Source organism: Streptomyces sp. NBC_01217, from assembly GCF_035994185.1.
Classification (GTDB): domain Bacteria; phylum Actinomycetota; class Actinomycetes; order Streptomycetales; family Streptomycetaceae; genus Streptomyces.
In genome coordinates this window covers 8479991-8708478 of the sequence record NZ_CP108538.1, presented here as the reverse complement: position 1 = coordinate 8708478, position 228488 = coordinate 8479991, and the positions used below count along the sequence as shown (strand labels likewise).

At 70.4% G+C, this 228488-nt stretch carries 192 protein-coding genes, 1 tRNA gene, 12 pseudogenes and 1 riboswitch (2 of these 206 running past the window's edge); of the genes and pseudogenes, 87 read left to right on the top strand and 118 right to left on the bottom strand.

Annotated features, from left to right (window positions below):
- Window positions 1-187: the final stretch of a DUF305 domain-containing protein gene (locus OG507_RS38840; protein WP_327371800.1), read on the top strand. It extends 1718 nt beyond the left edge of the window; only the last 187 of its 1905 coding nucleotides appear in the window; its start codon lies beyond the left edge, outside the window; its stop codon occupies window positions 185-187.
- Window positions 188-680: 493 nt separating this feature from the next.
- A pseudogene (locus OG507_RS38835) lies at window positions 681-994 on the top strand (aldehyde dehydrogenase family protein); the annotation flags it as partial.
- 72 nt (window positions 995-1066) lie between these two features.
- Here the strand turns inward: OG507_RS38835 and OG507_RS38830 are convergent.
- The 3 genes from OG507_RS38830 to OG507_RS38820 form a co-directional block, all read right to left on the bottom strand.
- The gene (locus OG507_RS38830) at window positions 1067-1723 is read right to left on the bottom strand and encodes a transposase (protein ID WP_327371799.1); all 657 of its coding nucleotides are present in this window, start codon (window positions 1721-1723) and stop codon (window positions 1067-1069) included.
- Window positions 1720-2040, bottom strand: coding sequence for a hypothetical protein (locus OG507_RS38825; RefSeq protein ID WP_327371798.1), 321 nt, complete (start codon window positions 2038-2040; stop codon window positions 1720-1722). Before OG507_RS38825 ends, OG507_RS38830 begins: the two co-directional genes overlap by 4 nt.
- A 402-nt stretch (window positions 2041-2442) precedes the next feature.
- Window positions 2443-3135, bottom strand: a complete 693-nt coding sequence (locus OG507_RS38820) for a TetR/AcrR family transcriptional regulator (RefSeq protein ID WP_327371797.1) — start codon at window positions 3133-3135, stop codon at window positions 2443-2445.
- Between the two features lie 169 nt (window positions 3136-3304).
- On the opposite strand from OG507_RS38820, the gene OG507_RS38815 reads away from it, so the two are divergent.
- The 3 genes from OG507_RS38815 to OG507_RS38805 all read left to right on the top strand — a co-directional run bounded on the left by OG507_RS38815 (window position 3305) and on the right by OG507_RS38805 (window position 4534).
- Window positions 3305-3862 (top strand): hypothetical protein, encoded by a 558-nt coding sequence (locus OG507_RS38815; protein WP_327371796.1) that lies wholly within the window; start codon window positions 3305-3307, stop codon window positions 3860-3862.
- A gap of 97 nt (window positions 3863-3959) precedes the next feature.
- On the top strand, window positions 3960-4244 hold the full coding sequence (locus OG507_RS38810) for an aldo/keto reductase (protein ID WP_327371795.1): 285 nt from the start codon (window positions 3960-3962) through the stop codon (window positions 4242-4244).
- Window positions 4241-4534, top strand: coding sequence for an aldo/keto reductase (locus OG507_RS38805; RefSeq protein ID WP_327371794.1), 294 nt, complete (start codon window positions 4241-4243; stop codon window positions 4532-4534). The genes OG507_RS38810 and OG507_RS38805 overlap by 4 nt, the downstream gene beginning before the upstream one ends.
- Before the next feature lie 45 nt (window positions 4535-4579).
- Here OG507_RS38805 and OG507_RS38800 read toward each other — a convergent pair.
- Window positions 4580-4819: pseudogene (locus OG507_RS38800) on the bottom strand (DUF6308 family protein); the annotation flags it as partial.
- A 214-nt stretch (window positions 4820-5033) separates the two neighbouring features.
- On the opposite strand from OG507_RS38800, the gene OG507_RS38795 reads away from it, so the two are divergent.
- Window positions 5034-5780 (top strand): vWA domain-containing protein, encoded by a 747-nt coding sequence (locus tag OG507_RS38795; RefSeq protein WP_327371793.1) that lies wholly within the window; start codon window positions 5034-5036, stop codon window positions 5778-5780.
- A 350-nt stretch (window positions 5781-6130) separates the two neighbouring features.
- On the opposite strand, the gene OG507_RS38790 is transcribed toward OG507_RS38795, so the two are convergent.
- Window positions 6131-6406 carry a hypothetical protein gene (locus OG507_RS38790; RefSeq protein WP_327371792.1) on the bottom strand — a complete coding sequence of 92 codons (276 nt, stop codon included), beginning with the start codon at window positions 6404-6406 and terminating at the stop codon, window positions 6131-6133.
- A gap of 209 nt (window positions 6407-6615) precedes the next feature.
- Between OG507_RS38790 and OG507_RS38785 the strand changes: the two genes are divergently transcribed.
- Entirely contained in the window at window positions 6616-8166 is a 1551-nt protein-coding gene (locus OG507_RS38785) for a purple acid phosphatase family protein (protein ID WP_327371791.1), read from the top strand.
- A gap of 638 nt (window positions 8167-8804) precedes the next feature.
- Here OG507_RS38785 and OG507_RS38780 read toward each other — a convergent pair.
- Entirely contained in the window at window positions 8805-9026 is a 222-nt protein-coding gene (locus OG507_RS38780; protein WP_442811134.1) for a hypothetical protein, read from the bottom strand.
- 89 nt (window positions 9027-9115) lie between these two features.
- Here OG507_RS38780 and OG507_RS38775 point away from each other — a divergent pair, with 89 nt between their 5' ends.
- Entirely contained in the window at window positions 9116-9502 is a 387-nt protein-coding gene (locus OG507_RS38775; RefSeq protein WP_327371789.1) for a transposase, read from the top strand.
- An 86-nt stretch (window positions 9503-9588) separates the two neighbouring features.
- Here the strand turns inward: OG507_RS38775 and OG507_RS38770 are convergent, their stop codons facing one another.
- From OG507_RS38770 to OG507_RS38750, 5 genes are all read right to left on the bottom strand, one after another.
- The gene (locus OG507_RS38770; RefSeq protein ID WP_327372236.1) at window positions 9589-11649 is read right to left on the bottom strand and encodes a phosphocholine-specific phospholipase C; all 2061 of its coding nucleotides are present in this window, start codon (window positions 11647-11649) and stop codon (window positions 9589-9591) included.
- A gap of 932 nt (window positions 11650-12581) precedes the next feature.
- A complete protein-coding gene (locus tag OG507_RS38765) occupies window positions 12582-13418 on the bottom strand; it encodes a carbohydrate ABC transporter permease (RefSeq protein WP_327371788.1) in 837 nt (278 codons plus the stop codon).
- Window positions 13415-14461, bottom strand: a complete 1047-nt coding sequence (locus OG507_RS38760) for a carbohydrate ABC transporter permease (RefSeq protein ID WP_327371787.1) — start codon at window positions 14459-14461, stop codon at window positions 13415-13417. The genes OG507_RS38765 and OG507_RS38760 overlap by 4 nt, the downstream gene beginning before the upstream one ends.
- 77 nt (window positions 14462-14538) lie before the next feature.
- Window positions 14539-15840 (bottom strand): ABC transporter substrate-binding protein, encoded by a 1302-nt coding sequence (locus OG507_RS38755; RefSeq protein ID WP_327371786.1) that lies wholly within the window; start codon window positions 15838-15840, stop codon window positions 14539-14541.
- 69 nt (window positions 15841-15909) lie between these two features.
- Entirely contained in the window at window positions 15910-17163 is a 1254-nt protein-coding gene (locus tag OG507_RS38750) for an aminotransferase class V-fold PLP-dependent enzyme (protein WP_327371785.1), read from the bottom strand.
- Window positions 17164-17436: 273 nt separating this feature from the next.
- On the opposite strand from OG507_RS38750, the gene OG507_RS38745 reads away from it, so the two are divergent.
- Window positions 17437-18162 carry a FadR/GntR family transcriptional regulator gene (locus tag OG507_RS38745; RefSeq protein WP_327371784.1) on the top strand — a complete coding sequence of 242 codons (726 nt, stop codon included), beginning with the start codon at window positions 17437-17439 and terminating at the stop codon, window positions 18160-18162.
- 408 nt (window positions 18163-18570) lie between these two features.
- Here OG507_RS38745 and rph read toward each other — a convergent pair whose 3' ends face one another.
- From rph to thpR, 3 genes are all read right to left on the bottom strand, one after another.
- On the bottom strand, window positions 18571-21168 hold the full coding sequence (gene rph / locus OG507_RS38740; RefSeq protein ID WP_327371783.1) for a rifamycin-inactivating phosphotransferase: 2598 nt from the start codon (window positions 21166-21168) through the stop codon (window positions 18571-18573).
- 539 nt (window positions 21169-21707) lie between these two features.
- Window positions 21708-22163 carry a hypothetical protein gene (locus OG507_RS38735; RefSeq protein WP_327371782.1) on the bottom strand — a complete coding sequence of 152 codons (456 nt, stop codon included), beginning with the start codon at window positions 22161-22163 and terminating at the stop codon, window positions 21708-21710.
- Window positions 22164-22608: 445 nt separating this feature from the next.
- On the bottom strand, window positions 22609-23205 hold the full coding sequence (thpR, locus tag OG507_RS38730; RefSeq protein ID WP_327371781.1) for an RNA 2',3'-cyclic phosphodiesterase: 597 nt from the start codon (window positions 23203-23205) through the stop codon (window positions 22609-22611).
- 511 nt (window positions 23206-23716) lie between these two features.
- Between thpR and OG507_RS38725 the strand changes: the two genes are divergently transcribed.
- Together OG507_RS38725 and OG507_RS38720 are read left to right on the top strand one after the other, a co-directional pair.
- Complete coding sequence (locus tag OG507_RS38725) at window positions 23717-23908, top strand: hypothetical protein (protein WP_327371780.1); 192 nt, start codon at window positions 23717-23719, stop codon at window positions 23906-23908.
- Window positions 23909-23983: 75 nt separating this feature from the next.
- Window positions 23984-24969 (top strand): annotated as a pseudogene (locus tag OG507_RS38720) (IS5 family transposase).
- A 19-nt stretch (window positions 24970-24988) separates the two neighbouring features.
- Here the strand turns inward: OG507_RS38720 and OG507_RS38715 are convergent.
- From OG507_RS38715 to OG507_RS38690, 6 genes are all read right to left on the bottom strand, one after another.
- On the bottom strand, window positions 24989-26014 hold the full coding sequence (locus tag OG507_RS38715) for a hypothetical protein (protein ID WP_327371779.1): 1026 nt from the start codon (window positions 26012-26014) through the stop codon (window positions 24989-24991).
- Between the two features lie 32 nt (window positions 26015-26046).
- Window positions 26047-27330, bottom strand: a complete 1284-nt coding sequence (locus OG507_RS38710) for a transporter (protein WP_327371778.1) — start codon at window positions 27328-27330, stop codon at window positions 26047-26049.
- 4 nt (window positions 27331-27334) lie between these two features.
- Complete coding sequence (locus OG507_RS38705) at window positions 27335-27922, bottom strand: hypothetical protein (protein ID WP_327371777.1); 588 nt, start codon at window positions 27920-27922, stop codon at window positions 27335-27337.
- Window positions 27919-30048: a hydantoinase/oxoprolinase family protein gene (locus tag OG507_RS38700; RefSeq protein WP_327371776.1), complete on the bottom strand. Its 2130-nt coding sequence runs from the start codon at window positions 30046-30048 to the stop codon at window positions 27919-27921. Before OG507_RS38700 ends, OG507_RS38705 begins: the two co-directional genes overlap by 4 nt.
- Before the next feature lie 100 nt (window positions 30049-30148).
- The gene (locus OG507_RS38695) at window positions 30149-31759 is read right to left on the bottom strand and encodes an FAD-dependent oxidoreductase (protein WP_327371775.1); all 1611 of its coding nucleotides are present in this window, start codon (window positions 31757-31759) and stop codon (window positions 30149-30151) included.
- A complete protein-coding gene (locus OG507_RS38690; RefSeq protein WP_327371774.1) occupies window positions 31756-32907 on the bottom strand; it encodes a LacI family DNA-binding transcriptional regulator in 1152 nt (383 codons plus the stop codon). Before OG507_RS38690 ends, OG507_RS38695 begins: the two co-directional genes overlap by 4 nt.
- 200 nt (window positions 32908-33107) lie before the next feature.
- Between OG507_RS38690 and OG507_RS38685 the strand changes: the two genes are divergently transcribed.
- A complete protein-coding gene (locus tag OG507_RS38685) occupies window positions 33108-34082 on the top strand; it encodes an acetylxylan esterase (RefSeq protein WP_327371773.1) in 975 nt (324 codons plus the stop codon).
- A gap of 13 nt (window positions 34083-34095) precedes the next feature.
- Here OG507_RS38685 and OG507_RS38680 read toward each other — a convergent pair.
- From OG507_RS38680 to OG507_RS38670, 3 genes and pseudogenes are all read right to left on the bottom strand, one after another.
- Window positions 34096-35040 (bottom strand): annotated as a pseudogene (locus tag OG507_RS38680) (ABC transporter substrate-binding protein); the annotation flags it as partial.
- Entirely contained in the window at window positions 35037-35714 is a 678-nt protein-coding gene (locus tag OG507_RS38675; RefSeq protein ID WP_327372235.1) for an ABC transporter permease, read from the bottom strand. The pseudogene OG507_RS38680 and the gene OG507_RS38675, both read right to left, overlap by 4 nt.
- Window positions 35711-36388, bottom strand: coding sequence for an ABC transporter permease (locus tag OG507_RS38670; protein ID WP_327371771.1), 678 nt, complete (start codon window positions 36386-36388; stop codon window positions 35711-35713). Before OG507_RS38670 ends, OG507_RS38675 begins: the two co-directional genes overlap by 4 nt.
- A gap of 497 nt (window positions 36389-36885) precedes the next feature.
- On the opposite strand from OG507_RS38670, the gene OG507_RS38665 reads away from it, so the two are divergent.
- Window positions 36886-37341: an SRPBCC family protein gene (locus OG507_RS38665; RefSeq protein WP_327371770.1), complete on the top strand. Its 456-nt coding sequence runs from the start codon at window positions 36886-36888 to the stop codon at window positions 37339-37341.
- Window positions 37342-37391: 50 nt separating this feature from the next.
- On the opposite strand, the gene OG507_RS38660 is transcribed toward OG507_RS38665, so the two are convergent.
- From OG507_RS38660 to OG507_RS38645, 4 genes are all read right to left on the bottom strand, one after another.
- Window positions 37392-37838, bottom strand: a complete 447-nt coding sequence (locus OG507_RS38660) for a nitroreductase family deazaflavin-dependent oxidoreductase (protein WP_327371769.1) — start codon at window positions 37836-37838, stop codon at window positions 37392-37394.
- A 271-nt stretch (window positions 37839-38109) separates the two neighbouring features.
- The gene (locus OG507_RS38655; RefSeq protein ID WP_327371768.1) at window positions 38110-39135 is read right to left on the bottom strand and encodes a phosphotransferase; all 1026 of its coding nucleotides are present in this window, start codon (window positions 39133-39135) and stop codon (window positions 38110-38112) included.
- Window positions 39136-39327: 192 nt separating this feature from the next.
- Window positions 39328-39984: a response regulator transcription factor gene (locus tag OG507_RS38650; protein ID WP_327369982.1), complete on the bottom strand. Its 657-nt coding sequence runs from the start codon at window positions 39982-39984 to the stop codon at window positions 39328-39330.
- A 6-nt stretch (window positions 39985-39990) separates the two neighbouring features.
- Window positions 39991-42351 (bottom strand): sensor histidine kinase, encoded by a 2361-nt coding sequence (locus OG507_RS38645; protein WP_327371767.1) that lies wholly within the window; start codon window positions 42349-42351, stop codon window positions 39991-39993.
- Window positions 42352-42573: 222 nt separating this feature from the next.
- Between OG507_RS38645 and OG507_RS38640 the strand changes: the two genes are divergently transcribed.
- From OG507_RS38640 to OG507_RS38625, 4 genes are all read left to right on the top strand, one after another.
- Window positions 42574-43125, top strand: coding sequence for a peptidoglycan-binding domain-containing protein (locus OG507_RS38640; RefSeq protein ID WP_327371766.1), 552 nt, complete (start codon window positions 42574-42576; stop codon window positions 43123-43125).
- Between the two features lie 100 nt (window positions 43126-43225).
- Entirely contained in the window at window positions 43226-47245 is a 4020-nt protein-coding gene (locus OG507_RS38635; RefSeq protein ID WP_327371765.1) for an SGNH/GDSL hydrolase family protein, read from the top strand.
- Window positions 47246-47399: 154 nt separating this feature from the next.
- Window positions 47400-47861: a peptidoglycan-binding domain-containing protein gene (locus OG507_RS38630; protein WP_327371764.1), complete on the top strand. Its 462-nt coding sequence runs from the start codon at window positions 47400-47402 to the stop codon at window positions 47859-47861.
- Window positions 47862-48005: 144 nt separating this feature from the next.
- Window positions 48006-48554: a hypothetical protein gene (locus OG507_RS38625; protein WP_327371763.1), complete on the top strand. Its 549-nt coding sequence runs from the start codon at window positions 48006-48008 to the stop codon at window positions 48552-48554.
- A 152-nt stretch (window positions 48555-48706) separates the two neighbouring features.
- Here the strand turns inward: OG507_RS38625 and OG507_RS38620 are convergent, their stop codons facing one another.
- Complete coding sequence (locus tag OG507_RS38620; protein WP_327371762.1) at window positions 48707-49099, bottom strand: winged helix-turn-helix transcriptional regulator; 393 nt, start codon at window positions 49097-49099, stop codon at window positions 48707-48709.
- A gap of 205 nt (window positions 49100-49304) precedes the next feature.
- Between OG507_RS38620 and OG507_RS38615 the strand changes: the two genes are divergently transcribed.
- The 3 genes and pseudogenes from OG507_RS38615 (at window position 49305) to OG507_RS38605 (ending at window position 51275) form a co-directional block, all read left to right on the top strand.
- Window positions 49305-49493 (top strand): hypothetical protein, encoded by a 189-nt coding sequence (locus tag OG507_RS38615; RefSeq protein ID WP_327371761.1) that lies wholly within the window; start codon window positions 49305-49307, stop codon window positions 49491-49493.
- Window positions 49494-49532: 39 nt separating this feature from the next.
- The gene (locus OG507_RS38610; protein ID WP_327371760.1) at window positions 49533-50297 is read left to right on the top strand and encodes an SDR family oxidoreductase; all 765 of its coding nucleotides are present in this window, start codon (window positions 49533-49535) and stop codon (window positions 50295-50297) included.
- Window positions 50298-50461: 164 nt separating this feature from the next.
- Window positions 50462-51275, top strand: a pseudogene (locus OG507_RS38605) (SAM-dependent methyltransferase).
- Window positions 51276-51428: 153 nt separating this feature from the next.
- Here the strand turns inward: OG507_RS38605 and OG507_RS38600 are convergent.
- From OG507_RS38600 to OG507_RS38585, 4 genes are all read right to left on the bottom strand, one after another.
- Window positions 51429-51938 carry a mycothiol transferase gene (locus tag OG507_RS38600; RefSeq protein WP_327371759.1) on the bottom strand — a complete coding sequence of 170 codons (510 nt, stop codon included), beginning with the start codon at window positions 51936-51938 and terminating at the stop codon, window positions 51429-51431.
- Window positions 51939-52037: 99 nt separating this feature from the next.
- On the bottom strand, window positions 52038-53048 hold the full coding sequence (locus OG507_RS38595; RefSeq protein WP_327371758.1) for an MsnO8 family LLM class oxidoreductase: 1011 nt from the start codon (window positions 53046-53048) through the stop codon (window positions 52038-52040).
- Between the two features lie 143 nt (window positions 53049-53191).
- Entirely contained in the window at window positions 53192-53383 is a 192-nt protein-coding gene (locus OG507_RS38590; RefSeq protein WP_327371756.1) for a DUF6381 family protein, read from the bottom strand.
- Between the two features lie 192 nt (window positions 53384-53575).
- Window positions 53576-54043, bottom strand: coding sequence for a hypothetical protein (locus OG507_RS38585; protein ID WP_327371755.1), 468 nt, complete (start codon window positions 54041-54043; stop codon window positions 53576-53578).
- A gap of 150 nt (window positions 54044-54193) precedes the next feature.
- Between OG507_RS38585 and OG507_RS38580 the strand changes: the two are divergent.
- The 3 genes and pseudogenes from OG507_RS38580 to OG507_RS38570 form a co-directional block, all read left to right on the top strand.
- A pseudogene (locus OG507_RS38580) lies at window positions 54194-54292 on the top strand (GNAT family N-acetyltransferase); the annotation flags it as partial.
- Window positions 54293-54553: 261 nt separating this feature from the next.
- A complete protein-coding gene (locus OG507_RS38575; protein WP_327371753.1) occupies window positions 54554-55618 on the top strand; it encodes a tetratricopeptide repeat protein in 1065 nt (354 codons plus the stop codon).
- Window positions 55615-56676: a polyprenyl synthetase family protein gene (locus OG507_RS38570; protein WP_327371752.1), complete on the top strand. Its 1062-nt coding sequence runs from the start codon at window positions 55615-55617 to the stop codon at window positions 56674-56676. Before OG507_RS38575 ends, OG507_RS38570 begins: the two co-directional genes overlap by 4 nt.
- Before the next feature lie 123 nt (window positions 56677-56799).
- On the opposite strand, the gene OG507_RS38565 is transcribed toward OG507_RS38570, so the two are convergent.
- Window positions 56800-56928: a glycoside hydrolase family 11 protein gene (locus OG507_RS38565; RefSeq protein WP_442811078.1), complete on the bottom strand. Its 129-nt coding sequence runs from the start codon at window positions 56926-56928 to the stop codon at window positions 56800-56802.
- Window positions 56929-57010: 82 nt separating this feature from the next.
- Window positions 57011-59161 carry an amylo-alpha-1,6-glucosidase gene (locus tag OG507_RS38560; RefSeq protein WP_327371751.1) on the bottom strand — a complete coding sequence of 717 codons (2151 nt, stop codon included), beginning with the start codon at window positions 59159-59161 and terminating at the stop codon, window positions 57011-57013.
- A 125-nt stretch (window positions 59162-59286) separates the two neighbouring features.
- On the opposite strand from OG507_RS38560, the gene OG507_RS38555 reads away from it, so the two are divergent.
- The 5 genes from OG507_RS38555 (at window position 59287) to OG507_RS38535 (ending at window position 64371) form a co-directional block, all read left to right on the top strand.
- Window positions 59287-60336 carry a LacI family DNA-binding transcriptional regulator gene (locus OG507_RS38555; RefSeq protein WP_327371750.1) on the top strand — a complete coding sequence of 350 codons (1050 nt, stop codon included), beginning with the start codon at window positions 59287-59289 and terminating at the stop codon, window positions 60334-60336.
- Window positions 60337-60426: 90 nt separating this feature from the next.
- Entirely contained in the window at window positions 60427-61671 is a 1245-nt protein-coding gene (locus OG507_RS38550) for a sugar ABC transporter substrate-binding protein (RefSeq protein WP_327371749.1), read from the top strand.
- Window positions 61672-61677: 6 nt separating this feature from the next.
- On the top strand, window positions 61678-62778 hold the full coding sequence (locus OG507_RS38545) for a carbohydrate ABC transporter permease (RefSeq protein WP_327371748.1): 1101 nt from the start codon (window positions 61678-61680) through the stop codon (window positions 62776-62778).
- Window positions 62775-63719, top strand: a complete 945-nt coding sequence (locus OG507_RS38540) for a carbohydrate ABC transporter permease (protein WP_327371747.1) — start codon at window positions 62775-62777, stop codon at window positions 63717-63719. The genes OG507_RS38545 and OG507_RS38540 overlap by 4 nt, the downstream gene beginning before the upstream one ends.
- 31 nt (window positions 63720-63750) lie before the next feature.
- Entirely contained in the window at window positions 63751-64371 is a 621-nt protein-coding gene (locus OG507_RS38535; RefSeq protein WP_327371746.1) for an L-threonylcarbamoyladenylate synthase, read from the top strand.
- A gap of 10 nt (window positions 64372-64381) precedes the next feature.
- Here the strand turns inward: OG507_RS38535 and OG507_RS38530 are convergent, their stop codons facing one another.
- The 5 genes from OG507_RS38530 to ctaD form a co-directional block, all read right to left on the bottom strand.
- Window positions 64382-67354 (bottom strand): tetratricopeptide repeat protein, encoded by a 2973-nt coding sequence (locus OG507_RS38530; protein WP_327371745.1) that lies wholly within the window; start codon window positions 67352-67354, stop codon window positions 64382-64384.
- Window positions 67355-67359: 5 nt separating this feature from the next.
- Window positions 67360-67674 (bottom strand): trypco2 family protein, encoded by a 315-nt coding sequence (locus OG507_RS38525; RefSeq protein WP_327371744.1) that lies wholly within the window; start codon window positions 67672-67674, stop codon window positions 67360-67362.
- Between the two features lie 112 nt (window positions 67675-67786).
- Window positions 67787-67999: a hypothetical protein gene (locus tag OG507_RS38520; protein ID WP_327371743.1), complete on the bottom strand. Its 213-nt coding sequence runs from the start codon at window positions 67997-67999 to the stop codon at window positions 67787-67789.
- 202 nt (window positions 68000-68201) lie between these two features.
- Complete coding sequence (locus OG507_RS38515) at window positions 68202-68564, bottom strand: hypothetical protein (protein WP_327371742.1); 363 nt, start codon at window positions 68562-68564, stop codon at window positions 68202-68204.
- Window positions 68565-68634: 70 nt separating this feature from the next.
- Window positions 68635-70446: an aa3-type cytochrome oxidase subunit I gene (gene ctaD, locus OG507_RS38510; RefSeq protein WP_442811133.1), complete on the bottom strand. Its 1812-nt coding sequence runs from the start codon at window positions 70444-70446 to the stop codon at window positions 68635-68637.
- 408 nt (window positions 70447-70854) lie between these two features.
- Between ctaD and OG507_RS38505 the strand changes: the two are divergent.
- A pseudogene (locus OG507_RS38505) lies at window positions 70855-71052 on the top strand (histidine kinase); the annotation flags it as partial.
- Between the two features lie 73 nt (window positions 71053-71125).
- Entirely contained in the window at window positions 71126-71557 is a 432-nt protein-coding gene (locus OG507_RS38500) for an ATP-binding protein (RefSeq protein WP_327371740.1), read from the top strand.
- Here the strand turns inward: OG507_RS38500 and OG507_RS38495 are convergent.
- The gene (locus OG507_RS38495) at window positions 71517-72251 is read right to left on the bottom strand and encodes a response regulator transcription factor (RefSeq protein ID WP_327371739.1); all 735 of its coding nucleotides are present in this window, start codon (window positions 72249-72251) and stop codon (window positions 71517-71519) included. The two genes, OG507_RS38500 and OG507_RS38495, sit on opposite strands and share 41 nt — an antisense overlap.
- 258 nt (window positions 72252-72509) lie before the next feature.
- On the opposite strand from OG507_RS38495, the gene OG507_RS38490 reads away from it, so the two are divergent.
- Together OG507_RS38490 and OG507_RS38485 are read left to right on the top strand one after the other, a co-directional pair.
- Window positions 72510-72923 (top strand): hypothetical protein, encoded by a 414-nt coding sequence (locus OG507_RS38490; RefSeq protein ID WP_327371738.1) that lies wholly within the window; start codon window positions 72510-72512, stop codon window positions 72921-72923.
- On the top strand, window positions 72857-73855 hold the full coding sequence (locus OG507_RS38485) for a globin domain-containing protein (protein WP_327371737.1): 999 nt from the start codon (window positions 72857-72859) through the stop codon (window positions 73853-73855). The genes OG507_RS38490 and OG507_RS38485 overlap by 67 nt, the downstream gene beginning before the upstream one ends.
- Here OG507_RS38485 and OG507_RS38480 read toward each other — a convergent pair.
- Together OG507_RS38480 and OG507_RS38475 are read right to left on the bottom strand one after the other, a co-directional pair.
- Window positions 73806-74450, bottom strand: coding sequence for a vitamin K epoxide reductase family protein (locus OG507_RS38480; RefSeq protein ID WP_327371736.1), 645 nt, complete (start codon window positions 74448-74450; stop codon window positions 73806-73808). The genes OG507_RS38485 and OG507_RS38480 overlap by 50 nt on opposite strands.
- Window positions 74447-74926 (bottom strand): hypothetical protein, encoded by a 480-nt coding sequence (locus tag OG507_RS38475; protein WP_327371735.1) that lies wholly within the window; start codon window positions 74924-74926, stop codon window positions 74447-74449. The genes OG507_RS38480 and OG507_RS38475 overlap by 4 nt, the downstream gene beginning before the upstream one ends.
- A 198-nt stretch (window positions 74927-75124) precedes the next feature.
- On the opposite strand from OG507_RS38475, the gene OG507_RS38470 reads away from it, so the two are divergent.
- Window positions 75125-75631, top strand: coding sequence for a pyridoxamine 5'-phosphate oxidase family protein (locus OG507_RS38470; RefSeq protein ID WP_327371734.1), 507 nt, complete (start codon window positions 75125-75127; stop codon window positions 75629-75631).
- 10 nt (window positions 75632-75641) lie between these two features.
- On the opposite strand, the gene OG507_RS38465 is transcribed toward OG507_RS38470, so the two are convergent.
- The 14 genes from OG507_RS38465 to OG507_RS38400 all read right to left on the bottom strand — a co-directional run bounded on the left by OG507_RS38465 (window position 75642) and on the right by OG507_RS38400 (window position 87993).
- A complete protein-coding gene (locus OG507_RS38465) occupies window positions 75642-77159 on the bottom strand; it encodes a hydrogenase large subunit (RefSeq protein WP_327371733.1) in 1518 nt (505 codons plus the stop codon).
- Between the two features lie 3 nt (window positions 77160-77162).
- On the bottom strand, window positions 77163-78659 hold the full coding sequence (locus OG507_RS38460; RefSeq protein WP_327371732.1) for a proton-conducting transporter transmembrane domain-containing protein: 1497 nt from the start codon (window positions 78657-78659) through the stop codon (window positions 77163-77165).
- On the bottom strand, window positions 78659-79318 hold the full coding sequence (locus tag OG507_RS38455) for a hypothetical protein (RefSeq protein WP_327371731.1): 660 nt from the start codon (window positions 79316-79318) through the stop codon (window positions 78659-78661). Before OG507_RS38455 ends, OG507_RS38460 begins: the two co-directional genes overlap by 1 nt.
- A 7-nt stretch (window positions 79319-79325) precedes the next feature.
- Complete coding sequence (locus OG507_RS38450; RefSeq protein ID WP_327371730.1) at window positions 79326-80279, bottom strand: respiratory chain complex I subunit 1 family protein; 954 nt, start codon at window positions 80277-80279, stop codon at window positions 79326-79328.
- Complete coding sequence (locus OG507_RS38445) at window positions 80276-82303, bottom strand: proton-conducting transporter transmembrane domain-containing protein (RefSeq protein ID WP_327371729.1); 2028 nt, start codon at window positions 82301-82303, stop codon at window positions 80276-80278. The genes OG507_RS38450 and OG507_RS38445 overlap by 4 nt, the downstream gene beginning before the upstream one ends.
- The gene (locus tag OG507_RS38440; protein ID WP_327371728.1) at window positions 82300-82782 is read right to left on the bottom strand and encodes an NADH-quinone oxidoreductase subunit B family protein; all 483 of its coding nucleotides are present in this window, start codon (window positions 82780-82782) and stop codon (window positions 82300-82302) included. The genes OG507_RS38445 and OG507_RS38440 overlap by 4 nt, the downstream gene beginning before the upstream one ends.
- Before the next feature lie 214 nt (window positions 82783-82996).
- Entirely contained in the window at window positions 82997-83344 is a 348-nt protein-coding gene (locus OG507_RS38435; protein ID WP_327371727.1) for an ArsR/SmtB family transcription factor, read from the bottom strand.
- A 324-nt stretch (window positions 83345-83668) separates the two neighbouring features.
- Window positions 83669-83890: an alkylphosphonate utilization protein gene (locus OG507_RS38430; RefSeq protein WP_327371726.1), complete on the bottom strand. Its 222-nt coding sequence runs from the start codon at window positions 83888-83890 to the stop codon at window positions 83669-83671.
- Window positions 83891-83957: 67 nt separating this feature from the next.
- On the bottom strand, window positions 83958-84371 hold the full coding sequence (locus tag OG507_RS38425) for an STAS domain-containing protein (RefSeq protein WP_327371725.1): 414 nt from the start codon (window positions 84369-84371) through the stop codon (window positions 83958-83960).
- On the bottom strand, window positions 84368-84769 hold the full coding sequence (locus tag OG507_RS38420) for an ATP-binding protein (protein ID WP_442811132.1): 402 nt from the start codon (window positions 84767-84769) through the stop codon (window positions 84368-84370). The genes OG507_RS38425 and OG507_RS38420 overlap by 4 nt, the downstream gene beginning before the upstream one ends.
- A 50-nt stretch (window positions 84770-84819) precedes the next feature.
- Window positions 84820-85233: a pyridoxamine 5'-phosphate oxidase family protein gene (locus tag OG507_RS38415; protein WP_327371723.1), complete on the bottom strand. Its 414-nt coding sequence runs from the start codon at window positions 85231-85233 to the stop codon at window positions 84820-84822.
- A complete protein-coding gene (locus OG507_RS38410) occupies window positions 85230-86957 on the bottom strand; it encodes a SulP family inorganic anion transporter (protein ID WP_327371722.1) in 1728 nt (575 codons plus the stop codon). Before OG507_RS38410 ends, OG507_RS38415 begins: the two co-directional genes overlap by 4 nt.
- Window positions 86954-87295 carry an ArsR/SmtB family transcription factor gene (locus OG507_RS38405; protein WP_327371721.1) on the bottom strand — a complete coding sequence of 114 codons (342 nt, stop codon included), beginning with the start codon at window positions 87293-87295 and terminating at the stop codon, window positions 86954-86956. The genes OG507_RS38410 and OG507_RS38405 overlap by 4 nt, the downstream gene beginning before the upstream one ends.
- A 176-nt stretch (window positions 87296-87471) precedes the next feature.
- Window positions 87472-87993 carry a transglycosylase SLT domain-containing protein gene (locus tag OG507_RS38400; RefSeq protein WP_327371720.1) on the bottom strand — a complete coding sequence of 174 codons (522 nt, stop codon included), beginning with the start codon at window positions 87991-87993 and terminating at the stop codon, window positions 87472-87474.
- Between the two features lie 561 nt (window positions 87994-88554).
- Here OG507_RS38400 and OG507_RS38395 point away from each other — a divergent pair.
- A complete protein-coding gene (locus tag OG507_RS38395) occupies window positions 88555-91443 on the top strand; it encodes a M4 family metallopeptidase (protein WP_327371719.1) in 2889 nt (962 codons plus the stop codon).
- A gap of 351 nt (window positions 91444-91794) precedes the next feature.
- The gene (locus OG507_RS38390; protein WP_327371718.1) at window positions 91795-92859 is read left to right on the top strand and encodes a helix-turn-helix transcriptional regulator; all 1065 of its coding nucleotides are present in this window, start codon (window positions 91795-91797) and stop codon (window positions 92857-92859) included.
- 141 nt (window positions 92860-93000) lie between these two features.
- Here the strand turns inward: OG507_RS38390 and katG are convergent, their stop codons facing one another.
- Together katG and OG507_RS38380 are read right to left on the bottom strand one after the other, a co-directional pair.
- The gene (gene katG / locus OG507_RS38385) at window positions 93001-95232 is read right to left on the bottom strand and encodes a catalase/peroxidase HPI (protein ID WP_327371717.1); all 2232 of its coding nucleotides are present in this window, start codon (window positions 95230-95232) and stop codon (window positions 93001-93003) included.
- Complete coding sequence (locus OG507_RS38380; protein WP_327371716.1) at window positions 95216-95455, bottom strand: hypothetical protein; 240 nt, start codon at window positions 95453-95455, stop codon at window positions 95216-95218. Before OG507_RS38380 ends, katG begins: the two co-directional genes overlap by 17 nt.
- Window positions 95456-95613: 158 nt before the next feature.
- Here OG507_RS38380 and OG507_RS38375 point away from each other — a divergent pair, with 158 nt between their 5' ends.
- Window positions 95614-96024 (top strand): Fur family transcriptional regulator, encoded by a 411-nt coding sequence (locus OG507_RS38375; RefSeq protein WP_327371715.1) that lies wholly within the window; start codon window positions 95614-95616, stop codon window positions 96022-96024.
- An 83-nt stretch (window positions 96025-96107) separates the two neighbouring features.
- Here OG507_RS38375 and selB read toward each other — a convergent pair whose 3' ends face one another.
- The 3 genes from selB to OG507_RS38360 all read right to left on the bottom strand — a co-directional run bounded on the left by selB (window position 96108) and on the right by OG507_RS38360 (window position 99337).
- Complete coding sequence (gene selB, locus OG507_RS38370) at window positions 96108-97898, bottom strand: selenocysteine-specific translation elongation factor (RefSeq protein WP_327371714.1); 1791 nt, start codon at window positions 97896-97898, stop codon at window positions 96108-96110.
- Window positions 97899-97900: 2 nt separating this feature from the next.
- On the bottom strand, window positions 97901-99220 hold the full coding sequence (gene selA, locus OG507_RS38365; RefSeq protein WP_327371713.1) for an L-seryl-tRNA(Sec) selenium transferase: 1320 nt from the start codon (window positions 99218-99220) through the stop codon (window positions 97901-97903).
- A gap of 23 nt (window positions 99221-99243) precedes the next feature.
- Window positions 99244-99337 (bottom strand) — tRNA-Sec (locus tag OG507_RS38360).
- A gap of 56 nt (window positions 99338-99393) precedes the next feature.
- Here OG507_RS38360 and selD point away from each other — a divergent pair.
- Window positions 99394-100437 carry a selenide, water dikinase SelD gene (gene selD, locus OG507_RS38355; protein ID WP_327371712.1) on the top strand — a complete coding sequence of 348 codons (1044 nt, stop codon included), beginning with the start codon at window positions 99394-99396 and terminating at the stop codon, window positions 100435-100437.
- Window positions 100438-100492: 55 nt separating this feature from the next.
- On the opposite strand, the gene OG507_RS38350 is transcribed toward selD, so the two are convergent.
- The 11 genes from OG507_RS38350 to OG507_RS38300 all read right to left on the bottom strand — a co-directional run bounded on the left by OG507_RS38350 (window position 100493) and on the right by OG507_RS38300 (window position 111445).
- Entirely contained in the window at window positions 100493-101431 is a 939-nt protein-coding gene (locus OG507_RS38350; protein ID WP_327371711.1) for a penicillin-insensitive murein endopeptidase, read from the bottom strand.
- Window positions 101432-101477: 46 nt separating this feature from the next.
- Window positions 101478-103232, bottom strand: a complete 1755-nt coding sequence (locus OG507_RS38345) for a glycoside hydrolase domain-containing protein (RefSeq protein ID WP_327371710.1) — start codon at window positions 103230-103232, stop codon at window positions 101478-101480.
- Between the two features lie 118 nt (window positions 103233-103350).
- A complete protein-coding gene (locus OG507_RS38340) occupies window positions 103351-104085 on the bottom strand; it encodes a D-Ala-D-Ala carboxypeptidase family metallohydrolase (protein ID WP_327371709.1) in 735 nt (244 codons plus the stop codon).
- Window positions 104086-104330: 245 nt separating this feature from the next.
- Complete coding sequence (locus OG507_RS38335; protein ID WP_327371708.1) at window positions 104331-104834, bottom strand: hypothetical protein; 504 nt, start codon at window positions 104832-104834, stop codon at window positions 104331-104333.
- 72 nt (window positions 104835-104906) lie between these two features.
- Window positions 104907-105095, bottom strand: a complete 189-nt coding sequence (locus OG507_RS38330) for a hypothetical protein (RefSeq protein ID WP_327371707.1) — start codon at window positions 105093-105095, stop codon at window positions 104907-104909.
- Window positions 105096-106013 (bottom strand): peptidoglycan-binding domain-containing protein, encoded by a 918-nt coding sequence (locus OG507_RS38325; protein ID WP_327371706.1) that lies wholly within the window; start codon window positions 106011-106013, stop codon window positions 105096-105098.
- On the bottom strand, window positions 106010-106555 hold the full coding sequence (locus OG507_RS38320) for a hypothetical protein (protein ID WP_327371705.1): 546 nt from the start codon (window positions 106553-106555) through the stop codon (window positions 106010-106012). The genes OG507_RS38325 and OG507_RS38320 overlap by 4 nt, the downstream gene beginning before the upstream one ends.
- Complete coding sequence (locus OG507_RS38315; RefSeq protein WP_327371704.1) at window positions 106531-107166, bottom strand: MauE/DoxX family redox-associated membrane protein; 636 nt, start codon at window positions 107164-107166, stop codon at window positions 106531-106533. The genes OG507_RS38320 and OG507_RS38315 overlap by 25 nt, the downstream gene beginning before the upstream one ends.
- A gap of 7 nt (window positions 107167-107173) precedes the next feature.
- A complete protein-coding gene (locus OG507_RS38310) occupies window positions 107174-107875 on the bottom strand; it encodes a hypothetical protein (RefSeq protein ID WP_327371703.1) in 702 nt (233 codons plus the stop codon).
- Between the two features lie 232 nt (window positions 107876-108107).
- Complete coding sequence (locus OG507_RS38305; protein WP_327371702.1) at window positions 108108-109160, bottom strand: FUSC family protein; 1053 nt, start codon at window positions 109158-109160, stop codon at window positions 108108-108110.
- 209 nt (window positions 109161-109369) lie between these two features.
- On the bottom strand, window positions 109370-111445 hold the full coding sequence (locus tag OG507_RS38300) for a SpoIIE family protein phosphatase (protein WP_327371701.1): 2076 nt from the start codon (window positions 111443-111445) through the stop codon (window positions 109370-109372).
- Window positions 111446-111765: 320 nt separating this feature from the next.
- Here OG507_RS38300 and OG507_RS38295 point away from each other — a divergent pair, with 320 nt between their 5' ends.
- A complete protein-coding gene (locus OG507_RS38295) occupies window positions 111766-112140 on the top strand; it encodes a hypothetical protein (RefSeq protein WP_327371700.1) in 375 nt (124 codons plus the stop codon).
- A 391-nt stretch (window positions 112141-112531) separates the two neighbouring features.
- Here OG507_RS38295 and OG507_RS38290 read toward each other — a convergent pair.
- Window positions 112532-112883, bottom strand: a pseudogene (locus OG507_RS38290) (DoxX family protein).
- Between the two features lie 152 nt (window positions 112884-113035).
- On the opposite strand from OG507_RS38290, the pseudogene OG507_RS38285 reads away from it, so the two are divergent.
- A pseudogene (locus OG507_RS38285) lies at window positions 113036-113947 on the top strand (LysR family transcriptional regulator).
- Between the two features lie 353 nt (window positions 113948-114300).
- Window positions 114301-115026, top strand: coding sequence for a hypothetical protein (locus OG507_RS38280; protein WP_327371699.1), 726 nt, complete (start codon window positions 114301-114303; stop codon window positions 115024-115026).
- A 64-nt stretch (window positions 115027-115090) separates the two neighbouring features.
- Here OG507_RS38280 and OG507_RS38275 read toward each other — a convergent pair whose 3' ends face one another.
- Both OG507_RS38275 and OG507_RS38270 read right to left on the bottom strand, forming a co-directional pair.
- Window positions 115091-115612 (bottom strand): transglycosylase SLT domain-containing protein, encoded by a 522-nt coding sequence (locus OG507_RS38275; RefSeq protein ID WP_327371698.1) that lies wholly within the window; start codon window positions 115610-115612, stop codon window positions 115091-115093.
- Window positions 115613-116118: 506 nt separating this feature from the next.
- On the bottom strand, window positions 116119-116670 hold the full coding sequence (locus OG507_RS38270) for a PaaI family thioesterase (protein ID WP_327371697.1): 552 nt from the start codon (window positions 116668-116670) through the stop codon (window positions 116119-116121).
- A gap of 248 nt (window positions 116671-116918) precedes the next feature.
- On the opposite strand from OG507_RS38270, the gene OG507_RS38265 reads away from it, so the two are divergent.
- Entirely contained in the window at window positions 116919-117407 is a 489-nt protein-coding gene (locus tag OG507_RS38265; RefSeq protein WP_327371696.1) for a winged helix-turn-helix transcriptional regulator, read from the top strand.
- A gap of 87 nt (window positions 117408-117494) precedes the next feature.
- Here the strand turns inward: OG507_RS38265 and OG507_RS38260 are convergent, their stop codons facing one another.
- Window positions 117495-117956: an ankyrin repeat domain-containing protein gene (locus tag OG507_RS38260; protein ID WP_327371695.1), complete on the bottom strand. Its 462-nt coding sequence runs from the start codon at window positions 117954-117956 to the stop codon at window positions 117495-117497.
- A 79-nt stretch (window positions 117957-118035) separates the two neighbouring features.
- Window positions 118036-119661, bottom strand: a pseudogene (locus tag OG507_RS38255) (penicillin acylase family protein).
- Between the two features lie 87 nt (window positions 119662-119748).
- Between OG507_RS38255 and argB the strand changes: the two are divergent.
- Window positions 119749-120657 (top strand): acetylglutamate kinase, encoded by a 909-nt coding sequence (gene argB, locus OG507_RS38250; protein WP_442811131.1) that lies wholly within the window; start codon window positions 119749-119751, stop codon window positions 120655-120657.
- 87 nt (window positions 120658-120744) lie between these two features.
- Here argB and OG507_RS38245 read toward each other — a convergent pair whose 3' ends face one another.
- A complete protein-coding gene (locus OG507_RS38245) occupies window positions 120745-121257 on the bottom strand; it encodes a GNAT family N-acetyltransferase (protein WP_327371694.1) in 513 nt (170 codons plus the stop codon).
- Window positions 121258-121406: 149 nt separating this feature from the next.
- Window positions 121407-122969: an amidohydrolase gene (locus OG507_RS38240; RefSeq protein ID WP_327371693.1), complete on the bottom strand. Its 1563-nt coding sequence runs from the start codon at window positions 122967-122969 to the stop codon at window positions 121407-121409.
- A gap of 236 nt (window positions 122970-123205) precedes the next feature.
- Here OG507_RS38240 and OG507_RS38235 point away from each other — a divergent pair, with 236 nt between their 5' ends.
- From OG507_RS38235 to OG507_RS38225, 3 genes are read left to right on the top strand one after another with little or no spacing between them, the layout of a single operon-like run.
- On the top strand, window positions 123206-124948 hold the full coding sequence (locus tag OG507_RS38235) for an ABC transporter ATP-binding protein (RefSeq protein ID WP_327371692.1): 1743 nt from the start codon (window positions 123206-123208) through the stop codon (window positions 124946-124948).
- Complete coding sequence (locus OG507_RS38230; protein WP_327371691.1) at window positions 124945-126855, top strand: ABC transporter ATP-binding protein; 1911 nt, start codon at window positions 124945-124947, stop codon at window positions 126853-126855. The genes OG507_RS38235 and OG507_RS38230 overlap by 4 nt, the downstream gene beginning before the upstream one ends.
- 60 nt (window positions 126856-126915) lie before the next feature.
- Window positions 126916-127986 carry an iron-siderophore ABC transporter substrate-binding protein gene (locus OG507_RS38225; RefSeq protein WP_327371690.1) on the top strand — a complete coding sequence of 357 codons (1071 nt, stop codon included), beginning with the start codon at window positions 126916-126918 and terminating at the stop codon, window positions 127984-127986.
- Between the two features lie 60 nt (window positions 127987-128046).
- On the opposite strand, the gene OG507_RS38220 is transcribed toward OG507_RS38225, so the two are convergent.
- Window positions 128047-128256, bottom strand: a complete 210-nt coding sequence (locus tag OG507_RS38220) for an MbtH family protein (RefSeq protein ID WP_327371689.1) — start codon at window positions 128254-128256, stop codon at window positions 128047-128049.
- Entirely contained in the window at window positions 128253-147185 is an 18933-nt protein-coding gene (locus OG507_RS38215; RefSeq protein WP_327371688.1) for a non-ribosomal peptide synthetase, read from the bottom strand. Before OG507_RS38215 ends, OG507_RS38220 begins: the two co-directional genes overlap by 4 nt.
- A gap of 208 nt (window positions 147186-147393) precedes the next feature.
- Between OG507_RS38215 and OG507_RS38210 the strand changes: the two genes are divergently transcribed.
- From OG507_RS38210 to OG507_RS38200, 3 genes are all read left to right on the top strand, one after another.
- Entirely contained in the window at window positions 147394-148434 is a 1041-nt protein-coding gene (locus tag OG507_RS38210; RefSeq protein ID WP_327371687.1) for a FecCD family ABC transporter permease, read from the top strand.
- Window positions 148435-148690: 256 nt separating this feature from the next.
- On the top strand, window positions 148691-149818 hold the full coding sequence (locus tag OG507_RS38205) for a FecCD family ABC transporter permease (RefSeq protein WP_327371686.1): 1128 nt from the start codon (window positions 148691-148693) through the stop codon (window positions 149816-149818).
- Window positions 149819-149822: 4 nt separating this feature from the next.
- Window positions 149823-150692, top strand: a complete 870-nt coding sequence (locus OG507_RS38200; RefSeq protein WP_327371685.1) for an ABC transporter ATP-binding protein — start codon at window positions 149823-149825, stop codon at window positions 150690-150692.
- Window positions 150693-150742: 50 nt separating this feature from the next.
- Here the strand turns inward: OG507_RS38200 and OG507_RS38195 are convergent, their stop codons facing one another.
- The gene (locus tag OG507_RS38195; protein WP_327371684.1) at window positions 150743-151690 is read right to left on the bottom strand and encodes a methionyl-tRNA formyltransferase; all 948 of its coding nucleotides are present in this window, start codon (window positions 151688-151690) and stop codon (window positions 150743-150745) included.
- Window positions 151691-151809: 119 nt separating this feature from the next.
- Between OG507_RS38195 and OG507_RS38190 the strand changes: the two genes are divergently transcribed.
- Window positions 151810-153153, top strand: a complete 1344-nt coding sequence (locus tag OG507_RS38190; protein ID WP_327371683.1) for a lysine N(6)-hydroxylase/L-ornithine N(5)-oxygenase family protein — start codon at window positions 151810-151812, stop codon at window positions 153151-153153.
- 225 nt (window positions 153154-153378) lie between these two features.
- Window positions 153379-153924: a TetR/AcrR family transcriptional regulator gene (locus tag OG507_RS38185; protein ID WP_327371682.1), complete on the top strand. Its 546-nt coding sequence runs from the start codon at window positions 153379-153381 to the stop codon at window positions 153922-153924.
- Between the two features lie 275 nt (window positions 153925-154199).
- Here OG507_RS38185 and OG507_RS38180 read toward each other — a convergent pair whose 3' ends face one another.
- Window positions 154200-155243 carry an aldo/keto reductase gene (locus tag OG507_RS38180; RefSeq protein ID WP_327371681.1) on the bottom strand — a complete coding sequence of 348 codons (1044 nt, stop codon included), beginning with the start codon at window positions 155241-155243 and terminating at the stop codon, window positions 154200-154202.
- 345 nt (window positions 155244-155588) lie between these two features.
- On the opposite strand from OG507_RS38180, the gene OG507_RS38175 reads away from it, so the two are divergent.
- Window positions 155589-156740, top strand: a complete 1152-nt coding sequence (locus tag OG507_RS38175; RefSeq protein ID WP_327371680.1) for a DUF3103 family protein — start codon at window positions 155589-155591, stop codon at window positions 156738-156740.
- Between the two features lie 216 nt (window positions 156741-156956).
- On the opposite strand, the gene OG507_RS38170 is transcribed toward OG507_RS38175, so the two are convergent.
- A complete protein-coding gene (locus OG507_RS38170) occupies window positions 156957-157337 on the bottom strand; it encodes a hypothetical protein (RefSeq protein WP_327371679.1) in 381 nt (126 codons plus the stop codon).
- A gap of 455 nt (window positions 157338-157792) precedes the next feature.
- On the opposite strand from OG507_RS38170, the gene mdcA reads away from it, so the two are divergent.
- Genes mdcA through OG507_RS38145 form a run of 5 tightly spaced genes read left to right on the top strand, consistent with a single transcriptional unit; the run spans window position 157793 to window position 164121 of the window.
- Window positions 157793-159454, top strand: coding sequence for a malonate decarboxylase subunit alpha (gene mdcA / locus OG507_RS38165; protein WP_327371678.1), 1662 nt, complete (start codon window positions 157793-157795; stop codon window positions 159452-159454).
- A 7-nt stretch (window positions 159455-159461) separates the two neighbouring features.
- On the top strand, window positions 159462-160352 hold the full coding sequence (locus OG507_RS38160; RefSeq protein ID WP_327371676.1) for a triphosphoribosyl-dephospho-CoA synthase: 891 nt from the start codon (window positions 159462-159464) through the stop codon (window positions 160350-160352).
- A gap of 1 nt (window position 160353) precedes the next feature.
- A complete protein-coding gene (gene mdcC, locus OG507_RS38155; protein WP_327371675.1) occupies window positions 160354-160695 on the top strand; it encodes a malonate decarboxylase acyl carrier protein in 342 nt (113 codons plus the stop codon).
- Window positions 160692-162494: a biotin-independent malonate decarboxylase subunit beta gene (mdcD, locus tag OG507_RS38150; protein ID WP_327371674.1), complete on the top strand. Its 1803-nt coding sequence runs from the start codon at window positions 160692-160694 to the stop codon at window positions 162492-162494. The genes mdcC and mdcD overlap by 4 nt, the downstream gene beginning before the upstream one ends.
- Before the next feature lie 4 nt (window positions 162495-162498).
- The gene (locus tag OG507_RS38145) at window positions 162499-164121 is read left to right on the top strand and encodes a malonate decarboxylase holo-ACP synthase (RefSeq protein ID WP_327371673.1); all 1623 of its coding nucleotides are present in this window, start codon (window positions 162499-162501) and stop codon (window positions 164119-164121) included.
- Between the two features lie 74 nt (window positions 164122-164195).
- Here OG507_RS38145 and OG507_RS38140 read toward each other — a convergent pair whose 3' ends face one another.
- Window positions 164196-164537 carry a nucleotide pyrophosphohydrolase gene (locus tag OG507_RS38140; protein ID WP_327371672.1) on the bottom strand — a complete coding sequence of 114 codons (342 nt, stop codon included), beginning with the start codon at window positions 164535-164537 and terminating at the stop codon, window positions 164196-164198.
- Between the two features lie 367 nt (window positions 164538-164904).
- Between OG507_RS38140 and OG507_RS38135 the strand changes: the two genes are divergently transcribed.
- Window positions 164905-165963 (top strand): vWA domain-containing protein, encoded by a 1059-nt coding sequence (locus tag OG507_RS38135; RefSeq protein ID WP_327371671.1) that lies wholly within the window; start codon window positions 164905-164907, stop codon window positions 165961-165963.
- 505 nt (window positions 165964-166468) lie between these two features.
- A complete protein-coding gene (locus OG507_RS38130) occupies window positions 166469-167965 on the top strand; it encodes an IMP dehydrogenase (RefSeq protein ID WP_327371670.1) in 1497 nt (498 codons plus the stop codon).
- Between the two features lie 142 nt (window positions 167966-168107).
- Here OG507_RS38130 and OG507_RS38125 read toward each other — a convergent pair whose 3' ends face one another.
- Window positions 168108-169073 (bottom strand): pirin family protein, encoded by a 966-nt coding sequence (locus OG507_RS38125; RefSeq protein ID WP_327371669.1) that lies wholly within the window; start codon window positions 169071-169073, stop codon window positions 168108-168110.
- 177 nt (window positions 169074-169250) lie between these two features.
- Between OG507_RS38125 and OG507_RS38120 the strand changes: the two genes are divergently transcribed.
- Window positions 169251-169616, top strand: coding sequence for a tetratricopeptide repeat protein (locus OG507_RS38120; RefSeq protein ID WP_327371668.1), 366 nt, complete (start codon window positions 169251-169253; stop codon window positions 169614-169616).
- 15 nt (window positions 169617-169631) lie between these two features.
- Here the strand turns inward: OG507_RS38120 and OG507_RS38115 are convergent, their stop codons facing one another.
- From OG507_RS38115 to OG507_RS38105, 3 genes are all read right to left on the bottom strand, one after another.
- The gene (locus OG507_RS38115) at window positions 169632-170360 is read right to left on the bottom strand and encodes a TetR/AcrR family transcriptional regulator (RefSeq protein WP_327371667.1); all 729 of its coding nucleotides are present in this window, start codon (window positions 170358-170360) and stop codon (window positions 169632-169634) included.
- A gap of 13 nt (window positions 170361-170373) precedes the next feature.
- Window positions 170374-171291, bottom strand: coding sequence for an SDR family NAD(P)-dependent oxidoreductase (locus OG507_RS38110; RefSeq protein WP_327371666.1), 918 nt, complete (start codon window positions 171289-171291; stop codon window positions 170374-170376).
- Window positions 171292-171380: 89 nt separating this feature from the next.
- Window positions 171381-172127 (bottom strand): SDR family oxidoreductase, encoded by a 747-nt coding sequence (locus OG507_RS38105; protein ID WP_327371665.1) that lies wholly within the window; start codon window positions 172125-172127, stop codon window positions 171381-171383.
- 193 nt (window positions 172128-172320) lie between these two features.
- Here OG507_RS38105 and OG507_RS38100 point away from each other — a divergent pair, with 193 nt between their 5' ends.
- Window positions 172321-172830 carry a GNAT family N-acetyltransferase gene (locus OG507_RS38100; RefSeq protein WP_327371664.1) on the top strand — a complete coding sequence of 170 codons (510 nt, stop codon included), beginning with the start codon at window positions 172321-172323 and terminating at the stop codon, window positions 172828-172830.
- A gap of 87 nt (window positions 172831-172917) precedes the next feature.
- Here OG507_RS38100 and OG507_RS38095 read toward each other — a convergent pair whose 3' ends face one another.
- Window positions 172918-173691, bottom strand: a complete 774-nt coding sequence (locus tag OG507_RS38095; protein ID WP_327371663.1) for a CbtA family protein — start codon at window positions 173689-173691, stop codon at window positions 172918-172920.
- 28 nt (window positions 173692-173719) lie between these two features.
- Complete coding sequence (locus OG507_RS38090; RefSeq protein WP_327371662.1) at window positions 173720-173935, bottom strand: CbtB domain-containing protein; 216 nt, start codon at window positions 173933-173935, stop codon at window positions 173720-173722.
- A gap of 262 nt (window positions 173936-174197) precedes the next feature.
- Here OG507_RS38090 and OG507_RS38085 point away from each other — a divergent pair, with 262 nt between their 5' ends.
- The 3 genes and pseudogenes from OG507_RS38085 (at window position 174198) to OG507_RS38075 (ending at window position 176094) form a co-directional block, all read left to right on the top strand.
- Window positions 174198-174803: a histidine phosphatase family protein gene (locus OG507_RS38085; protein WP_327371661.1), complete on the top strand. Its 606-nt coding sequence runs from the start codon at window positions 174198-174200 to the stop codon at window positions 174801-174803.
- Window positions 174804-174868: 65 nt separating this feature from the next.
- A riboswitch (cobalamin riboswitch) is annotated at window positions 174869-175061 on the top strand.
- 180 nt (window positions 175062-175241) lie between these two features.
- Window positions 175242-175898 (top strand): annotated as a pseudogene (locus OG507_RS38080) (5-methyltetrahydropteroyltriglutamate--homocysteine S-methyltransferase); the annotation flags it as partial.
- Window positions 175855-176094, top strand: coding sequence for an ABC transporter ATP-binding protein (locus OG507_RS38075; protein WP_327372232.1), 240 nt, complete (start codon window positions 175855-175857; stop codon window positions 176092-176094). The pseudogene OG507_RS38080 and the gene OG507_RS38075, both read left to right, overlap by 44 nt.
- Here OG507_RS38075 and OG507_RS38070 read toward each other — a convergent pair.
- Window positions 176048-177490: a dihydrolipoyl dehydrogenase family protein gene (locus OG507_RS38070; protein ID WP_327371660.1), complete on the bottom strand. Its 1443-nt coding sequence runs from the start codon at window positions 177488-177490 to the stop codon at window positions 176048-176050. The genes OG507_RS38075 and OG507_RS38070 overlap by 47 nt on opposite strands.
- Before the next feature lie 119 nt (window positions 177491-177609).
- Between OG507_RS38070 and trxA the strand changes: the two genes are divergently transcribed.
- On the top strand, window positions 177610-177981 hold the full coding sequence (trxA, locus tag OG507_RS38065; RefSeq protein WP_327371659.1) for a thioredoxin: 372 nt from the start codon (window positions 177610-177612) through the stop codon (window positions 177979-177981).
- Window positions 177982-178089: 108 nt separating this feature from the next.
- Here trxA and OG507_RS38060 read toward each other — a convergent pair whose 3' ends face one another.
- Complete coding sequence (locus OG507_RS38060) at window positions 178090-178383, bottom strand: hypothetical protein (RefSeq protein WP_327371658.1); 294 nt, start codon at window positions 178381-178383, stop codon at window positions 178090-178092.
- Between the two features lie 63 nt (window positions 178384-178446).
- Window positions 178447-179469: a LacI family DNA-binding transcriptional regulator gene (locus OG507_RS38055; protein ID WP_327371657.1), complete on the bottom strand. Its 1023-nt coding sequence runs from the start codon at window positions 179467-179469 to the stop codon at window positions 178447-178449.
- Window positions 179470-179518: 49 nt separating this feature from the next.
- Between OG507_RS38055 and OG507_RS38050 the strand changes: the two genes are divergently transcribed.
- The 3 genes from OG507_RS38050 (at window position 179519) to OG507_RS38040 (ending at window position 181979) form a co-directional block, all read left to right on the top strand.
- Window positions 179519-179737 (top strand): hypothetical protein, encoded by a 219-nt coding sequence (locus OG507_RS38050; protein WP_327371656.1) that lies wholly within the window; start codon window positions 179519-179521, stop codon window positions 179735-179737.
- 139 nt (window positions 179738-179876) lie between these two features.
- Window positions 179877-181382 carry a flotillin family protein gene (locus OG507_RS38045; RefSeq protein WP_327371655.1) on the top strand — a complete coding sequence of 502 codons (1506 nt, stop codon included), beginning with the start codon at window positions 179877-179879 and terminating at the stop codon, window positions 181380-181382.
- A gap of 129 nt (window positions 181383-181511) precedes the next feature.
- Window positions 181512-181979 (top strand): type II toxin-antitoxin system PemK/MazF family toxin, encoded by a 468-nt coding sequence (locus OG507_RS38040; RefSeq protein WP_327371654.1) that lies wholly within the window; start codon window positions 181512-181514, stop codon window positions 181977-181979.
- On the opposite strand, the gene OG507_RS38035 is transcribed toward OG507_RS38040, so the two are convergent.
- A complete protein-coding gene (locus OG507_RS38035; protein WP_327371653.1) occupies window positions 181964-182800 on the bottom strand; it encodes a TIGR02452 family protein in 837 nt (278 codons plus the stop codon). The two genes, OG507_RS38040 and OG507_RS38035, sit on opposite strands and share 16 nt — an antisense overlap.
- A gap of 150 nt (window positions 182801-182950) precedes the next feature.
- On the opposite strand from OG507_RS38035, the gene egtA reads away from it, so the two are divergent.
- From egtA to egtD, 4 genes are read left to right on the top strand one after another with little or no spacing between them, the layout of a single operon-like run.
- The gene (egtA, locus tag OG507_RS38030; RefSeq protein WP_327371652.1) at window positions 182951-184270 is read left to right on the top strand and encodes an ergothioneine biosynthesis glutamate--cysteine ligase EgtA; all 1320 of its coding nucleotides are present in this window, start codon (window positions 182951-182953) and stop codon (window positions 184268-184270) included.
- A complete protein-coding gene (gene egtB / locus OG507_RS38025) occupies window positions 184267-185628 on the top strand; it encodes an ergothioneine biosynthesis protein EgtB (protein ID WP_327371651.1) in 1362 nt (453 codons plus the stop codon). Before egtA ends, egtB begins: the two co-directional genes overlap by 4 nt.
- Window positions 185628-186383 (top strand): ergothioneine biosynthesis protein EgtC, encoded by a 756-nt coding sequence (egtC, locus tag OG507_RS38020; RefSeq protein WP_327371650.1) that lies wholly within the window; start codon window positions 185628-185630, stop codon window positions 186381-186383. Before egtB ends, egtC begins: the two co-directional genes overlap by 1 nt.
- The gene (egtD, locus tag OG507_RS38015; RefSeq protein WP_327371649.1) at window positions 186380-187342 is read left to right on the top strand and encodes an L-histidine N(alpha)-methyltransferase; all 963 of its coding nucleotides are present in this window, start codon (window positions 186380-186382) and stop codon (window positions 187340-187342) included. The genes egtC and egtD overlap by 4 nt, the downstream gene beginning before the upstream one ends.
- On the opposite strand, the gene OG507_RS38010 is transcribed toward egtD, so the two are convergent.
- The 3 genes from OG507_RS38010 to OG507_RS38000 form a co-directional block, all read right to left on the bottom strand.
- A complete protein-coding gene (locus tag OG507_RS38010) occupies window positions 187285-188190 on the bottom strand; it encodes a lysophospholipid acyltransferase family protein (RefSeq protein ID WP_327371648.1) in 906 nt (301 codons plus the stop codon). The two genes, egtD and OG507_RS38010, sit on opposite strands and share 58 nt — an antisense overlap.
- The gene (locus OG507_RS38005; RefSeq protein ID WP_327371647.1) at window positions 188187-189002 is read right to left on the bottom strand and encodes a GNAT family N-acetyltransferase; all 816 of its coding nucleotides are present in this window, start codon (window positions 189000-189002) and stop codon (window positions 188187-188189) included. Before OG507_RS38005 ends, OG507_RS38010 begins: the two co-directional genes overlap by 4 nt.
- A gap of 182 nt (window positions 189003-189184) precedes the next feature.
- A complete protein-coding gene (locus OG507_RS38000) occupies window positions 189185-190441 on the bottom strand; it encodes an extracellular solute-binding protein (protein ID WP_327371646.1) in 1257 nt (418 codons plus the stop codon).
- A gap of 201 nt (window positions 190442-190642) precedes the next feature.
- On the opposite strand from OG507_RS38000, the gene OG507_RS37995 reads away from it, so the two are divergent.
- Window positions 190643-190858 carry a dodecin gene (locus tag OG507_RS37995; RefSeq protein WP_327371645.1) on the top strand — a complete coding sequence of 72 codons (216 nt, stop codon included), beginning with the start codon at window positions 190643-190645 and terminating at the stop codon, window positions 190856-190858.
- 51 nt (window positions 190859-190909) lie between these two features.
- Here OG507_RS37995 and OG507_RS37990 read toward each other — a convergent pair whose 3' ends face one another.
- Together OG507_RS37990 and OG507_RS37985 are read right to left on the bottom strand one after the other, a co-directional pair.
- Entirely contained in the window at window positions 190910-191398 is a 489-nt protein-coding gene (locus OG507_RS37990; RefSeq protein ID WP_327371644.1) for a phosphatase domain-containing protein, read from the bottom strand.
- Between the two features lie 13 nt (window positions 191399-191411).
- Window positions 191412-192491 carry a hypothetical protein gene (locus OG507_RS37985; protein ID WP_327371643.1) on the bottom strand — a complete coding sequence of 360 codons (1080 nt, stop codon included), beginning with the start codon at window positions 192489-192491 and terminating at the stop codon, window positions 191412-191414.
- A 265-nt stretch (window positions 192492-192756) separates the two neighbouring features.
- On the opposite strand from OG507_RS37985, the gene OG507_RS37980 reads away from it, so the two are divergent.
- The 3 genes and pseudogenes from OG507_RS37980 (at window position 192757) to OG507_RS37970 (ending at window position 198723) form a co-directional block, all read left to right on the top strand.
- Window positions 192757-194127 (top strand): polysaccharide pyruvyl transferase family protein, encoded by a 1371-nt coding sequence (locus tag OG507_RS37980; RefSeq protein ID WP_327371642.1) that lies wholly within the window; start codon window positions 192757-192759, stop codon window positions 194125-194127.
- 157 nt (window positions 194128-194284) lie between these two features.
- The gene (gene uvrA / locus OG507_RS37975) at window positions 194285-196708 is read left to right on the top strand and encodes an excinuclease ABC subunit UvrA (RefSeq protein WP_327371641.1); all 2424 of its coding nucleotides are present in this window, start codon (window positions 194285-194287) and stop codon (window positions 196706-196708) included.
- A gap of 252 nt (window positions 196709-196960) precedes the next feature.
- Window positions 196961-198723: pseudogene (locus OG507_RS37970) on the top strand (glycosyl hydrolase family 18 protein).
- A gap of 71 nt (window positions 198724-198794) precedes the next feature.
- On the opposite strand, the gene OG507_RS37965 reads toward OG507_RS37970, so the two are convergent.
- Genes OG507_RS37965 through OG507_RS37955 form a run of 3 tightly spaced genes read right to left on the bottom strand, consistent with a single transcriptional unit; the run spans window position 198795 to window position 202196 of the window.
- Window positions 198795-199541, bottom strand: a complete 747-nt coding sequence (locus OG507_RS37965; RefSeq protein ID WP_327371640.1) for a succinate dehydrogenase/fumarate reductase iron-sulfur subunit — start codon at window positions 199539-199541, stop codon at window positions 198795-198797.
- Window positions 199538-201487: a fumarate reductase/succinate dehydrogenase flavoprotein subunit gene (locus tag OG507_RS37960; protein WP_327371639.1), complete on the bottom strand. Its 1950-nt coding sequence runs from the start codon at window positions 201485-201487 to the stop codon at window positions 199538-199540. Before OG507_RS37960 ends, OG507_RS37965 begins: the two co-directional genes overlap by 4 nt.
- 1 nt (window position 201488) lies before the next feature.
- Complete coding sequence (locus tag OG507_RS37955) at window positions 201489-202196, bottom strand: succinate dehydrogenase (protein ID WP_327371638.1); 708 nt, start codon at window positions 202194-202196, stop codon at window positions 201489-201491.
- 95 nt (window positions 202197-202291) lie between these two features.
- Here OG507_RS37955 and OG507_RS37950 point away from each other — a divergent pair, with 95 nt between their 5' ends.
- Entirely contained in the window at window positions 202292-203203 is a 912-nt protein-coding gene (locus OG507_RS37950; RefSeq protein ID WP_327371637.1) for a LysR family transcriptional regulator, read from the top strand.
- A gap of 47 nt (window positions 203204-203250) precedes the next feature.
- Here the strand turns inward: OG507_RS37950 and OG507_RS37945 are convergent, their stop codons facing one another.
- From OG507_RS37945 to OG507_RS37935, 3 genes are all read right to left on the bottom strand, one after another.
- Window positions 203251-205425, bottom strand: a complete 2175-nt coding sequence (locus OG507_RS37945) for a putative bifunctional diguanylate cyclase/phosphodiesterase (RefSeq protein ID WP_327371636.1) — start codon at window positions 205423-205425, stop codon at window positions 203251-203253.
- The gene (locus OG507_RS37940) at window positions 205422-206240 is read right to left on the bottom strand and encodes an SAM-dependent methyltransferase (RefSeq protein WP_327371635.1); all 819 of its coding nucleotides are present in this window, start codon (window positions 206238-206240) and stop codon (window positions 205422-205424) included. The genes OG507_RS37945 and OG507_RS37940 overlap by 4 nt, the downstream gene beginning before the upstream one ends.
- A 220-nt stretch (window positions 206241-206460) precedes the next feature.
- Window positions 206461-207441 (bottom strand): SCO0930 family lipoprotein, encoded by a 981-nt coding sequence (locus tag OG507_RS37935; RefSeq protein WP_327371634.1) that lies wholly within the window; start codon window positions 207439-207441, stop codon window positions 206461-206463.
- Between the two features lie 561 nt (window positions 207442-208002).
- On the opposite strand from OG507_RS37935, the gene OG507_RS37930 reads away from it, so the two are divergent.
- From OG507_RS37930 to OG507_RS37900, 7 genes are all read left to right on the top strand, one after another.
- The gene (locus OG507_RS37930; RefSeq protein WP_327371633.1) at window positions 208003-208134 is read left to right on the top strand and encodes a hypothetical protein; all 132 of its coding nucleotides are present in this window, start codon (window positions 208003-208005) and stop codon (window positions 208132-208134) included.
- Window positions 208135-208149: 15 nt separating this feature from the next.
- Window positions 208150-208917 carry a bestrophin-like domain gene (locus OG507_RS37925; protein ID WP_327371632.1) on the top strand — a complete coding sequence of 256 codons (768 nt, stop codon included), beginning with the start codon at window positions 208150-208152 and terminating at the stop codon, window positions 208915-208917.
- Between the two features lie 175 nt (window positions 208918-209092).
- Window positions 209093-209623, top strand: coding sequence for a hypothetical protein (locus OG507_RS37920; protein WP_327371631.1), 531 nt, complete (start codon window positions 209093-209095; stop codon window positions 209621-209623).
- A gap of 159 nt (window positions 209624-209782) precedes the next feature.
- Window positions 209783-210013 (top strand): hypothetical protein, encoded by a 231-nt coding sequence (locus tag OG507_RS37915; RefSeq protein WP_327371630.1) that lies wholly within the window; start codon window positions 209783-209785, stop codon window positions 210011-210013.
- Window positions 210014-210023: 10 nt separating this feature from the next.
- On the top strand, window positions 210024-210485 hold the full coding sequence (locus OG507_RS37910; protein ID WP_327371629.1) for a universal stress protein: 462 nt from the start codon (window positions 210024-210026) through the stop codon (window positions 210483-210485).
- A 41-nt stretch (window positions 210486-210526) separates the two neighbouring features.
- Window positions 210527-211963 (top strand): amino acid permease, encoded by a 1437-nt coding sequence (locus OG507_RS37905; protein WP_327371628.1) that lies wholly within the window; start codon window positions 210527-210529, stop codon window positions 211961-211963.
- A 181-nt stretch (window positions 211964-212144) separates the two neighbouring features.
- Entirely contained in the window at window positions 212145-212714 is a 570-nt protein-coding gene (locus tag OG507_RS37900) for a sigma-70 family RNA polymerase sigma factor (RefSeq protein WP_327371627.1), read from the top strand.
- Here the strand turns inward: OG507_RS37900 and OG507_RS37895 are convergent.
- Window positions 212648-212845 (bottom strand): zf-HC2 domain-containing protein, encoded by a 198-nt coding sequence (locus tag OG507_RS37895; protein ID WP_327371626.1) that lies wholly within the window; start codon window positions 212843-212845, stop codon window positions 212648-212650. The two genes, OG507_RS37900 and OG507_RS37895, sit on opposite strands and share 67 nt — an antisense overlap.
- Before the next feature lie 125 nt (window positions 212846-212970).
- On the opposite strand from OG507_RS37895, the gene OG507_RS37890 reads away from it, so the two are divergent.
- The gene (locus tag OG507_RS37890) at window positions 212971-213489 is read left to right on the top strand and encodes a hypothetical protein (RefSeq protein ID WP_327371625.1); all 519 of its coding nucleotides are present in this window, start codon (window positions 212971-212973) and stop codon (window positions 213487-213489) included.
- A gap of 19 nt (window positions 213490-213508) precedes the next feature.
- Here the strand turns inward: OG507_RS37890 and OG507_RS37885 are convergent, their stop codons facing one another.
- The 4 genes from OG507_RS37885 to OG507_RS37870 all read right to left on the bottom strand — a co-directional run bounded on the left by OG507_RS37885 (window position 213509) and on the right by OG507_RS37870 (window position 217353).
- The gene (locus OG507_RS37885; RefSeq protein WP_327371624.1) at window positions 213509-214699 is read right to left on the bottom strand and encodes a sensor histidine kinase; all 1191 of its coding nucleotides are present in this window, start codon (window positions 214697-214699) and stop codon (window positions 213509-213511) included.
- Window positions 214696-216177, bottom strand: coding sequence for a sodium/solute symporter (locus tag OG507_RS37880; RefSeq protein ID WP_327371623.1), 1482 nt, complete (start codon window positions 216175-216177; stop codon window positions 214696-214698). The genes OG507_RS37885 and OG507_RS37880 overlap by 4 nt, the downstream gene beginning before the upstream one ends.
- Window positions 216174-216536 (bottom strand): hypothetical protein, encoded by a 363-nt coding sequence (locus OG507_RS37875; RefSeq protein WP_327371622.1) that lies wholly within the window; start codon window positions 216534-216536, stop codon window positions 216174-216176. Before OG507_RS37875 ends, OG507_RS37880 begins: the two co-directional genes overlap by 4 nt.
- A 64-nt stretch (window positions 216537-216600) precedes the next feature.
- Window positions 216601-217353 carry a LytR/AlgR family response regulator transcription factor gene (locus tag OG507_RS37870; RefSeq protein WP_327371621.1) on the bottom strand — a complete coding sequence of 251 codons (753 nt, stop codon included), beginning with the start codon at window positions 217351-217353 and terminating at the stop codon, window positions 216601-216603.
- A gap of 102 nt (window positions 217354-217455) precedes the next feature.
- On the opposite strand from OG507_RS37870, the gene OG507_RS37865 reads away from it, so the two are divergent.
- A complete protein-coding gene (locus OG507_RS37865) occupies window positions 217456-218094 on the top strand; it encodes a zf-HC2 domain-containing protein (RefSeq protein ID WP_327371620.1) in 639 nt (212 codons plus the stop codon).
- 6 nt (window positions 218095-218100) lie between these two features.
- Here OG507_RS37865 and OG507_RS37860 read toward each other — a convergent pair whose 3' ends face one another.
- From OG507_RS37860 to OG507_RS37835, 6 genes are all read right to left on the bottom strand, one after another.
- Window positions 218101-218961 carry an Fpg/Nei family DNA glycosylase gene (locus OG507_RS37860; RefSeq protein ID WP_327371619.1) on the bottom strand — a complete coding sequence of 287 codons (861 nt, stop codon included), beginning with the start codon at window positions 218959-218961 and terminating at the stop codon, window positions 218101-218103.
- Between the two features lie 36 nt (window positions 218962-218997).
- Window positions 218998-219852 (bottom strand): amidohydrolase family protein, encoded by an 855-nt coding sequence (locus OG507_RS37855; protein WP_327371618.1) that lies wholly within the window; start codon window positions 219850-219852, stop codon window positions 218998-219000.
- A 1-nt stretch (window position 219853) separates the two neighbouring features.
- Window positions 219854-220165, bottom strand: a complete 312-nt coding sequence (locus OG507_RS37850; RefSeq protein ID WP_327371617.1) for an L-rhamnose mutarotase — start codon at window positions 220163-220165, stop codon at window positions 219854-219856.
- A gap of 1 nt (window position 220166) precedes the next feature.
- Window positions 220167-221162, bottom strand: a complete 996-nt coding sequence (locus tag OG507_RS37845; protein ID WP_327371616.1) for an aldo/keto reductase — start codon at window positions 221160-221162, stop codon at window positions 220167-220169.
- Between the two features lie 119 nt (window positions 221163-221281).
- Window positions 221282-222673 carry a wax ester/triacylglycerol synthase family O-acyltransferase gene (locus OG507_RS37840; protein ID WP_327371615.1) on the bottom strand — a complete coding sequence of 464 codons (1392 nt, stop codon included), beginning with the start codon at window positions 222671-222673 and terminating at the stop codon, window positions 221282-221284.
- Between the two features lie 120 nt (window positions 222674-222793).
- The gene (locus tag OG507_RS37835; protein ID WP_327371614.1) at window positions 222794-224860 is read right to left on the bottom strand and encodes a SpoIIE family protein phosphatase; all 2067 of its coding nucleotides are present in this window, start codon (window positions 224858-224860) and stop codon (window positions 222794-222796) included.
- 259 nt (window positions 224861-225119) lie between these two features.
- On the opposite strand from OG507_RS37835, the gene OG507_RS37830 reads away from it, so the two are divergent.
- Window positions 225120-226487, top strand: a complete 1368-nt coding sequence (locus tag OG507_RS37830; protein WP_327371613.1) for an FAD-dependent oxidoreductase — start codon at window positions 225120-225122, stop codon at window positions 226485-226487.
- 97 nt (window positions 226488-226584) lie between these two features.
- On the opposite strand, the gene OG507_RS37825 is transcribed toward OG507_RS37830, so the two are convergent.
- Window positions 226585-227640 carry a chitinase gene (locus tag OG507_RS37825; RefSeq protein ID WP_327371612.1) on the bottom strand — a complete coding sequence of 352 codons (1056 nt, stop codon included), beginning with the start codon at window positions 227638-227640 and terminating at the stop codon, window positions 226585-226587.
- 215 nt (window positions 227641-227855) lie between these two features.
- Here OG507_RS37825 and OG507_RS37820 point away from each other — a divergent pair, with 215 nt between their 5' ends.
- On the top strand, window positions 227856-228488 hold the 5' portion of the coding sequence (locus OG507_RS37820) for an iron-siderophore ABC transporter substrate-binding protein (protein ID WP_327371611.1). 417 nt of this gene lie beyond the right edge of the window; only the first 633 of its 1050 coding nucleotides appear in the window; it begins with the start codon at window positions 227856-227858; its stop codon lies off the right edge, out of view.

Genomic DNA, 228488 nt, shown 5'->3' with positions numbered 1-228488 from the left:
GGCCATCGGGCTCCTTCGCGATGTGCTGACGCCGTCGAAGCCCGCGGCCTCCGCACCGTCCCAGCGCTACCTGATCATCACCCCGTCAGACAGCGACTCTCCCGTTGCTGTTCAGGACCAGTACAACCCCATGCCCCGCCCGGAGGCCCTGTCCCCGGAACCCGCCCCGGCGGCAGGAGGCTCATAACCTGGACGCCTTCCCCCTGCCGCACTGGCCTCGGTCATAGGTAGAGGCTGTGCCGGTAGCTCGACGGACCGCCCAGCGTGTCGAGGACAAGCGCCGCCATCCCAGTGCAGGAGGCGCTGCGCAACGGCATACGAAAAGGGGTGAGGGACACAGTCGCGGGACGGTCAATGGGAGTGTCCCTCGGGACGAGCCGGGTGGGGCGCAGGAACGTCCAATCGAGCGGGCCGGCCTCAACGATGGCGTCCTGCTCCCGGCGCTGCCGGATGGCCGGGCGTTGAAAGCCCGGTAGGCGGCAGCGATCACATGGGCCGTGATGCCTTTGAGGTGCGGGGGGTAGGCGGCCTCGGAGAGCACGACGAGCCGGGAGACGTGTCGTTGGTGCATGGCTTCGACGATGGTGCGGGTGCCGTCCGTGTACAGCGGGGTGGCAGGGCTGCCGCGCAGCCCCACGACGATGACCACGGCGTCGTCGGCGGTGACGAGGTCGAGGACGGAGCCGGTGACCACGCGGTCGGCCGGGGTTCCGTGCACCCGGGCTGCGTCGCGGGAGTTCGGCTGGGAAAAGGTCGTTGCGCCGTCCGACCCGTCGGTGACCTTCGACACCATCGTGCGCCGTGAGGCAATCGGCGTGGTCGCGGCGGTCATACCCTGGAACTCGCCGTTTTCCGCCGCCACCGCCAAGCTGGTATCGCCCTGCTGGCCGGTAACACCGTCGTGCTGAAGGTCTCCCCGGAGAACTCGCTGAGCACGGCCCTGCTGGCGGCCCTCCGGCACGAGGCCGGCCTGCCCGAGGGCGTGCTCAGCATTCAATCCACGCCCTGTAGCCCGGATGGTTCACCCGACCGAGCAGATCGATTTCACACGGTGCGAGCGTGGAAATCAGCTTGGTGCGACGAACAGCCGTCCCGCCGCCCCCACGAAGCAGCAACCCGCAGCGAGTGGGGAACCACCTCGTGCCAGGTACGGGCCCGCGCGTATTTGCGGACGGTGCGACGGTCCAGTCCAAGTTCGCGGGCTGCGGCGCTGTATGGGCGGCTGGCATCGGTCAGTGCACGGACGGCCTCGAAGAGCCGTCGGGCGTGCCGGCTGGCGAAAGTGTCCTGCCCGGCTTCCGTTGTCGTCGAAGGAGGGCTGGGACGCGCCCTGTTCGGGGGCCGGGAGTGCGGCTGGCAGGAAGCCGCGGTGGGTTGCGGCGACTTCCTGGACGCGCCGGGACAGGCCCTGCCACAGGTGGAAGCGGTCGCTGACCTGGATGGCGTCGGGGGCGCCGCCGGCTATGCCTTGCCGGTAGGTGAGGGAGCCGTCGCGGCAGGCGATCTCGATGCCGGGGTGCGTGCGGAGCCATCGGCTGAGCTGTTCGGCGTCCCTGCCCTCCCAGAGCGTCACCGGAAGACGGGTTGTGTGGTCGACCAGGCGGGTGCCGTAGGTGTCGCCGTAGAGCGCGAAGTCGTCTACCTCCAGCACTCTGGGTGTGACCAGCGGCGGCAGCGGCATCAGCTGGGTGAGCACGGTGGACCGGGAGAGTCTGACGTTCATGACGCGCAGCATCCGGGCCCCGCCCCGCCTCGCCCGGCCAGCACCACGCCGACCGCCTCGACCAGGTTCTGCAGCAGTGGCGTTCGCCGCTGGTAGCGCACCGTCAGCCCCGGCACCTGCTCGGCGAAGGTCACCTTCGCGCAGGCGGCGTTGTCGCAGTACAGACGGCGCACACTCAAGTCGATCCGGACCGGCCGGTGGCCGATCGCCGCATCGGCGAGGTGCCGGACATAGCGGCTGTGGATCCAGTCGCTCAGGACGCCGCGCCCACTGCATCCCGCTGGAACACGGGAGCGCGTACTCGCCTCGGTCACCACGACAGAACCGGAAGTATCGACCGAAAACACCAGCATCCCGGCCAAGTGCGGTAACAAGTTTGACAGTTCAACAGCACACACCCAAAGGGTGCCCACCCCGCAAACAGGCCGACCACCGCACCGGGATGATCTCCGGCTACGAAAATCTCGTCAGAGCCACGTTCACGTGTACGCCGACACTTCCACCCGCACGCCTTCGTGCTCGCGGCGGCTCGGGGCAGGAGCCTTGGAACCCTGCCGCCCGGCACATCTACACCTCCGTCCGGGCCCCCGATACTTCCGCCGGCTGGACCTACGAATACACCGGAGCCGACACATCCACGGATGGCTGACACACCCACCGGGGTCCCGCGGGCATTCCAGACAGCCTGACCGAAGAGATAGGGGCACGCCCCCCGACCGCTACGCGCCGGGCGGCGAGCACTCGATGTCGGGGACCGTAGTGGCCGCCGAAGGTGCCTGGTTGGGGGCGGGGGCGGCGCCCTCGTCGAGCCCACGGGCGGCGTGGACCCGCAGCAGTCCTTCGATGCCGCGCAGCAGGGTCTCGCCGGCCAGGACGGGGTCGCCGAGGTAGCCGGCGCTCATCGCGCCGTCGCGGAGCATGACGAAGTGCCGCCCGGCGTACTCGGCGGACGCGTCCGTGATCTCGGCGAACAGTCCGGTGATCGTCTGCAGGAACCACTCACGATGCTGCACGACGGCCCGATGGACCGGATGGTCGGGGGCGGGGAATTCCGCTGCCGCGTTGAGGAAGGCACATCCCCGGTAGCCGGGCGAGCGGATCTGCTCGACCAGGGACGCACCGATGCCCCGCAGGATGCCGTCGGTCGGCGCGTCCGCGGCCATCAGGGCGCCGATCTGGGTGCGGATCGCCTGGTCGACGCTTCCGATGTAGGCGACGGCCAGGTCTTCTTTACTGCGGAAGTGGCGATAGAAGGTGGCGTTGGTGACCTTCGCCTCGGCGACCAGGCGGTCGACTCCCACCGTGTGAATGCCCTCGGTGTAGAAGAGCTGCCCGGCAGTCCTCAGGAGTCGCTCTCGGGCCTCGGAGACTCTCTTGCCGGTGCCGGCTTCCGTCTGCGTCATGTCGCTCATGATAGCGGATAGAACGATCTCTCTACATCCAACGTAGAACGTTCTCTCTTGTTTTGACGGATGGAGTGTGCCAGGCTGCATACAAGAGAGAGCGTTCTCTCTGCTTCAATGCGTCCCCCGCCGCCCGTAACCATCCACGCACCTCTCCCCGCACTCACTGGAGAACCCCATGACATCCGTCGCCTCCGCCGAGCACGTCGACGCCGCACCCGCCCTGCGCCGGCTGTACATCATCCGCTTCGTCTTCGCCACCGCGTGGGCGGTGCTCCTGCTGGTGTCCGGCTCCGACCTCACCACCGGGGCCAAGCTGCTGCTGTTCCTCTATCCCGCCTTCGACGTGGCCGCGGCCGTCGTCGACGCCAGGTCGGCGCGCGCCGCCGGGCCGGTCAAGGGCCTGTACGCCAACATGGCCATCAGCTCGCTCGCCGCCGTCGGCGTCGCAGTCGCCAGTGCCTCGAGCGTCGCCGATGTACTGCGCGTCTGGGGCGCGTGGGCGGTCGTCTCCGGCCTGGTCCAGCTCCTCGTGGGCGTCGCGCGCCGCCCGATGGGCGGCCAGTGGGCCATGATCGTCAGCGGCGGCATCTCGGTACTGGCCGGCGCGTCCTTCTTCCGGGGCGCCTCACAGGATGACCCCTCGCTGGCCGCCCTCGCCGGCTACGCCACGCTCGGAGGGATCTTCTTCCTCATCTCGGCGTTCCGCCTGTCCCGCCCGACCCGCAGGGGCTGACCGGCGTCGGCCGAGGACCGTGGCGACCGGATACAGCGCGCGAGTCCGGACGCGCCCGCCCGCCAGGGTCCGGCTCGGTGACAGTTTGGTGCGGCGGATGACGTTCGGCGCCATGAGGCCGGCCGGGCCGGGGTTCTGGGGGCCTTCGGCGGCCCGGGACCACTCGATCCGGCCGGCCCGGCGGGCGGTGGAGCTCGGCGTCGATCACATCGACACGGCCGACGCCTACGGCTTCGGCGTCGTCGAGGACATCCTGCGCGAGACTCTGCATCCGTACCCCGACCGCCTGCTCGTCGCCACGAAGGTGGACCAGGTGCAACCCCGGCCCGGCGCATGGGTGCCGGTCGGCCGCCCCGCCTTTCTGCGCCACCGGTGCGGATGAGCCCGCTCCGGCTGGGCGTGGACCGGATCGACCTCCTCTACCTGCACCGCGTGGACCCGGACGTGCCCTTCGCCGACCAGATCGGCCCGACGAAGGAACTGTGGGACGAGGGCAAGATCGCACACGTCGGCCCCTCCGAGGTCGTGGTGGAGCAGATCGAGGCCGCTCGGGCGGCCGTCGACGTCGCCGTGCGGAACATCTACAACCTGACCACGCGCGCCGACACCACCGCCGCGGCGAACGCCGCCCTGACCACCGCCCAGTCCCAGATCGAGCTGGCCACGGAGTAGGTGCCACGCTTTGTGTGCCGGTGAACTCAAAGCCAGGTCCACTTCCGTGGCGCCGGCCATGTCCATGTCCCGGCAAATGGCACGAAGCAGTATGGAAAGTTGTGTCCCGGCGTGGCCTTCCAGAAGATCCAGTGCGGCAGCCGCGGGAACGGTGACCGACAGGGTTTGCACTGCCATCAGGTCCTCGGCAGTTGCGGTGTCGACGACTGCTGGGTGGTCACCTCCACCGCCCAGAGCCTCGAATCGGGCTCCTGTGAACGCAGCGGCCCCTGGGGGTCGGTCCACGCCGAGGTAGCGGCGCAGGTCCGCGACGGAGCCCGCGTCGGTGACGAGGGCATGGAACCGTTCCGCAAAAGGATGGGGAAGATCGGGCAAGGACACCAGCGGCTCCGGGTCAGGCAGGTCGACAGGCGGTACTCGGAGCCACTTCACCTCGTTCGCAATGGTCGCATTGGGTAAACGCTGCTTTTGGTCAGCAGCGAGGCGTCACCATAAGGGGATGACCGCGACGAACGGAATGCAGCGAGCATCAGCCATCAGCCTGTCCAAGGTGCAAGAACGTGCGCCCGACCTGGTCAGTCTGTACAAGGTGGCGGGCGACAGTATCCGCGGGCACGGGCTGGAGGGCGTACGGGCCGCGGTGTACCTCGTACTGGACCGGTCCGGGTCGATGCGGCCCTACTACCGGGACGGGACCATGCAGCATCTGGCCGAGCAGGTCTTGTCGCTGTCGGCTCATCTCGACAACGACGGGATCGTGCCGGTGGTGTTCTTCTCCACGGATGTCGACGGGTCCACTGACCTGGCGCTCGGCGGACACCGTGACCGCATCAACAAGATGCACGAGAACCTCGGTCATATGGGGCGCACGAACTACCACTGGGCCATGGACCAAGTCATCGACCACTACATGGATTCCGGCAGCCGCTCGCCCGCCCTGGTCATCTTCCAGACCGACGGCGGGCCCACCAGCAAGCTCGCCGCCGAACGCTACCTATGCAAGGCAGCACGGCTCCCCCTGTTCTGGCAGTTCGTCGGCTTCGGTGACCCCGGCAGCAACGAGTTCACGTTCTTGCAGAGACTGGATGCCCTCGCCGTACCAGCCTGCCGCGTCGTCGACAACGCCGGCTTCTTCCACGCCGGCCGCACCCCGAAGACCACCGGCGACCACCAGCTCTTCGACCGGCTGCTCCACGAATTCCCCGACTGGCTGACCGCCGCCCGCACCGCGCACATCGTGCAGTGAGGTCTCAGGACGGCACGAGCGCCCGTACCGGCTGGCCTCTGTTCACAGGCACACCAAAGAACCCGTTAACGTGATGGCCCGGCAGGAGGCAGCCAGCCCCGGCGACGGTGCGTCCCCGAGAGCGGCTTACGGATTCATCCAGCGGCCGAACGCGTCGACCAAACCCGCGTAGAACTTGTCGCCTGGGACGGATCCCGGATTCTTGCTCGCGCCGTAGAAGGCAACGCGCTCGCGGCGCGTCTGCTGCCGCTGCGGGCAGTAGCCGGGCTTGCGCCCACACGGTTTATCACCGCATCCGTGCGCGTATTTGGGCCGAAGGAGGTTCTTCCTGATGCGGACGTAGCCCGCACTCAGGTCGACGTCCTCCTGCGCAGCTTGGACGCCTCCACCAGCAGGCTTTCCACCTCCTCGATCGTGTAAGGCCCGATGTCCTCCTCTTCGAGCCGGGAAGCCTTGGCGATCTCCGCGGCGTTCGTCGGCACATGCCCGCGCCGCGCTGCCTCGCCGATGGCGACCCGGATCGTCCGGTGAACGTGATGGGCGGTGCCGGCCGCGCTGCCGGACGCCTGCAGGGCCAGGCTGTCGGGAGTTGCTGTCCGTTGCGGTGACTGCCATCTGGCGTTCATGCCCGTCCCGCCGCGCCGGTCGTCTGTTCTTCCTAGCGTCCGTGAGTGTGCGCACCACTGGCCTGCCGCAGTCCGCTGTCAGGTTCGAACCGCTGCTGTCCGGTGGGTGTTCGACTGCACCGAAGACGCGAAAGGCCCTCGGAATGTCCGAAGAATCCAAGCAAACTCGAATCTCTCGTCGCAACGCGCTCGGCTTGTTCGGTGCGACAGTGTCCGGCGCCGCCGCCGGGCCACTGGTCCTCGGCGCCGGAACCGCCGAGGCGGTTCCGGCGAAGTCGGAGGTCACCGGTCTCACCACCGGCTCGGCCACCACCCCTGTCCAGGGCCTGCACCTGACCTTCGGCGCCGACCCACGCAGCCAGATGGTCGTCTCGTGGGTCACCGACGCGGCCGTCAAGAACCCGCGGGTCGTCTACGGCACGCTCAGTGGCGGCTTCGGTTCCACAGTGCACGCGAGGACGAAAACCTACGTGGACGGCACCTCCGGGCGGACCGTCTGGGTCCATCACGCGCTGCTCAGCAAGCTCAAGGCCGATACCGACTACCTGTACGCGGCCCAGCACGACGGCGCCACCCCCGACGCCGGCACCTTCCACACGGCGCCGTCCGGCCGAGCTCCGTTCACCTTCACCAGCTTCGGCGACCAGGGCGCGCCCAGTGTGACGTGGAAGACCGGAGCGAACCCGGCCGACGCCTCGGGCCGGGACTTCGAGCCCAACGCCACGCCCGCCGCTGCCGACATCGTCACCGGCGTCGAGAAAGTCGGCCCGCTGTTCCACCTCCTCAACGGTGACCTCTGCTACGCCAACACCGGGCCCGACCGCATTCGCGTCTGGCGCGACTTCCTCACCAACAACAGCCGCTCGGCGCGATTCCGTCCGTGGATGCCGTGCGCGGGCAACCATGAGATCGAGCTGGCCAACGGCAAGCTCGGTCTCGACGCGTACCAGACCTACTTCGAGCTGCCCTCGACCGAGACCCAGCCCGAGCTCGACAACCTCTGGTACTCCTTCACGGTCGGCTCGGTGAAGGTGATCTCCCTGCAGAACGACGACATCGCCCTGCAGGAAGGCGGCGACATCTACATCAACGGCTACTCCGGCGGTCGGCAGCTCGCCTGGCTGGAGAAGGAGCTCAAGTCGGCACGGGCTTCGAAGGACATCGACTGGATCGTCATCTGCATGCACCAGGTGATGATCAGCTCCGCGACCGCCGCGAACGGCCCCGATCTCGCGCTGCGTGCGGCGTACGGCCCGCTGTTCGACAAGTACGGCGTCGACCTGGTGGTCTGTGGCCACGAGCACGACTACGAGCGCTCGTTGGCGGTGCGAGGCGTTGTCCCCGGCAGCGTCACCCTCACACCCAACCCGAGTCAGACCGCACTCGACGTGATCGACAGCGCACATGGCACGACGCACATGGTCCTCGGCGGTGGCGGCGTGTCCGGCATCACCAACAACAGCTTCACCACCGACGACGCTGACGGTCACGGGCATCACTCGGCATACGTCCAGATGGAGCGCGTCGGCAAGTACAACTCGGTCAAGGAACAGGAGGCGGCGATCTGGATCGGCGTCCGCGACGCGGAGCATCCGTACGGCTTCGCCGAGTTCACCGTCGACCCGGGCCGTCACCCCGGTGACATGACCCGTATCCATGTCACCTACTACAACATCATCACGCCCACAGGTGAGCTGTCGGTCTTCGAGAAGTTCACGCTCCAACGCCGTCGTAGTGACGGCGGCAACGGCCACCACTGACCCACCACGACCAGCAGCAGTAGTCGTCAACGCCTGGGCCGGGACGTCGTCCCGGCCCAGGCGTTGCTGGCCAGGAGGTTGTTGACGGCCGCGCTCCTTAGACCATGTCCTACGCGGTGGACGTGCATCTTCTAACCCGGCTTGCCGCGGTCCACGGGGCTCGGACCTATGCGCGTGGGAGCGAGGCGAACGAGTACCTCGCGCCGATCCTGGGTCCCCCGACTTCCTACGTCACCTGGCCCGAGCCATCCGAGGACGTACCCGATGGCCTCCTCTGGAAGACCCGCACCCTGCTCGATTGGTCGGGCGGCCGCCCCTTTGCCCGGGGCGACGACGAGATCGCCGACGCCGACCGCGCCTGGACAAAAACCCGACACCCCGCACGAACCCTCCTCCACCGCGTCAACCACCGACACGGCCTCACCGACCCGGACTTCGCCGCTCTTGAGACGTGGTTGCGCGGCGGGTGGCGGTCCTCACCCAATCGTCGCCGGCAGGGCCGTCGGGTCTGGCCGGATCCCGTACTTGCTTGCGCTCCCCCGCCCCGTCCTACGACGGTGTGGTTGTATTTCTTCACACAAACTCACCTACCGTCGGGGTGCCGCTGGTTACGCCGACTCCGTGCCCATCTCGCGCGGCTAGAGGCGTGCGGTGAACCTGCCGTCGGGTCGTTTGTGCAGCCAGCCACGGTCGGCGAGTTTGGTCAACTTCGCACGCAGGGGTTTCAACTTGCCGCGCGCCGTCACCTGAAGGCCCAGTTCCTCGCCGACGCTCCTGCCCTGTACCGGGCCGTCTGCGGCCCGGACGATCGAGTCGCCCGTCCGCCTCGACCCGCGGGGGGTGACCGTCGTAGCGGACACCCCCCCCGCGGCCCGGTCCGCTTGGCCGACATGGGCAGCGGCGAGAACTGGCTCGGCTACCACGTCGCCACCCTCCTGAGCATGCACGAGTGGTTCTCCGAACAGCGCAGTCCCGTGCCCCGCTTTCAGGACCAGCGGCCCCCTGGACCGCCGCGCCGCCGGTCCGGACACCGCCGCAGTGCGGCACCAGCCCTGCTGAGGCTTCCTCGGGCAACGCCCAGCGCCGCAGGCCGAACCACGGAGATGACCGCCAGGCCAACTCCGCGCTCCACACGATCGTTCTCAGCCGACTGCCCTGGGATCCGCGCACACGCGACTACACGCACCGCCGCACCGCCCAGGGCAAGAGCCGCTGCGAAGCCATCCGCTGTCTCAAACGCTGCGTCGCCCAGGACCTCTATAAGCGCATGCTCTACAAGCACATCCTCGGCTCCATGCCACAACCGACCGGCGACGCTCTTCCCGCAGCCACTTGACATCCACAGAGGCATCAGACGCGAGAGCGACGCGCGCAGGCCGCGGCCCGGTGGCACCGGACCGCGGCCGGAACGGCTGAGCGGGATCAGAGGGTGGCGAAGGCCGGGTCGCTGGTGCTCTCGTGACCGCTCTCCACGTGGGCGGCCAGGCGACGGACAAAGGTGCGGTCGTGGTCGGCGGTCACGGTCAGGCCGTACCAGCCGTGGGTGCGCTCGGTCCTGGCCGAGTGCACCACGTGGGTGCCGGGGCGCAGCCGGTAGGTGGCCGGCTTGTGCTTGCCGTACTCGTCCTTGATCGTGAGCGTGACGGTGCTGTGGCCGTCGTTGGTCAGGACCAGACGCACGGCGCCGCCCTTGCCGTCGTGGCGAGCGCTGACCTCGGGGCCTGCGGCGGTGGCCTTGCCGGCGAACTGGCGCAGGAAGCCGTTGGGACCGTGCACGGTGAAGTCGTAGGCACCGTGGGAGTCCGCGGAGGCGTTCCAGACGCCGGAGAGCGAGTGCCCCGAGCCGACGGTGTACGTCCACGGGCCGGAGGCGTTCGTCGTGGAGGTGACCAGGAAGCCGGCGCCGGCGCCGCCGTGGGAGGCGAAGTCGATCCGCAGCGAGCCGTCGGCGCCGGCCTTGGCGTCGGCCGCGAGGTCGTACGGGATGGGCCGGGCGGGACGCAGTCCGTGCTCCTGACGGGGCAGCGCACCCTTGGCCGGCGGCGTCGGCACGTAGTCGGGGTGCCGGTCACCGTCCGGCGGCAGGTAGCCGGCGGTGTCGGGCAGGTGCGGTGTGCGACTGTCCTTGTGCCGGAAGTCGAACGCCGTGGTCAAGTCGCCGCAGACGGCACGGCGCCAGGGGGAGATGTTGGGCTCCGTCACGCCGAAGCGGCGCTCCATGAACTGGATGATCGAGGTGTGGTCGAAGGTCTGCGAGCAGACGTAGCCGCCCTTGCTCCACGGCGACACCACGAACATCGGGACGCGCTGCCCCAGGCCGTACGTTCCGGCCGGGCGGCCGCTGTCGCCCGCGTACAGGTCGCCGCTGACATCGACGGTGGACTTGCCCTGTGCGGCCGAGCCCGCCGGGAAGGGCGGCACGACGTGGTCGAAGAAGCCGTCGTTCTCGTCGTAGGTGATGAACAGCGCCGTCTTGCTCCACACATCGGGGTTGGAGGTGAGCGCGTCCAGCACCTGCGAGATGTACCAGGCGCCATAGTTGGCGGGCCAGTTCGGGTGCTCGGTGAAGGCCTCGGGCGCGACGATCCAGGAGACCTCGGGCAGCTTGCCGGCCTTCACATCGGCACGGAGGATGTCGAAGAAGCCCTCGCCCTTGCGTGCGTCGGTGCCGGTGCGCGCCTTGTCGTACAGCGGGTCGCCGGGCTTGGCGTTGCGGTACTGGTCGAAGTAGAGCAGCGAGTTGTCGCCGTAGTTGCCTCGGTAGGCGTCCCCGATCCAGCCCCAGCTGCCGTTCGCGTCCAGGCCGTCGCCGACGTCCTGGTAGATCTTCCAGGAGACACCGGCGTTCTCCAGCCGCTCCGGGTACGTGGTCCAGGAGTAGCCGGCCTCGTCGTTGCCGAGGACCGGGCCGCCGCCCTTGCCGTCGTTGCCGGTGTAACCCGTCCACATGTAGTAGCGGTTCGGGTCGGTGGAACCCATGAACGAGCAGTGGTAGGCGTCGCAGACCGTGAACGTGTCGGCGAGCGCGTAATGGAACGGGATGTCCTCACGGTTCAGGTGCGCCATCGTCGTGGCGGACTTGGCGGGGATCCACTTGTCGTACTTGCCCTTGTTGAAAGCGGCCTGGGTGTCGTTCCAGCCGTGCGGCAGGTCCTCCAGGAATGCCAGGCCGAGGTCCTTGGCGTCCGGGTGGAAGGGCAGGGTCTCCTCGGTGCCGTCCGACTGGTACCAGACCGGCTTGCCGCTCGGCAGCGTCACGGGGTGCGGATCCCCGAAGCCCCGGACACCGCGCAGCGTACCGAGATAGTGATCGAAGGAACGGTTCTCCTGCATCAGGACGACGATGTGCTCGACGTCCCTGATGGAACCTGTCCTGCGTTGCGCGGGTATCTCCGCGGCACGAGCGATACTGGTGGACAGAACGGACAGAGCGGCGGTGCCGCCCGCGAGCTGCACGAAGCGTCTGCGGTCGATGGCATTCATGAAGGGCATGTCTCCGGAAAATCCGTGGGCTGTAATGGTGCGCAGCACCCAGCCTCGCCCAACTTGTTCAAACAAGTGGCGGCGGGAAAGCGAACCATTCCGGAAACTTTTCCCACCCTGCGCATGGCCGACAACAGGACGGACCGGGCCCGTGAGCCGTCCCGGACGCCGCGAAACTCACCGGCGCCGGCTGCCGGACGACCGGCGAACCACCTCGCGGGCGAGCGGGTACACACCGGAAGAAGCCGCGAAAGGACGGCAGCGAGTTGAGTTGATCAATACGGCCCAGGCCCGTTCCGGACGCGCGGAGAGCCACAACCCCGGCCGGCCGAGGAAGGCCCGCAGCACGGCACTCCCCGTTCGTGCGCGCCCTTCAGGAGGCCATGCGAGCCGGAGCTCCCATGCCCTCTCTCCGGGTGTTTCCTCCAGAGATACGGGCGCCCCCAACCGGCGTCGCGTGCGCGCGCCGGACGTCGCAGGGCAGGAAGGGCGACACCGGCGCGCCCGGGCCTGGAGGCGGAGATCCCGTGCGGCTGTCTCCGGCGGCCACTGTCCGCCTCAGCCGAACCCGCCGGCGTCGCGCCCGGGCCCTTCTGCCGGGCCGGCACGCTGCTCCCTGTCGAATTGTGGATACCGAAGCTCACCGCCCCGGGGCGGTCCGTGATGCGCGGCGGCCGGGCTCGACGGTGACCGTCCCCGGTGTCGCGGGCGGCGGCTGCGCGCCCGGGGCGGCCGGGGCGGCCTTCAGGTACGCGGCCTCTCCCCGTCGCTCGTCCGCACGCATGGACGCCGGAACCGGACCGGGACCCGGCCACGGACTCGGCCCCCGCCCCAGCCCCAGCCCCGCCCCAGCGACCGCCCGACGGCCGTACGGCACTCACCCGCCGCCAACCCGGCCAGTTCACACACCACTTGGAGCCCCCTCTGCCGCCCTACCCCTTGACCGCCCCCGAAGTGAGCCCCTGCACGATATGGCGGCTCGCGAAGGCGAAGAGGACCATCGTGGGGGCGATGGTGAGGACCGCCGCGGCGGACATGGAGCCCCAGTCGATGTTGAAGCTGGAGATGAAGCCGTTCAGGGCCGTGGGAACCGTCTTGCGGGCGTCACCGTTCATCAGGGTCACCGACAGGAACAGTTCGTTCCAGCAGTTGACGAAGTTGAAGATGAAGGCGGCGACGATTCCGGGCCGCATCACCGGAAGGAGCACCCGGAACAGGGCCCCGAGGCGTGAGCAGCCATCGATCATGGCAGCCTCCTCCAGCGCGTCCGGAATATTTTCGAAGAATCCGCGGAGCATGACCGTGCAGAAGGGAATGCACACCGCGATGTAGACGAGGGTGAGCCCGAACCGGCTGTCCACCAAATTCAGTTCCGTCATCATCATGTAGAGGGGGCCGAGCGCGATGAACGAGGGGATCATCTGCGTGACGAGGGCTGCCATCAGCACCGCACCCTTGGTGCGGAACTCGAAACGGGCCAGCACGTACGCCGACAGCATCGAAATCGCGGTCGCCACTGTCCCGGCGGCCGTCGCGATGATCAGGCTGTTGGTGAGATAGACCCCGAACTTGGCCTCACGGAAGAGCCCGGTGTAGTTCTCCAGGGAAAAGTGCTCGGGCCAGTAGGAGATCGGGAAGGAGAAGACCGTCCCGGGGCTCTTGAAGGACGTGACGGTGATCCAGTACAGCGGGAACACCGTGACGGCCAGCCAGAGGGCGAGAAATAGGATACGAACCGCGCGCCCTGCGGCGGACTCCTTCCCGATCACAGAACTGTTCCTTTCGTCCTGCGCGTCCTCGGCATACGGCCGGTGGTCCGCTTCCCGCCGGTGGTCGACTTCTCGCGCGTGGCCGTCAGATGGAAGACCGAGAAGACCAGGAGCATCGCGACGACGATGAGGCCGATCGCCGACGCCCTTCCGTAGTCGCCCTGTTGGGTCACGGTGATCATCCATGTGGTCACTATGTGCGTCTCGTTGGACGGTCCGCCGCCGGTCATCGCGAAGATGAGGTCGGGAAAGTTGAAGATCCAGATGACGCGGAGCAGTACGGTCAGCGACAGCGTTCCCCGGATGGAGGGAATCGTGATCTGGAACAGCGTGCGGACCTTCCCCGCGCCGTCGATCTCGGCCGCTTCGTAGATTTCGTCCGGAATGGACTGGAGGGCGGCGAGGATCATGATGGCAAAGAACGTGACGCCGTACCAGATGTTGGCGATGAGTACGGCGACCATCGCGGTCTTCGGATCGGCGAGCCAGGGAATCGGCTCGCTGATCAGGCCGGCCTTCTCCAACAGATCGTTGACGACACCGAATTCACTGTTGAACATCCAGCGGAACAGGATGCCGATCAGGAATCCGGAAATGGCCCACGGGAAGAAAATCATCGCCTGGTAGAGCCCGCGGAAACGAAACCGGCGGCGCAGCCACAGCGCGAGGGCGAACCCGATGACGAACTGCGGCACGATCGATCCCACGACCCAGATCCCGGTATTGCTCAGGACCGTACCGAACACCGGATCGGTGAAAATCTCACGGAAGTTCTGCAGCCCCACCCAGGAGGTGTCGGTGAGGTCATTCAGGTTCCAGTTCCGGAAGGCCATCTGACTGCCCGCGGTCATCGGGTAGTAGATGAACACCGCGACGAACAGGGCGGCCGGGGCCATGAAGGCGGCGACGGTCAGTCCTTGACGGCTGGTGAAGACGGGTCGGCGTGGGCGGGGGGCCGTCGGGGCGGAGGTGGCGGTGGAGGTATGGCCGCGCCCGCCGGCGCCGGGGCGCAGACCCGTACCGGCGTCCGGAAGGGCACCCACGACGGCGTCCTCCGTACTACAGGGCGCCCCGCCCGGCTCCCCCTCCGGCCGTGCGGAGGGGGACGCCACCGGCTCCTTCACTGACTCTTCCACTTGGCGGTCCAGTAGGAGTCCCAGCCGACGAGGAGCTGCTCGGGCGTCATCTTACCGAGCAGCACCTTCTGGATCTCGGCGTCCGACTTCTGGATCCACTCGGTCCACCAGGAGGAGTCACGCGGCTGCGTGACGGTGATGTACGCGTCCGGGTTCTCCGTCATCTTCACGTAGCTCGCCCAGGCGCCGGTCTTGTAGTACGCGTCGTCGGCAGCGCTCTTCAGAATGGGCACCAGGCTGTTCTTCTTGTCGAACGTGGTGGCCGCGTCACCCTCGGCGAGGAATTTGACCAGCTTGGTGGCCTCAGCCTTGTGCTTGCTGCCCGCGGCGATCCCCCAGCCCGCGGTCGCCACCGGCTGGACGGCCTTGCCGCCGGGCCCGGTGAGCAGCGGCGCCGTGGTCCACTGCTGCCGGCTGATCGCCTTCGACTCGCCGAGCGTCGCGATGACTTCCGGGTCCTGGAGGAGGAACGCCGTCGAGCCGTTGGAGAAGCCCTCGACCATCTCCGGGTAGCCCCAGGCGACGGACGATGGCGGCGACGCCTTCTTGAACAGGGCGAAGTAGGTCTTGAGTGCGGTGAGCGCTTCCGGCGCCGAGAAGATCGTCCTGCCGTCGGTGAGCTTGAAGCCGTTGTCGCGGTCGATCTTGTCGGCGACGTACGCCTCGATGACGGCCACGGCGTTGCTGTTGGCGTTCGTCCCGCCCCGGAACGCGTACCCGTACTGACGCTTGCTCGGGTTCTGGATCGCGGTGGCCTGCTCAAGGAGGTCGTCCCAGCTCGCGGGCGGGTTCTTGAAGCCGGCCGCGGTGACCAGATCGCTGCGGTAGAAGAGGCTGAGTCCGTAGAAGCCGTACGGGATGTAGTACGTGCGGCCCTTGGCGTCCTTGGCGTACTTGACGGCGTTGTCCGTCAGCTCGTCCCAGCCGGCCCAGCCCTTCAGGTCCTTGCTCATGTCGTACAGCCAGCGGTTGGTCGACCACGGCCCCGAGGTGATGTCCCGGACCTCCAGGGTGTCGATACCGCTGCCGGACTGGAGCATCTGCTGGATCTTCTGGTCCGCCTGATCGGTGGGCGGCGAGATCAGATCGACGTTGATCTTGGGGTTCTGCTTCTCGAACTCCGCTATGAGGTCCTTCAGGACCGCGGTACGGGTGGGGTTGGTGAGGCTCTCGACCATGTGCAGGGTGACGGTGCCGTCTGCGGCGCCGCCTCCTCCCACGGCGCAGCCCGACAGCACGAGAGCGGCGGCGAGACAGAGCGCCGTGGCGGTCCTTCTTCTGCTCAACACTGTTGTCCTCCCAGTTCCAGGGGATCGGTGACGGTGATGCAGGACAGGGATCTGCGGGGGGCGGGGTCAGTGGGGGTCAGTGGGATGTGTCTGCGGGGCGCGGGCCCAGTCGACGAGCACGGGAACGCAGCGCTCGACGAAGTCCTCGAAGTCGGCGGCGGTGTTGTAGACGTGCGTCGACAGGCGGAAGTACCCGGCGCCGCCGAAGCTCGTGAACGCGGCCTCGACGCCCAGTTCGGCGGCGACCCGGTCGCGCAGCGCGTCGGCCGCGGCATGGGTCGTGCCCAGACCGTCGGGGAGCCGTACGAGACGCAGCGCGTTGACCGGCATGCCGACGTCCACGCCGGCGCCGGCCCCTGTGGCCTCGGCGAAGGCGTCACCGATGAGGCGTTCCGCGTAGTCCGCGAGTTCCGTCATGTACGTACGGGCCGTGTCCCAGCCCCAGACGCCGTCGATGAAGTCGAGGGCGGCCGGGGCCGCGAGATAGCTCGTCGCGTCGATGGTGCCCTGGGTGTCGAAGCGGTGCGGGAAGGGTTCCTCGGCGCCCCAGGAGTCGATCAGCGGGTAGAGCGCGTCCCGCAGCGGTCCCCGGGCGACCAGGGCCGACGTACCGCGAGGCGCGCAGCCGAACTTGTGCAGGTTGCCGATCCACGCGTCGCAGTCCAGGCCCGCGAGCGGGTCCTCGGCGAGTCCGGGCACGTGCGCGCCGTCGACCAGGAGCGGAATCCCGCGCTCCCGCGCCAGCGCGCCGATCCGCTCCACCGGCATCCAGCGGGCGGTGGCCGAGGTGATGTGGTCCAGGACGATCAGCCCGGTGGCGTCGGTGAGTTGGGCGGCCACGGCCTCGTAGGCCTCGTCCTCGCCGGCGTCGAGCGGGACCCGCGCGGTCCGGACGTTGCCGCCCCAGCGGCGTGCGAGGCGGCGGGCGCCCATGGTCACCGCGCCGTAGCCGTGGTCGGTCACGACGATCTCAGCGCCGGGCCTCGCCGGGACGTTCGCGTAGACCACGCTCGCGCCACCGCTCGCGTTGGGCACGAGGGCGAGGTCGTCGGCAGGGACCCGAAGGAACGCGGCGATCTCCGACCGCGCCGCCGCCACGCGTGCCGGGAGGGCCGGGAACCAGGTGCCGGGCGAGCGGTCCATCTCCTCGCGCAGCCGGCCCTGCTCCCGCTGCGCGACGAGCGGGACCGCTCCGAACGACCCGTGGTTGAGGTGCTGGTGCGCGGCCAGCAGCGACCACGCCTCGATCGCCGGCCGGCCGTCGGCCAGCAGCAGGGGGCGGGGCGCAGTGGTGACGCAGGTCTCGCTCTCGTGGTTCAAGATCTCCCCTTGGCCTCATCGACCCGGCTGATGCCACGGTCGACACATCGGACAGTTGCAGAAAGAGGTCTGATGACTTGCGGCGCATCCTGACACTGAGCTCGCGCAAAGAACAAGGTTGTTCACGAATTGGTTACCTGAGACCTGCAAGGTCATCAGATGACTTGGGGAGGAATCATGAAAGAGATCCAATGATTCTGTAGGATCGGCAGCACAGTTGACCGTGGGCGGTTCCACCGGACCGCCACTGTCGATGACTTGGGAGGGGAAGCGATGTCCGCAGTCGACCAGGCGTTCCACGGCCTGCGCCGCATGATCGTCGACGGGCGTCTCGTCGCCGGACAGCGCATCCCGCCCGAGAGCGACCTCTGCGAGGAACTCGGCGTCTCGCGCGGCTCGTTGCGCGAGGGGGTCCGTATGCTCGCGGCGCTCGGCGTGATCGAACCGCGCCATGGCTCCGGTACGTACGTCTCACAGCTCCGGCCCGAGGACATCGTCGGCAGCCTCTCGCTCACCGTCGACCTGTTGCCGCTGACCGGGCTCCTGGAGATGTACGAGATACGTCGCGTCCTGGAGTCGCACGCGGCGGCGCAGGCGGCGGCGCGGATCACGCCCGAGTCGCAGAGCGCGATCTTCGCGTACATGGAGGCGATGGAGGCCACCGAAGACCCGGACCGGGTCTCGGCGCTCGACCAGGACTTCCACGCGGAGATCGCCCGCGTCGGCGGCAACCCGACCCTCAAGTCCCTCCTGGGAGTCTTCCGCGCCCGCTCCCGCGCGTACCAGGTCTTCACCCTGCCCGAGGGCCCCAGCATCAAGCGCTCCAGCGACGAAGACCACCGGGCGATCGCGACGGCGATCGCGAACAGGGACCCGGTGGCGGCGGCCGCCGCGGCCTCCGCGCATGTGGCGCATACGGAGAGGTGGTTGCACGCCTTCCTGCCGCGGGCACCGGACCCGGACCCCGAACCTCCGACGAGCCCTCAGGCGGGCGCATGACCTCGGGGTCCGCCCGTGCTCCGCCTTTCCCGCACGGCCCTGCCAACGCCGTGACCGGCAATGTTCGCCCGGTTGGAGCGTCGTCTTCAGGACCGGCCAGAACGAGGGCGTCGACGCCCGGAACCGCAGATGCAGCCGGGCCAGGGGAAGATGGCCGGCCTGGTCGTGCCGGTGCTGCTCGGGCCTGGCAAGACGGCGGACAACATGCCCGCCTCGCAGGCGTACGGCGTGCCGGCCAGGACGTGCTCAGGGTCCTGTACGTGGCAGCGGAAGAGGCACCTCCCAGGTGAAGAACAGCTACGGGTCGCGTCCGTGTGTCCGCGTTGCGGGCGGTGGTCGTGGGGCGGTCACCAACTGCTCGGCGTTGTTCAGTCGGAAGCTACGGTTGGGGCTTCTCGGCGTGGTCGGTCACGGCAGGATCTCGACGTACCCTTCGGTTCCGTGCACGCGGATCCGCTCCCCGTCCCGGATCAGCCGGGTGGCCTGCTCCACGCCCACGACGGCCGGCAAGCCGTACTCCCGGGCGATCACTGCGCCATGGGTCATCAGACCGCCAACCTCCGTCACCAGGCCCGCGATTCCGACGAACAGCGGCGACCAGCTGGGGTCCGTGAAGGTCGTGACCAGGATGTCGCCCGCTTCGAGATCGGCCTCCGCCATGTCAAGGATGACGCGGGCCCTTCCCTCGATGGTCCCGGCGGAAACCGGTAGGCCGATCAGGGCACCGGCCGGCACGTCGTCGCGCCGGTACGCCCCGGTGACGGCCTCACCATCCGATGTGAGCACCCGGGGCGGAATGAGCGCGTGGTACGACCGGAACGCGTCCTTGCGCTGCTGGATGAGCTGGTCATTCACCTGGTTCGAGCGCACGACGTCATGGAGTTCCTGGAACGTGAGGTAGAAGATGTCCTCCCTCTCAGGAAGCACGCCTGCCTGCACGAGGCGCTCGGCCTCCTCCAGCAGGGCCTGCTTGTAGACGAAGGAGCGGCTGACGATGCCGTACTTCGGGTACTCCCGGTACCCGATGAAAGCTCTGACCTGGCCGATCATCCGCTTGGCCTCGTCGGCTTTCCGGTCCCCGTCCGGCAGGGCCCGCAAGCATGACAGCACGTCCTGTTCCTTCTGCTGCGCCTTCTGCCACCCTTGCTCGAAGCGCCGTTCGGCGGCGCCCGGCTCGAAGATCCTGACGTTGTCGAGGATCACGGGCACGAGCGTGGAGGGGCGCTCGCGCCAACGTGGCCTCGTGATGTCGATCTCGCCGACGCAGCGCATGCCGTACCGGTCGAGGTACGCCTCGATGGCGTCGCGCGCTTCGGTCCCGCCCGCGAGCTTCGCCAGCTCGTCCAGGAAGCCCTCGTCTTCGACGCCCCGCAGGAACGCCACCACCTCCGGATGCGGGCGGATCACGTCCGCGACGTCGAGCAGCGCCAGTCCCATCTCCGACGTGATGTTGTCGGGGGCGGACAGCGTGAGCGTGTCAGCCGCGTTCTTCTCGCCCAGCCACTCCTGCAGCTTGTCGTTGAGCCACCACGTGGCCTCCATCCCCGCCATGATTGCCTGAAGGTTCAGCGGATCACCGAGGACTCGCTTGTGCTCCTCGAAGGCCTCCAGCAGGAAGTCGAACAGCGCCGGTCCGGTCCTCGTCCGGATGTCGCGCTCCAGGGTGGCAATGGATGCCTGGCTGCGCTCGATCAACTCGGTGACGATGGCCGGATCGGTCTCGACCGGGGCGGACGCACCGCCGGCCGGCGGCCCGCCGGGACCCGCGTCCGGAAGCGACGGGACGAAATCGTCGCGGCCGAGGACGGTCTCCAGCGCGTCCCTGATCAGCGGATCGCCTCTCCCCAGGACGTCCAGGAGGCCGGCGCGGCTCGCGGGCGAGGCCAGGCGCCGGGTGACGTCGACGAACAGCCTCCCGCCGGCCTCGTGCATCGGCACCATGGCTGTCAGCTGCCACATGGAGAGCCCCAGGGGCTTCATGGGGTCGGTCATCATCTGCCCATGACCGACGGAGACGTAGACGTGATTCTCCTGGTCGCCGGTCTCGGGGATGGGGAACAGCGTCGTGATCGGCCGGCTCTGAACGACCTGGAAGCCATCATCGACCAGGCACCATTCGATGTCCTGCGGGCGGCCGAAGTGCGCTTCGATCCGCCGCCCGAGCTGCACGAGCCGCACGACCTGCGCATCCGTCAGCGCCGGCTGCTCCTGCCGCTGCGAGTCGATGGCAACTTCCTGCGTACCGCCGGCCGGCAGTGCCTGAACGGCACGCTGTTTGGCGGCGATCGCCTTGGCGACGACTTCACCGTGTCGCACCTTGAAGACGTCCGGGTTCACCAGGCCGGAGACCAGAGCCTCGCCGAGGCCGAAACCGGCGTCCACTGTGGCGACTTTCCGGTTGCCCGTGACGGGGTCGGCCGTGAACAGGATGCCTGCCGCATGCGGGAAGACCATCTGCTGCACGACCACGGCCATGTGGACCGTACGGTGATCGATGCCGTTCCGCTGGCGGTAGGCCACGGCCCGCTCGGTGAACAGCGAGGCCCAGCACCGGCTGACGTGCTGAAGGATCGCCTCCGGCCCCACGACGTTCAGGTACGTGTCCTGCTGGCCGGCGAAGGAGGCCGTCGGCAGGTCCTCTGCCGTCGCGCTGGAACGGACGGCGTAGGCGGCTCGCTCGCCGGTCTGGGCAAGCGAGCGGGTGATGGCCGCCGTGACATCGCCCGGGATGGAAATCCCTTCGATGGTCAGGCGAATCTGCGCGCTGAGCGTGCCGATCGCCTCCCGGTCGTCCGGGTTCAAGCGCGACAACTGATCGAGCCGATCGACGATCGACGGCGCCTCCGCCATGATCCGCCGAAAGGCGTCAGTCGTCACGCAGAAGCCACCCGGCACGCGGATGCCTTCGATCCGCGACAGCCCGCCCAGGTGCGCGCCCTTGCCGCCCACGACCGCGACCTGCGTCTCGTCGACCTCTCGAAGATCCAACACGTATCGCTCGATCATTGCGATACCTCCGAGGCAGCCGAACTCTCTCGCACCGCAGTGGCCGACCGAATCACCGACGCCTCCAGCTCAGTCGAGCCTCCCGTCGGGCACGTCCTCATCCCTGGTCGCCTTCCCACTGACGAGTCGGGCAGCGCGCACCCCCGCACTGCCGGTCCCACCACTGGTTCGACGTGACTGCGTCTCCCATACGCCGACAACAACACACGCACGTCGTACCCTCATTTCCGCAGGTTGTGGCCTCGGCCGACGATTCTGCGCCACTACCGGGGCCTTGCCGCAAGCCCCCCGGTGCGCTATAGCTTGGTAGTGGCAGGGAGAGAGATCTCCCTGCCCTTTCCTTTAGACGTCCGCTGGAACTGACGAGCCTCTCGCGAAGCGATGGCGCTTCGCGTACGTACGTGGCGTCGGCCCGGACGGATGTCCCACCGGCCTACGGATGCAGCCGACGACCTTGCTGGCGTGCAGCGGCTGGTCGGGGGCGCTGTTGAGTAGGTTGCCGCTGTCGGTGCCAAGGTCGTTCACAGGTCCCGCCGGGGTCATGCCGGGATGAAGCTCGGCCACCAGGGCGGGACGTTGCCCAGGCACAACGGGGCGGGGTAGGTGTCCGGCATGCCGAGCCATGTGACAAGGAACCAGGTGAACCACAGGGTGAAGATGAGCCCTGCAGTCAGGGCTGTCCTGCGATGACGTCTTCCGAGGGTGCTGTGCAGGATCACCCACGGAACCGCAGCGGCGATCCATATGAGAGGCGCAAGAAACAGCAAAGTCATGCTGTTGGCTGCTGCGCTGCTGCCGATGCCACAAGCAGCCCATGCCCTCCCGATCGCAGCAATGGACACCACCGCGGTCAGCCCACCGAAGAAGACACCAAAGCCGGCTCCTCTGAACCAGTGGCTCGGAGGACTCGACGGCTCTGCTCCCACGATCATCTCCCCCGCCTCGCCGTAGATGCGGAGAGTACCAACCTTCTGAACCGGAAGCGGCTTGCCCACAGGGACTGACCTGGACAAACGGACGGTCGTCGATTCGGAGGGTTCACACCTCCGGTCCCCCGCTGAAAGCAATCGTCAGCCAATGGTTCAGCCTCCCCTCGGTACAGCCGTCTCTGCTGAGGCTTGCCCAGCCCTCAGTGGGCGGCCGGGGGCTTCGACGAGCCGGTCCCAGCCGGGCGCACAGGTCCCTCACTACCCGGGCGCGGTCCTGAGCGCAGCTCACGGTGCCTTCGGGGCCACGGCGCGGGCGTGCCCCGTCAACCGTAAGGCGATCTGCTGGTAGCCGTGCGTCCGGCGCGGTAGGACGAGAAGCTCGACGACGGCAGAGTGCCGGAGAGGCGGCCATTCTTGATCGGGCCGGCCGGCAAGTACGACGTGCCGCACCCGACCATTTCATCGCCCGCCAGGTCGAGTAATGCCTGTCGGCCGGCCCTGGTTGGTTCGCTCAAGATCCAGTGCAGTTTCCGTTGCCGAGGGCCCACGCCTCGATGTCGCGGTAGTGGACCGGTCCACGGCCACGGCCGACGTTGCTGCCGACCAGGTGCAGACGTTCGGCAGACCATCGGCGACCGGTGAACCCGGCGAGCCCTTCGGCTATTTCTCCTGCCGAGGATCGATCTCCTCGGCGGGCACGGGCCAACGTCAGATGTGGGCGCAGAGGCCGATCCTCCAAGGCGACACCGCAGCTCTTGACCGCGGTACGCACATCGGCGGCAAGCATGTGCAGCTCATCGAGGTCTCCGTCGATTCCGCTCCACACCACCCGGTCGTCGAAGTCTCCGCTGCCGCGCAATGCCAGGCGGAATGGTCGGTGGTCCGCTGCGAGGCCGGCGAGGGACGGGCGCAGGAGCAGAACTGTCTCGGCCGGTAGTTCCCCGAGGAACGCCAGGGTGATGTGCCAGTCCTCGATGCGGTTCCACCGCATGTGAGGGTGTGTGTCGTAGGCGGGGCGCAGCTCCCGCGCCAGTTCTTCTTTCGCGTGGTCGGGCGGGGCGAGGGCGATGAACACGCGAACGGTCGCGGGCTGAGTCTTTTCGTTCACACCGGACTTCGTACCGCATCCGGGTGGTTGACGCGACGCACCAGGCGTTGCGGGAGAGGCGCTCGCGGTCGTGATGCCGAGGACGCCACTGCCGGCAAACAGCGTCACGACCGGGCCGCTGCCGGGCCGGCATCGGCTCCACCGGAGGGCGCAACACCTGTCAGCCAGAGAAGGGGGTGGGCTTCGGGGCTCGGCACCACCGTCGGCTGTCGCCGGGGCCCGCACCCTCTGGGGTGGCGCGGGCTCCAGTGTGAGGGGCAACAGCCCAGGTCGTCCTGTCACGGACCGCGGGCTGCACTTTCTCTGTCTACGGGCCCGGTGGCACCCCCGCGACCTGTGGAAAGCAGCGCGACTACGGCTGTCACCCGTCAAGCACCTGGAAGCTCGGCGACCTCCCCATGCGATCCGCAGCAATGCCGAGGCACCTCGTTGGCTCTTCCCGGGGCAGCAGCCGGGTCAGCACAGTGCCCCCGCCTCCATCATGCGAAGCCTCAACCAAGCCGGAATCCGCGTGAATGCCGGACGCACCACCGCGCTGATGAACCTCGCGCAGGACCTGCCCGCAGCAGTCCTCGCCTCGCTTACCGGCATGCACGTGGTCACCGCCGAACAGTGGCACCGCCGGGCCGCACCGGACTGGAGCGCCTACCTCGCAGCTCGCCGCAAGGCCGGGCACGCTCCGAATGACCCTTCCCTCACTTAGGTCCTGTACGGAGTTCAGATCACGGTTCGGGCAATCCGCAGCGCGGAACCGTGTGCGCTTGATAGGCCATCAGGTATGGCACGTGGCGATGTGACCGATGAGCAGTGGTCCCTGATTGAGCCCCACCTCCCGCTGGGAGTATCCGGACCCATACCTGACCTGCGAAAACACTTCAACGCGACGATGTGGCGGTTCCGCACCGGCAGCCCCTGGCGAGACGTGCCTGCCGAGTACGGTCCGTGGTCGAGCGTCTACGACCGCTTCCGTATCTGGACGCGCGAGGGCGTCTTCCAGCACCTGATGGAGACGGTCATCGGTTATGCCGCAGAACGCGGTGAGGCAGACCTGTCGCTGGTCAGCGTGGACTCTGCTACCTCCCGCGCTCACCACCACGCCGCCGGGATGGTTCTGGACGAAGAGCAGTTGGAAGCGCTGGTGGAGGCCGCAGAGTCCGAAAAGGGGGCGGGAAGAAGGGACGGGAGCCGCAATACGATCAGGACGGGGACCCGGAACGAGCCGAGCGGCAGCGGTTGCGGCGACGCCGCCGGGCCCGTTTGAAGGCTGCTGAGCTCGGTCGTTCCCGGGGCGGGCTGACCAGCAAGGTGCACTTGTCAGCCGAACGGCGCTGCCGTCCACTGTCGTTCGTCCTCACCCCCGGCCAGGCCGGTGACAGCCCGCAGTTCGCGCGGGTCGTGGACAAGATCAAGGTCCGTGGCAGGAGGGGCCGGCCCCGCACCCGCCCGGACGCGGTCGCCGGCGACAAGGCGTACTCCTCCCGCCGCAACCGCGCCTACCTGCGCAAACGCCAAATCCGGGCGGTGATCCCGGAGAAGGCGGACCAGACGGCCAACCGCAAAAAGAAGGGCTCGCGCGGAGGCCGCCCCGTCAGTCACGACGCCGAGCTGTACAAGGACCGCAACACGGTCGAGCGGTGCATCAACCGGCTGCGCAACTGGCGCGGGATCGCCACCCGCTACGACAAGACTCCCGAGAGCTACCTGGCCGGACTCCACCTGTGCGGCACGATGCTGTGGCTACGCAGCATCACCCGACGAGCATGATCTGAACTCCGTACAGGACCTAAACCGCTCGGGCCACCGCGATGGCCCCCTGGAGTCGCTCACCCGCCTCGTAGACCATGTAAGCCGTCCCGTTCTGCGTACCGAAACTCGGCGCCGCGCTGCGCCCGTTGTCCGGTGCGCCGGCGAGCGAGTCGTGGAAGAGGCCCAGGTGGTCGCGGCGGGAGAAGTCGTTGCCGACCTCCGTGATCAGGAGGTTGCCGCCGCTCCCCTTGTCGGTGTTGTAGACGACGTACGCGCTGCCGTTGCGGGTGAGCAGATGCGGGCCCCCGACATTCACGGCACCGACGTCGGCATGGCTGACCAGTGGTTTCTGGTCGAACGTCCAGCCCCGGCCGTCGGCGGACCAGCCCCAGTGGATGTCACGGTGATTGGTGGTGTTGTTCAGCATGAACAGCATCACGTAGCGGGCCCCCCGCAAGGGCAGATCGTGCCGGAAGACCCGGGCGTACGACGTCTCCGTCGTCCCGGCCGGGAGCATCGCCGTGTTCAGCACCACCTTGTCGTACGTGAAGTGGATGCCGTCCTTCGAGCGGGCGAGGCGGGTCGTGGTGTTCTCACCGTGGAAGTAGAGCCACATCTCGTGCGTGTCCTCGTTCCACAGGACGTGCGGCGACGAGACATGACTGACCTTGTAGTGCGGCTGCCAATCGTTGGCCACGATCGGGTTGGCGGGGTACTCGGTGAAGGGGCCCTCGATGTTGTCGCCGTAGGCGAGGCAGATACCACCGGGGGCGTCGTGCGGTGCGTAGTAGAGGTAGTACCGCCCCAGCGGCGTCGCCACCCGGCCCGCCGTTCCCCTGATGCAGGGGAAGATGATCTCGCCGGTGGGGTTGTACTTCAGCTGCGAGGGCTGCAGCAGCGTCTTGACGTACCGGTAGTCGGGGAAGCCCGCGGGCGCGGCGGCCGCCGTGCCGGTCGTGGTGGCGCCGACGGCGAGGACCGTACCGGCGGCTGCGGCTGAGCGAAGGAAGAGGCGGCGGCCCATCTGCGGCTCGTTCTCGGGGTGGCTCTGCGGTTCGTTCATGGGTGAACTCCGTCCCAGGAGTGGTGAACGTGTCAGAGATACGTGGCGGCGGTCACGCAGAAGCCGCCGAGGGCGACGGCCCAGACGTACGGCAGCGTGCGGACCATCACCTGCTGCGGCGTGACGCCCGCGTACTGCGCGCTCCACACCGTCTGGGTGCTCGTGGGGTCGGCGACGCCGAACACCTGGTTGTAGGAGGTGGCGAGCCCCAGTACCGCGGTCGCGGGGTAGATGCCCGCGGCGATCAGGACACCGGCGATGCCCGCACCGAGGCCGAAGACATTGAGCGGGCCGCGGTAGAGGCAGAGCGGTACGAGAACGGTGAAGACGAGCACGAACAGCACCGCGTTCTGCGGGCTCACCGCCTTGACGAGGGGTTCGAGCGCGTCGATCGCCCCGGGCAGTTTCACGGCGGCGAGCAGGATGCCGATGGCGATGAACAGGGCGATCGGTGCGGCGGCGACCTCGAATCCTCCGTGGAGCGTGCGCAGCAGCCGCTTGTTCATCTCGCGCGGGCGGGTGGTGGTGACCAGGCAGTAGAGGACGCCCGCGAGCAGCGAGGGAATGATGGCGACGTCGAGACCGAGGGCCAGGACCAGGGGCACGACCGGGGTGAGCAGCGCGTACCAGGGGGCGTCGCCGAGCCGGACCCGTCGGCCGGAACGCGGCTCGGCCGCGAGGGACTTGGCGGACCAGGCGTGTTCGACGCCGCGGCGGCGGGACTCGATGAGGACGAAGAGGACTGCGGCTACCAGTGCGAACGGGAACAGTTTGATCATGAAGCCGCGGACGGTGGGGACGGGCAGTTCGAGCGCGGTGGAGAAGAACTGCCAGATGGGGAGCTCGAACGGCATTCCCGCCGCGATGCCCATGAGGATCGTGCCGGCCGCGGTGACCTTGGGGATGCCGACGGCGATCATCGCGGGGATGCCGATGATCCCGGCGAGCATCGCGGCGGGCGCGGAGCCCGTCACCGTACCGACGAGGGTGGAGACGGCGAGGACACCGAGGGCCACCACGACCGGGCGGTCACCGCCGAATTCGACGATCTTGCGGACGAGGGTGCCCGCGATGCCCGTCTCGTCCAGCAGCTTGCCGAGCCAGGAGCCGAGCAGGATGGCGATCATGGTGGCGGCGAGGGCCGGTGCGCCTTCCTGGAGGACGGTGTCCAGGACGCTGTTCTTGCCGGTGAGCGGGGCGCCCGCGGCGAAGGCGATGACGACGGCCAGGACGACGAGCGCGAAGGCCGTGGGGAGTTTCCGGGTGAGCATCGCGGCGACACCTGCCGCCATGACGAGGAGGATGACGACGCCCATGGCGTTACTTCTCTCTTCCGTGCGGGACGGTGGTGGTGCGGTCGCCGGCTGCGGCGAGCGCGGCGGTCAGCAGCAGCGGACTGCGGCCGAGTCCACAGGCGGTACGGGCGTGGGCGTGGGCGGCGATCTCCTCGGCCCCGGCGACATGGCCGTACAGCCGCCGACGGCCGGCGCGCAGCAGGACATGGCCGAGCGCGCGTTTCAGCTCCGTCTTCGCCGGGCCGTGGTGGAGCTGTTCATGGACGGCCTCGTGCGCCAGGGCCGCGGCGCGCACGGAGCCCGCCGGGTACCAGTGGCGCCAGCCTCGCTCGTCGATCAGGGCTTCGGCGCGAGCGAGAGTGTCGGTGTAGAGCTCGACTGTCGCGGGGCGTGAGGTGTAGCGGGCGAGGAGGCCGTATTCCAGTCCGCCGTCGCGTTCGACGATGCGGGCGCGGGACGGCACGGGGGCGAGGCGGGCGCCGAACTCCGTTGCCGCGGTGGCCCAGTGGCGCAGCAGGTCGCGGTCGCGGCCTTCGTGCGTGGGTGTGCCGGCCAGGAGCTGTACACCGAATTCGATGTCGTCCGTGGCGGAGAGGTCGATGAGCGCGCTCATGTCCGTACCTCCACGACCGCGACCACGCACTCGTCCGCCGCACGGGTGCCGAGTTCGCTGCGGGCCAGGGCGAGCAGCGGCTGTGGATCCAGGACGCCGGAGAGGTCGGCGATGCGGGCGCCGAGCAGCAGGCGCAGTGCGGGGGCGCGGACGCCGCCGTCGCCGTAGGAGGTGGCGTCGGCGACGAGCCGGGCGAGGGTCTCGGGGGCGCTGCCCACGGTGGTGGTCTCCACCCGGGCGTCGGAGGCGTGCAGCCGGACGACACCGTCGGCGTCGACGACCCGCACCGGGTGCCGGGTGGTGCGGAACCGGCGGCGGATCTCGGTGCCGTAGACCGTGTGGGCGGGGGTGCCGGCAAGGACACTCACGGCCGACGGGTCGGCTTTGAGGCTGGCCGCCGCGGCGCGCAGCCGTTCGTTCGCGTCGGCGCGGTGTGCGCGGTCCTGGGTGCGCAGTTCGGTGGCGCCGGTGGCCACCGCCCGAACGGTACTGGTCTGCGGGTCCACGGTCACCTCGACCTCCACCCCGTCCGCCGCGGCGCCCTGCGCCACGACGGCCGCCTCGGCCTCGGCGCGGACGGCAAGGATCTGTTCCTGGCCGGCGCCCGGGATGATCCGCTCGATCTGCTCACGGACCAGGGCAAGGGCGACCCCGATGGGGCTGATGACCTCGTTGTGCTGTGCGATCCGGCCCTCCTGACCGGTGACGGAGGCGAGATGGGGGGTGACGGATGCGGCGCCTCCGCCGCCGCCGACCAGTACCGCGGTGTCCTTGTCGAGCCGGTAGTCGCGGATCATCGCGTCGGTCACGGCCCTGACCTGTTCGGTGCCCGCGTCGAGGAGCCGGGCGGCTGCCGTCGCGACATCGGTGGAGAGCGCGGCGGCCAGCGGAGCCAGGGCGGCACGGGCCACGTCCTGGTCGCAGCGGGCGAAGTCGCCCTCGGGAACCCGGCCCAGCGCGTTGGCCGCGCAGGTCATCGTGATCGCGTACCTGCCGCCGGCCGCGTCGATGACGGCGTAGTCGTCGGGATCGCCCTGCATCGGCCGGACGGTGGTGACGCGCGCGTCGCGCAGCTCTTCGAGAGTGGCGAAGCAGGCGTACGGCAGTCCGGCGATGTGCGCGCTGCGCGGCCCGGCACCGATCACCTTGCCGCCGCCGATCCGGACCATGGAGCCGCCGCCGACGCCCACGGTCCGCACGTCGAGCGCGGACAGGTACGACGCCTTGCCGAGAACGGTGGCGTGCCGGACGGCGACCTTGCCGCGTCGGACGACGCTGATGTCGGTGGAAGTGCCCCCGGTCTCCAGGAACAGGCCCTCGCTGATCCGCTCCTGCATCAGCGCACCGGCCACCCCCGCGGCGGGTCCGGAGAGCACGGTCAGCAGCGGGCGTCTGCGCATCTCGTCGAGCGACATCACACCGCCGTCGCAGCGCATCACCATCAGAGGTGCGCTCACCCCGGCCTTGGTGATGGAGGCGTCGACGAGGTCGGCGGTGGCGAGCATGCGCGGCAGGATCGCGGCGTTGACCACGGCGGTCCGGGTCCGCTTGGCGAGGCCGTACAGGGAGGTGATCTCGTGCGCGGCCGTCATCGGGAGGCCGTGCGGGCGGGCCGTGTCGAGGACCGTCCGCTCCCCCTCCGGGCGGTCGACGCTGAACGGCTCGCTGGCGACGAGGACTTGGGCACCGTCCCGGACGACCGCGTCGACGGCCCGCCGCACCTCGTCCGGGTCGTCGGGGTCGGCCACATGCGCGTAGGAGAGCGGGAGCCGTTTGCCCGGGGTGAGTTCGAGCCTGCCGAGCGAGGCGAGGCGGCGGGTGAGCGCACCGCCGGGACCCGCTCCGATGCCGATCAGTCCGACGGTGGCGACATCGCCCTCCAGCAGGGCGTTGGTAGCCTGTGTCGTGCCGTGTGCCAGGAAGGCGACGTCCTCGGCGGCGCGGCCGGTCTGCTCCAGCAGCCGGTCGAGCGCTTGGACGATGCCATGGGCGACCCCGTCCTCGTGGTGGTGGCTGGTGGGAACCTTCACCTGCCCCAGGAGTTCGAGGGTCGTGGCGTCGACGGCCACGGCGTCGGTGAAGGTTCCGCCCACGTCTATGCCGACGCGGATGCGGTGGGTGGTCATGGCTGGGCACCTCCTTGTGCGAGTGGGTTGATGCGCGGGCGGGCCGGGTGGGACAGGTGGAGCTGTCCCACCCGGCGTTTCACCGGTTCGGGGCCGGCGGTCAGTAGCCGCGTACGTCGGGCCAGTGGCGCTGGACCCCGTCGCGGTCGAGCACCCGCGCGAACGTCTCGTACCGTTTGTCCTCGGACTGGACCTGCTCCGGTTCGACGCCTTCGGCGAGACAGTGGGCGGCCAGGGCACCGGCGACCTCGCCGACGTTCCACTCCACCGGGTGGAGCCGGTAGCAGCCGTTGGTGATGTGAGTGGTGCCGATGTTCTTGCCGGCGGGCAGCAGATTGCGGACGCGGCGCGGCACGAGGGCGCCGAGCGGGATCTCGAACGGCACCGAGCCGATGTCGATGTAGTTGTCACCTCCGGTGGAGGGGTGCAGATCGATGCGGTAGCTGCCGACTCCGACGGCGTCCCGGTGGCGTGTCCCGCCGTACGGGCCGACGAGGTCGATCGCCACGTCGTGCTCGGTGACGGTGGTGACGGCCTTGATCCGACGGGACTCGCGTACGTACGGGGTCTTGGCGAGGCCGTCGTCGGTGCCGGTGATGTCGGGGCGGATCCGCAGTCCGGGGAAGCCGGTGCCGCCGTCCTGGCGCGGGGCCTCGGTCTGCAGCCAGTACAGGAGCGAGAGCGACAACTGCCGTGCCTCGCCGACCGCTTGGGCCGAGGTCTCCTCACCGGCGCCGACGAGCGGCTTGAGCCAGTAGTCGTTGAGCGGCCAGTTGACGAGGGTGATGTCGGAGTCGAAGGCGCCGGGGCGGTGCATCCCGCGGGCGAGGATGCGGCGGAAGCCCCACAGTTCCTTGTCGCCCGCGTCCGCGCTCTGGTCAGCGCTGACGGCGAGCGGGTCGATGTCCGGGTTGGGGACGAAGGTGCGCGGTACCGGTTCCAGGGAACGCGGATCGGGTGCCTGGAGGCCGAGGAGCGGGCCGGGCCAGAAGTCGGGGCGGTAGGAGCGCCAGAACGCGTAGTCGGCGGGGCGGTCGACGGTGTGGTTCTCGCCCTCGTGGTGGGAGAGCGCGAAGCAGACTGTGATGCCCTGCTGGTTGAGCGGCTGGGGCTGGTCGGGGGCGTGGGGTTCGTCGAATTCGCTCTGTGCCTCGGCGCCCATGGCGTGCTCGACGCCGCCGAGTTCGAGGAGTTCGCCGGTCTCGGTGGCGTCGATGACATAACGGGCGGTGACGGTGGCGCGGTCGCCGGTCCGGAGGTCCTCCAGGGTCACCGCACTGATGACATCGTTGTCCGTCTCCGCGCTCACGGCCCGGTGCTCGGTGAGCAGCGTGAGCCGGCCCGCGGCCCGGTGCGGTGCGAGCATCGCCTCCAGCACGGTGAGCGCGATGCGGGGTTCGTGGCAGAGCTTGCTGACCCGTCCGGCGCCCGGGTTGAGGTCGGTGAGGGCGAGGGCTTCCGAGCGCATCGGGTACCACTGGCGGTAGTACGCCCGGATGCCTTCGCGCAGCCGGCGGTACGAGGCGGTGGTGCCGAACCGCTCCACCCACGGGTGCTCGTCCGGCGGGACGGCCTGGGAGGTGAGCTGGCCGCCGATCCAGTCGGTCTCCTCGGTGAGGACGACGGTGCGTCCGGCCCGGCAGGCGGCGAGCGCGGCGGCGACGCCGCCGAGTCCGGCGCCCACGACGAGGATGTCCGGTTCGGGTATCACAGGTCTCCTTGTGCTGTACGTGCAGGCGGTGCGGTCGGTCGGTCCTGGTGGGCCGAGGGCGGGGGCCCTGCCGTGATGCCGGGCCTGAACACGCAGGCCACCAGGGGTTCGGTGGCCTCCTCCCCCGCGACCAGCGCGGCAAGCATCCGTACGGCGGCCGCGCCGAGTTGGGTGCGGGGGATGTCGAAGCCGGTGGGGTCGGGGCCGTCCGCGAGGTCGGCGGGCGGGCTGCCGAGGAGCGCGAGCGAGACGTCGCGCGGGCAGTCGATCCCGGCTTCGGTGACGGCGCGGCGCAGGGCGCGCCAGGCGGCTCCGGTGTCGGTCTCCTCGGCGACGAGCGCGGTGACGCCCTCGGCGAGCCAGCCCCGCAGCCGTTCGGGGGTGAGGTCTCGTTCCGGGTCGGCGGAGCGGAAGACCGCCCCGGGGCCGCCGGGGAGCCCGGCCGCCTCCAGCCCCTTGAGGAAGCCGTGTTCACGGTCGGTGGAGGCGGGTGCCTCGTCGTCCTCGCGGATCAGCAGCATCCGCCGGTGCTCCAGCGCGGCAAGGCCGGCGACGACCTCGCGGCTGGCGCTCACGTAATCCGCACCGACCCAGGCCAGGCCCTCCAGTTCGTCCCGGCGGCCGAGGTGGACCACCGGGAAGCCATCGGCCACCAGCCGCCGCAGCTCCTGGGCCGGCGCGTGGCGCCCCAGGAACAGACAGCCGTCGGCGAGGCGGATCCTGCTCAGTGCGTCGGGCCCGGCGGCCCCCGCGCCGCCGGTGCTCGACCCGGTGAACAGCACCAGGTCGTAACCGCGTTCCGCGGCCTCGCGCTCCACACCCACCAGGAACGGGTAGTAGGAGTGCTGCACATCCGTCGGGAACGTCGCGGTGAAGCTGAAGACGCCCAGCAGGTTGTTGCGGGCCGCCGCGAGTCTGCGGGCCGCCGGGTCGGGGACGTAACCGAGGCTGCGGGCCGCGTCCAGAACATTGCGCCGGGTCTCCTCCGAGATCGCGGCGCCCTGCTTCTTGTCCGCCAGCACGAGCGAGACCGTCGCCTGCGAGACCCCGGCGAGCCGTGCGACCTCGGCCTGACGCGGGCGGGCCGTGCGGCCTGCCGGCGCGGGTGAACGGCCGGGCCTGGCCCGCTTCCTGGGCTCCTCCACCATGACTCCTCAGATCAGCTAATGCGTATTACTAATGCGCATTAACGAGTACTGTGAGGGGCGGTCAGGGGCCCGTCAAGGGCTCGGACACAACTTCTTCCCGACGTGAGGACACCCCTCGTCCGCGCGCCGCCCACACCCGTACGGTGTGATCAACCATCCCCGCGGATGAGCACTCACCCCTGCGAAGAAGGCGGTCCCGCATGTCCCTGTTCGATCTGCCCCTCGACGAGCTGCGCGGCTACCGCAGCCGTTCGGTGGAGCCGGAGGACTTCGACGCGTTCTGGTCGAAGACGCTCGACGAGGCCCGGTCCCACGACCTCGACGCCCGGTTCGAGCTGCGTACGGGCACGGGGCTGGCGACCGTCGACGTGTACGACGTGACGTTCGCGGGCTTCGGCGGGCATCCGGTCAAGGGCTGGTTCGTCGTCCCGGCCGGCGCCACCGAACCGCTGCCGGTGGTCGTGGAGTTCATCGGATACGGCGGCGGGCGGGGCCTGGCGCACACCCATCTGCTCTGGTCGTCGGCCGGTTTCGCGCACTTCGTGATGGACACCCGGGGCCAGGGCAGCGGCTGGCTCGTCGGCGACACCGCCGACCCGGTGGGCAACGGCCCCTCGTTCCCCGGTTTCATGACCCGTGGCATCGAGGATCCGCACGCGTACTACTACCGGCGTGTGTTCACCGACGCGGTACGCGCGGTGGAGGCGGCGCGCTCGCATCCGCTGAGCGACGCGGCGCGCACCGCGGCCGTCGGTGTGAGTCAGGGCGGCGGCATCACGCTCGCCGTCGGCGGGCTGATACCGGACCTTGCGGCGATCGCGCCGGACGTCCCGTTCCTGTGCGACTTCCCCCGCGCGCTCACCGTCACCGACCGCAACCCGTACCGCGAGGTGGGCAGCTACCTCAAGACGCACCGGGGCCGGGCCGACCGGGCGAGAGCCACGCTGTCCTACTTCGACGGGGTGCACTTCGCCGCCCGCGGCCGGGCACCGGCGCTGTTCTCGACGGCCCTGGAGGACATGACCTGCCCGCCCTCGACCGTCTTCGCCGCGTTCAACGCCTACGCCCACCAGGACAAGGCGATCGAGGTGTACGACTTCAACGATCACGAGGGCGGCGGGCCGTTCCAGGAGGCCGTGCAGCTGGGCTGGCTGCCCGGAAAGCTGACCGCCTGACCGCCCGGCCGCGCGGGATGAGGTGCTTGGACTCCAGGTAGGCGCGTGCCACGTCCTCGGGCAGCCGTCGCCAGCTGTCGACCTGCTCGTTGAGGCGGGCCAGGTCGGCGGTGGTCAGTACGGTGTTGAGCCTGCCCAGCGCCTTGCGTACGCCTTCGCTGCCGGCCCGGGAGCGGTTGACGACGGGGACGAGGTAGTCAGCGTTCTGCAGGTGCTTGTCGTCGGCGAGCAGGACGAGGCCGAAGGTGGCGAGGGTGGCGTCGGTGGTGGTGGTCAGGACCATCTGGTCCTGACCGTTCTGGACGGCCTGCTTGGCCTGGGTGGTGCCGACGCCCTTGGGGTCCACGGCCGTGATGCGGATGCCGTACGTCTTATTCAGCCCGGGCGCGCAGTAGGGGCGCTGTACGCATTCGTCACCGGCGGCCAGCCGTACCCGCAGCCCCGACCTGCCCAGGTCGCTCAGCGTCTTCAGACGGTGCTTCGCCGCGTACGGGGCGGCGACCGCGAAGGCGTTCTGGTCGACGGCCCGCCCGGGGCCGAGGACGGTGAGGCCACGGGGTGCGGCGAGAGCGCGCAGGGCCTTCATGGTGGCGGCGAGGTCGGGCGAACCGACGGGGGCCGCGTCGGCACCGTTCTTCCTGGCGTTCAGCCAGTCGGCGAAGGTGGCGGCGTACTCCGGCACGACGTCGATCTGGCCGCTCTCCAGCGCCGGTTCGTAGATCTCCCGGTTGGTGACGGAGATGATCTTCGTGGAGTAGCCGGCCCGGTCGAGCAGAGCCGCGTACATCTGGGCGAGCAGATCGCTCTCGGTGAAGCCGGCGGAGCCGATGGTGAGGTGCTTGCTGTCGCCCGGCGGTGCGGTGACCTCGCCCCGGTCCTCCAGGGAGGGCCCGGTTGCGCAGGCGGTCGCCGACAGCAGGAGCACCGGGAGCGCGAGGCAGGCCCTTGGCGGCCTCATCCGGATTCCTCGCCGCGGACCCAGCCGGGGGCGAGCCGCTGCGCCGCGACGAAGAGACCTTCGACGATCAGGGCGAAGACGGCGACGAGGACGGCTCCGGCGACGACCTGCGCGGTGGAGGCGAGGTTGAAGCCCGCGGTGATGATGCGGCCCAGTCCCCCGCCGCCCGCGAGCGCGGCGAGGGTCGCGGTGGCGACGAGCTGGACGGCGGCGATGCGTACGCCGGTGAGGATCAGCGGCAGGGCGAGCGGCACCTCGACGCCCAGCATCAGCTGTCTGCCCGTCATGCCCATGCCTGTGGCCGCCCGTACGACATCGCGGTCGACCTCGCGCATGCCGACGTAGGCGTTGGTGAGCAGGGGCGGCACCGCGAAGAGCACGAGGGCGATGACGGTCGGCCATTCGCCATGACCGCCGATCGGGGTGAGGAGCAGCAGCACCAGCACGGCGAAGGTCGGAACGGCCCGGCCGATGTTGGAGAGGTTGACGGCGAGCGCGCCGCCCCTGCCAAGATGGCCGAGGACCAGTGCGACGGGCAGAGCGATCAGGCAGCTGATCAGCAGGCAGACGACGGTGAGGAACAGATGCTGGCCCAGCCGGTTCCAGATGCCGCCGTCACCGGACCAGTGCGCCTGGGTCGTGAGCCAGGACCAGGCGTCGGCGAGGGTGTTCACGACCGCTTCCGGGTCCACGGCGTCAGGAGCCGTTGCGCGAGCAGGAGCAGCAGGTCGGCGGCGACGGCGATGACGACGCACAGGACGGAGGCGGTGAGCACCTGGGCCTTGAAATAGGTGTTCATCCCGGAGTAGATGAGGTTGCCGAGTCCGCCGTAGCCGACGATCGCGCCGACGGTGACCAGGGAGACCGCGGAGACGGTCGCGATACGCAGTCCGGCCATGGCGGCCGGCAGAGCGAGGGGAAGCTCCACGGCGACGAGCAGTCGCACGGGGCCGTACCCCATGCCGCGTGCGGCCTGCGTGGTGTCGGCTGGCACTGCGTGCAGGCCGGCGAGGATGTTCCGTACGAGGAGGGTGAGCGAGTACAGGACGAGTCCGGCGACGACGAGCGAGGCGGAGAGTCCGTACACCGGCAGCAGCAGCGAGAACATGGCGAGCGACGGCACGGTGTAGAGGATGGTCGTCACGCCGAGGACGGGGCCCGCCAGCCAGCGCCGGCGGCGCGCCGCGAGGGCGAGCGGAACGGCCAGGAGCAGCCCGAGGAGTACGGAGATCCCGGTGAGCTGGAGGTGCTGGACGACGGCGTCCCAGAGAATCTCGCGACGGCTGGTCAGATAGGCACCGCAGAGCCACTCATTGCGCGCGAGGCAGTCGTCGGGAGGCGCGGTCACCTGTCCATTGGAGCGCGCGGGGACGGGCGCACGCGCGTCCTGATCGACTGTCCGGGGGTCGCGATGACCGGGACTCCTCACTCCCCCGCAGCGGCGGCCGTCGCCTTCAGCGCCCTGTGGGGCCCGGGTCGCGCTGCCGCTGTCCCACAACTGCGATCGTGGCGTTCGTGCTCGCGGCGGCCACGTCCGGACGCCTGCACGACCACGGCTTCGCCGTGCAGTGCGCCCAGGTCACCGGCCGGAGCCCGATCCACGCGGTCCGTCCCGACACGGGCAGCCGCCCGATCGCGGCTGCGGGGGGCTTTCACTCCATCGGTGTGACGGGAGCGCCGGGCGCGTCCGCCGGATGGCGGGGCGGACGGGCGGTCTTCGTCGTTCGGGCTGCCGCCCGCCTGTCGCGGACCTATGATCGGCATCCCGCACGTTCGCGAACCGGCGCTCACCTACCGCACGCTGTAGCCGTGCCGTCCCCCTGATCCGCGCGACGAGGAGCAGTCATGGCCACTTCATTCGAGGCTACGGTCGAGATCGACCGGCCGATCGCCGAGGTCTTCGCCTATCTCGCCGATGGCGAGCACGATCCGGAGTTCAGCCCGCGTGTGCTGAGGATCGACAAGACACCGGCCGGTCCGACGGCGGTGGGAACGGTGTTCCGGAGCACCGTCAAGGACGCCGGTATGAAGGCTCAGCGGGAGTTCGAGATCAAGGAGCTGGTGGCGCCCAGCCGCATCCGCTGGCAGGAGCGCTCGAAGAACATCGTCACCGCCTCCGAGGGCGGCTACGACCTCGAAGCGACGGCCGCGGGAGGGACCAGGGTGCGGATCTTCAACGTCCTGGAGGGCCACGGCGTCGGCAAGCTTCTCGTCGGCTTCGCCGCCGGGGCCGCGCGCAAGGACGCCCCCGCGTTCGGGCAGCGGATCAAGGCCGCGGTGGAGGCTTCGGGCGCCGCCTGAGAGCACCCCCGGCCCACCAACTGCGGGCCGGAGGTGCTCCCCTGCGGCCGTCAGTGCTGCTGGGCCGCCGGTTCCACGACGAAGACCGGGATCTGCCGGTCCGTCTTGAGCTGGTAGTCGGCGTAGTCGGGGTACGCCTCGACCGCGCGCTGCCACCACAGCGCCTTCTCCTCGCCGGTGACCTCACGGGCGGTCATGTCCTGCCGGACCGGGCCGTCCTGAAGTTCCACCCGGGGGTCGGCCACGATGTTGTGGTACCAGACGGGGTGTTTGGGAGCGCCGCCCAGGGAGGCGACCACGGCGTATGTGCCGTCGTGCTCGACCCGCATGACCGGGGTCTTGCGGATCTTGCCGCTCCTGGCCCCGCGGGTGGTCAGGACGACGACCGGCATGCCCCGCATCGTGGTCCCCTCCGTCCCCCCGGAGCTCTCGAACAGCTCGACCTGATCACGGACCCACTGCTCGGGGCTCGGCTCGTACTCACCCTCAAGAGGCATGGCATCTGTCCCATCGTCGACATGCGGATACACAGTTGCTCGAACACGCGGACACGTACACACGCAGCCCCGCAGACACGCGGCCGTCGGTGTGTCCGGCTGCTACGAGAACTCTTTCATCATTACGCCCGCCCGGGGGCGGGCGGATCCGCGTGTCATGGCGCCGGCCGGGGCCGGGGAGTACACGCCGACTTAGCCGGCCGGCTCCACCGAATCGGGCACCTGGCAGCACGTGGCGCACGGACCCGCGATACCAGGTACGAGCCCGCCTCTACAGCGGCGGCTCGGTGAGGAGTTCCAGCAGCCAGCGGGCGCCCTCCGCGTCGCCCACCGTACCCGCACCGTCGGACCTGCCTTCGGACACGCCGGGGAAAAGACGCCCCCAGGAGCAGGCCCGGCCGATCGCCCCGAGTCGCCACGCCAGGCTCAGGGCACGCCGCAGCTCCGCCTTCGAACAGCCGTCTCCCTCCCACGGTTCCAGGTAGGCGTCCCTCAGCCGCGGCAGCACCTCGGGCCCGAACCGCTCGCGGGCCGCACGGGCGGGGACTAGAAAGCTGCAGAAGGGGTGGGCCACTGCCGCGTCACCCCAGTCGAAGAAGGTGAAGCGGCCGGGCCCGGACGCGAAGAGCTGGCCGTCGTGCAGATCGGAGTGGTCGAGCGTGTCGGCGATGCCCGTGCCCGCAAGCTCCTCGCACCACTCCGCGAGGCGCGGCCGCAGCTCGTGCAGCACCTTGAGCTCGTCGGGGGCCAGTGCGGTGTTCCCGTCGACGGCCCGGTCGAAGGTCTCCGGGAGCTCGACTGTGCGCGCACTGGGGACGCCGAGCTGCTCGATCCTCTCGGCGTACGGCAGAAGCGCGCGTTGCATTCCGGCGTACTGGCGCAGCGGCTCTTCCCAGGCGCGCGGATCGACCGGGTTGTGAGCCGAGTCGAGTACGTCCCTGAAAAGCGCGCCGCCGTGCGGGAGCAGCGCCCAGCCGCGGCCCGCGTCGACGGCGAGCGGCCGCAGCACGTATGCGGGTACCCAGCGGGCCAGTGCCTCGGTGAGCCCCGCCTCGAAGGCGCTGGCGGGCGGGTTGGCCTTGAACCAGACGGCGTCGCGTCCCTCGACGGTCATCCGTACCAGCACGGACCACGGCCGGAGCCTGACCTTCCGTTGCCCGTTCTCGCGCAGCCCATGAGCGGCGAGGCCGCGCTCCGCCCAGCCGAGGGCCTCCTCCCGCCAGGCCTCGTCCTCCCAGGGCGTCACCGCGTCGGGGTACTGCCCTCGGTCCACGATGTCCAGCGCTTCACGTTGCATCACGCCATCCCATCACCGCGCCTGCCGGACCTTCACCTGGTTTATTCGGCGCGTGCGACGACGACGGTACGGATTCGACGCGGCGGCTCACTTGCGGGCCCCGGTCCCTGTGATCGGTGATGTCGATGCAGTCATGACGCGCAGCCCTACGGCGCCTGCTGCCGTTCGGTCCTCCGTCCCCTTTGCCCTCGCTCAGAGGTCGTCCACGTCGACCAGCCCGTCCTGGATGGCGCGGGCCACCAGGCTTGCCTTGGTCCGCGCGGGGCGGCCGACGTTCGCGTATTTGATCCGCACCCGGTCCAGATACGAGTTGACCGTCCGTACGGAGATGCCGAGACGCTGCGCGACCAGCTCCTTCGACTCCGACTGGAACCACTCGATGAGCACGTTCTCCTCGCGCACGGAGAGCTGGGGACGGTCGGCTCGGGTGTTCGTTCCCAGCGCGCCGGCCAGCGCGGGCGGCATGTAGGGCCGCTCATCGGCTGCTGCCAGCGTCGCCTCCACCAGGTGCTGTCGGCCCTCGCTCTTGGTCAGAAAGGTCGCGGCTCCCAGGTCCAGGCAGCTGAGCGCTGTCTTCTCGTCGTCGCGCATCGAATAGACGACCACCTGCCGACCGGCGTCGACGAGTCTTCGAAGGCTGCCGAAGGCGGGGCCGCCCTCGCCCAGTTGCAGATCCAGGAGGACGACATCGGCCGTGCTGCCCGGCGCGGTCCAGGCTTCCCGTACGGAGCCGCCGGACGCGACCACGGTGATGGGCCGCCGCGATGCGGCGTACCACGCCTCCACGCCCGAGAGGATGGCGGGATGGTCGTCCACGACGACCACACTGACTGGTGCGTTGTCACTCATGTCAGGTCAACTCCCGGAGGCCGCCGGTCGTCTCCAGCCGGCCTCCACCCACACACTTCCGCCGCGCGCCGTTCTGGCCACGGTCACATTCGCGTCCGTGGCACGGCCGTGCGCCTGAGCGACCTCTGCCGTGCCAGGGCCGTCGGCGCAGTCCTCGCTGACCACGCTCACACGTACCGCGCGGGGTGTCCACACGACAGTCACCCGCGCGGTCGAGCGGGTACGGCCCAGAATCACCGCCACCGGGTCGGCCAACTCCCTGCGTACCTCCACAGGCACCTCACCCGGCTGCCCTCGTACAGCCAGGCTCACCGTCACCCCCTGGTGCTCGGCCACCTCCACGCACGCCCGCAACTCGTTCAGCAGCGGGTCCAAGACGGCATCGCTCTCCGCGAACAGGCGGCGCATACGGGCGGCTTCCACGCCGCACCGCAGCCTCACCTCCTCATCGTGCGGGCTCAGCACACCATGGCCAAGGCCCACGAGCAGCGGCACGGTCGTCGCCGTCAGGGCGCGGTAGCGCTCCTTGTGATCACGCTGCATGTCCTCGTGGATACGTTCCCGGGTACGCAGTTCCTCCTCCCGCGCGGCCGCGGTCCCCGCCGCCGGTGCCGTACCGTGGAGCAGGTACGTCATCAGTACACCGACGGAGAGCTGGAAGCCGCAGCTGCCTATCGTGGAGATCCCCATGGTGGCCCACTGGGCGATGGTCGGCGCCCCGGACAGGGACACAGCGGTCGCGTTGAGCCCCACATGCGCCCCGAGGAACGCCGCGAACACCCTGACCCGCAGGTCTGCCAGCAGGAACAGCGCATGCCAGCCGACCACTCCGAACGCCCAGTCCGGCGCACCTGTCGACTGCTCCGGCGGGAGCGTGAACGCGCATATTGCCGAAACGGCCAGCACCGAGCACAGGCCCCACCAGCGCACCCTCGGCGGGATCCGCCTGCCACGCAGCAGATAGGTGGCCCCGGTAATCGCGACGACGACGAGGCAGACGAAGGCTGCCGTCTGTGCCCATGCGGGGCGGTACACGCCCTGGTAGGCCGTGAGCTGCTGCAGCGAGAGGGTGAACTGCGACAGCAGGCTGATCAGCAGCGCGGCCAGTTGGGCCCCGTGGAGCAGCTGCCCGCGGATGAGGCGGATGACGGCCGCGTGCTGTGCCGGGGCGCGGGGCGCCTGCGGCTCACCCTTCGTCTGCGCTCCGTCCCCCGGCTGTGGCGCCCGGGACCGGGCGTGCCAGCGCCACTGCACGCGGGTCCCGGTGCCCGGATGTGAGGTGATCGTGGCGGAGCCGCCGACCTCGTGCATCCTGCCGATGATGGAGTTGGAGATGCCCCGGCGCCGTGCGGGGACGGACTCCGGGTCGAAGCCCCGTCCCGCGTCGGACAGTTCGACGACGGCGTCGTCCTCCTCCACCCATGCCCTGAGCTCCGCTTCCCGCACTCCGGCATGGCGTGCCACGTTGGTGACGGCCTCCCGGACCCCCTTGAATATCGCGAGTCCAGGGCCGGACGGAATCGCGAGTGGGCCGTCGATGCGCGTCCTGAGCCGCACCCTGGCCTGTCCCTCACCCTCGCGACCTCCGGGCACGCAGCCGAGAAGCTCCGCGAGGTCGACGCTCCCCGTCTCGAATCCGGGCATGGCGGACAGCGCCTCCAGATCCTGCCTGGCACGCGGAGGCAGCCACGACCAGTCCCGGCCGTCGCCCTGGGAGACCATCAGCAGCGTCGCGCTCGCCGTGTCGTGCAGGGTCGCCAGGTACTCGCGCTCGGTCGCCCGCCGGGCGGCCGCGACATCGGCCTCACGGCGCGACGCCGCCCTGGCCGCAGCGGATCGGTCGGCCGCTCTGGCGCGCGTACGAACGATGAGATAGGCGGCCCTGGACAGGCCCGCCTCGAAAAGCAGGCGCACCAGTGGGGCCGACTCCGGGCTGTTCCCGGAGGAGGAGAGGACGTCGCCGAGCGCGCAGACGCCGGCCCCGAGCGCGGCCAGGGTGGCGCCGGCCATGGGGCGCGCCGCCCACTCCTGCTGGAAGGTAATGACGCTGATGCCGACAATCGCCTCCACCATCACATCCGCGCCGTCGCCGCCGAGCACCGGCTGAGACAGCCCCGTCAGCACCACCACGGCCGCGTCCAGCGTCCACAGCGGGGCGAACGGGAGCGGGCGGCGCAGCGAGTAGAGGCGCGCACCGCAGGCGAGGAGAGCGGGCACCAGCAGAGACATCGCCAGGGGAATCTCCGCCACGTCCGCCGAGACGATGCCCAGCGCGCTGCACAGACAGACCACGGTGGACCGGAGCCACACCCCGTACCGCTCGACGGTCAGGAGCAGCAGGCGCTCGCTGGACCTGGGGCCGTCCACCGGCTCAGCGGTTCCATACCTGTCCCCCTCGGATCCCCCATACCGCATGGAAACAAGGGTAGTTGACCGACGAACAAGGTAGAGCGCCCCTTGGCATCGGGGTCGCTCCTTGTGGGGCGAACGACCGGCACGCTCAGCGACCGGGCCGGACTACTGTGCCCGTCGTACGGGTTCGAGGCAGACGATCCCACCGCCTCCCGCTCTGAAAGATGAGGAGAACGTATGTCCATCAGGAGGGGTTTGGCCGCACTTGGCGCGTGTGCCGCCCTGGGCGTGACGGCGCTGAGCGCAAGCCCTGCGTCGGCGAGTATCTCGCAGGGGTACGTCTTCGGCACCGGCACGATCACCGATGACTGGGGGGACGAGGGCCCTCTTTGGTCGGGCAGCAAGTACCAGATTTCCAACGCGGTCGGTCTCTGGCAGTACGTCCTGTGGGCAGAGGGCGCCACAGAACAGAACGGCACGGTTTACGACTATGCGGACATTGACTGCGATTTCGGCGCCAACACCACCTACGCAACGAAGAAACTGCAGGCGAGATGGGGTCTGGGGGCAGACGGGGCCGTAGGCAGCCAGACCTTCAGTATCGCGGACAACCACCTCCGGGGAAGCACGGGCGAGGTCACCTACTTCGGTCAAGCGCGCGCCGTCACGTTCGTACGTACCTCTGGTGGTGCCTACCGCTTCGAGAACCCTGAGGCGGGTGTGGGCTCGAATCTGTGGGAAACGGCAAAGTACGACCCCTTCGCGACCTGCTTTGTTCCTGGCGGCTGACCCTGCGCGGTGGGACTCGGAGGCCGCAAGCCACCGCTGTCCTCACCGGCGTTCGCACGCCCTGGTCCGAGGCGTTTCCCCGCACAGTGAGGACAGGAAGTTGAGACGCAGGATATTCAGGCACGCGCGTGTGCCCGTGATCATGGGGCTGCTGCTCGCCGTGGCCTCCGGTGGTCTCGGGACGTCGCCGGCGTCCGCGAAGGAGACCGCGCCTCCCGGCGCGGCCGACACCACGGCACCGCGCCAGGAGGCCGGTACCAAGCCGTCGGCCGTCCCCGGTGGCAAGCGGGCCGAACTGCTGGGCTCGGACTACAAGGAGTCCGAGGACCGGGCGTTCACGACCTCCGGTGACGCGCTCGGGTTCCATGTGATGGTGGCCGACGAGAAGAACGGCTACGCGTGGCGGACCGCCGCCTCGCTCGCCGAGCCCGGATTCGAGACGGACACCTGGATCGGCAACGCCTGCGTGACCGCATCCGGCACGTACGCGGCGGTGGCATACGCGCCACGGACCTTCACCAACAAGCCGGACCTGATGAGCCGCGGCGCCTTCACCGCGATCGTCGACCTGAGCAGTGGTGAGGTGCGCAAGCTGCCGTTCCGGGCGACCCTGGGCTACTTCTCGCCGGGCTGCGGTACCGGGGACCAAGCCGTGTTCTCGCAGTTCACCGACGAGCTGAGCTCGGAGAGGAGCGAGACCCGGCTGGTCACGGCCGACGCGCGCAACGGCCGTACCGAGAACGCGGAGGTGGCCGGTCAGGTCACCTCGGCGGTGCCCGTGGCGGACGGCCGGATCGTGGCCGCACGCGGCCGGCAGGTCGTGCGCATCGACGGGTCGTCCGTACGGACCGTGGCGCACACACGCGCCGTACCGTTCCAGCTCAAGCCGGACGCGGACGGCGGTGTCACGTTCATCGACCGCCTGCCCGGCGGCAAGGAGAAGGAGTCGGCCGATGACCGGGCCGCCGTCTCCCGGGTCACCGCTGCCGAGGTCCGCTCGGCCGACGGCAAGGGGAAGGCCACGCAGCTCGCCCAGGGCGACCTGACCGCCTTCGACCTGGCGCGGACCCCGGGTGGTCAGGTCTTCGTCACCGGTAGGGCCGAGTCCGGGGCGAGTCTGCCCGGCGTGGTCCGCAACCCGGGTGGGATCGACAAGGACGCCCGCGTTTCAAGTGCCGGTGCCGCCGCGCTGACCACGGCGTGGGCGGACGGCAAGGACTCCCGGATCTCCCAGGAGGACGCCCTCGCGGCCCGCCCCGCGCGAATCACCCTCAAGGCGCTGGACACCGGGAGGACGACGGAACTCGACGCACTGCCAGGGGTACGGATCGGCAGCGCCGAGGCGCAGTTGACGTCCACGGCGATCAGCCCCGTGTTGCCGAAGCCGGCGAAGGCCGACGGCGCCTCCGCGTCGGGCGAGGTCTCGCTGGCGGCGAGCCCGGTCGACCAGGACCGGACGTGCTCGGTGCCGCGGGGTGACGTGAAGCTGCAGGCCTTCCAGCCGACGCCGCGTCAGATCGAGTGGGCGGTGGATCAGGCCGTGGTCGGCAACCTCAACTCGGGGGCGTCACGGCCGATCAACTGGAAGAACACCGGGATCGACGTCTCCTACGCGCCCCAGAGCCTGTTCCCGCTGCGGGAGCTGAGCGGGGGCAGCGGTGCCGGCTGGCACATCCCCGCCCAGATCATGCTCGGCATCACCGCGCAGGAGTCCAACATGTGGCAGGCCACCCGATACGCCGTCCCCGGCGTCTCGGCGAACCCGCTGATCGGCAACTTCTACGGCGTCGACTACAGCCCCGACGGCGATCAGGAGGACCCCTGGGCGATCAACTGGTCGGATTCGGACTGCGGTTACGGCGTCACCCAGGTCACCGACGGCATGCGTCTTCCCGGGAAGGGCCAGCCGACCATGACCGAGTTGCAGCAGCAGGCGGTGGCGGTCGACTACGCGGCGAACATCGCCAAGGGCGCGGACATCCTCGCCGACAAGTGGAACCAGACGCAGGCCGACGGACTGGTCATCAACAACGGCGAGCCGCAATGGATCGAGAACTGGTTCTACGCCCTGTGGGCCTACAACAGCGGCTACTACCCCCAGTCCTCCGCGGCCGCCAACTCCGGTAAGTGGGGCGTCGGCTGGACCAACAACCCGGCCAATCCGCTGTGGAAGGAGAACCGCACTCCCTTCCTGGAGGACGAGTACGGCCGGGACGACTACGAGCACGCCTCGCACCCGCAGGACTGGCCCTATCCGGAGAAGGTGATCGGCTGGGCGGGGCGTCCCCTCTTCGCGATGACCGCTCCCGGCGAGTTCGGTGCCGGCTACCGCCCCGCCACATGGCTCAACGGGCTGTTCCGGACCGATGCCAAGCCGCCGATCGGCCTGTTCTGCAGCGGTCTGATCAACGACTGCGATCCCGCCCTGATCGAGAACGACGACGAGCAGGAGAACGGTCCCTGTCTGCTGCCCACGGACGAGGACGACCCGCTGTTCCTGAAGTGCTGGTACCACGGGCCGGCGACCTGGAAGGAATGCGGTCCGGCCGCGCGTGCGTGCGGCTACCCGCTGCACCGGTTCGACACGAGCTATCCCGAGCAGCCCGACGGCACCGCCTACCCGCCGCGCTGCACGGCCGAACTGCCGGCCGGAACCCTCATCGTCGACGACGTGGCGGAGGGCGTCACCCCGATGGGCGGTTCGGGACGAAGCTGCGGGGCCTCCACATCGGCGGGCTCCTTCTCCTTCGACTTCCCCTCACCCTCGGGGCGCATGGACCTGCATCAGCTCGGCGCGGGGTACGACAACCACTTCTGGTTCTCGCACACCTACCGGCAGCCCTCGTCGGAGGCTCCCAGGCCGAAGGCGACCGGCACCTGGACCCTGCGTCCGGAGGCACGGGGGTGGATGCGGGTCTGGGTGCACATTCCGGATCACGGAGCCCACACCCGCCAGGCGTACTACACCGTCCTCGGCACCGATTCCACGAGTCCGAACCGGGTCAAGCCGCAGCGGGTCATGTCCAACAAGTGGCTCTCGCTCGGCGCGTTCAACTTCGTCGACACACCTCGGGTACAGCTCTCCAACGTCACCAAGGACGGTAACGGAACCGAGGACGTGGCCTGGGACGCCGTTGGCTTCGAACCACTTGGCGGCAAGCCGGCCAACCAGATCGTGGCCATGGGCGACTCGTTCTCGTCCGGGGAAGGTGTCACCGTCAGGGCGGGCGACGACTACTACCCCGAGAGCGACTACTACGACGAGACCAACCCCGCCACGAGGAACGCCTGTCACCGGTCGACCAAGGCATGGTCCCGCGTGGCCACGCTGCCGCTGTACGCCGACTCCATCGGCGAGATGGCGGACAGCAGAAGCCCGGACATGGACTACCAGTTCATCGCCTGCTCCGGTGCCCAGCACTACAACATCCTGAACCGCGGCCAGAACAGTGAGCTTCCCCAGATCGAGCAGGGCTATCTCGACCAGAACACCACGCTGGTCACTCTGTCGGTCGGAGGAAACGACTCCGGGTTCGCCCCGATCATCGAGCACTGTCTCATCGGAACCTTCACCGATGACTGCCAGGACGACCCGACCGGCATCGAAGCCTGGGACCCGGACACCGGGGAAGCGACCGGGGGCACCACCGGCCGACTGAGCGAGTGGGTGTCCGACTGGCTGCAGAACGAGATCGCACCACGTCTCACCGCCACGCTGCGCGCGATCCATGAGCAGGCGCCCAACGCCCGTATCATCCTGATGGGATATCCCGCGCTGCTCGACCCGGAGGGACCGTGCGACGGCCCGCTCGTCAACCGGGCGGAGACGATCTGGCTGAACGGCGTCGCGGATCAGTTGGCGGCCCAGATGTCGGCCGCCGTGGCCGCCGCGAACTCCCAGTATCTCGCCAACGCGGAGTTCGCCGATCCCCGTACCGCTTTCGAAGGGCGGGCGATCTGCAGCGGCGAGGCAAATATCCCGGCCATCAACGGGGTCGTACTCACCGATCGTTCGAAGGCGGACAGTGATGGCCCGGCCTCGATGAAGTCGTTCCATCCCAATATCGCGGGAGCACAGCTGTATGCCGGCGTCCTCGAACAGGCGCTGACCCAGCCGTGAGGCAAGGCCCGGGCCCTTGAGCCAGTGGCTCTCGGGCCCGGGCGGCACCTGGACAACAACCAGCCCGGCAATGGCAACTGCGGGCGGCTCCGACGCGATGGGCGGCGGTATGCCGAAAAGCGGTTCCACCCCCTACTCGGAAGGCAGAGAGAGCATGCGACCCAGGCCATTGAGCAGGACACTCCTCAGCGTCACCGTCCTCATCGGGGCGGCCGCGACCGGCCTCGCCTCCGCGAGCACCGGCTTCGCCGTCACCGTGCCGACCGCGCGGCCGGCCGTCAGCGCCGACGAGGCCGGGGCGAGCGCGGTGGTCAACCTCGGCCTGACCACCACCCAGGCCAAGGGGATCCAGCGGATGCTGAAGGGCACCTCGGGGTACGCCGGAACAGTCGACGGCTACCTCGGCACCCTCAGCTGGAAGGCCCTTCAGAAACACATGAGCCCCTGGTACTACGACGGCCTGATCGACGGGATCGTGGGACCGAAAACCGTCGAGGGACTGCAGGAGATCCTCCGCGACAAGGGGTACTACCGCGGAGCCATCGACGGCATAGCCGGATCCCAGACCAAGGCCGCATTCGCCGAGTGGGCCGACTACTGCGTAAGGGTCTGGTGACAGCCGACCGCGGCCCCGGGTGCCCCGCCGCGGAACTGCGAGACGTGCGGCCCGCGGCTGCCACGGGGCACGGCCGGTGAACTGCCGGCCCTCGCCCATTGGAAGCTTCGAGGATTGACTCCTCTTACCGGAAACGAGACCCATATGTCCAAGTTCAAGAAGGCGTCGCTGGCTGTCATCGCCGCCCTTGCGTTCACCCTGTCATCCGGTACCAGTCCGGCGTCAGCTGTCGGTGAGGGATATGTCGACGCGGACCCCGGGCTCAACAACGGCTACGAGAACGACTGGAACGACGAGGGGCCGATCGGTTACGGCAACACCACGAACGTGGCGGGGCTGTGGCAGTGGATCCTCTGGAGCGACGGCTACCTTCGGTACACCAGCGACATCGACTGCGTATTCGGTTCCGGTACGCAGGCGGCAACCCGTCAGTGGAATCTGGATCACAGCTGGGGCGAGCTGGATTCCGGCAGGGCCGAGGTCCAGAGTTTCGCGAACGCGGACAACGGGTTGCGGTTCGGGGGCGACTACAACAGCACTCTGCAATACGTCTACTACGGAGACTCGGCGCGGCCGGTGACGTTCCTGCGGGGCAAGTCGGACCATGGCGCGTACTACTTCCGGAACCCGGCCACCGGAAGTTGGATCTCCGCCGCCTACAACAACGCCGAGAAGGCAAACGCCTGCGGCTGACCGGCGCAGGCCCGGGCGGCCGAGGCCGCACGGTTGGGTGTGCCGCCGCTCACTCGCAGACCGGCGGCATGCCTACCCCGGCGGACGGCGATCAGCGGCCGATACGCATCGCCTTGCGGGCGCCCGGTGCCCCGCAGTGGGAGTTGGGGCCTTCACAAATGTTCGGCATCGAAGGTCGTTCTTGAGTCCAGGATGCCGCCGGCGTTCTCCTCCGCCCACCGAGCCAGCGCTTGGACGATTTCCAGCAGACTGAGCCCGCGCGAGGTGAGGGCGTAGTCGACGCGTGGGGGCTTGGTGTTGAGGACGGTCCGCGTCACCAGCCCGTCGCGCTCGAGCCTGCGCAGTGTGGCGCTGAGCATCCGCTGGGTGATGGGGCCGCTGAGGCGGCGCAGTTCGTTGAACCCGCGTGTGGTGTCGGCGAGCTTGCAGATCACGACTACGGACCACTTGTCGCCGATCCGCTCCAGCACGTTGCGGGTGAGGTCACGGCCTTGTTCACACAGAGCGGAGTCCGTGCCGCCAGGTTCCATGGTCGGGTGCGCCATGGAAGTAAGTATACGAGCGTGACCAGGTACGGCCCATGCGACCAGGTACAGATCACGGCCGATCTCGGTCCTGGAGTGGTTCTCGCCGGGATACCTGCGCACTTCAAAGTGCCCTCTTGTCGGGTTGGTGGTGGTTCTGGAGACTCGACAACAGGTACGAAACACGTACCTGGTATTCGTTGGGTACTCCTCGAGGGGTTGCGACATGCGAGCCGTTGGGCTGTACGAGTTCTTCGGCGCCGTCCGCGACGGCGGCACATTTGTCCGCGAACTCGCCGAGGCGGGCGTCCTCATCCCGCGGGTCGCGCAGACCCATTCCCCCGTCGAGGCCGCTGACGCGCACCGGCGGTTCGCGGCCGGTGGCGTCCACGGCCGACTCGTCATCACCTTCTGAATCTCTCCCATTTTCAAGCACACCCAGGAGTTGTCAGCAATGTCCGCACGTTTCACAGACAAGGTCGTCCTCATCACCGGCGCCACCTCGGGCATGGGCCGTGCCGCTGCCGAGCGGGTCGCCGCCGAGGGCGCAAAGGTCGTCCTCGCGGCCCGTGGCAAGGAAGCCGGCGACGCGCTGGCCGCCGAACTCCGTGCAGGCGGAACAGACGCCGTCTTCGTACGCACCGACGTGACAGCGGAGGATGAGGTCGCGGACTTGGTCCGGCAGGTGGTCGACCGGCACGGACGCCTCGACGGGGCCTTCAACAACGTCGGCGCGGCCACCGCCGTCGGCCCGCTGACCGACATCGACGGCAAGGCATGGAACGCCGACCTGGCGCTCAACCTCAGTAGCGTCTTCTTCAGCCTGAAGTACCAAGTGCCGGTGCTTCAGGCATCCGGCGGCGGTGCGATCGTGAACAACGCTTCCAACCTCGCAGTCACCGGAGCCGCCGGCATGGCCTCCTACAGCGCCGCCAAGCACGGCGTCGTCGGGCTCACGCGGTCGGCCGCCCTCGACACGGCCGCTACCGGCGTACGCATCAACGCGCTCGTCACCGGCGGCGTCGACACTCCCCTCCTCCGTAACAACATGGGTCTGCCACCGGAGGAGGCCGTCCGCGTGGCCGGAGCCTTGCACCCGATCGGGCGGATAGCCCAGCCGGACGAGATCGCGGCGTTCGTGGCCTTTCTCCTCAGCGACGAAGCGACGTTCATCACCGGGGCCGCACTCGCCATCGACGGCGGCATGACAGCCACATGACAGCCGCACGACGGCTGTGGCGCGTGCCGCCGCACGACCGGACACGTCCTCGGCAAGGCGCATGAACGCCGGCGGGACGCACGCCGTCCGGAGACGTGAGGACCGCCGAATCCGGCGCAGTGGGTAGCTGTTGACCAGCGGGAAGGGTGTGTGCGGATCTGGCCATGAGTACTTCTTCGCAGTCACCGGCCGACAGGCTCCAGACGGACCGGTCGCATTCGGCACGCGTGTGGAACTACCTTCTGGGCGGCAAGGACAACTACACCGTCGACCATCAGATGGGCGACATGATCCTCACGGCGTTCCCGGACTTCGCCGCAGTCGCCCGCCTCCAACGGGCCTTCCTCTCCCGCGCGGTGCGGTTCCTGACCGCGGAGGCGGGCATACGTCAGTTCCTCGACATCGGCACGGGTCTGCCGACGCCGACGGCCGACAACACGCACGAGGTGGCCCAGCGGGTGGCCCCGGAGTCCAGGATCGTGTACGTCGACAACGACCCCGCTCGTCCTGACCCATGCCCGTGCCCTGCTCACCAGCACCCCCGAGGGTGCGTGCGCATACATCGACGCCGACGTCAGGAACACCGACGCGATCCTCGCCGAGGCCGCCAAGACGCTGGACTTCAGCCGGCCGATCGGGCTGACCATGCTGGGGATCATGGGGCAGCTCCCCGACGAGGACGACCCGTGGGCCCTGGCCGACCGACTGCTGGCCGCGCTGCCTCCGGGAAGCCATCTGGCCCTCAGTGACGGTACGAATACGAGTGACTCGCTGAACCAGGCCGTCGCCTCGTACAACGCGAACTCGGCCAGCTCGTACCATCTGCGCAGCCCCGAAAGGATCGCCGACTTCTTCCACGGTCTGGACCTGGTGGAGCCGGGCGTCGTCAGGACGTCGACCTGGCGCCCCGACCCCGGCCAGAACCCGGAGGACACGCTGCAGGGTCACTCGGTGAGCGGCGTCGCACTCAAGGCCTGAGACGCCGGTGGTACCTCGGCGCCGAGGCCGCGCGGTCCGCGACCTCGGCATTGGAGAACCATTCAAGGACCGCCCGAATCCAAGGGCGGGAGCGGGAGCCGGAGTTCGCCCGCGCCGCCCCACGGCGCAACGGGCCTGCGCCCGCGTCGAGTTCTACCGGCGCCCGAGCACGCCCCGCACGAAGGCCGCCTGGCCGGCGTGCTGCAGGTCGTCCGAGATGACACTGATCAGACGGACCCCGAGGGTGACCGGCGGCGACCATGCCTCGTCGACGATGCGGTTCAGCGCCCTGCCGTCGAGCCCACTGATGAATCCGAGCGTCTGTTCATGGACGTCGTCGTAGTAGCCGAGCAGCAGTTCCGACGAGCCCACTTGCACGGCCTCGACGTCTGCGGCGCTGTGTCCGTACCCGGTGTCGTCCTTCGCGAAGGGCAGATCGAAGCGGGAGGCCCAGTCCCGGGTGAACCAGACCTGCTCGATACCGGCCGCATCCGAGACGTGGTCGTCCTGGATGCGGGTGAGGTGCCACACCAGCCAGGTGATCGTGTTCGCTTCGTCGTCGAGGCGGGCATGGAGGTCGGCGTGCGACGCGCCCTCGACCGCCGAGTGCACCGTCTCCCGTACGCGCGTGAACGCGTCCGTCAAAAGGTCAACGCTGTTCATGCCCTCACCATGGCCGCTCCCGCGCTCCTCCCCTGCCATCGACACGCGCCCCGCACCGCACGGTCTCCGGTCACGGGGGCAGGCCCCCGCGCCCTGTGGTCAGGGGGTCGGCTCCGCGATCCGGGCCAGCCGGCGCAAGGAGTCCCTCAGCGCCGCACGGTCGTAGGTGCTGGTCGTGACCAGCACCTCGTCCGCGCTGGTCTCCTTGATGGCAGTTTCGAGCCCTGTGACCACTTCCTCCTCCGTGCCCTGGATGTGGCCGCGCAGTCCGCTCTCGTAGAAGCCGCGCTCCTTGTCCGTCATCGTCAGTGCCTCGACCCGCTCGGCCGGAGCGAGCGGTGGGAACACGCCATGGGTACGGGAGTACGCCATCGACCACGCCTCGGGGATCAGAAGGCGCCGGGCCTCATCCGTGCTCCCGGCGAGCGCGATCGTGCCCGACACCACCACATAGGGCTCCGCGGACCAGGACGAGGGGCGAAATTCCCGGCGGTAGCGCTCGACTGCGCGCAGCAGCTTCTCCCTGCCGCGAAGGTCTCCGACGACCAGCGGCAGCCCGGCCGCCGCGGCGATACCGGCCCCCTCGCCGGTGGCCAGCACGAACGGGGGTATGCGCAGGCCCTCGGCGGGTCGGGCATGAACCTGCGGATGGGCGCGCTGCGTGCCGTCCAGCCAGCCGAGCAGTTCGGTGAGCTGCCCGGCGAAGTCCTCCGCGTCCGGCTTGCCCCGGCCGAGCGCCCTGCGGATGCCGTCCGTGAAGCCCACCGAGCGGCCGAGTCCCATGTCGATCCGGCCGGGGAAGAGCGACTCCAGCACTCCGAACTGTTCGGCCACCACGAACGGTTGATGGTTGGGGAGCATCACGCCGCCCGTACCGACCCGAATGGTGGAGGTCGCCGCGGCGACGGCCGCTGCGAGCACGGTCGGCGCCGAACCGGCGACGCCCGGGACGCTGTGATGCTCGGACACCCAGAACCGGTGATAGCCCAGCGCCTCGACCTCCTGGGCGAGGCGCACGGTGTCGCGCAGCGCCTCGGGGCCGTCGTACCCCTCACGGGTACGGGAACGGTCGAGCACGGAAAACCGGGTGGATGCGATCACGGAACTCACACCCTTGTTCAACGTCCGCGCCCCGCCAGGATTCCCACGGCCCGGTCCCGGCCCGGCACTGCACTGCACGAAGTCGGCGTCGTGCGGCCCCCGTGCTGTGGTGCTCGGGGGCCGCGTGCCGGTTGTGCGCCCACTCCGGGCGACTACTCCATGGGGTAGATGTCCCCGCTCGCCATCCCGCTGACCTGGTCGCTCTCCGCTTCGATCCTGCGGGCCTTGTCCTTCAGGCGCTGGCGTTCCTTGGGGTCGGTGCTGCGCTCGGCCGCGTCCTTGAGGTCCTTCGCCTTGGCGCGCATCTGCCTCACGCGACCGCGGTATTCTTCTGACTCGCTCATGATCACTCCTTGGATCTGCGGGCGGAGCGGGCCCCACCACGGAACCAGGGTCCCGGGGGCCGCGCACTCCGGGCGGTCACTCACCGTTACGTACGACGCTGCGCAGGCCGCCACCGCTTGGACCCGGTTTCCCACCTCCAGGGTAGCCAGGATGCGGCTGACGTGGGCCTTCGCGCACTCCCGGCCGGCCTGTCAGCCCCGGGACCGGCTCCAGGGGCACCGCGATGCATGCGTGTCCGCACCCGGCCATTGCGTACCCGCGCTCAGGAGGCCGAGTCCGATACCCAGCATCCAGGAGTCCTTGGCCAGCGGGATGCCGTTCTGGGTGGGGCGCAGGCTGCCGGGCTCCCGCATCCCCGGCACGCGCAGGTAGAGACCGAGCAGGCCGCCGGAGAACCCGGTCAGCGCCAGTCCGGCCAGTCGGGTCGGCACGAAAGGGGCGAGCAGGGTCCCGCCGATCGCGATCTCCGACCAGGCGAGCAACCGGGTGAATCGCTTGGCCTCGATCTTCTTGAGGAACGGGTAGGCGATGCAGGCCATGCCGTGCACTCCATGTGCCGTCTCCTCGTCGGCCTTGAGCTTGCCCAGGCCGGAATTCAGGATGAACGCGCCGGTGGCGAGGCGCGGGGCCACATCGCGCGGTTCGAGCGTCGCTGTCATGGGAGCCTCCGTCGATCTGGTTCACGACCCCTCGTCGAGCCTAGCCAGAAGGCGCCGGGGACGCTTGTCCGATCGGACAGTGACGCCACGCCCAAGGGCCGGCAGCACGTCCATGACGTGGGCCGCTCGACGGCCCCTCCGCGCGGCCTCGACGGACTGCGGTTCGCGCTGAAGCACGGGTTCGTCCAGGTCGAGCGGTATCTGCTGCCGGGCGACACGATCCCCTGGATCACCTTGCGCCGGCCCTGATCACCAATCGCCCCGTGCCACCTGCCGCGTGCCACGTGCGGGCAATGTCGACTTCTGTTGATCGCGGAGCAACCTCGGACACGCGACTGCCGTCTTGATCCACAGCAAGGCGGTTCGCCGGCAAGGCGGTTCGCCGCAAGCGACAAGCTACGTCCGACCCCCCACGAGCGCCCGGGTTCGATCACCGGACAACTATGCACTTTGTGTATACATGATGTGCATAGTTGTCCTGCCGCAGACCCGGACGCGCGAAAGGCTCCCATGCACAGCAAGGCACTGGCGCCCGAGTACCAAGGCGCCCTCACCAAGATGTCGGTGAACTCCTCCCTCACGGATGTACTGGCAGAAGGCGTACGTCACTTGGGGGAGGCCGAACTCACCGGCTCACAACAGGAAGTGGCGCGGTGCGGACTCGCGGTGGCCGAGGCACATCGCAGGCTCGGCAATGTGAAGGAGGCCGACCGGGCGTGGAAGGCCAGCTACCGGGCCGCCCGCTCGGCAGGAGACCTGGGGGCGATGGCCTGGGCGTTGTGGAGCGGTGGGACGCTTGCCCGCCAGCGCGGTGAACTCAGGCTCGCCTTCCGGCTGTTGGGACTGGCCGCCGACACGGGGAAACGCGGCGGGGACATCGTCGCGCGTGGCTACTCCCTCGCCGGCCTCGCGGAGACCGGGCGGATACAGGGCGACTACCGGACCGTCGCGGCCCTGCACGAACAACTGCTCGCCGAGGCGCGCGCCCGCGGCGAGGCGCGCCACACCGTGTGGGCGCTGGAGGGTATCGCGCAGATCCATCGCAACACCGGATTACTTGACAGCGCCTTCGCCATGTTCGAGGAAGCGGCTCAGCTGGCCGGGAACGCGGACGACCGGCGCGGCCGAGCGTGGGCCCTGCGGGGCATGGCCGATATCACCTCACTGCGGGACGACGACCCGGAGCGCGCCCTGGCCCTGCTCACGGAGGCCGAACTCACGTGCCGTGAGATGAAGTTGTCCAGTGCACTCGCGTACAACCACAAGATGCGCGCCAACGTCCTCTTCCGCGCCCGCCGTTACGAGGAGGCGCGCCAGGTGTACGAGGAGGCGCTCGCCGAGTTCCGCGCCATGGCCGAACCCCGGGGCGAGGCACTGTCCCGGCTCGGTCTCGTCAAGTCGCTCGCCCGGCTCGGCCGCGACCGGAGCGAGACCGCCGCCGATCTGGACGAGTTGCGCCGTACCCTCTGCCGGATCGGACTGCTCAACGCCCGGGCCATGGTGGACAAGGCGTACGCCGAACTCGGCGTGGAACCGTCCAGTGGCGGTGCGGACGGGGAGGGCGGGCGACGATGACACCACTGCCCGTAACCCATCAGGCCCCGGCGGCACCGCAGATCCTCGCCCGCTGCCGCGACCTCGTACGCCCGGCGCTCGCACAGGCCGTGCGGCAGCTGCACCCGTGGCACGCGGAGATGGCCGCCTTCGCCGTGGGATGGGACGCGACGGACGGCAGCCCAGTCCCGGGCTCACAGGGCAAAGGGGTGCGCCAGGCGCTGACACTGCTCGGCGCCGAGGCCGCGGGCGGAGCCGCCGACGAGGCTGTCGTCGGCGCGGTCGCGGTCGAACTGATCCATGTCTTCTCGCTCCTGCACGACGACATCATGGACGGCGGCGAGACCCGCAGACAGCGCGCCACCGTCTGGAAGACGTACGGCACCGGCCCGGCGATCCTCGCGGGGGACGCTCTGTTCGCACTGGCCGTGCAGACGCTGGCCGACGCGCCCGGCGGGCACAGCGCGGCAGCGGTTCGGCATCTGGCGGGGACGCTGACCGACCTGGTGCGCGGTCAGGCCGAGGATCTGCTCTTCGAGTCCCGGCCGTGGACCGGTCCGGAAGCCGTGCAGCCGCACGAGTACCGGTGTATGACCGGGCACAAGACCGGCGCGCTGCTCGGCTGCGCGGCGGGGCTGGGCGCAGTGCTGGCCGGAGCCCCGGCCACGACCGTCGACGCCCTCGCCGGGGCCGGTCGACATCTCGGAGTGGCGTTCCAGGCCGTGGACGATCTGCTCGGGATCTGGGGAGACCCGCAGGTCACGGGCAAGACCGTCCACAACGATCTGCGCCGTCGGAAGAAGACGTACCCCGTTCTCGCGGCCCTGGCAACGAACCACACCGCCGCCCTGCACCTCGCCGGTCTGCTCGGAACCGGCACCGGCGCCCCGCTCGACGCCGCATCCGCCCGGCGCGCAGCCGATCTCGTCGAAGAGGCCGGTGGGCGCTCCGCGACGCTGGCCGAAGCGCACCGGCACCTGGACAGCGCTCGCCGCAGCCTGGAAGCCGTTGCGCTGGCCCCGGACGCACTCGGTGAGATCCTCGCGCTTCTCCCGTTCCTCGTCGACCGCACGATGTGACCCGGAACGGGTCGGCCGAGGACCCGTGTCAGCCCTTGTGGCGCGGCGGCCCATGGCTGCCGCGCCACAAGGGCGGGTGTCTCGGCTGTTCGTGGGTCGGCCGGCGCGACAGGGGCGGGGCGCTCATCCGCTCACCGTGATGTTGGAGTTCCCGCTGCTCCGACATCCCTCGGTCGCAAGGATCATGCAGTAACTGACGCTGCCCATACTCATGCCATGACTGGCCCACGCGTCGAAGTGTCCTTGCCGCAAACGCGGGCGTGGTTTCGGAGACTTTCCCGATCACATTGCGACTGACCGCCCGCTCCTCCGGTCGACACACAGCCGCTCCGCGTCAACGGAGCTTCGTGTGCTGCCTCTTCACCGCCAGGCCCTTCGGCGCCTCGATGTGTGCCGTGCCATCGGCGGCGACGGAGATCTCCAGCCGCTCGCCAGCGACTTCGAGCCCCTCGACCGTCAGCGGGCGGTACGCATCCGCAAACCCGGGCGCGACAGTGAGCGTTCCGCCGGGGACATCGGCGGAGAGACCCAGTACCGACTGCAGGACCATGACGGACGAGGCCGCTGCCCAGGCCTGCGGGCGGCAGGACGCCGGATAGGGCGAGGGCCGGACGTCGGTCGCCGCCCCATGTCCGGCGAACAGTTCGGGAAGCCGCGCGTCGAAGGCCGCCGACGCGGTCAGCAGCCCCTCGGACAGGGACGCGGCCGCTTCCGGGAACCCGGCCCTGACCAGGCCGTGCACCGCGATCGCGGTGTCGTGCGGCCAGATGGAGCCGATGTGATAGCCGTACGGGTTGTAGGCCACGGAGTCGCTGCTCAGGGTCCGCAGGCCGTGGCCCGAGTCGAGGTCGGGCGCGCTCAGCCTGGCGGCCAGTAGGGCACTTTCCTCGTGGTCGAGCAGGCCCGTGCCCAGCAGATGGCCGAAGCCCGAGGTGACCGAGTCCACCGGCCTCTTCTCCCGGTCGAGCGCCACGGCCGGGTACGGTCCGTGCTCGTCCTCCACCCAGAAGTGCTTGCGGAAACGGTCGCGCAACCGCTCGGCCCACTCCTCCCAACGGTCGGCGCCGGGGCGGCCGAAGGCGCGCAGCAGGTCCGCGCCGCCACGGGCCGCCTCGTAGGCGTACGCCTGGACCTCGCAGAGCGCGATCGGGGCGGCGGCGAGGCGTCCGTCGCGATACCGGATGGAGTCGCCCGAGTCCTTCCAGCCCTGGTTGGCCAGGCCCCGGCCGGTGTGGTCGATGTACTTCAGAAAGCCGTCGCCGCCCGCGTCGCCGTGGTCGCGCATCCAGGCGAGGGCGGACTCCGCGTGCGGCAGCAGCGCTTCGACCTGCTCGGGCGCGAGGCCCCAGCGCCAGGAGTCGTGCAGCAGGGTGATCCAGAGCGGGGTGGCGTCGACCGTGCCGTAGTAGCTGGGCGGCAGGGCGAAGCTCTCGTTGAAGTTCTGGGTGGCCCGGCGCACTTCGTGCAGGATCTTGCCCGGCTGTTCCTCGGTTTCCCGGTCGGTCTTCGCGCCCTGACGGCGGGCGAGTGTGCGCAGCGTACCGGCGGCGAGTTCGGTGCCCAGCGGCAGCAGCATGCGGGCCGCCCAGAGGGAGTCGCGGCCGAAGAGCGTGAGGAACCACGGGGCCCCGGCGGCCAGGAACTGGTCGGCGGGCTGCTCCGGGTCGGTCAGCCGCAGCCGGTCGAGGTCGGCGGCCGACTGGCTCAGCCAGTGGTCGAAGCGCCGGTCGGCGCTGCGCAGGGCCGGTGTGCGCCAGGGCAGGCTGTCCGCAACGGGTGCGGGGAACTGGTCGCCGCCCTCGTGCGTCGCGTCGCAGTGCAGTGCGACGGTCCATGACGAGCCGGGGGCCAGTTCGATGTCGTACTCCAGCCGTCCGGCGGCCGGGTCGAGGGCGGTGGGCCCCGGGGTGCTGGTGAGACGTACGGCGAACGTGTCCCGGGACCAGTCGAGTCCGTCCCCGGTGGCGGTCGCGGCGACCGGGCTCTGTGTGTGTCCGGACTTGACGCGCTCGATGGGGGCGAGGTCCGTCCCGGCCGTGACGATCAGCCGGAACCGGACATGCCGGCGTCCGGCGTTGGTGACTTCGAGGGTCTCATCCAGGCGCCCGGGGGTGATGCGGCGGCGCCGGTGCAGGGTGACCGCCGGGTCCGGCGTCTCCTCGCCCAGGCCGCGCAGCACACCGCGGAAGGCCGCCCGGTCCGCTCCCTCAAGGGTTCCGCGCACCGGTGCGATCGCGATTCCGTCCGCCGCGACGGTCAGCCGGGCGAGTGCCCTGCTGTCGCCGTGGTAGAAGCCGTCGGCAAAACCGCCGGTCCGGCCGTCCGCCACCGCGCCGTCGATCTGACCGTCCGCCTGCGAGATCGCGAAGCTCGGGGCGTACAGCGTCACACAGGCGTCATGCAGGAAGGGCTGGAGGCCTTCGGCCGACGGGCCGGCCCCCGTGCCGGAGTTCGTCATGTCATGGGTCTTGACAGTGGTGTCCAACAGAGCAGAACCTCTCAGGCATTGGAGCGTTCCAAGAACCCTAACGACGACTTCAGCGCATTGACAACGGTTTTGGAACGCTCCAATGAACTCACCCTTTCGTACACCCGGTTCCGGAGAGACTCATGCCCCGCTCCCCCAACACCCCAGCCCCCAAGGCCGGTCCGGTCACCCTGGCCACGGTCGCCCGGCGGGCCGGAGTGTCTCCGCAGACGGTGTCGAACGCGCTCAACTCGCCCGACCTGCTGCGTCCGGAGACCCTGGAGCGGGTCCGGCGCACCATCGACGAACTGGGCTATCGCCCGCACCGGGCGGCCCAGACCCTGCGCACCCGCTCCAGCAAGCTCATCGGGTACGGAATCCGTCCCACCGCCCCGGGCACATCGGCCCCGGTCATGGACCGGTTCCTGCACGCCCTGTCCCAGACCGCCGACGAGGCCGGCTACCGGATCCTGCTCTTCGCCTCGCCCCCCGGCAGGTCCGGTCTCGACGGGTACGAGGAGCTCATCGACCTGCACAGCGTGGACGGTTTCGTGCTGAGCGGCACCGACCGGGGCGACCAGCGCCAGGCCTGGCTGGAGAAGCGCGATGTCCCGTTCGTGGGCTTCGGCCGGATGTGGTCCGGCCGGCAGATCGGCGACTGGGTGGATGTCGACGGCGCCGCCGGCACGGACGCCGCGGTCGAACACCTGGTGGGTCTGGGGCATCGCAGGATCGCGTTCCTCGGCTGGCCGCGCGGCTCCGGGGTCGGCGACGACCGCGCCATGGGCTGGCAGCGCGCCATGCGGCGGCACGGCCTTCCGGTGCGCGGCAGGCGGGCACAGAGCGTCGATGACATCGCCTCCGCGCAGGCCGCCGCCGGACCGCTGCTCGACGCGGGTGCGACGGCCGTGATCGCCGCCAGCGACATGCTCGCGCTGGGCTGCTATCACGCCCTGCGCGAGCGACGGGCCGTGCCGGGCACGGATGTCGCGGTCATCGGCTTCGACGACTCCCCCACTGCGGCGCTCCTGTCCCCCGGGCTGTCCACCGTCGCCCAGCCGCTGGAGGCCGTCGGCCGCGAATGCGTCCGGCTGCTGCTGGCCCGGATGTCGGAACACGGCGCTCCGCCCGAACGCGTCCTGCTCGAACCGTCCCTCGTCGTACGTGAAAGCACGTCCCCGTCGGACGACTGAACAACCCCCCTCGCCCGCCCGCGGGCCACCGATTCACAGCACGCCCTTTCCGGGCAGCTGAGCCGCAAGTCCTATCCCCCGGAGGAATTCATGGGAACCCGTACGGCCGTCGCCGCTCTCGCCACCTGCGCGGCGCTGCTGGCCGCCACCGGCTGCTCGTCCGGCTTCGGCAACGACAAGGAGCCTGAGCAGGACAAGACCGGCAAACAGGAACTGACTGTACTGATCGCCACCTCGGGGGACGCCGAGACCCAGGCGGTCAAGGCGGCAGCCGCCGCGTACGCGAAGAAGTCGGGGAACCCGGTCTCGGTCGAGGTCGCCAAGGACATGAACCAGCAGCTCGCCCAGTCCTTCGCCGGGCACAAACCGCCGGACGTCTTCTACGTCAACTCCGACCAGTTCGCCAACTACGCGAAGGGCGGCTCGCTGTACGCGTACGGGGACCGGATACCCGACGCCGACGACTTCTCCCAGCAGCTGCGCGCCTCGTTCTCGTACGACGGGAAGCTGGTCTGCCTGCCGAAGGACACCTCCACCCTCGGCCTCGCCGTCAACACCGACCTGTGGAAGAAGGCGGGGCTGACGGAGCAGGACTACCCCAAGAGCTGGGCGGAGCTGAAGACCGTCGCGGACAAGCTCACCCGCAACGGCGTCACCGGTCTGGTCACCAGCGACGAGTACCAACGGCTCGGGGTCTTCATGAAGCAGGCGGGCGGCTGGCTCACCGACGCGGACCAGAAGACGATGACCGCCGACAGCCCGGAGAACGCCAAGGGGCTCGACTTCGTCCAGTCCTTGCTCAAGTCGGGCTCGATGAAGTTCGCCAAGCAGGTGGACACCAGCTGGGGCGGTGAGGCGCTCGGCAAGGGCAAGGCCGCCATGACCATCGAGGGCAACTGGCTCGAAGGCGGTATGAAGCTCGACTACCCCGATGTGAAGTACGCCATCGCGCCGCTGCCCGCGGGCCCGGCCGGTCAGGCCACGCTCGCCTTCAGCAACTGCTGGGGCGTCGCCGCCGACAGTGCGCACCGCGACGCGGGCGTCGACCTCGTGAAGTACCTGACCTCCGCCCAGCAGCAGCTCGAATTCGCCGACGCGTTCGGTGTCATGCCGTCGCGGACCAGCGCGCTCAAGACATACGCCGGGAAGCAGCCTGCCGCCAAGGCCTGGGTGGACGGCAACGCCTACGCGCAGGGCCCGGTGACGATCGCCGGCTTCGACAAGGTCCTGAGCCAGTTGAACACCGATCTGCAGTCGCTGCGCACCGCCGACCCGGAGAAGATCCTCGCCGACCTGCAGCGCAACGGCGAACAGGCGATCGCGAAGGGCAACTGAGCCCCCATGTCCATCCGCACGATCCGCGCGAGCGGTATCCCCCGCACGGCCGCGAAGGCTCGCACCCGGCGCGCGGGCCTTCGCGGGGAGGGCGCATGGGGCTGGCTGTTCGTCAGCCCCATGGTGCTCGTCCTCGGACTGTTCCTGGTGCTGCCCATCCTGATGGCGCTGTGGGTGAGCCTGCTGCACTGGGACGGCCAGTCCAATCCGTTCTCCGGTCAGGCCGATTTCGTCGGCCTGGACAACTACCGGTCCCTGCTCACGCAGGAAGGGCTCGACCGCACGCTGTTCGCCACGTCCCTGCGCAACAACGCCTATTACGTGCTGCTGACCGTCCCCCTGCAGACCCTGCTGGCACTGGGCCTGGCTTTGATCGTCAACCAGAGACTGCTGCGGGGGCGTGGCGCGCTCCGTACGACGTTCTTCTTCCCGTCGGTCACCAGCTCCATCGCCGTCTCGACGGTCTTCCTCTTTCTCTTCCAGGGCAGTGGAGCCGTCAATTCCCTGCTGTCCTGGATCGGGGTGAAGGGGCCGAACTGGTTCGCGGACCCGCGCGGGGTGCTCTCGGTGATCCTTGGCGGTCTGGGAATCGTCGATCCCGAACGGCCCACCGGGATGCTGGCGGATCACTCCGCCATGGGGCTGTCGTGGTTCGAGTGGCTCTCGGGTCCCTCGGTCGCGATGTGCACGCTCATCCTGCTCGCCGTGTGGACCACTTCGGGCTCGTTCATGCTGATCTTCCTCGCGGCGCTCCAGAACGTCCCGCGCGAGCTGGAGGAGTCGGCCGCCATGGAAGGGGTCAACCGCCGTCAGTTGCTGTGGCACGTGACACTGCCCGCGCTGCGTCCCGTGCTGTTCCTGGTCCTGACGCTGGGGCTGATCTCCACCTGGCAGGTCTTCGACCAGGTGTATGTGATGGGCCAGGGCACTCCGGGCAACACGACGCTCACGCCCGCCTTCCTGTCGTACTCCGCGGGCTTCGACAACGCGGACTTCGGGCAGGGCTCGGCGATCGCGTTCATCCTGCTCGCCCTGATCCTCGTTCTGACCGCGTTCCAGCGCTGGGCGCTGCGGGAGCGTGGCGTACGCACCGGGAGGAACCGATGACCGCCGCCGGTACGGCCGAACGTGGTGGGGCCCGGCCCTCCCCTCGCCGACGCGATGTGCGCGACCGGGACCGGGGCCGGCCCGTCCTGGGCCGGTTCCCCCTGTCGTGGCGGCTGGTGGGGTACGCCGCGGTGCTGGGGCTGGGGCTGCTCTATCTGCTGCCGTTCGTCCTGCAGTTGGTGACCGGTTTCAAGACCGACCCGGACGCCGCCACGCATCCGCTGGCCCTGCTGCCGGCCACCCCGACCACGGCGGCGTACCAGCGGCTGCTCGGGCTGAGCCGGGCCGCGGACGGGGTGCCTTTCCTGCGCTGGCTGGGCAACTCGGCTCTGATCGCGGTGGTGGTGACGGCGGGCCGGGTGCTGTTCGACTCCATGGCGGGATACGCGCTGGCGCGGCTGCGTTTCAGGGGCCGCACGGCACTGTTCGGCTTTGTGGTCGCCGTGATGGCGGTGCCAGGTGTGGCCCTGCTCATCCCGAAGTTCCTGGTGCTCAACACCTTCGGGCTCTTCGACACGTACACCGGCATGATCCTGCCGTTGCTGGTGGACGCGGCGGGCATCTTCATCATGAAGCAGTTCTTCGAATCGGTGCCGCGCGAGGTCGAGGAGGCGGCGCGGGTCGACGGGGCGGGTGTGTTCCGGATCTTCTGGTCCGTCGTCCTGCCGATGGCCAGGCCGGCGTTGATCACCCTGACGATCCTGTCGTTCCAGGGGTCATGGAACGAGTTCACGCACTTCCTCGTCAGCACACAGTCCGGGCAGTACGAGACGCTCACCACGGGCCTGGCACGCTTCGTCTCGGGCGGGCTCGGCGGCGGAACCCAGTATCCGCTGAAGCTCGCGGCGGCCCTGCTCTCCACCGTCCCGGTGGCCGCGCTGTTCTTCTGCTTCCAGCGCTACTTCGTCAACGGCGCCAACGCGGGCGCGGTCAAGGAGTGAGCACAATGTCCTGATCGCCTAGACTCGCCGGATGGCGAAGTACTTCGATGTGCACCCCGAGAATCCTCAAGCGCGCACCATCCGCACGGTGGCCGACAGCATCCGGTCCGGCGCGCTCGTCGCGTACCCGACGGACTCCTGTTACGCACTGGGATGCCAGCTGGGCAGCCGTGACGGCATCAGCCGGATCCGGTCGATCCGCAATCTCGACGACCGGCACCATTTCACCCTGGTGTGCCAGAACTTCGCGCAGCTGGGTCAGTTCGTGCACATCGACAACGATGTGTTCCGCGCGATCAAGGCGGCGACGCCCGGCAGTTACACCTTCATCCTCCCGGCGACGAAGGAGGTGCCGCGTCAGCTGCTGCACCCGAAGAAGAAGACGGTCGGAGTCCGGATTCCCGACCACGTCGTCGCTCAGGCCCTGCTCGCCGACCTCGGTGAGCCGTTGTTGTCCAGCACCCTGCTCCTGCCCGACGAGGACGAGCCGCTGACCCAGGGCTGGGAGATCAAGGAACGGCTCGACCATGTGGTGGACGCCGTGGTCGACTCGGGCGACTGCGGCACCGAGCCGACCACCGTCATCGACTTCTCGGGCGGCGAGCCCGAGATCGTGCGCCGAGGGGCGGGCGACCCCGCACGGTTCGAGTAGGCGCGCCCGATCAGTCGGCCCTCAGGGAACCCGCGGCATGGTCGCGAGGCCGGGGTTGCGGCAGGGCCGTGGGCGGCGGACGGTCCTGGCGGTCCGGGCTCCGCAGTGCGTCCCGGTGCGCGACGCACTGGGTGAGCAGGCGGTTGAACACCACGGGGCGCGCCGCCGCCAGGTTCTTGAGCAGGGCGACGGCGCGGGTGGCGGACATCAGCGCTTCGTCCCGGCGGCCCATCTCGGCCTGCCTGACCGCGCAGTTGCTCAGCGACAGCGCGAGGCCGGGGAGAAAGGCGTCCGGGTACGCCGTCGCGAGGCGCTCACGGATCTCCACCGCACGGCTGATCGCCGCGAGGGCTTCCTTGTTCCGGCCCAGTTCCGCCAGCCGGTTGGACTGATTGTTCAGCGACACCGCGAGGCCGGGCAGAAACACCTCGGGGCGCGCCGCCGCGAGCCCCTCGCGGATCTCCACCGCACGCGTACTCGCCTCCAACGCCTCCTCCCGCCGCCCCAACTCCGCGAGACCCACGGACAAGTTGTTCAACGACACCGCGAAGTCCGGGAGAAACACCTCAGGGCGCGCCGCCGCGAGCTCCTCACGGATCTCCACCGCACGCACACTCGCCTCCAACGCCTCCTCGTGCCGCCCCAACTCCGCAAGATCCGCGGACAAGTTGTTCAACGACACCGCGAAGTCCGGGAGGAACTCCTCGGGGCGCGCCGCCGCCAGCTTCTCGCGGATCGCCACCGCTTTCGTGCCGGCCGTCAACGCCTCTTCCGAGCGTCCCAGTTCGGCCAGCCGGCTCGCGAGGCTGTTCAGCGCTCGGGCGAGGTTCTCGCTGAGGGTGGTGTCCCCCCGGTTTCCCAGTTTCCGCCACCACGTGCGTGAGTCCAGGGCCGCGGCGTACTGCCCGACCTGGCGCTCCGCCAGCGTCAGCGCGTGATCGGCCAGCCGCTGGGTCTGGTCCGGAATCGCGGCGTACAGCTGGTCGCGCAGCTCGTCCAGGAGTCCGGGTGAGGCGCAGACCGGGTGCAGTGCTTCCAGCAGCGGTTCCGGGGTCTGTGCCCGTGGGGCGATGGTGATCGCGGGGAGCGCGAGCGTGGCCGGATGTGCGGTGATCAGCTTCTGCAGCCTTTCCCCCAGGGGCCCCGTGGGCTGGGGCAGTGCGAGCGCCCTGGTGAGTACGGTCAGGGCGTGCAGGGCCTGGTCGTGGGTGATGTGCGGCAGGATCGCGTCGAGCAGCTCCGGGTGGTGCGTGAGTGCCCGGGCGAGGTGGTGCTCGGTCAGTCGGTCGGGGTGCACGCTTCCCCAGTAGACGTGCGGCGCGTCGGGCGGATAGAGGTCGTGGATCCAGGTCGCCAGGCGCAGGCGGGTGTCTTCCGGGGTGTCGCGGAGGCCGGGTGCGAGCGCCAGCGTGTCGACGGCCCGGGGCCGGGTCGCCGCTCCTGTGAGGAGGGCCGTGGTCAGTGCGGTCAGCCGCTGCTGCTCGGAGCCGAGGCCGTGGTGCTGGGCGGTGCGGCTCCAGTAGGAGTGCTCATGGCTGAGAATGACGTCCTCGGGGCTCTCTCCCGCTGTGCCGTTGCCGGTGAGCAGTTCGGCGAGCGCGGACATGTGCAGGGTCAGGGCGTGACCGTCTCCGGGAACGGTCTCCCGGGCGCCGCCCGGCCCGGAGCCCGCCGCGTATCCGGGGATGCGCGCCAGCGCCGCGGCGAGCTGCCGGCGTGCCTGGTCGCGGGCGTCGACGAGCAGGGCTCCGTCGGTGGCTTCGAGCCGGGGGAGCATGAGCGGATGCGGCGTCAGCGCGGCTGTGGGGGCGACATCGCGGCGCAGCTGTTGCCACCAGTCGCCGTCCGTCCGGCCGAGCATCAGGACGCGGACCGGGTGCCCGCTGGGGTGCAGGGCGAGGTGGTTGATGAGGGCCGTGGCGAACGCCGTGCGCGTCTCGGCGTAGTCGAGGATCAGCAGTAACGGACGGGCCGATGACGCCAGTGCCCGCAGGTGCTCGGCGGACAGGTGTTCCGACTGGGCCAGCTGCCCGACCGCCCAGTCCTCGGCATCGAGGCGGGAAGCCACTTCGCGGGCCAGACGGGTCTTGCCCTGCCCTCCGGGGCCGGTCATCAGCCGCCCGGACAGCATGGGCCCCGTACCGCACCAGTCCAGCAGGGTGCCGAGTTCGGCGCGGGGGCGGAAGGCGACGATCTCGTACTCGGGCCGCAGCAGGGAGGCCGGGGACGCGGGGGCGAGCGCCGGGTACCAGGGGGTGAAGGCGTCCTGCATCTCGACCGGTTCGAGGACGAGGCGGCGGCCTGTCGCCTGCTCGACAAGGCTCCGGAAACCGTGCTGTCGGGCCAGGACATGTACGGGGGTGGCGGTCAGGCGGTGGGAGCCGAAGCCGGGGGTGTCCTCGGTGACGACGCCCGTGATCAGCGAACCGCAGGTGACGGCCGCGCCCGAGATGCCCTGCCAGCCGGCCCGCCGGGCATCGGGGGCGGGCCGGCCGTGGTCGGGGCGATGTCCCGCGGTGATCAGGTACTGATTCGTGCGCGAACCGGCCATCGGGTTGATGTATCCGTCGACCTGATCGATCTCCCGGTAGGTGCCCGTGGGTGTGAGGCTGTCCGGGAACCCGGCCGCCTGGCAGGCCACCCGGACGTCCTGGCCGATGAGACGCCCGAACCGGGCGGGCACCAGGCCGTCCGGCACCTGCCAGCCGTCCGGCTCCCCCGTGTCCGGGACCGGCACGGTGAGCAGTGCGGCGTCCAGCACCGGATCCGCCCATACGATGTCCGCCGCGCAGAGCCGCCCGCCGAGGAGCCGGACCAGCACACGCTCGTAGGGACGGCCCCGCTCGTCGGCCACGACATGCCAGGCCGTCAGCACGAGCCGGCCGACGAGCACGGTCCCCGTGCCGAAGGAGGCCCCGCCGCCGACCTCTCGCGCGGCCCACACCTCGGTCAGCCGCCGCCGGTCGAACCATGCACCTGCCATGACCGCTACTCAGTGGGCAGTTCGTCCACCCGGCTGCTCACCTTGGCGGGTCGGCCCTGGGCGTCCGTCGGCTGCAGGGTGATCTTCAGCCGGTGCGCATCGGAGGTGGCCCTGCTCGCCCTGCCTCCGGCGGACAGGACGAACACCTTCGCGGTGGCGTCCCCGGCCTTCTCCTTGCGGACGTCCACCGCGAATTCGAGCTCGACGGGCCCGACTTCGAACCTGAGCGGCTCGTCCCGGCCTTCGACCATGGCCGCTTGCAGCTCTGCGCGCACCCCGCGCACGGCCTCCGCCAGGCCGACCCAGACCTCGTCCGGCACCCGAACACCCCCATGAGAATGGTGACGACTTCGTAGTGCCCCACACGCTAGCCGCTCGGAGTGAGCCGTACGGCATGAAGCCCCCTCTTCGCCGACCCGAGGCCCCCTCCCGTCACCAGCCGTCGGGCCTCTCGCCCATCGAGCCGGTGGCGGTGTGTTCACCGTCCGCTGCGCCGCGGAGACGAAAGCGAGCTTCGGGTCCGCTCAGTGACAGGACCAACGGCCGGGAACGGCCCCGCCATTCCTCCACCGCACGGAAGGCCCGCTCCCGCTCCTCGTCGCGGTTGACGAAGTGCGTCGGCTCCGGCGGCAGTTCGACCCTCACGCAGGCTCCCGTTCCGACATCCCTACCCGACACTGCCCGGCCGGGGAGCCCGTACGGAGTCTGCTGTCGTCCCATGACCTGCCGCGGTCTTGCCGCAGACCTGCCGCCCCCACGGACCACGCACTTCAGAGGCTCTCACGCACCGGGTGTTCGGCACCGGAAGGCGACCGGCCCGGCGGCGGTCTCCGCGCGCGGTGGCCGCTCAGCGCTCTTCCTCGGTCGGCCTGACGGGGGCGCCCGTCCGTGCCGGGAAGAGCGCGGCCCAGCGGGCCTCCTCTTCGCGTTGCTCCCGGCCCCGGCGCAGCCTCGCCCTGACGGCCAGGGACAGTGTGGCGGTGGCGCCCGCGATCACCACCGGCACGACCGCGAACAGGGTGAGCGGCATGAGCAGCAGGAGCATGATGAGGGCCGCCGTGCCCCACCCGGCCAGTACAGCGGCCGCGACCAGACGGCGGGAGCGCGGCCGGTCCTGGCCCGCCCGCAGGTCGATGACGGCGGGCAGATACCAGACGTTGCCTGATATGCAGAGCACGGCGACGCCGAGCGCCAGAACACCGTGGGACATCGGGGCAGCACTCTCCTCAGGGGGCAGGGGGCAGGGGCAGGGGTAGGGCCAGGCGGCAGGGGTTCAGCGGTCAGTGCGGTGCGCCGGATTCGAGTGCGGCGATCTCCGGATGGTGCAGGTCGAACGCCGGGGACTCGCTGCGGATGCGGGGCAGGGCGGTGAAGTTGTGCCGGGGAGGCGGACAGGACGTGGCCCATTCCAGGGAGCGGCCGTAGCCCCAGGGGTCGTCGACGGTTGTCCTCCTGCCGTACTGGGCGGTCTTCCAGACGTTGTAGAAGAAGGGGAGGAACGCCAGCCCTAGGAGGAACGAGCCGATGGTGGAGAGGGTGTTGAGGGCGGTGAAGCCGTCGGCGGCGAGATAGTCCGCGTACCGGCGGGGCATTCCCTGCGCGCCGAGCCAGTGCTGCACGAGGAACGTGAGGTGGAAGCCGACCGTCAGCACCCAGAAGGTGATCTTTCCCAGGCGCTCGTCGAGCATCTTGCCGGTGAACTTCGGCCACCAGAAGTGGAATCCGGCGAACATCGCGTAGACGACCGTTCCGAAGAGCGTGTAGTGGAAGTGGGCGACCACGAAGTACGAGTCGGATACGTGGAAGTCCAGTGGCGGCGCCGCCAGGATGACTCCGGTCAGTCCGCCGAAGACGAAGGTGACCAGAAATCCGGTGGCCCACAGCATCGGCGTCTCGAACGACAGCGATCCCTTCCACATCGTGCCGATCCAGTTGAAGAACTTCACCCCGGTCGGCACGGCGATCAGGAAGGTCATGAAGGCGAAGAAGGGCAGCAGCACCCCGCCGGTGACATACATGTGGTGCGCCCAGACGGTGACGGACAGCCCGGCGATGGCGATCGTCGCGGCCACGAGACCGATGTAGCCGAACATCGGCTTCCGGGAGAAGACCGGGATGATCTCGGAGACGATTCCGAAGAATGGCAGGGCCAGCACATAGACCTCGGGATGCCCGAAGAACCAGAACAGGTGCTGCCACAGAAGCGCGCCGCCGTTGGCGGCATCAAAGATGTGCGAGCCGAATTTCCGGTCCATCTCCAGCGCGAGAAGTGCCGCGGCGAGGACGGGAAAGACCAGCAGGATGAGTACGGCGGTGAGCAGTACGTTCCAGGTGAAGATCGACATCCGGAACATGGTCATTCCCGGGGCGCGCATGCAGATGATGGTGGTGATGAAGTTCACCGCTCCGAGAATGGAACCGAACCCGGACAGCGCCACGCCCATGATCCACATATCTGCGCCGATGCCCGGGGAATGGGTGGCGTCGGACAGCGGGGCGTAGGCGAACCATCCGAAGTCGGCGGCACCTTGAGGGGTGAGAAACCCCGCGGCGGCGATCAGTGAGCCGAAGAGGAACAACCAGAAGGCCAGCATGTTGAGCCGGGGAAAGGCCACATCGGGCGCGCCTATCTGGAGCGGCATGAGCCAGTTGGCGAAGCCCGTGAACAGCGGCATGGCGAACAGCAGCAGCATCACCGAGCCATGCATCGTGAAGGCCTGGTTGAACTGCTCGTTGGAGATGATCTGCGTCCCGGGCCGGGCGAGTTCGGCGCGCATCACCAGCGCCATCGCCCCGCCGACCAGGAAGAAGGCGAACGCGGTGACGAGGTAGAGCGTGCCGATCTGCTTGTGGTCGGTCGTCGTGAGCCACGAGACGACGATCCGGCCGCGCGACGCGCGGCCCGGCTGACCGGTGCCGGGCTGCGTTGTGCTGTGTTCCGTCGTGCTGTGTTCCGTCGTGCTGTGCTGTGTCGCACCCGCCCGAGTGGGTGGGCGACCGGCCGGGGTGGCCCCCGCGTCGACAGGGCCGACCCCGGGGCCGGGAGGCTTGGGCCCCTGTGCCGGGGCGGCCTGATTGCCCTGCGATTCCATTGCGTCCACCGGACCGTGTCCTCCAGCTCTGGCAGTTCTCCGAACACGCCCCCGGCCGCACGGGAACGGCGGATCCGGAGAGCGGTCGGGAAGGTCCAGCTGATCACGAGGGGACGGACCGGACCTTCCCGGCCGCACCATGCTGATCGCCGGCCGCGACGCTCTCCAGGGACCGACGGGGCACGTTCCACAGGGCCGACCGGCCCTACTGCCGTACGCGTCCGACAGCCGACCGGCCCTGCGGTGATCCGGTGAGCAGATACCCGGCACCCCGCGTACGGCGCACGGCGCACGGCGCACGGCGCACGGCACCAGAGAACGGCACCTCCCGATGGCAGAGCCAGCAGTCCCCGCCCCCGGCTCCCCTCACGAGCCCCGCTCGCCCGGCCCTCCTCGCCCGCGCTCGCCGTGACCGGAGTCTCCGAGGTACTGCGCGGCATCGTGGAGGCGGCGGTGACACTGACCGACGCGGAGTACGGAGCGCTCGGCATCGTCGGCGACGGGCAGAAGCTCCTGGAGTTCCTGTCGGCGCAACTCGCCGCCGGCACCGGGCGGTTACCGTGCGGCCGCGGAATTCTCGGCGAGCTGATCCGTCATCCGCAACCCCTGCGGCTCAACGATCTGACCGCCCATCCGCGCACCCCTCGGCTTCCGGCCCACCGTGCGGATCGACGGGCCGGTGGACACCACCGTCCCGGACGAACTCGCCGAACACGTGGTGGCGGTCGCGGCGGAGGCGGTGTCCGACGCGTCCCGCCAAGCCGGTGCGAGTCGTATCGCCATCGTGCTGTCCGCCGACGACGCGGTGACCCCGACCGTCACCGACAACGGAACCGGCATCCCCGACGAGCATTCGACTGGTTCCGGAGGGCGCACAGGGACCGATGACGGCGTGGGCTCAGCGGTCGACGACGCCGGACGGTCGGTGCGCCGCGGCGGCGGGCCGGCCAATATGCGTACCCGGGCAAAGCTGTGCGGGGGCACATTCACCATCGAACGGCCCGACGGACGGCAGCACCCGGATCACCTGGCGCGTCCCGCTCCACAACTGATACCGGCGTACGTGCCGGTCAGTTCCGCCGGATCCGGGTCTGCTCCTGGCGGTCCTTGATCCGGCCGACGAGCATCGCGGCCTGGATCCGGCGGCCGACGCCCAGTTTGGCGAGGATCGAGGAGATGCGGTTCTTCACGGTCTTCTCGGCCAGAAAGAGGCGTTCCGCGATTTCCCGGTTGGTGAGGCCCTCGCCGATGAGGTCGAGGATCTCCCGCTCCCTGGGAGTGAGCTGGTCAAGTTCCGATGCCTGGGACTCCTCGGCAGGGGGCGCCTGCGGGCCTCGCAGCCGTGCCATGACGCGAGTGGTCGTGCGTGGGTCGAGCATCGAGGTGCCCGACGCGACCGTGAGAACGGCGGCGATCAGATCGGCTCCGTTGATCTGCTTCAGTACGTAGCCGGCCGCGCCCGCCATGATGGCGTCGAAGAGTGCCTCGTCGTCGTCGAACGATGTCAGCATCAGACAGGCCAGCTCGGGCATCAGGGCGCGCAGTTCCCGGCACACCTCGATCCCGGCGTGGTCGCCGCGGGGATCGTCGCCGAGGCGTACGTCCAGTACGGCGACCTGTGGCCTGCTGGCCGGTACGCGGGCCAGCGCCTCCCGTGCGTCGGACGCCTCGCCGACGACCTCGATGCCGCCCTCGGCCTCCAGCAGATCGCGTACGCCGCGGCGCACGACCTCGTGGTCATCGAGGATGAAGACGCGCACGGGGTCCGCGGACTGCGTCGCAACCGTGCTCAGCGGGGACTTCACGAAGCCATTCACACCATGCTCGATCGGTTCGGGGAAGGGGGGTCTCGCACCAGTATGTGCGCCCGTCCGCAGGCCGGTTCACGGGGGTGTCACAGCATGTCGAACGGGCTCTGAACAGGGCCGAAAGGCCCTGTGGCCGGGGCCGGTCGGCGGGTTGGACGCGGTGCCATACTGACGGCCGCCGAAGATCGTCCGGGCGCCACGGACGTCTCTTGCGCCCCAACCGTCCACCGTGCTGTCCCAAGGAGTCACCGGCCCATGAACACCCCGAGCGAGGACTACCACGCACTGCTCGCACGGCATGACGCGATGCGGCTGCGACGACGCATCCTGTCCGAGGCCGGTGCCCGCCCCGGTCCGTCGCCCGCCCTGGCGCCGCAGGCTTACGACGGAACGGCCGACCAGCGACTGATCAGCGAATTCCTGCCGCTGGTGAGCCCGCTGGAGGAGCTGATCGCCGAACTGTACCGTGCCCTGTTCGAGCGGCATCCGTATCTGCGGTCGTTGTTCCCCGAGTCGATGGCGTTCCAGCAGGCCCACCTCGTCAGGATCTTCCGCTGCCTGATCGGCGGTCTCCACCGTACGGCATCGGCACCTTCGCGCAGTTGGGCCGCGACCACCGCAAGCTCGGTGTGCGCCCCGCGCACTTCGACGCGTTCGAGGTGGCACTGATCGAGGCCTTGCGGATGCGTGCGGGTGCCCGGTGGACCGGTGAACTGGAAGACGCCTGGCTGCGGATGCTGCGGCTGGCTGTCTCGGCGATGGTCAGGGGCGCGGACGAGGCGATCGCCGAGCCGCCGAGCTGGGAGGCGACGGTGACCTCGCACGAGTTCCGTACGCCGCATCTCGCGGTGCTGAGGGTGCGCCCTCATCAGCCCTACGCCTTCAGGGCCGGGCAGTACGCGTCCTTGGAGTCGCCCCTGCTGGAACAGGCCTGGCGCCCCTACTATCTGGCCTGCGCGCCCCATCCGGACGGCGAGCTGGAGTTCCATGTACGGGCGCAGCGTGCCGACGGGGTGAGTGATGCGCTGGTGCACGGCACGCGGGTGGGCGGCACCGTGCGCCTGAGCGCACCGCGCGGCGCGCTCGCCCTGCCCGAGCGCACCCCGTCCGCCGACGTTCTGCTGATCGCCTCCGGTACCGGATGGGCCGCGACGAAGGCGCTGCTCCAGCACATCGACTCGGAACGGTCCCGTGCACACCGGGTGCGGCTGCTGCTGGACGGAAGGACGGGTGAGGGCGTGTACGACGCCGCGTACCTGGAGGATTTCCGGCTCGGGCGCCCCTGGCTGACCGTCCTCACCTGCCAGGCCGAGCCGGCCGGTCCGGCCGGACCGGCAGGTCCCTCCGCGGATCGGCCGGCCCTGCGGGTCCTGGACAAAATGCTGGCGCAGCGGCCCGGGGCCGCCGCCCGGCAGCATGTCTTTCTGGCGCTGGCGCCCGAGGTGCCCGAGGCATCCATGACGGACTCACTGCGGGCCGTCGCCGCCCGGCTGGCCGCCGCCGGAGTCCCGGCCTCCCACATCCATCACGACACCGCGGCCCTCACAGGGGTCACAGGAACGTCTGCCAGTACGACCAGAACCGGGTTGCGATCAGCATGACGATGGCCAGGCACCATGTCACCGGCACCACAAGGGGGAACTCCAGCACCGCCGCGACCAGGGCGCGTGGGGCGGGCAGAATGCCGTGGCGCAGGTTGTGCACGGTGGTGTGCCAGAACATGAAGACGGTGGCCGCCCACACGAGTACACACCACAGACAGAGCGCGCCGATGTCGTACAGCGCCTGCGTCATCAGCCACATGCAGAATCCGACGCCGAACAGGGTGCCCAGGTTCAGCCCCAGCCAGTACCAGCGCCGGTAGCGCGCACCTGCGAGCAGGCCGGCGCCGGTCGCCAGCACCACCCCGAAGCCGATGAGCCCGATGAGCGGATTGGGAAATCCGAACACCGACGCCTGTTCACTGCGCATCACGTTCGTGCAGGACACCACGGGGCTCAGTGAGCAGGCTGGTACGAAGCCGGGGTCGGCGAGCAGTTCGAACTTGTCGACGGTGATCACGAAGGAACCCAGCAGCCCCAGGGCGGCGGTGACCACCAGCAGCCAGGCGAATCCATGGCGCCTCCCGGTCCGCTCCCGGTCGTCGCCCTCAAGGGCTTTCGCCGGCCTCGCCCGGTCACGCGTCGGCGCCGTCATGCCCGCCCCCGCACGGAGCCGTCCGGCCAGACGACCTCCACCGGGATGCCCCGTGCCCGGGCGAAGGCGACCAGGTGCGCGGTGGCGTCCCGGCCGTCCGACGGCGAGCCGTCCCACACGGCGAGCACGGACCGGCACGCCTCCACCAGGCGTTCATCGGCACTGACACACGCGTCGCGGTCGGCCGGATCAAAGGCCAGCAGCCGTACGTGTTCGGCCAGGACCAGCAGTTCGCCCGCGGCCCGCCGGTCACGCTCGGGCAGCACCGCGGGCACCGCACCCTGGGCGGGCAGCAGCACCGTCAGCTTCCGCCCGGCCTCCCGGGCAGCGCGCCCGAACACCACCGGCAGCCCCGCCCCGACCCGTACGAGAGCGGCCACACCCTCCGCCAGGCAGTCCAGCCGGGCTCTCAGTTCGGCCTCCACCAGCGCCAGAGTTCCATTGCTGAGGTCTCTGTGTCCGACGACCGCGATCACCGCGTCCTCCTCCTGTGCGCATGCGCACCGCCTTCTTTGACCGAACGCTCCACACACCGCGGTCCACCGCAGTCAACCCGTCGGGGATCCGGCACGGCTAGGGCCTTTCGGCCCTGGGCCGTTGGACCCTGGTGCAGAGATGGCGGCACACGGTGTACTCGGGCGACAGACGCGTACATCAGGAGACGAGGCCGCCCCATGAGCCACTCAGGTCATCATTCGTCCCGGCCGTCCCCGCCCGCAGCCGTGTCCGGACGGTCGGAGGCGGCCACGGCACACGGACCGGCCGCCATCTGGCCGTGCCGTACGGTGGAGTTGACGGGTGATCAGGCCCTGAGGCTGCTCGGCGGGGCGTCGCTCGGCCGGATAGTCTTCACCCAGCGAGCGCTGCCCGCGATCCGGCCGGTGAACCATCTGCTGGACCGCGGGCAGATCGTCATCCGGACCCATCGGGACTCGGACCTGTTCGCCCAGACCCGGCACCATGGCGACCGGGGGGTCGTGGTCGCCTACCAGGCCGATGACATCGATCCGCAGACCCATCTGGGCTGGAGCGTCGTCGCGACGGGTTACTGCCGAGCGGTGACCGATCCGGAGGCCCTGATGCGCTATCAGCGGCTGATCAGGCCGTGGTCGGACCAGGTGATGGACTGCGCGGTACGTATCCGACCGCATCTGGTCACCGGAATCCGGCTGACGGTCTGATCCGGCGTCCTCACAGGTCGTTTCCCGCGTAGGAGAGATTGAAGCTCTTGTTGGCCAGCGGGAAGTCGGGAACGATCGTGTCGCCCAGGGCCACGGGCAGGGCCGGCCAGTTGAAGAACGACGGATCGACGGGCTTGACGCGACGCAGGATGCCGTCGGGGGCGAGTTCGACGCGCGTGGTGATGGTGCCGCGCCAGCCCTCGACGATGCCGACACCGGATCGTGGGGTGGTGGGGGTGTACGGGGGCAGGGCGGCGGCGGTGCTCGTGGGGACCAGGCCGTCGGTGAGGTGGGCGATGAGGGAGAGGGAGGCGTCGATCTCCTCGGCCCGCAGGAGGAACCGGGCCAGGACGTCGCCGCCGGTGCGGACGGGGACGGTGGGGGCCGGACCGTGATCGTGGAAGGGGTGGCCGACGCGGGCGTCGGCGGGCAGGCCGCTGGCGCGGGCCACGTAACCGAGGCAGCCCAGATCGCGGGCCGCCTGGTTCGTCAGGCGTGCGGTGCCGGTGAAACGGTCACGGACCGTGCTGTGCCCCAGGGCCAGAGCGGTGACCTCGCGGATGTCCTCGCCGATGGCTTTCATCCGCGCCGGGTCCGGTACGGATTGCAGACGGGCGCCGCCGATCGTGACGCCGCCGCGCAGCAGTCGGTGCCCGGTGATCTCGTGGTTGAGGCGCAGCAACTGTTCGCGGATGCGCAGGGCGTGGGCGTTGAGGACGGAGTGACCGACGTCGTTGCACAGGGCGCCGAGGTCGGCGGTGTGGTTGTGGAGGCGTTCGAGCTCCAGCAGCAGGGCTCTGGCTCGGCTTGCGGGGGCCGGTGCGTCGAGTCCGGCGGCTTCCTCGACGGCGAGGCAGTAGGCGAGGGCGTGGCCGACCGCGGTGTCGCCGCTGATGCGTTCGGCGAGCGGGAGACCGCCCTCGGTGGTGCGGCCCTGGAAGAGCTTCTCGATGCCTTTGTGGACGAACCAGAGGCGGGCCTTGAGCTTGATGATGGTTTCGCCGACGACGGAGAAGCGGAAGTGTCCGGGTTCGATCATTCCGGCGTGCACCGGGCCGACGGGGATCTCGTACACGCCCTCGCCCTCGACTTCGAGGAAGGGATAGGGGCCTTCCTGTTCGGTGAAGGGCGGGGGCGGCCCGGCGTCGGGACGCATCGGGTACCAGCCGCGGGGCCAGTGGAAATGGCGGACCAGTCGGCGGGGCATCGGGTGGTCGAGAAGGGTGATGCCGTGCAGGTCGGCCATTTCCCGTTCGAACCGGCCGCCGGGAAACGACAGATGGGCGATGGTGGGCAGCTGCGGGTTGTCCGGATCGAGGCGGATGTGGAGTTCGGTGCGGGTGTCGGGCGGTCCGGAGACGAAGAGGTAGACCACGCGGACGGCTCTGCCGCCCGGTGTGCCGTCGTCGTCGTGGTGGGCGGCGATCAGCGCCAGTCGTCGGCCGTCGTCCAGGAGTTCCTGGACACGGACGGGTACGTCGCAGGCACTGATCACCGTCTCGGTGCGGTGGGGTGGCCGGGCAGGCATGGGTCAGTGCCCTCCGATGATCGCGGCGGCGTCGGACAGGAGGCGGGTCAGCGGTCCGGTGGTGATGCCCAGGGCCGCGCACGCGAGCAGTCCGGTGACCAGCGGAAGGGCTGCCGTGGTGCCGAGCCGTTTCGGGACGGCGGGGGTACCGGGCGCGTCGGGGGCGGGCCCGAGGAGCATGCGGGCGGTACGGGAGGACAGGGCGGCGAACGCGACGAGGACCAGGCCCAGTGCGAGGGCGGTGGGCCAGCCCATTCCGGCGGCGAACCCGGCGCGGGCGATGCCCAGTTCGGAGGCGAAGAGACTGAACGGGGGCAGGGCGAGCAGGGCCAGCGTCGCCAGGCCGAACACTGCGCCGAGGCCGGGGGCGCGGGCGAGCAGGCCGCGGACCCGGCCGATGCGGGTGGTTCGCCGCAGATGCAGGATGTGGCCGGACGAGGTGAACGCGACGGTCTTGGCCAGGCCGTGCCCGGCAATGTGCAGCAGGACGGCCGCGATGGCCAGGGGGCTGCCGATGGCACCGCCGAGGGCGATCAGTGCCATGTGTTCCATGCTGGAGTAGGCCAGCATGCGTTTGTAGTCGCGCTGTCCGAGGAGCACGGCGGCGGCCAGTGCCAGGGTCAGCAGCGCCGCTCCGGTGAGCAGGGCGCGGGTGAAGCCGTGGCCAATGGCCGCGTCGGCGATCACCTTGTAGCGCAGGACCGCGGTGAAGGAGACCGCGAGCAGCACCCCGGACATCAGGGCGGAGACGGGGGCGGGGGCCTGGCTGTGGGCGTCGGGGAGCCAGGCGTGCAGGGGGACGAGTCCGGCCTTGGCGCCGAAGCCGAGGACGACCAGGGCCATGCCGAGCCGGGTGACGTCCGGGTCGAGGCGGTCCGCCCGCGCCACCAGGGTGGGCCAGTCCAGGGCCCATGCCTCCGAGACGCCCGCCTGCCGGGCGGCGTAGTAGATCAGCACGGTGCCCAGGAACGCCAGAGCGATGCCGGCCGAGCAGATGACGACGTACTTCCAGGCCGCCTCGACCGAGGCGCGGGTGCGGCGGTGTCCCACCAGGAACGCGGTGACGATCGTGGTGGCCTCGATGGCGACCCACAGCACACCGAGGTTGGCGGCCAGGACAGCCGCGCACATCGCGGCGAGGAAGCCGTGCACCAGTGCGTTGTACTGCCGGGCCGCGCCCCGGCCGCCGTGCCCCGCGGCCCGCTCGTGCGCCAGATACGCGGGGCCCGCGGCGCACGCGAGGGCGGCCACCGCGCCGACGACCAGCAGCATCCATGCCGTCAGCGCGTCGGCGCGCAGCAGCGAGCCGTCGATGGTGACCGGTCCGCCGTCGGGAACGGTGGCGGCCAGCACGCTGCCGCAGGCCAGGATCGCGGCCGGGGACAGGAGTCCGGCCCATGCGGTGAGGCCCCGTCGGCGGGCGCCCGCGTAGAGGCATGCGACGGCCAGCGGCACGACGATCGGGGCCGTCAGAACGGCGGTGGTGGTGGCGGGGGTCATCAGTCGCGCAGCTCCCGCAGGTCGTCGATGTCGGTACGGCCGAAGGCCGCCCGCATCCGGGTGGTGAGGATGTGCAGGACCAGCACCGCGAGCAGGACGTCGAAGGAGACGCCGAGTTCGACGATCAGCGGCACCCCGGACGCGGCGAGGAAGGCCACCGCGGTGATGCCGTTGTCCAGCAGCAGGAACCCGACGACCTGGGACAGGGCGCGGCGCCGGGTGACCAGGATGAAGAAGCCGATGAGGACCACGGCCAGTCCCACCGGCAGGGCCCGGGTCGCCGGGGACGGGTCGAGTTCGACCAGCGGGCGGGAGACCGCGTAGGCGAGCAGGGTCAGGGCCGCCGCCGTCAGCAGCGAGGCCGCCACGTTGACCAGGGGCTGGGTCTCGCGGGTCTCGCCGCTGGCTGCGAGTGCCCGCCGCATGAGGAAGGGCAGTACCCCGGCGCGCAGCACACCGATACCGGCCGCGACGGCGAGCAGGTCCCATCGGTGTTCGTGCAGGCCGAGCAGGGTGGCGATGGCCATGAGGGCCAGGCCCTGAAAGGCGAAGACGCGCACGATGGAGGCGAGGTCACGCCGCCAGAGCACCACCACGGCCGCCAGGAGGAACGCTCCACAGGCCAGGTCGAGCAGTTGGGTGTACGTGCTGTCGCTCATGGTCTCCTCACTCGCCGCTCAGGAAGAACGAGGCGGTCACCGCGAGCAGTGCGAGCAGGAAGGACCCGGCCAGCAGTTCGGGCACCCGGAAGAGCCGCAGCTTGGCCCAGAACACCTCGGCGGCGGCGAGGACGGCTCCCAGCACGGCGACCTTCACGGCGAACAGCACCAGGGCCAGGGCAACGGCTGCCAGGGAGGCGGTGGTGGCGATGCCCCACGGCGCGAACAGCGAGGCGAGCAGCCCCAGCAGCACGGTCAGCCGCATCTGGGCGCCGAGTTCGACGAGCGCGAGGTCGGGTCCGGCGTACTCCAGCACCATCGCCTCGTGAATCATCGTCAGTTCGAGGTGGGTGGAGGGGTTGTCCACCGGTAGCCGTCCGGCCTCGGCGAGCACGGCAACGGCGAGTGCCGCGGTGGCCAGCAGTCCGGCCGGGGACGCGAGGCGTCCCGGTTCGTGGATGGCGCCTGAGACGATGGTGGGCAGGTTGGTGGACCCGGCCGGTATCGACAGGGCGAAGACCGAGAGCAGGATCGTCGGCTCGACGAGGGCGGCGACCGTCATCTCGCGCGATGCCCCCATCCCGCCGAAGGCGGTGCCGGTGTCCAGTCCTGCCAGGGCCAGCGACACGGTGCCCAGCGCGAGGAGTGCCACGACGACGATCAGGTCGGCGCGTTCGCTGAACGGGGTGGCGGTGGAGGCCAGCGGCACCAGGGCGGCGACCACGGCGGTCGTCGCGACGAGCAGCAGCGGTGCGATACGGAAGGCAGGCCCGGTGCCGGTCGGGGTGATGGGCTCCTTGCGCAGGAGCTTGCGCAGGTCCCGCCAGGGCTGTCCCACCCCGCCGCCGGCCCTCCCCTCCATCCTGGCCCGCACCTGGCGCATCAGCCCCGCCAGCAGCGGAGCCCCCGCCACCACCAGGACGACCTGGGCGGTCACGGCCGCCGCACCGGTGCCGGTCACTGCATCACCGCCAGCGCCACCAGTACGGCGACCAGGGCGAAGAATCCGTAGCCGAGATACAGGTGCACGCTGCCGCCCGCGAGACGACGGGCCGCCGTGCCGACACCCGACAGGGCCGCCAGCACGGGCCGGTAGAGCCGGTGCTCGATCCGGTCGGGTACCTGTCGCTGGAAGCGCACCCGCTCCACGAGGTAGGCGGACTCACGCACCGGGGTCACGTTCACATCCTGTTCGGGGGCCAGTACGTCGTCGAAGACCCGCTGCAGGGGTTCGGCGAACGAGGTCGCGGTGTAGGCCATGCGGGGCGTCGGTGCGCCACCGCCGCAGTCCCACAGCCTGGCTCCGGCACGACGACGCCCGCGGTGGGCGATCAGGCGTGTCAGCCCCGCTGCCCCCGCCAGGGCGAGAGCCAGGGCGAGAGCGATCCACAGGGGCCACAGCGATGCGGATGCCTGGGAGAGCCGAACCTGTAGTCCCCCGCCCGACAGCGGTGCCCGGCCCGCGAGTCCGGCGGCGGCGGTCGCACGTGACAGGCCGGGCGCCAGCGCTCCCGGCGCCAGGGCGAGGGCCGCGCATGCCGCGGCCAGCAGACCCATCGCTGCCAGCATGCTCGGCGGGCTCTCCTTCGCCCCGGCCGCCCGGGGGCTGCGTGGCCGGGCGAAGAAGCCGACCCCGAGCGCCTTGACGAAGACGGCGGCGGCCAGTCCCGCGGACAGGGCGATCGTCGCGACGGCCAGGGGCAGCAGGATCGCGGTGGACACCCCCGGCACGCTCAGCCCGTGGATCAGCGACTGAAGGAGCAGCCATTCGCTGACGAATCCGTTGCCGGGCGGCAGTGCCACGGCCCCGAGTGCCGCCACCGCGAACAGCCCGGCGGTCACCGGCATCCGGGCCCGCAGTCCCCCGAGCCTGTCCAGGTCCCGCAGTCCGGTGGCATGCAGCACCGATCCGGCCACGCAGAACAACAGCGCCTTGAACGCGGCGTGGTTGACCACGTGCAGCAGGGCGGCGGCCAGTGCGAGCCCCGCCAGGGGCCGGTTCCCGGCCGCGTTGAACATGCCCGCCGCCCCCACCCCGATCAGGACCAGCCCCAGGTTCTCGGATGTCGAGTACGCCAGCAGCCGCTTGAGATCCGATGCCATCGCCGCCTGCAGGATTCCGTAGACCGCCGAGACGGCTCCGGTGGCCAGGACCAGCCACCACCACCAGCGGGGGCCGCCGCCCAGCAGGTCGAACCCGACGCGCACGATCCCGTACACGCCCAGGTTCACCATCGCCGCGCTCATGAGGGCCGAGACATGGCTGGGCGCCTCCGGGTGTGCGCGGGGCAGCCAGGCGTGCAGCGGAACCATGCCCGCCTTCGAGGCGAACGCGAGCCCGGCCAGGACGAAGACGGTGTCCCGGGCGCCCGCCGACATCCCGTCCGCGCCCGCGCGCAGGGCGGCGAAGGTCTCGCCCCCGGCTCCGGCGGCGAACCACATCAGCCCCACGAGCAGCAGGACCAGGCCCATGTGGGTCATCACGGCGTACCAGACCCCGGCCGTCCGTACCGAGGGCCGCTCCCGATGCTCGGCCACCACCAGCACCAGCGACGTCAGCGCCATCAGTTCCCACAGCACCAGGAACGTGGACAGCGAGCCCGCCGCCGGTACCAGAACGAGAGTCAGGGCGAAGGCGGGCAGTACCGCCTGCACTCCGCGCGAGGACAGTCCGTGCCCGGCGGCGTAGCCGATCCCGTAGACGGCGACCGCCAGCACCACCGCACCCGCCACCGCCATGAACAGTCCTGACAGGGCGTCAACCGCGAGATGCACACCGGCCAGCGGCAGCAGATCGGGCAGCTGTGCCGACCACCGCTCCCCCCGCAGCGCCGCCGCTCCGGCCACCAGGCCGGCCGCTCCGAGCCCGGCCGTACACACGCCCACCGCGGTGGACCGGGCCCGCTCCGGCAGCCACGTCCCGGCAGCCAGCGCGATGCCCGCACCGCCCGAGGCGACGGCCAGCGCGGGCCCGACCACGCTCACCTGCCGGTCACGGTGCGCAGCGCTGCCACGATCCTCTCCGGCCCCGGTGGGCAGCCGGGCACCGACACATCCACGGACACGACCTCGTGGACGGCGCCCTCGACTCCGTAACCCCCGGCGAATTCCCCGCAGTTCATCGCGCAGTCGCCGACCGCCATCACGAGCCCGGGCTCGGGCATCGCCGCGACGGTGCGCCGCAGCGGCTCGGCCATGTTCCGTGTGACCGGCCCGGTGACCAGGGCGAGGTCCGCGTGCCGGGGCGAGGCGACCAGGCGTGCCCCGTACCGCTCGGCGTCGTACACCGGGCCGAACGCCGCTCCGATCTCGATCTCGCACCCGTTGCACGACCCCGCGTCCACATGCCGCACCTGCACCGATCCGCGCAACCCCCGTGCCGCCGGGGGTGGTTCCTCGGCCGGGCGGGGAGGGGCGGGCTCCGCCACCCGTCCCGTACCGCGGATCTTGCGCAAGAGGCTCATTCTCATGCCCTTTCTGCGGTGCCGCCGTCCGGCGAGATGGCGCGGCAGGCTGCTGAGACGGGTGCGCCGACCGTCCGTTCGGCCCGCGCCGAGCGCCCGCCATACAACAAACTCAGTAATTGCGAATATTAGCAACTACGAGATACCGGAGGAGGGAAATGCGCGCACCGCGCCACCACGAACGCCTGTTGGAAAAACGCCTGTTGGAAACAGGTCAGCGCCGACGGGTACGGGGCGTGGCGGCCCTGAGATCTTCGAGGAGCTCGGCCCGGCCCGCCAGGACGCCGCTGAGAATGCTGCGGGCCACGGTCAGCAGGTCGGCGACCTCGGGCGTGGTGAGGCGGTAGAAGACGGTCGAGCCCTCCTTGCGGGTGGCGACCAGATTGGCGCGGCGCAGGACGGCCAGCTGCTGGGAGAGGTGCGCGGCCTCGACGCCCACCTCGGGCAGGAGTTCGGCGACGGCGTGCTCCCGCCGGCTGAGCAGTTCGAGCACGCGGATGCGGACCGGGTGGCCGAGGGTTTTGAAGAAGTCGGCCTTGAGCTGGTACAGAGGTGTGCTCATGGCCGCCGCCTCCACGGGTCCGGGTCCGGGCGCCGGTACGCGGCATCCGGCGGTTACGGGGCGTCCGGCAGGGGCGCCGCCCCGGTCAGGCGCGGCTTCCGCCTGCAGCGGACAAGAGTTGATCGGTTTTCGACTCTATCAATTCGCTTTGCCCTCCCCCGCCCGCTCCTCCCGACGGAGCGCGCGAGGCCGCGGATGCGCCGCGCCCGGGGTCGTGCGGACGCGGCCGAGCAGGCGTATGCCCGACCGGCCGCCGCACACACCGTGGTGTCATGTGGACGGCGGCGCCGAGGCCGGCCTGCCTGTCTCAGCCTGCGGTGGTGGTCACGCCTTCTTCAGGAACTGGGTCTTCAGCACCAGGCCCTTGACCTTCTTGGTGTTGCACTCGACCTCGTCGGCCTTGCTGGTGAGGCGAATCCCCTTGACCAAGGTGCCGCGCTTGAGGGTCTCGGAGGTTCCCTTCACCTTCAGGTCCTTGATCAGGGTGACGGAATCGCCGTCCTCCAGCGGGGTCCCGTTGCTGTCCTTCACGATCACGTCGCTCATGAGGTTCCTTGCCTTTTTCTTTTCGGGTGCATTTCTTGGAGGGACCGGCAATTGGGGGCGGTCCCTCTTACATCTGGCCCTCTGTCGGCGCGGTTCGCACGCCGGGCCAGTCGGCGGTGCGCCACTCACGTTCTTCCTCCGCCACCTCCTGATGCGCCGCGAGGGCGGCGGCCAGGTCGCAGTGGACGGGGACGGGAGGATGGGCGGCGTCGGGGACGAGGGAGCCGTCGGCGGGAATCGAGGCGAGTTCCAGCTGCCGCCCCGCATCGGCGAGCCGACGGGCGGCCTGGGACACGGCGAGCTGTCCGCCCACGGACCAGCCGCGCAACTCGGCCAGGTCGAGCACGACCGGTCCGGTGCCCCGGGCCAGGACCCAGCCGACCGCGCCGTGGAACCGGGGCACGGCTTCCGCGCCGAGGTATCCGGAGAGAGAAAAGATACCGAGGTGCTGGTGGGCGGAGTAACGCCATTCGATCGTCATCGGCTGTGCTCATTCCTGCCGGGGGCCTGCAGAGGAAGGGTGATCCAGATGCTCTTGCCCCCGCTGTCCGCGTCGCGCCGCACCACTGCGGTCCCCCGCAGGCCGAGGGTGAGCTCGACGACCGTCGCGAGCCCGCTGTCGGCCGCACCGGTCCCGGATTCGTACAGGGCGGGCTGGTAGGGGTGGCGGTCGTGGACCGCGAACGCGAACACCTCGGGCCCGGCCGCGTAGATCACCGTGACGTTCGGCGAGAGCACGGCCGCGTGCCGGACGCTGTTCGTGACCAGTTCGCTCACGATCAGCAGTGCCGGATCCACGACCGGGTGGCGAGGGCTGACGCCCCATTCGCTCAGCACCTGCTCAGTGGTCTCGCGCGCTATCCGCACCGCGGACCCCATGGCGGGGACGGTCAGCACATGCCGGTAAGGGAGGGTGTCGAGCTGCGTTGTCACTGGGTCTCCGCATGGGCGAGGCGGAAGCCGGCCACGGTCTGGGGGCGGATGCGCAGAAGGGTGTCGTGCGGCCCGTGGGTCCACCCATGGAGCGTGCGGCGGTAGTGCGCGGCCTCGTCCGGGTCGGTGATGACCTCGGCCGGCCCGCTGGCGCTCACCGTCCAGCCGGTGCCGGTCACCGAGCGGATCTCGTCCGCGTGATAGGTGAGTGCGGCCCGTCCGAGCAGCGCCGAGGCCTGCGCGGGCACCCGCACGATCAGCCTGCCGTACTCCAGGACATGGGTGGCCGGGCGTACGACGGCGGTGTCGCGCTGGAGGTACACCAGGCGCCCCTGCGTGGCTCCTTCGAGCAGCCACAGTGCCTCGGGGCCGGGGACCTCGACCATGCGCCGTGCGTCGGGGGCGGTCATCGGGCGGCCTCCTCGACGGCGGTCTTCCGGTGCGGGACGACGGGCAGCACTCCGGCGCAATGCAGGTGGGCACGCGCGCCCGCGATGGCCTCGGGCGTGGTGGCGTACTCGCGTCCCTCAAGCCGCAGCAGATCCAGTGCGCCGACGGAGTCCAGGACCTGGCGCTGACCCGGCCGTATCCCCGACGTCATGACGGCGATGCCTCGTCGGTTCAGCTTCTGCACGGCGTCCTTGAGGACCAGTGCGCCCGTCGCGTCCATGGTCGAGACACGGGACATCCGCAGGATCACGACCCGCACGTCGGAGACCTCGCTCAGCTCCAGCAGAAAGCGGTGCGCGCCGGCGAAGAACAGCGGTCCGTCGATCCGGTACGCGACGATGTGCTCGGCCAGCAGCGCGTGTTCCTCGTCGCTGTGCTCACCGGGCAGGTCCGGACGGAACGACACCTGGTCCAGCCTGGCCTGCTTCGCCACCGCCCGCAGTGCCAGAGCGCCCGCCACCGCCAGGCCGATGATCACCGCGTAGACGAGGTCGAGGGCGAGGGTGGCGATCGCGGTCATCACCAGTACGACGGCGTCGGAGCGGGTGGCCTTGACCATCGCGCGCAGCGCGCCGACCTCGACCATGCGGATCGCGGTGGCCAGCAGGACTCCCGCCAGAGCGGCGAGGGGAATCCTCGCCACGATCGGGGCGGCAGCGAACACGATCACCGCCAGGACCGCGGCGTGCACCAGTGCGGCGAGCCTGGAACCCGCGCCGGTACGCACGTTGACCGCGGTACGTGCGATCGCGGCGGTGGCCGGGACGCCGCCGAACAGCGGGGCGGCCAGATTCGCGATGCCCTGCCCGAAGAGTTCCTTGTCCGGGTCGTGCTTCTGGCCGACCGTCATGCCGTCGGCGACGGTGGCCGACAGCAGCGACTCCAGTGCCGCGAGCGCGGCCACGGCCACCGCGGGGGCGAGCAGGCTTCCCAGCGACGAGAGATCGACGAAGGCCAGCGAAGGGGCGGGCAGCCCGGACGGCAGGTCCCCGATCGGGGCCGCCGCGTCCAGGTGGAACAGCTGGGCGATGAGCGTCGCGGCGATCACCGCGACGATCGAGAACGGGATGCCGGGCCGCAGACGCGCGCCCAGCAGCATCACGGCGGCAACGCCGACCGCGAGCGCGAGGGCGGTCCAGTTCGGTGCCCGGACGAACGCCTCGACGGCCCGCCAGGAGACCACGAGGATCTTCTCGCCCTCCGGCTTGGCCACCCCGAGGGCGTTGGGGATCTGCTGAAGGCCGATCACGCAGGCGATACCGAGCGTGAAGCCCTCCACCACCGGTGCGGGGACGTACTGCATGTACCGGCCGGCCCGCAGCAGCGCGAGGAGGATCAGCAGAAGGCCGGCCATCAGACCGACCGTGAGTACGCCCCCGGGCCCGTACTGGGCGACGATCGGCACCAGCACCACCGTCATCGCGCCGGTGGGGCCGGAGACCTGGAGATTCGAACCACCGAACAGTGCGGCCAGCGCGCCCGCGACCACGGCGGTCGCCAGCCCGGCCTCGGCGCCGAGCCCGGAGGACACTCCGAATCCCAGCGCGAGCGGCAGTGCGACGATCGCCACCGTGAGCCCGGCGAGCAGATCGCGGCGCGGGTTGCGCGCCATGACCGCGAAGTCGGCGCGGGCAGGCAGGAGGGAACGGACCCGGCTCCGGGCCAGGGCGGGGAGCGTGCTCATTTCGAGGAGACCTCGGCTTCCCGCAGCTCCGCCAGGAGCTCGTTCTGGCCGGTCAGCATCTGGGTCAGGATCCGCCGCGCGGCCTTCATCAGATCGGCCACGTCTCCGCCCGCGAGCTCGTACACGACGGTCGAGCCCTCGCGGGTCGCGGTCACGATCCCTGAACGGCGCAGCACCGCCAGCTGCTGGGAGAGCGCCGACGGTTCCACCTCGATCGCGGCGAGCAGGTCCCGTACGGGCATCGGTCCGTTCTGCAGCAACTCCAGCACCCGGATCCGCACCGGGTGCCCCAGCATCCTGAAGAAATCGGCCTTGGCCTGGTACAGCGGAACCAACACGACGTGGGTCTCTCTCTCATCGCCCGGCGAGCACGGGCACGACTAGAGCTGTGCCCGCGGCTACCAGGCAGACACAGCAGCCACATCATGTAACTAATTGCAGACTTTTGCAATTCACAGATTGCGCGATGCGCACTATGTGCGCTGCGCCCGCCGAGGGGTCAGGCGCTTCGGCATCAGTAGGCGGAGTTGACGTTGTCGATGGAGCCGTAGCGGTGGGCGGCGTAGTTGGCGGCCGCGGTGATGTTGGAGACGGGGTTGGTCAGGTCGTGTGCGGTTCCGGCGACGTGGTAGGCGTTGAACGTCGGCTGGATGACCTGGAGGAGGCCCTTGGAGGGGGTGCCCTTCTGGGCGTTGATGTCCCAGTTGTTCTGGGCGTTGGGGTTGCCGCTCGACTCGCGCATGATGTTGCGGTGCAGGCCCTCGTAGGTGCCGGGGATGCCCTTGGCCTTCATGATGGCCAGGGATTCCTTGATCCAGCCGTCGAGGTTGTTGGCGTAGCCCTTGCCGCCCTGGCTGCCGTCCGTCGAGATCTTGGCCACGGAGGCGACACCGGCCGGGGCCGCTTCGGCAGCCTGCGCGGAGGTCGAGACCATGGTGAGCGCCGCGGCGGCGGCACCGGCGGTGGCTATGCCGGCGACGGTCACCTTGCGGAGGCGGGCGATGCGGCTGGTGCGGGTCTGCGTCTGCGTGGTCATACGGAAGCAACTCTCCTGTCCGGGGGGCGTCGCGGTGTCCCGCAACGACAGCCATCGTTAGCGGCGGACCCACCCCGTGACAAGAATGTGACGTACTACCCAACATCGGAGCAATGTCCGAAATGAACCGATCACGACCGGTTACGTGAGGTTCGGGCAGCCCCGGCACTCCTACCCGCCCTAGTATGTGATCCAGCTCCTATGGGTGGCATCACACCCACAGGGCCGCCACCGCTTGATCCGGCCGGGCGGATTCCAGGGCTTGCAGACGCTCGGCCGGATCGATTTCGGCCCAGGTCGTCGCCTCCCCCGCGCCCCGCGAGTGATCACCACCCGATACCTCAGCGGATGAACCCGAGCGCCGAGGGCGTGGGCCGTGCCGAGGGCTGTGCCTGCTGCTTCGCAACTGTGCAACTGCGCTTACTGGCCCCGAAGATCCCCTTGTTATTCATCTGCGGGACGACAAAGGTGCAGTCCGAGCCGCGGGCGCGATGGTGCGCCGATCACCTGATGTCCCACTACCGGGCCCGGGCTGTACCGGGCCGTCGGAGGCACTTCTACATGTCATCACGCATACGGCGCCGGCCTGCTCGCAGACCCGGCCGCGCCGGTCTGTCGGCCCTGCTCGCTGTCACAGCGGCCCTGAGCGTCACCGGCCTGGCCTCCCCCGCACAGGCGACCGGGCCGGCCGTACCGAGTGGGGACACCGCGCCGGGTACGGAAACACCCGCCCTGGTGGACGGACTCGCCGACGCGGTGGACGCGTCCCTCCCGGCCGCGACAGCGGCCCGGACGCATCTGGCCGGGCACAAGGACCGCTACCGGATTCCCTCGCCCGACCGGGACTTGAGCACCGATGTCGTCACCACGGACCCCGACGGCTCCGAAACGGTGCGCCTGGACCAGAAGTACCGCGGAGTCCCGGTCCTGGGTGCCCAGTACGTGGTCCGGATGACGCACAGGAACGGCAAGCGGACCGTCACCGGCACCTCCGGCTCCTACTTCACCGCCCTCGACGTCGACACCGACAAGGCGACCCTGCCGGTCGGCACCGCCGTGGACGGCGCGGTGCGGCAGGTACGGGCCGGGCTGGCCAAGGGCGGATACCGCCCCGCCCACGCGAAGAACGGTGCGGACACCCTGTCCGGCACCGACCGCGGGCTGACCGTCCTGCCCACCGGCAAGGGCGTCCTGACCCGACACGTCACCGTACGCGGCACCGACCCGGCCACCGGCGCGCCGGTGGTGCAGGAGGTCTACGTCGATGCCGCCACCGGCGTCACGCTCTTCGAGTCCGGCGGGCTGGCGACCTTCACGGCGCCACGGCAGGCCGCAGGCCACCAGGACGGCAAGCCCGGCGAGCCGGGAAAGCCGGGTGAGCCCGCCAGGCCCGGGAACGGGTCGGCCGGTGTCACCGGCCAGGGCACCCTGCTGAGCGGTTCCACCGTGCCGCTGTACCTGACCAAGGACGGTGCCACCGGCCAGTACCTGCTGCGCGACACCGCGCACATGGCCGACAGCAAGCAGCGGGGCGTCATCCAGACCTGGGACGCCTCCAGCCTCTGGTACCAGGATGTCTCCGGCGTATGGCCGGAGGGCGTCGTGCCGTTCGCCTCGCCCACCCCGACGATCGGCCCTGAGCTGACCGCGTCCGGTGCGGTCGACGCGCACTGGGCGGCCGGGAAGGTGTACGAGTACTACCACGACACCTTCAAGCGCGACAGCCTCGACGGCAAGGGCATGGCGATCAACTCCCTGGTCGGCGTGACCGACTACGGCTCCCCGTTCGTCAACGCCTTCTGGGACCACACCAAGATGGTGTACGGCACCGGCGACGACGAGTACCGTTCGCTGGCCTCGGACCTCGACGTGGTGGGCCACGAGATGACCCACGGCGTGGTCGAGCACACCGCGAACCTCGTCTACGCCGGCCAGTCCGGTGCCATGAACGAGGCGATAGCCGACTACTTCGGCAACGTCATCGACGTCACCGCCAACCACACCCCGATGAGCGATCCCGACGCGGGCCTGATCGGCGGCGACCTGTGCCGGAACCGGACGCCCCGGGAGTGCGCGTTCCGCGATCTGAACGACGGCGCCACCACGAAGAAGTTCCTCGGCCTGCCCCTCGGCTCGGCCTATGACAACGGTGGCGTGCACGTCAACTCCACCATCTTCAGCGGCGCGCTGTGGGACATCCGCGAGAGCCTCGGCGGCCCGCTGGCCGACCGTATCGCCTACCGGGCGCTGACCTCGTACATCGCCCCGCTCGACGGCTTCGACGAGGGCCGGGACGCTGTCATCGCCGCGGCCAGGTCGCTCGGGGTGAAGGGTGGTCGGCTGACTGCGGTGAAGAAGGCCTTCGAAGCCCACGGCGTCGTCCCGGGCTGGGAGAAGAGCCTGGGCCTGGACAGCGACGTCCTGGTCGGCAGGCTCGGCACCCTGATGTCGTACGTCGGCACAGGCAACAACCCCAGCGCGGGCAACGGGTGGTGGGCGGTCCCCAAGTCCAGCGCCGACGGCACCGCTCCGTACGCCGTGTGGGCCGGCCGCACCGACGGCAGGCGCAAGGCCCGGCAGATCTCCCCGAACGACGGCCGGTCCCACCTCAGCCCGGTCACCGACGGCAAGCGCGTGGTCTGGGTGGCCGTCGGAGATGTCTCCCCCGACGACCCCTACGCCCACACCTACGACATCATGTCCGCACCGGTCGGCGCAGGCGCGCCGAAGACGCTGTTCAGCACCACCGCCGAGATCAGCGGCCTCAGCGTCGACGGTGACACGGTGGCGTGGTCCAGGCGCGACGAGGAGACCGGGCTGCAGCGGGTCTCCTACCTGACGAGCGGCAGCACCACCCCGCAGGTGGTCCCGCTCGGCCGGGACTACAACCAGGCGGTCAAGCCGGCCGTGAAGGACGGACGCATCGCGTACATCCACGACGGAATGTTCGACGGCGCCTACGGTGTCGCCGTAGAGGTCTACGACATCGCGACCGGCACGACCACGCCGCTGGGAGCACCCTCGTCGCCGGAGTGGATCAGCGCCCCGGTCGTCACCGCGTCCGGGGTGTACTGGCTCATCGACACCGACTACACCGACGACGACTTCACGACCCTGCGCCGGGCGGACGTCGACGGTTCCGGTGTCACCGACCTCATCGCGGAAAAGGGCTCGAACCCGGTGCGCGCCTTCGGTCTCACCGCCTCGGACACCGCGGTCACCCTGACCGTCTACGCCTCCTACTCCCAGGTGTTCGACGACTACAACGACTCCCTCGCGAAGCTCAAGCAGTTCACCCCGAAGGGCGCCCCGCTCGGCCGCGTCTCCTGCAGCCACGGCCAGCAGTCCAATGCGGCGGCCGACACCGGCAGCCGTGTGCTCTGGATGGACACCACCACCACGGACACCGACCTGGTGACCCGGGACCACCCGGCAGGCAAGTGCGCCTGAGCACCTCCTGCGCGAGCGACGGAGGCGGGCCCGCCACCCCTCGGGGTGGCAGGCCCGCCTCCGTCCGCATCAGTGGGTCAGCCAGGCAACTGGTCCGGGTGGGCGACGAGGGCGAGCCGAGGTCGTCCGAAACGTAGGGACATACAACGCCCTTCGAGGACCGTGCCGAGGTGGCCGGCTACGTCTGCGGGACTGGTGCAACGGTGCTCGCCTTGACGGCGCCACGTCACGCTGGACAAGATCCGGTCGTCGCGGGTTCGCGCAGTTGCTCACATGCGTGTCCGCTCGCGACCGGCCGGTGAAGGCACGGTGCCGGCCGCTGATCCGCGATGCACAGGGGTGACAGGCTGCATGGACGTCTCATCGGGCGGCCCGTGGGCGGGAACGGGGCTGGACCCGCTCGGCGGCCGGGTCCTGGAGTACCTGGTGGGCCATCCCGCGGCCGACACCCGCGCGGTGGCGGCTGCGGTCGGCGCGTCGGACGAAGAGACCGACCGGGTGCTGCGGACCCTGGAGGACGAGCTCCTGGTCATCCGGATCGCCGGCCGGCCCCCGCGATGGAAGGCCGGCCCGCCGCGCTCGTCCCTGGGGTTCCTGCTGGCCCGCAAGCGGAGCGAACTGGCCCAGACGGAGCTGTACATGGAGCAGCTCGACGAGATCTACCGCGCCGTATCACGCCCGCACGACCCACACCTGGTGGAGGTCCTGGAACACGGCGAAGAGGTGTCCGCACGCTATGCGTACCTGCTGAAGGGCAGCAGGCACGAAGTGCTGCACCTGGCGAAGCCGCCCTATGTGACCGAGCCCGCGGAGGGCTCCGCCCACCGGGATCCGGCAGAGACGGCTGTCCACGAGGGGGTGCGGTTGCGGTCCGTGTACGACTCCGAGGGTTTCACCGACGAGGTGTCCCTGGAAACGGCGATACGGGGCACCGCGGGAGGCGGTGAATTCCGGCTCAGCTCGGGGCTTCCGGTCAAACTGGTGCTCTTCGACCGGACCACCGCCCTGTTGCCGCTGCACAGCGACCGGCCCTCGGCGGGGTCACTGGTGGTGCACTCCCCGGCGCTCATCGAGGCGTTCGCGGCCCTGTTCGAGTCCATCTGGGAACGTGCGGTGCCGATGTCCCTGGAGAGCCGGCAGGACTGGCCCGTCCCACGCCGGGCTCACGGTACGGCGGTGGCGGACGAGCGCACCCGGGAGATTCTCCATCTGATGGCGACCGGCATGAAGGACGACGCCATCGCCAGGGTGCTCGGTGTCAGCCGCCGGACCGTGCAGAAGCATGTCAGCGAGGCGGGCAGCGCCCTCGGTGCCAGGACGCGTTTCCAGATCGCCCTTCTCGCGGCGGAGCGGGGCTGGTTGGACGGAGGGCCGGCCTCCGGCGAAAGACCCCGTGGGCCCGCTGGACGGTCCTGATGGGCGCCGTGGACGGTCGGTGTCTCTACCGCACCGTTGGCTCCGTCACCGGCCGGGGCGGCTCGAGCGACGGCGTCCTCGGCCTTTGCGGCCCGTCCGGGCCGGCCGGAGCGGCCGGCCCGGACGTCATGATCAGAACGATCAGACCAGGTCGAACCGGTCGAGGTTCATCACCTTGTCCCACGCCGCGACGAAGTCGTTCACGAACTTCTCCTTCGCGTCGTCGCTCGCGTAGACCTCCGCGAGCGCGCGCAGCTCGGAGTTCGACCCGAAGACGAGGTCGGAGCGGCTGCCGGTCCACTTGACCTCGCCCGTGGCGGCGTCGCGGCCCTCGAACGTGTTCGCGTCCCCGGACGTCGCCTTCCACGTCGTGCCCAGGTCGAGCAGGTTCGCGAAGAAGTCGTTGGTCAGGGACCCGGGGGCCGTGGTGAACGCGCCGAGGGACGACTGCTGGTGGTTCGCGCCCAGGACACGGAGGCCACCGACGAGAACCGTCATCTCGGGTGCGCTCAGGGTGAGCAGGTTCGCCCGGTCGATCAGCAGGTACTCGGCCGGGAGCCGGTTGCCCTTCCCGAGGTAGTTGCGGAACCCGTCGGCGGTCGGTTCGAGCGCTGCGAACGACTCCACGTCGGTCTGCTCCTGCGACGCGTCCACGCGGCCCGGTGTGAAGGGCACCTCGACGTCGAAGCCGGCTTCCTTGGCGGCCTGCTCGACGGCCGCACCACCGGCGAGCACGATCAGGTCGGCGAGCGAGACCTGCTTGCCGCCGCTCCGGGCCGAGTTGAAGGACTCCTGAATCCCCTCCAGGGTGCGCAGCACCGTCGCCAGCTGGTCGGGTTCGTTGACCTCCCACCCGCTCTGCGGCTGGAGACGGATGCGCGCGCCGTTGGCGCCGCCGCGCTTGTCGCTGCCGCGGAAGGACGAGGCCGACGCCCACGCGGTGGACACGAGCTGTGCCACCGACAGGTCCGAGGCGAGGATCCGGCCCTTGAGGGAGGCGATGTCCTCGGCGTCGATGGGCTCGTGCGTCGGCGCGGGCAGGGGGTCCTGCCACAGCAGCGTCTCGGCCGGGACCTCCGGGCCGAGGTAGCGCACGACCGGGCCCATGTCGCGGTGGGTCAGCTTGAACCACGCGCGGGCGAAGGCGTCCGCGAACTCGTCGGGGTTCTCGTAGAAGCGACGGGAGATCTCCGCGTACGCCGGGTCGAACCGGAGCGAGAGGTCGGTCGTCAGCATCATCGGGGGCTTGGTCTTCGACGCGTCGTGGGCGTCGGGGATGGTGCCGGCGCCGGCACCGTCCTTGGCGACCCACTGGTTGGCACCGGCGGGGCTGGCGGTCAGCTCCCACTCGTACTCGAAGAGGTTCTTGAAGAACCCGTTGCTCCACTGGGTCGGGGTGCTCGTCCAGGTGACCTCGAGGCCACTGGTGATCGCGTCGCCGCCCTTGCCCGTGCCGTAGGTGCTCTTCCAGCCGAGACCCTGCTCCTCGAGCGGGGCGCCCTCGGGGTCGGCGCCGACGTGGTCCGCCGGGCCCGCGCCGTGGGTCTTGCCGAAGGTGTGGCCTCCGGCGATCAGGGCGACCGTCTCCTCGTCGTTCATCGCCATCCGGCGGAACGTCTCGCGGATGTCGCGGGCTGCGGCGAGCGGGTCCGGGTTGCCGTTCGGGCCCTCGGGGTTGACGTAGATGAGGCCCATCTGGACCGCGCCGAGGGGGTTCTCCAGCTCCCGGTCTCCGGTGTAGCGCTCGTCGCCGAGCCAGGTGGTCTCCGGACCCCAGTAGACGTCCTCGTCGGGCTCCCACACGTCCGCACGGCCACCGGCGAAGCCGAAGGTCTTGAAGCCCATCGACTCCAGGGCGACGTTACCGGTGAGGATCATGAGGTCGGCCCACGAGATGCTCTGGCCGTACTTCTTCTTGACCGGCCACAGCAGGCGGCGGGCCTTGTCGAGGTTCCCGTTGTCCGGCCAGCTGTTGAGGGGAGCGAAGCGCTGCTGCCCGGCCCCGGCGCCGCCGCGGCCGTCGCTGATCCGGTAGGTGCCCGCGCTGTGCCACGCCATCCGGATCATGAACGGGCCGTAGTGACCGAAGTCAGCCGGCCACCAGTCCTGGGAGTCCGTCAGCACCTGTGCGATGTCCCGCTTCACGGCCGCGAGGTCAAGGCTCCTGAACGCCTCGGCGTAGTCGAACTCCTCGCCGAGCGGGTTGGCCACGGCGGGGTTCTTGGCGAGGATCTTCAGGTTGAGCCGGTCCGGCCACCACTGGCGGTTTCCCCCGCCCTGAGTCGGGTGCGGGGCACGCCCGTGCGCGACCGGGCAGCCACCTCCGCCCTCCGTTTTCGCGTCTGCGTCGATTGCGTCATGGTTCTCGGACATGGGAATCCTTCCGGACGGGGCGGATCACGGTGCTCAGGAACGGCGGGTGGTGGAACAGGCCCCGGTGGATGACCTCGGCCTCGTCGGTCGAGCCGAGAGACCGTGGTCGTCCGACGCGGTGGGGCAGGGCGGGCGGTTCGAGCAGCGCGACGCAGACGGCCGTCACCCGCGGGGCGGCACCACGCAGCTCCCCGGCGGAGGTCCCGCTACGTCTCTGTCTCATGCCGTACTGAAGTCTTCCTGTCCCTTGGCCATCGCCGAAACCGATCCTACGATGGACTGAGTCCAAGTCAAGAAGTGCACCAAACCCATATCCGAACGGATCCCGGATACCGCTGGTAAAATTCGAGTATCCCGCCGGACCTGAATAGGTGAACCGATATGAGTGACCTGCTGGAGCGACTGCGAGGGCATGGCTGGCGGATGACCTCCCAGCGACGAGTCGTTGCGGAGGTCCTCGACGGCGACCACGTGCATCTCACGGCCGACGAAGTACACGCCCGCGCGGCGCAGCGGCTGCCCGAGATCTCCCGGGCGACCGTCTACAACACCCTGGGCGAGATGGTCTCCCTCGGTGAGGTCATCGAGGTCTCCACCGACGGCCGTGCCAAGCGCTACGACCCCAACGCCCACCACCCGCACCAGCACCTGGTGTGCTCCGGCTGCGGCGCCATCCGCGATGTCCGGCCGACCGGCAATCCGCTGGCCGACCTCCCTGCGGCGGAACGGTTCGGCTTCACGGTGTCCGAGGTCGAGGTCACCTATCGCGGGCTGTGCCCGTCCTGCGCCTGAGGGTTGCCCGTAACCGGGGCCCGGCCGTTCACCGGTGACGCCCGGAAACCCGACCTGTCCATGATTCTTGACGACAGCTCGGTTCACGGTGCGGTGAGGGACGACGGCCGACTGCGGGGCGCGCACCGGCGGCGCTTGTCGGGAAGCAGCTGGGTGATGCCCTGACCGTCGCAGTGCTCCAGCAGGGGAATGGTGACGCGTCGGGTGGTGTCCAGGGCGCGGCTCGCCGTTCCCACGGTGAACGGCTGGTCGAGTTCGCTCAGCCGGTCGGCCGCCAGCCGGGGGGCGTCCGGCAGCAGCACCACCTGCTCCGCGAGCCGCAGTACCGCTCCGTGGCGGACCGCCGTGGCGAGCTCGCGCCGGCCGAGGCCGAGTTCCGTGAGCCGCTGTGCGTGGGGGGCGGCGAAGGGCCGGTCGGCGAGCTCGGTGGTGAGACGCTGCACCGCGTCCGCCACGTCGGCGGGCAGGCCGTCGGGCCCGGCGGTCACGCGCCCGCGGCTCATCCGCAGGGGCGGCGTGACCAGCGCCTCAACCAGGGAGGCGGCAGGCAGCCCCAGACGGTGCCGAGCGGCCTCCACCGGCATGCCCTCCTCGGTGGGCCGCTGGGAGTGGTACGCGGTGACCAGTTCGGCCAGCCGGGCGCGCAGGGCGCTCCAGTGGGCGGGGTCGGCAAGCCAGTCGTCCGCGACCGGCGCGGAGCACACGGCCACCCCCATCGCGGTCAGCTCACCGCGTCTGACCAGCAGTCGGCGCCGTAGCTCGGCCGCCTCGCCCGGAGTGCCGCGAGCGTCGCCCAGCTCGGCCGCCCGCCGTGCCGCGGAACCGCGGCGCCGCAGTTCCGGTGGCTGGGGATCGAGCACCGTCAGCCCGGCCAGCACCCGCCGCAGGCCGGGATCGCGCAGCACCGCGCGGTCACCGATGCGCAGCGGCAGTGGCAGTGGCGCCGGCAGGGTCAGCCGGACGATGTCCTCGCCGAGCGGCCGTACGCGTACCGGCACGGCCGCCGAGCCGATGTGGGCGACGGCGGTGCGGGGCAGCGCCGCGGCCGGTGCTGCCCCGTGTACGCGCACGTCGCAGCGCAGGCAGGGGAGGAAGCTGTCGGGCGTGAGCAGGGCATCGCCGCGGCCCGTCGAATCCTTCTCAAGTCCCCGGAGGTTGACGGCGACCCGGGCGGTGGCCCGCACCAGGCCGGTCTCCTCGCCGAGCGCCTGCAGCGACCTGACGCGCACAGAACGGCCTGAGCGGGCGGTCACCAGGGCGTCGCCGCTGCGGATCCGCCCCGCTCCGAGCGTGCCGGTGACCACAAGACCGCTGCCTCGTACGGTGAAGGACCGGTCGATCCACAGCCGCACCGGGGAGTCGGCGTCCCCGTCCGGCAGCCGCGCGGCCAGCCGGTCGAGGGCGGCGCGCAACTTGGCGAGGCCCGCGCCGGTGCGGGCGCTGACGGCCACGGCCTCGACGCCGCCGAGGGTGCTGGACCGGATCCGGTCCCGTGCCTGCGCCGTGGCGGGGCCGGGGTCGGCCAGATCGCAGCGGGTGACGGCGAGCAGTCCGTGCCGTACGCCCAGGGCGTCCACGGCGGCCAAGTGCTCGGCGGACTGCGGCTTCCAGCCCTCGTCGGCGGCGACGACGAACAGCACGGCGGGCACGGGCCCCACGCCGGCCAGCATGGTGGGGACGAACCTCTCGTGTCCCGGGACGTCGACGAACGCGAGGCGTTCGCCCGATGGCAGATCCGTCCATGCGAAGCCCAGGTCGATGGTCAGGCCACGGCGCCGCTCCTGCGCCAGCCGGTCGGGGTGGGTGCCGGTCAGCGCGTGGATGAGTGTGCTCTTGCCGTGGTCGACGTGCCCGGCTGTCGCGATGACCCGCATGATCACCGCCCCGCCGCGCGCAGCACCGCGGCGAGGATGTCGTCGTCGCACGCCTGCGGTACGCACCGCAGGTCCAGCAGCAGTCGGCCGCGCACCACCCTTCCGAGCACGGCCGGTTCACCGGTGCGCAGCGGAGCCGCCAGGTCGTCGGGGAGGCTGAGCGCACAGGACGGCAGAGCGGTCCCGGGGGCGCCGCCTCCTCCGACCACCGCCTCGCAGGGCACGACGCGGACGTCCAGACCTCGACGTGCCAGGCCTTCGGCCAGGCGCAGCGTGCGTGTACGCAGCTGCGGCAGTGGCATGTGCAGGGCTGCGTGCACGGGTGGCTCGGGACCGCGCAGTGTCGCTTCCAGCGCGGCCAGGGTGAACTTGTCCACGCGCAGGGCGCGGGCCAGCGGATGGCGGCGCATCCGCTCCACGACGGCGGCCCGGCCGAGGACCAGCCCCGCCTGCGGACCGCCGAGCAGCTTGTCCCCGCTGGCGGTGACCAGCGTGGCCCCGGCACGCAGGGCCGTGGCCGCGTCCGGCTCGTGCGGCAGCACCGGATCCGGCGCGAGGAGGCCGGAGCCGATGTCGACCACCACGGGCAGGCCCAGCGACGCCAGTTCCCCGACGTCCACTCCCCGGGTGAAGCCGCTCACGGTGAAGTTCGACGGGTGCACCTTGAGGACGAAGCCGGTGTCCGGACCGGCGGCGTCCGCGTAGTCGCCGAGACGGGTCCGGTTGGTGGTGCCGACCTCGCGTATCCGGGCGCCGCAGGAGGTCAGCAGTTCGGGTATCCGGAAGCCGTCGCCGATCTCCACGAACTCGCCCCGGCTGAGCAGGATGTCGCGCCCCGGTGCCAGCGTCACCGCTGCAAGCGCCAGAGCGGCGGCTCCGTTGTTGACCACGTGCACGGCCTCCGCGGCCGGCACCGCTTCCCGGAGGGCCGCCATGGCGCTGCGGCCGCGCGGCGCCCGTCTGCCGTTGCTCAGGTCCAGCTCGACGTCCGTGTATCCGCCGGCCGCCGCCATCGCCTCCAGCGCGGACCGCGACAGCGGGGCCCGTCCCAGATTGGTGTGCAGCACCACGCCCGTGGCGTTGTGTACGGGGTTCAGTCCGGCCGCGCGTGCGGGGAGCGCGGCAAGAGCGGCGTGGACCGCGTCGCCCGGGATGATCCGTCCGTCGCGTACGGCCTGCTGGGCGGTGGCGACCGCGGCCTTGACGATGGGTCTGCCCAGCCGTGCGGAAGCCTCGCTCAGCCGGGGATCGCCGAGCAGCACCGTGGTGCTCGGCACCTGCCGCCGGGTGTCCGCCGGCGGCTGCCGAATCTCGTCCGCCACCCGCGCCACCCCGATCGAAGTCAGCGGAGGCGGACGGGAATCGAACCCGCCTGGCCCGGTTTCCGGACCACACCGATTTTGAAGATCGGGAGGGGCACCAGCCCGCCCAACGCCTCCGGAGCAAGATTGTGGTCCCCGCACCCTGCGGGGGCAAGAGGTGAAATGATCGTCGTATGACGTCTGTTGGCCCCGCTGCCAAACCCGCCGCGCCCGTACGGCTGACGCAGTACGCACACGGCGGCGGCTGCGCCTGCAAGATCCCTCCGGGGGAGCTGGAGGCGATGGTCGCGGGGCTGCTGCCGTCCCGGAACTCCGGACAGGCGCCGGGCGGCGACGAGGACCGGCTGCTGGTCGGACTCGACGACGGCGACGACGCCGCGGTGGTGCGCACCGGTGACGGCACCGCCCTGGTGTCAACGGCGGACTTCTTCACGCCTGTTGTCGACGACGCCCGCGACTGGGGCCGGATCGCCGCGGCCAACGCCCTGTCCGACGTCTACGCGATGGGCGGCCGCCCCGTCGTCGGGCTCAACCTGCTGGGCTGGCCCCGTGACGTACTGCCCGCGGAGCTGGCCCGGGAGGTCCTGGCGGGGGCGCTCGACATCGCCCGCAGCGCCGGCTGCCTCGTCGGCGGCGGCCACAGCATCGACAGCCCGGAACCGCTCTACGGAATGGCTGTGACCGGCCTGGTGGATCCGGACCGGCTGCTGCGCAACGACGCAGGCAGGCCGGGTGTGCCGCTGACCCTGACCAAACCGCTGGGCGTCGGAATACTCAACAACCGCCACAAGCGGACGGGCGAGGTCTTTGCCCACGCCGTCGCAAGCATGGCGGCGCTCAACGACAAGGCCGGCGCCGCTGCCCTGGAGGCCGGCGCCGTGTGTGCCACCGATGTGACCGGATTCGGGCTGCTCGGCCATCTGCACAAGCTGGCCCGGGCCAGCGGCGTCACGGCCGTGGTGGACGCCGCCGCCGTTCCCGTTCTCGACGGCGCCCGGGAGTCCCTGCGGGCCGGGTACCTCAGCGGCGGCACCCGGCGCAATCTCGACTGGGTGCGTCCGCACCTGGACGCGGGTCGGGCGAGCGAGAACCAGTTGCACCTGCTTGCCGACGCGCAGACCTCCGGCGGGCTGCTGGTCGCCGGGGAGATACCCGGACATCCGGTCATCGGGGAACTGGTGCCCGCCGTGGCGGGCACCACACTGCTGATCCGCTGAGCGCTGCGAACGGCCGCGGGTCCGTGGGCGAAGCCCCGGGCCCGCGGCCGTTCCGCTACCTGTAGCGGATGTGCAGGTGGTTGTCGTGGTTCGGGTAACTCGTGGTCAGCCCTTCCGAGATCAGCTGCGGATCGTTGAAGAAGATCAGCTCGACATGGCCGGGTGCCTTCGCCCGGATCTCCTGCACGAGCCTGCGGGTGGCCGCGCGGTCGTAGGTGCTCGACTGCCAGGTGATCCGCCCCGCGGTGCACTGCGCCGAGTCGGTGCGGGCCGGCCACACGTCGATGTCCATCCCGACCTCGTGGCTGGCGTGGCCGGGTATGTCACCGCCGTGCTCGAAGCCCGCGTCGCCGACCGGCAGTCTGCCGTTCCCGGTGGTGGCGAAGGTGGCGGCGGCGGCCTCCAGCTGACCGACGGCGCCGGCTGTCGCCCAGTGGGCGCCCGCGTTGCCGTCGGGGCTCTGTGCGCACATCGTGCCGGCGCCGAAGTCGATGTTCTCGTAGTGCCACAGCAGGTTCCGCCAGGTGGCCGGCCCGACGACGCCGTCCGCGCCGATTCCCGCATGGGACTGGAAGGTGCGGACGGCGGAGTCGGTGGCGGGTCCGAAGGCCCCGTCGACGGAGAGGCCGGCGCCCCGCTTGGCGTTGAGCAGCGACTGGACGGCCGTCACCGCCGGCCCGTTGTCGCCCTGTCGTACGGTGATTGCGAGCGCGCCCCAGGTGGCGGGCCCGACGATGCCGTCCGCGGCCAGGCCCTTGGACTGCTGGAAGCCCACCACCGCGCTGTGCGTGCCCGAGCCGAAGACGCCGTCCACCGAAACGGAGCGGCCGTGCGCGGCGAGCAGGTGCTGCAGCGCGACGACGTCGGAGCCCCGGCTGCCGTTGCTCGTCAGCGGGAACGCGGCCTGCGGGAAGGCCTGCGCGGGGACGCCCAGTCCGAAGAGCAGGCCCGCCACCGCGGTGAACAGCGTGATGATGCGTACGAGTCGTCTCACGATTCCTGCCCCACTTTCCTGTTCACTTCTCGGCTCACCTTCCTGCTCACTTTCCCGACTGGAGGGCGCCCCAGGTGGCGGGGCCGACGACGCCGTCGGCGCCCAGTCCGCGCGAGGACTGGTAGTCGCGTACGGCCTGGGCGGTGCCCGAGCCGAAGACGCCGTCGATGGCCACCGTCCGGCCGAGCGCGGCGGTCAGGGCGCGTTGCAGCCGGGTGACGGCTTCTCCCGTCGAGCCGTTCTGGACGGTGGGGGTGGTTCCGCGGGACAGCAGGGCGGTCCAGGTCTTCGGGCCGACCACACCGTCCGCAGTGAGTCCCTTGCTGGTCTGGAAGTTCCTGGCGGCGGTGGCGGTGCCGGGGCCGAAGACCCCGTCCGGCGTACCCGGGTCGAAGCCGGCGGCCTTGAGCAGGCACTGGGCGGCCTTGACCTGGTCTCCGGTCGAGCCGCTCTGGACGGTGGTGTACGCGGTGAAGTCGAGGTTCGCCCCGGTGCAGGTGGGCGTGGGCGGGGTGGTGCCGTTGCCCACGTCCAGGTAGTCGCGGTCGATGTTGATCGAGTAGCCGCCGTAGGACTCGGTGACCTCGCCCGCGTACTGGTGGATCCGCTGGTGGCTGGACCAGTAGGTGGACGGCACGTAGGAACCGGTGTTGGTGTCGGCGGCGCCGTTCCACCACGCGTAGAAGAGGTGGTCGACCCGCGTGTAGGCGCTGTTGTTGTATTCGGCGGCGGCGTCCTTGATGCCGGAGGCGGCGCTGGAGTAGAAACCCGACAGATAGCCGCTGCTGTGCAGCCGCTCGGTCCAGCCGGAGAGGTACGACAGCACGGCCGCCTTGCAGGAGGCCGTGGAGGTGTATGCCTCGATGTCGCTGTAGATGGCGCTGCCCGCCGGGATACCGAGGTTCGACGCGGCGGTGATGGCGTCGGCCGCCGCGGTGACGCCCTGGGACCTGGCCGTGGCCGGATCGGTGGACATCTTCAGCGAGTAGCTGGTGCACGGCGCCTGGCGGCCGACGTCGATGGGGAACAGACGCCATCCGTTGTTGGTCTGGCTGGTCACCCAGCTCGCCGTCAGATTCGGCTGGGCGCAGCCGCGGAAGGAGCCGCTGATGTAGACGCCGACCGCGCTGTACGGCGAGCTCGCCTGCCAGGCGTTCATGGCGGCTTGCGAGGGCGCGGTGCAGGCGTCGAAGCCCTTGCCCAGATAGCTGCCCGGTTGTGGCCCGGCCGCGGCCAGGAGGGTGGCGTCGGACTGCCCGGCCGCGCGGGGCAGCTCGGTGCGCTCGGCGCCCTTGGTGAGCTCGGCCGAGGCGAGAACGCCGCGCACCAGGCTCTCGGTCTCCGGGGTGTGGGCGGCGGTCACGAGGACACCGACGTCCTCGACCGCGATCTGGATGGTGTCGTTGCTGGACACGGGGGACGGGGCGGTGGCCTTGCCGCGCTGTGTCCGCGCGGTCGCCGCCGTCGCCTGGCCGGCGGAGCGGGCGGTGATGGGCTCCACGACGATGCCCGCCGTACGGCCGACGACTCCGGCGGGGCAGTCGTTCTGGTCGGCGGGCTCGCCCAGGTAGACGGCGGGTCTGTCGAACCGGAGGCAGGCGCGCGGGTTCTCGGTCAGATCGACCACCTGCCAGTCGGCGGGCACCTCGATGCGGTAGCCGTGGTAGGTGACGGTCTGTCGGCTCTTCTCGGGCGGGGCGGCGGCCGCGGCGGGGCCGGGGACGGCGAACGCGCCGATACCGGCGAGCACCGCCAGCAGGGCCGTTCCGGCGCGGGCGCGCCAGGGGATGCGGGACGACATCAGGGCACTCCTACTCGAATGCGGGGGGAGAGCGAGGGAGGGCGGTGCGGGTCCGCTTCCCCCGGGCCGGAGGCCGGCCCGGGGGAAGCGGACTGCTGTGCGCGTGGGGACTCGCCGGTCAGACGCCGCAGTTGGGCGCGGACCAGGAGCGGCTGGTGCGTCCGTCCACGTGGGTGTGGTCGTTGTGGTCCGGGTAGCCTGGGCCGAAGATGCCGCCGAAGCCGTGGTAACGGGCCCGCTGGGCGAGCTGGCAGAACGACGGGCTGCCGACCAGATCGGCGGCGTCACCGTACAGGTGCCGGCTGTTCGAGGCGCCGCCCACCGCGCTGTTGCAGGAATTCGAGCGGAATCCGCTGGACACGGTGATCGGCACGTCGCCCATGGCGTGCCGCAGGGCCTCCAGCTTCCACATCGTGCGCAGGCCGTTGGACTTGGCCGTCGCGGCACTGACCGCACCACCGGACCAGTCGGAGTTGCACTTGTTCAGTTCGGCGTAGGTGAAGTGGATGGGGGTGCAGTCCGGGTCCTGCAGCGCGTAGATCTTGCTGAACGTCTGGGAACCCGCGACGCCGTCCGCCGCCAGCCCGTACGCCTGCTGGAACTTGGTGACCGCGGCCTTGGTCCGTGGGCCGAAGTTGCCGTCGACGGAGAGGATCTCGCCGTAGTCCACATGCCCGGCCACCCGGATCTGCAGTTGAGTCACGTCGGAGCCCGACATGCCCTCGGACAGGGTGCGGCCCCAGGTGTAGCACTCGTCGGCCTGGGCCGGGGCGGCCGTGGCCAGCATGCCACCCACAGTTGCAGTCATGATCATGACAATACTCAGAACGAGCTGGATCGTACGCCTCAACATCGCGCCTCCGTCATGAGTCCTTCCGGATTCCCGCTAGCGGGCTGAGGCGAGTTTGGCCTCCCTGGCCGTTGCGTGTCCACACCGTCACCGCCTGCCACAGGACCAGACCTCCGGCACAACCGGCCTGCGGGCAACCGTCGTTGCGTCACCAGCACTGCGGCCGGCGCGGGGCCTCGAACGACCACCACGACGACGGGGCGGGTTCGTACGACCTCCGCGCCCTGTCACGGCATCGGGCGACGACGCTACCGGAGGACCCCGTGGGCGACGGCGGCGATCAGCGCGGAGCACAGGACGGTCATGCCGCTCAGCCGCCGCGCGAGCAGGTCGTCCCAGCGCTCCCCGTTTCCGGAGAGCCTGCGCAGAGCCGGAGTGAGTGCCCGGCCCGCTCCGAAGCCGAGTCCGGCGGCCAGGGCGGGCGCGTAGGAGCCACCGGACAGCAGCACCGCGACCGCCATCGCGTACGGCGCACTCGCCGAGACATAGGTACGCACACCCGTGCCGAGCTCGAAGCCGAACTGCAGGGCGCCGCGCGCCAGATGGCGGCGCAGAACGTCCTGCGGTATCTGCCGGGCGTTCTGCGGCAGCCGTAGTGGCAGCTTGCCCGCGTCACGCAGCGCGGCTAGCAGTGCGACGGCCACGATCAGCCCTTGCCGCACGCCGGCCGGGAGCGGTGTGAAGAGACCGGACAGGAGCCACAGCACCCCGGCCGTCAGCACCCCGCCGGCCAGCAGGCCGATGGTGAACACTCCGAGGACCAGTGCCTGTCTGTACGTTGCCCGCCAACCTGGCGAGGCCAGCGCGAACGCGCTGTTACGCGTTCAAACGGAGCCGGAGAGCGAGTAGCCGGCAAGACCGCCGGTGATCGCCCAGGTCAGCATGGGGGTGTAGAGGGCGGCGGCGATCGCCGCGATCCCCAGGGCCGCCACAGGCAGGGCGGGATCGGTGAGCAGCACCCGTACGGCACAGCCGCCGCTCGGCCGGGCCGCGGGACGGCCGGACTCGCTCATCTAGACCGTCCCGGTCAGCGTGAGCCAGGTGTTCTGGCCGACCACGCCGTCGGCGGTCAGGCCGTGCAGGGACTGGAACGAGACGACGGCCTGGCGTGTGAGCGAACCGAAGTTGCCGTCGACCGTCAGTGCGGAGCCGTGCTTGTTGAGCTGCCGCTGCGCGCCGCGTACGGCATCGTTCACGTCTCCTTGGCGCACGGTGACGACCAGTACCGGCCAGGTGGCCGGGCTGACGCTGCCCGTGGGGCTGAGTCCGTTCGCCGACTGGAACTCCTCGACCTGTGCCTCGGTGTCCGGTCCGAAGATGCCGTCGGCATCCGTCGGTTGACCGTGGTGGGTGAGCAGGTGCTGGATGGTGTGGACGTCGGGCCCGGTGGCGCCGCGGCTGATGGTCGGCCAGCTGATGGAGCCGGGGCAGTCGCAGTCGGTGGTCCAGCGGCAGATGGACTTCACCCAGCCGGAGCCGGTGTTGCGGTACCCGTCGTGGCAGCGCCGCTCGATACCGCAGCCGCAGCTGCCGCAGGCCGCGCTGTAGCGCCACAGCCAGCCGTCGTAGGTGCCCGCGTAGCACTGGTTGGGCCGCAGGGTCCAGGTGACACCGTCCGACCGGTGGAAGCCGGTGTTCGTCCCCGATGTCACGCACGCGTCGGCATAGATGGTGCTGGGCCCGCAGCCCGGGGAGCAGTTGTGGTCCTCGGCGTAACTCGGGCACGCACCGGTCCAGATGTCGTAGCCGTCGGCGTACGCCTGCCGGGCGGCGGAGAACACCCCGAGCGCGGCGAAGCCCACGGCGGTCGCCGCCTGCAGCACTGTGCGCCTGGACGGTGCGAAGGATGGCAGGGCCCCGCGCCCGGTCCGGGAGCGAAGGCTGCCGCTCCCGGAGCGGCGCAGCGTGGGCACGTCGTCCAGTGAAGTCATGGCAGTTTCCTCGCCGTTGCGGGCTGGATGTCGTCGAGCAACCGCAGCAGCGCGGTGGATGAACCGAGCGGCTCCGAACGCGCGATCCGGCCCTCCTGATCGATGGCCACCGCATAGGGAGTGGCGGGGATGTCGTAGGCCGCGAACAGCTCCGGGCGGTGATCCCTGACCGGGACGGCGCCTTCATCGGTCTGCGGCCCGGCGCCCGCGTAGAGCCCGAGCACCTGCGGGGCGGCGGCGCCCCGGCGGACCTTCCAGGCAGTGGCCTCGGCGAAGACCTCGCCGCAGGTGCGGCAGTCGGCGTCGAGGAAGAGCAGCAGCCCGGCGCGGCCCGGCGTCAGGAGGCCGTCGAGCCCGGCCGGATCGAGCCGGGCCTCATCGAGCCCGGGCGCCGGTGCGCCGGGGGCGATTCCCACCCGCCCGGGGCGGTGCGGCTGCGTACGTGACAGCTGGTGCACCTGCCTGATCAATCCCGAGACGACCAGCGCGAGCAGCGCGATCGCCGCCCACGAGGCGATCACAGCACTGGTGGTGAAGTCCATCGCGTCGACACTCCTTCGGCAGTCCGGTGCACGGTGGCGTCGGCCGGCTGGTGAACAGTGGCCCTGGTCGGCAGGTGGAAGGATGCTGCGGCCGGCTCGTGCATGGCGGCAGGCAGGGACCACAGCAGCACGGTGCAGGCAGCCGCTGCGAGCATCAGTGTGATCAGCCCCGCTGCGGAGAGCCGTACGGGGCCGGCCCCCCCGATGACCGCGCCGGCCGACGCGAGTCCGGCGAGGGCCGTGGCCCGCCGGGTCACCCAGCGGCTCAGGGGCACATCCTGGCGCGAACAGCCGCATGGCCCCCCGCGGCCGAGGGCGAGGACGTGCCGCGAGTAGCCGGCGTAGAGCCCGAAGAGGGCGGTCGACGCGGCGAGTACGGCCTGCAGCCCCCGCTGGTGACCCGTCAGCAGCGCGGCCGCGCCGGCTGCCCCCAAAGCGCCCTCCGCGAAAGGCAGGACGACGGCCGCGTACCGGCGCGACCGCGGGCCCAGCACGCCGTGCACCCGCAGCGCCTCACCCAGGGCAGCCGGACGGGCGGCGTGAGAGCCCGCGCCGACGAGCAGGCTCAGTAGGACGATCGAGGCGGTCAGCCCGCCGTAGAAGCCGATCACCGCCGGCTCACCCGGTGTGCCGCAGCGCGAGCCGCCCGACGAGCTCGGGCACCCGCTCGACGGGGGTCGACGCCAGCGGCACCAGCGTGGCCCAGATCTCGGTGGAGGAGAGCACGAAGAACGGGCTGCCGTCGGAGAGCGTGTCGCGGAACAGCTCACCGGACGCGACCGCCACGCCCTTCCAGGGCGGCAGTTGGGCGGTGTGCTCCCTCGTCCGCCGGGACAGCTCCAGCAGCCCGAGGCCGGGCACCTCCTTGATCACCGTCGCGGGTCGCGCGAAGGCGCTTCCGGCCGACGGATCGGGCTGGAGCGTGAGCCCGGACTCGCTCTCCGCGATGCGCACCGACCGGAGCAGCCCGAGCACCTCGGCCACGCTCAGGCCGTACAGCCGGGTCACGAGTGCGTGGCGCTCACCGCGCCACACGACGAGCGACGGCCGCTCCACGAGCCCCGAGCGCGGCTCGCGCTCGATCGACCGGAAGACGCGCAGTGTGCCCTTCTGGAAGGTGAGTTCGGATTCGGGTGACCCGATGCCCAGGGAAGCGGCGACATCGTCCCCCAAAGAGGCCGGCCCGGCGGTGAACTCGACCAGTCGGCCACCGGCCACCACCTCGACGGCCGACGTGCTCGGCGACCGGAGGTCGAGGTCGCCCTCCAGGTAATACGTCCCGCCGTCGAGGGCGCGATGTGTGACGAACGATGCGGCCATGTGCATCCTCCCGGGGGCGGGGGTCTGTGTGACACCGCGGCCGCAGAGGAAACTAGACAATAGTCATGGCCCTGTCAATGCACTGGGCCGCCCGGCGGCAGGGCCGACTGCGGGGGCGGCCCTGCGGCACCACCGACAACCCCGGCCTCAGCGCTCCGGCGCTCCCAGCCGGAGTCACTGCGCGAGATCCTCGACGAGCCGAGCACGGAACACCGGTGGGACCGCCCGGAGTTCAGAGCCTGTCGGCGTGGTCCAGGTCGGCCAGGAGTCGTTCCACATCGGTCATGAGCGATCCGTAGACATGCCAGGCGCCCGGCTTGACCAGCGCGCCCCGGCCGATGAGGTCGGTCATGGTCTCGTGCCATGCCCGAGCACGCAGGATCGCCTCCCGAAGCCCCTCACGGGCACGCGCCTCCTCCGGGCGGGCCGCGCTCTCGACCTCGACGAACGCCTCGACCGCCTGCCCCGCCAGCTTGAGCATCTCGGCGTACCGGTCGAGGAACTGCTGTCCCAGATGATGCTCGGTGTGACTGTCGTCCACGTTGTCGGCCAGCGTCCGCGCGATTCCTCGCACCTGGAGCGACACACCGTGCAAGGTGGCGAGCACATCGTCGTAGGTCACCGGTCGGCGCTGCGGACGCACCGCCCAGCAGGTGTTCCAGCGCAGACTCTCCTGCCCCTCCTGCACACGCTCACGCGCGTTCGCGACCCGTCGGCCCAGGCTCCTGCCGTCCTGCACCCAGTCGTGTGCGCGGGCGACATGCCGGCGCTCCCGCAGCCCGTGGCCCATGTCACGCAGCAACTCCCCCATGACGCGGGCGAGATCACGTATCGCATCATCGGATTCGTCCAGATGGATCGGCGGCAGGATCAGTGCGTTCACCGCGACGCCCACCACCGCGCCGCTCAGCGCGGCCGTCGCCGTCAGGACGATGTTGCCGACCGGAGCGGCAGCGGCGGCCGTGAGCGTGAGAACAGCCGTCGATGCGATCTGGAGCCGGTTGTCGGAGGCGCGACGCCCGGCCGCGACCAGGGCGATCCCCACGATGCCCGCGATGCTCCCGGCAGTGGACCCCAGCAGCCACACGGTCCCCAGGGCCAGCGACACGCCCGCCGCCCTGGTGGCCATGCTCCTCACGGCCTGCGTCACGGAGCGGTACACCGTCGAGGCATTGACCATGAGCAGCGCGGTGGCCACGGCCACGTATGAGCGCTCTCCATGAATCCAGAGAGTGGTGATCTCCCAGGCGAGCAGCGCCGCGATCAGGTTCTTGACCCCGTGCACCAGGGCATTCCAGCCCCAGCCGCGGCGGGCCGTCTCGACAAGTCGCGACAGCAGCGGCCACAGGCCCGCCAGTGATGGTGCCCGACCTTGCCGCCGAGCAATAGTTGAATATTGCACAATAAACAGGGTGGCACAGTTTGTCCGGTTCGACCGAGTGGCCTCCCCCACAACACTCCCAGCGGTCGGACCTGCCCCGTTCCCGCAGCAGGTCAGGGCCGGAACTCGGGCCGGGCTATGAGGATGGCCACGTCATCGTGGTCGCCCGGATCACGCAGTGTGTCCAGAAGCCGGTCGCACGTCTCCTCCAGGGAACAGCCGGAGCCGTCGAGCACGCCGAGCAGGAGGTCGAGGCGCGCGTCGATGGCGTCGCGGCGCGTTTCGACCAGGCCATCCGTATAAAGGACAAGCTGGTCGCCCGGCCACAGAGGCACGGTGGTCGCTTCGAAGGGGACGCCGCCGACCCCGAGGGGTGGGCCCGAGGGCAGGTCGAGCAGTTCGGAGGGCCTGCCGGAGGGAGTCAGCGCAGGGGGCAGGTGTCCGGCCGCGGCAATGCGGCACGAGTTGCTGTGCGGGTCGTACTCGGCGTAGATACAGGTGGCCAGGGACGGCTCCAGATCGGCGGTGATCCTGTCGAGGTGCTGCAGCACCTGAGCGGGTGGGAGGTCCAGGCCGGCCAGTGTGGCGGTGGCGGTGCGCAGACGGCCCATGGCGGCGGCCGCGTCGATGCCGCTGCCCATCACGTCACCCACCACGAACGCGGTCCTGTCCCGCGCGAGAGGGATGACGTCGAACCAGTCACCACCGATCTCGGTAGAAGTTCCGGCAGGCTGATAGCGGGTGGCGATCTCCAGACCCGGGGGCGGCGTCGGCCGCGGCAGCAGGCTTCGCTGGAGCGTCACCGCGGTGTTGCGGACGCTCTGGTACAGGCGCGCGTTGTCGAGGGAGACCGCGGTCCGGCCGGCGAGCTCACCGGCCAGCGTGACGTCGTCCGCGGTGAAGGCCGGCTGACTGCCGCCCCGCATCAGACCCAGGACTCCGAACGCCTCACCATGAGCGGCCAGCGGTATCGCGAGATACGAGTGGATGCCGACACCGGCCAGGCAGGCGGCGGCTCCGGCGTCACGGGCGATGCGCGCCAGGTCCCATTCCTGCACGCGAGCCACCAGGATCGGCTGACCGGTCTGTACGCATTGCGCGGCCAGCCGGTCCGCGTCGTACCGCACCAGTTCGTCGACCGTTCCGACGGCTCGGGCCGCCTCTGTGAGGTGGGCAGCCTTCACGGCGAGGGTACGAAAGATCGCCGGGCCGCCGTCAGGAGTCGCGGGGCGACGCTCGTCCAGGGCGGAGTCGAGTACGTCCACGACCGCGACGTCGGCGAGTTCGGGCACCGCGACATCAGCCAGCTCACAGGCCGTCTGTTTGATGTCCAGGGTGCTGCCGATACGGGCGGAGCCCTCGGCGATCAGGGCCAGGCGCTGCCGGGCCTGGGCCGCCGCCGTGATCGCCACGTGCCGATCGGTGACATCGACCAGCGATGTGGCGAGACCCAGGATCTGGCCATTGGGGTCCTCCAGCCGGTAGACGGACACGGACCAGGCGTGATCGTTGTCAGGATCGGCCGGGGTACGGCTGACGGTGTACTTGTCGACCTGAGGGCGGCCGGTCGCGAGCACTTCCCTGAGTGCCGCCTCGGACGCGTCAATGGTGCCGGAGGGCAGGACCTCGCGGAAACCCCGGCCGATGTGGTCCTCGGCGGGCACACCGTGCATCCGTTCCATCGCTGGATTGACAGCCACGAAACGCAGGTCGGTGTCCAGGACGTCCAGCCCGATCGGCGACTGGGCAATCAGTTGTACGGCCAATGCCACATCCCATCCCACCTCACGCACTTTCGACGCGTCGGTGAGTACACCCAGGGCGTAGATGCCTGCCTGCTCGTCCGACAACAGGGAGTTGCGGAATTCCACCAACCGCGAGCTGCCGTCCTTGTGCCGGGCGGGAAAGACACCGGCCCAGGCGCGGCCGGTCTCCATCATCTGCTCCCAATGGCCGACCGCCAGGTCCCTGTAACGGTCGTCGACCAGCAGCTCTGCCGCATGCCGGCCCAACACGTCCTGCGCGGAATAGCCCAACAGCTCCTCGGCCTGCGGACCCCACAACACGATCCGCCCGGCCGCATCCAGCGCCACCACAGCCACACCGAGCGTATCCAGCACCCCGCTCGGCCGCTCCAGCCGAGCGCCCGGCGAGTCCCTTCCGGCACCGAATGATCCCGCTCCACTCATCCCAGGTGCTCCTTCCCCCGGAAGCGCAATGTGCGCCCAGCGCAAGGACCCGCAACTGCAAGCGCTGGGATGGATTCCCGTGCCTCGGTGCTTGCTTCCATATTCCCCTGAGACGACCGGGGGCGCATGACGCCCGTCCGGCGGCCGCGGCATGTGAGCCACGGAAATATTCCGACGCAATCGCCACCCGCTTCATGGTCCTCCTCACACGGAAAATAGTTTTCTGTTCAACTACATCGCTGTAGTGTCGCAAGTGCCTGGTCAAAGGCAGCCCGTGACTCCGTTCATACAGGCCACGGGGCAAGCAAGGAGGAAAGATCATGGCTTACACGTTTGCGCGTCGGGCTGCCGTCGCGGTGACCTCGGTGGCAGTCGCAGCGGCCGGAATCCTCGCCACCGGCGGTTCCACCTCGGCAGCGACCCCCACGGCCGGAGACCGGCCTGCCGCCGTTTCCCACTCCGTTCTGTCCGCCGACGCCCATCACCAGAGCTGGTCCGGCCGCTGGGACGAGCACGGCCATGACGGTCGTGGTCACCGGGCCCACCACCACGCCGGACACCGCCACGATGGACACGGCCACTGGGTCCGGGACCACGACGACCGCGGCCGTTACCGGGTGAGCGACGACGACGCCCGTCGCCAGTGGGTCGTCGACCAGATCAACTGGCTCCACGACCGCGACGCGCGCCGCTGATCCGGCGGAACACCGCGGGCCCATGGGCCGCCGAGCGCAGGCCCGACCCGTTCGCAGCAGGACCGTCAGATGGTTCCGGGCCCGCCCCGGACCGACCACCTCGGGGGCACTTGTCTCCCGCACCGGACCGGCAGTCCGATGCGGGTCCACCGGCCATGGATGGCCACCGGTGGAAATCGGAGTACGGCTGGGGAGCCGTACTCAGCCGCGGGGCGGAATTCGCGGTCGCTCAACGGACAGCAGCGACCGGTTCACCGAATTCCGCCCCGTTTCTCTTCGCGGGCCCGCACCGACCCGTTGCCGCCCTGGACCCACCGTTCGGCATGCGCAGCGGCGGCGATCAGCCCGGCCCGGGAAGTGGCGGCCGGGCCTCCGTACGACACCCCGCCCGCTAACGCGCGACGGCGAGGACGAGGGACGCGACGGCCAGCCCCAGGTAGCAGCCGGGAAACGCGATGTTGTGGAACACGCGCGTACGGATGTGCGTGGCGACGGCGCCGACGAAGAAGCAGGACGAGCCCCGTCGCCGCGGCGACTCCGACGACCTCGACCCCCAGGAGCCCGAGCAGGAGCCCGGCGGCTCCGGCGGCCTTGAGCGCGGCCAGCCACGGGAGCCAGGACTGCAGGAGGCCCACCTCGGCCGAGTTGGCGAGCACGAACTCCGCCCTCGCCAGATCCGCCACGGCGATCCCGGCGTTGGCCACGATCGTGAGGACGGTGATGATCACGTAAGCGGTGAACACGCGCCCCTCCTTCCGGCCTCTCCGTCCTCTTCGACCTCGCCAGCCGGTTCGCAGCGAGCGACAGCGAGCGAGAGACCCTGCGTGCGCTCGGCACGACAAGCCTCGCCGGGCATCAGCTCGCCGTCCAATACCTGCATCCATAACCTGGCGGCATGGATGTCGACACACGGCTGCTGCGCTACTTCCTCGCCGTCGCGGAAGAGGGCAGCCTGACCCGCGCCGCGGAACAGCTGTTCGTCTCCCAGCCCGCGCTGACCAAACAGATCAAGCAGCTGGAGAACCGGCTCGGAGCACCACTGTTCACTCGGTCCCGCAACGGCATGGCCCTGACCGGACCGGGCCGGGTCCTGGCCGAGCGGGCGCCCGCCCTGCTGGCCGGCTGGGACCAGATGTTCCGGGAGACGAAGAGCACGGCCAGCCGGGCGGCCCACGTGCTGCGCGTCGGTTTCGTGGCCAGCGCCGCCAACGAGGCGACCCAGCAGATCGTCGCGGAGTTCACCCGCCGCCGGCCGGGCTGGCGGGCCGACATGCGGCAGGCCGCCTGGTCGAACCCGACCGCCGGACTTGCCGACAAAGACGCCGACGTCGCGCTGTTGCGGCTACCCTTCCCCGCCCAGGACACCCTGCAGGTGGCGGTGCTGTTCACCGAGCCCCGCTGGGTCGCGCTCCCCTCGGCGCACCCCTTCGCCTCGCGCGACCTGATCCCCTTCCGGGACCTGCGGGACGAGCCGTTCGTGGCGGCCCCGCCCGAATCGGGCTGGTGACGGGAGTACTGGCTGGCCACCGACGAACGCGAGGGCCGGCCGGTCCGCATCGGCGCCGTCACCGACCGGCCCGACGACTGGCTCAGCGCGATCGCCAATGGTTACGGCATCGCTCTCGCCCCCGAATTCGCCTCCCGCTTCTATGCCCGTCCGGGCATCACCTACCGCCCCGTCAGCGGCGTCACTCCGAGCCGAGTGGGTGTCGTCTGGGCCCCCGTCGACGACACCGATCCCGTCGTTCAGGATTTCGTCCGCTGTTGTCTGGACACGATGTCCCCGCAGGACGCGACCGCCATGTGACGGCACCGTTCCCCCGTACGAACCGGCCGCGCCACTCGTACGGACGAAGTGCGGCGGAGGTCCGTCCGACAGCCGATGCCCCTCCCCACTGCACCGATGAACGACCTTTCGCCCGCGTGTGAGCAGGTATCAGGCAGTCGCCCATCCAGGCGAACAGCACACCAATTCACCTGCATGCGAAGGCTGTCGATATGTCGTCAGCCTGCACCTGAATGCCGCACGGCCGACCGTCATCCCAATCCGTGCCGCGACGTCAGCTTTCCCTTGTGCCCGATATGACAGGAATTGAGGGCGTAAGTACGTTCAATTGCGGGTCGACTGCTCAGCCGGCCCTCCTGAACAGGAGAACTGACATGACCAGACGTTCCACCGCGATCACCGTCGCCATGGCGGCGGCCGCGGCCCTGACCACCACCGGCAGCACCTTCACCTCGGCCGCGACCACCGAGCACACCCAGGCGGCCCCGACCGTCCAGCGCGCCGCCGTCCCCGCCGCACCCCCGGCTGCGGCTTCGGCCGCAACCCCCGACGACAGGGGCGACACAGGAAATAGCAACGGGAGCGGTGGCAACGACGGGGGCCGGGGCGACGAAGGCCAGGGCGACGAGGGCCGAGGGTCCGGCGAGGGCCGGGGCGACGAGGGCCGCGGGTACGGCGAAGGCCGTGGCGACGAAGGAGGGGGCGGCGGCGGCCGAGGTGACGAGGGTCGAGGCGGCGGCGAAGGCCGAGGCGGCGGCGGTCGCGGCGACTACGGCCGGGGCTACTACGAAGGCAGGATCCACTTCAACGAGCGCACGTACTCCGCCTACCCCGGCGGCTGCATCACCGCAGTCAGCGGCCTCGGCTCCACGAGCTTCAACATCTACAACGACAGCCGCAGGACCGTCGAGGTCTTCAGCGGGGCGACCTGCGACAACGGTGCCCCCATCGCCACCGTCGGACCTCACGGCGCCACCAACGGCGTGTTCCCGCGGCGCGTCGAAGGCGGCATGTACATCCCGTTCGGAGTGGGTGGGAGCTTCCGGGTCGTCGAGGACTACTGGGGCTACGGAGGTTACGGGGGCTATGGGGGCTACTGACCGATCGGCACAGGACCCCGGCCCACCGGAAACGGGCCGGGGCCCTGGTCCGGGCGCTTCGGCATCAGTAGGCGGAGTTGACGTTGTCGATGGAGCCGTAGCGGTGGGCGGCGTAGTTGGCGGCCGCGGTGATGTTGGAGACGGGGTTGGTCAGGTCGTGTGCGGTTCCGGCGACGTGGTAGGCGTTGAACGTCGGCTGGATGACCTGGAGGAGGCCCTTGGAGGGGGTGCCCTTCTGGGCGTTGATGTCCCAGTTGTTCTGGGCGTTGGGGTTGCCGCTCGACTCGCGCATGATGTTGCGGTGCAGGCCCTCGTAGGTGCCGGGGATGCCCTTGGCCTTCATGATGGCCAGGGATTCCTTGATCCAGCCGTCGAGGTTGTTGGCGTAGCCCTTGCCGCCCTGGCTGCCGTCCGTCGAGATCTTGGCCACGGAGGCGACACCGGCCGGGGCCGCTTCGGCAGCCTGCGCGGAGGTCGAGACCATGGTGAGCGCCGCGGCGGCGGCACCGGCGGTGGCTATGCCGGCGACGGTCACCTTGCGGAGGCGGGCGATGCGGCTGATACGGGTCTGCGTCTGCGTGGTCATACGGAAGCAACTCTCCTGTCCGGGGGGTGTCGCGGTGTCCCGCAACGACAGCCATCGTTAGCGGCGGACCCACCCCGTGGCAAGAATGTGACGTACTACCCAACATCGGAGTAATGTCCGAAATGAACCGATCACGACCGGTTACGTGAGGTTCGGACAGCCCCGGCACTCCTACCCGCCCTAGTATGTGATCCAGCTCCTATGGGTGGCATCACATCCACAGGGGCCCCGGCAGGCATGACGCGCCGTGCTCGTGTTCATCCGCTCGCCGTGCTCCTCCAGAGCGATCCGGGTCGAACGTTCGGACCGGCGCACGACGGTGCGCGCGAGATGGACCGAGGGCGGAGCGCAGCCGGCAGGCGGCCTCGGGTGGAGGATTTGTCCGGATGTCCCCGCGTCAGGTTGACGAGCACCTCGCCGTCGAGCCTCGGGACCGGTGGCGGCGAAGAGTACGTCGGGGTTGCAGAGAGCCGACGGGTCGGCGAGGTGGGCGCCGAGGACGGACGTCACGGATTCGGCGGACCACCCCGCAGCCCCGGGCCCGGCTTCTGCTCCCGCATGATCAGACAGCTGCTGAGGGCCGTGGCCACCAACTGCCCCTGCGTGTCGGTAATGGCGGCCCGGGCGAGCGCGGTCCTGCGGCCGAGGTGCTCGACCGAGCCCGTGCACGTCAGCCGACCGGTCAGGAGGCTGACGGGACGCAGGAACTTCACCGTCAGATCCAGGCTGGTGTACGCGTCGCCGGGCGGCAGCATCGTGTGAACCGCGCAGCCGGCTGCCGAGTCGAGCAGGGTGGACAGGACACCGCCGTGCACCGTGCCGAGGGTGTTGTAGTGGTGTTCGGCGGGAGTGAGCGCGAAGGTGGCACTCCCCTCGGAGACGCTGATCAGGTCCACGCCCAGCATTCCGGCGAAGGGCGGCGGTGCGATCGCGCCCTCGACGACGGCGGACAGGATCTCAAGACCCGATCTGCCGTCGGCCCACGCGGCGACAGCCCGTGGATCCTCCCAGGAATGGGTCCGCTGCCGTTCGGCGGACTGGCCTCTGTTCTCGGTCATGAGGCTCGTCCTAGAGGCGTCGTTCGGCGACGTGCTGTCGGTTCGGTCAGGGCGGCGGCGTGACCACGGACACCGAGCCGGTGATCCATCGGAGGCCCTTGCTCTGATCGTCCGAGCTTAAACTTATTAACTTTCTTTAAGCAAGTAAACTTGACTCATCTCCGGCTGGTGCAGGTGGCCAAGGACCTGGAACGGAGATGATGATGTCCAGCACTCTTCCGGGAAGCACAGAAGGAGGGCGGGTTCCCATGCCCCAGCGCCAGGACTGGTCGAACTATCCGTGTCCGGTGGCGCGGTCGGTGAACATCGTGGGCGACCCGTGGGCCGTGCGCATCATGTGCGAGGCCATGGTGGGCGTACGCCGGTTCGACGACTTCCGCGCCCGGCTGCGTGTCGCGGACAACGTCCTCAGCCGCAGGCTGCACCAACTGGTCGAGTCCGGGCTGTTGCGCCGCTCGGTCTACCGCGGCAGACAACGTACGCACCACGAGTATCTGCTGACCGAGGCCGGGGCGGATCTGCTCCCGGTCCTCAACGCTCTTGCCGTGTGGGGCGAGAAGCACACCGCCGCTCCGGGCCCGGAAGGACATCTGGCCATCGTGCACAGCGAGTGCGGTCAGGTCAGTACCCGGGCCGAGGTCTGCAGCAACTGCGGTCACAACCTTGTCGCCGCGAATACGTCATGGCTGCGGCGGTGGAAGACCACTGAGCCCGTCGCGGTCCAGTCGGCGAGTTGACGGCGGCCGTACGGGATACCTGCCGAGGCACTACGTGCGCGGCGGGACGCGGACCCGTCGGGCTGGGCGGTTCCGTCTGCCGAAGCTCTAGCTCATCGCGGTTCCCGTCCCCAGGACCGGTGACGTGCCGCCCGTACGGCGGGCTCCTGCGGCGAGAAGTGCGGCGGCTGTCTCCGGATGGGGGCCCTTCGTCGCCCAGTCGAGCGGGGAGTGGCCCGTCCCGTGGTCTTCGCGCAGGTCCGGGTCGGCGCCGTGGGCAAGGAGTGCCCGAACCGTCTCGGTGTGGCCCCAGCAGGCGGCCGCGCACAGCGGCGTACCCTCTGCGCCGTGGCCGCTTTCGGTGTCGGGAGAGGCTCCGGCTGCCAGCAGGCAGCGGACGGTGTCGGCGGCTCCCTGGACCGCTGCCGCGTACAGAGGAGTCGTGCCGTCAGCGTCGGACGCGTCGGGATGGGCTCCCTCCCGCAGGAGTGCGCCGACGCGGGCGGTATCGCCGGACATCGCGGCCCCGACGAGACGTCTCGACAGTTTCTTCTGCTGTCTGCGGTTCATGGCCGCTCAGATTAGCCGCAAGCCCGCACGAGGACGGAGAGCCGTTCATCGCAGGACCGGTGTCACCGGCCGTTCCTTCTCACCGACCGCTCCCCTCTTCGGTGAGTCGAGCGAAATCGGTGACGACGGGGGCGAGTTCGCCGCGAAGCCACAGGGGGAAACTGGTCGCGGTGGTGCGCGTCCCCCGGGATTCCGCGGGCGCCCAGAGGGACGATCCAGAGGCTGTTCTCGCGGCGGGACAGGTCCCAGACGTACCGGGCGGACGGGCCGCGTGCGCTGAGGTCGGTGACACCGGGTGCGCTTGAAGTGGCCAGTACGCAGTCATGGTCACCTCCCAGTCCGGGCCACGTATCGGCGCTGACGGCCGGGAGAACACGGCAGGGGGCGAGACGGCGGAGTTCGCCCCATGGCACGGGTTCCTCGGCCGCGGCCTCGGCCAGGCGGTACGTACGATTCCCCGGACGTCGAGGCCGGGAAGCCGGTCGGTGGTCAGCAGGGTCTCCAGCGCGAAGGCGACCTTCGAGGTGAGACTCAGCCAGGGTTCGAACACGTCGGGATACGGCAGAGGCTCGGCAAGGACCTTCAGCTGCGGGGCGGCCGCGAGCCGGCGGGTGACGGCCGAGCGCAGGCGAGCGTAGTCCGCCGCGGCGATGCTGTCGGCCCGCATATGGCGGTCCCAGGACAGCAGACGCTCCCTCAGCCGCTCGGCATCCGGGTCGAGATCATCCAGCAGCACCACCTGTTCCAGGAGCGGCCCCGCCGCCTTGAGATGAGTGTCCATGTGGATGGCCGTCAGGTCCGGGGCCGTCCAGTCCAGCGACTCCCGCAGCAGTGCTTCGATACGGTCGGCCCGGTGCGGCGGCGCGAACTCCACGCCGAGCGGGCCGGCAAGGCCTCGGGCGTTCGCCATCACGGCGATGCCGTCGACCTCGGCACGGGGCGTGTCGTGGCGCCCGTGCCAGTCGTGCCCTTGCTGCCAGGCGGGCACGAACCGCAGCCAGTTGTCACGATGGCGGGTGGGTACGTGTCCGGCCACCCGGTGCAGCAGCCCTCCGGACGAGTCGGCGGCGTGCACGACGTTGACCGGCTCGATCCAGCGATCGAGCGCGCGGTCCACGTCCTGGACGGTACGGGCCCGGAGCAGGGCGGGTATCACGTCGAAGCCGAGGTCCGCGGTGACGCGCGGCGGGTAGCGCAGACTGATCCCTCCCGCGACGACGGTCGGTTCCGTGTCCGGACCGGGCGCGTCTTCGAGGCAGTCGATGATGACCGGGCCGCGCTCCGTCTCGATCACATCGATGCCGACCGGTTCGCCTTCCGCGACCTCGATGTTCTCCCGGTGGTGGTCGGCCTGCCGCCACCCGTCGGGACCCAGCGCCTCGATGCGGCCGTCCACGCGGCGCAGCCGCTCCCGGTACAGGTCGTGGTAATCGGACATGGCGTTGGTGATCGCCCAGGCAACGGTTCCGGTGTGACCGAAGTGGGCGATACCGGGGACTCCGGGGACGGCATCCGCGCCGAGGGACGCGGCGGTGGTGCCCTGGGAGCGGTGCCGCTCCACCTCGATCTGCCAGGCCCGGTCCGACGCGGCGTTCTCGCCCTGTCCGAAGGCCAGTTGCAGAGCGTCGGACGCCCGGAGATGCGGAATACCCCAGTCATCCCGGTAGGTCTTGATCATCTCTCGGCCTTCCCTCTCGCCACGCATTAGAACTTAGGTTAGCCTGACCTTATTGGGGTGTCGATCAAGGGGAGCGCCGTGGCACGCGGTTCGCAGGGCATGGCCCTCAAGCTGATGCGAGGCGCACCACGGACGGACGCGGGCACGCTCGCCCCGGAGTCGACCCGACTGGAGGAACTCCGAGGCCGGACCGTCGTCATCAAGTTCGGCGGCAACGCCATGGTGGACAAGGAGCTCAAGCGGACCTTCGCCCAGGATGTGGTGGATCTGTGGCACGCGGGCGTGCACCCGGTCGTCGTGCACGGCGGCGGTCCGCAGATCAACGCCATGCTCGACCGGCTCGATCTGGAGTTCCGCTTCGAGGCGGGCCTTCGGGTGACGACGCCCGAGGTCATGGACGTGGTCCGGATGGTGCTGACCGGCCGGGTCCAGCGGGAGTTGGTGGGACTCATCAACGCTCATGGGCCGTTGGCGGTGGGGATGACGGGCGAGGACGCGCACACCATGACCGCCGTGCGGCGCCAGGCATGGGTGGACGGCGAGCCCGTGGACATCGGGCTGGTCGGCGACATCACCGAGGTGGACCCGGACACCGTGCGGGCCTTGCAGGAGCAGGGCCGCATCCCGGTGGTCTCTCCCGTGGCGCGGGGGACGGACGGACAGGTCTACAACATCAACGCCGACCTCGCAGCGGCGGCGCTGGCCGTCGCCCTCGACGCGGAGAAGCTGGTCATGTTGACCGATGTCGAGGGGCTCTACCTCGACTGGCCGCACAGCACCGAGGTGATCGGACGCCTGACAGCAAGTCAGTTGAGCGAGTTGCAGCCGGGGTTGACGAGCGGGATGCTCCCCAAGATGGAGGGGTGCCTGCGAGCCGTGCGGGCCGGTGTGCGCAGCGCACACGTACTGGACGGCCGGGTGCCGCACTCGGTATTGCAAGGCATCTTCTCCGGTGACGGGTCCGGCACCACCGTGGTCCCGGACCAGGAGGAGGAATCCGCGCACCCCGCGGCCACGTCCTGACCCTTCGGCCCGTCGGGGACGAGCGCCACGACGCGCCGAAGGAACACGGCCGTGAAGCAGACTCCGGCACCGCCGGGCCCTCGGCGGTCACAGGGCGCAGGCCAGGACCCGTGAATTCCTCTTGGGGTCGAGGGAGTTCACCCAGGACTCCGGTGCCGGGCGCACACCGGCCGGGACGAAGCCGAAGCGGAGGAAGAGGTCCCCACCCCCTGTCGTCGCGGTGAACAGGGCCTCCAGAGAATGGGACTTCGCCCTGGCCAGCGCAGCGCGCAGGAGCAGACCACCCAGCCCTTGGCCCTGACTGCCGGGCGCCACGCAGAAGTTGTACAGAACGCCCGTCGGTGCACGCCCGCACGCCGGGTCGGCGGGGTGCACGCGCAGCCCCAGACAGCCACCCAGGACCCCGCCGGGAGCCTCCACGACCAGGAAGTCGGCCGCGTCCGAGGCATAGAGGGAGAGAGGGCGCTCACGCAGAGCCCCCGACCGCACGAACGGCCGGGACAGGGACGCGAGAGCTCTCGCGTCCCTGCGGTGCGCGGGGCGTACGAGGAATGCCGCGTGCGCAGAGGTGGGGGCATGGCGCGAAGTGGCCGTGGTCACGGCTTCCCTTTCCTTGCGGCGCCGACGTACACGGTGGGCGGCTCCGTCGCCGCGTGCCACCGGGGACACCGAGAGAAGGTTAGCCTTACCTAAATTTGCGCGCCACATCGCCGTCCAGCAAGGATGGCCGGCATCGCGCGGCCCCCGGCTCACCACTCGTCATCGCCCTCCAGCCAGGTCCCCACAACTTCGATGTCCCCGATCCTGGACACGTCCACCCGGCGGGGGTCGTCCCCGAGCATTACCAGGTCCGCGCGCTTGCCGGCGGTGAGGCTGCCCGCGTCGGATTCCCAGTGGCAGGCACGGGCCGCCTCGGTGGTGTAGGCGCGCAGGGCTTCCTCGACTCCGATCGCCTCCGCGCCGCCGATGGTCCGTCCCGACTGCGAGAGGCGTTCGACCATGAACTGGACGGCCCGCAAGGGCGCTCCGTCGGCGACGGGACGGTCGGAGCTGGCGACGAGGCGTACACCGTGGTCGAGGAAGCCGCGGCCCCGGTAGAGCCAGTCCGCCCGGTCCTGCCCCATGACGGTGGCGTAGTCGTCCCCGTAGTAACGCAGGAAGTTCGGCTGGACCACGACGGTCACCCCGAGGGCCGCCAGCCGGGGCAGTTGGTCGGGGCGGACGAGGCCAGCGTGCTCGACGCGGTGGCGTGCTTCCGGGCGGGGGCTGAGTTTCTGCGCCTTCTCCAGAGCATCGAGGGCAACATCGACGGCCCGGTCGCCGATGGCGTGGATCGCGAGCTGCCAGCCCGCGATGTGCCCCTCCACGATGGTGTCCTCCAACACCTGCCGCTCGTCCTGCAGTTGGCCGCAGGTATCGGTTCCGTCGTAGGGGCCGGTCAGTGCGGCCGTACGCGCCATCATGCCGCCGTCGGTGAATACCTTGAGTGCGCCCAGGGAGAGCGCGCCGCCACCGAATCCCGTACGCAGGCCCAGGCTCAGGGCCCTGTTCGTGGTGTCCTCCGGCGCGGTGCTCACCGGGCCGAGGGCGTCGGCCGCGGCCATGAGCTGGACCCGTATCGGCAGCCTGCCCGTTTCGTGGGCGAGTTGGTAGGCCGCGGCCTCGATGGGGGTACGCCCGAAGAGCCGTCCGCCGACACCCGCCTCGACGCAGGCCGTCACCCCTTCGGAGCGGCATACGCGGGCGGCGTGTTCGATCGCCGCGGCCAGTTCGGCGAGCGAGTGAGGGGGCCTGACCTCGAGCGCCGCGCCCATCGCCCCCTCGACGAGGAAGCCGTCGACGTGGGGTGTGTCCGCGGGCAGCCGCTCCAGGACCGCGGTGTTCACCAGGCAGGCGTGGCCGGAGATGTGACCCAGGTACACCTTGCGCCCGAGACTGACGGCGTCCAGGTCCCGTGCCGTCAGCGGGCGGTCCAGGGTGCGCTGGTCGTAGCCGCCGAAGTCCACCCAGGCGTCGGCCGGCACCCGGGCCACCGCGTCACCCACAACCCGCAGCACGTCGTCCGCGCGTGTGCTCGGGGCAACACTGGGCGCCGACGCCTTCAGCCCCGCCCATGTCAGGTGTACATGGCTGTCGATGAAGCCGGGGAGCACCACGGCGCCGTCCAGGTCGCGGGTCCGTCGTGCGGGAAGTCCTGCCACTTCCTCGTCCAGGCCGACGATGCGTCCGCGCCAGATCCCGAGTTCGCGGGCGACAGGGCGGGCCGGGTCCATCGTGATGATGCGGGCGTTGGTGATCCGCGTGGACAGCAAGAGCAACTCCTTCGAGTCCTTCCCGGCGAACAGCCGTTCCCCGGGCCCGGGATGCACAAGTAAGGTTCACCTTATAAGGGAGCTTCGGCAGGCACCCGGGCCACGGACCCATCACTCACCCCGGCCGCGTCCTCGCCCCGCCAAGGGGGTGGTCAAGGACAGGAATTGAAGTTAGCCTTACCTAAGTACGCGAGCTGGGCTTCCCCATGTTGTGAACCACCGGTCCGGAGGAATGCGTGAGCAAGGCGGACCCGCGCGGCCGGAGGGTTCTGCGACGCGCCGTGCGTGAACAGCGCCGTGATGTGGCACTGGGAGCAGTCCTGGGCATGGGCCACCAGACGGGCGAGGCCCTGGTGCCGGTGCTCATCGGTCTGGCCATCGACGAGGGGGTCGTGGACGGCGACGTTCCGGGGCTCCTGTTGTGGCTCGGGATCCTGGCGGCCGTCTACGTGGGCCTCTCCTTCAGCTTCCGCGGCAGTGCGCGCGCGGGTGAACGCGCTTCCCTGACCGCCGCACACCGCCTCAGGACCAAGGTGATCGGTCGCGTCCTGGCGCCCGAAGGCGGGGCGGAGGAAGGCCGGTTGCCCGGCGAGCTGGCCAACATCGCGACGGAGGACGCCAAACGGGTCGGCGCCGTCACAATGGCGTTGATCGTCGGCATCGCGTCAGCGACCGGACTGGCGGTCGGCGCCGTCGTACTGCTGCGCGTGTCTTTTCCGCTCGGTCTGCTCGTCCTGCTGGGCACCCCCTTGCTGCTGTGGCTCGGCCATCTGCTGAGCAAGCCCCTGGAGCGGCGCAGCGAGACCGAACAGGAGCAGGCCGCCATGGCCTCGGGTGTGGCGGCGGACCTCGTGGCGGGACTGCGGGTACTCAAGGGCATCGGTGCCGAGCCCGCGGCCGTCCACCGCTACCGGCGTATCAGCGGGCAGTCGCTGACGGCCACCTTGCGCGCGGCCCGGGCCGAGGCCTGGCAGAACGCGGTCGTGACCATCCTGACCGGTGTGCTCCTGGCCCTGGTGGCACTCGTGGGCGGGCGGCTCGCGGCAGACGGCGACATCGGCATCGGCGAACTCGTCTCCTCCGTCGCGCTCGCCCTCTTCCTCATCGGCCCGCTGTCCGAGTTCTCCTGGGTCAACGCCGAGCTGGCCCAGGGCCGTGCCTCCGCCGCCCGGATCGCCGACGTCCTCGACGCCGACAGGGCGGTGTCCCCCGGACCGTCGTCCGGACGCACCGTCCCGCTCCGGGCCGACGGCCGACCGGGCCCGCCGGGCCTGCCACTGCGGCTGCGCGGCCTGTCGCACGAGACCCTGCGTGGCCTCGATCTCGACATCGCCGCCGGTGAGACGGTCGGCATCGTCACCACCGACCCCGCCGACGCATCGGCGCTGCTGCGCTGCCTCGGCCGCCTCTGCGACCCCGACGCCGGAGCCGTCGAACTGGACGGTACGGAACTCACCGCGCTGGGCCTGGCCGAGGTGCGCGCCGCGCTCCTCGTCGCCGAGCACGACGCGGACCTGTTCGAGGGCACCCTCCTGGAGAACGTCACCGCCGCGGCACCCTCCGGCGCCCGCGCCGACCGCTCCGCGCGGGTCACCGCCGTACTCACCGCGTCCGCGACGGACGAGGTCGTTCGCACCCTGCCCGACGGCGCCGACGCGGCCGTCACCGCGCGCGGGCGCTCGCTCTCCGGCGGCCAGCGGCAACGGGTCGCCCTGGCAAGGGCGCTCGCCGCCGACGCCCCGGTCCTCGTCCTGCACGAACCCACCACGGCCGTCGACGCCGTCACGGAGGTCCGCATCGCCACCGGGATCAAGGAGGTGCGCGAAGGCCGCACCACCGTGCTGGTGACCAACAGCCCCGCGCTCCTCGCCGTCGCCGACCGGGTCGTCCTCCTCGACGGCGGCCGGACCGCCGCGGCAGGCGGCCATGAACAGCTCGTCCACGAGTGCGCCGCCTACCGTACGGCGGTCCTCGCATGACCGAGTCGCAGCCGCAACCCCTGACCGAAGCCGGCCCCGTCCCCGATACCCGCCGCGGCCCCGTCCCCGGGGCACGGGCCGAGCAGCGGTCCGGATCCCGGAATCCGTCCCCGGCGGACGCCGGCACCACAACCGGTACCGCAGCCGCCGACAGGGGTGTGCCCACGCTGCTCCCCGTCGCCACACCCGCCCGCACCCGTGCCGTGGTCGCCCAACTGCTGCGCCCACAGCGGCGCCTGGCCCTGACCGCGTTCGCCGTGATGGTCGGCTCCACCGCCGTCGGCCTGCTGGTGCAGCCGCTGCTGGGCCGGATCGTCGACCTGGCCGCCGACCACGGGTCCGCCGACGCGGTCACCACCACGGCCGCGCTGCTGGTGGCCGTCGCCGTGGCACAGGGCGTCACCACCGGGCTCGGGCTGTCCCTGATCTCCCGGCTCGGCGAGACGACACTGGCCAGGCTGCGCGAGAAGTTCGTCGAACGGGCGCTGGGCCTGCCCCTGGAACGGGTCGAGAAGGCCGGTGCCGGAGACCTGACCGCCCGGGTCACCGCCGACGTGTCGCTCATCGCGGAGGCCGTGCGCGGGGCCCTGCCCGAGCTGGCCCGGTCCCTGCTGACCATCGTCCTCACCCTGGGGGCGCTGGCGCTGCTCGACTGGCGGTTCCTGCTGGCCGCGCTGCTGGCGGTGCCCGTGCAGGCGGCCACCGCGCGCTGGTACGCCAGCCGTGCCGTACCCCTCTACGCCCAGCAGCGGGTGGCGGGCAGCGCACAGCAGCAGCAGCTGCTCGACACCGTCGGGGGCAGCTCGACAGTGCGGGCGTTCCGGCTGGAGCGGGAGCACACCGAGCACGTCGCCGAGCGGTCCCGGTCCCTGGTGGCGCTGATGATGCGCGGGGTCCGGCTCGTGCTCGGCTTCTACAGCCGTCTGCACATCGCCGAGTACATCGGGCTCGCGGCCGTCCTCGTCACCGGCTGCTGGCTGGTCGGCCGGGGTGCGGCGTCCGTCGGTACGGCGACCGCGGCGGCCCTGTACTTCCACAGCCTGTTCACGCCCGTCAACGCGGCCCTCGTACTGCTGGACGACGCCCAGTCGGCCATGGCGGGCCTGGCGCGGCTCGTCGGGGTCACCGACCAGCCGCCGCCCGCAGAGCCGGCCCGCCCGGCGGCAACCGGCGACGCGGAGGTCACCGTGCGCGGGCTGAGCCACGCCTACCGGCCCGGTCACCCGGTGCTGCGCGACATCGATCTGACGATCCGCCACGGGGAGCGGGTCGCGCTCGTCGGTGCCAGTGGGGCGGGGAAGACCACCCTGGCCCGGCTCGTCGCGGGCATCCAGCAGCCCACCGAGGGCACCGTCCTGGTCGGCGCCGTTCCCCCGGCCGAGCTCGGACCGGGCACCGCGGGCCGGACGATCGCCCTGCTCACCCAGGAGACGCATGTCTTCGCAGGCCCCCTGGCCGACGACCTCCGCCTCGCCCGCCCGGACGCCACCGACGACGAACTGCGCGCCGCACTCCACTCCGTGGACGCGTTGGACTGGGCCGAGGACCTGCCCGACGGCCTGGACACCGTGGTCGGCGACGGCGGTCACCGGCTGAGCGGCGCCCGTACGCAGGCGCTGGCGCTGGCCCGGCTGGTCCTGGCCGATCCGCCCCTGGTGATCCTGGACGAGGCCACCGCCGAGGCGGGCAGCGCCGGTGCCCGCGATCTGGAGAAGGCCGTGGCCCGTGCCCTGGACGGACGGACCGCGCTGATCGTCGCCCACCGCCTCAGCCAGGCAGCGACCGCGGACCGCATCGTCGTCATGGAGAGCGGCCGCGTCGTCGAGACCGGAACGCACGACGAACTACGAGTCGCCCAGGGGCCGTACGCGGCCCTCTGGCAGGCGTGGTCCGACACCCGTTCCTAGCCCCCACTCCCCCACAACCACCGCCCGGTTCAACAGGAATCCTGAAACTAAGGACCACCGATGCCCCGCTTCCGCAGAGTGCCACGGACGGCCGCCGCCCTCGCCTCCGCCCTTGTCATCCTCGCCACCGCCGCGGCCTGCGGCAGTGACGACAAGGACTCCGGCTCGTCGAACGCCGGCTCGAAGGCCGACGCCTCCGGGAAGTCCGCCTTCCCGGTCACGATCGCGCACAAGTACGGCTCCACGACGATCAAGTCCGAGCCGAAGCGGATCGTCACCGTCGGCCTCACCGACCAGGACTCGGTCCTCGCCCTCGGCAAGGTGCCGGTCGGCACCACCGAATGGCTGGGCGGCTACAAGGGTGCCATCGGCCCCTGGGCGTCCGACAAGCTGGGCGGGGGCAAGGCACCCACCGTCCTCAAGGACACCGGCACCGGACCGCAGGTGGAGAAGATCGCCGCGCTCAAGCCGGACCTGATCCTTTCGGTGTACGGCGGGCTCACCAAGGAGCAGTACGAGTCGCTGTCCAAGTTCGCGCCGGTCGTGGCCCAGCCGAAGCAGTACAACGACTTCGGCGTGCCGTGGCAGGAGCAGACAAAGACCATAGGCAAGGCACTCGGGGAGCCCCAGGAGGCGGCCGCGGCGGTCGAGAAGACCGAGGAGAGCATCGCGGCGGCCGTCAAGGAGCACCCCGAGTTCAAGGGGAAGAGCGCTCTGATGGCGACGCCGTACGAGGGCATCTTCGTGTTCGGCAGCCAGGACCCCCGCTCGCGGCTCCTCACCGACCTCGGCTTCAGCCTCCCCGGTGACCTGGACAAGGTGATCGGGGACCAGTTCGGTGCGAACATCAGCAAGGAGCGCACCGACCTGCTCGACCAGGACGCGATCGTGTGGATCGTCGGCGATGTCACCAAGGACTCCGACAAGCTGCACAAGGACGCCTCGTACAAGGATCTGAAGGTGGTCGCCGAGGGCCGCGAGGTCTACGTCGAGGAGACCGGCGACTACGGCAGCGCCACGTCCTTCGGTACGGTCCTCAGCCTGCCGTACGTGGTCCAGCGGCTGGTGCCGCAACTGGCGACGGCCGTGGACGGCGAGTCCGCGACGAAGGTGGAGCAGCCCGCGTCCTGACCCGTGTACGGACGAAGAAAAGGGGAGGGGCCGACTCGGTCGGCCCCTCCCCTTCTTGTGTCAGGAGCCCATCGACTCGGCCAGGCTGCGGGGCCGCATGTCGGTCCACTGGGCCTCGACGTGGTCCAGGCACGACTGGCGCGACTCGGGCCCGTGCACGACTCTCCAGCCGGCCGGCACGTCCGCGAAGTCCGGCCACAGGCTGTGCTGGTTCTCGTCGTTGACGAGCACCAGGTAGACGCCTTCGGGGTCCTCGAACGGGTTGCTCATTCCATTCCTCTCCTCATGGTCCTCTCCGCGCACGCGGCGAGGCCCTCCAGTGCCCGGAACCACGTCTCGGCGAGGTCCTGGACCGTCTCCCGTGGCAACAGCCCTTCCAGATAGGACCAGTGGGCGGCCAGCACCGGCCCGTCCGCCCGGTCCTCGGTCACCACGTTGATGCTCAGGGCGTGGCCCTCCCTCATGGCCGCCTCCGCACCGATGTCGGCCGCGTCCTCCTCGGGCGCGTAGGACCAGTCGGTGTTCTCCGGGATCCCGAACCGGCCCAGGTAGTTGAACTCCACTCGGGCGGGTTCGCGGCTCGCCAGGGCCTCGCGGGTGCGGGGGTTCAGGTGCCGCAGCAGGCCGTAGCCGACGCCGTTCGCGGGGAGCGAAGCCAGGTGTGCGCGCACCCTGCGCACCGCCTCCTCCGCGGCCGGGCCGCCCGTGAACGCATCGGCCGGATCGGCCGGTCCCGCATCGAGCCGGACGGGGAAGACGCTGGTGAACCAGCCGACCGTACGGGACAGGTCGACGCCGTCCCCGCCCAGTTCCTCCTCGCGGCCGTGGCCTTCGAGGTCGACGAGGATCGAGGTGTCCGATCCGCCGGCCCGCCGCCGCCAGTCGGCGAAGGCCAGCGCGAGCCCGGCCAGCAGCACGTCGTTGACCCCTGCGCCGAACGCCGCGGGCACGGCCGACAGCAGCGGTCCGGTGCGCTCGGCGGGCAGGCGCAGCGCGACCTCGTGCCGGGTCGCTCCGGTGTCGCGGTCCGGCTCCCGTTCCCTCGTGAGCGGGAGGGGTTCCGTGCCGCCGTCGAGGACGGCCGTCCACACGGGGAGTTCGGCTTCCCTGCCCGGCGCCTGGGCCAGCTCGGTGAGCAGCCGCGACCAGCGGGCGAAGGAGGTGTCGACGGGAACGAGCCGGGCCGGGCGTCCGGCGGAGACGTCCTGCCAGGCCGCCGCGAGGTCCGGCAGCAGCACCCGCCAGGACACCCCGTCCACGACGAGGTGGTGGGCCATCAGCAGCAGGCGGCCCGGGCTGTCGCCCGCGTCGAACCACACGGCCCTGACCATGGCGCCCGCGTCGGGGTCGAGCAGGGCCCGCGCATGGTGCGCGTGCTCCCTTACGGCTTCGCCCAGCGCGGCCGTGTCCAGGCCGGTGGCGTCGACCCGTTCGATCCATCCGGCCGCGTCGACCGTCCCGGCGGGCGGCACGTGCAGTGACCAGTCCTCGGTGTCCTCGCGGGAGGGCCGTACCAGGGTGGCGCGGAGCAGGTCGTGACGGTCGGCGAGTGCCTGGAGCACGGCGGTCAGGCCGGGCAGGTCCAGGTCCGCGGGGGTGCGGACCAGTGCCGCCTGATGGTAGGTGGCGACGGGGCCGCCCAGTTCGCGCAGCCAGTGCATCACCGGGGTGAGCGGCACGGTGCCGGTGCCGTCGTCCTCGGGGCGCGACGCGGTGGCGTCGGCGGCCTCGGCGACCGCGCCCAGGGCGGCCACCGTGCGGTGCCGGAACACCAGCCTCGGGGTGATCCTGAGGCCCGCCGCGCGGGCCCGGCCCACGAGCTGCATGGCGACGATGCTGTCGCCGCCGAGGGCGAAGAAGTCGTCGTCCACACCGATGTGTTCGAGTCCCAGTACCTCGGCGAAGACCCTGCGGAGCAGCTTCTCCACGGGGGTGGCGGGCGGGCGTCCGGAGGACAGGGCCAGGAAGTCGGGCGCGGGCAGGGCGGACCGGTCCAGCTTGCCGTTCGCCAGCTGCGGGAACCTCTCCATGGCCACGACGGCCGCGGGGACCATGTGGTCCGGCAGCCGGCCGGCGACATGGGCGCGCAGCAGGGCCGGGTCGGGCACGGCGTCGGGAGCCGGGACGACGTAGGCCACCAGCTGCTTGCGCGGGCCGTCCTGACGGACCATCACCAAGGCCTGTCCGACTGCGGGATGGGTGGTGAGTGCGGCCTCGATCTCGGCGGGCTCGATGCGGAAGCCGCGGATCTTGACCTGGTCGTCGGCGCGGCCCAGATAGTCGAGCCGCCCGTCGGCGGTCCAGCGTGCCAGGTCGCCGGTGCGGTAGAGCCGTGAGCCGGGCGGGCCGAACGGGTCGGCCACGAATCGTTCGGCCGTCAGCCCGGGGCTGCCCAGGTAGCCGCGGGCGAGACCGCCGCCCGCGAGGTAGAGCTCTCCGGGTACACCGGGCGGGAGCGGTTGCAGCCGGTCGTCGAGCACATGGGCGCGGGTGCCGGCCACCGGCCGCCCCACGAGCGGGCGTTCGCTGTCGCGGACGCGTGCGACCAGCGCGTCCACGGTCGACTCGGTCGGCCCGTACAGGTTGAACGCCTCGGTTCCGCGCAAGGCGGCGAGCTGCTGCCAGAGGGCTACGGGGACGGCCTCGCCGCCCACGCCGACAACCGCGAGCGGGCAGTCGCCGCCGTTCAGCAGCCCGCTGTCGGCCATCTGGGCGAAGAACGACGGGGTGACCTCCAGGAAGTCGAAGCGGTGCCGGAGCACGGCCTCGGTGACCAGTTCGGGGTCGCGCCGCACCTCCTCGGACAGCACGTGGACGCAGTGTCCGTCCAACAGCCACAGCTGGGGCTGCCAGGAGGCGTCGAAGAAGAACGACCAGGCGTGGCCGACGCGCAAGTGCCGCCGCCCGGCGGCCTCGACGGCCGGGGCGTAGAGCGTCTCGCGGTGGCTGCGGAAGAGATGGCCGAGGGTTTCGTGGGTGATGACCACGCCCTTGGGGCGACCGGTGGAGCCCGAGGTGTAGATGACGTACGCGGGGTGACGGGGTGTCAGAGACGCGTTGCGGTCGGCGTCGGTGAGGTCGGCCGGGTCCTGGGTGGCGATCCGGTCCGCCGTGGCGGGGTCGTCCAGCAGGAGGGGCTTTGTGCCTGGTGGCAGGGTGGCCGCCAGATCGCGGGTGGTGAGGGTGAGGACCGCTCCGGCGTCGGCGAGGACATCGGCCGTGCGTTCGGCCGGTGCGTCGGGGTCGAGCGGCAGATAGGCGGCGCCCGCCTTGTGGACCGCGAGGACGGCCGCCAGGAACCGTGCGGTGCGCGGCAGGGCGAGCGCCACGAACCGCTCGGGTCCGGCGCCCGCCGCGACCAGGAGCCGGGCCAGACGGTTGGCGTCCGCGTTGAGTTCGGCGAAGGTCAGCTCGATGCCGTCGGAGGCCGCGGCGGGCCGCTCGGCGTGCAGTCGCGCCTGCTCCTCGAAGAGGGCGGGCACGGTGGTCGGTTCGCTGGTGAGCGGCCTGCTGTGCCAGCCGCCGAGCAGCCTGGCCCGCTCGTCCGGGTCGAGGATGTCGATGCGGTCGAGCGTCACGTCCGGGTCGCCGGCCACGGCCCGCAGGACGCATCGCAGCCGGTCCGCGAAGGACTGCGCGGTCGCATGGTCGAACAGGTCGGTGCTGTACTCCAGGACGCCGTCCACGCCGCTGCCGTCGCCGCGTTCCACGAAGTCGAAGGACAGGTCGAACTTGGCGGTCGTCTGCGCCACGTCGTCCCGGCGGGCGTTCAGCCCGGGCAGTCCCGTGTCGTCCCCGCCGGACGCCAGGTAGACGACCATCACCTGGAACAGCGGGTGACGGGCGAGCGACCGGGCCGGGTTGAGCACCTCCACCAACCGCTCGAATGGCACGTCCTGGTGGTCGAACGCGGCCAGGTCGAATTCCCGTACGCGCGAGAGCAGCTCCCGGAACGTCGGATCGCCGGACGTGTCGGTGCGCAGCACCAGGGTGTTGAGGAAGACCCCGACCAGTTGGTCCAGGCCCGCGTCCGTCCGGCCGGAGATCGGGCTGCCGATCGGGATGTCGTGGCCGGCACCGAGCCGGGAGAGGAGGGTGGCCACGGCTGCTTGGAGCACCATGAACACGCTGACCCCGTTGTCGCGCGCCAACCGGTGCAGTCCGGCGGCCAGCTCGCTGTCCAGCGAGAGGTCGGCGCAGCCGCCGCGGTAGGTCGCCTCCAGCGGGCGGGCCCGGTCCACGGGCAGCGCCAGCTCCTCGGGAAGCCCGGCCAGCGCCTGCTTCCAGTAGGCGATCTGGCGTGCCGCCAGGCTGTCGGCGTCCTTCTCGTCGCCGAGGACGTCCCGCTGCCACAGCGTGTAGTCGGCGTACTGGACCGGCAGCGGCTCCCACTCGGGCGCCCGACCGGCGCGATGGGCACTGTAGGCGAGCGCCAGGTCCCGGTTCAGCGGGCCCTCGGACCACTCGTCGCCCGCGATGTGGTGCAGAAGCAGCAGAAGGGTCCACTGCTCCTCGCCGGTGCGGAACACCTGTACGCGGAGCGGGGGTTCGCGGTCCAGCTCGAAACCGTACGCCCCGGCCTGGGCCAGCAGTTCGGGCAGCCGGTCCTCGTCCGTTTCCGTCACCCTGAAGGGGATGCGGACCTCCTGCGGCGCCAGCACGTGCTGGCGGGCCGTGCCCTGCTCGTCGGGGAAGACCGTGCGCAGCGTCTCGTGCCGGACGACGAGGTCGAGCACCGCCGCCCGCAGCGCGTCCATGTCCAGCCGTCCGGTCAGCCGCCAGGCCGAGGGGATGTTGTACGTCGCGCTGGGGCCTTCCACCTGGTACAGCACCCACAGCCGTCGCTGGGCGGAGGACAGCGGCAGCCGGTCGGGGCGCCGCCGGACCGTCAGGGCCGGGCGGGTCGTCCCCGTCCCTTCGGCGCTGTCCGCGAGGTGCCGGGCGAGCCCGGCCACCGTCGGGGCGTCGAAGACCGTGCGCAGCGACACCTCGGCGCCGAGCGCGGCCCGGACGCGGGCGGTCAGCCGCATGGCGAGCAGCGAGTGGCCGCCCAGGGCGAAGAAGTCGTCGTCGATGCCCACTTCGGGCACGTCGAGGACGGCGGCGAACGCCTCGCACAGCAGGTCCTCGCGCGGGGTGCGGGGCCTGCGTCCGGAGGTGAGCGCGGCAAGGTCCGGGGCGGGCAGCGCCTTCGCGTCGAGCTTGCCGGCGACCGTGCGCGGCAGGGCGGCCACGGTGACGAAGGCCGTCGGCACCATGTGCGCGGGCAGGGCTGCGGCCGCGTGGCCGCGCAGCTGCGCCGGTTCGGGGACGCGGCCGCCGGCCGGGAGGACGTACGCCACCAGCCTGCGCACCCCGGGCGTGTCCTCGCGCACCACGACCGCGGCCGTGGCCACGTCGGGGTGCGTGGCGAGCAGTGCCTCGATCTCACCGGGTTCGATGCGAAAGCCGCGCAGCTTGACCTGTCCGTCGGCCCGGCCCAGGAACTCCAGGGCGCCATTCCTGCGGCGCCGGACGAGGTCGCCCGTGCGGTACATGCGGCTGCCGGGCACGCCGGACGGGTCGGCCGTGAACCGCTCGGCGGTCGGGCCGGGGCGGTTCAGGTAGCCGCGGGCCAGTCCTTCTCCGGCGAGGTACAGCTCGCCGGTGACGCCGGCCGGGACGGGCCGCAGGGCCTCGTCGAGGACGTGGGCGCGGATGTTGTCGAGCGGTGCGGCCCAGCTGCCGGAGGTGTCGCTGTGCCAGCCGTAGGCGTCGACGGCGCTCTCGGTGGGCCCGTACAGGTCGTGGACCTGGGTTCCGGGCAGGGTGCGCAGCCGCTCCCACAGCGGCGCCGGGGTCGCCTCGCCGCCGACGGCGATCACCCCGGGGAGGTGGGCGCCGGGGTCCAGGAAGCCGTGGTGGATCAGCTCGCGGAGATAGGTCGGGGTGACGTCGAGGAAGTCGATCCTCTCCCGGCCCAGGTACGCGAGCAGGGCGGCCGGGTCCGCCATGGTGGCCTCGTCGGTGACGTGCAGTTCGTGCCCGGCGAGCAGCCAGATCAGCGGTTCCCAGGAGCCGTCGAAGCTGAACGAGGCCGCGTGCACGGCCCGCAGCCCGGTACGGCCGAGGGATCGCTCGGCGGGCCGGATGAGGTCGTCGCGGTGGGCGGCGTAGAAGTTGCTCAGCCCGCGGTGGGTGCCGACGACGCCCTTCGGAGTGCCGGTCGATCCGGAGGTGAAGATGACGTACGCGGCGCCGGAGGCGGCGGGGGTCACGGCAGGTGTCACGGCGGCCCGGTTCTCCTCTGCCGCTTCCTGACGCAGCGCGTCGTCCAGGAGTACGACCGGGCAGCCCTGCGGCAGCTTCGGCGCCAGCTCCGCCGTGGTGAGCACGCACAGCGGGGCGGTGTCGCGGAGCATGAACTCCAGCCGGTCGGCCGGGTATTCGGGGTCGAGCGGCAGATAGGCCGCCCCGGACGTCAGTACACCGAGCAGGGCGGGGACCATGAGGTGCCGGGGCAGGGCGAGTGCGACCACCCGCTCGGCGCGGGCGCCCCTGCGGATCAGGAGCCGGGCCACGGCGTCCACCCGCTCGCCCAGTTCCCGGAAGGTGAGCCGGGTCGCACCGGTGGTGAGGGCGGGAGCGTCGGGCCGGGTGCGGACGACGTCGGCGAGGATCTCCGGCACGGACCGGGTCTCCACCGGCCGGGCGGTGTCGTTCCAGTCGGTCGCGGCGGCCGTCTCCTCCGCCTCGGTGAGGACGTCCAGGGTCCGCAGCGGACGTTCGGGGTCCCTGGCCACCTGCTCCAGGAGGCTCAGCAGTCGCTCGGTGAGCCCGGCGGCGGTCTCCGCGTCGGTGAGGTCGGTGGCGTACTCCAGCAGGAGGGCCATGTCGCGGCCGGGGCCGTGGTCGACGAAGGTGAAGTCGAGGTCGAACTTGGCCATGCCGGTGTCCATGTCGAACCACTCGGTGGGCAGGCCGAACAGGTCGGGGTCGCCGTCGGGGCGGTGGTGGTAGCCGAGCATCACCTGGAAGAGCGGGTTGCGGTCGGCCGTCCGGACCGGGTTGACCGCCTCGACGACCCGGTCGAACGGCACGTCCTGGTGCTCGAACGCGGCCAGGGCAGCCTCCCGCACCCGGCCGAGGAGCCCCGCGAAGGACGGGGTGCCGGACAGGTCGGTGCGCAGTACGAGCGTGTTGACGAAGAAGCCGACCAGGTCGTCCGCCGCGCTGTCGGTGCGGCCTGCGATGGGTGCGCCGAGCGGGATGTCTTCCCCGGCGCCGAGCCGGTGAAGCAGCGCTGCGGTGGCGGCCTGGAACAGCATGAACATGCTGACCTGGTGGGCGCCGGCCAGCTCCCTCAGCGCGGCCCCGGTCGCGTCCGGGAGCGTGGCGCGGACGACGGACCCGCGTCCGGTGGTGCGGGCGGCGCCGGGGCGGTCCAGGGGCAGCGGGATCTCCTCCGGGAGCCCGCTCAGGGCGCGCGTCCAGTAGGCGAGCTGCTCGTCCTCCACCTCGGCGAGCAGGCGGCCTTGCCAGAGGGTGTAGTCGGCGTACTGCACCGGCAGCGGGGTCCACTGCGGTGCCAGGCCCGCGGTCCGGGCCGTGTAGGCGTGGTGCAGGTCGGCGAGGAAGGGCCGGTCGGACCACTCGTCGGTGGTGATGTGGTGCAGCACCACGGCCACCACGTGGTCGTCGGCGGCCAGGCGCAGCACCTCGGCACGTACCGGGAGTTCGGTGCTCAGGTCGAACGGACGGCGCTGAGCCTGTTCGATCCGCCCCGCCAGACCGGCCTCGGCGCAGTCGTCGACGCGGAACTCCGGCTCGGCCTCCCCGGGCGCCGCGATCCACTGGTACGGCTCTCCGTCCGCCTCCACGAACCGTGTACGCAAGGCCTCATGACGAATCGTCACGTCGCTCAGCGCGGCCCGGAGGGCGTCGATGTCCAGGACGCCGCGGAGCCGGAACACGAGCGGGAAGTTGTACGCGACGCCGTCCCCGGTGATCCGCTCCACGAGCCACAGGCGGCGCTGGGCGGCCGACAGGGGAATGCGGACGGGCCGTTCGGCTGCGGGCTCCAGCACCGGGCGGGTAGGGTGCCCGGCCGCCGCCCGCAGCGCCAGCGTCTCGGGGGTGGGTGCCTCGAACAGGTCGCGGATCGCCAGCTCCGCGCCCAGTTCGGTACGGGCCCGGCTGATCAGCCGGGTCGCCAGCAGCGAGTGGCCGCCCAGGTCGAAGAAGTTGTCCTCCGCGCCGGTCCGGGGCAGCCCCAGCACCTCGGCGAACAGACGGCACAGCACCTCCTCGACGGGGGTGCGCGGCCCGCGCCCCGCCGACAGGGCCATGGCGGGCTCGGCGTCCGGCAGCGCCCGCATGTCGAGCTTGCCGTTGTCGTTCATCGGCAGCCCGGGCATGACCACGAAGGCGGCGGGCACCATGTAGCCGGGCAGCCGCTGCCCGAGGTCGTCCCGCAGTCGCCTGATGAGCGCGGTGTGGCCGCGGCCGCCGGCCGGGGTGTTGGCGAACGGGGCATCGCCGCGGCCGGCACGCGGCCCGTACAGGCCCGCCGTGCGCCGGGGTTCGGTGCCGGGGACGAACACGGCGTCGTAGCAGCCGGGTTCGTCGGACCAGGTCGTCAGCAGCCGGTAGCCGTGTGCCTGCGCCGTCTCCCTCAGGTCCTCCGGTTCCACCCCCGTCGCGCCCACACCTGCCGGGCGTCCGGTGTCCAGGGCGCGCAGCCCTGCGAGGTCGCCGGCCGTACGGGCGTCCGGGATGCGGCGCACCCGGAGCGGCGCGCTGCCGTCGAGGCGGGCGGGGAGAGCGTCCGGCCCGGCCCAGTCGACGCCGGGGGCGGTGTCCAGGGAGAGCGCGTCGCCCTCGTACAGCACCACGTCGTACCGGTAGCGCGTCAGCTCGTTGTGGTGCCGCCCCGCCTTGGTGCGCAGGTCGACACCGACGCCGAGGGTGGTGAACCAGTCCGGGTCGACGAGGAGTTCCTTCTCCAGGGCGAGGCCCCGGTCAACGGCCCGGCGCAGCGCCTCGGGCTCCGCGTCCGCACCGGCTCGGGCTGCCTGGATTCCGGCCTGGAACACCCGCGCCTGGCGCAGGTCGCGTACGTCGCCGACGAACAGGGCGCCGCCGGGCGCGAGGAGTCCGAGCGCGCCGCGGATCACCTGGTGCAGATGGTCCAGGCTCGGGAAGTACTGGACGACGGAGTTGATGACGACGGTGTCGAAGTAGCCGGCCGGCAGACCGTCCGTCACCTCGGCGGCCTGGCAGCGCAGTTCCACCTTGCGGGCCAGCTCCGGTTCGGCCTCCAGGTCCTCGCCGAGCTTGCGGATGACGGGGGCGGCGAAGTCGGTCGCCCAGTAGGCCTCGGCGTCCGGGGCGAGCCGGGACAGGAGCAGGCCGGAGCCGACGCCGATCTCCAGGATCCGCCGGGGCCGCAGCTCGCGGATTCGGGTCACGGTGGCCTCGCGCCACTCGCGCATGTGCTCCACGGGGATCGGTGTGCCGTCGTAGGAGCTGTCCCAGCCGGCGAAGTCCTCGGTGAACAGTGCCGTGCCGATCTCTGCGTACTCGGCGGAGTAGATCTCCCGCCACTCGCCGATCTGTTCCCGCTCGGCAGACGCGCGTGCCTCGGCGTCGGGTTCGGCCGGGACGACGTAGCCGACCAGGCGCTTGGTGCCGGGCGCGTTGGTGTCCTCGCGGGCGATGACGGCGGCCTGGGAGACCTCGGGGTGCTGGGTGAGGGCGGTCTCGATCTCGCCCAGTTCCACCCGGTGGCCGCGGATCTTGACCTGGTCGTCGGTGCGGCCGAGGAAGTCCAGGTTGCCGTCCGGGCGCCGTCGGACGAGGTCGCCGGTGCGGTACATGCGCTCGCCGGGGAGACCGTGGGGGTCGGCGACGAACCGTTCGGCGGTCAGGCCGGCCCGGTCGAGGTAGCCGCGCGCGAGGCCGACTCCCGCGATGTACAGCTCGCCGGCCACGCCGTCCGGGACCGGCCGCAGCCAGGTGTCCAGGATGCGGGCGCGGGTGGCGCGGATGGGGCGGCCCACGGTCGGGGTCGCGCTGTCGTGGGTGCCGCCGCCGAGTGTGTTGATGGTGTACTCGGTGGGCCCGTACAGGTTGTAGCCGTAGGTGCCCTCGGTGTCCCGCAGGGTGTTCCACACCGTCTCGGTGACGGCCTCGCCGCCGAGCAGCACCAGTGGCGGCCGGTGCCCCTCCAACAGGCCCTCCTCGATGAGGAGATGGGCGTAGGTCGGGGTCACGTTCACCACGTCGACGCGGTGCTCCTCGCAGTACGCCACCAGTGCGGTGGCGTCCCTGCGCAGTTCCTCGTCGCAGATGTGCACCTCGTGGCCCTCGACGAGCCAGAGCAGCTCCTCCCACGACATGTCGAAGGCGAACGACACGGTGTGCGCGATCCGCAGCCGCCGCCCGCCGGCCGAGGCGATGGCCGGGGCGAAGATCTCCTTCTGGTGGTTGAGCTGCATGTTGGTCAGACCGGCGTACGGCGTGACCACGCCCTTGGGGCGGCCGGTGGAGCCGGAGGTGTAGATGACGTACGCCGGGTGGTCCAGGCGGAAGGACACCGAGACGGCGGCGTCGGGCAGGGCCGCCAGCTCCGCGGCCGTCCGGGGGTCGTCGAGCAGCAGCCGCGGGATGTCTCCCGTGAGGGTGCCCGAGACCGCCCGCGTCGACAGCAGGAGCAGCGGGCGGGCGTCGGCCAGCATCAGCGAGAGCCGTTCGGCCGGGTGGTCCAGCTCCAGCGGCAGGTAGGCGGCGCCGGTGCGCAGAACGGCGAAGAGGGCGACCACCGTGTCGATGGAGCGGGGCAGGCCCAGCGCGACGACGCGTTCGGGTCCGGCGCCCCGGGCGATCAGCAGCCGGGCCATGCGGTTGCAGCGTGCGTCGAGTTCGGCGTACGTGAGTGTGGTGGCGCCGAAGACGAGGGCCGTGGCCCCTGGAGTGCGGGCGGCCTGCGCGGCCAGCATGTCCGCCACTGTCTCGTGGGGCACGGGCCGCCGGTTCTCTGCGTCCTCGCGGGCCAGTTCGGCGGCCTCGGCCGGCAGCACCGGGTCGAGCGAGCCGACGGGTGCGGACGGATCCGCCACCAGACGGTCGATCAGCAGCACGAAGCGGTCCAGCAGGGTGCGAGCGTACCCGTCGTCCAGCAGGTCCGGCCGGTATGCGAGGGTGACGCGGACGCGCTCGCCGGGGGTGACGACCAGGTTGGCCGGGTAGTGGGTGGCGTCCACGTTGGCGACGGCGGTGGCGCCGTGCCGGTCGCGCAGTTCGGCGAGCCGCTCGTCGGTGTCGGCGTTGCGCAGCACGAACAGCGTGTCGAACAGGCGGCGGTGGCCGGTCTCGGCCTGGAGCACGCCCAGGCCCAGGTACTCGTACGGCATCAGCGCCAGTCGTTCGCCCTGGATGCGGCGCAGCAGGTCGAGCACCGGCTCGCGCGGGTCGAGGGCGATGCGGGCGGGCACGGTGTTGAGGAACATGCCGATGACGTTCTCGACGTCCGGCACCTCGCTGGGGCGTCCGGCGACGGTCGTGCCGAACGCGATGTCGATGCGGCCCGTCACGGAGGCGAGGGCCAGGCCCCAGGCCGCGTTGAGCACGGTGTTCAGGGTGAGGCCGTGGCTGCGGGCCGTGTCGCGCAGCCGCTCGGCCACCTCCGGGGCGAGGACGGTGTCCAGTTGCTCCGGGATCACCGGTTCCAGGCCGCGGTCGGAAGCCGTGGGCACGAGGAGCGTGGGCTCGTCGAAACCGGACAGGGCGGTGCGCCAGGCGCGGGTGGCCTCCGTGTCGTCCTGCCGCTCCAGCCAGGTCAGGTAGTCGCGGTACGAGCCGGGTCGGGCGAGGCCTTCGGGGTCTCCCCCGTTCTCGTACAGGGCGAACAGCTGGTCCAGGAACAGCCAGGCGGACCAGCCGTCCCACAGGATCAGGTGGCGGCCTATCACCAGGCGGTCGCCGCGCCCTTCGCCCAGGCGTACGAGCAGCATCCGGAACAGCAGCGGGCGGGTCAGGTCGAAGCGGCGGGAGCGTTCCTCGTCCATCAACTCCCGCATCCGCTCGTCCTGTTCGCTCGCGGGTAGCCCGGACAGGTCCACCTCGGTCAGCGGGATCTGCGCGTCGCGCACGATGAACTGCACCGGCTGGCGCAGCCCTTCGCTGGTGAACCCGGCGCGCAGGCTGGGGTTGCGGGCGAGCAGGGTGCGGGTGGCGGCCAGCAGCCGCCCGGTGTCGACGCGTTCGGCGAAGTCGAACGACTCGTGGACGGTGTAGACGTCCAGGGTGCTGTCGTCGTACGTGGAGTGGAAGAACAGGCCTTCCTGGAGGGGAGCGAGCGGCCATACGTCCTCGACGCGGCCGGGGGCCAGCCGCTCGACGCGGGCGTGTTCCTCCTCGGTGAGGGTGAACGCGGGGGCGGCCTCACCGGCCGCACCGTTCTCGGTGGGCTCGTCCACGGCCGCGGCGGCGGCGAGCGCCGCCGGGGTGCGGTGCTCGAAGACGTCGCGCGGGTCGATGGCGAGGCCGGCGCGTCGGGCGCGGCTGGAGACGGCGATGGAGGTGATGCTGTCGCCGCCGAGCAGGAAGAAGTCGTCGTCGACTCCGGCGTCCGGCAGTTTCAGTACAGCGGCGAAGATCTCCGTGAGGAGCCGTTCGCGGGGGCTGCGCGGGGCGCGGGCCTGGGCCCGCACGGCCTGCGGGGCGGGCAGCGCGGCCCGGTCGAGCTTGCCGCTGGGGGTGAGCGGAAGGGCGTCCAGGACCACCCAGGCGCTCGGCACGAGGGCGGTGGGAAGGGTGGCGGCGATGGCGTCGCGCAGGGCGGTGGCGCCCGTGTCCGTGGCGGCATGCGCCGACGGCACCACGTACGCGACGAGCGCGTTGTCCCATACCGTCGCGGCGGACTGTGCCACCCCGGGCAGGGCCGTCAGCGCGGCCTCGATCTCGCCGAGTTCGATGCGGTTGCCGCGCAGCTTGACCTGCCGGTCGGTGCGGCCGAGGTACTCGATCACCCCGTCGGTCCGGCGGCGGACCAGGTCTCCGGTGCGGTACATGCGGCTGCCGGGCGCGCCGTAGGGGTCGGCCGTGAACCGGTCGGCGGTGAGCGCCGGGCGGGCGTGATAGCCGCGGGCGAGTTGCACGCCCGTCAGATACAGCTCGCCTGGCACGTCGTCGGGGACCGGGCGCAGGCAGGAGTCGAGGACGCGCAGGCCGGTGTTCCAGACCGGGCGCCCGATGGGCACGACCGGTCCCTCGTCGGTGGCGTCGAAGGGGTGGTGCGTGACGTCGACGGCCGCCTCGGTCGGGCCGTAGAGGTTGTGCAGCGGGACGCCGGTCAGGGCATGCCAGCGGGCGGCCGCGGCCGCCGGGAGCGCTTCGCCGCTGCTCAGCACGCGTCGCAGCGAGGCCGCCCAGGCGGGGTGCCCGGTGACCTCGTCGGCCTGGAGGAGCGCCTCCAGCATGGACGGCACGAAGTGCATCGTGGTGACGCGCTCGTCGCGGACGAGGCCGGCCAGATAGGCGGGGTCGCGATGGCCGTCGGGACGGGCGAGGACCACGGCGGCGCCCTGGAGGAGCGGCCAGAAGAACTCCCAGACCGACACGTCGAAGCTGGACGGCGTCTTCTGCAGCACCCGGTCGTCGGCGCGCAGCCCGTAGGCGCCCTGCATCCAGGCGAGCCGGTTGACGATGGCGCGGTGGGTGACGACCACGCCCTTGGGGCGGCCGGTGGAACCGGAGGTGTAGATGAGGTATGCGGGGTCGTCGGGGCGGGCCGCGGGGACGGTCCCGGACTGCGGGGTCTCCTCCTCCGCGTCGAGGAGGAGGACGCCCGTGCGGGCGGTCCCGGGCAGCCAATCGGCCGTGCCGGAGAGCGAGATCACCGTCGTCGCTCCGCAGTCGCCGAGCATGTGGGCCACGCGGTCCGCCGGATAGTCCAGGTCGAGGGGCAGATAGGCCGCGCCCGACTTCAGTACGCCGAGCAGCGCCACCATCAGTTCCGCCGAACGGGGCACGGCGACCGCGACGAACTCCCCCCGGCGGGCGCCGCGATGCCGCAGCCTGACGGCCAACGCCTCGGCCCTGGTGTCGAGTTCGGCGTAGGTGAGCCGCTCGCTGCCGAATACGACCGCCGTCGCGTCCGGGGTCCGGCGCACCTGCTCGGCGAACGCCTCGGCGAGGGTGGTCTCCGGGACGTCCCGTTCCTCGCCGTGCGGGTGGGAGCGCAGCGCCTCCTCGGGTGACAGCAGGTCGAGCGATGCGGCGGGCCGGGACGGGTCTGCGGCGATGGCCTCCAGGACGCGGGCCAGCCGGTCGCCGAGTGCGCGGACCCGGTCGGCGCCGAGCCGTTCGGCGTGGTGCTTGAGCCGCAGGTCGAGGCGTCGGCCGGGCTTTACGACGAGGGCCAGCGGATAGTGGACGGCGTCGTTGAAGGCGTCGGCGGTGATCCGCACGGTGCCCGACGCGTCGCGCAGGTCGGCCTCGGCCGGGTAGTTCTCGAACACCACGAGGGTGTCGAAGAGTTCGCCCCGGCCCGCGTGCCCGGCGAGCCGCTGGATCTCCGCCAGGCCGAGGTGCTGGTGGTCCAGGAGCCGTGCCTGCTCGTCCTGGAGACGGGTCAGGAGGTCCCCGACGGTCTCCCGGGGTGCCCAGCGAAAGCGCGTGGGCAGGGTGTTGATGAACAGGCCCACCATCGAGGCGATGCCGTCGACCTCGCCGTCACGGCCGGAGACCGTGGTGCCGAACACGACGTCGTCGCGGCCCGTGAGCCTGCCGAGCAGCAGACCCCAGGCGGCCTGCACGACGGTACCGAGGGTGACGCCGTGCTCGCGGGCGCGGTCGGCGAGGAGCGCGGTGGTCCGCTCGGGCAGCTCGACGCGGATGTGCGCGGGCCGTACGGGCCCGCCGACGGGCGGGGCGGTGACGAGGCGGGTGGGTTCGTCCAGGCCCGCGAGGGCCGTGCGCCAGGTGTCGCGGGCGGCGTCGCGGTCCTGCCCGGCGAGCCGTCGCAGGAAGGCGCGGTAGGGGGTGACTTCGGCGAGCGGGGGTGTGTCGGTGCCGTAGAACGCCATGAGTTCGCGGTGCAGGACGGGCAGCGACCAGCCGTCGGCCACGATGTGATGGAACGTCAGGACGAGTCGGCTGCGGTGTGCGCCGAGGCGGATCAGGGCGCATCGCAGCAGCGGCGGGGCGGCCAGGTCGAAGCCGGCGGCGCGCTCGTCCTCGGCGACCGCCTCGCCCAGGGTCTCTTGGACCGTGCCGTCCCGGTCCGACAGTTCGACCTCCCGCCAGGGCAGTTCGGCGCCCCGGGTGACGATCTGTACGGGGGTGCCGTCGGGGCGCCGGCGGAAGGCGGCCCGCAGCGGGGCGTGGCGGTCCAGGAGCCGCTGGGCGGCGCGGCGCAGTGTTGGCCCGTCGACCGGGCCGTCGAGGTCGAGGACCTGCTGGACCACATAGGAGTCGCCGTCGGCGCCGCCGGTCAGGGCGTGGAAGAAGAAGCCCTGCTGAAGCGGGGTGAGGGGCAGGAGTTCCTCGACGGCGAGCGGGGCGGTGCCCTGGATCTCGGCCAGTTCGGCCGCGTCCACGTCGAGCAGGGGTGTGTCGGTGGCCGTGCCGTCCTCGGTGCGGATGACGGCGGCCTGTGCGAGCGCCTCGACCGTGCGGTGCCGGAACACCTCGCGGGTGGTGAGCCTGAGGCCCGCCTCCCGGGCCCGGACCAGCAGTTGGATGGCGGTGATGCTGTCGCCGCCGAGGGCGAGGAAGTCGTCCTCGGCCGTCACCGACTCCAGGCCAAGCACCTCGGCGTACAGGCCGCAGAGCAGCTTTTCGCGCAGGGTCTGCGGGGGCCGTCCGGAGCTCATGGCCGCGTAGTCGGGGGCGGGCAGGGCCCGTGCGTCGATCTTGCCGCTGGGGGTGACGGGCAGGGTGTGCAGGGGGACGAACGCGGACGGGACCATGTAGTCGGGCAGCCACTCGGCGGCGTGCCCGCGCAGGGTCCGCAGCAGCGCCGTCACGTCACGGAAGGGTGCGGGGCGGTTGGCGTGGGCGTATCCGGCGGCGGTCCGGTACAGGCCGGTGAGGGGGCCGTCGAGGGTGAGGACGGCGTCGAACGCACCGTCGTCGGAGGCGCCGTTCCACGTGGTCGCCGCGCGGTAGCCGTGCTCGGCGGCCAGGGTGTGGATGTCCTCGGGGTCGATGCCGGGGGCGGCCGCGCCACCGCTGCCGTCGAGCGCGCGCAGGTCGGCGAGGTCGTCGGCGAGACGGGCGTTGGGCACACCGGTGATCCGCAGCCGGGCCGGACGTCCGGCCAGCAGCCCGGCGAGCCCGGTGACGCTGCTGCCCGCCTCGCTCCACGGGACCTCGCGCTCGTCCGGTGCGGCGCTCGTGCGTGCGCCGGGGTGCAGGACGACGTCGTAGCGGTACCGGCTGAGTTCGTTGTGGTGGGTGGCGCGCTTGATGCGGATGTCGGCTTCGAAGCCGTCGAGGGAGGCGAAGAAGTCCGGGTCCAGGAGGAGTTCGCCCTCCCAGCGCACCGACCGTTCGACGGCCTCGCGCAGTGCGCTCTTGTCCTCGGTGTCCGCGGCGGCCCCCGTGTCGGCCGTGCTCGCGCGCCGGGTCTCCACGGCCGCGCGCAGGGTCCGCAGCAGCCGCAGGTTGCGGACGTCTCCGACGAGGATGCACCCGCCGGGCGCGAGCAGTGCGGTGGCCCGGTGCAGGACGTCCACGAGGTAGCCGTCGCTCGGGAAGTACTGGGCGACGGAGTTGAGGACGACGGTGTCGAAGTATCCGGTGGGCAGACCGTCGGTGTCGTGCGCGGGCCGGGTGCTCAGCTCGACCTTGGCGGCGAGTTCCGGGGACGCCTCGACCTGGGCGCGCAGGGTGGCGATCGCCTCGTGCGAGAGGTCGGTGCCCCAGTAGGCCTCGCAGTGGGGCGCGACGGCGGACAGGATCAGGCCGCTGCCGACGCCGATCTCCAGTACCCGGCGGCCGTCGCCGAGTTCGCGGACGCGGTCGACGGTCGACGCGCGCCACTCCCGCATCTGCTCGACCGGGATGGGCCGGCCGTCGTACATGCTGTTCCAGCCCGCGAAGTTCTCGCGGAAGCCGTCCGCGTTCTCCCGCCGGCCCTCGGTTCCGGCCGCGCGGTAGAGGAGTTCGTGCAGTTCGCGCCACTCCTCGACCTGGCCGTCCGGGTCGCCGTCGCCGCGCGGGGCGTCGAGCGCCGGGACGACGTAGGCGGCCAGGCGGCGGTCTCCGGGCCGGTCCTCGCGGGCGACCACGGTGACCTGGTCGACGGCCGGGTGGGCGCGCAGTACGGATTCGATCTCGCCCGGCTCGATGCGGAAACCGCGGATCTTGATCTGGGCGTCGGCGCGGCCGAGGAACTCCAGCCGCCCGTCGGCCCGTCGGCGCACCAGGTCGCCGGTGCGGTAGAGCCTTTCGCCGGGGGCGCCGAAGGGGTCGGCGACGAACCGTTCGGCGGTCAGGTCCGGGCGGCCGAGGTAGCCGCGGGCCAGCCCCGCACCGCCGAGGTAGAGCTCACCCGTGACACCCGCGGGGACGGGGCCGAGGCAGTCGTCGAGGACGTAGGCGCGGGTGCCCGGGTCGGGCACGCCGATCGGGACGACGGAGCCCGCCGGGATGTCCGGGTCGCACAGGCCGAGTGTGGAGTTGGTGGTCGCCTCGGTGGGGCCGTAGGCGTTGAACATCATCCTGCCCCGGGCGTAGCGGCCCACCAGCTCCGGGGAGACCCGCTCGGTTCCCGCCAGCAGGGTCGCGGTGGGCGGCAGTCGGACGTCGTCGGGCATCGCGGCGAGCAGGGCGGGTGGCAGGATCATGAAGGTGATGCCGTGCAGGTTCGCGTAGTCGGCGAGCGGTGCGCCGGGCACTCGCAGTTCGGCCGGTACGACGACCAGGCGCCCGCCGGAGAGCAGGCCGAGGCACAGGTCCCAGAACGCGACGTCGAAGCTGGGCGAGGCGAACTGGAGGACCCGGCTGTGCGGGCCGATGCCGAACCGTTCGCGCTGGGTGGCGATGAGCCCCGCGACACCGCTGTGGGCGAGGACGACGCCCTTGGGGCGTCCGGTGGAGCCCGAGGTGTAGATGACGTAGGCGGCGTTCAGGACGGTGAGGGGTGCGCCCCGGTCCGCGTCGGTGGGGTCGTGGGCCGGACGGCCCGCCAGCTCCTGGGCCGTGCCCGGCGCGTCGAGTGTCAGCGTCGTCATGCCGGAGCGCTCGGGCAGCTCCCGCGCCGTCTCCTCGTCGGTGACCAGGCAGACGGGGGCCGCGTCTCCCAGCATGTAGGCGATGCGGTCGGCGGGATAGTCGTGGTCGATCGGCAGGTAGGCGGCGCCGGACTTGAGGACGGCGGCCTCGGCGACGATCAGCTCGGCGGAGCGGGGCAGCGCCAGCGCGACGATGTGCTCGGGCCCGGCGCCCCGGGCGATCAGGGCGTGGGCGAGCCGGTTGGCCCGCTCGTCGAGTTCGGCGTAGGTCAGGTGCTCGTCCTCGAAGACCAGGGCGATCTCGTCGGGGCGGGCGCGGACCTGCTCGGCGAAGAGAGCGGGCCAGGTGCCGGCGGGGACGGTGTGCTCGGTGGCGTTCCAGTCGAGGACGACCTGGCGGTACTCGTCCGGGTCCATCAGCGCGAGCCTGGCGACGGGCGTGCCGGGCCGTTCCAGCGCGTCGGCGAGGAGGGTCCGGTAGTGGCCGAGGAGCCGCTCCACGGTCGTGCCGTCGAAGAGAGCCGGGTGGTACGTCGCCCGTACCGCACCCTCGGCCACCTCCAGCGACAGGTCGACCGGGCCGGGCAGTTCTCCGGCGGGCCGCTGGGCGGTGCCGAACGCCACATTGACGAAGAGCCCGCCGCCGCGCGTCGGCCGGGGGGCCAGTTCGTCGGCGAGAAGTCCGGCGGACAGCCGGTGGGCGGCCGCCTCCTCCTGGGCCTGCGCCACCCGCCGTACCAGGTCCTGGAAGGTGGGTTCGTGATCGACGGACACCCGTACCGGCAGCCCGTCGTGCCCCACGGTCAGGTCCGCGGCTCCGCTGTAGCGGTGCAGCAGGGCGACGAAGGCGGCGAGCAGCACGGCGTCGGACGCGCCGGGCAGACCGGTGAGGACGCGGCCGACACGTCCGGGGTCCGGCTCCGGCGGATGCGGCCGGTCAATGGGCAGCGCGGTCTCCGGCGGGGGCGGGGTGAGCATTCGTCGCCAATAGGCCAGGACTTCTTCGGACCCGCACACAGCTACGCGCCTCCCCGGGCTTCGTCCCGGCCCTGAGCCGGGGGATCGGCGCAATAGTAAGGTAAGGATTACCTAATTCACAGTGCCCGTGCGGGGCGGACACCCCGAGGGTGGGACACGGGGTGAACTCGCTCTACAGTTAAGGCAAGCCTGACCAAAGGAAGTTGACGTGGGGACCTCTACGGTCCGGGCGGCCACGGGCCCCCGCGCGGTACTGCTGCTGGTGCTGTCGTGCGCGGTACTCATCGTGCTGTGCGCCCTCTCGATGGCGTACGGGGCACTCGCCGTGCCCCTCGACCAGGTCTGGGACACGCTCCTGGGCCATGCGCCCAACAGCCGTGTGGACAATGTGATCTGGTCGGTACGGCTGCCGCGCACCGCACTCGCCCTGGCCACCGGGGCCGCGCTCGGCCTGTCCGGCGCGCTGATGCAGGCGCTGACCCGCAACCCCCTGGCGGACCCCGGCATCCTGGGCGTCAGCGCGGGCGCGGCCTTCGCCGTCGTCCTGTCCGTCGGCGTCCTCGGCATCGGCTCCGTGTACGGCTACATCTGGTTCGCCTTCGCCGGAGCGCTGGCCGCTAGCGTGCTGGTCTACTTCCTGGGCGGGCTCGGCCGGTCCGGCTCGACGCCGGTCAAACTCGCCCTGGCCGGAGTGGCGGTGACCTCCGTGCTGTTCTCGCTGACCAGCGCGGTCGCCCTGACCGACCCGGACGCCCTGAACCGGTACCGCTTCTGGTCGGCGGGCTCGCTCGCCGACCAGGACTCGGAGGTTCTTCTGCGGGTGCTGCCGTTCCTCGCCGTCGGCGCCGTGCTCGCCCTGGCCTGCGCCCCGTCCCTCAACAGCCTCGCGCTGGGCGACGACGTCGCGACGTCCCTCGGACTCAAGCTCGGACTGCTGCGCATCCAGGGCGTGGTGGCCGTCACCCTGCTGACCGGCGGAGCCGTCGCCGTGATCGGCCCCGTGGTCTTCGTCGGCCTGGTCGTGCCCCACATCGCGCGCGTCCTCACCCAGTACGCGGGCGTCGGCCCCGACCATCGCTGGCTGCTGCCCCTGTCGGCCGTGCTCGCCCCCTGCCTGCTGCTGGCCGCCGACATCGCGGGCCGGCTGATCGAGCGCCCGATCGAGATCCAGGCCGGCGTCCTCGTCGCCTTCATCGGCGGCCCGTTCTTCATCGCGATGGTCCGCCGCCGACGCCTGGCGGAGCTGTGAGCCATGACAGCCGCACACACCGGGCGGCGAACGGTACGAACCGGCGACACGGAACCACGCGCCGCGACGCAGACCGGAACGGACAGCCGGTGACGCCGGCCCGGACAGCGCAGGCCGATCCGTGCGAGCGCACGGCGCCCGGGGCCCCACCGGCCCCGTCGTCACCGCTCCCCCACCGGCCCATGGCATCGCCTGCCGTACGGACCGAGTCACCCATACCCCAGCCCTGCCGACCGACCCAGTGGAGCCCCAAGCCATGACGACCGAGCTCACACCGGTGGCGGGCCGGAAGGGTCCTGACGGCCGGAAGGACCCCACGGACCGGACGCCGCTGCGGCGCACCGCCGGGCGGGTCACCTTCCGGCTCGCCGCCCCGCCCGTGTCCGGGCTGCTGCGGCCCAGGCTGCTGGCCGTGTCGCTGGTGCTCGTCGCCGCCGCGTTCCTGGCGTTCTGTGTGGAAACCGCGGTCGGGGACATTCCCCTGTCGCTTTCCGATGTGACGCGGGCCCTGGTGGGCGGGGGCGACCCCGGCACCCGGCTCATCGTCCACGAGCTGCGCCTGCCGCGCTCCCTGGCGGGGCTGCTGGTCGGCGTCGCGTTCGGCGTGTCGGGCGCCCTGCTCCAGGCCATGACGCACAACCCGCTCGCCAGCCCCGACATGATGGGCATCACGCAGGGCGCCGGTGTGGCCGTGGTCGCCGGCATCGTGCTCGGCTGGGACGGCGGGCTCAGTACGCAGGCACTCGGCCTGTTCGGCGCCCTGACCGCGGCGCTGCTCGTGTACGCGCTGGCCTGGAAACGGGGCACCACCGGCTACCGGATCGTCCTGGTCGGCGTCGGCGTGTCCTGGATCTGCACCAGCGCCACCGACTACCTGATGGCCCGCGGCCAGCGCTTCCAGGCACAGGCCGCGCTCGGCTGGCTCGTCGGCAACCTCAACGGCCGCACCTGGAGCCAGATCGGCCCCCTCGCCCTCGCCCTGGCCGTCCTGCTGCCGACGGCGCTGCTGCTCGGGCGCCTGATGCGCACCCTGGAACTCGGGGAGGACGTGGCCCGCGGCCTGGGCACCCGGGTGCAGACGGTGCGGGTCTCGGTGCTGCTCGTCTCGGTCGGCCTGGTGGCGTTCGGAACGGCGACCGCGGGACCGGTCGCGTTCGTGGCGCTCGCCGCCCCGCAGGTCGCCCAGCGCCTGGCGGGTACGGCGTTCCCCCCGCCCTTCGCCGCGGGGCTGACGGGCGCCGTGATGGTGCTCGGGTCCGACCTCGCCGCCCGGAAACTGATCCCCGGCACCGAGCTTCCGGTCGGGATCGTGACGGGAGTGCTCGGTGCTCCCGTCCTGCTGTGGCTGCTCGTCCGCGCGAACCGCGCCGGTTCAGGAGGCTGAAGACGTGACAACGACGACGTATGAAGGGCTCGCCGACGGCCCCGACCTGAGGGCTCAGCGACTGCGCCTGGCCTACGACGACCGGGTCGTCGTGGAGGATCTGGACCTCGCGGTCCCCTCGGGGCGGATCACGGCGATAGTCGGGGCCAACGCCTGTGGTAAGTCGACCCTGTTGCGGGCCCTGGCCCGGCTGCTCACGCCCAAGTCGGGTGCCGTCCATCTCGACGGCCACGCGGTGCACTCGATCCCGACCCGGGCTCTCGCCCAGAAACTGGGCATCCTGCCGCAGGCGCCGGTCGCCCCCGAGGGACTGACCGTCGTCGACCTGGTGGGGCGGGGCCGTGCGCCGCACCAGACCTGGTGGCGGCAGTGGTCGGCCGCCGACGAGGAGGCCGTCCACGAGGCGCTGCGCGCCACGGCGATGAGCGACCTCGCGCACCGGGCCGTCGACGAACTGTCCGGCGGCCAGCGGCAGCGGGCCTGGATCGCGATGGCGGTCGCCCAGGGCACCCCGGTGATGCTCCTGGACGAGCCGACCACGTACCTCGACCTGGCGCACCAGATCGACGTCCTCGACCTGATCACGGACCTGAACCGGCATCAGGGCCGTACGGTCGTCATGGTGCTCCACGACCTCAACCAGGCGTGCCGGTACGCCGACCACATCGTCGCCATGAAGGCGGGCCGCATCGTGGCGGAGGGCACCCCGGCCGAGATCATCACCGCCGCCGTCGTCGAGGACGTCTTCGGGCTGCGCTGCGTGATCGGGGAGGATCCGGTCAGCCGGACTCCGATGGTCATTCCGATGGGCCGTCACCACGAGGGGGCCGACCAGGCTCCGGACTCCGCTCCCGCCGCCGTCACGGGCGCGTAGACACAACACAAAAGGACCCCGGGGGCCGAGGCCCTCCGGGGTCCCTCCGCTCACGGACGGGGTGTCAGATAGCCGCCCATCGTGCGGAAGTAGTCAGTCGCCGCGTGTTCGGTGCCGTCCTCAGTGCGCACCCGCTTGATCACGAGACCGGGCAGCCGCCCGGAGCGCGCCCCGGCGCCGGTCACGATGACGATCCCCTCGCCCTCCCGGATGAAGATCCGTCCGGGAGTCCCTCCGTACCGCCCCTCGGAGACGGCCGCGGAGAGGATCCGGATGCGTTCGCCCCGGTGATGGGTGAAGGCGTTGGGATACGGGTCGGACTGGGCCCGTACGAACCGCTCCAGGTCCTCGGCGGGCCAGGTCCAGTCGATCCGGCTGTCCTCCAGGGCCCGCTTGTGGAAGAAGCTCGACCGGGAACGGTCCTGCGGCGTCCATACGGCCCGCCCGGAGGCGATGAGGTCGAGGGACTCCGTGACGAGCGGACCGATCAGGTCGACCGTGCGGTGGAACAGGTCCGTCGCGGTGTCGTGCGGACCGACCGCGACGGAACGCTGCAACAGCACGTCGCCCATGTCGAGTTCGGCGTCCATGCGGTGCGCGGTGACGCCGACCTCCGGTTCGCCGTTGATGAGGGCCCAGATCAGCGGGGAGAAACCGGCGTACGTGGGCAGCAGCGAATCGTGGATGTTCAGCGTGCCGTGCGGCGGCAGATCGAAGATCTCCGACGGCAGCCAGGTACGCCAGTTGTTCGCCACGATGATGTCGGGCTCGGCGTCCCTGAGCGCGCCCAACAGCTCGACGCCCCCCGGGCGGTTGCGCAACAGCACTGGTACGCCGTGCTTTTCGGCGAGATCGGCGACCGAGTCGCTCCATATCTTCTCGTACGCGTGGTCGCTTCTTGGATGGGTGACAACCAGGACCACTTCGTGCTCGGAGTCCAGCAGAGCCTGCAGCGTCCGGTGTCCCCAGGTCTGGTACCCGAACATGACGACTCGCATGTGAGCCCTCCTCAACCATTGCTAGGTAAGGCTAACCTTATCTAACATGTGCCTGCTTAGGGGAGCCTGCGTTCTTTCTCGGGAAACACCGTGCCCCCTCTACGGAAGGCGATGACGCAGTGACGACAGTGCACAGCGGGGCGGACTACACATATGACGTCCTGGGCATAGGGTTCGGCCCGTCCAATCTCGCACTCGCGATCGCACTGCACGAGCACAACTCGGCAGCACCGGAAGGCGAGCGACTGCGCGCGGCATTCCTGGAGAGGCAGCCGCGGTTCGGCTGGCACCGGGGCATGCTCATCGACGACGCCACCATGCAGGTGTCCTTCCTCAAGGACCTGGTGACCATGCGTGACCCGACCAGCGACTTCACCTTCCTGTGCTACCTGCGCGAACAGGACAGGCTTGTCGACTTCCTCAACCAGAAGACCCTTTTCCCGCTGCGCATCGAGTTCCACGACTACTTCGAGTGGGCGGCCGCACGCGTCGACGACCTCGTCGAGTACTCCGCCGAGGTCGTCTCCGTACGGCCCGTCACCGAGGACGGCCAGGTGCGCTGGTACGACGTCGCCACCCGCGACCCCGCCGCGCCGGGGCAGCTCACCGTCCGCCGTACCCGCACGCTCTGCGTGGCGACGGGCCTGGAGCCGCATCTCCCGCCCGATGCCGCCCTGTCCGAGCGCGTCTGGCACAACAGCGAGTTGCTGCCCCGTGTGGACGAACTCCTGAGCTCGGGCAGGAAGGTGCACCGCGCGGTCGTCCTCGGCGCGGGCCAGAGCGCCGCCGAGGCCGTCGACTACCTGCACCGCAGCTTCCCCGACGCCGAGGTCTGCTCCGTGTTCGCCAAGTACGGCTACACGCCGGCCGACGACAGCCCGTTCGCCAACCGGATCTTCGACCCCGAGGCCGTGGACGTGTTCTACGAGGCACCGACCGCCGTGAAGCAGTCCCTGCACGACTACCACCGCAGCACCAACTACTCCGTGGTCGACCTGGACTTGATCGAGTCGCTGTCCCGGACGATGTACCAGGAGAAGGTCCGGGGCAGGCAGCGGCTGAGGATGCTCAACGTGTCCCGCATCCGCGAGGTCGCGGCACGCACGGACGACGTGGAGGTGACGGTCGAGTTCCTGCCGACCGGCGAACGGGCGGTCCTCGCCTCCGACCTGCTCGTGTACGCGACCGGCTACCAGCCCCGTGGGGTCGGCGAAAATCTCGGCGAAGTCGCCAAGATCTGCCTGCGCGACGAGGAGGACGCCCTGCGCGTCGGCCGCGACCACCGGGTCGAGACCGCCGCGAACGTCACCGCGGACATCTACCTCCAGGGCGGCACCGAACACACCCACGGCCTCACCTCGACCCTGCTGTCCACCACGGCCGTACGGGCCGGGGAGATCTGCGCGTCCCTCCTCGCACGGCGTTCCTCCGCCACCCACCAGCCGGACCACGCCGTCGGCTAGGACGGCCGCGCAGCCGGGTGCTGTCCGTGCTTGCGCAGGCGCCGGCACGTGCCCGGGCAGAGCTGTCCCCCTCGGCCGATCCGGCCGAGGGGGACAGCAAGCACGCTCGGCAGAAGGGGCGGCCGGGCCAGCGGCACACAGTGTGTTTGAATTTGGTGGAGAACCCTCCACAACAGGCGTCGATACGGCTGCACAGCACGGAGCCGCGGAACGAGGAAAGGCACCATGAGCCAGCGAAGTGATGCGCAGCAGAACCGCGCGCGGATTCTCTCTGTCGCTCGCGAGGCGCTCACCGAGGACGGCAACGCCTCCCTCAACTCCATCGCCAAACGCGCCGGTGTCGGGCCAGGCACGCTCTACCGTCACTTCCCCAGTCGTGAGGCGCTCGTCCTGGAGGTCTTCCGCTCCGAGGTGCAGAAACTCGTCGACTGGGCGCCCGAACTGCTGCTCACCGAGCCGCCCCTTGAGGCCCTGCGCCGCTGGTTCGAGCGCCTCGCGGCCTACATCGCGATCAAGCGCGGCCTGGGCGACGCCCTCACGACCACCAACCACGACACGGTGACGAACGAAACCCATGGCCCGGTCACCGGGGCCATTCGCACGCTCCTGAAGGCCGGCGAGGACGACGGCTCCATCCGCCCGGGCCTGGACCCCGACGATGTGCTCCTCATCATGGGCTGCGTGTGGCGCGTCCCGTCCGGCCCCGTCGGCCGGCAGCAGGCCCAGCGCCTGCTCGATCTCACCCTCGACGGCCTGCGCACACGCTCCTGAACGATCGGCTCAGTGGGCTCCGGGTCGGCCGGTGTCATACCGGAACTGCGGCGCATCCGGCCTCCTCGCCGTCCGGGTCAGTGGGAGCGCGGGAGGCGGCCACCTGCGGGGCGATCTGCTCTGCCCGCGCCTGACTGAGTCCTGGTCGACGCGGGTGTCAGCGCGGAACCCCTGGAATCCCACGGGCTCCTCCTCGGCACCGAGCGTCGCATCACCACCACCACGACGATTTCCGCTCAGCCCGACCACCGATTCTCACGGTGCGGCAGCGTGCATCAGGACTTGGCGGGGGCGAACTGCGGCACACGGTCCATGATGCGCTGCAGTTCGGCGTCGTCGGAGATGCCCTGAAAGTCGTGGCGCGGGGTGTAGTGCCGCTCCAGTCGGGCGATCTCGTCGCCGGCGAGGTCGATGTCGAGCGAGGCGACCGCGTCGTCGATGTGCGTGGTCCTGCTCGCGCCGACCAGAGGTGCGACGACGACCGGGTTGGCATGCAGCCAGGCGAGCGCGATCTGCGCCCGGCTGACGCCACGGGCCTCGGCCACGGCGCCGACGGCATCGACGATCTCCCGGTCGCTGTCGGCGTTCGCGGCATAGAGCAGATCGGCGAAGCCGTCGGTGGCGGACCGTGCCGTCTGCTCCTTCCACGGCCTGGTGAGGCGACCGCGGGCCAGTGGGCTCCACACGATGGTGCCGACCCCTTCGTCGCCACACAGCGGGAGCATTTCGCGCTCCTCCTCACGGGCGAGCAGGTTGTAGTGGTCCTGCATGGAAACGAACCGGGCCCATCCGTGCGCCCGCTGTGTGTGCAGGGCCTTGGCGAACTCCCACGCGTGCATCGAGGACGCGCCGAGATAGCGGACCTTTCCGGCCTTCACCAGGTCATGGAGGGCCTCAAGGGTCTCCTCCAACGGAGTGCTCGGGTCGTTGCGGTGGATCTGGTACAGATCGATGTAGTCGGTGCCGAGGCGGCGCAGGCTGTGGTCGACCTCGGTCATGATCGCCTTGCGGGACAGGCCCTTCCCATTGGGACCCGAGCGCATCGGGTGGCGCAGCTTGGTGGCGATCACCACATCGTCGCGGTCGGCGAAGTCCTTCAGCGCACGCCCCAGGATCTCCTCGCTGGAGCCCTGCGAGTACATGTTCGCGGTGTCGAAGAAGTTGATTCCCGCGTCGAGCGCGTGCTTGATCAGCAAGCGACTGTTCTCCTCGCCGAGCGACCACACCGGATGCCCGCGGTCGGGTTCGCCGTAGGTCATCGCGCCGATCGCGATCGGGGAGACATCGAGTCCGGTGTTGCCGAGTTTCACGTAGCGCATGGAAGTCTCCTGCATCGAGAAGTAAACGGAGAGGTCTCCGTATTGATTGAGAGATTAACGGAGACCTCTCCGGAAGGCAATCCGGCCCTCGCGAACCCGCCCGGCCCCTCCATCGACCGGATCCGGACGGTGGCGCGCCGCGAACCCTCACCGGGAGAAGGGGGCACCGGTTGCCGGTGACGGACAATTCCCCAGATCTGTCCGGCCGGGCCGCACAGCACGAGAGATTTTGCGCCCGGATGGTTTGGCGACACCTTGTCATGCACATTCATACAGACGGGTCTACCCGCATAGACAAGACCTGCCCACCACCGTGATGCACCACTGATTCAGCAGGAGATCGCCTTGACCGCATCCACTCCGCTGCGCACGGCCCTGACCGGGGTCGTTCTGGCCGCAACCGCTCTGATCCCCCTTCAGGGCACCGCGCTGGCAGCGCAGACCGAGACCGCCGCGACCGCAACCACCCGGGCGGCCTCGGTCTCCGGAATAGAGGACGCAACCGCTCTCGCCCTCGCCAGGTCCCTGGCCGATCCGGCCTGGAAGAGACAGGTACGCACAGCCGCGCTGGCCGCGGACTCGGTGGACCTGCGGGCGCTGACCAGCGGCTCCACCACTGCCGCCGGCAAGAGCCTCGCCTCGAAGGTGGCCACCGCCGACCAGAAAGTCGCCACCGCCAAGGGCCTGAGCAGCGACATCGGTTCGCTGCTGCGAGTGGGCCTGGCGGACGCCTCGATGAAGTCCCGGCTCACCGCGGGCAGGGCCCCGTTGGTTGCCGCCGCCCCGTCCGACGACGATGCCACGTTCACCGCGTACGACAGCAGGGGCACCGCCCACGAACTGGCCGTCGAATCAGTCCCCGAGCAGCCCGTCTACATCGTCGACATCGACGGCACCAAGGCGGTCACCGAAGGGCTGAAGGTCGTCAACCGGGCCCTGGAGGCGAATGGGCTCGATGTCCCGGCCCCGGCCGCCGAGGTGACAACCGCCGCGCCACTGGCCGCGACGGGCATCGACACCACCCTGATCAACTCGGTTCGGCTCTCCGACGACCAGGAGCCCTGGGTCAAGGGTGATGCCGAGATCTTCACTCTCGTCACCGGCTTCGGCACGGACGGCAAGCCGCGCGTCGACACCGTCGAGATGCCTTACCTGAACACGGACAACACCACGTACTACCCGAACCAGGTCCTCGTGAACTGGTCCAACTACAAGTACAGCCTGGCCGACGCGGTCATGATGGAGGACGACGGCGACACCAACTACCAGTCGCTTGCCAAGGCCATCGTCACGGTCCTGCTGACGATCACCGACCAGGGCGTGTACATCCCCCTTGCCGACGCGGTCCTCGACGCCATCCCCGCCTCCTGGTGGACCGACGACCCGGACTACGTCGACTCCTGGTACACCCTGGCCAAGACCACCAGCGGCACGCGCAACGGCGCGGCGGCCAACGGCTGGCTGAACGTCTCCCCGTACTACGTGCCGGCCCTCTGACCGGCACACACCCCTCCCCCCACGGGCCGGCCGGCCCTCCCCCACCTCCCCACGGGCCGGCCGGCACCTGTCCAGCACCGAGCAGTAGCACCTCGGGCTCATGGTGTGCACATCAGGGACACGGCGCACGTCACCGCCACAGGTCCGGCGGCGCCGCCGGACCTACGGCCGTGAACGCATGACAGCGCGCTCCATGCGGTGGCCCGGCGGCGGGTGTCAGGCCAGACGTACGGCCTTCAGCCCGTCGAGCGGATACTCGGTCGGGAGCTCGGCGGGATCGCCCGGCACAGTGATCTGTACGGCGACGGGCCGCGAGTTCCCCGCTTCCAGCAGCTGATCCGCCCGGGAGTCGATGTACACCTTGCCGTCCTCATGCGTGACATCGACACCGGACGCTTCGACCTTCGTCCCATGTGCCGTTCGCAGGTCGAACGAGATCCGGAACCTTCGCGTTTCCTTTCCCTCGCCGCCTGCCCTGCTGACGGCAGTGACGGTCAGCTCGAAGCTGTACACCCGGCCCTGCGGATCGTTGCTCTGCCACGAGCTGTTGGACTTCCTCGTCACGACGATCTCGTCGTAACTGGGCGGGATCGGCATCGGCGTGATGCACCCGGCTCCGTTCACTACCTCCAGCAGACCAGATCACGTCATCCACAACACTCCACGACCACCGCCGGCAGCCCCGAAAACGCAGCACCCAGTCAAATGCGGCAGGAGAGTTGGCCGTTCGGTGTATGTGGAGACGCTCTCAACTCGGCAGCCGCCAAGTTCACTTGCCGGGATTCGGCCGTGGCGACGTATCAGGGCGAGTGCCCGGACCACCTGCATTTTGCGGAAATGCATCTCTCCGGGAAAAGAGTTGCAATGGACAGCGTCCAGCGGCCTGGATATGGTCGAAATCGTTCGCACATAAGCCCTCTGCTTTGGCACACCGGGACGCGTTGCTGTGAGGTTTCGAGCTCGACTCGCGCCGCCGTTCCTCGGTGGGCACAGGGAACCTGCCGGGAGTCGCCTGGACTCGCGTTGATTCGGGTGGCGGGACGGGAGTATCCATGACGACCGCGGCTGCGGCAACTGATCCGGTCTGGAACAAGCGTCGAACGGCCAAGCGAGAGCGCCTGGCGAGTGCCGCACGGCATTCCGACGGAAGGCTGATCAAGCCTGATGAGCTGGGCCAGGTGCTGGAAGCGGTGATCCGCCCGGGTGACAAGGTGGCCCTGGAGGGTGACAATCAGAAACAGGCGGACTTCCTGTCGCGAACCTTGGCGGCCTGTGACCCGAAAAGGCTGCACGACCTGCATATGCTGATCGGCTCCGTCTCGCGCGGCGAACACCTGGATCTTTTCGAGGAAGGCATCGCCTCCAAGCTGGACCTCGCCTATGCGGGCCCGCAGAGCGTGCGGATCGCGCAACTCGTCGCGGACGGAACCGTGTCGATCGGCGCGATCCACACGTACGTCGAGTTGTACGCGCGAATGGTGATCGACCTTCGACCGGATATCGCACTTGTGTGCGCATCCGCAGCCGACAAGCACGGCAATCTCTACACCGGAGCGAACACCGAGGACACGCCGATCATTGTTGAGGCCACCGCGTTCCACGACGGTGTCGTCATCGTGCAGGCGGACGAAATCGTCGGTGAGGGCGAGCTGCCTCGTATCGACATTCCCGGTGACTGGGTGGATCTGGTCGTACAGGCCGACCGGCCGTTCTTCCTGGAGCCCTTGTTCACGCGCGATCCCCAAGGCATCGGCCCGTTGCACATCCTGCAGGCGATGATGGCGCTGCGCGGGATCTACGAGCGTCATCAGGTCGTATCGCTCAACCATGGAGTGGGTTTCAGTACCGCCGCCATCGAACTGATTCTGCCGACATACGGGGAGCAGCTGGGGCTGAAGGGAAGGATCTGTCGCAACTGGGCGCTGAATCCGCACCCCACGCTGATCCCGGCGATCGAGTCGGGCTGGGTGGAGACAATCCACAGCTTCGGCGGCGAGTCGGGCATGACAAAGTATGTCGCTGCCAGGCCGGACGTGTTCTTCAACGGCGCGGACGGCTCGCTGCGGTCCAACCGCGTGCTGTGCCAGCTCGCTGGGCAGTACGCGATCGACATGTTCATCGGCTCCACGTTGCAGATGGATGCGCAGGCGAACTCCTCGACGGTCACGGAGGGCCGGCTGTCGGGGTTCGGTGGGGCACCCAACATGGGGCACGATCCGCACGGGCGGCGGCACTCGACGCCCGCGTGGTTGGACCTGCAACACGGTGAGGGCGCGGGAATGCGCGGCCGCAAGCTGGTCGTGCAGGTGGTCGAGACCTTCCAGTCCAGCGGCACCCCCACCTTCGTCGAATCGCTCGATGCGATCAGCGTGGGCCACGACGCAGGCATGTCCCTTCCACCCGTCATGATCTACGGCGACGACGTCACCCACGTGGTCACCGAGGAAGGCATCGCCTACCTGTACAAGGCGACGTCCCTCGAAGACCGGAAGGCCGCCCTCGCGGCGATCGCCGGCGTAACCCCCCTGGGCCGCAGCGCCGACCCCGGTGCTCTCGAACGGCTCCGCAGTGACGGCCTCGTGGCACTGCCGTCCGACCTGAAGGTGGACACCTCACTGGCCACCCGGTCGCTGCTCGCGGCACGCAGCATCGGAGACCTGGTCGCTTGGTCCGGTGGCCTGTACGAGCCGCCGGCCAGGTTCCGAAACTGGTGAGGGCCTCATGACCACCACGCCTGACCTTCCCAATGTCCTGGCCGCGCCGCGAGAGCCTCTGCGGCCCGACGTGGCGGACACGTTCGGGGCTCTGGCGGCGCAGGCACTGCGTGACGAGGCGATGCTCACACCCAAACCCGGTCTGGTGGACGCGCGCGGCGGGGCGCACGACGACATGAACCTCGCCCTGCTGCTGGCGTCCGCCGACGCGCTCGCCGTGCCGATCGCCCGGTGCGCGAAGGCTGCCATGTCCACGCCCCTCGGACCTGGCCTGAGGGCACTGATCGGGGCCATCGGACGGGACGGCGAGCAACGCATGCTGCACGCCACCAGTGGGGTCAATACCCACCGCGGCGCACTGTGGGCGCTCGGGCTGCTGGCGGCCGGGCTGGCCGCGACCGGCAGCATCGACGGGGCCGGCAGGTTCGCCGCGCGGCTGGCCGCCATGGACGACCCGGCGCTGCCGGCCCGGGCGCCCTCGCACGGTGACCATGCCCGTCTTCGATACGGAGCGTCCGGTGCCAGGGGCGAAGCCCGGCGGGGGTTTCCGCACGCCAGACACGTTGCCCTGCCGACGCTTGAGGCGGCACGCGCAGCCGGACTCGGTGAGCACATCGCCCGTACCGACGCGCTTCTGGCGTCGATGGCGACGCTGGAGGACACCTGTCTGCTGCACCGGGGCGGCCCCGAGGGCCTGCGGACCGTGCGCGAGGGTACCTCAGCGATCATGCGCGCGGGCGGATCAAGCACGGCTCCCGGCCGCGCACTCTTCGACCGTCTCGACGCCGTCTGCCGCCGACGTCGCCTCTCGGCCGGCGGTAGCGGCGATGTCCTCGCCGCCGCACTCTTCCTGGACTCGGCCGCCCCCGTCGCTCTCCTTGCGGAAAGAAGCCACTGACATGCGCACCTTGACCTTTCAGTTCCCTGCCTCGACGCGCCCGGCCCACCGGGCGCACGTCGGCGTCGTCGGCTCCGGGGACCTGGAGATCCTGCTGGAGCCGGCCGACGGCAGCGGCAACTCCGATCGTTATGCCCAGGTGCGGGTCCGCACCAGCGTCGAAGGCTTCGACGAGGTGTGGCAGACCACTCTGGAACGCTTCTTCGCGCGCACTCCCGTACTGGGCACGTGGGAACTCAACGACTCGGCCGCCACGCCTGCCCTGGTCACTCTGCGGCTTCAGCAGGCTGCCGAAGTCGCCGGCGCCACACACGACACGGCCGCTGCAGGGGAGACGTCATGACCACCACTACGGACACCGCTGCCGAGACGGCCCGTGCGCTGGGAGCCACGTCCGACGGACGCGGCGTCGACTGGCAGCGTGTGCTGCACCGGGAGAGTTTCCTTGAGCTCGATGCTCTCGCCCGCGCGCAGGTACTGCTGGACGACGGCTCGGCCCGTGTACTGTGCGGCCCCTTCGAACGCCTGGAGTCGCCGTGGCTCGAGCCACAGGACGTGACCCCTCAGTCCGACGACGGTGTGGTCATCGCTCGCGGCACGATCGACGGCACCGCGGTGCTGGTCGTCTCCATCGAGCAGGACTTCCAAGGCGGCGGCATCGGCGAAGTGTCCGGAGCCAAGATCGCGCAGGCTCTCCGGCTGGCCGCCGCCGACGGCCGCACGGGGACTCCCGTCCCCGCCGTGCTGCTGCTGGAGACGGGCGGCGTGCGCTTGCAGGAAGGCAACCTGGGACTCAACGCGGTCGCCGAGATCTGCTCCGCACTGCTCGAACTGCGGCCGCTCGCACCAGTGGTCGGCGTCGTCGCCGGGTCGGTGGGCTCCTTCGGCGGAGTGAGCATCGCCACGGGGTTGTGCACCCACGTGATCGTCACCCCCGAAGCCAGGATCGGGCTCAACGGCGCGGCCGTCATCGAGCAGGAAGCAGGTGCCGAAGAGTTCGACTCCACCGACCGCCGCCTGATCTGGGCCGTCGACGGCGGCGAGCAACGCCGCCTCACCGGCCTGGCCGACACCCTCGTCGCCGATGACGCCGACGAACTGCGAGACGCCGTCCGCAGGGCGATCAGCGCCAAAACCGCTTCCCCGGGCTCGTACCGCAGCGAGCGGCTCGATGTCCTCGAAGCGCGTCTGGCCACACTCGACCCCGCCGACCCACCGGAGCCGTCCCAGCTGCGCGAGATGTGGGGCGACACCTATGACGTACCCTCCACGGGCAAGACGCCACGGCGACGCGGCAGTGGCAGCGAGCCGCACTCCGACGCCGCGCACTCCTCGATGCAGCCCAGCGAACGAGGACGCCGGTGGATCACCGCACTGGCCGACGGCACCACGCCACGACCGGTCATCGGATCGGTACTGCGGGCCGACACCGACGGCATCGTCTACCTGGCCGTCGTCCCCGACCCGGACAACCCCTTCTACCGCGCACGCCAGGGACAGGTCGGCCTCACCGAATGCGCCGCACTGGCCCGCGCCATGCGGGAGATCACCGCGCAGGACGAAGGGGCCACCGAGCGCCGCGCGATCGTCGCCGTTGTCGACCTGCCCAGTCAGGCGTATGGCCGGATCGAAGAGATGGCCGGACTGCACCAGGCCATCGCGACGGCGATCGACGCCACCGAAGCCGCACGCGTCGCCGGACACCCGCTCGTCACCCTCGTGGTCGGACAAGCCCTCTCCGGCGGATTCCTCACGCATGGACTCCAGGCCTCGCAGATCCTCGCACTCGACGATCCCGGGGTGCAGATCCACGCCATGCACAAGCAGGCGGCGGCGCACATCACCATGCGCACCGTCGAGCAGCTCGATGAACTCGCCAAGACCATCCCGCCGTTGTCCTACGACGTTCGGGACTGGGCCACACTCGGGTTCTGCGACGGCCTGCTCGAGGTCGACGACGCCGAGTCCCCCACCGACCGCGACATCACCAACGTGGCACAGGCCATCAGCGACGCCATCGCGCGGGCGCGTTCAGGTCCCACCGACCTGTCCAACCGGCTCGACTCCCAAGGGGCGGAGAAGAACCGCAAAGCATCCCGGGCCGTGCGCGACACCCTGGCCCGACAGTGGAACGAGCACTGAGCCGATGAGGCGTCACCGGCCGCACGACCTACTCCGGATCGCGGATCCCGGCGCGCACCTGACCGGCTCCGAACCGGCCTGGGTGCGCCCTTCCCTGGCCGCCGCGCCGTGGGTCGTCGTGCGGCGCGGCACAGCACCGGCCGGGCAGCTGGCCGTAGGGGTCCGCGGCCGTGCCCGGCACGAGCGGCACGCCCTCCTCATGCCGATCGAGGCAGCCATCGCATGCCGCCGGCCCGAGGACCTGCGGCCCGTGTCGGTCTCCGCTCCCGCGCGCACACCGGCTCTGTCCGCCCTCCAAGAGGCCACACCGATCCTGCACGGTCTCGGCCTCCCGTGGGGACCGACCGGAAGCGTCGGCTTCGAGCTGGCTACGGGACGGCTGACCACCACGGCGACCAGCGACCTCGACCTCCTCATCCGGACAGAGTCCCTGCCGTCCCCGGCCTGGGCCGCCGAGCTCATCAGTCGGCTGTCCGCGTTGCCTGCGCGGGTGGACTGCCAACTCCAGACCGCGGGCGGCGCCGTCGTCCTGGCCGAACTCGCCACCGACCCGCGGACTCTGGTGCTGCGCACCAGCGGAGGACCGCAGTTGGTGACACGCGCGCAGGTCTCCGAGCCGTGGCAACCGACGGACCGGGTGACCTCTCACCCGGCCGCCGCCAGAGCTGAGGAAGATGCGATGAGTGTTGCCCTGTTGTTCCCGGGACAAGGATCGCAACGGGCAGGGATGCTCCAGAGCCTGCCCGACTCCCCCGCCGCGGCCCGGGCTCACACCGAAGCCCGCGACGTGCTGCGCTCCTTCGACGACGTTCCGGCACAACTCGACACCTCCGAGGCGCTGCGCTCCACCACCAACGCCCAACTCGCACTGCTCATCGCCGGTGTGGTCACCGCCCGCGCGCTGGTGGACGACCACGACCTGCGGGCCGACAGCGTCTCGGGGCACTCCGTCGGCGCCTTCTCCGCAGCTGTCCTCGCCGGTGTTCTCAGCCTCGGTGACGCCCTGCGCGTTGTTCACGTACGCGGAGCCGGCATGGAGCGCGCCTGCGCCGACGGAACCTGGTCGATGGCCGCCTTGAGCGGACTGGACCTGGCATCCACCCGGCAGCTCCTCGCCACCATCGCAACCGACGCCGATCCGCTGTGGATCGCCAACATCAACGCGGCCGATCAGATCGTCGTCAGCGGCACCCGCACGGCACTCGACACCCTACGTCGATACGCCCCGGCCGCCGGCGCCCGCGACCTGAAGGTCCTCGACGTGAACGTCGCCTCGCACTGCCCCCTGCAAGCCGACACCGCACGGGCCGTGGCCCACGCACTGGCCCGGACTGAACACGGCGAACAGCAGCGCAGCTACTTCGCCAATACCACCGGCCGACGACTCCTCCACGCCCCCGAAAAGGTCATCGACGACCTCGCACAAGCAGTACAGCGACCGGTCCGCTGGTACGACGCGGTACGCCTCATGCCCGAACTCGGTGTAACCGCCACCGTCCAGGTCCCACCAGGCCACGTCCTCACCGCCATCGTCACCCGTGAGAACCCCTCCATGACCAACGTCGCCGTCGACGACACCGGACTCGCCACAGCCGTACGTCGCGTCACCAGAGCAAGGGAAGCCTGACCACCATGGCAGGGCACCCGGGGCCGGTGGGGTACGCCATACCGAGATCCCTGTTCGGGCGGCCCTGGCCACGGTCACCCCGACCCGGCATCGCGTCCTACCCGCGCAGTGATCGACTGGTCGAGCTCGTCCATCGTGCGCAGGAACGCGGCGTCCAGATCGACGCCGTACCGGTGCGCAAGGATCAGCACGGACCACAGGCAGTCCGCGAGTTCGTGCTCCAGAGCGGCACGGCCGCCCGGCATGTCACGGGCGCCTTCCTGTGCCATGACAATCTTTGCCAGATCTCCGACGTCCCCGACGAAGCCGATCATGAACTCCTCGCGTGTCCACACCCGGCCGCGTTCCCTCAGGTTCAGCTCGTCGTAGAGGTCATGGATACGCAGAGCCCGGCGCCGCAGTTCGTTGAGGTCCATGCCCCAGCCTTTCCTCAACCGCCCGCCGCAACCTCTCAGCCACGATCGCACCGTCACACGGCGGCCGTCGGAGTCGCAGCGGTCGGAGGCCGGAACCATCCGTGATTGCGGGACGCGCACGGTGCGCCATGGGAATGGCGACGAAGTGGAGGGCCGGGAGAAGTCAGCCTGCCTCGCTTCGCATCCTGCGGTGTGGGCGCCTGAACCCTGGCTACCGCCGTGCCGCGAGCGCTCCCGATCGCGTCGAAGACGAGGTCACGGCGCCATCCCTGGACGCAGGCAGGTGATCGAGCGTCAAACGCCGTTGTCAGTGCCTCCTCATAGAGTGAAGACATCACTCGGGGAGCCTCGGAGGGGGAGCACAAACGTGTCCGCAAACAAGATCCAGCACAAGGTGAATCACGTCGCGCTGGTAGTGGACTGTTCGGGTTCAATGCGTCCGCACCAGGGCCAGCTCATTCAAGTTGTGGACGAATTCGTGGCGGGGTTGAAGTCCGAGTCGGACAGCCTCGGCCACGAGACCCGGATCAGCCTCTACTCCTTCGACCACAAGGTGGAGAACCTGGTCTGGGACATGGACGTGAAGCATCTGCCGTCCATGCGCGGGCTGTACCAGGTCAACAATGGCGCTACGGCCCTCATCGAGGCTTCTCTGAAGTCCCTGGACGACCTGGGCCATATTTGGGAGGAATACGGCGAGCACAGCTTCCTGCAGATCGTCGTGACGGACGGCGAGGAGAACGCCTCCGGTGGCGACAGGCGGCACGACGGCGACATGGCCATCCTCGGCCCCTGGCTCGACAAGATCACGGCGAAGATGGGCGGGCTTCCGGGCCACTGGACTTCCGCGATCCTCGTTCCGAACTCCCTGGCCAAGCGGACCGCCCAGAACTACGGCTTCCCGGCCGGGAACATCGCCATCTGGGATGCGGATTCCCAGAAGGGCGTCGAGGAGGCGATCGGCACCGTGCGCGCTGCCGCCACCAGCTTCCTCCGCGGGCGAGAGCAGGGGGTACGCGGCACGAAGAACCTGTTCGCCGTCGGTCAGGACATATCGGTTGACGAGGTGCGGGCAAACCTCGAACCGATTCCGGCCGACAAGTACCGGCTTCTGAAAGTCGACAAGGAGGTCGAGATTCGCCCCTTCGTCAACTCGCACCCGGGCGTGACGTACGAACGTGGTTCGTGTTACTACCAGTTGGGCACCCGGGCTCAGGTTCAGCAGAACAAGGAAGTCATCGTGGTCGAGAAGGACACCGACCGCGCCTATACGGGCGACGCGGCGCGCAGTCTTTTGTTCGGTTCGGATGTCCAGGGGACCGTCTCCGTAAAGGCAGGGAACAACCCCAAATTGGAGGTGTACGTACAGAGTCGTTCGGTGAACAGGAAGCTCAAGCCGAAGACGCGTCTGCTCATCATGCTCTGAAATCAATGAGCAAAGAGTGTGGTGGTCCGGGAGCAGCCTGCTCCCATTGCCCGACACCGCCATGAGCAACAGATGTGGCTCCGTGCAGTCACCGGCGGCACGGGGCGGCGCGAAGACCGGGAGTTGGTTCCCAGATACTGACGGCGACGCCCGTCTCCGGCCTCGACTTCAGAGGCACGAACCTGTCGCATGACCCTCGGCCGGTGGAGCGCCCACGGCGTCTGGGAACTCTCGGCCCCCTGCAGGCGAGGACGGCTGGGACAAGCTGGATGCCGCGCCGGCGGCGATCGTCGGTGAACAGGAGGCGATTCGTACAGCGGCGGGGCAGTCGATAGGGTGCCAGGTCACGACCGCACCCGGTTCGATACGGGCTGGTCAGGGCTCTGCCGCAGTTCGTGGCACCTCCACGGCTGCCATGCCTGCACCTGCCTGCCCGCGTCTTGGGACCAGGGACGGTCTTCACGGCCGGGCAGCCGGGCCCCGGTCGACGGCTCAGGAGGAACGAGTGGCACAGATCATCGCCGAGGTCTCAAGGACGTTCAACGAGTTTCTGCTCTTGCCGAACCGGACCCGGACCGACTGCTCGCCCGCGACGGTCGACCTGTCCACGCCTCTGGTGCGGCACGTCGTGGGCGAGCAGTCGGCGATCGAACTCGGCTCCCCGTTCACCTCCGCGATCATGCAGGCTGTCAGCACACCGGAACTCGCGATCGCGATCGCGCGCAACGGCGGTCTGAGCTTCCTGCACCACAACCAGTCGATCCAGGACCAGGCCGCAGCCGTCCGCCAGGTGAAGAACTTCAAGGCAGGGTTCGTCACCAGCGACACCAACGTCCGTCCGGAAGACAGCCTGAGCCACCTGCTCGCCGTCATGCAACGTACCGGTCACAGCACCGCCGCGGTCACGCACGACGGCACCGCCAGCGGCCGCCTGCTCGGCTTGGTGACCTCCCGCGACTTCCACCCCCAGCGCCACGACCTCGACGGACCGGTGAGCGGTCGGATGACGGCCATCGCCGAACTGCCCCACGCCGGCGCCGACACCACGCTCTCCGAGGCCAACGCGCGGCTGTGGGACCAGCGGCTGGACTGCCTCCCGCTGGTGGACGCCGAGGGCCATCTCCAGTATCTGGTGTTCCGGTCCGACTACACGGACAACAAGCGCTTCCCGAACCAGGCCGTGGACACGGCCAAGCGCCTGCGCGTGGGCGCGGGCATCAACACCCACGACTACCGAGAGCGCGTCCCCGCCCTGCTGGAAGCGGGAGCGGACGCCCTGTGCTTCGACTCCTCCGACGGCTACAGCGACTGGCAGGCGCAAGCCCTGACCTGGGTGAAGAAGCACTACCCGGAGATCCCGACCGGCGGCGGCAACGTGGTCGACGGCAGAGCTTTCACCTTCCTCGCCGAGGCCGGAGCGGACTTCGTCAAGGTCGGCGTGGGCGGCGGTTCCATCTGCATCACCCGCGACCAGAAGGGCATCGGACGCGGCCAGGCCAGCGCGGTGCTGGACGTCGCCGCGGCCCGGGACGCCTTCCGTGATCGCACCGGCGAGTACGTACCGATCTGCTCCGACGGCGGACTGGTGCACGACTACCACGTGGCCCTGGCACTGGCGATGGGCGCCGACTTCGTCATGATGGGACGCTACTTCGCCCGCTTCGACCAGGCCGCCGGCGCGAAACTCGCCACCCGGGACGGCTTCGTGAAGGAGTACTGGGGCGAAGGCTCGAACCGGGCCCGCAACTGGCAGCGCTACGGCCAGGGTGGCCAGGGGCTGATCTTCGAGGAGGGCGTCGATGGCTATGTCCCCTACGCCGGCGACCTCAACGAAGGGCTCGCCCTGACCATCGCCAAGCTCAAGACCACGATGGTCTCCTGCGGCTCCGCCACTCTCCCGGAGTTCCAGTCCACAGCCCGGCTGACTCTGGTCTCCGACCAGAGCTTCCAGGAGAGCCACGCCAACGTCACCCTGCGGGACACCCCGGCGACCGTCGCCTGAGAGGCTGCCACGAGCCACTGACCACTGGCCGGAGGAAAACAGAGCACAGTCGGAATATCCCCATCCCGACAACCCCCTCCCGCCAGTGGCGGTCGGGGCAGCACTTGACAAAGGCGACTCGCAACAGGTGCATCACACCAGGTCAGCGCACCCGACCACGTGGTTTCAGCGCGACAGGCGGGAGTTCCGGAGCGGGCAGCCGGTCACCGTCGTAGCCCTTCACCTCGCCGAAGCGGGAGCTCTCCATCCAGCCCTTCCGGGCCTCCTCGATCTCCTCGTGGGAACGCCCGATGAAGTTCCACCACATGACGATCTCCTCCTCGAAGGGCTCGCCGCCCAGGAGCATGAGGCCCGCGTCGGTGGCCGCGCGCAAGGGGAGTTCGGTGCGGCCGCAGCCGAGGTAGAGCATGGAGCCGGGCAGCACGGGTACGCCGTCGACCTCGGCCTGGCCGGACATCGAGAGCACCGCGTATTCGAAGTCCGGGTCGAGCGGCAGGCGGGTCTCGGCGCCGCTGGACAGGGACAGGTCGGCGCCGACGATCGGGGTGTACGTGGTGCCGGGCGAGGTGGCGCCGTCGAGTTCGCCCAGGATCAGGGTGGCGGTGAGGCCGGGGGCCGTGATGGCCGGCAGTTCGGTGTGGTGCTGGAAGTGCGGCTCGACGTGACGGTGGGCGTCCGGCAGGGCGACCCAGAGCTGGGCGCCGTGCAGAAACCTCGCGTGGGACTTCGGGCTCTCCTCGGAGTGGCTGATGGCCTGGCCGGAGGTCATCAGTCCCAGCTCGCGCGGGCGGATCGTACGGAGACTGCCCAGGCTGTCGCGGTGCAGGACCTCACCGTCGTGCAGCCAGCTGACCGTCTGCAGGCCCATGTGGGGGTGGGGCGGCACTTGCATCCCGGGTTCGCCTGCGATGTCGTCGGGGCCGTAGTGATCGACGAAGGCCCATGCGCCGACCATCCGGCGCCCCAGGTTGGGCAGCAGCCTGCGGACCTCGGTGGACTCACCCAGCTGGACATGGCGCGGAGTGAGGAGTTCACGTACAGGTTCGGCGACGACGAAGCCCCGCCCTCCACAGACGGAGAGTGCGGCCTGGCGATCGAGATTGCTCATGGCGCTCAACCTATTCCCGTGGGGGCCCGGGGTGCCGGTACCCACGCCGATTATTTAGTGGAATATTCAACCAGTGTGCCATGTTCGGGTGACTGAAGGTGGCCGGGCGTCCAGCTGGGTCAGTGATGGGGGCAGGTCCGGAGCGATCCGGGGACGGTCCGTGAACGAGGAGGTCAAGTGAACGACACCTATTTCGAGTTCGGTACGGCCGCGGACCGCTGGGACCGTGCGCAGATGTTCTTCGAGGCGAAGGAGTACACGACCGCGGCCCGGATTCTGGAGGGTCTGGTCGAGGAGGTGCCGGAGCAGGTCTCTCCGCGTCTGCTGCTGGCCCGGGCGTACTATCACTCGGCCCGGCTCGGCAAGGCCGAGACGGAGCTGCGGGCGGTTCTGGAGCGCGACCCGGTGGAGCACTATGCGCGGCTGATGCTCGGCCGCACCCTTGAGCGCCAGGGGCGGAGCGAGGAGGCGACCGGTCATCTGCGGATGGCGGCGGCGTTCTCCGGGGACTTCGACTCCGATGCGGACCGCACGGGGATCTAGGACCGGACAGAGGCCCTAGCGGTCGCGAGGGGCGTTCGACAGGCGGTTGAGCCATTCCGTCAGGAGGGCGCCCTCGGCCGGGCTGAGTGCGGGATCGGGCGTCTGCCGCAGGAGCGCGCTCAGCCGGGCCGCGGTGGACGGTACGGAGGCCCCGGACGAGGTCGCCCCCGTGCCGTCCGCGTCGGTGGGGGCGCCTGCCGCGTCCGGGGTGAAGATCTGGGCGTGAACGGCGTCGCGTACCCGCCGGGACGTGCTCGTGTCCCTGAAGGTCGCGGGGCGGGCGACCAGCATCAGCGCCACGCCCACGTTGGCCGACATCACCATCTGCGCGGCCAGTTCGGGGGCCAGCCGCAGCCTGCCCACGGCCGCGGCCCGTTCCAGGTCCTTGGTGAGGATCCTGTGGGACTCCAGAGCCGCGGCCGGTGGGGTGCGCATGGCCGGTGAATTCATCAGCCGGTACAGATTCGGGTTCTGCAGGGCGAATTCGACGTGACTGTCCCAGCCGTTGCGCAGGTCCTCGATGGGGTCCGCGCTCTCGCCGCGCTGCCGCTTCGTCGCAAGGTACTTGTCGAAGCCGTGGTCCACCACCGCGGACAGCAGGCCTTCCTTGTCGCCGAAGTGGCGGTAGAGCGCCGGGGCCCCCACCTGTGCAGCCTCGCACACGGCCCGGGTGGAGATCTCCCCGTTCGGCGACTCCGCGACCAGGCGCGCCGCCTCTTCCAGAATCCGTGCTCGTGTGCTCATCGCACGGACGCTATCAAGCACGCTCTGACGCGTGCCGGACGACGGTATGGGGGGCCAGCAGGTCGTCGAGGCCGATCCTTGTGAGGAACTCGGCCCGGATCCGGTCGGCAACGGCGCTGACGGCCTCGCTGCCGTCGTCCGCCGGGTCCACATGGACCCGGAAGGGCCGCTTGCCGTGCTCTGCCTCCACGACGGCCACGATCGCATCCGCCACCTGGGACACATCGGCATCGGCCGGGGCCAGGGCGGCCAGGCGCTGGGAGACCTGGTTCATCAGGCCCTCGTAGCGCTCCTCGTAGTCCGGGACGACCGTCCGGTCGGCGGGGGGTCCGCCGGTGACGAAGTGGTTGGTCCCCGAGGTGAAGGCGCCGGGCACGACGATGCTGGTCTCGATGTTGAAGCGGGCCAGCTCGGCCGCGTACGACACGGCGAGGGCGTCCATGGCGGCCTTGGCGGCGAAGTAGGGGGCGAGGTAGGGCGGGGTGCCGCCCTTGGTGGAGGTGGAGCCGATCCACAGGACCAGGCCGCTCTCCTGGGCCCGCAGGTGCGGCAGGGCCGCGCGGTTGACGCGTTGGGTGCCGAGGACATTGGTGTCGTAGACCGCTGCCAGTTCCTCGGGGGTGAATGCCTCCGTCGGGCCGGTGACCATGTGCCCGGCGTTGTGGATGATCACATCGAGGCGGCCGGCTTCGGACAGGATCGTGGCGATGGCGGCGTCGGCGGACTCCTGGGAGAGCACGTCGAGTTCGACGGTACGCAGGTCCACGCCGTGCTCGGCGGCGTACTGGGCCGCTTCGGCGACCCGGTCGGCGTTGCGTGTCGTGGTGTTGCGCATCGCGGCGTAGACGGTGTGCCCGGCGTCGGCCAGGGCGCGTGCGGCCAGTGCTCCGAAGCCGGAGCCCGCACCTGTGATCACGATGGTCCTGCTCATGGCTGTCCTCCTGGGGTGAGCGGCGAATGAGGTGCGCGGCGAATGAGGTGAGCGGGGCGGGATGGGGCGAAACGGTGTCATCGCGCGGCTCAGACGATGCCGCCGTTGGCGCGCAGCACCTGGCCGTTGACCCAGCGGGCCGGACCGGCGAGGAAGGAGATCACCTCGGCGATGTCCTGCGGGGTGCCCAGCCGCTCCAGCGGTGCCTGGCCGGCCAGCTTCGCGATGGTCTGCTCGTCCTTGCCGTCCAGAAACATAGCGGTGGCGGTCGGTCCGGGGGCCACGGCGTTGACCGTGATGTCCCGCCCGCGCAGCTCCCGGGCCAGGATCAGGGTCATTGCCTCGACGGCGCCCTTCGTGGCGGCGTAGGCGCTGTAGCCGGGCATGGCCAGCGCCAGCACGGAGCTGGAGAAGTTGACGATCGCCCCGCCCTTGCGCAGGCGGCGGGCCGCCTGCTGGTCGACGACGAACGTTCCGCGGATGTTGGTGCGGTGCATCCGGTCAAGTGCGTCCAGATCGGTGTCGACCAGCGGCGCCAGCGTCATGACACCGGCCGCGTGCACCACCACGTCGACTCCACCGAAGGACTCCTCAGCCGTGTCGAAGAGGGCCGCGACCGCGACCTCGTCGGCCACGTCGGCGCGGAAGGCGATGGCCTGCCCGCCGGCCGCGGTGATCGCCGCGACCGCCGATTCGGCCTCGGTCCGATTGCCCGCGTAGTTGATGACGACGGCGAATCCGTCGGATGCCAGCCGCTCGGCGCTCTCGCGGCCGATGCCCCGCGACCCTCCGGTGACGATCGCTACGCGGCGTGCGGTGGTGTTCTGCTCGCTCATGACAGTGCTCCCTGTTTCAGGTGGGCCGGTGGATTCCGTAACCCGATGAAAGCAACGCTAACACCAATACCATAGCGACGCTACCCGTTGCTCGTAACATCGATACGTCAAGCGCTACCCCGGTGCCGCTCGGACGCGCCCGCAGGACAATCCGGATGCCGCCCGCCCGCCCCGCGTGGTAGTTCACTCGGTCATGACCGACCTCGAAACACCCCGCCTCCTGCTCCGCCTGATGACCGCCTCCGACGCCCTGCAGGTGATGGCGGGCAAGCCGGGCGACGGCGCCCGCTGGGCACCCGGATACCCGTCCCCCGGCGAGATGGCCGCGGCCGAGCGTTTCCTCGGCGCCTGCGCGGCGAAGGGCGACCCCAGCCCCTTCGGCTCGTACGAGATACGCCGACGCGAGGACGGGATGGTGATCGGCGGGCTGGGATTCCATGGCGCACCGGACGAGAACGGGCACGTCACGATCGGCTACGGCCTCGCCCCCTCGGCGCAGGGCATGGGGTACGCCTCCGAGGCGCTGCGCGCACTGCTCCTGTTCGCCCGCGAGCAGGGCGTGAGCTGCGTGCACGGTGACACCGATCTGGACAACCTCGCGTCCCAGCGCGTCATGACAGCCGTGGGCATGCGCCTGGTCCGGGAGGACACGCTGCTGAAGCACTACCGGATCGACTGGGACCGGCGGGGCGGAAAGGAGTAGGTCCGCGATCGCGGCAGAAAACGCCGGAACCCGCCGGGAGTTTCCCCGCGGGTTCCGATGTCTTCTGGTGGGGCGGTCCCGCGCCGGTCAGCCGGAAGCTGCGGCAGGCCGGTTCGCCGTGCCGCTTCCGGTCCTCACCGACTCCGTCCTCGGCACGAGGAGCCGTTCCGTCAGCCCGCCGAAGACGAGGCCGAAGGTGATCCAGAGGGTGGCCTGTACGGCGAGGGTGGCCAGGCGGAACTCCCACAGCAGGGCGGCCGGGAAATCCTTTCCGACCTCGTTGAACGAGGGCAGGAACGCGTACGCGAGTCCGATCACGAGGACATAGGCGGCCGATGCGGCGATCGTCGCGTTCCAGTTGCCCAGGCGGGGAGCCAGCCGCTTGCCGAGGATCACGGCGGCGACGGCCAGCAGCACGCTGAGCGCGACCATCAGGAAGAACAGGGCGGTGCGCCGGCCGATGGTGTCCGGGTTGCCGACGGCCGGCGGGTTGGCCGGGTACTTCAGGAACGGCACGACGTACACCGTCAGCAGGGCCGCGCCCGCGATCAGGGCGGCCGTGGCCCTCGGCCCGAATCTGCCGATCCGGCCGAGGGCGTAACAGAAGACGAGGGCGGCGATACCACCGATCGCCACACCGAAGACGAGCACACCGGTGGCGAGGCCCGCGGTGGACTGCATGGTGCGGCTGACGAGTTCCTCGCCGCCACCGTGGTCATGGCTGTGCGCCTCTTCGAGCGCGATGGCCGCGTCCACCCGGGACTCGCCGAGGAAGTAGGCGACCACGAGGGCGAGCGCGCCCGCGACAAGGCCCGCCAGCATGCCGCGAACGAGCAGGGCTCTGACAGAAATGGAGTTCATGAGGTTTTCCCCTGGATCGGACGGTACGTCAGTGGCAGGGGAAACCGAGGAGGTGGCGGCCGTCGTGGACCCACTCGTGGACACCTTCGCCGGAGATGACCGCGGTGGCGCCCTGCTCGGCGCCGACGAAGTACAGCAGTACGAGCATGAGGATGCCGAAGAAGACCGCCCAAGGGGCGATGGCCTTCAGGGAGATGGGGGTGATCGCCGGTGCGGCGGTGGCGGGGGCAGCAATCTGTGCCATGGCAGAACCTCCTGGGGGAACACGCGTCCCGTTCGTGGTGCCTGAGACGAAGGTGCCGGGTCTGACTTCCCGTAGGGGTACGGGTTCACAGTGGCGCGACCGTGCCGGGTTCTCACCGGACTTCCGTCACACCTTCGTCATGTTCGTCGCGACGATACCGCCTGGAAGCAGGCAGGGCCATGGCCCCTTCGGCCGGGCCGAAGTGCTCGGATGCCATGGTGGGCGCACGTGTGGGGCCACAGTTCAAGGAGTTGACCCGGTCATGACGGTACAGGTGATGTTGATCTCACCGGCGCTCGACGCCGCCTTGCGCGAGGCCCGCTTCGGCGGTGACGCGCCGCTCGACGCCGCCGGCGTGCGACAGGCCCGGGCCGCCGCACCGGAAGTGCCCGCGGCCGACCGCCATGTGCGCGGGCCGTCCGGGCGCTGCACCGGGACCGCCGATGCGCTGGGCTTGCGCGCCGAGCCCGAACCCGGGCTCCGGGACTGGGACATGGGCCGGTGGAGCGGGCAGCGGCTGGCGACGGTGAGCGGAAACGAGCCGGAGGCGGTATCGGCCTGGCTGACCGATCCTTCGGCTGCTCCGCACGGCGGCGAATCACTGCTGGAGTTCTGTGCGCGGGTGGGCCGCTGGCTGGAGTCCGCGGGGGCCCCGTACGGCGACGGGGGCGGCCGTGTGCTGGGGGTCGTCGAGCCCGCGGTGGTGCGGGCGGTGATCGTACGGGCACTGGCGCTGCCTGCGGAGGCGTTCTGGCGCCTGGACGTCGCCCCGCTGACGCTGACAGGGCTCAGCGGCCGGTCCGGGCGGTGGAACCTGCGCTGTGGCCGGCCGCTGTCCGCCGCCCAGGGCAACCCACGGCGTCCGTAGTAGCTCACGGCATGCCCAACTGAGGTGCCGGAACCGCTGGTCAGCGCCTAGGGTGGTGGTGCAGCTGGTTCGCCCTGTCCGCCAGGCAGGCGCGTCGTAAGAGGGAACCCGGTGGGAATCCGGGACTGCCCCGCAGCGGTGAGTGGGAACGACCGCCGTCATCAAGCACTGGACCCGATACGGGTTCCGGGAAGCGACGGCCAGTAGGTGTCTCGTGTCCCGTACGCGAGAAGTGCCCGCGAGTCCGAAGACCTGCCACTGCCCGTGCGCGTCGGACGCACAAGGTGATTCCGGTGACCTCGTGGGCGGGTCGGCGTACATATCGGGCAGGGCATGCGCGCCGGTGCGGCGTCGCGGCCGCGCCCGGTCCGTCATCCCTTCGCGCCTTCGATCCGTCCCGGGGTCGTATCAGGACACACGCTCGCGAAGGAGAGTTCCGTGACCAGCAAGTCCGCAGCCGCGGCAGCCCGGGCCACCGTGTACGGCTATCCCCGCCAAGGCGGCGACCGGGAGCTGAAGAGGGCCGTCGAGGGGTACTGGAAGGGCCGTGTCACCGCGGCCGACCTCCGGAAGACCGCCGCAGACCTCCGCCGCACCAACTGGCGCCGGCTCACCGCCGACGGCATCCAGGAGGTCCCGACCGGCGACTTCTCGTACTACGACCATGTGCTGGACACCAGCGTGATGGTCGGTGCCGTACCGGCCAGGCATCGCGAAGCCGTCACCGCCCACGGCCTGGACGGCTACTTCGCGATGGCGCGCGGTACGCAGGATGTCGCGCCGCTCGAAATGACCAAGTGGTTCGACACGAACTACCACTATCTGGTGCCGGCGCTCGGCCCCGACACCGTGTTCGCCGCCGACTCCGCCAAGCAGGTCACGGAGTTCGAGGAGGCTCTGGCCCTCGGGCTCAGCCCCCGGCCGGTGCTCGTCGGGCCGGTGACGTATCTGCTGCTGGCCAAGCCGGCTCCGGGGGTCGCCGCCGTTTTCGAGCCGTTGACGCTGCTCGACCGGCTGCTGCCGGTGTACGCCGAGGTGCTGGCCGATCTGCGTGCGGCCGGTGCCCGGTGGGTGCAGCTCGACGAGCCGGCACTCGGACGCGGAGGTGGTGGAGGAGGGGACGGCCGAGGAGGTGTTCGGCGCGCCGCGGCACCCGTACACGAAGTCGCTGCTCGCGGCCGTCGTCACGGTCGGTACGGATGCCGCCCCGCCCGGGGACCTGCCGGAGACGGGCGGGCCGGTGCCTACGCGTCCCGGTACGTCTCCAGCAGACGCAGCCAGATCTCGCTGATCGTCGGATACGCGGGGACGGCGTGCCACAGCCGGTCGATGGGGACCTCGCCCGCGACCGCGACCGTCGCCGAGTGCACCAGCTCGCCGATGCCGGGTCCGACGAAGGTGACGCCGAGCAGGATCTCCCGGTCGAGGTCCACGACCATCCGGGCGCGGCCGCGGTAGCCGTCCGCGTACAGGCCGGAGCCCGCCACCGCCGCGAGGTCGTAGTCGACGGCGCGCACCCGGTGGCCGGCCTCCTCGGCCTCGGCGAGGGTGAGTCCGACCGCGCCGGCCTCGGGGTCGGTGAAGACGACCTGGGGGACGGCCGCGTGGTCGGCGGTGGCCGCGTGGGCGCCCCAGCGCTCGGTCTCCAGCAGCGGGACGCCCGCGGCGCGGGCGGCGATCGCGGCGCCCGCGATGCGCGCCTGGTACTTGCCCTGGTGGGTGAGGAGCGCCCGGTGGTTGACGTCGCCGATCGCGTAGAGCCAGGTGGTGCCGTCGACGCGGCAGCTGTCGTCGACGGTGAGCCAGGAGCCGGGTGTCAGGCCCACCGTTTCCAGGCCGAGGTCGTCGGTGCGCGGGGCGCGGCCGGTGGCGAAGAGGATCTCGTCGGCCTCGACGCGTTCGCCGTTGTCCAGCTCCACGGTGACCGGGCCGTCCGGGGCGGTACGCCGTACGGAGGTCGCCGAGACTCCGGTACGGATGTCGGCGCCGCCCTCCGCCAGGGCCTCGGCGACCAGCTCGCCCGCGAAGGGTTCCATCTTGGGTAGGAGCCCCTTGCCGCGGATCAGCATCGTCACCCGGGCGCCGAGGGCCTGCCAGACGGTGGCCATCTCCACCCCGACGACCCCGCCTCCGACGATCACGAGGCGGCCGGGCACCTCCTTGGCGCTCGTCGCCTCCCGGCTGGTCCAGGGGTGAGCCCCCTCGACGCCGGGCAGATTGGGGACGACGGCGCGGCTGCCGGTGCAGACGGCGATGGCGTGCCGGGCGGTGAGCCGGTGTTCCGTGCCGTCGGGGGCGGTGACCGAGGCCGTCCTCACCCCGGTGATCCGGCCCTGGCCCCGGTAGATGTCCGCCCCGATGCCCTCCACCCAGGCGGCCTGTCCGTCGTCCTTCCAGTTCGAGGCGAAGGCGTCTCGGCGGGCGAGGACCGCTTTCGTGTCCAGCGGTCCCTGCACGGCGTCGCTGAGGCCGGGCAGGCGGCGGGCGTCCGCACGGGCGACGACGGGGCGCAGCAGGGCCTTGCTGGGCATGCAGGCCCAGTACGAGCACTCGCCGCCGATGAGTTCCGCCTCGACGACCGCCGTGCTCAGCCCGGCGGCACGCGCCCGGTCGGCGACGTTCTCACCCACCGGACCCGCTCCGATCACCACGACGTCGTATTCGGTGTTCAAGGAAGCATCAGTCATGGGAGACAGTCTGGTCGTGGGTGTGCGCGACGGCCACATGGGCAGGCGGAATAGCGCAAGTTCCGTCACCGTTGTGTCGGACAGAACCGAGCGGGCAGCAGAGGAAGAGGTAGCAGAGCATGAGCACCGTTGAGCTCACCAAGGAAAACTTCGATCAGGTTGTCAGCGACAGCGGGTTCGTCCTGATCGACTTCTGGGCTTCCTGGTGCGGCCCGTGCCGGCAGTTCGCGCCGGTCTACGACGCGGCCTCCGAGCGCCACGACGACCTGGTCTTCGCCAAGGTCGACACGGAGGCGCAGCAGGAACTGGCGGCGGCGTTCGAGATCCGTTCCATTCCCACGCTGATGATCGTCCGGGACAATGTGGCGGTGTTCGCCCAGCCCGGGGCGCTGCCGGAGGCGGCGCTGGAGGACATCATCGGACAGGCCAGGAAGCTGGACATGGACGAGGTCCGCAAGTCCATCGAGGACCAGAAGAACGAGCAGAAGTAGGCTCCGCGCACATGAGCCGGGCCCATGGGCCGCACGCGTGAGCAGGGTGAGGGGCCCGACCGGACCGGTCGGGCCCCTCTTCCGTGGCCGGACGCGGGCGGCACGGCCTCAGCCTGCCTCGCTGCTCCCGGCGCCGCTCCCGTCGTTCGTCTCCTTGACCCGGACCGAGAGGCCGTAGTCCAGCTCGGCGCCGTCGACCAGCAGGGCCTCGACCGTGTGCGTCGCCGGGTCGATGTCCGCCACGATGCCTTCGCCCGAATACCGGGGATAGCCCGATGCCCCTGTCTCGCCCGTCGCCGCCACGACCGCCGAGCGGATGGGGTCGCCGGGCTCGGCGGCATCGGAGGCGTCCTCGGCGAATCCGGGGACCAGCAGGATCTCGTAACTGTGCGGATGGCTCATGGTCATGACGCTAAGCAAGCGGCGCGCGGTGCGCACGTTGCCGCACCGCGCGGACCCGGTGCCTCAGCTGGACTCGCGGTGGACCGCCCTGGCCCGCAGCAGATCGTGGTGCTCGGGGGCGCCGCCGGGGTGGCGCACCAGCCGGTCGACGACGTCGGCCAGCGGCTGTGCCGTGCCCAGCTCCATCCGCACGGTGCTGAGCCGGGGCCGCAGCAGTCTGCCGAGCATCAGGTCGTCGGCGCCGATCACGGCCGTCTCGCGTGGCACCTCGATGCCCGCGTCCTGCAGGGCCCGCATCAGGAGCATCGCGTATTCGTCGTTGTACGCGAACACGGCGTCGAGGCCCAGGGCGCGCCAGCGGACGGCGAGCCGTGCGGCCGACTCCTCCTCGTACCGCAGCGCCAGCGGTTCGACGAGGACCCCGTGGCTCTGTGCGGCCTGCCGGGCTCCGGCCAGCCGGGGTTCGGCGAACAGGCCGAGGCCGGATTCCTCGGGCATGACGACGCCGATGCGGCGCCGGCCGCGCTCCAGCAGATGTCCGACCGCGCGGCTGCCGACCTTCCGCTGGTCCATGACCAGTGCGTGGGCGCCGTCCACCGGCCGCGGGCCGAGGGTGATGACGGCCCTGGCTCCGGATCGCCTGAGTACGGCCGTGCCCTGCGGGGTGAGGGGGACGGTGCCGGGTGCGATGACGGCGACGGGTCGGAGTTCGGCCCAGGCGCGGGGCGCGTCCTCGGCGTCCAGGCCGGTGCTGCCGTACTGGACCACGGTGTAGTCGAGACGGCGCAGTCCGGATTCCAGCTGGTGGAAGAAGCGGTGGTGGAGCGGGGCGGCCGGGAAGTTCACGGTGGGCAGCAGCACCATGCGGGTGTGCCCGGCGCGCAGGCTGCGGGCGCCCGCGTGCGGTACATAGCCCAGTTCGGTGGCGGCTTCCCTGACCCGGCGGCGGGTGGGTTCGCTGATCCGCACGGCCGCGTTGTTGTTCAGTACGTACGACACGGTGGCCCGGGAGACTCCGGCGAGCCGTGCCACATCGGCACTGGTCGGGACGGGGCCTTCGATGGGCTGGTTCGGTAACTGGCTCATGGCGTCGGGCAGTCTTCCAGACCCGTGCCGCGTGGGTACGCTCCGGGGCATGGATGACTCCTCGATGGTGGGGCTGATCGGCCGGGTGACCGGGACGGTGGGACCGGGGCTGGTCGGCGAGGTGATCGTACGTATCCGGGGCGGCGCCGAGCACTTCCTCGCGCATCCGGCCTCGGCGAAGCAGCGGATCGAGGTGGGCACGGTGGTGACGGTGATCGAGCATCTGCCGCCGCGCACGGTGTATGTGGCTCCCGCATACGGCAGTTGAGGCCCTCATGGGCGGCTCTTGACACCTTTCTCCGTCAAGAACGCGGCAAGGTCGGACACATGTCTTCTCCGCCGCCGCGAGCAGGACAAGACTCCCTCTGTTCAGCGGTGCCGACGGGGCACCGTCATGAAGGGGGCGAATGCCGATGGTCATCGGCGTCACGGCGGGTCTCGTACTCGCCGCCATCATTGTGTTGATCGGGCTGTTCAAGCTGATGTGGCGGGTGGCCGAGCCGAACGAGGCGCTGGTCATCTCCGGTTCCAAGCACAAGACCGAAGGTCTCGGGCAGGGCATGGGATTCCGGATCGTCACCGGTCATGGCACGCTCGTCATGCCCGGGGTCCAGGCGGTGCGGAAGATGTCCCTGGACCTCAACGAGACCGAGCTGTCGGTCGACTGCGTCACGCATCAGGGGATTCCGCTGCGGGTGCGGGGCGTTGTCATCTTCAAGGTCGGCGACGACTTCGTGTCGATCGCCAATGCGGCCCGCCGCTTCCTCGACCAGCAGAAGCTGATGGCGGAGCGGGTGCACAACGTGTTCGCCGGTCATCTGCGGTCCATCGTGGGCGGGTTGACGGTCGAGGACATGATCCGTGACCGGGAGAAGCTCACCGGGCAGACCAGGGCCGCGTGCGGGACCGAGATGGAGAAGCTCGGGCTGATCGTCGACTCGCTCCAAATCCATGAGATCGAGGACCCGACGGGCTACATCAAGAACCTGGCGATGCCGCACGCGGCGGCCGTGCAGCGCGACGCCCGGATCGCGCAGGCCGAGGCCAACCGACTGGCCACCGAGGCGGAACAGCAGGCCGCAGCCCGGATGTCGGAGGCGACCCGGGACAGCGAGATCCTGCAGGCCGGGTATCAGGCCGAGCGCGACAAGGCCGCGGCCAAATCGCGTCAGGCGGGCCCGCTGGCCGACGCGGCGGCGCGCCAGGAGGTCGTGGTCCAGGAGACCAGGGTCGCCGAGCTGGAGGCCCAGCGGCGTGAGCAGCAGTTGCAGGCCGATGTGCGCAAGCCCGCGGACGCCCAGGCGTACGAGAAGCGCACCCTGGCGGAGGGCGAGCGCGATGCCCGGATCTCGGCCGCGGAGGCGCAGGCACGGGAGACCGAGCTCGCCGCGGTCGCGGAGGCCAACCGGGTCAAGACGGCCGCTCTCGCGGAGGCCGAGGCGACGAGGGCGCACGGCGCCGCGGCGGCGACGGCGACCAGGGCGACGGGTGAGGCGGAGGCCGCCGCGTCCCAGGCAAGGGGGCTGGCGCTGGCCGAGGCGACCCGCGCCAAGGGTCTCGCCGAGGCGGAGGCGATCAAGGCCAGGGCCGCGGCCTTGGCGGAGAACCAGGAGGCGGTCGTCGCGCAGCAGCTGGCCGAGAAGTGGCCGGAGATCGTCCAAGCGGGTGCGGGTGCCTTCAGCAGCGTGGACCACATGGTGCTGCTGAACGGGGCCGACGGCATGTCGGAGATGTTCGCGAAGGCGCTGACGATGGGCGGCACGGGTCTGGGTCTGGCCCGGCAGCTGCTGTCGACGATGAGTCAGGACGGTCCGGCGGAACCGGTGGCCAAGGCCAACGGGGTCGTTCCGGCCGCCCCGCGGGGACAGCGGATACCGGTGACGGGCGGTCAGGAGGACGGCGCGCCTTCCTGACCGGCCCGGCCGGCTGCGGCCGGTGCGTGGCCGGCGCTTCGGCGCCGGGCGCGCACCGGCCGCGACTCCGGGGGCTCGCAGTCGAGACCCGCTCCACGGAATCGGCCGTGCACGTCCTACGGTGGGGAGATGACCATCCAGCACCGTGAGAGCAGCATCGACAGCCCGGCCCTCTTCCCCGGCCGCACCGGCCCGCACGCCACGGCCGAGGCCGATCCGCGTGACGTGGGCCCCGTCCGCACCTCGTACGCCCCCGACCGGGACGGCGACCCCGATCCCGGCGAAATCGTCTGGACGTGGGTGCCGTTCGAGGAGAACGACGGGCGCGGCAAGGACCGCCCGGTTCTGGTGGTGGCCCGCGAGGCGGCGGGCACACTGCTCGCCGTACAGCTCTCCAGCAAGCAGCACGACGGGGATCACGAGTGGGTGGCGCTCGGGGCGGGACCGTGGGACAGCTCGGGGCGTCCGTCCTGGGCCGATCTGGACCGGGTGCTGCGGGTGCACGAGGACGGCATGCGGCGTGAGGCGTGCGCTCTGGACCGGGACCGGTTCGACCGGGTCACCGGCCGGCTGCGGGAGCGCTACGGCTGGAGCTGAGGGCCGAACGTCCGGGTGAAGGCGGACCGGGTGGCGGATTCGGCGCTGCGGTCGAGGATGCCGAAGACGATCTGCTCGAAGTGGCCGGCGAATCTGCCGCCGTCCAGGAGCAGTGCCCGGAACGCACCGGCCACCTGCGCCGGATCGTTGCGGAACACGCCGCAGCCCCAGGCACCCAGCACCAGCCTGCGGTACCCGCGCACGGCCGCGACCTCCAGCACCCGCTCGGCCCGGGACGCCAGCGCGGCGGGTATGCGGTGGGCGTCCTCGGGGGTGCGGCTGCGGATGACTCCGGCGTTGGGCGCCGGGGAGGTGAGGAATCCGGCGGTGTACGGGGTGTCGAGCAGTCGGCCCCGGTCGTCGCGGAACACCGGGACGCCCGGTGAGTGAATCACCCGATCGGTGTAGAAGGCGCTGCGTTCGGCGCGGTGGTGCGCGTAGTAGTCGGGGGCGCGCAGCAGCGTGGCGTAGAGGGCGGAGCCCCGGCACAGGGCTTCCTCCTGGGCCTGCGCGCCGTTGAGATAGCCGCCTCCGGGATTGCGGGCGGATGCGTAGTTCAGAACGGCCACCTTGCCGGGTCCTTCGCCGGTCATCCGGCGCGCCGCCTGCAGACTGCTCTCGCCGGTGACCTCGACGAGCGGTGTGCGGTCGGAGTCGAGCGCCGCGACCGGTACCGGCTCGGGGCCGTACAGCCTGGTGCCCGGGAGTGCGGTGGTCAGCGCCCGTTCGATGCTCACCTCACGCCCCTCCTGCGTGCGGTAGCGGCCCGCTTCGACGATGGCCTCGGTCTCTCGCGCGATGCCGCGCAGCCGTGCGCTCATCGGCACTCCCCCATGTGGTGCATACGGGGCATGGTCGGCGCTCCGGCGGCATGGATGCAAGCGAATTTCCGACGCACAGGGGCACTCTTGTGCGATCCCCCCGGAAGGGTTTGGGTGGTACGGACGAACCGAGACGAAGGAGGCCCCGGCATGTCATGCGACACCCCCGGTGACCACGGTCCGCCCGACCAGGCCCCGCCCCTCGACGAGGGCGAGGCGGAGGACTTACTGCGCTGCATCTGCTTCAAGACGGGACCTCCCCGCACGGTCGGCGTCGAACTCGAATGGCTCATTCACCACCGGGACCGGCCCCGCGTCCCCGTCCCGCACCACCGTCTCGACGCGGCCGCCGACCTCCTGCGGGCCCTGCCCCTGAGCGCGGCGCTCACCTTCGAACCCGGCGGCCAGCTGGAGCTCAGCTCGCGCCCCGCCGACTCCCTGATGGCGTGCATCGATGCCACCGCCGCCGATCTCACCGCTGTGCGTGACGCCCTGGACCGGGTGGGGCTGGCACCGGTGGGTCTTGGTGTCGATCCGTGGCATCCGCCGCGCCGTCTGCTGCACGAGCCCCGCTACGACGCCATGGAGATCTCACTCGACCGGTCGGGCCCGGCCGGCCGGGCCATGATGTGCACCACCGCGTCGGTCCAGGTATGTCTGGACGCAGGAGAGGAGGAACCTGGTCCGCTCGGCTACGGGCGGCGCTGGCAGCTGTCCCATCTGCTGGGCGCGGTGCTGGTGGCGGTGTTCGCCAACTCACCGTTCCAGTTCGGCCGCCCGACACCCTGGCGGTCCACCAGGCAGTCGCTCTGGGCCGACCTCGATCCCCGGCGGCCCCTGGCACCGCCCGGTCATCTGCCGCCCCGCGACGCCTGGGCCACGCATGTCCTGGACACGCCGGTGATGTGCATCCGGGACGACGAGGGGCCGTGGGCCGTACCGGACGGTCTGACCTTCCGCGACTGGATCCGTACCGGCGGACCGAGGCCACCGGTGCGCGCCGACCTCGACTACCACATCAGCACCCTCTTTCCGCCCGTGCGCCCGCGCGGGCATCTGGAGCTGCGCATGATCGACGCACAGCACGGCACGGACGGCTGGATGGTGCCGCTCGCCGTCACCACCGCCCTGTTCGACGACCCGGAGGCTGCCGAGACCGTGTACCGCACCGTCAAACCACTGGCCGAGACGGCCGGGCCGCACCCCGCGCCGCGCAATCCGCTCTGGGTGGGCGCTGCCCGCGACGGCCTGACCGATCCCGAACTGCGGGCGGTGGCCACCACCTGCTTCGCACTCGCGCTGGAGGCGCTGCCCCGGATGGGAGCGACCACGGCCGTGCAGGAGGCGGTTGCGGACTTCAACGACCGCTTCGTCGCCCGGGGCCGATGTCCGGCCGACGATCTTCCCGAACTGCTCGCGCCGGGTTCGGCGGGTGCTTCGGGCCACGACTTCGAGGGGCCCCGCTCATGACCGACTCCCCCACGCCCGCCGCATCCGGACCCAGCGGTCCCACCGGAGCGGACGGGGCGGACACCGAGGCGCTCCGGCAGCGCGCACTCGCCGCGCTGCTCACCGCCCGAGAACGCACCACCCTGCTCACCGACAGTGTGGACGACCGTGAACTGACCGCCCAGCACTCGCCGTTGATGTCCCCACTGGTCTGGGACCTCGCACACATCGGCAATCAGGAGGAGCTGTGGCTGCTGCGCGAGGTGGCCGGGCGCGAGGCGATGCGCCCGGAGATCGACGGACTGTACGACGCCTTCGAGCATCCCCGGGCGGCCCGCCCCTCGCTGCCGCTGCTGGCACCCGCCGAGGCCCGTGTCTACGCCGCGGAGGTACGCGGTCGCGCACTGGACGTACTCGACGCCACCGCACTGCACGGCGACCGTCCGCTGGTGCGGTCCGGGTTCGCCTTCGGCATGATCGCCCAGCATGAACAGCAGCACGACGAAACGATGCTGATAACCCATCAGCTGAGGTCGGGCCCTGCGGTCCTGACCGCGCCCGTGCCGCCAGGACCCACCGATGCGACGGGTCTGCCCGTCGAAGCCCTGGTCCCGGGCGGCCCGTTCACCATGGGTACGTCCACCGAGCCGTGGGCCCTGGACAACGAACGCCCCGCGCATGTGCGCGAGGTGCCGGACTTCTTCATCGACACGGCCCCGGTCACCTGCGGCGCGTACCAGAGGTTCATCGAGGACGGCGGCTACACCGAGCAGCGCTGGTGGGCCCCCGAGGGGTGGGCGATGGTCCGTGAGCACGACCTGGCCGCTCCCCTGTTCTGGCACCGGGACGCCGGTCAGTGGCTGCGCCGCCGCTTCGGTGTGACCGAGATCGTGCCCGGTAACGAACCCGTGCTCCATGTCAGTTGGTACGAGGCGGACGCATACGCCCGCTGGGCGGGGCGCCGGCTGCCCTCGGAGGCGGAGTGGGAGAAGGCGGCGCGCCACGACCCGGCGTCGGGGCGTTCGCTGCGTTATCCGTGGGGCGACGAGGACCCGACCCCCGAGCGGGCCAATCTGGGCCAGCGCCATCTGCGGCCGGCGCCCGCGGGGGCGTACGCGGCGGGGCAGTCACCTTTCGGCGTACGGCAGTTGATGGGTGACGTATGGGAGTGGACGTCGAGCGACTTCCTGCCCTATCCCGGTTTCTCCGCGTTCCCGTACCGCGAGTACTCCGAGGTGTTCTTCGGACCGGCCCACAAGGTGCTGCGCGGCGGATCGTTCGCCGTGGACCCCGTGGCGTGCCGGGGAACGTTCCGCAACTGGGACCTGCCGGTGCGGCGCCAGATCTTCTCCGGATTCCGTACCGCGAGGGATCTCTGATGTGCCGTCATATCGCCTATCTGGGACCGCCGGTGGCCCTCGGTGAATTGCTGACTCGGCCGCCCCACTGCCTGGTGCGCCAGTCATGGGCACCGAGACACCAGCGGCACGGGACCGTCAACGCCGACGGTTTCGGCGTCGGCTGGTATACGGACGGCGATCCGGTGCCCGGACGCTACCGCCGCCGGGGCCCGGTCTGGGGCGACGAGACCTTCGCCGATCTGGCCCGGGTGGTGCGCAGTGCGGCGCTGCTCGCGGCCGTACGTGACGCCACCGAGGCGGGCGCCGACGGCGAGGCGGCGGCCGCGCCGTTCGCCGCCGGACGGCTGCTGTTCAGCCACAACGGCGCGGTGAAGGGCTGGCCGCAGTCCATGGCCCCGCTCGCCGCCGCGCTGCCCCCGGCCGAGCTGCTGACCCTCACCGCCCGCTGCGACTCGGCCCTGGTCTGGGCCCTCGTACGGCACCGCCTCGCGGACGGCGACGAACTGCCGCAGGCCGTCGCCGACACCGTGCTCGACGTGGCGGCCGCGGCGCCGGAGTCCCGGCTGAATCTGCTGCTCACCGATGGCACGGCCATCGTGGCGACGGCCTGGGGCGACACCCTGTGGTATCTCACCGAGCCCGGCCTGCGCACGGTCGTGGCCTCGGAACCCTACGACGACGATCCGCACTGGCGCACGGTCCCCGACCGGACGTTGCTGACAGCGACCCGCGCCGACGTTCTGCTGACCCCGCTCAAGGAGCCCACTGAGTGAGTCCCTTTCTGCTGACCCGCACCCTGCCGGTGGACGCGACGGACGCGGCGCTGCGCGCCGATGTGCTGCACGGTCTGACCCGGCACCCGAAGACACTGCCGCCGAAGTGGTTCTACGACGCGCACGGCAGTGAGCTGTTCGAGGAGATCACCCGGCTCCCCGAGTACTACCCGACCCGCGCCGAGCGCGAGATCCTGATCGACCGGGCCGGGGAGATCGCCCGGGCGTCCGGGGCGCGGACCCTGATCGAGCTGGGATCGGGGTCGTCGGAGAAGACCCGGCACCTGCTGGACGCGCTGCCCGCGCTGCACAGTTACGTACCGGTCGATGTGAGCGAGAGCGCGCTGCGCGGCGCCGCCGAAACCCTGCTGGAGCAGCGGCCCGGTCTCTCCGTGCACGCCCTGATCGCCGACTTCACGGGCAGCCTCGCGCTGCCGGGCACCCCGGGGCCGCGGCTGATCGCGTTCCTGGGCGGCACGATCGGCAATCTGCTCCCCGACGAGCGGGCGATGTTCCTGAAGTCGGTACGGTCGCTCCTCTCCCCCGGTGACGCGCTGCTGCTCGGCACGGATCTGGTGAAGGACGAGAAGGTGCTGGTGGCCGCGTACGACGACGCGGCCGGAGTGACGGCGGAGTTCAACAAGAACGTGCTGAAGGTGGTGAACCGTGAGCTGGGCGCGGACTTCGACCCGGCCGGATTCGATCATGTGGCGCTCTGGGACCCGGAGCGGGAGTGGATCGAGATGCGGCTGCGGGCCCGTGAGGCGCACACGGTGAAGATCCCGGACCTGGATCTGCTGGTGGCCTTCGAGGCCGGTGAGGAGTTGCGTACGGAGGTGTCGGCCAAGTTCCGCAAGGAGGGCATCGGCGCCGAGCTCGCCGCTGCCGGTCTGCGGATGGATCAGTGGTGGACGGATTCCGGCGACCGGTTCGCGCTCTCGTTGGCGACGGCGGTCTGAGCCAGACGGGCCAGGGTACGGCGGTCCGGGCGCCTCTCCGCCGGGATCCGTGGCAGGACACGGATCTCGGCGGTCAGCCCGGCCGCCGTCACCACCCGCCACAGTGAGGTGAGCAGAGGATCGTCACCGACGAACGCGGCCGCGCCGGCCGGGACGTGGTGCTCCGCCGGTGCGGAGCCCCCGTGGGCGGACGGCCGGTTGGCGGCGGGTGTGCTGCAGGGCGGCGCGGTGCGGTAGGTGATGCGTACCGGCCGGACGGTGGCGCCCGCGTCGATCGCGGCCTGGAACACGGCGGGTCCGAACCGGCCGCCGCCGCGCCCGCACCAGGTGGTGCCCTCCGGGAAGGCGACCACCCGTGAACCGCCGCGCAGCGCCGCCGCGATGTCGCCCACCGTCGTGGGCAGCGAGCGCAGCCGGTCGCGCCGGACGAAGAGCGTGCCGCCGACGGCAGCGAGCCGGCCGAGCAGCGGCCAGTCGCGTATCTCGCTCTTGGCCAGCATCCTGCCGGGGAACACGGCGGCGACGAGCGGGATGTCCAGCCACGAGATGTGGTTCGCCACGACGAGCGTGCCCGGTTCCCCGGTTGTGCCGTCGGGCGGCACGGGCCGGCCGATGACCCGCACGCGTACCCCGAAGGCCCGCACGACCCCGTACGCCCAGCGTCGGATCAGCCGCTCCCGCCGTGCCGCGCCGAGCATCAGCACGAACGGGATGCCGAGCGCCCCGGCCAGGACGAGTGTGCAGCCGGCGAGCAGCAGGGCCACCGCCGCCGGGCGGCCCCGCGCGCGGCCGTCGTGACCGGCGCAGGCGAGCGGGGTGCAGGGTGCGGTGGGAAGCCAGGGGTTCACTGCAGGGGGGCCAGCGCGAGGAAGTGGCGCAGGTAGCGGGGGTCGGTGCGGCGAAGCGACAGCAGTACGTAGAGGTCGGCGACGTTGAAGTCCGGGTCGTACGCGGGCGCTCCGCAGACCTGGGCGCCCAGTCGCAGATAGCCGCGGAGGAGGGGAGGGAGCGTGGCGAGTCCTGTGGGTACGTCCGCCCGTCCTGTGACTCGGGCGGTGGGCTGCCAGAGGCGGTGGGGGGTGACCCAGTGGTCCTCGGGTGCCAGGTGCTTCGTCCGTACGGTCTCCCAGGCCCCGGCTGCGGCGACGCCACCGTCGGCGAGGGAGATCGAGCAGCAGCCGGCCAGCCAGTTGTGTCCGGTGCGTTCCATGTAGCGGGCGAGTCCGGCCCAGATCAGCGCGATGACGGCGCCGTCCCGGTGGGCCGGGTGGACACAGGAGCGGCCGACCTCGACCAGGTCGTCACGGATCGGGCCGAGCCGCCCGAGGTCGAACTCGCTCTCCGCGTAGAGGCGCCCGGCGATCCGTGCCCGGTCGGGCGGCAGCAGGCGGTAGGTGGCCACGATGTCGCCGGTGGTCTCCTCGCGTACCAGCAGGTGGTCGCAGTACGCGTCGAACGCGTCGCTGTCCAGACCGGGCTCGGGACCTTCCAGCCTGGCGCCGAGCTCACCGGCGAAGACCTGATGGCGCAGGCGCTGGGCCGCGCGCACCTCTTCCTCGTCGACGGCGAGGGACACCCGGTAGCGCGATGGGACGGGAGGGACGGGCTGCGCGGGTACGACGGGGGCGGCGGGGAGGGAGGTGACGGGCAGCACGGTCATGACGGTCTCCGGGGACGGATCGGCAAGGGCGGCCGCCGGACCGTCGCACTGCTGCGAAGGCCTGGCCCCTTACTTCTTCCGTGACCGGCTGGATTCGACATGACCGCACGGGAGCGCCGGGATGTGCGAAGGCTGAATCCCGGGTGCGTCCGAGCGCGGACCCGGACCGGTGCCCGCGTGGGTCAGCCGCCCGCGAGCTCCGCGGTGATCTTCTCCGACGCGGTCCTCGCCGACTTCTGCGGGTCGCCGCCCTGGAGGACGGCCGTCATGTACGGCTTGATCGGGTTGACGGCCTCGACGTTCGCCCACTGCGGCGAGTTGGGCGTGGCACGTCCCTTCGTGGCGCCCCGGGCCATCGCCGCGGTGCCCTCCTGCCCCACGATGACACCCGCGAGGCTGGGCTTGTTGGGCACATAGCTCATGGTCCTGGCGATTTCTTCCTGCCACTTCCGGCCGGCCAGTGCCTTGATCACTTCGATGCCGGCGGAGTGCTCAGTCGCCTTCTCCGGAACGATCAGGTCGGACCCGCCGGTGAATACGGAGCCGGGAGTCTTCGAGGTCTTGCCCGGAATCGGGAAGTAGCCCAGCTTTCCCTTGAGTTCGGGATTCATCTCCTCGATCTGCGCGGCGGCACCGGGCACGGAGATGATCTGCGCGACATCGCCGTCGGCGAAGACCTCTGCCTGCGGGGGCCTCTCCTCGTCCGCGTCCTTGGGGCCGTCGCCGAACGCCTGGAGTTCCTTGTAGAAGCTCATGCCCCTGAGGGCGTCGGGGCTGTCGAGGGTGCCTTCCCATTCGCCGCCCCTCTCCTCGGCCAGTTCGCCGCCCTCGTCCCAGATGAATCCGGCGAGGACGTACCAGTTCTGGCCTGCGAGATAGATGCCCTGATTGCCGTTCTGGTTCAGCTGCCGGCTGTCCGCGATCCACTCGTCCCGGGTCTTCGGCGGGGTGTCGATACCGGCCTGCTCGAAGAGATCCTTGTTGTAGATCACCACTCGGTTGGCCGCGTACCAGGGGATGCCGTACTGGACGCCGTCGATGCTGCCCGGGTCGGCGAGTCCGGGCAGCCAGTCCTCGCCGCCGAGGTCGCGCACGGACTCCAGGGTCAGGTCGCGCAGCCCGCCGCTCTCGGCGTACTGGGGAACCTGGGTGTTGCCGACCTCGATGACGTCCGGGGTGTCCTTGCCCTCCAGTGCTTCGATGACCTTCGGGCCGATGCCGCTCCAGCTCTGAATCCTGAAATCGAGCTCGATGGAGGGGTGTTCGTCCTCGTACGTCTCCGTGAAGCGCTTCAGGAAATCGGCGGAGACGCTGTCCTTCATCAGCCAGATCGTGACCTTCTTGCTGCTGGACGCCTCCGAGCCCGAGACGAAGCCGCATCCGCCCAGCGCGAAAGTGGAAACGAGCGCAACGGCACCGACGAGTATGCGGTTCTTCACCAGGTTCACCTTCTGCGAAACGGCACGACGTCATCCAGGACCCGGTGTGGGGGGCTGCGGGCGGCGCTCGCACGGGCGTGGCTGGATTTTGGTATGGACCAATGCTCCGGTCAAGACCTGTTCACCACACATTCCACACAACGACCCCTCGCGCACCGGGTCCCTGTAGGGCACCGTGGTAGGAGTGAGAGGAGACATAAGATGTCGAACCACACCTATCGGGTCACCGAAATCGTAGGATCGTCCCATGAGGGTGTCGACGACGCCATCCGCAGGGGCATCGCAAGAGCTTCGGAAACTTTGCACAATCTCGATTGGTTCGAGATCACGCAAGTGCGTGGAGAGATCAAGGATGGCCGAATCGAGCACTATCAGGTCGGCCTGAAAGTGGGCTTCCGGCTCGACGAGACGAGCTGATCCGAAGCGTCGGGCCCCCCGCCGGATTCACGTCCACCACCGACGCCGGATTCACGTACGGCCCTGGCGCTCCTGTGCGTCCTTGAGCGCGGGCGACACCTTCGCCCAGCGGGCCCGTACCACGGTGAAACCGGCATGCTCCGCCGCATCGCAGACGAGTTCGTCGTCATCGACCAGCATCCGCACCTCACGCTCCCGGCCCAGCCGCTTCAGGATGTCCAGCTTGGTGTGCCGGGCCGGCCTGCGGTCGTCGTTGCGGCGCATGTACAACCGCCCCTCGGGCAGCCCCTGTTCGGCGAGCCATGCGACCGTGTCCGAGCGACACCGCTCGGGCCGCCCGGTGAGATATCGGACCTCGCACTCCTCGGCGCTGCTCAGCGCCAGCCGTACCCCTTCGGGAAGGGGCGGGTCGTCGACGGCGGCGGAGAAGAAGCTGTCCCAGTCACGGCGCCGTCCCTCCAGATAGTGCTGGCGGTGGCCGCTGTCCGCGAGCGTGCCGTCCAGGTCGAATACGGCCAGGGGCCGGTGGTCGCTTCTCACACCTCTCAGCAAATCAGACCAGCGCAACCACCAGGAGCACCAGCACGACGACCCCGGCCACCACCGCGGCGACCCGCAGGGACCGGCGCCGCGACCAGACCGGGAGGACCTGCGGACCGTCGTGCCCGGGGAAGACATAGAAGACATGGTCGGGATCGTCGGGGATCGTGACCGCGGCCAACTGCAACCGTGCGATGTCGACACGTCTGGCCACTTCGCCCTGCCGCACCGCCAGGACCGGTTCGACGGCCTCGGCATGGGCCGGGTCCAGGCCGTCGGGAAGCGGGTCACCGGCCGAGGTCAGAATGTCCCGTTCCCATGCACCGGCGCGTCCGGTCTGCTGTCTGACGCGCAGTGGCGGCGCCTGCTCCGGCCGTTTCAACGAGGTCCGCTCGGGTGCCTGCCGGACCGATCCACCGGTCCACAGGGTGACCAGGCCCGTACCGCCGCACGGAGTGTGCTCGGTCGACCTCTCGCCCTCGCAGACCGGGCAGACCCTGAAGCCCGTGTCGTCGCACTGCGGGCACTTCTTGGTGCCCCGCCCCAGACATTCCGGACAAGCGGTGCGGGGCTTGCGGCACTTCACACAGGTGGTCCGCCCCGCAGGGGGCTTCTCCCGCGCGGACCCGGCCGTAGCACGCTTCCTGCGGCGTTCGCCGGTGCCGTCGCACCAGGTGCACGGCTCTTCACCCTTGCAGGCCGGGCATACCGGACCTATGTCGCAGCGCAGCTTCCCCTTGGCCCGGCAGCGCGAGCACGGCTGCCGTCCGTCGTCGCAGCCACACGGCAGCGTTCGCACCGAGCCGCGGAGCACGAGCTGCACCGTCCGCGACACCGCCGGGTCCTTCGGCGGCTCGACCGGATGGTCCTGCAGATCGCCCTCGTACACCGGCAGCCCCGAGGTGTCGTACGTGCCGGGCCTGGTCTCCTGCCGCGTGGTGCGGATCTCCATGCACCGGACGATGCGCAGGTCGAGCATCGGGAGCCGGGAGATGTCGGCGCCGGTCCGCCGCAGCTGCGGCCCCTGTCCGGGCCGGCCGATGTGCCGGGCTATCGCTTCGAGGATGTCGTCCTCGGACAGTGGGTCGGCCATGACGGCGCTTCCACCTCCCCGGTAGGCGCGCCCGCGCACAGGACGCAGCGTACGGGCGGGGCCGTCCGCACTCAAGAGGGCGTCGCACGGCTTCACGAGGACCGCTTCGGAGGTCCGCTCCCCCAAACCCGACCCGCGCACGCCCGCGGATGAGTGATCGCGCCCTTACGTTCCGCACAGATGGCAAAAGGTTGTACAGGATGCGCATGGAATCAAAAGCGTTTGTAAAGCTATATTCAGGCTCGTGGCATCGAACGTTAATCAAGTGAAGCGAATACTCCTGCGATCAGGGAAGAGCCCCTACGACGTCGTTCCTGTCGAGCGCGCCCTCCATGAGGACGTGTTCGCCACCAACTCGGGCAACCTGATCTTCAGCGACGCCGCACACAAGATCCTTCAGACGCCACGTTCGGAGGTGGTGTCGAACGGCATCACCACCAAGGTCGCCGACGCCGACCGGATCAACAGCGAGTACGACGTCTTCGTCATCCCGCTCGCCAACGCCTTCCGGCCGTCCTTCGAGCGCCAGCTGGAGCGTCTGACCCAGCTCATCTCGAAGCTGAAGATCCCGGTCGTCGTCCCGGGCGTGGGCGCCCAGACCGGGCTCAACTACTCCGCGGACCGGCTGAAGCCCATGCAGCCCACGGTCCAGGCGTTCGTCTCGGCCGTGCTCGACCACAGCGCCACCATCGGAGTGCGCGGGGAGTTCACCGAGCGGTACCTGCGGGACATGGGCTTTCGTGACGTGGAGGTCATCGGCTGCCCGTCGATGTTCCTCCACGGCAGCAAGCTCGACATCCGCGAGAGCGGCCGGGCCCTCGGACCCGAGTCGCGGATCTCCGTCAACGGATCGCACGACGCCGTACGGAAGCACAAGCTCGGGCAGATCATCGACAGCGCCCACACGCGCTACCCCCACCTGCGGTTCGTCGGCCAGAACATCTCCGAGGCACGTCAGCTGCACTGGCGCGACATGTCGCACCCCAACGCCTCGCTGACCGGCATCCCCACCCACCCCGACCACCCCATGTACGGGGAGGACAAGGTCCGGGTCTACATCGACCCGGTCACCTGGATGGACGACCTGCGGGGCTTCGACTTCTCCTTCGGCTCCCGGATCCACGGCAACATCGCGGCACTGCTCGCGGGCACACCCGCCACGGTGCTCTGCGGCGACTCCCGGACGCTGGAGCTGTGCCGCTACTTCGACATCCCGCACCAGATGCTCGACAAGGTCCCCGCCGACCTCGACCCCGCAGACCTGTACGCCGAGGCGGACTTCGACCCGCTGATGCGCGGTCACCAGGAGCGGTTCGACCGCTTCACGAACTTCCTCGACAAGAACGGCCTGGAGAACACCTTCTCCCACGGCGACGGCGGCGCGGCCTTCGAAGCACGGATGAGCGCGCTGGCCTTCCCCGCGGGCGTACGCCCCTGGGTCGGCGCCGACGCCGCGACCATGGGGGCCCGCCTCAACTGGCTCCAGTCCCAGCTGACGGACCTCACCGCGCAGAACACCCTGCTCAAGCGGAAGCTCGCGAAGAAGCCCGTGCTGCCCGTCCAGCGCTCCACGTACCAGCGGGCCCGCAGCGTCATGGGAGGGCCCATCAAGCGCGCCCTGCGCCCGTCGCGCTAGGGACTTCTTCCAGCTGATCCGAGGCCGGTCCCACGGGACCGGCCTCCGGTCGTTCCCGGACCGTGGCAGCGGGTCCGCTCGCCCCGGACGCCTAGAATCGGAGCGTTTGTCACCGGGCCGCCGGCCCTACCCCGATCCGTACGGAGTCCCCGCGCACATGTCCACCCCCCACGATCCGTACGTCCGGGTGCGCGGCGCCCGGGAGCACAATCTCCAGGACGTCTCGGTCGACATCCCGCGCGACACCCTGACCGTGTTCACCGGCGTCTCGGGCTCCGGGAAGTCCTCCCTCGCGTTCGGGACGATCTACGCCGAGGCGCAGCGCCGCTACTTCGAGTCCGTCGCACCGTACGCGCGCCGGCTGATCCATCAGGTCGGTGCGCCCGCGGTCGGTGAGATCACCGGGCTGCCGCCCGCCGTCTCGCTGGAGCAGCGCCGTTCGGTGCCCGGTGCGCGTTCGTCCGTCGGTACGGTCACGACGCTCTCCAACTCCCTGCGCATGCTGTTCTCGCGCGCTGGGGACTATCCGGCCGGTGCCGGGCAGCTGGACTCCGACGCCTTCTCGCCGAACACCGCCGCCGGGGCGTGCCCGGAGTGCCATGGTCTCGGCCGTATCCACCGCACCACGCAGGAGCTGCTCGTCCCCGACCCCTCGCTGTCGATCCGGGACGGTGCGATCGCCGCGTGGCCGGGGGCGTGGCAGGGCAAGAACCTGCGCGATGTGCTGGACACGCTCGGGTACGACATCGACCGTCCGTGGCGCGAGCTCGACGCCGGGGACCGGGAGTGGATCCTGTTCACCGATGAGCAGCCGGTGGTCACGGTCCATCCGGTGCGTGACGCGGGGCGCGTCCAACGCCCTTACCAGGGTACGTACATGAGCGCCCGGCGCTATGTGATGCACACCTTCGCGGACTCCAAGAGCCGCACTCTGCGCGCGAAGGCCGAGCGCTTTCTGACCAGTGCTCCCTGCCCGGTATGCGCCGGCAGCAGGCTGCGTCCGGAGGCGATGGCGGTCACCTTCGCCGGCCGCACGATCGCCGAGCTGGCCGCGCTCGCGCTCACCTCCCTGGCCGAGGTGCTGCGCACGGCGGGCGGCAGTGACACCGCGCGGGTGCTGACGGCGGATCTGCTGGCCCGGATCGAGACGGTCACCGAGCTCGGGCTCGGCTATCTCAGCCTCGACCGTACGGCTCCGACGCTCTCCTCGGGCGAGCTGCAACGGCTGCGGCTCGCCACGCAGTTGCGGTCCGGTCTGTTCGGTGTCGTATACGTGCTGGACGAGCCGTCGGCCGGTCTGCACCCGGCGGACACCGAGTCGCTGCTGGGGGTGCTCGGCCGGCTGAAGGAGGCCGGGAACTCGGTCTTCGTCGTGGAGCACCAGATGGATGTGGTGCGGCGGGCGGACTGGCTGGTCGATGTGGGGCCGCTGGCCGGTGAGCACGGGGGCCGGGTGCTGCACAGCGGGCCTCCGGCCGGACTTGCGGAGGTGACGGAGTCGGCGACCCGGCGCTTCCTCTTCGACGACGGGCCCGTCGCGGTGCGGGAGGTGCGTACGCCGTCGGGGTGGCTGAAGCTGAACGGGGTCGACCGCCACAATGTGCGGGGGGTGGACGCCGAGTTCCCGCTCGGGGTGTTCACGGCCGTCACCGGCGTCTCGGGGTCGGGGAAGTCGACGCTGGTCGGCCAGGTGCTGGCCGGTGTACTCGCCGACCGGCAGGCCTCCACCACGGCCGGTCCGCCCGCGGAGCGTCCCGTGGCCGGGTGTGCGTCGGCAAAGGGGCTGGAGGCGGTGGACCGGCTCGTACAGGTCGACCAGAAGCCGATCGGCCGTACCCCCCGGTCCAATCTGGCCACGTACACCGGGCTCTTCGACGTCGTACGGAAGCTGTTCACCGAGACGGACACGGCGCGCGAGCGCGGCTACAGGGCCGGACGGTTCTCCTTCAACGTGGCGGGCGGGCGGTGCGAGACCTGCCAGGGCGAGGGGTTCGTCTCCGTGGAACTGCTCTTCCTGCCCAGTACGTACGCGCCCTGCCCGGACTGTCACGGCGCGCGGTACAACCCCCGTACGCTGGAGGTCACCCTGCGCGGTCTCGACATCGCGCAGGTGCTGGATCTGACGGTGGAGTCGGCGGCCGGATTCTTCGCCGGTACGCCCGCCGCCGAGCGCAGTCTGCGGACGCTGCTCGACGTGGGGCTCGGCTATCTGCGGCTCGGTCAGCCCGCCACGGAGCTGTCGGGCGGCGAGGCGCAGCGGATCAAGCTCGCCGCCGAGCTCCAGCGCACCCGCCGGGGACACACCGTGTATCTGCTGGACGAGCCGACGACCGGGCTGCATCCCGCCGATGTCGAGGTGCTGATGCGGCAGTTGCACGGCCTGGTCGATGCGGGCAACACGGTGGTGGTCGTGGAGCACGACATGGCGGTGGTGGCGGGCGCGGACCGGGTGATCGACCTCGGTCCCGGCGGCGGCGACCGGGGCGGCCGGATCGTGGCGGCGGGAACACCCGCCGAGGTCGCACGCGCCGAGGGCAGCCGTACAGCGGTGTACCTCAGGGCGTCCCTCGGTATCGCCTGAGGGTTCAATCCGACTCAACTCCCCTATTTCCACGGGGAGTTGATGCATCAGGCAAGCAATGGGAAATGAAAAGGCAAAGAACGTTGACCGCGAGCTGGTCCAGACCAATCATGGGCATGCCTCACAGGCGCTCCACACCGTGCGGCATGTGACCCCCGGCCGGGATTCGCAGGAACGGGCCGCGCCCCCGACGACGGGTGCGTGGTCGAGCCGTGCGATCCGCCCGTTGTCTCACCCCGCTGGGAGCACCCCATGAGACGTCCAAGAACACTCGGCGCAGTCCTGAGTGTCCTGGCGACAACCATCGCGTCCGCCGGCCTGGTCCTCGGATCAGGCGCCGGCGCGCAGGCCGCCGCCACCGCCGCCACTCCCCTGCCCGCGCATGTCTTCGCCCCGTACTTCGAGGCGTACAACGGAGACAGCCCGGCCGCTCTCTCCGAACAGTCCGGAGCCAAGTACCTGACCATGGCCTTCGTCCAGACGGAGGCCCGCGGTTCCTGCACCCGTACTGGAACGGCGATTCGGGCCAGCCCATCGCGCAGTCCGAGTTCGGCGCCGACTTCGCCACCATCCGGTCGCGCGGCGGCGATGTGATCCCCTCGTTCGGCGGCTACGCGGCCGACAACGGCGGCACCGAGATCGCCGACAGCTGCACCAGCGTCGACTCGATCGCCGCGGCGTACGAGAAGGTCATCACGACCTACGACGTGTCCCGCCTCGACATGGACATCGAGGACAACTCGCTGGAGAACAGCGCGGGAATCGACCGCCGAAACAAGGCGATCAAGAAGGTGCAGGACTGGGCAGCCGCCAACGGGCGTTCGGTGCAGATCTCCTACACCCTGCCCACCACCACCAGCGGCCTCGCCGACAGCGGTCTTGCGGTGCTGGAGAACGCCGTGTCCAACGGCGCCGAGGTCGATGTCGTGAACCTGATGACGTTCGACTACTACGACGGCGCCTCGCACAACATGGCGCAGGACACCCAGTCGGCGATCACCAGCCTGAAGGGCCAACTGGCCGGTCTGTACCCGGCGAAGAGCGACGCCCAGCTGTGGGGCATGACCGGCATCATCGAGATGCCCGGCATCGACGACTACGGCCCGGCCGAGACTTTCACCGCGGCCGACGCGACCTCGGTCTACAACTGGGCGGTCTCCAAGGGCGTCAGCACCCTGTCGTTCTGGGCGCTGCAGCGCGACAACGGCGGCTGCCCCGGCACCGGGGGCAGCGACAGCTGCTCCGGCATCGCGCAGGACACGTGGTACTTCACCCACACCTTCGCCCCGTTCACGAGCGGCACCGGTCCGGTGACGGACGACTACTCGGTGGCCGTCGCACCCGGTTCGGCCACGGTCGCGCCCGGTGGCTCCACCACGGCGAACGTGAACACCGCGGTCACCTCCGGCAACGCGAAGACCATCGCGCTGACGACGAGCGGGGCGCCCGCCGGGGTGACGGCGACGCTCAGCCCGGCCTCCGTCACCGCAGGGGGTACGTCGAAGCTGACGGTCGGCGCCTCGGCCTCCGCGGCGCCCGGCACGTACCGGATCACTGTGACCGGCACCGCGGGCACGCTCAGCCACTCGGCGGCCTTCACGCTGACGGTGTCGGGGCCGGGCGGCGGCACCGGGGCCCTGGTGAACGGCGACTTCGAGACGGGTTCGCTGAGCCCCTGGACCTGTGAATCCGGCGGCGCGGTCGTCTCCTCCCCGGTGCACGGCGGTTCGCACGCGCTCGCCGCGGCGGCCGGTGCTTCGCAGACGGGAGAGTGCACGCAGACACTCACGCTGTCTCCCGACACCAGGTACATGCTGAGCGGTTGGGTGCAGGGCAACTACGGCTACCTCGGTGTCCGGGGCGACGCCTCGGCGAGCACCTGGGCCTCGTCGAGCACCTATGCCAAGCAGTCGGTGGCGTTCACCACCGGTTCCACCGGCACGGTGACCGTCTATCTGCACGGCTGGTACGCGCAGGGCACGGTCTACGGCGACGACATCTCGGTGACGTCCTGACCTGCCGGCGCGGCTGAGACCTCCTGGCCCCCGGGGCGGGCGGCCTCCGGGGCCAGGAACTCGCTCTCGGCTCAGCGGTGGACCTTGCGTGTGGCCCGCAGCCACTCCTTGTTCATCGCCGAGATCGACGGCAGCGGAATCCCCTTCGGGCAGGCCGTGGCGCACTCCCCGGTGAGGGTGCAGCCGCCGAAGCCCTCGCTGTCCATCTGCGCGACCATGTCGAGCACCCGCGTCTCGCGCTCGGGGGCACCCTGCGGCAGGACATTGAGGTGGTTGACCTTCGCCGAGGTGAAGAGCATCGCCGAGCCGTTGGGGCAGGCCGCCACGCAGGCGCCGCAGCCGATGCACTCGGCGTGCTCGAAGGCGAAGTCGGCGTCGGGCTTGGGCACCGGTGTGGCGTGCGCCTCGGGGGCGGTGCCGGTCGGGGCGGAGATGTAGCCGCCGGCCTGGATGATCCGGTCGAAGGCCGAGCGGTCCACGACCAGGTCCTTGACGACCGGGAAGGCGGCGGCGCGCCACGGCTCGATGTCGATGGTGTCGCCGTCCTCGAAGGACCGCATGTGGAGCTGGCAGGTGGTGGTGCGCTCGGGGCCGTGGGCATCGCCGTTGATGACGAGGCTGCAGGCGCCGCAGATGCCTTCGCGGCAGTCGTGGTCGAAGGCGACCGGGTCGTCGCCTTCGAGGATGAGCTCCTCATTGAGGGTGTCGAGCATTTCCAGGAACGACATGTCCTGCGAGATGCCGTCCACCTCGTAGGTGGACATGGCGCCGGGGGCGTCGGCGTTCTTCTGGCGCCAGACGCGCAGGGTGAGCTTCATGCGTAGCTCCGCTGAGTGGGGTGGACGTACTCGAAGACGAGGTCTTCCTTGTGCAGGACGGGGGCCTCGCCGGTGCCGGAGAACTCCCAGGCGGCGGCGTAGGAGAACTCCTCGTCCCGGCGGGCGGCTTCGCCGTCCGGGGTCTGTGACTCCTCGCGGAAGTGGCCTCCGCAGGACTCGGCGCGGTGCAGGGCGTCGAGGCACATGAGCTCGGCGAGCTCCAGGTAGTCGATGATGCGGTTGGCCTTCTCCAGCGACTGGTTGAACTCATCGCCGGTGCCGGGGACCTTGATGCGGCGCCAGAACTCCTCGCGGATCTGCGGGATCCGGTCGAGCGCCTTGCGCAGCCCCGCCTCGGTACGGGCCATCCCGCAGTACTCCCACATGAGTTCACCGATCTCGCGGTGGAAGGAGTCGGGGGTGCGGTCGCCGTCGACGGCGAGCAGCAGGTTCAGCCGGTCCTCGGTCTCCGCCACAGCCTCTTCCACGGCCGGGTGCGTCGCGTCGACCTCGTTGTGGTGCGGGTTGCGGGCCAGGTAGTCGTTGATGGTCGACGGCAGGACGAAATAGCCGTCCGCCAGGCCCTGCATCAGCGCCGAGGCGCCGAGCCGGTTGGCGCCGTGGTCGGAGAAGTTGGCCTCGCCGATCGCGAACAGGCCGGGGATCGTGGTCTGGAGGTCGTAGTCGACCCAGAGTCCGCCCATCGTGTAGTGCACGGCGGGGTAGATCCGCATCGGGGTCTCGTACGGGTTCTCGGCGGTGATCCGCGCGTACATGTCGAAGAGGTTGCCGTACTTCTCCTCGACCTTGTCCCTGCCCATCCGCTGGATGGCTTCGGCGAAGTCGAGGTAGACGCCCTGTCCGCCGGGGCCGACGCCGCGTCCCTCGTCGCAGACGTTCTTCGCGGCGCGCGAGGCGATGTCACGCGGCACGAGGTTGCCGAAGGCCGGGTAGATGCGCTCCAGGTAGTAGTCGCGCTCGTCCTCGGGAATCTCGTTGGCGGGACGGTCATCGCCCTTGGCCTTCGGGACCCAGATACGGCCGTCGTTGCGCAGCGACTCGCTCATCAGCGTCAGCTTGGACTGGTGGTCGCCGGTGCGCGGGATGCAGGTGGGGTGGATCTGGGTGAAGCACGGGTTGGCGAAGTAGGCGCCGCGGCGGTGGGCGCGCCAGATGGCGGTGGCGTTGGAGTTCATGGCGTTCGTCGACAGGTAGAAGACGTTGCCGTAGCCGCCGCTGGCCAGCACGACCGCGTCGGCGAAGTACGTGTCGATCTTCCCGGTGACCAGGTCGCGGGCGACGATGCCACGGGCCTTGCCGTCGACGATGATCAGGTCCAGCATCTCGGTCCGTGCGTGCAGTTCGACGTTTCCGGCGGCGATCTGACGCGACAGCGCCTGGTAGGCACCGAGAAGGAGCTGCTGCCCGGTCTGGCCGCGGGCGTAGAACGTACGGGAGACCTGGACGCCGCCGAAGGAGCGGTTGTCGAGCAGACCGCCGTACTCGCGGGCGAAGGGGACGCCCTGGGCGACGCACTGGTCGATGATCTCGACGGAGATCTGGGCGAGCCGGTGGACGTTGGACTCGCGGGCGCGGAAGTCGCCGCCCTTGACCGTGTCATAGAACAGCCGGTGGATCGAGTCGCCGTCGTTGCGGTAGTTCTTCGCGGCGTTGATGCCGCCCTGGGCTGCGACGGAGTGGGCACGGCGGGGCGAGTCCTGGAAGCAGAACTGGACGACGTGGTAGCCCTGTTCGGCCAGCGTCGCCCCCGCCGAGCCGCCGGCCAGGCCGGTGCCGACGACGATGACGGTGTGCTTGCGGCGGTTGGCCGGGTTGACGAGCTTGGCCTGGAAGCGGCGGGTGTCCCAGCGTTCGGCGACGGGGCCCTCGGGGGCCTTGGTGTCGACGACGGGTGCGCCGGTCTCGTAGTGCGAGTAGTCGGTCATGTCAGCTCACGACTCCGGTCATGACGGCGACGGGTACGGAGATGAAGCCCACCGTCAGCACCAGTGCGAGGACGTTGGCGATGGTCTTGAGGGCACGGTCACGGGTGGCGTTGCCCGCGCCGAGCGTCTGGGCGGCGCTCCAGAAGCCGTGCTGGACATGGAGTCCGAGGGCGAGCATGGCGACGATGTAGATCGTGTTGCCGTACCAGGTGGAGAAGGTGTCGATCACGTTCTGGTACGGGTGCCCGGACTGGAATCCGCCGGAGTGCACGGTGCCCGTCGTCAGGTCGAGGACGTGCCAGACGATGAACAGGGCGAGGATGATCCCGCCCCAGCGCATGGTGCGGGTGGCATAGCTCGCGCGGGGCCTCTTGTGGACGTACTTGCTGGGGCGCGCCCTGATGTCGCGGCGGCTCAGCTGGTACGCGGAGGTGGCATGCAGCACCACGGCGGCGACGAGCACGACGCGGACGATCCACAGGGCCCACTCGTAGTGCAGGAAGGGTTCGCCCATGGTCCGCAGCCAGTGCGCGTAATGGTTGAACTCGCCGGATCCGAAGAAGATCTTCAGATTGCCGACCATATGGACAACCAAGTAGAGGAGCATGATCAGGCCACTCACGGCCATGACCGTCTTCTTGCCGACGGACGAGTCCCAGAGTGTGCGCGTCATGGACGGCCGTCGGTCCGTCCGTGTTGCCAATGCCATGGGCACGACGCTAGGGCCGGAAGACCTCATCAGTCCAAGACATGGAGCAGCTCATATCCATAGGCTCTGACTATCGTGGCCGCTATGGTGAGTGTATGCAATTCCAGCAGCTGACGTACTTCGTGGCCGTCGCCGAGACCCGTCACTTCACCCGTGCCGCCGAGGAGGTGCATGTCTCGCAGCCCTCGCTCTCCCAGCAGATCAGGGCGCTGGAGAGCGAGCTGGGGGCGGAGCTGTTCAGCCGGGCGCGCGGCAACATCACGCTCACCGACGCGGGCGAGGCGCTGCTGCCGCTGGCCCGCCGCATCCTCGCGGACGCCGACACCGCGCGCCACGAGGTGCAGGAGCTGGCCCAGCTGCGCCGGGGCCGGGTCCGGCTCGGCGCGACGCCCAGCCTCTGCACGGGCCTGCTGCCCGACGTGCTGCGCGCCTTCCACGACCGGCACCCGGGGATCCAGCTGCTGCTGGAGGAGGGCGGCTCGCTGGACCTGGTACGGGAGCTGGCGCGCGGCGCACTGGATCTGGCCCTCGTGGTGTTGCCGCTGCCCGCGGCGTCCCCCGCGCTCACCACGGTCGAGCTGCTCCAGGAGGATCTGGTCGTGGTGTCATCGGCACGGGCACCGCGGCCCGGCCGGGGCGGCAGCGTACGGATCGCCGACCTTCAGGGGGAATCCCTGGTGATGTTCCGGCACGGCTACGACCTGCGTGAGCTGACGGTCGCCGCCTGCCGGGCGGAGGGCTTCGAGCCGTCGTTCACGGTGGAGGGCGGGGAGATGGACGCGGTGCTCGGCTTCGTACGGGCGGGGCTCGGGATCGCGGTGGTGCCCAGCATGGTCGCCGTCCGGGCCGGCCACGACCTGCGGACCACGCCGCTGGCCCGCCCGGGCCTGCGGCGCACGATCGCCCTGGCGCACCGCAGCGACGTGGCGCCGCCGCGCGCGGCACGCGAGCTGCAGAAGGTGGTGCTCGCGAGCCGGACGGGCCGATCGAGCCCGTCCGGCGACTGAGGACGAGGCGGCCGCCGGACGGCCCCGGCGCCCCGCACCCCGCCCTTTCACACCGCGTCGGCCAGCAGCAGTGAGTGGATCCGGTCCGGGGCGCCGGGGCGGGCGTAGTACCACCCCTGTGCCGTGTCGCACCCCAGCTCCCGCAGCTGCTCCGCCTGGGCCCCCGTCTCCACGCCCTCGACCGTGACCGCGAGGTCCAGGCTGTGCGCCAGCGAGACGATTCCCTCGACGATCTTCAGATCGACCGGGTCCGCCGGATGCTGTTGCATGCCCTGCGTGAAGGAACGGTCCAGCTTGAGCACGCTCACCGGGAGCCGGCGCAGATTCGCCAGGTTCGAGTACCCGGTGCCGAAGTCGTCGAGCGCTATGTCGACGCCCATTTCCGCCAGTTGCCGCAGCGGCTTGAGCAGATCGTCGTCCGCGCCGATGAGCGCGGACTCGGTCACCTCCAGGCACAGCGCCCCCGGTTCGAGCCCCGACCGTTCCAGCACGTCGACCGTCTCGGCGACCAGCCGCGGATGGTGCAGCTGGGTCGGCGAGAGGTTGACATTGATCCGCAGCGGTCCCCCGTCGGTGTGCCGCTCCTGCCAGAAGTTGGCCTGGCGCACGGACTCCTCCAGCACCCAGCGGCCGAGCGGCACGATCAGCCCGGTGTGCTCGGCGAGCGGGATGAACCGGTCGGGACCGAGCACTCCGTGCTGCGGGTGGCACCAGCGCACCAGGGCCTCCGCACCGTGCACCGTGCCGTCGCCGAGGTGCACGAGCGGCTGGTACTCGATGAAGAACTCACCGCGCTCCAGGGCGGCGGGCAGCGCGGTGGTCAGCCCGTGCCGGGTGATGGCACGGGCGTCCGCCTCGGCGTCGGCGTGCTCGAAGCGGTTGCCGCCCGCCGACTTGGCCCGGTACATCGTGATGTCGGCGCTGCGCAGCACCTCGGCGGCGCTGCGTTCACCGGCCGGCCCCTCGACGATCCCGATGGATCCCCGTACGGTCAGCTCACGGCCCTCCAGCCGGATCGGGGTGCCGAGCACGCCCAGGATGCGGCAGGCCAGCTCGTCGACCTCCGCCCGGGTGTCGGGGCCGGTGGTCAGGGCCACGAACTCGTCCCCGCCGAGCCGCGCGACCATCTCACCGGGCGCGGGCGCACAGCTCTGCAGCCGGTCGGCCACCTCGACCAGCAGCCGGTCCCCCGACGCGTGGCCGAGGCTGTCGTTGATCGCCTTGAATCCGTCGAGGTCGAGGTAGCACAGGCCGAAGCGGCTGCCGTCGTCGGCCGAGAGCGCCTTCTCCAGCCGTTCGAAGAACAGCGTCCGGTTGGGCAGGCCGGTGAGTGCGTCGTGCGTGGCCTCGTACCGCAGCCGCAGGTTGAGCAGCCGACGCTCCGTGGTGTCCTCCAACAGCGCCAGCTGGTACTCCGGTCTGCCCTCGGCATCACGCAGCAGGGACACCGTCAGATTGGTCCACAGCACAGTGCCGTCGTTGCGGTAGTACGGCTTCTCGACCCGGTAGTGCTCGCGTTCGCCGCGTACCAGCTCGTTGTAGTACTTCCAGACCTGCGGCGAGTCCTCGGGGTGGACCCACTCGTTGACCTTGTGGCTGCGCACATGGTGTTCGAGTCCGCCGAACATCCGGGTGAGGGTGTCGTTGATCTCCAGCACATTGCCGTCCAGGTCGGCGATCCCGATGCCGATGGCGGCGTCCTTGAAGACGGCGCGGAAGCGTGCCTCGGTGGCATGCAGCGCTTGCTCGGCGTCCGAGCGTGCGGTGAGCGCCGAGCGGGCGATGGCCTCCTGCTCCGCGAGGGTCCGCTCGCGCAGCGCCTGGGCGAAGCCGCTCGCCAGGGCATGCTGTATCCGGGCGCAGCGGGCCCTGCTGTCCTCGGTCGACAGCGCCGTGGCGCCGTTGCTGCCGCAGTAGAGCACGAGGTACGAGTCGATGACGCCGAGCGTGCTGCTGAGCGCGTCCGGGTCCGTGCAGTGCGCGGCGACGAGGGCGACGCCCACATCGCTCGCGGGCGCCGCGTCGAAGGGCCGCGCGTGCAGGATGTCGCTGAGCGCGCGGGCCAGCGGCAGCAGATGCTGTTCGAACTCCGTGCGCGTCAGGGAGGTGGCCGTCGAGGGGAAGATGGCCCGGCTCCAGATGGTGGCGAATCTCCGGAGCCGGCCCTCGGGGCCGTCGGGCGCCTCCTCGGGCGCTCCGGACGACTGGGCGGGAATGCTCACGCCTTGCGTCCCACTCCTGCGAAGCCCGAGAAGGCGAATGGGTCCTCGTGCTCCACCGCGTGCGGGGTGTCGGGGCGCCACTTCGGCATCGACACGATTCCGGGCTCGACCATCTCGTACCCCTGGAAGAAGCGGGCGATCTCCTCGCGCGACCGCATGACCAGGGGGTTGCGGATGTCCTTGTAGACGCCGACCGTGCCGCCCGCCTCCTCCTGGGTGAGGGGAATCCCCTCGTACGAGGCGTGGGTGATGACGATCAAGCTGCCGGGGGCGAGCGCCTCGCGCAGTTCGGCGACCGCGGCCTGCGGGTCGTCGGAGTCCTCGATGAAGTGGAGTACGGCGACGAGCAGCAGGGCCACCGGACGGTTCAGGTCGAGCAGTTCGGAGATCTCCGGGCTTTTCACGATCTCCTGCGGACGGCGCAGATCCGCGGCCGCGATCACCGCCCGGTCGTTTCCTTCGAGTACCGCCCGGCTGTGCGCGACCGCGACGGGGTCGTGGTCGACATACGCCACCCGGGCCTCGGGGGCGGCCGCCTGGGCGACTTCGTGAACATTGCCGAAAGTCGGTATTCCGGAACCGATGTCCAGAAACTGGGTGATGCCCTCGCTCACCGCGTATCGCACGGCCCTGCGCATAAAGGCGCGATTCGCCTGCATGATCTTGGGGAGCCCCGGCATGAACTCCATGGCCTTGCGAGCCGCTTCCCGGTCCACCTCGAAATTGTGCGATCCGCCCAGATAGAAGTCGTACATGCGAGACACGCTCGGCACCGAAATGTCTATGCCTTGCGGTGCCCAGGCGGGACGCTCCATCGATGTCTCCAACAAGTCGCCACGGCGGTCCGGCCATGTTCATGGTCAGTGTTGACCAGAGGCTACTGATCGACCGCCAGGAGAGCGAGCGGAAACGGAAATTAGCCGTCCGTTATTGGTCACACACCAGTGACATGTGCAACCGGCCCGTCGCTGCGTGTGACATTCTCGCTGCGTGTCACATTCGGCGACGGACCGGCTCCGGAGAAGTGCTGCCGGGCTACTTGGGAGCGCCGACCAGTTTGGCGTCGGGCGACACCGCGTACCATGTCCCGCCGACACCCTGCCCGTTGGTGTCTCCGGGCTTCACATCACCGGAGAAGGTATAGATCGGCCAGCAGTCGATGGCTTGTTGCTTGATTCCGTCGGGCCGATTGAAAGTGACGAAACCCTTGGTCGTCACGCCTTCGACATCTTTCTTTGCCAATGGGGCAACGACCGGCCACTTCGAGAGGCAGGCGCCCGTGCAGGCCGACTTCATCGGCCATGCGACGTCCTTCTTGAACCGATAGACCGTCATGCCTCGCTTGTCCACGACGATCTCTCCGAGTTTCGGGTCCTTTCGGACCGAAAGTCCCGCGAGTTCGGCCGGTTCGGCTCCGGCCGGGCCGTCGGCGTTCACCGCGGCCTTCTTGCCGTCCGGCGCGGACGCGAACCAGGTGCCGCCCACGCCCTGCCCATTGGCGTCGCCGGGCGCGGTGTCCTTGGCATAGCGGTACATCGGCCAGCCCGCGACGGTGAGTTGCTGGGTGCCGTCGGAGCGGGCGACCTTGCCGATCAGCGAGGGATCGACACCGGGCGCCGCCGTGACATTGCCCGCGGGCACCACCGGCCAGATCTTGGCGCAGTCCCCCTCGCAATTCGACTTGGGCGGACTCGCGGTGTCCTTGTCGAAACGGTAGAGCGTGAATCCCTCACTGTCCGTGAGGACTTTGCCGAGCTTCTTGCTGTCCCACACCGCGAGTCGGCCGGCCTGCTTACCGGTGGCGCTCCCCTCGGCGCCGTCGGAACCGTAGCCGCTGTCGGAGCCGTAACCGCTGTCCGATCCGTAGCCGTTCCCCGCCCCCTGTCCGGCCGGGCTGGCGTTGCCCACGTTCTGCCCGGCCGGGCTCTCGGTTCCCTTCTCCTGACCGCACGCCGTCGTCAGCGCCAACAGGGCCGCCGCCGTCACTGCGAGCGAGGCGTTCCGCCAGGTGCTCATGTCAACTCCCGTTCATATGAGGCCAGTTGGGATGCGTCTTCGCGTCATCCACGGCCCTAGGTACGGGTGGCGGCCCCCACTTTGTTCAATGCGTTCTCAGAATTTCCCCGGACCGCAAACCCCCGGCGCCCCATGTACCCACCATCAGGGGAATCCGGTCCGTCCCCGGCGTGCCCCGCGGCCGGCGGGAACATGATCTCCGTCGTGTATGGATCACTCATAGGACGGCTCACGGCAGCCGTCGCACTTCTCTGGCTGCTGAGCGCCCCTGCGCCCGCGGTGGCGGACAACTGCGGGTACGCCTCCATCGGGGAGGACGGCGGGAGTTCGGCGGTCGCCACGTCGGGCGACGGTCACTGCCAGGCGGGCCCGGCGCCCAAACCGACGCCACCACCCGCACCGCCACCACCTCCACCCCCTCCACCACCTCCACCCCCTCCGCCACCACCTCCGCCGCCCCCCGCACCTCCGCGACCGGAACCGGAGCCCGTGCCACCGCCCCCTTCGCCCTCGCCTTCCCCCTCACCCTCCGTACGTCTGTCACCTCCCGCGCCCCGGCCCGTGGCGTTCCCCGCCTACCGCAAGCCGCCGCGCAAGGTCCACGAGCGCCGCACCTCCCTGGTCACCCTCACCCTGCTGATCACAGCCCCTGCGGTGTTCGCCGTCGCCGTGCTGCGCCCCCGCTCCCGATGACCTACGGAGGAACCCATGTCGGAATGGCTTGTTCTCACCCTCGCGATGGTCGCGGCGAGCGCCGTCGTCCTGACCATCGCCGTGCTCAACAACCGCCGGATCGGCGACGACGACGACCCGTCCGAGACTCCCGACGTCATCGAATACATGACGATGATGATCGGTGTCGTCTACGCGATCGTGCTGGGCCTCGCCATCGCGGGCGTCTGGGAGGGCCGCAGCGCCGCCCAGGAGTACGTACGCCAGGAGGCCCAGGCACTGCACGAGGTGAGCGCCCGGTCCGCCGTCTATCCGGCGGACGTGCGTAGGCGCATCCGCGCCGATGTCGACGCCTACGTGCGCCATGTCGTCCACGACGAGTGGCGGTCGATGACCGAGCACGGCGCCCTCACCGACGAGGGGGCCAGGCTCCTCGGCAAGGTGCGCACCGATGTCACCGACTACCGGCCGAGGAACGATCACGAGGGGCAGGCGTATCAGCCACTGGTCGACCAGGTCGCCGCGGCGGACGACGCACGCAGCGCACGCGGCGGGAGTGCCGGTGCGACCATGCCGGGCGTGGTCTGGTTCGGCCTGATCACCGGGGCACTGGTGACCGTCGGACTGATCTTCACGCTGCAGATCCGCAGAACCTTCCGCGAACTGCTGCTGGCCGGCCTCTTCAGCGTCCTGATCGCCTTTCTGCTTTTCCTGATCTGGGACTTCGACTCGCCCTTCGGCCGCGGTATCTCGGCCACCGCGGCGCCGTTCCTCGACCTGTTCCCCGGCGCGACGGGCGGATAGCGGTCCGGCTCCGTACACGCGGTGCGCCGCTCGGGGGAATCCGGTGCCCCGGGCGGCGCACTCCGATCGCGAGCGAAATACGCGACTTCTAGCGTTTGGGGCATCGAGGTGCATTTCTGACGCACTGTGGAAATCGGTTCCGCAACTGCTCCTCGGGGACTCGGAGGATTCACCCATGCGCGCAATAGGTGCCGCACCCGTCGCCCTGCTCGGCGCCGCCGCTCTCGCCCTGACCGCCCCGGCTGCGACCGCGTACGCCGAGACGTCGGGAGGCGCGTCCTCCGCGACCGGATACACCGTCACTCCGTCGGTGATCGCGCCGGGGAGCCAGGTCACCCTGGCCGCCCGGGGGTGCTCCACAACCGCCACAGCCGGCTCCGGAGTGTTCGACACGGTCACCATTCCCAGAGGCGAGGCCGTCGCGGCCACGGTCGACTGGGACGCGAAACCTGGTGCCGCCTACGAGGTGACGTTCATCTGCAATGCCCCGCCCGGCTCCACGGCGAAGGCCGCTCTCACGGTCGGCGCACCCTCCGGCGCACCCACCGGTACCCCGGGCCCGCCCGCCGGTGTACTGAGCGGAGCCGAGGGCGGAGACGACCGGATGAACGCCGCGGAGATCGCCGCCGGAACGGCGCTGGCGGTGGTCACAGCCACCGGCACCATCTATGTCGTACGTGAGCGCAGGCAGAGCCGCCCGCACTGAACGCAGGGCAGTGCGGCCCGATACGCCGGTCGCCCCGAGTCCCGTGACAGGGCTCGGGGCGACCGGCGTATCGGGCGGGTGCCACCCGTTCGCCCTTCCCCGATCGCCGCACGGCTCCCCCGCGCCTAGCGTTCCAGGCGTCGCGACAAAGGGAGAATCATGGGCCGGGAAAGCTGGCACGTCGAACGGACCGGGCGCTCGCCCTGGGGCGCCCTCGCCCTGGTGGTGCTCATCTGCCTGGCACTGGCGAAGAACGGAGCGGACTTCTCCCTGGGCCCGCCGCAGCTGGTCACCACCACGTCGGTCGCCTTCACCGGTGCCGCGGCAACCGACGGCTCCCTCCGGGACCCTGCCGCAGCCCGGGCGGAGGGCGGCACCGGGAGCGGATAGCCTCACTGCCGTGACAGACCAACAGCCCCACCGGTTCGAACGTGGCACAGACGGCCCGAAAGTGATCGTCGCAGGCCTCGACGGCTCCGATTCCTCCATGCATGCCGCCGCGTACGCGGCCGGACTCGCCCGTCGTCAGGGGGCCGTGCTCGCCCTCGTCTATGTCCAGCCCGTGCTGCCCGCGGGAGCCGCGCTCGGTGCACCGGTCGCCGACGCGACCGGAGAGGTCGCACAGGGGCTGGTGAACGAGATCCGCGAGTGGACGGAGCGGATGAAGGACATATGGAATGTGCGCTGGGAGTTCCACACCTTCCACGGTGATCCCTACAACGGACTCGTGACGGCGGCGCAGGAGCTGAAGGCCGATGCCGTCGTGGTGGGTGCGTCGGAGTCGGCCGGGCACCGGTTCATCGGTTCGGTGGCGGTCCGGCTGGTGAAGGCGGGCCGCTGGCCCGTCACCGTGGTTCCGTGATCAGCGCCCGTCGGGGACAGCCGTCAGCGGAGAGGTGACTCATGGCAGGGCTGCGAGTGGGCGAGGGCGTACTGCGCCGCAAGCCGATCGAGCAGATCGACGGGACGGGCCCGACGGGGGACGTCACCACCCAGCTGACCAGAACGCTCGGGTTGTGGCAGCTCACGGCGATCGGCGTGGGCGGCATCATCGGGGCCGGAATCTTCACCCTCGCCGGCACGGTGGCCAACGGCACCGCCGGGCCCGCGGTCCTCGTCTCCTTCCTGATCGCGGGTGTGGCGAGCGCGGCGGCCGCGTTCAGCTACGCGGAGTTCGCGGGCCTGATCCCGAAGGCCGGCTCCGCCTACACCTACGGGTACGCGGTGCTCGGCGAGCTGGTGGGCTGGTTCATCGGCTGGGACCTGCTGCTGGAGTACACGGCGATCGTGGCCGTGGTCGCGATCGGCATCTCCGGCTACTTCAGCTTTCTGCTCGGCGAGACGGGGCTCGAACTGCCGAAGTGGATGCTGGGCGCGCCCGGTACCGGAGCGGGCCACCGGGTGGACCTGTTCGCCGCGTTGCTCTGTCTGCTCGTGGCGTATCTGCTGACCCTGGGCATCAGGAACGCGGCCCGCTTCGAGACGGTCGTAGTGGCCTTGAAGGTCCTGGTCGTCCTGCTGGTCATCGGCGTCGGCGTGTTCCACATCGACACCGCCAACTACGCCCCCTTCTTCCCGTTCGGGGTCAGCGGCGCCTTCACCGGTGCGGCCACGGTGTTCTTCGCTGTGTTCGGGTACGACGCCATGTCGACGGCCGCCGAGGAGTCCAAGGACGCCCAGCGGCACATGCCGAAGGCGATCCTGTACTCCCTCGCGATCTCCATGGTGCTCTATGTGGCGGCGTGTCTGGTGCTGACGGGGATGCAGAGCTACAAGGACATCGACCCGGAGTCCGGATTCTCCACGGCCTTCAAGTCGGTGGGGCTCACCAGGCTCGCCGATGTGATCGCGGTGGGCGCGATCATCGGCATCCTCACGGTGATGTTCACCTTCATGCTCGGCGTGACCCGGGTGTGGTTCTCCATGAGCCGCGACGGGCTGCTGCCGAAGTGGTTCGCCAGGACCCACCCGACCCGGCACGTGCCGACCCGGGTGACCTGGATCGTCGGCGCGGCGTCCGCCGTGATCGCCGGATTCCTGCCGATCGGCGAGGCCGCCGAGCTGACGAACATCGGCATTCTGCTGGCGTTCGTCGTGGTGTGCATCGCGGTGATCGTGCTGCGTTACAAGCGGCCCGGGCTGCCGCGTACGTTCCGTACCCCCGGCATGCCGTTCGTGCCCGCCCTGGGGGTGGTGTTCTCGGTCTGGCTGATCACCTTCCTGCAGTGGCAGACGTGGCTGCGGTTCGTGGTGTGGTTCCTGGTCGGTCTGGTGATCTACTTCGGCTACTCGTACCGGAATTCGGAGATGGCAAAGGCACCGAAGGCGGACGGAGGCTGATCCGGCGCCCGTACGCACACTCCGCCGACCGCCGCCCGACCGTTCACCGCACCATTCGCCGCACTGTGCGACCGCTCGTCGCACGGAACCGCTCGTCGCCTGTTCCTCCGCGCGCCAATGCGTTCGTATACGCCAGTCGGCAGCGAAGCCGCAGGGGCCACCACGGGGAAGGGCGTTCACGATGACCACCACGACGACCGATGAGCGGGCCCTCGCGGACCTCCAGCGGGAGCACGGCCCCGCCCTGTTCCACTTCCTGCTCGGGCTCACCTTCGGCGACCGGCAGCGGGCTGAGGATCTGCTCCAGGAGACGCTGGTGCGGGCCTGGCAGCACCCGGAGGCCTTCGATGCCCCGTACGAGTCGATGCGGCCCTGGCTCTTCACCGTCGCGCGGCGCCTCGCGATCGATGCGCGCCGCTCCAGGCAGGCCCGGCCGGCCGAGGTCAGTGACGTCGTGCTGCAGGCCGCCCCGGGTGAGGGGGACACCGCCGATTCCACGGTCTCGGCCCTCGACGTACGCGATGCGGTACGCACCCTCAGCCCGGAACACCGCGCGGTCCTCGTCCAGATATATTTCCGCGGGCTGAGCGTGGGCGAGACGGCGCAGGCGCTCGGCATTCCGGCGGGCACGGTCAAGTCCCGGTCCTACTACGCGCTGCGTCAGCTCTCCCGTAACCTTCCGGGCTACTCCAGCAGGTCCTCCTCGCTGAGCAGGGCGAGCAGCGACACGGCCTCCGCGACCTCCACGTAGTCGGCGGCGCAGTGGTCGCAGTACTGCAGATGGCGGCAGACCGCGCGGGTCTCGCCGGCCGTGAGCGCGTCGAGAACATAGGCGCCGAGCAACTGCCGCACGTGCGGGCCCTCCCCGGGATCGGCGGTCATCGCATCCTCGTGTCGTGGACGGACCCGGTCGTGACGGATCCTGTCCTTCTGGCCACGCGGGGCGCGCTCCCCCGGTTCAATGCTCCGTGAAGCCCGGTGCCGAGAAGAGAAAGAGGCGAGTCGGGATGTGCCCGGAACGTCAGGATGGAACCAGTGGGGGCGGGCTGCTGGTCCCGATGGCCTGGATGTACGCCGAGTACATCGCCGACGATCTGCTGCGGACCGGCGATCTGATGGAGCCGTCCACGCTGGAGTACCGCGCGGGGCGGGACGCGCTCGCGCTCACCGTCTTCCTCTCCGACGGCGGGGTGCCCGATGCCCTGCCCGCGGCCCGGATGGACGAGCTGCGGCTGCTGACGGCGTACGGGGCGGCCTGGCGCTGCTGGGTCTGTGACCGGCTCGACGCGCTGGACGCGGCCCCGGGGCCCGGGGCGGGCGGCGCGGACCCCGATCTGGCGCTGGCCCGGACGGCCTGGCGGTGGCTGGAGGAGACCGAGCTGCTCGCGGCCGACCTCGATGCGATCGGCCCGCCGCCCTGGGAACCGGTCGGTGACGAGGCCGACGCGGAGGAGCCGGCCCAGGTGTGGACACCCGCCTGGCAGCTCGGCCTGCCGCTGGGACATCTGGCGATCCACCTCCACTGATCGTGACCCCGTCCGGTGGTCAGGAACCATGCACCCCCGCACGGTACTTCGGCAGCCGTACGGTGATCTTCATCCCGGCGCCGACGCCCGTTTCGATGACGAGTCCGTAGTCGTCCCCGTACACCTGGCGCAGCCGTTCGTCGACGTTCAGCAGCCCGATTCCGGTGGAGTGGCCGCCCTCGCCGCGCAGGATGTGACGCAGGTGTTCGGGGTCCATTCCGGTGCCGTCGTCCTCGATGACGACCTCGGCCTCGGAGCCTGCGTCGAGTGCGCTGATGGTGATGCGACTGCGCGAGACGGCTCCTTCGAGGCCGTGCTTGACGGCGTTTTCGACCAAGGGCTGGAGGCAGAGGAACGGCAGGGAGACGGGCAGCACTTCGGGGGCGACCTGGAGGGTGACCGCGAGCCGTTCGCCGAAGCGGGCGCGTACGAGTGCCAGGTACTGGTCGATGGAGTGGAGTTCGTCGGCAAGGGTGGTGAAGTCGCCGTGGCTGCGGAACGAGTAGCGGGTGAAGTCGGCGAATTCCAGGAGGAGTTCGCGGGCCTGCTCGGGGTCGGTGCGGACGAACGAGGCGATGGCGGCCAGTGAGTTGAAGATGAAGTGCGGGGATATCTGGGCGCGCAGGGCCCTGATCTCGGCCTCGATGAGCTGGGTGCGGGAGCGGTCGAGTTCGGCGAGTTCCAGCTGTACGCAGACCCAGCGGGCCACCTCTCCGGCCGCTCTGGCCAGCACCGCGGATTCGCGCGGGGCGTAGGCGATGAGGGTGCCCAGGACCCGGTGGTCGACGGTGAGGGGCACGGCGACGGCCCAGCGCAGCGTGCAGTCGAGGTCGTCGCAGTCGCTGCGGAAGGCGGTGTCGCGGCCGCTGGCGAGGAGGCCCCGCACCTGCTCCATCACGTGCCGGCCGTGGTGTTCGCCCTCGCCGTCCCAGACGAGCACCCGGTCGCGGTCGGTGAGGCAGAGGGCGTCGGTGCCGAGCAGGGAGCGGAGCCTGCGGGCGGATTTGCGGGCGCTCTCCTCGGTGAGTCCGGCGCGCAGCGCGGGAGCGGCCAGCGAGGCGGTGTGCAGGGTCTCGAAGGTGGCGTGCTCGACGGGGGTTCCGACGTCGCTGGGACGGACGGGGCGCGCGGTGCGGCGGCCGAGCAGGAAGCCCGCGCCGAGCAGCAGGAGGACGAGCAGGACGAGTACGGCGTATCCGGCCCCGGTCATCGGTGTCTCCCCGAGATCAGTGCTTCCGGCAGGTGGAAGCGGGTCATGGCGGCGTTCGTGCCGGGGGGTATGCGGCCGGGCGTGGCGAGGGACACCAGGCCCATGGCGAGGAAGCCGACGGGCACCGACCAGACGGCGGGCCAGGCGAGCAGGGCGTGCGGCCAGCCGGGCGGGCGTACCGCGCCGCTGACGGTGATGGCGACGGACAGGAACGCGGAGCCGCCGCCGAGCAGCAGCCCGGCGATCGCGCCGGGCGGGGTGAGGCGCCGCCACCAGATGCCGAGGACCAGCAGCGGGCAGAAGGAGGACGCGGAGACGGAGAAGGCCATCCCTACCGAGTCGGCCACCGGCACCCGGCTGACCATCAGCGACCCGGCCAGCGGCACACACATCGCAAGGACGGTGGCCAGCCGGAAATGGCGTACCCCGCGCGAGGGCAGGACGTCCTGGGTGATGACTCCGGCGACGGCCATGGTGAGGCCGGAGGCGGTCGACAGGAACGCGGCGAAGGCGCCGCCGGCGATGAGCGCGCCGAGCAGATCCCCGCCGAGTCCGCCGATGACCCGGTCCGGCAGCAGCAGTACGGCGGCGTCCGCGTCCCCGCCGTGGATCAGCTCGGGGGCGTACAGCCTGCCCAGTGCGCCGTAGACCGGCGGCAGCAGATAGAACACGCCGATCAGTGCGAGGACGGCGACCGTCGTGCGGCGGGCGTCGCGGCCGTTGGGGCTGGTGTAGAAGCGGACGACGACATGCGGAAGGCCCATGGTGCCGAGGAAGGTCGCGACGATCAGCCCGTAGGTGGCGTACAGCGGATGGTCCGCTCGGAACACGGAGAGCTGCTCGTCGAAGGCGACGCGGGGCCGTCCGTCGCCCTGCCAGGCGAGCACCAGGAAGATCGCGGGGACGAGGAGCGCGGTCAGTTTCAGCCAGTACTGGAAGACCTGCACGAAGGTGATGGAGCGCATGCCGCCCGCGGCGACGGCGATGACGACGACGGACGCCACGAGCACATCACCGAGCCAGCCGGGGGCCCCGGTCAGGATCTTCAGCGTCAGTCCCGCGCCCTGGAGCTGCGGTACGAGATAGAGCCAGCCCGCGGCGACGACGAAGACGCTCACCAGCCTGCGCACCTGCCGCGATTCGAGCCGGCCCTCGGCGAAGTCGGGCAGGGTGTACGCCCCCGAGCGGCGCAGCGGCGCGGCGACGAAGACCAGCAGCACGAGATAGCCCGCGGTGTATCCGACCGGATACCAGAGCATGTCCGGGCCGTGCACGAGCACCAGACCGGCGATGCCGAGGAAGGACGCGGCGGAGAGGTATTCGCCGCTGATCGCGGCGGCGTTGAGCCGGGGGCGTACCGTGCGCGAGGCGACGTAGAAGTCGGAGGTGGTACGGGATATGCGCAGCCCGAAACCGCCGACGAGGACGGTCGCGACCACGACGACGGCGACGGCCGCCACCGCGTACGTGCGGCTCACTGTGCGGGGCGGCCTTCCACGAGCCGGGCGAAGTCGCGTTCGTTGCGCTCGGCCCGTCGCACGTACCACCATGCGGTCAGGGTCAGCGGCGGATAGGCGGCGAACCCGAGGACGGCCCAGACGAGCGCGGCGCTGTGCAGGGCTTCGAAGACCAGCGGCAGCGTGCCGACGATCACGGCGAGGGTGAGGAACACGGTGAGTCCGGCGCGCAGCTGGCTGCGCATCAGCGAGCGGACGTACGCGCCGCCCAGTGCGGTCTGTTCGTCGATCTCCGACTGGGTGCGGTAGCGCGGCAGCGGGCGCACCCGCCGGGGCTCCCCCGTCACCACTTCACGCCGGGGTGTTGGCTCTGCGGACATGGGCCCGGAGTGTACGCAGCACCGGTCCCCCGTGGGAAGGGGTCCGTGTGCGGGTAGGCGCTGGTCAGCGGCCGGTCTGGCGCATCAGCAGATCGCGCAGCGCGCGGGTGTGGCGGCGGCTCACGGCGAGTTCCGCGGTGCCGATGCGGACGCTCATGCTGCCCGCGTCGAGGCGGAGCTCGTCGATCCGGCCCAGCGCGACGAGATGGCGGCGGTGGATGCGTACGAAGCCGCGGGAGCGCCAGCGCTCCTCCAGGGTGGTGAGGGGTACGCGGACGAGGTGGCTGCCGTGGTCGGTGTACAGCCGGGCGTAGTCGCCCTGGGCCTCTGCGTAGGCGATGTCGTCGATCGGGATGAACCGGACCACTCCGCCCAATTCCACCGGTATCTGGTCGTTGGCTGCGTCGAGTACGGGTGCGGAGCGGTCGCCGACCTGTTCGGCGACGCGGCGGACCGCTTCGGCGAGGCGTTCGCGGCGTACCGGTTTGAGGACGTAGTCGACGGCCTTGAGGTCGAAGGCGTGGACGGCGAAGCCCTCGTGTGCGGTGACGAAGACGATGAGCGGGGGTGCGGCGAATCCGGCCAGCAGCTGGGCGACGTCGAGGCCGGTGAGGCCCGCCATGTGGATGTCGAGGAAGACGACGTCGATGGCGCAGGGGTCGTCGGGGCCGGCGTCGACGGCGCTGCCGATGCGGCGCAGCGCCTCGGTGGCCCCGGTGGCGCCCTCGGCGCTGCGGATTCGGGGGTCGGCGCGCAGGAGGTAGAGGAGTTCCTCCAGGGCGGGTTGTTCGTCGTCGACGGCGAGTACGCGCAGCATGGGGCGGAGTTTAGACGCCGCCCCCCATTTGCCGGTCGGTCTCAGGTGCTTCCGAGGGATGGTGGGCTGAGTGATTCAGCGGTTCTTTCCGTACCCGACGGCATGCGCACCCTGGAACCTCATCGCTATGTCGGCGCCCATGCACTGGGTGTACTGGGCGCCGCGGATTCCTTCCGATTCGAGGAGCATCTGGCGGACTGTGCCCGGTGCCGGGACATGGCGGCGGAGTTCGCCGGGGTGGCCGCCGTGCTGGGGCGGTACGCCCGGCTGACACCGCCGGGGGTCGGTCCGGTGGAGCGGGCGGGTCCGGAGCTGCTGGGGCGTGTGGTGGGCGTGGCGGTTGCCCGGCGGCGCCGGAGCCGGGGGCGGCGGATCGTGCTGGTGGCGGCCGCGGTGGTTCTCGCGGTGACCGGGGCGCTGACGGTGCCCGGCGGGGCGGGGGCGCAGCGGTGGGAGGGAGCGGACCGGGCCTCGGGGGCTGCGGCCGTGGTGACGACCGGGGCGCGCGACTGGGGCACGGAGGTCGGCCTCGATGTGGCCCGGGTGCCGGTGGCGGGGGTGTGCGCACTGGTCGCGGTGGGGCGGGACGGGAGCGAGGAGACGGTGGCCACCTGGTCGGTGCACGGTCCGGGGCCGGAGCACGTGGTGGTACGGGGCGGGGCCGCGCTGCGGCCGGAGTCCATCGATCACTTCGAGGTGCGGACGGCGGGCGGGCGGCGGCTGCTGCGGATCACTCGGTGACCGGGGCTACTTGAGCAGTCTGGACATTCGGCGGTCGGCCAGTGGTTTGCCACCGGTCTGGCAGATCGGGCAGTACTGGAGCGAGGAGTCGCTGAAGGACACCTCGCGGATGGTGTCCCCGCAGACGGGGCACGCCTCGCCGGTGCGTCCGTGGACGCGCATCCCGCTCTTCTTCTCGGCCTTGAGCTTTCCGGCCTCCAGTCCGCTGGAGCGGGCGACCGCGTCGCGGAGCGTGGTGCGCAGCGCGGTGTGCAGCCGGGTGATCTCCTCGTCGGTGAGGCTCGCGGTGAGCTTGTACGGCGACATCTTCGCGACGTGCAGGATCTCGTCGCTGTAGGCGTTGCCGATCCCGGCGATCAGGGACTGGTCGCGCAGGGCGCCCTTGATCCGGCGGCGTTCCCCGGCGAGCAGCGCGGCGAACGCCGCACGGTCGAAGGAGTCGTCGAGCGGGTCGGGGCCGAGGCGGGCGATGCCCGGCACTTCGGCCGGGTCGTGCACCAGATATACGGAGAGGCGTTTGGTGGTGCCCGCCTCGGTGAGGTCGAAGCCGTCGCCGCCGGTGAGTACGGTACGCAGCGCCAGGGGCCCCTTGCCGGGGCGCGGCGGTGCGGCGGGGAAGCCGCCCTTCCAGCGCAGCCAGCCGGCCCGGGCGAGATGGGTGATCAGGTGCAGCGGTCCGACGCCGATGTCCAGGAACTTGCCGTGCCGGGCGATGCCCGTGACCGTGCCACCGTGCAGGGCGCTCAGGGGTGGGTCGTACGTCTTGAGGACGCTGACGGTGAGCGGCAGGACGCGGTCGATCTCCCTGCCGACCAGATGGTCGTCGAGGAAGACCCGCAGGGCTTCTGCTTCCGGCAATTCGGGCATGGTTCCAGACTGCCAAAGCCGTCGGCCCGATGCCTGTCAGAGGCCGTAGACGCGCTCGGCCGTGGTGGCGAACACACGGCGGCGCTCGTCCTCGGTGAGGGATTGGGTCAGGGTGTGTGCCACGTCGACGACCTCCCTATACGTCGCCGCGAGCCGGCACACCGGCCAGTCCGAGCCGAACATCAGCCGGCCGGGGCCGAAGGCGTCCAGGGCGGTGTCGGCGTACGGGCGCAGATCGTTCACGCTCCAGGATTGTGTATCGGCCTCGGTGACCAGGCCGGAGAGCTTGCAGACGGTGTTGGGGCGGGCGGCGAGGGCCCGCAGGTCGTCGGCCCAGGGGTGCAGCCGGCCGGTGGCGACGGGCGGCTTGCCGGCGTGGTCGAGTACGAAGGTCAGCTCGGGCAGCAGGGCCGCGGCCTCGACGGTGGCGGGCAGCTGAGGGGCCTGGACGACGAGGTCGTAGACGAGTCCCGCGTCGGCGACGGCACGCAGTCCGCGCCGGACGTCGGGGCGCAGCAGCCACGCGGGGTCGGGTTCGCCCTGGACCTGGTGGCGGATGCCGACGAGCCGGTCGCCGCCGGGGAGTTCCCGCAGCGCGGCAAGGGTGTCGGCGATGTCCGGCGCCGTGAGATCGCACCAGCCGACGACGCCCGCGACGAGCTCGTTGTCATGGGCGAGGGCCAGGAACTCGGGGGTTTCCCCGGGGACGGTGACGGTCTGGACGAGGACGGTGGCGTACACCCCGGCGGCGCGTGCCTCCGGCTCCAGGTCGGCGAGGGTGAACGTGCGCCGGAGCGGGGCGAGTTCATCGCCGGTGATCCAGTCCTGGTCGCGCACGGAGAGATCCCACACATGGTGGTGGGCGTCGACGATCCGTTCCCGGCCGGTCATGTCACAGCTCCCAGGCGACCGGGAGACCGGCTTCGCCGCCGCCGGGCGAGTAGTCGTGTGCGGCGTCGAGGAGCTCGGCCATCCTGGCCTGCCAGGCGACGTTGACGGGGAGCTTCTCCAGCTCGGCGAGGAGTGCGGCGTAGTCCGCGCAGTCGATGACGTGGAAGAGATCGGTGCCGCTGCGCCAGATCGTCCAGGAGGTGGCTCCCGCCGCGCGGATCGCGGCGGTGAGCGCGGCGGGGACTTCGCGGTGCGCGGCCTCGTACTCCTCGATGCGGTCGGCACGGACCTTGGTGTGCAGGGCGATCCTCATGTCAGTGTCCGTCCTCGGTCAGCAGGCCCTCGGCGCGCAGGTCGTCCCAGAGGGCGTCCGGGATCTCGCGGCGGAGCTGGGCGGCGGCGTCGCGCACCTCGTCCGGGGAGCGGGTGCCGACGAGCACTCCGGCGACGGCCGGGTGCGCGAGCGGGTAGTGGAGGGCCGCGGCCCGCAGCGGGATGCCGTGGCGCTCGGTGACGGCCTTGATGCGCAGCGCCCGGTCCAGGAGGTCCTGGGGCGCGGCCGTGTAGTCGTAGGTGGCGCCGGGGCGCGGATCGGCGAGCAGCCCGGAGTTGAATACGCCGCCGACGACGACGCTGCGGCCGCGGGCGGCCGCCTCGGGCAGCAGCTCGGTCAGGGCGGACTGGTCGAGAAGGGTGTGACGGCCCGCGCAGAGCACGACGTCGACATCGGTGTCGCGCAGGAAGCGGGTGAGCATCCCGGTCTGGTTCATGCCGGCGCCGATGGCGCCGATGACACCCTGCGCGCGCAGTTTCTCCAGCTCCGGATAGGCCTCGTGGAACGCGGCCTGTGCGTGGTCGTCCGGGTCGTGCAGATACGCGATGTCGATGCGGTCGAGGCCGAGCCGTTCCAGGCTGTCCTCGACGCTGCGGCGTACCCCGTCGGCGCTGAAGTCCCAGCGGCGGCGGTGAGTGGCCGGTACGGCGAAGCCTTCGGAGAGAGTGCCGGTTGCGTTCTCGTCGGCGGCGACGGTGCCGGGGGGCAGCGGGTCGAGCACCCGGCCCACCTTGGTGGACAGTACGTACGAGTCGCGGGGTCTGGTGCGCAGGGCCTCGCCGAGCCGTCGTTCGGACAGGCCGAGTCCGTAGTGCGGTGCGGTGTCGAAGTAGCGGATGCCCTCTTCCCATGCGGCGTCGACGGCGGCCGCGGCCTGCGCGGGGTCGACGGCGCTGAAGAGATTGCCGATGGCGGCCGCTCCGAAGGACAGCTCGGTGATCTCGACCGTGCTGCCGCCCAGTCTGTTGCGCCGCATGCTTCCGTCGCCCTCCCCAGTGATCGCTTCCTGCACACAGGAATATTCATCGGATCACTTGGGTGCGTCAACACCCCGGACAGCACGAACTACGGCACTTTCCCTGAGATCTGTCCGATCTATGGCTGGGGCAGCAGCGCGAGCAGCTGTGCCACCTCGTCGTCGGCGCAGCGCGCCAGCCGGTCCAGGTCGGGCAGCGCCTTGCCGTCGGCCACCAGCCCGACCTGCACCCGGCCCCCGTAGGTGGACAGGGCGATGGCCAGGGACTGGCCGCGGGCCAGCGGCGCCATCGGGTAGACGGCCCGCAGCGGGCAGCCGCCGAGCGAGAGCGCCGAGCGCGGCAGGGGCACGCTGGTGACCAGGACGTCGAAGAGCATCCTGGCCGCGTTCCCGGCGAGCGGCGCGCCGAAGCGGTGGGCCAGTGAGGGCAGTTGATCGGCGAGCACGGCGACCGCCCCGGCGCCGCGGAAGGGCCCTGCGGACTTGTTGCGGTCCATGGCCCTGCTGACGGTACGGAGCCGCTGCCACGGATCGGGTTCGGAGACGGGGAGGCCGAGCAGATAGGCGGAGAGCTTGTTCCCGGTCGCGGCGTGCCGGCCCGGTCTGCGGCGGGAGACCGGCACCAGGGCGCGCGGGTCCTCGGCGGGCAGCGGTTCGCCGCGCTCCAGCATCCAGCGGCGCAGTGCACCGGCGACGATCGCGAGCAGGATGTCGTTGGTCGTGCCTCCGGCGGCCCGTCTGATCCGCCGGACGGCGTCGAGGTCCAGGTCCGCGGTGACCAGCCGGCGGGTGCCGCTGGAGCTCGCGGTGAGTGCGGGTGCACCGCGCAGATCGAGGCGGCTGGCCCGCACCATGGAGGCACCGACCCCGAACGCCCGCCCGAGATCCTCGATCCGGCCCAGCGCGAGACCGGCCACCTGGCGGGGGCCCGGCATCCAGGAGCGGGGCGGGACCGTTCGGGCCCGGCGTGAGGGCACGCCACCGCGGGCACGGGCGGCGACGGAGGCGATCTCGTCGAAGATCCCGGCTCCGATGGCGACCGCGCGCATGCCGTCGGCGAGCGCGTGGTGGAGCTTGACGAGCACCGCGAAGGGGCCGCCGTCGGCGCCGCCGATCACATACATCTGCCAGGGCGGCAGGCCACGTTCGAGCGGCCGCTCCATCAGTTCACCGGCGAGCCTGGTGGCGCCCGCCATGAATCCGTCGTCCCCGCCGAGCGACTCCGCCTCGGTCAGCCGGACCCGCTCGATGTGCCGGTGCACATCGAAGTCCTTGTCCACGAACCAGGCCGCGCCTCCGACCGGCAGCAGTACGTCCCTGACCCGCATCCGCAGCCGGGGAATCGCGGCCGCGCGGGTGCCCAGCAGCTCCAGGACGGTCTCCGTCCCGGCGCCGCGCGCCGGATCGGGATGAGGGGAGAAGACGGCGAGCGCGCCGAGGTGCATGGGGTGGGCATCGGATTCGAGGTGCCAGAAGGCCAGATCGAGCGGTGCCAGTAGCTCAGTGCCCAATGGATCCTCATGTCATCGAAAAACAGGACTGACGGAGTCGCAGTCAATCGCCTGCGGTCGGTTACGGTCAAGCACAGACATGTTACGTTCTGTTACCTCCTGGTAGTGCGCAGCATTGCGTCATCCGCGTTCGGGAATGACGAACTCGCACCACACGCACTTGCCGCTGCCGCGCGACTCCACACCCCAGAGGTCGGTCAGCCGGTCCACCAGCATCAGCCCCCGCCCGGAGACCCCGGCCTGCCCCGCGTCCCGGCGCCGGGGCAGTGCGCTGGAGCGGTCCTCCACGTCGACCCGCAGTCGCCGCTCGGGCCCCGTGAGCACCCGGACGGTGACGATCGCCCCGCCGTCGGTGTGCATCAGCGCATTGGTGATCAGCTCGTCGGCGGCCAGCTCGATCTCGTCGGCCCGTGTCTTGGCCCCCCAGGCCCGTACCGCCGCCCGGATCATGTGCCGCGCGGAACTCAGCGCATCCGGGTCACCCTGTGCGACCTGCTGCTGGAGCCGGCCGCCCGGCTGGGGTGCGTGAGCGGCCTTGCGGCGCAGCATCAGAACCGCCACATCGTCCTCGCCGCCTCGCTCGTCGACCTCCTCGCAGAGCTGATCGGCCAGCATCTGGAGGTCCTGCGGACCGTTGCGCACCATGGACGTCAGCAGTTGCATGCCCTCGTCGAGATCGGTGCCGGGCAGCTCCACCAGACCGTCGGTGAACAGGATCAGCGTCTGACCGGGGTCCAGCTCGACCGTGCTGACGGGGTATTCGAGCCGCCCGAACTCGGCCGAGAGCCCCAGCGGCAGCCCGCCCTCCGCGGGCAGTCTGCGGCAGCAGCCGTCGGTGTCGCGCACCAGCGGATCGACATGGCCGGCCCGGACCAGCTGCACCACTCCCGTCGTCAGGTCGACCTCGGCGTAGGAGCAGGTCGCGAAGCGGTCGGTGTCCAGCTCGTGCAGGAAGACGGAGGCGCGGGCGATCACCGTGGCGGGGCTGTGCCCCTCGGCCGCGTAGGCGCGCAGCACGATGCGCAGCTGTCCCATGACGGCCGCGGCATGCGTGTCATGGCCCTGTACGTCCCCGATGACGGCCCCGACGCGGCCGCCGGGCAGCGGGATGACGTCGTACCAGTCGCCCCCGATGTCCCGGCCCAGCCGGGCCGAGCGGTAGCGGACGGCGACCTGGGCGCCCGGCACGTCGGGAATCCGGCGCGGCAGCATGGCCTGTTGGAGGCCCTCCGCCAGATCGTGCTCCTGCTCGTACAGCATGGCCCGCTGCAGGCTCTGGGCGATGGAGCTGCCGAGCGCGACGAGCAGATTGCGTTCGTCGCCGGTGAAACCGTCCTTGTTGCTGTAGAGCAGTCCGATCGCGCCGATGGGCCGGGCCTGGGCGATCAGCGGCAGATAGGCGGCGGACGTGATGCCGAGGTGGCTGATGTGGGGCCACAGAATCGGGTAGGAGGTGGCGAAGTCCGCGGCGGATTCGATGAAACGGGGCGCGAGCGTACTGACCACTTCGCTCATCGGGTACGGCTCGTCCGTCCGGGTGTAGCGGGTGCCGGGGACGAACGAACCCTCCGGGCCGTCCGCCACCAGATGGATGCGCCCGGCCTCTATCAGCCCGACGACCAGGCTGGTCGCACCGAGATGCGCCAGTCCCTGGGAGTTCTTCAGCACCTCGATGACGTCCCGGACCGTCCGGGCGTGGGCCAGGGCGGCCGTGGTGCCCTCCACCAGGCTGGTGCGGCGCTGGCGCTCCGTGTCGAGTTCGCGGCGGGCGGTGGAGTCGGCCAGCTCCTGGGTGGCGTCGCGGACGATGCCGATGATGCGGTGGGGGCGGCCGGACTCGTCGCGCTGGACGAAGCCCTGGGTGTGGGTCCAGCGCAGCGTGCCGTCGCGCCGCTGGATCCTGAAGTACGCGCCGTAGTTGCGCTGCCCGCGCTTGAGGGCCTGCGCGACCATGGCGTCGAGCCGCACGCCCTCGTCCGTCGGCACTCTGGACTTGAGTGTCTCCGGCCGGCCGTCGTAGTCCTCCACCCGCATGTCGAACACATCGAGTGCGGGTGGGTCCATGTGCATCAGGCCACTGTCGAGATCCCAGTCGAAGCTGCCCATACGGTTCAGGGCGAGACTGAGATCCGGGTGGGCGGGCCAGTCGTCCGGGAGTGACAGGGCACCCGCTACCCGATCATCCATGTGGGTCACTCTGCCATTATTTGTCCGATTCTTCGAGCGAACCCCGCACCGGCGTGGGAATCCGGTGCCGCTCGGCCGGGGCACCTTGTGACCCGTGCCGGGCACCGGGCGAGAGCACCCCGGACGGCCCGGAGGGCCGCCCGCCCGGAGGCCGGAGACCGGCAACGGATACCGTGTCCCGTGGAGCACGGTAAGCCAAGCCTTACTACTACCCTGCGCCGCACTGCCCGCGTCAGCCCGAGCTAAGGACCAGCACTCCATGACCCGCCCCGTCCGCGTCGCCATAGTCGGAGCCGGCCCTGCCGGAATCTACGCAGCGGACGCGCTGCTGAAATCCGAGGCCGCCCAGGACCCGGGGGTTTCGATCGACCTGTTCGAGCGGATGCCCGCCCCCTTCGGTCTGATCCGTTACGGAGTGGCTCCCGACCACCCGCGGATCAAGGGCATCGTCCAGGCGCTGCACCAGGTGCTCGACAAGCCGCAGCTGCGGCTGTTCGGCAACGTCGACTACCCCGCCGACATCGACCTGGACGACCTGCGGTCCTTCTACGACGCGGTGATCTTCTCCACCGGCGCCGACGCGGACCGCGCGCTCGACATCCCCGGCAGCTCCCTGGACGGCTCCCACGGCGCCGCCGACTTCGTCTCCTGGTACGACGGACACCCCGATGTGCCCCGTACCTGGCCGCTGGAGGCGGAGAAGGTCGCCGTGCTCGGGGTGGGCAATGTGGCCCTGGACGTGGCACGCATCCTCGCCAAGACGGCGGACGAACTGCTGCCGACCGAGATCCCCGCGAACGTCCATGAGGGCCTCAAGGCCAACAAGGCCCTGGAAGTGCACGTCTTCGGGCGCCGAGGTCCCGCGCAGGCCAAGTTCAGCCCGATGGAGCTGCGGGAGCTCGACCACTCGCCGAACATCGAGGTCATCGTCAATCCCGAGGACATCGAGTACGACGCGGGTTCGATCGAGACCCGGCGGGGCAACAAGCAGGCCAACATGGTCGCCTCCACGCTGGAGAACTGGGCCATCCGCGATGTCGGAGACCGGTCGCACAAGCTGTTCCTGCACTTCTTCGAGTCCCCGGCGGAGATCCTCGGCGAGGACGGCCGGGTCGTCGCTCTGCGCACCGAGCGCACCGAGCTGGACGGCACCGGGAACGTCAAGGGCACCGGACGCTTCACGGACTGGGACGTCCAGAGCGTCTACCGCGCGGTCGGCTACTACTCGCAGGAGCTCCCCAAGCTCCCGTTCGACGTGGCCTCCGGCACCGTTCCGCACGCAGCGGGACGCGTCCTCGACGGCGAGGAGCCCATGCAGTCGGTGTACGTCACGGGGTGGATCAAGCGCGGTCCGATCGGCCTGATCGGTCACACCAAGGGCGATGCCAATGAGACGGTCGCCTGCCTCCTGGAGGACCACGCCGCGGGCCGGCTGCCCGCCCCGGCGCAGCCCGGGCCCGATGCCGTCACCGCCTTCCTGGAGGAGCGCGGCGTGCGCTACACCACCCGCGAGGGCTGGTACCGCCTGGACGCGCACGAGCAGGCGCTGGGCGCGGAGCAGGGACGCGAGAGGATCAAGGTCGTGGAGCGCGAGGCCATGCTGGACGCCTCCGATCCCCGTGCCTGACGGTATGCGGTGATGATGGCCCGGCCGGCCGCCACCGGCGGCCGGCCGGAAGGGCAGCTCCGTCCACCTCGGCAGAGCTGCCCGGCTCGTGATCGGGTCAACGTCCCTGCAGCGCCTTGACGTTGTCCCCGAATGTCCAGCCCTTGGACCCGTCCCAGTTGAGCGACCAGGTCATCAGGCCCTTGAGGCCGTTGCCGTAGTGGTTCCACGCCTGCGACACCTGACTCGGCGTCATATAGCCGCCCCCGGCCCCCGGTTGGGCAGGGAGTCCCGGAACCTGCTTGTCGTAGGGGACCTTGATCGTGGTGCCCTGGATGACAAGACCGTTGTTCAGGCAGTCGGTCTGCGCGATGAACCCCTCGACGGTACCGGCGGAGTACGAGTCGCCCACGCACCCGTACATGCTGCCGTTGTAGTACTGCATGTTCAGCCACCACAGGCGGCCGTTGTCCGCGTACTTCTTCACGATGGGCAGGTAGGCGCCCCAGATCGAGCCGTACGCGACGCTCCCGCCGGTCACATAGGCCGTCTCCGGCGCCATCGTGAGGCCGAAGCTGGAGGGCATCCTGGCGAGCACACCGTCGATGATGCGGATCAGGTTGGCCTGCGAGGCGGACAGCTGGTTGATATTGCCGCTGCCCGTCAGACCGGTCTCGATGTCGATGTCGATCCCGTCGAAGTTGTACTCCTGCAGGATCGGCACCACCGTGTCGACGAACCGGTCGGCGACGGCGCTGGAGCTGAGGTCGATACCCGCGGTCGCACCGCCGATGGACATCAGGGTGGTGAGTCCGGCGTCCTTCGCCTGACACATCTCGGCCGGGGTCGGGACCTTCACGGTGGAGTCCATCCCGTCCTCCCACAGGACGGTGCCGTCCGGGAGGATGACGGGGAAGGCCGCGTTGATCACGTTGTAGCCGTGACCCGTGATGCGGCTGTCGGTGACCGGAATCCAGCCGAGCGGCGGATGAACGCCGTTGGACGCGCCGTCCCAGTTCTCCCAGTACCCCTGGAGCACCTTGCCCGAGGGCTTCGACTTGACCGCACACGTGTCCTGCTGCGCGGCGGCGCCGGCCGTCGATCCGACCAGCATCTGTACGACACAGGCTGCCGCGAGGCCGAGCCCCAGCAGGCGCGATGTCCGACCGCTCATGTTCCGTTCCCTCCCGGGCGAATCGAACGATGACTGTCATGGCCCCGACAAACATTAGATTGGTCCAGACCATTCGTCAATAGGTCTGGACCGACGGCGACGGCCACAAACAGAGGCCGGTTGTAGTCGGAAGTTGACTTAGCTTAGGCTTACCTAAACCTTCGCGATCTGCGCGGGATTCAACAGCTTCGTTTATCAACCCCTGAGGAACATCCATGTCCCGGTTCACCCGCGTGCGTCGCCGGACGCTCGCCGCAACTGCCACCGCCGCAGCTTTCGTTCTCGTTCTCGGTGGTTGTTCGTCGAGCGATGACGGCAAGGAGAGCACCGGCGCATCCGGGAAGAGCGGCGGCGCGTTCCCCGTCTCGATCAAGAGCGCACTGGGTACGGCCGAGATCAAGAAGCAGCCCGAACGCATCGTCACCCTTGGCCAGGGCTCGGCCGAGACCGCCATCGCGCTCGGCCACACCCCGGTGGGCATGGAGACCTATGCGTGGGGCGCCGACAAGACCGGTTATCTGCCCTGGATCCACGAGGCGGTGACGAAGTCCGGCAAGAAGCTGCCGACCCAGTTCACCGGTGGTGAGGACATCGACTTCGAGGCCATCACCGAACTGGAGCCGGATGTCATCCTCGCGCCGTGGTCCGGGATCACGCAGAAGGACTACGACATCCTCAAGGACATCGCCCCCACCGTCGCCTACCCCGACCTGCCGTGGAGCACGGACTGGGACCAGCAGATCGACCTCATCGGCAAGGCGCTGGGACAGGAGGACGAGGCGAAGGGTCTCGTCTCGAAGGTCGAGAAGCAGCTGGCCGACGCGGCGGCGACCCGGCCGGACTACAAG

What these genes read in the sequence shown, in the direction of transcription:
- OG507_RS38830 (WP_327371799.1), bottom strand. Translation starts at nt 1,723, where the DNA reads ATGAACGTCAGACTCTCCCGGTCCACCGTGCTCACCCAGCTGATGCCG.
- OG507_RS38820 (WP_327371797.1), bottom strand. Translation starts at nt 3,135, where the DNA reads ATGAGCGACATGACGCAGACGGAAGCCGGCACCGGCAAGAGAGTCTCC.
- OG507_RS38815 (WP_327371796.1), top strand. Translation starts at nt 3,305, where the DNA reads ATGACATCCGTCGCCTCCGCCGAGCACGTCGACGCCGCACCCGCCCTG.
- OG507_RS38810 (WP_327371795.1), top strand. Translation starts at nt 3,960, where the DNA reads ATGACGTTCGGCGCCATGAGGCCGGCCGGGCCGGGGTTCTGGGGGCCT.
- OG507_RS38805 (WP_327371794.1), top strand. Translation starts at nt 4,241, where the DNA reads ATGAGCCCGCTCCGGCTGGGCGTGGACCGGATCGACCTCCTCTACCTG.
- OG507_RS38795 (WP_327371793.1), top strand. Translation starts at nt 5,034, where the DNA reads ATGACCGCGACGAACGGAATGCAGCGAGCATCAGCCATCAGCCTGTCC.
- OG507_RS38790 (WP_327371792.1), bottom strand. Translation starts at nt 6,406, where the DNA reads ATGAACGCCAGATGGCAGTCACCGCAACGGACAGCAACTCCCGACAGC.
- OG507_RS38770 (WP_327372236.1), bottom strand. Translation starts at nt 11,649, where the DNA reads ATGAATGCCATCGACCGCAGACGCTTCGTGCAGCTCGCGGGCGGCACC.
- OG507_RS38745 (WP_327371784.1), top strand. Translation starts at nt 17,437, where the DNA reads ATGTCCGCAGTCGACCAGGCGTTCCACGGCCTGCGCCGCATGATCGTC.
- rph (WP_327371783.1), bottom strand. Translation starts at nt 21,168, where the DNA reads ATGATCGAGCGATACGTGTTGGATCTTCGAGAGGTCGACGAGACGCAG.
- OG507_RS38715 (WP_327371779.1), bottom strand. Translation starts at nt 26,014, where the DNA reads ATGAACGAACCGCAGAGCCACCCCGAGAACGAGCCGCAGATGGGCCGC.
- OG507_RS38710 (WP_327371778.1), bottom strand. Translation starts at nt 27,330, where the DNA reads ATGGGCGTCGTCATCCTCCTCGTCATGGCGGCAGGTGTCGCCGCGATG.
- OG507_RS38705 (WP_327371777.1), bottom strand. Translation starts at nt 27,922, where the DNA reads ATGAGCGCGCTCATCGACCTCTCCGCCACGGACGACATCGAATTCGGT.
- OG507_RS38700 (WP_327371776.1), bottom strand. Translation starts at nt 30,048, where the DNA reads ATGACCACCCACCGCATCCGCGTCGGCATAGACGTGGGCGGAACCTTC.
- OG507_RS38690 (WP_327371774.1), bottom strand. Translation starts at nt 32,907, where the DNA reads ATGGTGGAGGAGCCCAGGAAGCGGGCCAGGCCCGGCCGTTCACCCGCG.
- OG507_RS38685 (WP_327371773.1), top strand. Translation starts at nt 33,108, where the DNA reads ATGTCCCTGTTCGATCTGCCCCTCGACGAGCTGCGCGGCTACCGCAGC.
- OG507_RS38665 (WP_327371770.1), top strand. Translation starts at nt 36,886, where the DNA reads ATGGCCACTTCATTCGAGGCTACGGTCGAGATCGACCGGCCGATCGCC.
- OG507_RS38660 (WP_327371769.1), bottom strand. Translation starts at nt 37,838, where the DNA reads ATGCCTCTTGAGGGTGAGTACGAGCCGAGCCCCGAGCAGTGGGTCCGT.
- OG507_RS38655 (WP_327371768.1), bottom strand. Translation starts at nt 39,135, where the DNA reads ATGCAACGTGAAGCGCTGGACATCGTGGACCGAGGGCAGTACCCCGAC.
- OG507_RS38650 (WP_327369982.1), bottom strand. Translation starts at nt 39,984, where the DNA reads ATGAGTGACAACGCACCAGTCAGTGTGGTCGTCGTGGACGACCATCCC.
- OG507_RS38640 (WP_327371766.1), top strand. Translation starts at nt 42,574, where the DNA reads ATGTCCATCAGGAGGGGTTTGGCCGCACTTGGCGCGTGTGCCGCCCTG.
- OG507_RS38630 (WP_327371764.1), top strand. Translation starts at nt 47,400, where the DNA reads ATGCGACCCAGGCCATTGAGCAGGACACTCCTCAGCGTCACCGTCCTC.
- OG507_RS38625 (WP_327371763.1), top strand. Translation starts at nt 48,006, where the DNA reads ATGTCCAAGTTCAAGAAGGCGTCGCTGGCTGTCATCGCCGCCCTTGCG.
- OG507_RS38620 (WP_327371762.1), bottom strand. Translation starts at nt 49,099, where the DNA reads ATGGCGCACCCGACCATGGAACCTGGCGGCACGGACTCCGCTCTGTGT.
- OG507_RS38615 (WP_327371761.1), top strand. Translation starts at nt 49,305, where the DNA reads ATGCGAGCCGTTGGGCTGTACGAGTTCTTCGGCGCCGTCCGCGACGGC.
- OG507_RS38610 (WP_327371760.1), top strand. Translation starts at nt 49,533, where the DNA reads ATGTCCGCACGTTTCACAGACAAGGTCGTCCTCATCACCGGCGCCACC.
- OG507_RS38600 (WP_327371759.1), bottom strand. Translation starts at nt 51,938, where the DNA reads ATGAACAGCGTTGACCTTTTGACGGACGCGTTCACGCGCGTACGGGAG.
- OG507_RS38590 (WP_327371756.1), bottom strand. Translation starts at nt 53,383, where the DNA reads ATGAGCGAGTCAGAAGAATACCGCGGTCGCGTGAGGCAGATGCGCGCC.
- OG507_RS38585 (WP_327371755.1), bottom strand. Translation starts at nt 54,043, where the DNA reads ATGACAGCGACGCTCGAACCGCGCGATGTGGCCCCGCGCCTCGCCACC.
- OG507_RS38575 (WP_327371753.1), top strand. Translation starts at nt 54,554, where the DNA reads ATGCACAGCAAGGCACTGGCGCCCGAGTACCAAGGCGCCCTCACCAAG.
- OG507_RS38570 (WP_327371752.1), top strand. Translation starts at nt 55,615, where the DNA reads ATGACACCACTGCCCGTAACCCATCAGGCCCCGGCGGCACCGCAGATC.
- OG507_RS38555 (WP_327371750.1), top strand. Translation starts at nt 59,287, where the DNA reads ATGCCCCGCTCCCCCAACACCCCAGCCCCCAAGGCCGGTCCGGTCACC.
- OG507_RS38550 (WP_327371749.1), top strand. Translation starts at nt 60,427, where the DNA reads ATGGGAACCCGTACGGCCGTCGCCGCTCTCGCCACCTGCGCGGCGCTG.
- OG507_RS38545 (WP_327371748.1), top strand. Translation starts at nt 61,678, where the DNA reads ATGTCCATCCGCACGATCCGCGCGAGCGGTATCCCCCGCACGGCCGCG.
- OG507_RS38540 (WP_327371747.1), top strand. Translation starts at nt 62,775, where the DNA reads ATGACCGCCGCCGGTACGGCCGAACGTGGTGGGGCCCGGCCCTCCCCT.
- OG507_RS38535 (WP_327371746.1), top strand. Translation starts at nt 63,751, where the DNA reads ATGGCGAAGTACTTCGATGTGCACCCCGAGAATCCTCAAGCGCGCACC.
- OG507_RS38530 (WP_327371745.1), bottom strand. Translation starts at nt 67,354, where the DNA reads ATGGCAGGTGCATGGTTCGACCGGCGGCGGCTGACCGAGGTGTGGGCC.
- OG507_RS38515 (WP_327371742.1), bottom strand. Translation starts at nt 68,564, where the DNA reads ATGTCCCACGGTGTTCTGGCGCTCGGCGTCGCCGTGCTCTGCATATCA.
- ctaD (WP_442811133.1), bottom strand. Translation starts at nt 70,446, where the DNA reads ATGGAATCGCAGGGCAATCAGGCCGCCCCGGCACAGGGGCCCAAGCCT.
- OG507_RS38490 (WP_327371738.1), top strand. Translation starts at nt 72,510, where the DNA reads ATGAACACCCCGAGCGAGGACTACCACGCACTGCTCGCACGGCATGAC.
- OG507_RS38480 (WP_327371736.1), bottom strand. Translation starts at nt 74,450, where the DNA reads ATGACGGCGCCGACGCGTGACCGGGCGAGGCCGGCGAAAGCCCTTGAG.
- OG507_RS38470 (WP_327371734.1), top strand. Translation starts at nt 75,125, where the DNA reads ATGAGCCACTCAGGTCATCATTCGTCCCGGCCGTCCCCGCCCGCAGCC.
- OG507_RS38465 (WP_327371733.1), bottom strand. Translation starts at nt 77,159, where the DNA reads ATGCCTGCCCGGCCACCCCACCGCACCGAGACGGTGATCAGTGCCTGC.
- OG507_RS38460 (WP_327371732.1), bottom strand. Translation starts at nt 78,659, where the DNA reads ATGACCCCCGCCACCACCACCGCCGTTCTGACGGCCCCGATCGTCGTG.
- OG507_RS38455 (WP_327371731.1), bottom strand. Translation starts at nt 79,318, where the DNA reads ATGAGCGACAGCACGTACACCCAACTGCTCGACCTGGCCTGTGGAGCG.
- OG507_RS38440 (WP_327371728.1), bottom strand. Translation starts at nt 82,782, where the DNA reads ATGAGCCTCTTGCGCAAGATCCGCGGTACGGGACGGGTGGCGGAGCCC.
- OG507_RS38435 (WP_327371727.1), bottom strand. Translation starts at nt 83,344, where the DNA reads ATGAGCACACCTCTGTACCAGCTCAAGGCCGACTTCTTCAAAACCCTC.
- OG507_RS38430 (WP_327371726.1), bottom strand. Translation starts at nt 83,890, where the DNA reads ATGAGCGACGTGATCGTGAAGGACAGCAACGGGACCCCGCTGGAGGAC.
- OG507_RS38425 (WP_327371725.1), bottom strand. Translation starts at nt 84,371, where the DNA reads ATGACGATCGAATGGCGTTACTCCGCCCACCAGCACCTCGGTATCTTT.
- OG507_RS38420 (WP_442811132.1), bottom strand. Translation starts at nt 84,769, where the DNA reads ATGGGGTCCGCGGTGCGGATAGCGCGCGAGACCACTGAGCAGGTGCTG.
- OG507_RS38415 (WP_327371723.1), bottom strand. Translation starts at nt 85,233, where the DNA reads ATGACCGCCCCCGACGCACGGCGCATGGTCGAGGTCCCCGGCCCCGAG.
- OG507_RS38410 (WP_327371722.1), bottom strand. Translation starts at nt 86,957, where the DNA reads ATGAGCACGCTCCCCGCCCTGGCCCGGAGCCGGGTCCGTTCCCTCCTG.
- OG507_RS38400 (WP_327371720.1), bottom strand. Translation starts at nt 87,993, where the DNA reads ATGACCACGCAGACGCAGACCCGCACCAGCCGCATCGCCCGCCTCCGC.
- OG507_RS38395 (WP_327371719.1), top strand. Translation starts at nt 88,555, where the DNA reads ATGTCATCACGCATACGGCGCCGGCCTGCTCGCAGACCCGGCCGCGCC.
- OG507_RS38390 (WP_327371718.1), top strand. Translation starts at nt 91,795, where the DNA reads ATGGACGTCTCATCGGGCGGCCCGTGGGCGGGAACGGGGCTGGACCCG.
- katG (WP_327371717.1), bottom strand. Translation starts at nt 95,232, where the DNA reads ATGTCCGAGAACCATGACGCAATCGACGCAGACGCGAAAACGGAGGGC.
- OG507_RS38380 (WP_327371716.1), bottom strand. Translation starts at nt 95,455, where the DNA reads ATGAGACAGAGACGTAGCGGGACCTCCGCCGGGGAGCTGCGTGGTGCC.
- OG507_RS38375 (WP_327371715.1), top strand. Translation starts at nt 95,614, where the DNA reads ATGAGTGACCTGCTGGAGCGACTGCGAGGGCATGGCTGGCGGATGACC.
- selB (WP_327371714.1), bottom strand. Translation starts at nt 97,898, where the DNA reads ATGCGGGTCATCGCGACAGCCGGGCACGTCGACCACGGCAAGAGCACA.
- selD (WP_327371712.1), top strand. Translation starts at nt 99,394, where the DNA reads ATGACGTCTGTTGGCCCCGCTGCCAAACCCGCCGCGCCCGTACGGCTG.
- OG507_RS38345 (WP_327371710.1), bottom strand. Translation starts at nt 103,232, where the DNA reads ATGTCGTCCCGCATCCCCTGGCGCGCCCGCGCCGGAACGGCCCTGCTG.
- OG507_RS38340 (WP_327371709.1), bottom strand. Translation starts at nt 104,085, where the DNA reads ATGTTGAGGCGTACGATCCAGCTCGTTCTGAGTATTGTCATGATCATG.
- OG507_RS38330 (WP_327371707.1), bottom strand. Translation starts at nt 105,095, where the DNA reads ATGAGCGAGTCCGGCCGTCCCGCGGCCCGGCCGAGCGGCGGCTGTGCC.
- OG507_RS38325 (WP_327371706.1), bottom strand. Translation starts at nt 106,013, where the DNA reads ATGACTTCACTGGACGACGTGCCCACGCTGCGCCGCTCCGGGAGCGGC.
- OG507_RS38320 (WP_327371705.1), bottom strand. Translation starts at nt 106,555, where the DNA reads ATGGACTTCACCACCAGTGCTGTGATCGCCTCGTGGGCGGCGATCGCG.
- OG507_RS38310 (WP_327371703.1), bottom strand. Translation starts at nt 107,875, where the DNA reads ATGGCCGCATCGTTCGTCACACATCGCGCCCTCGACGGCGGGACGTAT.
- OG507_RS38300 (WP_327371701.1), bottom strand. Translation starts at nt 111,445, where the DNA reads ATGAGTGGAGCGGGATCATTCGGTGCCGGAAGGGACTCGCCGGGCGCT.
- OG507_RS38295 (WP_327371700.1), top strand. Translation starts at nt 111,766, where the DNA reads ATGGCTTACACGTTTGCGCGTCGGGCTGCCGTCGCGGTGACCTCGGTG.
- OG507_RS38280 (WP_327371699.1), top strand. Translation starts at nt 114,301, where the DNA reads ATGACCAGACGTTCCACCGCGATCACCGTCGCCATGGCGGCGGCCGCG.
- OG507_RS38275 (WP_327371698.1), bottom strand. Translation starts at nt 115,612, where the DNA reads ATGACCACGCAGACGCAGACCCGTATCAGCCGCATCGCCCGCCTCCGC.
- OG507_RS38270 (WP_327371697.1), bottom strand. Translation starts at nt 116,670, where the DNA reads ATGACCGAGAACAGAGGCCAGTCCGCCGAACGGCAGCGGACCCATTCC.
- OG507_RS38265 (WP_327371696.1), top strand. Translation starts at nt 116,919, where the DNA reads ATGCCCCAGCGCCAGGACTGGTCGAACTATCCGTGTCCGGTGGCGCGG.
- OG507_RS38260 (WP_327371695.1), bottom strand. Translation starts at nt 117,956, where the DNA reads ATGAACCGCAGACAGCAGAAGAAACTGTCGAGACGTCTCGTCGGGGCC.
- argB (WP_442811131.1), top strand. Translation starts at nt 119,749, where the DNA reads ATGCGAGGCGCACCACGGACGGACGCGGGCACGCTCGCCCCGGAGTCG.
- OG507_RS38230 (WP_327371691.1), top strand. Translation starts at nt 124,945, where the DNA reads ATGACCGAGTCGCAGCCGCAACCCCTGACCGAAGCCGGCCCCGTCCCC.
- OG507_RS38225 (WP_327371690.1), top strand. Translation starts at nt 126,916, where the DNA reads ATGCCCCGCTTCCGCAGAGTGCCACGGACGGCCGCCGCCCTCGCCTCC.
- OG507_RS38220 (WP_327371689.1), bottom strand. Translation starts at nt 128,256, where the DNA reads ATGAGCAACCCGTTCGAGGACCCCGAAGGCGTCTACCTGGTGCTCGTC.
- OG507_RS38215 (WP_327371688.1), bottom strand. Translation starts at nt 147,185, where the DNA reads ATGCTCACCCCGCCCCCGCCGGAGACCGCGCTGCCCATTGACCGGCCG.
- OG507_RS38205 (WP_327371686.1), top strand. Translation starts at nt 148,691, where the DNA reads ATGACGACCGAGCTCACACCGGTGGCGGGCCGGAAGGGTCCTGACGGC.
- OG507_RS38195 (WP_327371684.1), bottom strand. Translation starts at nt 151,690, where the DNA reads ATGCGAGTCGTCATGTTCGGGTACCAGACCTGGGGACACCGGACGCTG.
- OG507_RS38185 (WP_327371682.1), top strand. Translation starts at nt 153,379, where the DNA reads ATGAGCCAGCGAAGTGATGCGCAGCAGAACCGCGCGCGGATTCTCTCT.
- OG507_RS38180 (WP_327371681.1), bottom strand. Translation starts at nt 155,243, where the DNA reads ATGCGCTACGTGAAACTCGGCAACACCGGACTCGATGTCTCCCCGATC.
- OG507_RS38170 (WP_327371679.1), bottom strand. Translation starts at nt 157,337, where the DNA reads ATGCCGATCCCGCCCAGTTACGACGAGATCGTCGTGACGAGGAAGTCC.
- mdcA (WP_327371678.1), top strand. Translation starts at nt 157,793, where the DNA reads ATGACGACCGCGGCTGCGGCAACTGATCCGGTCTGGAACAAGCGTCGA.
- OG507_RS38160 (WP_327371676.1), top strand. Translation starts at nt 159,462, where the DNA reads ATGACCACCACGCCTGACCTTCCCAATGTCCTGGCCGCGCCGCGAGAG.
- mdcC (WP_327371675.1), top strand. Translation starts at nt 160,354, where the DNA reads ATGCGCACCTTGACCTTTCAGTTCCCTGCCTCGACGCGCCCGGCCCAC.
- mdcD (WP_327371674.1), top strand. Translation starts at nt 160,692, where the DNA reads ATGACCACCACTACGGACACCGCTGCCGAGACGGCCCGTGCGCTGGGA.
- OG507_RS38145 (WP_327371673.1), top strand. Translation starts at nt 162,499, where the DNA reads ATGAGGCGTCACCGGCCGCACGACCTACTCCGGATCGCGGATCCCGGC.
- OG507_RS38140 (WP_327371672.1), bottom strand. Translation starts at nt 164,537, where the DNA reads ATGGACCTCAACGAACTGCGGCGCCGGGCTCTGCGTATCCATGACCTC.
- OG507_RS38125 (WP_327371669.1), bottom strand. Translation starts at nt 169,073, where the DNA reads ATGAGCAATCTCGATCGCCAGGCCGCACTCTCCGTCTGTGGAGGGCGG.
- OG507_RS38115 (WP_327371667.1), bottom strand. Translation starts at nt 170,360, where the DNA reads ATGAGCACACGAGCACGGATTCTGGAAGAGGCGGCGCGCCTGGTCGCG.
- OG507_RS38110 (WP_327371666.1), bottom strand. Translation starts at nt 171,291, where the DNA reads ATGAGCAGGACCATCGTGATCACAGGTGCGGGCTCCGGCTTCGGAGCA.
- OG507_RS38105 (WP_327371665.1), bottom strand. Translation starts at nt 172,127, where the DNA reads ATGAGCGAGCAGAACACCACCGCACGCCGCGTAGCGATCGTCACCGGA.
- OG507_RS38100 (WP_327371664.1), top strand. Translation starts at nt 172,321, where the DNA reads ATGACCGACCTCGAAACACCCCGCCTCCTGCTCCGCCTGATGACCGCC.
- OG507_RS38095 (WP_327371663.1), bottom strand. Translation starts at nt 173,691, where the DNA reads ATGAACTCCATTTCTGTCAGAGCCCTGCTCGTTCGCGGCATGCTGGCG.
- OG507_RS38090 (WP_327371662.1), bottom strand. Translation starts at nt 173,935, where the DNA reads ATGGCACAGATTGCTGCCCCCGCCACCGCCGCACCGGCGATCACCCCC.
- OG507_RS38085 (WP_327371661.1), top strand. Translation starts at nt 174,198, where the DNA reads ATGACGGTACAGGTGATGTTGATCTCACCGGCGCTCGACGCCGCCTTG.
- OG507_RS38070 (WP_327371660.1), bottom strand. Translation starts at nt 177,490, where the DNA reads ATGACTGATGCTTCCTTGAACACCGAATACGACGTCGTGGTGATCGGA.
- trxA (WP_327371659.1), top strand. Translation starts at nt 177,610, where the DNA reads ATGAGCACCGTTGAGCTCACCAAGGAAAACTTCGATCAGGTTGTCAGC.
- OG507_RS38060 (WP_327371658.1), bottom strand. Translation starts at nt 178,383, where the DNA reads ATGAGCCATCCGCACAGTTACGAGATCCTGCTGGTCCCCGGATTCGCC.
- OG507_RS38055 (WP_327371657.1), bottom strand. Translation starts at nt 179,469, where the DNA reads ATGAGCCAGTTACCGAACCAGCCCATCGAAGGCCCCGTCCCGACCAGT.
- OG507_RS38050 (WP_327371656.1), top strand. Translation starts at nt 179,519, where the DNA reads ATGGATGACTCCTCGATGGTGGGGCTGATCGGCCGGGTGACCGGGACG.
- OG507_RS38045 (WP_327371655.1), top strand. Translation starts at nt 179,877, where the DNA reads ATGCCGATGGTCATCGGCGTCACGGCGGGTCTCGTACTCGCCGCCATC.
- OG507_RS38040 (WP_327371654.1), top strand. Translation starts at nt 181,512, where the DNA reads ATGACCATCCAGCACCGTGAGAGCAGCATCGACAGCCCGGCCCTCTTC.
- OG507_RS38035 (WP_327371653.1), bottom strand. Translation starts at nt 182,800, where the DNA reads ATGAGCGCACGGCTGCGCGGCATCGCGCGAGAGACCGAGGCCATCGTC.
- egtA (WP_327371652.1), top strand. Translation starts at nt 182,951, where the DNA reads ATGTCATGCGACACCCCCGGTGACCACGGTCCGCCCGACCAGGCCCCG.
- egtB (WP_327371651.1), top strand. Translation starts at nt 184,267, where the DNA reads ATGACCGACTCCCCCACGCCCGCCGCATCCGGACCCAGCGGTCCCACC.
- egtC (WP_327371650.1), top strand. Translation starts at nt 185,628, where the DNA reads ATGTGCCGTCATATCGCCTATCTGGGACCGCCGGTGGCCCTCGGTGAA.
- OG507_RS38005 (WP_327371647.1), bottom strand. Translation starts at nt 189,002, where the DNA reads ATGACCGTGCTGCCCGTCACCTCCCTCCCCGCCGCCCCCGTCGTACCC.
- OG507_RS37995 (WP_327371645.1), top strand. Translation starts at nt 190,643, where the DNA reads ATGTCGAACCACACCTATCGGGTCACCGAAATCGTAGGATCGTCCCAT.
- OG507_RS37985 (WP_327371643.1), bottom strand. Translation starts at nt 192,491, where the DNA reads ATGGCCGACCCACTGTCCGAGGACGACATCCTCGAAGCGATAGCCCGG.
- uvrA (WP_327371641.1), top strand. Translation starts at nt 194,285, where the DNA reads ATGTCCACCCCCCACGATCCGTACGTCCGGGTGCGCGGCGCCCGGGAG.
- OG507_RS37965 (WP_327371640.1), bottom strand. Translation starts at nt 199,541, where the DNA reads ATGAAGCTCACCCTGCGCGTCTGGCGCCAGAAGAACGCCGACGCCCCC.
- OG507_RS37960 (WP_327371639.1), bottom strand. Translation starts at nt 201,487, where the DNA reads ATGACCGACTACTCGCACTACGAGACCGGCGCACCCGTCGTCGACACC.
- OG507_RS37955 (WP_327371638.1), bottom strand. Translation starts at nt 202,196, where the DNA reads ATGGCATTGGCAACACGGACGGACCGACGGCCGTCCATGACGCGCACA.
- OG507_RS37950 (WP_327371637.1), top strand. Translation starts at nt 202,292, where the DNA reads ATGCAATTCCAGCAGCTGACGTACTTCGTGGCCGTCGCCGAGACCCGT.
- OG507_RS37940 (WP_327371635.1), bottom strand. Translation starts at nt 206,240, where the DNA reads ATGGAGCGTCCCGCCTGGGCACCGCAAGGCATAGACATTTCGGTGCCG.
- OG507_RS37935 (WP_327371634.1), bottom strand. Translation starts at nt 207,441, where the DNA reads ATGAGCACCTGGCGGAACGCCTCGCTCGCAGTGACGGCGGCGGCCCTG.
- OG507_RS37925 (WP_327371632.1), top strand. Translation starts at nt 208,150, where the DNA reads ATGTCGGAATGGCTTGTTCTCACCCTCGCGATGGTCGCGGCGAGCGCC.
- OG507_RS37920 (WP_327371631.1), top strand. Translation starts at nt 209,093, where the DNA reads ATGCGCGCAATAGGTGCCGCACCCGTCGCCCTGCTCGGCGCCGCCGCT.
- OG507_RS37915 (WP_327371630.1), top strand. Translation starts at nt 209,783, where the DNA reads ATGGGCCGGGAAAGCTGGCACGTCGAACGGACCGGGCGCTCGCCCTGG.
- OG507_RS37905 (WP_327371628.1), top strand. Translation starts at nt 210,527, where the DNA reads ATGGCAGGGCTGCGAGTGGGCGAGGGCGTACTGCGCCGCAAGCCGATC.
- OG507_RS37900 (WP_327371627.1), top strand. Translation starts at nt 212,145, where the DNA reads ATGACCACCACGACGACCGATGAGCGGGCCCTCGCGGACCTCCAGCGG.
- OG507_RS37895 (WP_327371626.1), bottom strand. Translation starts at nt 212,845, where the DNA reads ATGACCGCCGATCCCGGGGAGGGCCCGCACGTGCGGCAGTTGCTCGGC.
- OG507_RS37890 (WP_327371625.1), top strand. Translation starts at nt 212,971, where the DNA reads ATGTGCCCGGAACGTCAGGATGGAACCAGTGGGGGCGGGCTGCTGGTC.
- OG507_RS37885 (WP_327371624.1), bottom strand. Translation starts at nt 214,699, where the DNA reads ATGACCGGGGCCGGATACGCCGTACTCGTCCTGCTCGTCCTCCTGCTG.
- OG507_RS37875 (WP_327371622.1), bottom strand. Translation starts at nt 216,536, where the DNA reads ATGTCCGCAGAGCCAACACCCCGGCGTGAAGTGGTGACGGGGGAGCCC.
- OG507_RS37870 (WP_327371621.1), bottom strand. Translation starts at nt 217,353, where the DNA reads ATGCTGCGCGTACTCGCCGTCGACGACGAACAACCCGCCCTGGAGGAA.
- OG507_RS37865 (WP_327371620.1), top strand. Translation starts at nt 217,456, where the DNA reads ATGCGCACCCTGGAACCTCATCGCTATGTCGGCGCCCATGCACTGGGT.
- OG507_RS37860 (WP_327371619.1), bottom strand. Translation starts at nt 218,961, where the DNA reads ATGCCCGAATTGCCGGAAGCAGAAGCCCTGCGGGTCTTCCTCGACGAC.
- OG507_RS37855 (WP_327371618.1), bottom strand. Translation starts at nt 219,852, where the DNA reads ATGACCGGCCGGGAACGGATCGTCGACGCCCACCACCATGTGTGGGAT.
- OG507_RS37850 (WP_327371617.1), bottom strand. Translation starts at nt 220,165, where the DNA reads ATGAGGATCGCCCTGCACACCAAGGTCCGTGCCGACCGCATCGAGGAG.
- OG507_RS37845 (WP_327371616.1), bottom strand. Translation starts at nt 221,162, where the DNA reads ATGCGGCGCAACAGACTGGGCGGCAGCACGGTCGAGATCACCGAGCTG.
- OG507_RS37835 (WP_327371614.1), bottom strand. Translation starts at nt 224,860, where the DNA reads ATGGATGATCGGGTAGCGGGTGCCCTGTCACTCCCGGACGACTGGCCC.
- OG507_RS37830 (WP_327371613.1), top strand. Translation starts at nt 225,120, where the DNA reads ATGACCCGCCCCGTCCGCGTCGCCATAGTCGGAGCCGGCCCTGCCGGA.
- OG507_RS37825 (WP_327371612.1), bottom strand. Translation starts at nt 227,640, where the DNA reads ATGAGCGGTCGGACATCGCGCCTGCTGGGGCTCGGCCTCGCGGCAGCC.